Origin of the sequence: Pseudomonas sp. PLB05 (genome assembly GCF_021106615.1) — a bacterium.
Taxonomy (GTDB): domain Bacteria; phylum Pseudomonadota; class Gammaproteobacteria; order Pseudomonadales; family Pseudomonadaceae; genus Chryseomonas; species Chryseomonas benzopyrenica.
Map to the genome: position 1 here is coordinate 786,045 of NZ_JAJOHO010000003.1, position 228,681 is coordinate 1,014,725.

At 66.8% G+C, this 228,681-nt stretch carries 195 protein-coding genes, 3 tRNA genes and 3 pseudogenes (2 of these 201 running past the window's edge); 113 read left to right on the forward strand and 88 right to left on the reverse strand.

The genetic code is table 11. From position 1 onward, the window contains the following. The 6 genes from LRS53_RS16470 to mreB form a co-directional block, all read right to left on the reverse strand. Nucleotides 1–596 carry the 5' portion of a YhdP family protein gene (locus LRS53_RS16470; protein WP_231356613.1) on the reverse strand. It extends 3,241 nt beyond the left edge of the window, so only the first 596 of its 3,837 coding nucleotides appear in the window; it begins with the start codon at nt 594–596; its stop codon lies beyond the left edge, outside the window. Nucleotides 597–608: 12 nt separating this feature from the next. Then, complete coding sequence (rng, locus tag LRS53_RS16475; protein WP_017642380.1) at nt 609–2,063, reverse strand: ribonuclease G; 1,455 nt, start codon at nt 2,061–2,063, stop codon at nt 609–611. 61 nt (nt 2,064–2,124) lie between these two features. Further along, complete coding sequence (locus tag LRS53_RS16480; protein ID WP_231356614.1) at nt 2,125–2,727, reverse strand: Maf family protein; 603 nt, start codon at nt 2,725–2,727, stop codon at nt 2,125–2,127. 63 nt (nt 2,728–2,790) lie between these two features. After that, on the reverse strand, nt 2,791–3,279 hold the full coding sequence (gene mreD / locus LRS53_RS16485; protein WP_017642382.1) for a rod shape-determining protein MreD: 489 nt from the start codon (nt 3,277–3,279) through the stop codon (nt 2,791–2,793). Continuing rightward, a complete protein-coding gene (gene mreC, locus LRS53_RS16490; protein WP_231356811.1) occupies nt 3,279–4,448 on the reverse strand; it encodes a rod shape-determining protein MreC in 1,170 nt (389 codons plus the stop codon). The genes mreD and mreC overlap by 1 nt, the downstream gene beginning before the upstream one ends. A gap of 126 nt (nt 4,449–4,574) precedes the next feature. Next, complete coding sequence (gene mreB, locus LRS53_RS16495) at nt 4,575–5,612, reverse strand: rod shape-determining protein MreB (RefSeq protein ID WP_007159533.1); 1,038 nt, start codon at nt 5,610–5,612, stop codon at nt 4,575–4,577. Between the two features lie 232 nt (nt 5,613–5,844). Here mreB and gatC point away from each other — a divergent pair, with 232 nt between their 5' ends. The 4 genes from gatC to LRS53_RS16515 all read left to right on the forward strand — a co-directional run bounded on the left by gatC (nt 5,845) and on the right by LRS53_RS16515 (nt 9,542). Beyond that, entirely contained in the window at nt 5,845–6,132 is a 288-nt protein-coding gene (gene gatC, locus LRS53_RS16500) for an Asp-tRNA(Asn)/Glu-tRNA(Gln) amidotransferase subunit GatC (protein ID WP_231356615.1), read from the forward strand. An 8-nt stretch (nt 6,133–6,140) separates the two neighbouring features. Next, nucleotides 6,141–7,592 (forward strand): Asp-tRNA(Asn)/Glu-tRNA(Gln) amidotransferase subunit GatA, encoded by a 1,452-nt coding sequence (gene gatA, locus LRS53_RS16505; protein ID WP_231356616.1) that lies wholly within the window; start codon nt 6,141–6,143, stop codon nt 7,590–7,592. 13 nt (nt 7,593–7,605) lie between these two features. After that, on the forward strand, nt 7,606–9,054 hold the full coding sequence (gatB, locus tag LRS53_RS16510) for an Asp-tRNA(Asn)/Glu-tRNA(Gln) amidotransferase subunit GatB (protein ID WP_231356617.1): 1,449 nt from the start codon (nt 7,606–7,608) through the stop codon (nt 9,052–9,054). An 89-nt stretch (nt 9,055–9,143) separates the two neighbouring features. Then, entirely contained in the window at nt 9,144–9,542 is a 399-nt protein-coding gene (locus tag LRS53_RS16515; RefSeq protein WP_231356618.1) for a septal ring lytic transglycosylase RlpA family protein, read from the forward strand. 390 nt (nt 9,543–9,932) lie between these two features. On the opposite strand, the gene kdgD is transcribed toward LRS53_RS16515, so the two are convergent. The 5 genes from kdgD to LRS53_RS16540 form a co-directional block, all read right to left on the reverse strand. After that, on the reverse strand, nt 9,933–10,844 hold the full coding sequence (gene kdgD, locus LRS53_RS16520; protein WP_017642389.1) for a 5-dehydro-4-deoxyglucarate dehydratase: 912 nt from the start codon (nt 10,842–10,844) through the stop codon (nt 9,933–9,935). A gap of 133 nt (nt 10,845–10,977) precedes the next feature. Continuing rightward, nucleotides 10,978–11,730 carry a FadR/GntR family transcriptional regulator gene (locus tag LRS53_RS16525; protein ID WP_026083998.1) on the reverse strand — a complete coding sequence of 251 codons (753 nt, stop codon included), beginning with the start codon at nt 11,728–11,730 and terminating at the stop codon, nt 10,978–10,980. A gap of 83 nt (nt 11,731–11,813) precedes the next feature. Then, a complete protein-coding gene (locus LRS53_RS16530; RefSeq protein ID WP_231356619.1) occupies nt 11,814–13,547 on the reverse strand; it encodes an ABC transporter ATP-binding protein/permease in 1,734 nt (577 codons plus the stop codon). 122 nt (nt 13,548–13,669) lie between these two features. After that, nucleotides 13,670–14,230, reverse strand: coding sequence for a response regulator transcription factor (locus LRS53_RS16535; RefSeq protein ID WP_017642392.1), 561 nt, complete (start codon nt 14,228–14,230; stop codon nt 13,670–13,672). Nucleotides 14,231–14,246: 16 nt separating this feature from the next. Beyond that, the gene (locus LRS53_RS16540) at nt 14,247–15,506 is read right to left on the reverse strand and encodes an ATP-binding protein (protein ID WP_017642393.1); all 1,260 of its coding nucleotides are present in this window, start codon (nt 15,504–15,506) and stop codon (nt 14,247–14,249) included. Between the two features lie 178 nt (nt 15,507–15,684). Between LRS53_RS16540 and LRS53_RS16545 the strand changes: the two genes are divergently transcribed. From LRS53_RS16545 to LRS53_RS16595, 11 genes are all read left to right on the forward strand, one after another. Next, nucleotides 15,685–16,392 carry an SIMPL domain-containing protein gene (locus LRS53_RS16545; protein ID WP_231356620.1) on the forward strand — a complete coding sequence of 236 codons (708 nt, stop codon included), beginning with the start codon at nt 15,685–15,687 and terminating at the stop codon, nt 16,390–16,392. Between the two features lie 246 nt (nt 16,393–16,638). Then, nucleotides 16,639–18,237 (forward strand): ABC transporter substrate-binding protein, encoded by a 1,599-nt coding sequence (locus LRS53_RS16550; RefSeq protein ID WP_160923720.1) that lies wholly within the window; start codon nt 16,639–16,641, stop codon nt 18,235–18,237. Nucleotides 18,238–18,307: 70 nt separating this feature from the next. Then, on the forward strand, nt 18,308–19,906 hold the full coding sequence (locus tag LRS53_RS16555; RefSeq protein ID WP_231356621.1) for an ABC transporter substrate-binding protein: 1,599 nt from the start codon (nt 18,308–18,310) through the stop codon (nt 19,904–19,906). A 42-nt stretch (nt 19,907–19,948) separates the two neighbouring features. Then, nucleotides 19,949–21,541: an ABC transporter substrate-binding protein gene (locus tag LRS53_RS16560; RefSeq protein WP_231356622.1), complete on the forward strand. Its 1,593-nt coding sequence runs from the start codon at nt 19,949–19,951 to the stop codon at nt 21,539–21,541. 144 nt (nt 21,542–21,685) lie between these two features. Then, nucleotides 21,686–23,104 carry an OprD family outer membrane porin gene (locus LRS53_RS16565; RefSeq protein WP_231356623.1) on the forward strand — a complete coding sequence of 473 codons (1,419 nt, stop codon included), beginning with the start codon at nt 21,686–21,688 and terminating at the stop codon, nt 23,102–23,104. Between the two features lie 360 nt (nt 23,105–23,464). Next, a complete protein-coding gene (locus LRS53_RS16570; protein ID WP_231356624.1) occupies nt 23,465–24,475 on the forward strand; it encodes an ABC transporter permease subunit in 1,011 nt (336 codons plus the stop codon). Nucleotides 24,476–24,497: 22 nt separating this feature from the next. Beyond that, nucleotides 24,498–25,409 (forward strand): ABC transporter permease subunit, encoded by a 912-nt coding sequence (locus LRS53_RS16575; RefSeq protein WP_027602553.1) that lies wholly within the window; start codon nt 24,498–24,500, stop codon nt 25,407–25,409. Further along, nucleotides 25,406–26,437: an ABC transporter ATP-binding protein gene (locus LRS53_RS16580; RefSeq protein WP_231356625.1), complete on the forward strand. Its 1,032-nt coding sequence runs from the start codon at nt 25,406–25,408 to the stop codon at nt 26,435–26,437. The genes LRS53_RS16575 and LRS53_RS16580 overlap by 4 nt, the downstream gene beginning before the upstream one ends. Next, nucleotides 26,424–27,449, forward strand: coding sequence for a peptide ABC transporter ATP-binding protein (locus tag LRS53_RS16585; protein ID WP_231356626.1), 1,026 nt, complete (start codon nt 26,424–26,426; stop codon nt 27,447–27,449). Before LRS53_RS16580 ends, LRS53_RS16585 begins: the two co-directional genes overlap by 14 nt. Before the next feature lie 236 nt (nt 27,450–27,685). Beyond that, the gene (locus tag LRS53_RS16590; protein ID WP_231356627.1) at nt 27,686–28,189 is read left to right on the forward strand and encodes a GNAT family acetyltransferase; all 504 of its coding nucleotides are present in this window, start codon (nt 27,686–27,688) and stop codon (nt 28,187–28,189) included. A 271-nt stretch (nt 28,190–28,460) separates the two neighbouring features. After that, on the forward strand, nt 28,461–28,931 hold the full coding sequence (locus tag LRS53_RS16595) for a helix-turn-helix domain-containing protein (RefSeq protein ID WP_231356628.1): 471 nt from the start codon (nt 28,461–28,463) through the stop codon (nt 28,929–28,931). Nucleotides 28,932–29,176: 245 nt separating this feature from the next. Here LRS53_RS16595 and LRS53_RS16600 read toward each other — a convergent pair whose 3' ends face one another. After that, nucleotides 29,177–30,295 carry a hypothetical protein gene (locus LRS53_RS16600; RefSeq protein WP_231356629.1) on the reverse strand — a complete coding sequence of 373 codons (1,119 nt, stop codon included), beginning with the start codon at nt 30,293–30,295 and terminating at the stop codon, nt 29,177–29,179. A gap of 144 nt (nt 30,296–30,439) precedes the next feature. Between LRS53_RS16600 and LRS53_RS16605 the strand changes: the two genes are divergently transcribed. From LRS53_RS16605 to LRS53_RS16625, 5 genes are all read left to right on the forward strand, one after another. Continuing rightward, nucleotides 30,440–30,745 (forward strand): nucleotide pyrophosphohydrolase, encoded by a 306-nt coding sequence (locus tag LRS53_RS16605; RefSeq protein WP_017642406.1) that lies wholly within the window; start codon nt 30,440–30,442, stop codon nt 30,743–30,745. Next, nucleotides 30,742–31,497 (forward strand): methyltransferase domain-containing protein, encoded by a 756-nt coding sequence (locus LRS53_RS16610; protein WP_160923713.1) that lies wholly within the window; start codon nt 30,742–30,744, stop codon nt 31,495–31,497. Before LRS53_RS16605 ends, LRS53_RS16610 begins: the two co-directional genes overlap by 4 nt. Nucleotides 31,498–31,543: 46 nt before the next feature. Then, a complete protein-coding gene (locus LRS53_RS16615) occupies nt 31,544–32,155 on the forward strand; it encodes a DUF4136 domain-containing protein (protein ID WP_231356630.1) in 612 nt (203 codons plus the stop codon). A 62-nt stretch (nt 32,156–32,217) separates the two neighbouring features. Continuing rightward, nucleotides 32,218–32,802: a DUF4136 domain-containing protein gene (locus LRS53_RS16620; protein WP_231356631.1), complete on the forward strand. Its 585-nt coding sequence runs from the start codon at nt 32,218–32,220 to the stop codon at nt 32,800–32,802. A gap of 161 nt (nt 32,803–32,963) precedes the next feature. Next, nucleotides 32,964–35,507, forward strand: coding sequence for a bifunctional diguanylate cyclase/phosphodiesterase (locus tag LRS53_RS16625; protein ID WP_231356632.1), 2,544 nt, complete (start codon nt 32,964–32,966; stop codon nt 35,505–35,507). A 4-nt stretch (nt 35,508–35,511) separates the two neighbouring features. Here the strand turns inward: LRS53_RS16625 and LRS53_RS16630 are convergent, their stop codons facing one another. The 3 genes from LRS53_RS16630 to nirB form a co-directional block, all read right to left on the reverse strand. Beyond that, nucleotides 35,512–35,721, reverse strand: coding sequence for a hypothetical protein (locus LRS53_RS16630; protein ID WP_143075228.1), 210 nt, complete (start codon nt 35,719–35,721; stop codon nt 35,512–35,514). Between the two features lie 269 nt (nt 35,722–35,990). Then, nucleotides 35,991–36,347, reverse strand: a complete 357-nt coding sequence (nirD, locus tag LRS53_RS16635; protein WP_231356633.1) for a nitrite reductase small subunit NirD — start codon at nt 36,345–36,347, stop codon at nt 35,991–35,993. Between the two features lie 2 nt (nt 36,348–36,349). After that, a complete protein-coding gene (gene nirB, locus LRS53_RS16640; protein WP_231356634.1) occupies nt 36,350–38,899 on the reverse strand; it encodes a nitrite reductase large subunit NirB in 2,550 nt (849 codons plus the stop codon). 583 nt (nt 38,900–39,482) lie between these two features. Between nirB and LRS53_RS16645 the strand changes: the two genes are divergently transcribed. After that, complete coding sequence (locus LRS53_RS16645) at nt 39,483–43,514, forward strand: bifunctional nitrate reductase/sulfite reductase flavoprotein subunit alpha (RefSeq protein WP_231356635.1); 4,032 nt, start codon at nt 39,483–39,485, stop codon at nt 43,512–43,514. 102 nt (nt 43,515–43,616) lie between these two features. On the opposite strand, the gene LRS53_RS16650 is transcribed toward LRS53_RS16645, so the two are convergent. After that, nucleotides 43,617–43,711 (reverse strand) — tRNA-Sec (locus LRS53_RS16650). A gap of 647 nt (nt 43,712–44,358) precedes the next feature. On the opposite strand from LRS53_RS16650, the gene LRS53_RS16655 reads away from it, so the two are divergent. Further along, nucleotides 44,359–44,892 (forward strand): hypothetical protein, encoded by a 534-nt coding sequence (locus LRS53_RS16655; RefSeq protein ID WP_231356636.1) that lies wholly within the window; start codon nt 44,359–44,361, stop codon nt 44,890–44,892. A gap of 51 nt (nt 44,893–44,943) precedes the next feature. Here the strand turns inward: LRS53_RS16655 and LRS53_RS16660 are convergent. From LRS53_RS16660 to LRS53_RS16670, 3 genes are all read right to left on the reverse strand, one after another. Next, nucleotides 44,944–45,039: transfer RNA gene (locus LRS53_RS16660), tRNA-Sec, on the reverse strand. A 9-nt stretch (nt 45,040–45,048) separates the two neighbouring features. Continuing rightward, on the reverse strand, nt 45,049–46,962 hold the full coding sequence (gene selB, locus LRS53_RS16665) for a selenocysteine-specific translation elongation factor (RefSeq protein ID WP_231356637.1): 1,914 nt from the start codon (nt 46,960–46,962) through the stop codon (nt 45,049–45,051). 89 nt (nt 46,963–47,051) lie between these two features. Further along, a complete protein-coding gene (locus tag LRS53_RS16670) occupies nt 47,052–47,939 on the reverse strand; it encodes a LysR family transcriptional regulator (protein WP_231356638.1) in 888 nt (295 codons plus the stop codon). A gap of 110 nt (nt 47,940–48,049) precedes the next feature. Between LRS53_RS16670 and LRS53_RS16675 the strand changes: the two genes are divergently transcribed. Beyond that, nucleotides 48,050–49,036 carry an aldo/keto reductase gene (locus LRS53_RS16675; RefSeq protein ID WP_231356639.1) on the forward strand — a complete coding sequence of 329 codons (987 nt, stop codon included), beginning with the start codon at nt 48,050–48,052 and terminating at the stop codon, nt 49,034–49,036. A gap of 46 nt (nt 49,037–49,082) precedes the next feature. Here the strand turns inward: LRS53_RS16675 and LRS53_RS16680 are convergent, their stop codons facing one another. Continuing rightward, nucleotides 49,083–49,391, reverse strand: a complete 309-nt coding sequence (locus tag LRS53_RS16680) for a DUF2288 family protein (protein WP_231356640.1) — start codon at nt 49,389–49,391, stop codon at nt 49,083–49,085. 214 nt (nt 49,392–49,605) lie between these two features. Between LRS53_RS16680 and LRS53_RS16685 the strand changes: the two genes are divergently transcribed. The 5 genes from LRS53_RS16685 to LRS53_RS16705 all read left to right on the forward strand — a co-directional run bounded on the left by LRS53_RS16685 (nt 49,606) and on the right by LRS53_RS16705 (nt 54,495). Continuing rightward, nucleotides 49,606–50,727, forward strand: a complete 1,122-nt coding sequence (locus LRS53_RS16685) for a branched-chain amino acid ABC transporter substrate-binding protein (RefSeq protein ID WP_017642421.1) — start codon at nt 49,606–49,608, stop codon at nt 50,725–50,727. Between the two features lie 114 nt (nt 50,728–50,841). Beyond that, complete coding sequence (gene livH, locus LRS53_RS16690) at nt 50,842–51,765, forward strand: high-affinity branched-chain amino acid ABC transporter permease LivH (RefSeq protein WP_017642422.1); 924 nt, start codon at nt 50,842–50,844, stop codon at nt 51,763–51,765. Then, a complete protein-coding gene (locus LRS53_RS16695; protein ID WP_064307298.1) occupies nt 51,762–53,018 on the forward strand; it encodes a high-affinity branched-chain amino acid ABC transporter permease LivM in 1,257 nt (418 codons plus the stop codon). Before livH ends, LRS53_RS16695 begins: the two co-directional genes overlap by 4 nt. Then, on the forward strand, nt 53,015–53,782 hold the full coding sequence (livG, locus tag LRS53_RS16700) for a high-affinity branched-chain amino acid ABC transporter ATP-binding protein LivG (protein ID WP_017642424.1): 768 nt from the start codon (nt 53,015–53,017) through the stop codon (nt 53,780–53,782). The genes LRS53_RS16695 and livG overlap by 4 nt, the downstream gene beginning before the upstream one ends. An 11-nt stretch (nt 53,783–53,793) precedes the next feature. Next, nucleotides 53,794–54,495: an ABC transporter ATP-binding protein gene (locus LRS53_RS16705; protein ID WP_017642425.1), complete on the forward strand. Its 702-nt coding sequence runs from the start codon at nt 53,794–53,796 to the stop codon at nt 54,493–54,495. A 342-nt stretch (nt 54,496–54,837) separates the two neighbouring features. Here LRS53_RS16705 and LRS53_RS16710 read toward each other — a convergent pair whose 3' ends face one another. Then, nucleotides 54,838–55,749 carry a LysR family transcriptional regulator gene (locus tag LRS53_RS16710; protein ID WP_231356641.1) on the reverse strand — a complete coding sequence of 304 codons (912 nt, stop codon included), beginning with the start codon at nt 55,747–55,749 and terminating at the stop codon, nt 54,838–54,840. 98 nt (nt 55,750–55,847) lie between these two features. On the opposite strand from LRS53_RS16710, the gene LRS53_RS16715 reads away from it, so the two are divergent. The 3 genes from LRS53_RS16715 to LRS53_RS16725 all read left to right on the forward strand — a co-directional run bounded on the left by LRS53_RS16715 (nt 55,848) and on the right by LRS53_RS16725 (nt 59,926). Beyond that, on the forward strand, nt 55,848–56,447 hold the full coding sequence (locus tag LRS53_RS16715) for a short chain dehydrogenase (protein WP_231356642.1): 600 nt from the start codon (nt 55,848–55,850) through the stop codon (nt 56,445–56,447). Between the two features lie 60 nt (nt 56,448–56,507). Continuing rightward, nucleotides 56,508–57,188: a hypothetical protein gene (locus LRS53_RS16720; protein ID WP_093250385.1), complete on the forward strand. Its 681-nt coding sequence runs from the start codon at nt 56,508–56,510 to the stop codon at nt 57,186–57,188. 176 nt (nt 57,189–57,364) lie between these two features. Further along, complete coding sequence (locus LRS53_RS16725; RefSeq protein ID WP_231356643.1) at nt 57,365–59,926, forward strand: bifunctional diguanylate cyclase/phosphodiesterase; 2,562 nt, start codon at nt 57,365–57,367, stop codon at nt 59,924–59,926. Nucleotides 59,927–59,947: 21 nt separating this feature from the next. On the opposite strand, the gene LRS53_RS16730 is transcribed toward LRS53_RS16725, so the two are convergent. Beyond that, nucleotides 59,948–60,910 carry a GlxA family transcriptional regulator gene (locus LRS53_RS16730; protein WP_017642430.1) on the reverse strand — a complete coding sequence of 321 codons (963 nt, stop codon included), beginning with the start codon at nt 60,908–60,910 and terminating at the stop codon, nt 59,948–59,950. Between the two features lie 283 nt (nt 60,911–61,193). Then, entirely contained in the window at nt 61,194–63,152 is a 1,959-nt protein-coding gene (gene acs, locus LRS53_RS16735; RefSeq protein WP_017642431.1) for an acetate--CoA ligase, read from the reverse strand. A gap of 162 nt (nt 63,153–63,314) precedes the next feature. Between acs and LRS53_RS16740 the strand changes: the two genes are divergently transcribed. After that, nucleotides 63,315–63,665 (forward strand): 4a-hydroxytetrahydrobiopterin dehydratase, encoded by a 351-nt coding sequence (locus tag LRS53_RS16740; protein WP_231356644.1) that lies wholly within the window; start codon nt 63,315–63,317, stop codon nt 63,663–63,665. Between the two features lie 39 nt (nt 63,666–63,704). On the opposite strand, the gene LRS53_RS16745 is transcribed toward LRS53_RS16740, so the two are convergent. After that, complete coding sequence (locus tag LRS53_RS16745; protein WP_231356645.1) at nt 63,705–64,118, reverse strand: VOC family protein; 414 nt, start codon at nt 64,116–64,118, stop codon at nt 63,705–63,707. Nucleotides 64,119–64,241: 123 nt separating this feature from the next. Between LRS53_RS16745 and LRS53_RS16750 the strand changes: the two genes are divergently transcribed. Together LRS53_RS16750 and LRS53_RS16755 are read left to right on the forward strand one after the other, a co-directional pair. Further along, complete coding sequence (locus LRS53_RS16750) at nt 64,242–64,466, forward strand: hypothetical protein (protein ID WP_231356646.1); 225 nt, start codon at nt 64,242–64,244, stop codon at nt 64,464–64,466. Between the two features lie 2 nt (nt 64,467–64,468). Next, complete coding sequence (locus tag LRS53_RS16755; RefSeq protein ID WP_017642436.1) at nt 64,469–64,921, forward strand: GNAT family N-acetyltransferase; 453 nt, start codon at nt 64,469–64,471, stop codon at nt 64,919–64,921. On the opposite strand, the gene LRS53_RS16760 is transcribed toward LRS53_RS16755, so the two are convergent. Beyond that, nucleotides 64,918–65,133 carry a DUF3820 family protein gene (locus tag LRS53_RS16760; RefSeq protein WP_007159585.1) on the reverse strand — a complete coding sequence of 72 codons (216 nt, stop codon included), beginning with the start codon at nt 65,131–65,133 and terminating at the stop codon, nt 64,918–64,920. The genes LRS53_RS16755 and LRS53_RS16760 overlap by 4 nt on opposite strands. Before the next feature lie 122 nt (nt 65,134–65,255). Here LRS53_RS16760 and LRS53_RS16765 point away from each other — a divergent pair, with 122 nt between their 5' ends. Next, complete coding sequence (locus LRS53_RS16765; protein WP_064307305.1) at nt 65,256–66,062, forward strand: SDR family NAD(P)-dependent oxidoreductase; 807 nt, start codon at nt 65,256–65,258, stop codon at nt 66,060–66,062. Nucleotides 66,063–66,153: 91 nt separating this feature from the next. On the opposite strand, the gene LRS53_RS16770 is transcribed toward LRS53_RS16765, so the two are convergent. Further along, complete coding sequence (locus tag LRS53_RS16770) at nt 66,154–66,345, reverse strand: hypothetical protein (RefSeq protein ID WP_231356647.1); 192 nt, start codon at nt 66,343–66,345, stop codon at nt 66,154–66,156. A gap of 183 nt (nt 66,346–66,528) precedes the next feature. Between LRS53_RS16770 and LRS53_RS16775 the strand changes: the two genes are divergently transcribed. Further along, a complete protein-coding gene (locus LRS53_RS16775; protein WP_231356648.1) occupies nt 66,529–67,221 on the forward strand; it encodes an aspartate/glutamate racemase family protein in 693 nt (230 codons plus the stop codon). On the opposite strand, the gene LRS53_RS16780 is transcribed toward LRS53_RS16775, so the two are convergent. Together LRS53_RS16780 and LRS53_RS16785 are read right to left on the reverse strand one after the other, a co-directional pair. After that, nucleotides 67,218–68,519: a leucine-rich repeat-containing protein kinase family protein gene (locus LRS53_RS16780; protein WP_231356812.1), complete on the reverse strand. Its 1,302-nt coding sequence runs from the start codon at nt 68,517–68,519 to the stop codon at nt 67,218–67,220. The genes LRS53_RS16775 and LRS53_RS16780 overlap by 4 nt on opposite strands. A 77-nt stretch (nt 68,520–68,596) precedes the next feature. Beyond that, on the reverse strand, nt 68,597–69,274 hold the full coding sequence (locus tag LRS53_RS16785) for a haloacid dehalogenase type II (protein ID WP_231356649.1): 678 nt from the start codon (nt 69,272–69,274) through the stop codon (nt 68,597–68,599). Between the two features lie 235 nt (nt 69,275–69,509). Here LRS53_RS16785 and LRS53_RS16790 point away from each other — a divergent pair, with 235 nt between their 5' ends. The 4 genes from LRS53_RS16790 to LRS53_RS16805 all read left to right on the forward strand — a co-directional run bounded on the left by LRS53_RS16790 (nt 69,510) and on the right by LRS53_RS16805 (nt 75,173). Beyond that, nucleotides 69,510–71,267 (forward strand): putative bifunctional diguanylate cyclase/phosphodiesterase, encoded by a 1,758-nt coding sequence (locus tag LRS53_RS16790; protein WP_231356650.1) that lies wholly within the window; start codon nt 69,510–69,512, stop codon nt 71,265–71,267. 83 nt (nt 71,268–71,350) lie between these two features. Further along, entirely contained in the window at nt 71,351–72,604 is a 1,254-nt protein-coding gene (locus tag LRS53_RS16795; protein ID WP_231356651.1) for a sensor domain-containing phosphodiesterase, read from the forward strand. A gap of 121 nt (nt 72,605–72,725) precedes the next feature. Beyond that, the gene (locus tag LRS53_RS16800) at nt 72,726–73,973 is read left to right on the forward strand and encodes a GGDEF domain-containing response regulator (RefSeq protein ID WP_064307310.1); all 1,248 of its coding nucleotides are present in this window, start codon (nt 72,726–72,728) and stop codon (nt 73,971–73,973) included. A 120-nt stretch (nt 73,974–74,093) separates the two neighbouring features. After that, nucleotides 74,094–75,173: an SMP-30/gluconolactonase/LRE family protein gene (locus LRS53_RS16805; protein WP_160923688.1), complete on the forward strand. Its 1,080-nt coding sequence runs from the start codon at nt 74,094–74,096 to the stop codon at nt 75,171–75,173. Here LRS53_RS16805 and LRS53_RS16810 read toward each other — a convergent pair whose 3' ends face one another. Both LRS53_RS16810 and LRS53_RS16815 read right to left on the reverse strand, forming a co-directional pair. Next, a complete protein-coding gene (locus LRS53_RS16810; protein ID WP_017642447.1) occupies nt 75,174–75,527 on the reverse strand; it encodes a hypothetical protein in 354 nt (117 codons plus the stop codon). A 140-nt stretch (nt 75,528–75,667) separates the two neighbouring features. Further along, nucleotides 75,668–76,771, reverse strand: a complete 1,104-nt coding sequence (locus LRS53_RS16815) for a DUF1615 domain-containing protein (RefSeq protein WP_269216778.1) — start codon at nt 76,769–76,771, stop codon at nt 75,668–75,670. Nucleotides 76,772–76,992: 221 nt separating this feature from the next. On the opposite strand from LRS53_RS16815, the gene LRS53_RS16820 reads away from it, so the two are divergent. Continuing rightward, nucleotides 76,993–78,204, forward strand: coding sequence for a YeeE/YedE family protein (locus LRS53_RS16820; protein WP_442968520.1), 1,212 nt, complete (start codon nt 76,993–76,995; stop codon nt 78,202–78,204). On the opposite strand, the gene LRS53_RS16825 is transcribed toward LRS53_RS16820, so the two are convergent. Together LRS53_RS16825 and LRS53_RS16830 are read right to left on the reverse strand one after the other, a co-directional pair. Continuing rightward, nucleotides 78,201–79,472, reverse strand: coding sequence for a hypothetical protein (locus LRS53_RS16825; RefSeq protein ID WP_093250453.1), 1,272 nt, complete (start codon nt 79,470–79,472; stop codon nt 78,201–78,203). The two genes, LRS53_RS16820 and LRS53_RS16825, sit on opposite strands and share 4 nt — an antisense overlap. Nucleotides 79,473–79,509: 37 nt before the next feature. Then, a complete protein-coding gene (locus LRS53_RS16830; protein ID WP_231356652.1) occupies nt 79,510–81,087 on the reverse strand; it encodes a hypothetical protein in 1,578 nt (525 codons plus the stop codon). 559 nt (nt 81,088–81,646) lie between these two features. On the opposite strand from LRS53_RS16830, the gene LRS53_RS16835 reads away from it, so the two are divergent. The 5 genes from LRS53_RS16835 (at nt 81,647) to LRS53_RS16855 (ending at nt 86,839) form a co-directional block, all read left to right on the forward strand. Further along, nucleotides 81,647–83,791 carry a polysaccharide biosynthesis tyrosine autokinase gene (locus tag LRS53_RS16835; RefSeq protein ID WP_231356653.1) on the forward strand — a complete coding sequence of 715 codons (2,145 nt, stop codon included), beginning with the start codon at nt 81,647–81,649 and terminating at the stop codon, nt 83,789–83,791. A gap of 112 nt (nt 83,792–83,903) precedes the next feature. Then, nucleotides 83,904–85,130 (forward strand): SpoIIE family protein phosphatase, encoded by a 1,227-nt coding sequence (locus LRS53_RS16840; protein WP_231356654.1) that lies wholly within the window; start codon nt 83,904–83,906, stop codon nt 85,128–85,130. Nucleotides 85,131–85,135: 5 nt separating this feature from the next. Further along, nucleotides 85,136–85,699, forward strand: a complete 564-nt coding sequence (locus tag LRS53_RS16845) for a SiaB family protein kinase (RefSeq protein WP_026084006.1) — start codon at nt 85,136–85,138, stop codon at nt 85,697–85,699. A gap of 19 nt (nt 85,700–85,718) precedes the next feature. Continuing rightward, nucleotides 85,719–86,108 carry a DUF1987 domain-containing protein gene (locus LRS53_RS16850; RefSeq protein ID WP_017642455.1) on the forward strand — a complete coding sequence of 130 codons (390 nt, stop codon included), beginning with the start codon at nt 85,719–85,721 and terminating at the stop codon, nt 86,106–86,108. Further along, nucleotides 86,105–86,839 carry a GGDEF domain-containing protein gene (locus LRS53_RS16855; RefSeq protein ID WP_231356656.1) on the forward strand — a complete coding sequence of 245 codons (735 nt, stop codon included), beginning with the start codon at nt 86,105–86,107 and terminating at the stop codon, nt 86,837–86,839. Before LRS53_RS16850 ends, LRS53_RS16855 begins: the two co-directional genes overlap by 4 nt. Nucleotides 86,840–86,929: 90 nt before the next feature. Here the strand turns inward: LRS53_RS16855 and LRS53_RS16860 are convergent, their stop codons facing one another. After that, nucleotides 86,930–88,564 (reverse strand): glucan biosynthesis protein D, encoded by a 1,635-nt coding sequence (locus LRS53_RS16860; RefSeq protein ID WP_231356657.1) that lies wholly within the window; start codon nt 88,562–88,564, stop codon nt 86,930–86,932. A 232-nt stretch (nt 88,565–88,796) separates the two neighbouring features. Here LRS53_RS16860 and LRS53_RS16865 point away from each other — a divergent pair, with 232 nt between their 5' ends. Beyond that, complete coding sequence (locus LRS53_RS16865) at nt 88,797–89,180, forward strand: glyoxalase superfamily protein (RefSeq protein WP_231356658.1); 384 nt, start codon at nt 88,797–88,799, stop codon at nt 89,178–89,180. Between the two features lie 317 nt (nt 89,181–89,497). Here the strand turns inward: LRS53_RS16865 and LRS53_RS16870 are convergent, their stop codons facing one another. Both LRS53_RS16870 and LRS53_RS16875 read right to left on the reverse strand, forming a co-directional pair. Continuing rightward, complete coding sequence (locus tag LRS53_RS16870; protein ID WP_231356659.1) at nt 89,498–91,771, reverse strand: ATP-dependent DNA helicase; 2,274 nt, start codon at nt 91,769–91,771, stop codon at nt 89,498–89,500. Beyond that, nucleotides 91,768–93,429 carry a VRR-NUC domain-containing protein gene (locus tag LRS53_RS16875; RefSeq protein ID WP_231356660.1) on the reverse strand — a complete coding sequence of 554 codons (1,662 nt, stop codon included), beginning with the start codon at nt 93,427–93,429 and terminating at the stop codon, nt 91,768–91,770. The genes LRS53_RS16870 and LRS53_RS16875 overlap by 4 nt, the downstream gene beginning before the upstream one ends. A 185-nt stretch (nt 93,430–93,614) precedes the next feature. Between LRS53_RS16875 and LRS53_RS16880 the strand changes: the two genes are divergently transcribed. The 5 genes and pseudogenes from LRS53_RS16880 to LRS53_RS24015 all read left to right on the forward strand — a co-directional run. Then, nucleotides 93,615–94,892, forward strand: coding sequence for a glucarate dehydratase family protein (locus tag LRS53_RS16880; RefSeq protein WP_231356661.1), 1,278 nt, complete (start codon nt 93,615–93,617; stop codon nt 94,890–94,892). Between the two features lie 148 nt (nt 94,893–95,040). Next, entirely contained in the window at nt 95,041–97,320 is a 2,280-nt protein-coding gene (gene bglX, locus LRS53_RS16885; protein ID WP_231356662.1) for a beta-glucosidase BglX, read from the forward strand. A 348-nt stretch (nt 97,321–97,668) separates the two neighbouring features. Continuing rightward, the gene (locus tag LRS53_RS16890; RefSeq protein ID WP_231356663.1) at nt 97,669–98,424 is read left to right on the forward strand and encodes a carbon-nitrogen hydrolase family protein; all 756 of its coding nucleotides are present in this window, start codon (nt 97,669–97,671) and stop codon (nt 98,422–98,424) included. Nucleotides 98,425–98,621: 197 nt separating this feature from the next. Beyond that, a pseudogene (locus LRS53_RS24010) lies at nt 98,622–99,770 on the forward strand (cache domain-containing protein); the annotation flags it as partial. Nucleotides 99,771–100,058: 288 nt separating this feature from the next. Continuing rightward, nucleotides 100,059–100,631, forward strand: a pseudogene (locus LRS53_RS24015) (methyl-accepting chemotaxis protein); the annotation flags it as partial. 71 nt (nt 100,632–100,702) lie between these two features. On the opposite strand, the gene LRS53_RS16900 reads toward LRS53_RS24015, so the two are convergent. The 3 genes from LRS53_RS16900 to LRS53_RS16910 all read right to left on the reverse strand — a co-directional run bounded on the left by LRS53_RS16900 (nt 100,703) and on the right by LRS53_RS16910 (nt 104,281). Continuing rightward, the gene (locus LRS53_RS16900) at nt 100,703–102,676 is read right to left on the reverse strand and encodes a BCCT family transporter (RefSeq protein ID WP_184291614.1); all 1,974 of its coding nucleotides are present in this window, start codon (nt 102,674–102,676) and stop codon (nt 100,703–100,705) included. Between the two features lie 120 nt (nt 102,677–102,796). Further along, entirely contained in the window at nt 102,797–103,654 is an 858-nt protein-coding gene (locus tag LRS53_RS16905) for an AraC family transcriptional regulator (protein WP_231356664.1), read from the reverse strand. A gap of 21 nt (nt 103,655–103,675) precedes the next feature. Then, nucleotides 103,676–104,281 (reverse strand): LysE family translocator, encoded by a 606-nt coding sequence (locus LRS53_RS16910; protein ID WP_231356665.1) that lies wholly within the window; start codon nt 104,279–104,281, stop codon nt 103,676–103,678. Between the two features lie 145 nt (nt 104,282–104,426). Between LRS53_RS16910 and LRS53_RS16915 the strand changes: the two genes are divergently transcribed. The 5 genes from LRS53_RS16915 (at nt 104,427) to LRS53_RS16935 (ending at nt 110,595) form a co-directional block, all read left to right on the forward strand. Further along, nucleotides 104,427–105,461 (forward strand): LacI family DNA-binding transcriptional regulator, encoded by a 1,035-nt coding sequence (locus tag LRS53_RS16915; protein WP_231356666.1) that lies wholly within the window; start codon nt 104,427–104,429, stop codon nt 105,459–105,461. A 215-nt stretch (nt 105,462–105,676) separates the two neighbouring features. After that, the gene (locus LRS53_RS16920; RefSeq protein ID WP_231356667.1) at nt 105,677–106,828 is read left to right on the forward strand and encodes an L-talarate/galactarate dehydratase; all 1,152 of its coding nucleotides are present in this window, start codon (nt 105,677–105,679) and stop codon (nt 106,826–106,828) included. Between the two features lie 72 nt (nt 106,829–106,900). Next, nucleotides 106,901–108,346, forward strand: a complete 1,446-nt coding sequence (locus tag LRS53_RS16925) for a sensor histidine kinase (RefSeq protein ID WP_231356668.1) — start codon at nt 106,901–106,903, stop codon at nt 108,344–108,346. Next, nucleotides 108,331–109,668: a sigma-54-dependent transcriptional regulator gene (locus LRS53_RS16930; RefSeq protein WP_231356669.1), complete on the forward strand. Its 1,338-nt coding sequence runs from the start codon at nt 108,331–108,333 to the stop codon at nt 109,666–109,668. The genes LRS53_RS16925 and LRS53_RS16930 overlap by 16 nt, the downstream gene beginning before the upstream one ends. 153 nt (nt 109,669–109,821) lie before the next feature. Next, nucleotides 109,822–110,595: a hypothetical protein gene (locus tag LRS53_RS16935; protein WP_231356670.1), complete on the forward strand. Its 774-nt coding sequence runs from the start codon at nt 109,822–109,824 to the stop codon at nt 110,593–110,595. Here the strand turns inward: LRS53_RS16935 and LRS53_RS16940 are convergent, their stop codons facing one another. Next, nucleotides 110,596–111,816 (reverse strand): pyridoxal phosphate-dependent aminotransferase, encoded by a 1,221-nt coding sequence (locus LRS53_RS16940; RefSeq protein WP_231356671.1) that lies wholly within the window; start codon nt 111,814–111,816, stop codon nt 110,596–110,598. It lies immediately after the preceding gene. Between the two features lie 160 nt (nt 111,817–111,976). Between LRS53_RS16940 and zapE the strand changes: the two genes are divergently transcribed. The 3 genes and pseudogenes from zapE to LRS53_RS16955 form a co-directional block, all read left to right on the forward strand. Then, nucleotides 111,977–113,077, forward strand: a complete 1,101-nt coding sequence (gene zapE / locus LRS53_RS16945; RefSeq protein ID WP_231356672.1) for a cell division protein ZapE — start codon at nt 111,977–111,979, stop codon at nt 113,075–113,077. Nucleotides 113,078–113,175: 98 nt separating this feature from the next. Continuing rightward, nucleotides 113,176–114,039 (forward strand): MBL fold metallo-hydrolase, encoded by an 864-nt coding sequence (locus LRS53_RS16950; protein ID WP_231356673.1) that lies wholly within the window; start codon nt 113,176–113,178, stop codon nt 114,037–114,039. 302 nt (nt 114,040–114,341) lie between these two features. After that, nucleotides 114,342–114,491: pseudogene (locus tag LRS53_RS16955) on the forward strand (general stress protein); the annotation flags it as partial. A 66-nt stretch (nt 114,492–114,557) separates the two neighbouring features. On the opposite strand, the gene LRS53_RS16960 reads toward LRS53_RS16955, so the two are convergent. Beyond that, a complete protein-coding gene (locus LRS53_RS16960) occupies nt 114,558–115,010 on the reverse strand; it encodes a DUF421 domain-containing protein (RefSeq protein ID WP_017642480.1) in 453 nt (150 codons plus the stop codon). Between the two features lie 8 nt (nt 115,011–115,018). Continuing rightward, the gene (locus LRS53_RS16965; RefSeq protein WP_184291632.1) at nt 115,019–115,510 is read right to left on the reverse strand and encodes a hypothetical protein; all 492 of its coding nucleotides are present in this window, start codon (nt 115,508–115,510) and stop codon (nt 115,019–115,021) included. Nucleotides 115,511–115,618: 108 nt separating this feature from the next. Here LRS53_RS16965 and LRS53_RS16970 point away from each other — a divergent pair, with 108 nt between their 5' ends. Then, nucleotides 115,619–116,068 carry a DMT family transporter gene (locus LRS53_RS16970; RefSeq protein WP_231356816.1) on the forward strand — a complete coding sequence of 150 codons (450 nt, stop codon included), beginning with the start codon at nt 115,619–115,621 and terminating at the stop codon, nt 116,066–116,068. Here the strand turns inward: LRS53_RS16970 and LRS53_RS16975 are convergent. The 4 genes from LRS53_RS16975 to LRS53_RS16990 all read right to left on the reverse strand — a co-directional run bounded on the left by LRS53_RS16975 (nt 116,065) and on the right by LRS53_RS16990 (nt 122,862). Further along, entirely contained in the window at nt 116,065–118,569 is a 2,505-nt protein-coding gene (locus tag LRS53_RS16975; RefSeq protein WP_231356674.1) for a sulfite reductase flavoprotein subunit alpha, read from the reverse strand. The genes LRS53_RS16970 and LRS53_RS16975 overlap by 4 nt on opposite strands. Further along, nucleotides 118,554–119,237, reverse strand: a complete 684-nt coding sequence (locus LRS53_RS16980; protein ID WP_160923661.1) for a Fe2+-dependent dioxygenase — start codon at nt 119,235–119,237, stop codon at nt 118,554–118,556. The genes LRS53_RS16975 and LRS53_RS16980 overlap by 16 nt, the downstream gene beginning before the upstream one ends. A gap of 64 nt (nt 119,238–119,301) precedes the next feature. Continuing rightward, on the reverse strand, nt 119,302–121,518 hold the full coding sequence (locus tag LRS53_RS16985; protein ID WP_231356675.1) for a TonB-dependent receptor: 2,217 nt from the start codon (nt 121,516–121,518) through the stop codon (nt 119,302–119,304). Between the two features lie 180 nt (nt 121,519–121,698). Then, the gene (locus LRS53_RS16990) at nt 121,699–122,862 is read right to left on the reverse strand and encodes a type III PLP-dependent enzyme (protein ID WP_007159636.1); all 1,164 of its coding nucleotides are present in this window, start codon (nt 122,860–122,862) and stop codon (nt 121,699–121,701) included. A 459-nt stretch (nt 122,863–123,321) separates the two neighbouring features. On the opposite strand from LRS53_RS16990, the gene LRS53_RS16995 reads away from it, so the two are divergent. After that, nucleotides 123,322–124,215: a DMT family transporter gene (locus tag LRS53_RS16995; protein WP_231356676.1), complete on the forward strand. Its 894-nt coding sequence runs from the start codon at nt 123,322–123,324 to the stop codon at nt 124,213–124,215. Nucleotides 124,216–124,535: 320 nt separating this feature from the next. On the opposite strand, the gene amn is transcribed toward LRS53_RS16995, so the two are convergent. The 3 genes from amn to LRS53_RS17010 form a co-directional block, all read right to left on the reverse strand. Next, nucleotides 124,536–126,008, reverse strand: coding sequence for an AMP nucleosidase (amn, locus tag LRS53_RS17000; protein WP_093250511.1), 1,473 nt, complete (start codon nt 126,006–126,008; stop codon nt 124,536–124,538). Between the two features lie 72 nt (nt 126,009–126,080). Next, nucleotides 126,081–127,826 (reverse strand): ABC transporter ATP-binding protein, encoded by a 1,746-nt coding sequence (locus tag LRS53_RS17005; protein ID WP_231356677.1) that lies wholly within the window; start codon nt 127,824–127,826, stop codon nt 126,081–126,083. Further along, the gene (locus LRS53_RS17010) at nt 127,823–129,556 is read right to left on the reverse strand and encodes an ABC transporter ATP-binding protein (RefSeq protein ID WP_231356678.1); all 1,734 of its coding nucleotides are present in this window, start codon (nt 129,554–129,556) and stop codon (nt 127,823–127,825) included. Before LRS53_RS17010 ends, LRS53_RS17005 begins: the two co-directional genes overlap by 4 nt. 179 nt (nt 129,557–129,735) lie before the next feature. On the opposite strand from LRS53_RS17010, the gene LRS53_RS17015 reads away from it, so the two are divergent. From LRS53_RS17015 to LRS53_RS17030, 4 genes are all read left to right on the forward strand, one after another. After that, nucleotides 129,736–130,533, forward strand: a complete 798-nt coding sequence (locus LRS53_RS17015) for a hydroxymethylpyrimidine/phosphomethylpyrimidine kinase (protein ID WP_231356679.1) — start codon at nt 129,736–129,738, stop codon at nt 130,531–130,533. Beyond that, nucleotides 130,530–131,159, forward strand: coding sequence for a thiamine phosphate synthase (gene thiE, locus LRS53_RS17020; RefSeq protein ID WP_231356680.1), 630 nt, complete (start codon nt 130,530–130,532; stop codon nt 131,157–131,159). The genes LRS53_RS17015 and thiE overlap by 4 nt, the downstream gene beginning before the upstream one ends. A 20-nt stretch (nt 131,160–131,179) precedes the next feature. Continuing rightward, entirely contained in the window at nt 131,180–132,466 is a 1,287-nt protein-coding gene (gene hemL, locus LRS53_RS17025; RefSeq protein WP_064308514.1) for a glutamate-1-semialdehyde 2,1-aminomutase, read from the forward strand. Between the two features lie 212 nt (nt 132,467–132,678). Then, complete coding sequence (locus tag LRS53_RS17030) at nt 132,679–133,224, forward strand: tetratricopeptide repeat protein (protein ID WP_017642492.1); 546 nt, start codon at nt 132,679–132,681, stop codon at nt 133,222–133,224. 12 nt (nt 133,225–133,236) lie between these two features. On the opposite strand, the gene LRS53_RS17035 is transcribed toward LRS53_RS17030, so the two are convergent. After that, complete coding sequence (locus LRS53_RS17035; RefSeq protein WP_007159644.1) at nt 133,237–133,572, reverse strand: DUF1820 family protein; 336 nt, start codon at nt 133,570–133,572, stop codon at nt 133,237–133,239. Between the two features lie 64 nt (nt 133,573–133,636). After that, entirely contained in the window at nt 133,637–134,533 is an 897-nt protein-coding gene (locus LRS53_RS17040) for a LysR family transcriptional regulator (protein WP_231356681.1), read from the reverse strand. A gap of 119 nt (nt 134,534–134,652) precedes the next feature. Between LRS53_RS17040 and LRS53_RS17045 the strand changes: the two genes are divergently transcribed. The 6 genes from LRS53_RS17045 to lnt all read left to right on the forward strand — a co-directional run bounded on the left by LRS53_RS17045 (nt 134,653) and on the right by lnt (nt 140,744). Next, the gene (locus LRS53_RS17045; protein ID WP_231356682.1) at nt 134,653–135,057 is read left to right on the forward strand and encodes a RidA family protein; all 405 of its coding nucleotides are present in this window, start codon (nt 134,653–134,655) and stop codon (nt 135,055–135,057) included. An 86-nt stretch (nt 135,058–135,143) separates the two neighbouring features. Next, a complete protein-coding gene (gene miaB, locus LRS53_RS17050) occupies nt 135,144–136,517 on the forward strand; it encodes a tRNA (N6-isopentenyl adenosine(37)-C2)-methylthiotransferase MiaB (protein WP_231356817.1) in 1,374 nt (457 codons plus the stop codon). Between the two features lie 100 nt (nt 136,518–136,617). Then, complete coding sequence (locus tag LRS53_RS17055; RefSeq protein WP_231356683.1) at nt 136,618–137,634, forward strand: PhoH family protein; 1,017 nt, start codon at nt 136,618–136,620, stop codon at nt 137,632–137,634. Further along, the gene (ybeY, locus tag LRS53_RS17060) at nt 137,624–138,079 is read left to right on the forward strand and encodes an rRNA maturation RNase YbeY (RefSeq protein ID WP_059313907.1); all 456 of its coding nucleotides are present in this window, start codon (nt 137,624–137,626) and stop codon (nt 138,077–138,079) included. Before LRS53_RS17055 ends, ybeY begins: the two co-directional genes overlap by 11 nt. A gap of 7 nt (nt 138,080–138,086) precedes the next feature. Next, nucleotides 138,087–138,923 (forward strand): HlyC/CorC family transporter, encoded by an 837-nt coding sequence (locus LRS53_RS17065; protein ID WP_231356684.1) that lies wholly within the window; start codon nt 138,087–138,089, stop codon nt 138,921–138,923. Nucleotides 138,924–139,196: 273 nt separating this feature from the next. Next, complete coding sequence (lnt, locus tag LRS53_RS17070; RefSeq protein WP_231356685.1) at nt 139,197–140,744, forward strand: apolipoprotein N-acyltransferase; 1,548 nt, start codon at nt 139,197–139,199, stop codon at nt 140,742–140,744. Here the strand turns inward: lnt and LRS53_RS17075 are convergent. Further along, nucleotides 140,735–141,496 carry a YdcF family protein gene (locus LRS53_RS17075; protein ID WP_064308509.1) on the reverse strand — a complete coding sequence of 254 codons (762 nt, stop codon included), beginning with the start codon at nt 141,494–141,496 and terminating at the stop codon, nt 140,735–140,737. The two genes, lnt and LRS53_RS17075, sit on opposite strands and share 10 nt — an antisense overlap. A gap of 40 nt (nt 141,497–141,536) precedes the next feature. Then, nucleotides 141,537–141,860 carry a hypothetical protein gene (locus LRS53_RS17080; protein WP_231356686.1) on the reverse strand — a complete coding sequence of 108 codons (324 nt, stop codon included), beginning with the start codon at nt 141,858–141,860 and terminating at the stop codon, nt 141,537–141,539. 176 nt (nt 141,861–142,036) lie between these two features. On the opposite strand from LRS53_RS17080, the gene leuS reads away from it, so the two are divergent. The 5 genes from leuS (at nt 142,037) to LRS53_RS17105 (ending at nt 148,084) form a co-directional block, all read left to right on the forward strand. Further along, the gene (leuS, locus tag LRS53_RS17085; protein WP_231356687.1) at nt 142,037–144,700 is read left to right on the forward strand and encodes a leucine--tRNA ligase; all 2,664 of its coding nucleotides are present in this window, start codon (nt 142,037–142,039) and stop codon (nt 144,698–144,700) included. A gap of 25 nt (nt 144,701–144,725) precedes the next feature. Next, nucleotides 144,726–145,340, forward strand: a complete 615-nt coding sequence (locus LRS53_RS17090) for an LPS-assembly lipoprotein LptE (RefSeq protein ID WP_017642503.1) — start codon at nt 144,726–144,728, stop codon at nt 145,338–145,340. A gap of 48 nt (nt 145,341–145,388) precedes the next feature. After that, nucleotides 145,389–146,426 (forward strand): DNA polymerase III subunit delta, encoded by a 1,038-nt coding sequence (gene holA / locus LRS53_RS17095; protein ID WP_231356688.1) that lies wholly within the window; start codon nt 145,389–145,391, stop codon nt 146,424–146,426. Between the two features lie 89 nt (nt 146,427–146,515). Continuing rightward, complete coding sequence (arfA, locus tag LRS53_RS17100) at nt 146,516–146,677, forward strand: alternative ribosome rescue factor ArfA (protein WP_007159657.1); 162 nt, start codon at nt 146,516–146,518, stop codon at nt 146,675–146,677. An 84-nt stretch (nt 146,678–146,761) separates the two neighbouring features. Next, the gene (locus LRS53_RS17105) at nt 146,762–148,084 is read left to right on the forward strand and encodes a lytic murein transglycosylase (RefSeq protein WP_173148415.1); all 1,323 of its coding nucleotides are present in this window, start codon (nt 146,762–146,764) and stop codon (nt 148,082–148,084) included. 45 nt (nt 148,085–148,129) lie between these two features. Here LRS53_RS17105 and LRS53_RS17110 read toward each other — a convergent pair whose 3' ends face one another. Continuing rightward, nucleotides 148,130–149,029 (reverse strand): LysR family transcriptional regulator, encoded by a 900-nt coding sequence (locus LRS53_RS17110; protein ID WP_231356689.1) that lies wholly within the window; start codon nt 149,027–149,029, stop codon nt 148,130–148,132. Nucleotides 149,030–149,132: 103 nt separating this feature from the next. Between LRS53_RS17110 and LRS53_RS17115 the strand changes: the two genes are divergently transcribed. Continuing rightward, a complete protein-coding gene (locus LRS53_RS17115; protein ID WP_231356690.1) occupies nt 149,133–149,882 on the forward strand; it encodes a sulfite exporter TauE/SafE family protein in 750 nt (249 codons plus the stop codon). A gap of 162 nt (nt 149,883–150,044) precedes the next feature. Beyond that, the gene (gene pgm / locus LRS53_RS17120; protein ID WP_231356691.1) at nt 150,045–151,709 is read left to right on the forward strand and encodes a phosphoglucomutase (alpha-D-glucose-1,6-bisphosphate-dependent); all 1,665 of its coding nucleotides are present in this window, start codon (nt 150,045–150,047) and stop codon (nt 151,707–151,709) included. A gap of 116 nt (nt 151,710–151,825) precedes the next feature. Here the strand turns inward: pgm and lipA are convergent, their stop codons facing one another. From lipA to LRS53_RS17180, 12 genes are all read right to left on the reverse strand, one after another. Further along, nucleotides 151,826–152,824 carry a lipoyl synthase gene (lipA, locus tag LRS53_RS17125; protein ID WP_017642509.1) on the reverse strand — a complete coding sequence of 333 codons (999 nt, stop codon included), beginning with the start codon at nt 152,822–152,824 and terminating at the stop codon, nt 151,826–151,828. A gap of 1 nt (nt 152,825) precedes the next feature. Then, the gene (gene lipB, locus LRS53_RS17130; protein WP_231356692.1) at nt 152,826–153,482 is read right to left on the reverse strand and encodes a lipoyl(octanoyl) transferase LipB; all 657 of its coding nucleotides are present in this window, start codon (nt 153,480–153,482) and stop codon (nt 152,826–152,828) included. After that, nucleotides 153,482–153,757: a DUF493 domain-containing protein gene (locus tag LRS53_RS17135; RefSeq protein ID WP_017642511.1), complete on the reverse strand. Its 276-nt coding sequence runs from the start codon at nt 153,755–153,757 to the stop codon at nt 153,482–153,484. The genes lipB and LRS53_RS17135 overlap by 1 nt, the downstream gene beginning before the upstream one ends. A gap of 73 nt (nt 153,758–153,830) precedes the next feature. Beyond that, complete coding sequence (locus LRS53_RS17140) at nt 153,831–154,991, reverse strand: D-alanyl-D-alanine carboxypeptidase family protein (RefSeq protein WP_026084012.1); 1,161 nt, start codon at nt 154,989–154,991, stop codon at nt 153,831–153,833. Between the two features lie 126 nt (nt 154,992–155,117). Continuing rightward, complete coding sequence (locus LRS53_RS17145) at nt 155,118–156,107, reverse strand: septal ring lytic transglycosylase RlpA family protein (RefSeq protein WP_231356818.1); 990 nt, start codon at nt 156,105–156,107, stop codon at nt 155,118–155,120. Beyond that, nucleotides 156,107–157,120, reverse strand: a complete 1,014-nt coding sequence (mltB, locus tag LRS53_RS17150; RefSeq protein WP_442968532.1) for a lytic murein transglycosylase B — start codon at nt 157,118–157,120, stop codon at nt 156,107–156,109. Before mltB ends, LRS53_RS17145 begins: the two co-directional genes overlap by 1 nt. Nucleotides 157,121–157,150: 30 nt before the next feature. Continuing rightward, complete coding sequence (gene rodA, locus LRS53_RS17155; protein ID WP_085984320.1) at nt 157,151–158,254, reverse strand: rod shape-determining protein RodA; 1,104 nt, start codon at nt 158,252–158,254, stop codon at nt 157,151–157,153. A gap of 44 nt (nt 158,255–158,298) precedes the next feature. Further along, nucleotides 158,299–160,206, reverse strand: coding sequence for a penicillin-binding protein 2 (mrdA, locus tag LRS53_RS17160; RefSeq protein ID WP_231356693.1), 1,908 nt, complete (start codon nt 160,204–160,206; stop codon nt 158,299–158,301). Between the two features lie 12 nt (nt 160,207–160,218). After that, a complete protein-coding gene (gene rlmH, locus LRS53_RS17165; protein ID WP_007159668.1) occupies nt 160,219–160,686 on the reverse strand; it encodes a 23S rRNA (pseudouridine(1915)-N(3))-methyltransferase RlmH in 468 nt (155 codons plus the stop codon). A 5-nt stretch (nt 160,687–160,691) separates the two neighbouring features. After that, complete coding sequence (rsfS, locus tag LRS53_RS17170; protein ID WP_017642516.1) at nt 160,692–161,042, reverse strand: ribosome silencing factor; 351 nt, start codon at nt 161,040–161,042, stop codon at nt 160,692–160,694. 10 nt (nt 161,043–161,052) lie between these two features. Further along, a complete protein-coding gene (gene nadD, locus LRS53_RS17175) occupies nt 161,053–161,715 on the reverse strand; it encodes a nicotinate-nucleotide adenylyltransferase (RefSeq protein ID WP_017642517.1) in 663 nt (220 codons plus the stop codon). Continuing rightward, nucleotides 161,715–162,974, reverse strand: a complete 1,260-nt coding sequence (locus tag LRS53_RS17180; protein ID WP_026084015.1) for a glutamate-5-semialdehyde dehydrogenase — start codon at nt 162,972–162,974, stop codon at nt 161,715–161,717. The genes nadD and LRS53_RS17180 overlap by 1 nt, the downstream gene beginning before the upstream one ends. 251 nt (nt 162,975–163,225) lie before the next feature. On the opposite strand from LRS53_RS17180, the gene LRS53_RS17185 reads away from it, so the two are divergent. The 11 genes from LRS53_RS17185 to LRS53_RS17235 all read left to right on the forward strand — a co-directional run bounded on the left by LRS53_RS17185 (nt 163,226) and on the right by LRS53_RS17235 (nt 183,824). After that, nucleotides 163,226–166,243 carry a cellulose biosynthesis protein BcsC gene (locus LRS53_RS17185; RefSeq protein ID WP_231356694.1) on the forward strand — a complete coding sequence of 1,006 codons (3,018 nt, stop codon included), beginning with the start codon at nt 163,226–163,228 and terminating at the stop codon, nt 166,241–166,243. A 363-nt stretch (nt 166,244–166,606) separates the two neighbouring features. Beyond that, nucleotides 166,607–167,656, forward strand: coding sequence for a cellulose synthase operon protein YhjQ/BcsQ (locus tag LRS53_RS17190; protein ID WP_231356695.1), 1,050 nt, complete (start codon nt 166,607–166,609; stop codon nt 167,654–167,656). A 2-nt stretch (nt 167,657–167,658) separates the two neighbouring features. Beyond that, a complete protein-coding gene (bcsA, locus tag LRS53_RS17195) occupies nt 167,659–169,857 on the forward strand; it encodes a UDP-forming cellulose synthase catalytic subunit (protein ID WP_231356696.1) in 2,199 nt (732 codons plus the stop codon). Beyond that, the gene (gene bcsB, locus LRS53_RS17200) at nt 169,854–172,088 is read left to right on the forward strand and encodes a cellulose biosynthesis cyclic di-GMP-binding regulatory protein BcsB (RefSeq protein WP_231356697.1); all 2,235 of its coding nucleotides are present in this window, start codon (nt 169,854–169,856) and stop codon (nt 172,086–172,088) included. Before bcsA ends, bcsB begins: the two co-directional genes overlap by 4 nt. 3 nt (nt 172,089–172,091) lie before the next feature. Further along, on the forward strand, nt 172,092–175,874 hold the full coding sequence (locus LRS53_RS17205) for a cellulose biosynthesis protein BcsC (protein ID WP_231356698.1): 3,783 nt from the start codon (nt 172,092–172,094) through the stop codon (nt 175,872–175,874). A 14-nt stretch (nt 175,875–175,888) separates the two neighbouring features. Further along, nucleotides 175,889–176,554 carry a cell division protein FtsQ gene (locus LRS53_RS17210; RefSeq protein WP_017642524.1) on the forward strand — a complete coding sequence of 222 codons (666 nt, stop codon included), beginning with the start codon at nt 175,889–175,891 and terminating at the stop codon, nt 176,552–176,554. 35 nt (nt 176,555–176,589) lie between these two features. Beyond that, entirely contained in the window at nt 176,590–177,201 is a 612-nt protein-coding gene (locus LRS53_RS17215; RefSeq protein ID WP_231356820.1) for an alginate O-acetyltransferase AlgF, read from the forward strand. A gap of 13 nt (nt 177,202–177,214) precedes the next feature. Beyond that, nucleotides 177,215–178,630: an MBOAT family O-acyltransferase gene (locus LRS53_RS17220; RefSeq protein WP_231356699.1), complete on the forward strand. Its 1,416-nt coding sequence runs from the start codon at nt 177,215–177,217 to the stop codon at nt 178,628–178,630. A 10-nt stretch (nt 178,631–178,640) separates the two neighbouring features. Continuing rightward, nucleotides 178,641–179,786 (forward strand): alginate O-acetyltransferase AlgX-related protein, encoded by a 1,146-nt coding sequence (locus LRS53_RS17225; protein WP_231356700.1) that lies wholly within the window; start codon nt 178,641–178,643, stop codon nt 179,784–179,786. 62 nt (nt 179,787–179,848) lie between these two features. Further along, nucleotides 179,849–181,177 carry a bifunctional DedA family/phosphatase PAP2 family protein gene (locus LRS53_RS17230; RefSeq protein ID WP_017642528.1) on the forward strand — a complete coding sequence of 443 codons (1,329 nt, stop codon included), beginning with the start codon at nt 179,849–179,851 and terminating at the stop codon, nt 181,175–181,177. 100 nt (nt 181,178–181,277) lie between these two features. Then, nucleotides 181,278–183,824, forward strand: a complete 2,547-nt coding sequence (locus LRS53_RS17235) for an ATP-binding protein (RefSeq protein ID WP_231356701.1) — start codon at nt 181,278–181,280, stop codon at nt 183,822–183,824. Between the two features lie 51 nt (nt 183,825–183,875). Here the strand turns inward: LRS53_RS17235 and bfr are convergent, their stop codons facing one another. The 6 genes from bfr to LRS53_RS17265 form a co-directional block, all read right to left on the reverse strand. Beyond that, entirely contained in the window at nt 183,876–184,373 is a 498-nt protein-coding gene (gene bfr / locus LRS53_RS17240; protein WP_007159675.1) for a bacterioferritin, read from the reverse strand. A gap of 120 nt (nt 184,374–184,493) precedes the next feature. Beyond that, nucleotides 184,494–185,384, reverse strand: a complete 891-nt coding sequence (locus tag LRS53_RS17245; protein ID WP_017642530.1) for a PA4780 family RIO1-like protein kinase — start codon at nt 185,382–185,384, stop codon at nt 184,494–184,496. Between the two features lie 149 nt (nt 185,385–185,533). Continuing rightward, nucleotides 185,534–186,466 (reverse strand): biotin-dependent carboxyltransferase family protein, encoded by a 933-nt coding sequence (locus LRS53_RS17250; RefSeq protein ID WP_231356702.1) that lies wholly within the window; start codon nt 186,464–186,466, stop codon nt 185,534–185,536. After that, nucleotides 186,463–187,140 carry a 5-oxoprolinase subunit PxpB gene (gene pxpB, locus LRS53_RS17255; RefSeq protein WP_231356703.1) on the reverse strand — a complete coding sequence of 226 codons (678 nt, stop codon included), beginning with the start codon at nt 187,138–187,140 and terminating at the stop codon, nt 186,463–186,465. The genes LRS53_RS17250 and pxpB overlap by 4 nt, the downstream gene beginning before the upstream one ends. Continuing rightward, complete coding sequence (locus tag LRS53_RS17260) at nt 187,137–187,883, reverse strand: 5-oxoprolinase subunit PxpA (protein WP_231356704.1); 747 nt, start codon at nt 187,881–187,883, stop codon at nt 187,137–187,139. The genes pxpB and LRS53_RS17260 overlap by 4 nt, the downstream gene beginning before the upstream one ends. Nucleotides 187,884–187,988: 105 nt before the next feature. Next, a complete protein-coding gene (locus tag LRS53_RS17265) occupies nt 187,989–188,909 on the reverse strand; it encodes a LysR family transcriptional regulator (RefSeq protein WP_017642534.1) in 921 nt (306 codons plus the stop codon). A gap of 272 nt (nt 188,910–189,181) precedes the next feature. Here LRS53_RS17265 and LRS53_RS17270 point away from each other — a divergent pair, with 272 nt between their 5' ends. The 7 genes from LRS53_RS17270 (at nt 189,182) to LRS53_RS17300 (ending at nt 195,110) form a co-directional block, all read left to right on the forward strand. Beyond that, a complete protein-coding gene (locus tag LRS53_RS17270; protein ID WP_017642535.1) occupies nt 189,182–189,889 on the forward strand; it encodes a DUF969 domain-containing protein in 708 nt (235 codons plus the stop codon). Beyond that, nucleotides 189,886–190,836: a DUF979 domain-containing protein gene (locus LRS53_RS17275; RefSeq protein ID WP_231356705.1), complete on the forward strand. Its 951-nt coding sequence runs from the start codon at nt 189,886–189,888 to the stop codon at nt 190,834–190,836. The genes LRS53_RS17270 and LRS53_RS17275 overlap by 4 nt, the downstream gene beginning before the upstream one ends. A gap of 8 nt (nt 190,837–190,844) precedes the next feature. After that, nucleotides 190,845–191,483, forward strand: coding sequence for a pyroglutamyl-peptidase I (gene pcp, locus LRS53_RS17280; RefSeq protein ID WP_231356706.1), 639 nt, complete (start codon nt 190,845–190,847; stop codon nt 191,481–191,483). Between the two features lie 79 nt (nt 191,484–191,562). Next, nucleotides 191,563–192,915 carry an MATE family efflux transporter gene (locus LRS53_RS17285; protein WP_231356707.1) on the forward strand — a complete coding sequence of 451 codons (1,353 nt, stop codon included), beginning with the start codon at nt 191,563–191,565 and terminating at the stop codon, nt 192,913–192,915. Nucleotides 192,916–192,979: 64 nt separating this feature from the next. Further along, nucleotides 192,980–193,117, forward strand: a complete 138-nt coding sequence (locus tag LRS53_RS17290) for a hypothetical protein (RefSeq protein ID WP_167348556.1) — start codon at nt 192,980–192,982, stop codon at nt 193,115–193,117. 120 nt (nt 193,118–193,237) lie between these two features. Next, nucleotides 193,238–193,783: a hypothetical protein gene (locus LRS53_RS17295; RefSeq protein ID WP_231356708.1), complete on the forward strand. Its 546-nt coding sequence runs from the start codon at nt 193,238–193,240 to the stop codon at nt 193,781–193,783. A gap of 286 nt (nt 193,784–194,069) precedes the next feature. After that, nucleotides 194,070–195,110, forward strand: a complete 1,041-nt coding sequence (locus LRS53_RS17300) for an acyltransferase family protein (RefSeq protein ID WP_231356709.1) — start codon at nt 194,070–194,072, stop codon at nt 195,108–195,110. Nucleotides 195,111–195,263: 153 nt separating this feature from the next. Here LRS53_RS17300 and LRS53_RS17305 read toward each other — a convergent pair whose 3' ends face one another. From LRS53_RS17305 to queA, 6 genes are all read right to left on the reverse strand, one after another. Continuing rightward, nucleotides 195,264–195,791, reverse strand: a complete 528-nt coding sequence (locus tag LRS53_RS17305; RefSeq protein ID WP_231356710.1) for a glycine zipper 2TM domain-containing protein — start codon at nt 195,789–195,791, stop codon at nt 195,264–195,266. Between the two features lie 59 nt (nt 195,792–195,850). Beyond that, on the reverse strand, nt 195,851–196,756 hold the full coding sequence (secF, locus tag LRS53_RS17310; RefSeq protein ID WP_017642542.1) for a protein translocase subunit SecF: 906 nt from the start codon (nt 196,754–196,756) through the stop codon (nt 195,851–195,853). A 10-nt stretch (nt 196,757–196,766) separates the two neighbouring features. Further along, nucleotides 196,767–198,635 carry a protein translocase subunit SecD gene (secD, locus tag LRS53_RS17315; RefSeq protein ID WP_231356711.1) on the reverse strand — a complete coding sequence of 623 codons (1,869 nt, stop codon included), beginning with the start codon at nt 198,633–198,635 and terminating at the stop codon, nt 196,767–196,769. Between the two features lie 64 nt (nt 198,636–198,699). Then, on the reverse strand, nt 198,700–199,044 hold the full coding sequence (yajC, locus tag LRS53_RS17320) for a preprotein translocase subunit YajC (RefSeq protein ID WP_007162951.1): 345 nt from the start codon (nt 199,042–199,044) through the stop codon (nt 198,700–198,702). A 147-nt stretch (nt 199,045–199,191) separates the two neighbouring features. Next, nucleotides 199,192–200,310 (reverse strand): tRNA guanosine(34) transglycosylase Tgt, encoded by a 1,119-nt coding sequence (gene tgt / locus LRS53_RS17325; protein ID WP_051226203.1) that lies wholly within the window; start codon nt 200,308–200,310, stop codon nt 199,192–199,194. A 10-nt stretch (nt 200,311–200,320) separates the two neighbouring features. Beyond that, nucleotides 200,321–201,364: a tRNA preQ1(34) S-adenosylmethionine ribosyltransferase-isomerase QueA gene (gene queA / locus LRS53_RS17330; protein WP_231356712.1), complete on the reverse strand. Its 1,044-nt coding sequence runs from the start codon at nt 201,362–201,364 to the stop codon at nt 200,321–200,323. A gap of 106 nt (nt 201,365–201,470) precedes the next feature. Between queA and LRS53_RS17335 the strand changes: the two genes are divergently transcribed. The 5 genes from LRS53_RS17335 to LRS53_RS17355 all read left to right on the forward strand — a co-directional run bounded on the left by LRS53_RS17335 (nt 201,471) and on the right by LRS53_RS17355 (nt 203,520). Next, nucleotides 201,471–201,555, forward strand: a tRNA-Leu gene (locus LRS53_RS17335). A 247-nt stretch (nt 201,556–201,802) separates the two neighbouring features. Further along, complete coding sequence (locus tag LRS53_RS17340) at nt 201,803–202,339, forward strand: DUF4410 domain-containing protein (protein ID WP_231356713.1); 537 nt, start codon at nt 201,803–201,805, stop codon at nt 202,337–202,339. Between the two features lie 86 nt (nt 202,340–202,425). Next, nucleotides 202,426–202,596: a hypothetical protein gene (locus tag LRS53_RS17345; protein WP_231356714.1), complete on the forward strand. Its 171-nt coding sequence runs from the start codon at nt 202,426–202,428 to the stop codon at nt 202,594–202,596. A 35-nt stretch (nt 202,597–202,631) separates the two neighbouring features. Next, entirely contained in the window at nt 202,632–203,099 is a 468-nt protein-coding gene (locus LRS53_RS17350) for a hypothetical protein (RefSeq protein ID WP_231356715.1), read from the forward strand. 100 nt (nt 203,100–203,199) lie between these two features. After that, nucleotides 203,200–203,520: a hypothetical protein gene (locus tag LRS53_RS17355; protein ID WP_231356716.1), complete on the forward strand. Its 321-nt coding sequence runs from the start codon at nt 203,200–203,202 to the stop codon at nt 203,518–203,520. A 22-nt stretch (nt 203,521–203,542) separates the two neighbouring features. Here LRS53_RS17355 and lptG read toward each other — a convergent pair whose 3' ends face one another. Continuing rightward, nucleotides 203,543–204,604 (reverse strand): LPS export ABC transporter permease LptG, encoded by a 1,062-nt coding sequence (gene lptG, locus LRS53_RS17360; protein WP_231356717.1) that lies wholly within the window; start codon nt 204,602–204,604, stop codon nt 203,543–203,545. Then, a complete protein-coding gene (lptF, locus tag LRS53_RS17365; RefSeq protein ID WP_017642551.1) occupies nt 204,601–205,713 on the reverse strand; it encodes an LPS export ABC transporter permease LptF in 1,113 nt (370 codons plus the stop codon). The genes lptG and lptF overlap by 4 nt, the downstream gene beginning before the upstream one ends. A 171-nt stretch (nt 205,714–205,884) precedes the next feature. On the opposite strand from lptF, the gene LRS53_RS17370 reads away from it, so the two are divergent. The 5 genes from LRS53_RS17370 (at nt 205,885) to LRS53_RS17390 (ending at nt 211,519) form a co-directional block, all read left to right on the forward strand. Next, on the forward strand, nt 205,885–207,384 hold the full coding sequence (locus LRS53_RS17370; RefSeq protein ID WP_231356718.1) for a leucyl aminopeptidase: 1,500 nt from the start codon (nt 205,885–205,887) through the stop codon (nt 207,382–207,384). Between the two features lie 70 nt (nt 207,385–207,454). Next, entirely contained in the window at nt 207,455–207,883 is a 429-nt protein-coding gene (locus LRS53_RS17375) for a DNA polymerase III subunit chi (RefSeq protein ID WP_231356719.1), read from the forward strand. 4 nt (nt 207,884–207,887) lie between these two features. Beyond that, the gene (locus LRS53_RS17380; protein WP_231356720.1) at nt 207,888–208,250 is read left to right on the forward strand and encodes a hypothetical protein; all 363 of its coding nucleotides are present in this window, start codon (nt 207,888–207,890) and stop codon (nt 208,248–208,250) included. Between the two features lie 87 nt (nt 208,251–208,337). Next, nucleotides 208,338–211,169 (forward strand): valine--tRNA ligase, encoded by a 2,832-nt coding sequence (locus LRS53_RS17385; protein ID WP_231356721.1) that lies wholly within the window; start codon nt 208,338–208,340, stop codon nt 211,167–211,169. Nucleotides 211,170–211,222: 53 nt separating this feature from the next. Beyond that, nucleotides 211,223–211,519, forward strand: a complete 297-nt coding sequence (locus tag LRS53_RS17390) for a winged helix-turn-helix domain-containing protein (protein ID WP_059313851.1) — start codon at nt 211,223–211,225, stop codon at nt 211,517–211,519. 3 nt (nt 211,520–211,522) lie between these two features. Here LRS53_RS17390 and LRS53_RS17395 read toward each other — a convergent pair whose 3' ends face one another. After that, entirely contained in the window at nt 211,523–211,837 is a 315-nt protein-coding gene (locus tag LRS53_RS17395) for an NGG1p interacting factor NIF3 (protein ID WP_231356722.1), read from the reverse strand. A gap of 102 nt (nt 211,838–211,939) precedes the next feature. Then, complete coding sequence (gene purL / locus LRS53_RS17400) at nt 211,940–215,839, reverse strand: phosphoribosylformylglycinamidine synthase (protein ID WP_231356723.1); 3,900 nt, start codon at nt 215,837–215,839, stop codon at nt 211,940–211,942. A 316-nt stretch (nt 215,840–216,155) separates the two neighbouring features. On the opposite strand from purL, the gene mltF reads away from it, so the two are divergent. Continuing rightward, complete coding sequence (mltF, locus tag LRS53_RS17405) at nt 216,156–217,640, forward strand: membrane-bound lytic murein transglycosylase MltF (protein ID WP_017642559.1); 1,485 nt, start codon at nt 216,156–216,158, stop codon at nt 217,638–217,640. A 354-nt stretch (nt 217,641–217,994) separates the two neighbouring features. Here the strand turns inward: mltF and tcdA are convergent, their stop codons facing one another. After that, on the reverse strand, nt 217,995–218,780 hold the full coding sequence (gene tcdA / locus LRS53_RS17410; RefSeq protein WP_017642560.1) for a tRNA cyclic N6-threonylcarbamoyladenosine(37) synthase TcdA: 786 nt from the start codon (nt 218,778–218,780) through the stop codon (nt 217,995–217,997). Nucleotides 218,781–218,864: 84 nt separating this feature from the next. On the opposite strand from tcdA, the gene dapE reads away from it, so the two are divergent. The 3 genes from dapE to LRS53_RS17425 are packed head-to-tail and all read left to right on the forward strand — an operon-like array spanning nt 218,865 to nt 221,205. Further along, nucleotides 218,865–220,007 carry a succinyl-diaminopimelate desuccinylase gene (dapE, locus tag LRS53_RS17415; RefSeq protein ID WP_231356724.1) on the forward strand — a complete coding sequence of 381 codons (1,143 nt, stop codon included), beginning with the start codon at nt 218,865–218,867 and terminating at the stop codon, nt 220,005–220,007. Further along, complete coding sequence (locus LRS53_RS17420; protein WP_231356725.1) at nt 220,004–220,816, forward strand: putative RNA methyltransferase; 813 nt, start codon at nt 220,004–220,006, stop codon at nt 220,814–220,816. The genes dapE and LRS53_RS17420 overlap by 4 nt, the downstream gene beginning before the upstream one ends. A gap of 5 nt (nt 220,817–220,821) precedes the next feature. Next, nucleotides 220,822–221,205: a hypothetical protein gene (locus LRS53_RS17425; protein WP_064307967.1), complete on the forward strand. Its 384-nt coding sequence runs from the start codon at nt 220,822–220,824 to the stop codon at nt 221,203–221,205. 184 nt (nt 221,206–221,389) lie between these two features. Here LRS53_RS17425 and LRS53_RS17430 read toward each other — a convergent pair whose 3' ends face one another. Further along, nucleotides 221,390–221,602, reverse strand: coding sequence for a cold-shock protein (locus LRS53_RS17430; protein WP_017641736.1), 213 nt, complete (start codon nt 221,600–221,602; stop codon nt 221,390–221,392). A gap of 369 nt (nt 221,603–221,971) precedes the next feature. Between LRS53_RS17430 and plsB the strand changes: the two genes are divergently transcribed. Next, on the forward strand, nt 221,972–224,482 hold the full coding sequence (gene plsB, locus LRS53_RS17435) for a glycerol-3-phosphate 1-O-acyltransferase PlsB (RefSeq protein WP_231356726.1): 2,511 nt from the start codon (nt 221,972–221,974) through the stop codon (nt 224,480–224,482). A gap of 48 nt (nt 224,483–224,530) precedes the next feature. Beyond that, the gene (locus LRS53_RS17440; RefSeq protein WP_093250721.1) at nt 224,531–225,013 is read left to right on the forward strand and encodes a YbaY family lipoprotein; all 483 of its coding nucleotides are present in this window, start codon (nt 224,531–224,533) and stop codon (nt 225,011–225,013) included. A 317-nt stretch (nt 225,014–225,330) separates the two neighbouring features. On the opposite strand, the gene LRS53_RS17445 is transcribed toward LRS53_RS17440, so the two are convergent. The 5 genes from LRS53_RS17445 to LRS53_RS17465 form a co-directional block, all read right to left on the reverse strand. Then, a complete protein-coding gene (locus LRS53_RS17445) occupies nt 225,331–226,620 on the reverse strand; it encodes an Nramp family divalent metal transporter (RefSeq protein WP_231356727.1) in 1,290 nt (429 codons plus the stop codon). A gap of 96 nt (nt 226,621–226,716) precedes the next feature. Next, the gene (ung, locus tag LRS53_RS17450) at nt 226,717–227,412 is read right to left on the reverse strand and encodes a uracil-DNA glycosylase (protein WP_231356821.1); all 696 of its coding nucleotides are present in this window, start codon (nt 227,410–227,412) and stop codon (nt 226,717–226,719) included. Nucleotides 227,413–227,476: 64 nt separating this feature from the next. After that, nucleotides 227,477–227,776 carry a hypothetical protein gene (locus tag LRS53_RS17455; RefSeq protein WP_231356728.1) on the reverse strand — a complete coding sequence of 100 codons (300 nt, stop codon included), beginning with the start codon at nt 227,774–227,776 and terminating at the stop codon, nt 227,477–227,479. Nucleotides 227,777–227,861: 85 nt separating this feature from the next. Further along, nucleotides 227,862–228,314 (reverse strand): NUDIX hydrolase, encoded by a 453-nt coding sequence (locus LRS53_RS17460; protein ID WP_231356729.1) that lies wholly within the window; start codon nt 228,312–228,314, stop codon nt 227,862–227,864. Nucleotides 228,315–228,364: 50 nt separating this feature from the next. After that, a protein-coding gene (locus tag LRS53_RS17465) for a glycerophosphodiester phosphodiesterase (RefSeq protein WP_231356730.1) crosses the window boundary here: on the reverse strand, nt 228,365–228,681 show its 3' end. It continues 805 nt past the right edge of the window; only the last 317 of its 1,122 coding nucleotides appear in the window; the start codon falls outside the window, past its right edge; the stop codon is at nt 228,365–228,367.

Below are 228,681 nucleotides of genomic sequence, written 5' to 3' on the forward strand. Positions count from 1 at the left end.
CCATCGGGCAGGCGGAAACGCGTCGCCAATTCCAGGGCGCCGCTGAGCTGCCGGGACAGGCTGGCCTCGGCATACCTCAGGGTCACCGGGGAACCCTGCTGGGGGATCAGGCTAAGCTGACTGTCCAGCAGACTGGCATGGCCCAGCCGCGCCAGGCCATCGAGCACGGGACCCGGATCGAAGGCCTTGGCATCCGGCGCTCGCGGCGGCAGGCCGCGCAGTTGCCAGTGCCCCTGGGCATCCTCCTCCAGCACCAGATGGACCCCGTCGATCTGCACGGACTTGAGGCGCAGCTGGCGATGCCAGAGGCTGCCAAGGACATCCGGCACCACCTTGAGATGATCCAGCTGCACCGTGCCTTCGCCGCTCCCGAGACTCAGATCGCGCAGGATCAGCACCGGATTCCAGCGGGCCCAGCGTCCTTCGAGCCGGCCCAGGCGCACCGGCTCGCCCAGGGCAGCGGCGGCGCGCGCCTCGACTTCGTTGCGGTATTCGCCGACCCAGGGCATGAGCAGCCGCCCCAGGCCCATATAGAGGGTCACCAGGGCCAGCAGCAGCAGCGCCAGACCCAGCGCGCCGCGTTTGAACAGGGCCATCAAGGTGCGGACCTAGAGCAGCACGACATCGTACTGCTCCTGGGAATACATGGTCTCCACCTGGAATTTGACGGTACGGCCGATGAAGGCTTCGAGATCGGCGACGTTACCCGACTCCTCGTCCAGCAGCCGATCCACCACCTTCTGGTTGGCCAGCACCAGATAGGAATTGGCCTGGTAGGCCCGCGCCTCGCGCAGGATTTCACGAAAGATCTCGTAGCAGATGGTCTCGGCGGTACGCAGGATGCCGCGCCCCTGGCAGTTGGCGCAGGGCTCGCAGAGCACCTGGGACAGGCTCTCGCGGGTGCGCTTGCGGGTCATCTGCAGGAGACCCAGCTCGGTGATGCCGATGATATTGGTCTTGGCATGGTCGCGTTCGAGCTGCTTTTCCAGGGTGCGGATCACCTGGCGCTGGTGCTCTTCGTCTTCCATGTCGATGAAATCGATGATGATGATGCCACCGAGATTACGCAGCCGCAGTTGGCGAGCGATGGCGGTGGCCGCCTCCAGATTGGTCTTGAAGATGGTCTCTTCCAGATTGCGATGACCGACGAAGGCGCCGGTATTGACGTCGATGGTGGTCATCGCCTCGGTGGGATCGATCACCAGATAGCCACCGGACTTGAGCAGCACCTTGCGCTCCAGGGCCTTCTGGATCTCGTCTTCCACGCCATAGAGGTCGAAGATCGGCCGTTCGCCCGGATAGTGCTCCAGCCGCGTCGCCACCTCGGGCATCAGCTCCTCGACGAACTGGCCGATGCGCTGGAAATTCTCGCGGCTGTCGACGCGGATCTTTTCCGTGCGCGGCCCGACCAGATCGCGCAGGGCGCGCAGGGCCAGGGTCAGGTCTTCGTAGATGGGCACCGGCGTCGGCCCCTGGAGGTTGCCGGAGATCTGCTGCCAGAGCCGACGTAGATAGCGGATATCGGCCAGGATGTCTTCTTCGCGCGCCGCCTCGGCGGCGGTGCGCAGGATGAAGCCGCCTTCGTGCTCGATGCCCTCGCTCTCCACGCAGCGCGCCATGATCGCCTTGAGCCGCTCGCGCTCGGCTTCGTCCTCGATCTTCAGCGAGATACCAACGTGGGAGGTGCGCGGCATATAGACGAGGTAGCGCGAGGGGATCGATAGATGGGTGGTGAGGCGCGCGCCCTTGGTACCGATGGGATCCTTGGTGACCTGGACCACCAGGGTCTGGCCCTCGCGCACCAGGGCATTGATGCTCTCCACCGCCGCGCCTTCGCGCTGGGAGATCTCGGCGGCATGGATGAAGGCCGCGCGGGCCAGGCCGATGTCGACGAAGGCCGCTTGCATGCCGGGCAGCACCCGCACCACCCGGCCGCGATAGATGTTGCCGACGATGCCGCGTCTCAGGGTGCGCTCGACGTGCACCTCCTGCAGCACACCGTTTTCCACGACGGCGACACGGGACTCCATGGGAGTGATGTTGATGAGGATCTCTTCGCTCATGGAGGACTCTTGGACGACGTGGAAGGGCAGAAAGGGGACCAAGGCGCCAGGCGCCTCAGGACTAGATGGTCGGCCGTCCGACAGACCGCCAACAAGGGATGGCGAAAGCGCTCAGCAGTTCCGCGGTTTCGCACAGCGGCAGCCCTACGACGGCGCTGTAGCTACCCTGCAGGCCGCGCACGAACACCGCGCCGGCGCCCTGGATGGCGTAGCTGCCAGCCTTGTCGGCCGGCTCGCCAGTGTCCCAGTAGCGTTCGGCCTCCCCGGACGCCAGGGGGCGGAATTCCACCGCGGCGGATACCACGCGACTCAGGCAGCGCTCGCCATCGGCGACGGCGACGCCGGTCACCACCCGGTGTCGGCGCCCGCTGAGGGCGGCGAGCATGGCCAGGGCGTCGGCGCGATCGCGGGGCTTGCCGAGCAGCTGGTCATCGAGCACCACGCAGGTGTCGGCGCCCAGCACACAGCCGGCGGAGGCACCGGCCAGCACCTGCCAGCCCATCGCCGCCTTGGCCCGCGCCAGGCGCTCGACATAGGTGTCCGCCGCCTCGCCGGGATGGGGGGTTTCGTCCACCGTCGCAGCGACCTTCTGGAAGGCGACGCCGATCTGTTCGAGCAGTTCGGCGCGACGAGGCGAAGCGGAGGCAAGGTAGAGCTGGGGCATCGACGACAACCAGACGACAGGAAGATGACGGGAGCATGCCAGTCCGGGACCCGCGAAACCAGTTCAGTTGACGCCGAATCTGAGGCGCAGCCCGCGGAGCAACAGATAGATCCATGGCCAGAGCAGCGCGCTGACCAGCGAGGGAGTGAGAAACACCAGGGTCGGAGGTCGGCTGCCGGCCAGGGCGTTGAGCCACAGTGCCAGCAGCTGGGCGATGCCGTAGATCACCAGCAGCACGAAGCTCTGTTGCCAGATGGGAAAGGCGCGCAATCGCTGCGCCAGGGAACGGACGAGGAACACCACCAGACTCAGCACCAGGGCGGTCTGGCCCAGCAGGTTGCCATAGAGCACATCTTCGGCGATGCCCATCACCCAGGCGGTGAACAGACCGACGCGATGCGGCAGGGTCAGAGTCCAGAAGGTCAGCAGCATGGCCAGCCACAGCGGGCGGCCGATCTCCATGAATTCCGGCATGGGCGCGACGGACAGCAGCAAGCCGACCAGTAGGGTGAGCCAGATTACCCACCCCTTGTGGCCGATGCGCAGCGCCATCAACGATCACCCTCGTCCGGCAGTTCCGGTGCGGGTTGCTGAGTGCGGCTTGGCGCCTGACTGCTGGCCGCCGGCTGCCCAGAGGTACCGGTCGCCCCGTGGACGGGTGGCTTGGTGGCCGGATGAGCAGTGCTGCCGTTGGCGTTCGCCGGAGGCTTGGTCGGCGTGGCGGGATGAGTAGCGCTACTGCCCTGGGCCGCTGCCGGCGGCTTGGTGGGGGTCGCGGTGCGACTGCCCGTGGTGGCCGCGGGCGCCGGCGTGGCGCTGGCTGCCGCCGGTTGCGCGGCAGAGGCCCCGGCCGGGAGCGGATTCGCCGGGGCGGCCGGACGCTGGGCAGCGTGGCGATCCGCGGCTTCCTGCGCCTCGGCAGCGTCATTGGCGCGCTGCTCGGGGGTGCGGGTATCGCTGAACACCAGCAGCATGTAGCGACTGCGATTGAGCTTGGCGGTGGGAATGGCGCGCACCACGGCGAAGGGTTGCCCCGAATCGTGGATCACTTTGGATACCGTGGCCACCGGATAGCCGGCCGGGAAGCGCTGCCCCAGGCCGGAACTCACCAGCAGATCGCCTTCCTTGATGTCGGCGGTGTCGGCCACATAGCGCAGTTCCAGGCGCTCGGGGTTGCCGGTGCCGACGGCAATGGCGCGCAGGCCGTTGCGATTGACCTGCACCGGAATGCTGTGGGTCACGTCGGTAAGCAGCAGGACGCGCGCCGAATAGGGCATCACTTCCACCACCTGGCCCATCAGGCCGCTGGCGTCGAGCACCGGCTGGCCGACGAAGACGCCGTCCTTCGCGCCCTTGTCGATGATGATGCGATGGGTATAGGGATTGGGGTCGACACCGATCAGTTCACCGACCAGCACCTTGTCGTCCACCAGGGCGGCCGAATTGAGCAGTTCGCGCAGGCGCACGTTCTGTTCAGTGAGTGCGGCGAGTTTCTGCAGGCGGCGTTGCAGCAGCAGCTGTTCGGCCTTGAGACGCTCGTTTTCCGCCATCAGCTCGGTGCGGCTGGAAAACTGATCGCTGACGCCTTCCCAGGCGCGCAGGGGAAAGCCCGCCACCTCATAGAGGGGCGAGAGGACCAGCGCCAGTTCGCTGCGTACCGGTTTCAGGTAGTCGAAGCGCGCGTCGGTGACCATGACACCCACCGAAAGGGCGGCCAGGATCAGCAGACGAATGCCCAGCGCCGGGCTTTTGCTGAAAATCGGCTTGATGGTGAGTTCCTCGCAGAACGCGCCCAGCGCTCCGGCCGCCAGGGGCAGCCGGAGCGGGGCCTGTAGCCTGGAACTGCCTTATTCGGTGGACAGCAGGTCCATGGCGTGGCGATCCATCATGTCCAGCGCCTTGCCGCCGCCACGAGCCACGCAGGTCAGCGGGTCTTCGGCGACGATCACCGGCAGCCCGGTTTCCAGCGACAGCAGTTTGTCCAGGTCGCGCAGCAGGGCGCCACCACCGGTCAGCACCAGGCCGCGCTCGGCGATGTCGGAGGCCAGTTCCGGCGGCGACTGCTCCAGGCAGCTCTTGACCGCCTGGACGATGGTCGCCAGGGATTCCTGCATGGCTTCGAGCACCTCGTTGGAATTGAGGGTGAAGCTGCGCGGTACGCCTTCGGCCAGGTTGCGGCCACGGACGTCGATCTCGCGGACCTCGCCGCCCGGATAGGCGGTGCCGATTTCCTGCTTGATGCGCTCGGCGGTGGATTCGCCGATCAGGCTGCCGTAGTTGCGACGCACGTAGGTGACGATGGCTTCGTCGAAGCGATCACCGCCGACGCGGACGGATTCGGCATAGACCACGCCGTTCAACGAGATCAGCGCGATCTCGGTGGTGCCGCCACCGATGTCGACGACCATGGAACCATGGGCTTCCTCGACCGGCAGACCGGCGCCGATGGCTGCGGCCATGGGCTCCTCGATCAGGAACACCTCGCGGGCACCGGCGCCCAGCGCGGATTCGCGAATGGCGCGACGCTCGACCTGGGTCGACTTGCAGGGCACACAGATCAGCACCCGCGGACTGGGCTGCAGGAAGCTGTTCTCGTGCACCTTGTTGATAAAGTATTGCAACATCTTTTCGCAGACGCTGAAGTCGGCGATGACACCGTCCTTCATCGGGCGAATGGCGGAAATGTTGCCCGGCGTCCGACCGAGCATGCGCTTGGCGTCGGTACCGACGGCGACGACGCTCTTCTGGTTGCCATGGGTACGAATGGCGACGACGGACGGCTCGTTGAGCACGATGCCACGCTCGCGGACATAAATCAGGGTGTTGGCGGTTCCCAGGTCGATCGACAGATCGCTGGAGAACATGCCACGCAATTTCTTGAACATGAGGTGACCCTAGGCGGTGACAAGCAGGCACGCGACAGGACAAACGTGCGGGTAAAAAAGTGCGGCAGACTCTAACAATCGCAGGGATTTAGGGCAAGGCGCCGATATGCTAGATTGAGAGCTTTTCCGGGCCGTTAAGCCCCTGTTCAACGCGGCGCCCGACCCGCCCAGCCCGTCTCCAGCATACGCGGCCGCCAACCGGGTCACGCCGCCTTCCTGCTTGGAGAAGCCGATGGCGCTCGAACGCACCGACGTCGAAAAGATCGCTCACCTGGCCCGTCTGGGTCTCGATGAAGCGGATCTCGCCGCTACCACCGCTACCCTCAACGACATCCTCGGCCTCGTCGACCGGATGCAGGCCGTGGACACTACGGGTATCGATCCCCTCGCCCACCCGCTGGAAGCCACCCAGCGGCTGCGCCCCGACCAGGCCACCGAAGGCGACCGGCGCGCGGCCTACCAGGCCATCGCCCCGGCGGTGGAAGCCGGCCTGTACCTGGTCCCCAAGGTGATCGAGTGAGACACGACATGCATCAGCTGACCCTGACCGAGATCGCCGCCGCCCTGGCCGCGAAGGATTTTTCCGCCGAGGAACTGACCCACGGCCTGCTGCAGCGGATCGAGCAGCTCGATCCCCAGCTCAACAGCTTCATCACCGTGACCGCCGATGCGGCCCTGGCCCAGGCCCGCGCCGCCGACGCCCGCCGCGCCGCGGGCGAGACCGGCGCCCTGCTCGGTGCGCCCATCGCCCACAAGGACCTGTTCTGCACCCAGGGGGTGCTCACCAGCTGCGGCTCGAAGATCCTCACCGGCTTCAAGGCGCCCTATGACGCCACCGTGGTGGAGCGATTGGCCGCGGCCGGTACCGTTTCCCTCGGCAAGCTCAACATGGACGAATTCGCCATGGGTTCGGCCAACGAATCCAGCCACTACGGCCCGGTGAAGAATCCCTGGGACCTCACCCGCGTCCCGGGTGGCTCCTCCGGCGGTTCCGCCGCGGCCGTGGCCGCGCGCCTGCTGCCGGCTGCCACCGGCACCGACACCGGCGGCTCGATCCGCCAGCCGGCGGCCCTGACCAACCTCACCGGCATCAAGCCCACCTATGGCCGCGTCTCGCGCTGGGGCATGATCGCCTACGCCTCCAGTCTCGACCAGGGCGGCCCCCTGGCCCGCACCGCCGAGGATTGCGCCCTGCTGCTGCAGGCCATGGCGGGTTTTGATCCCAAGGACTCCACCAGCGTCGACCAGCCGGTGGACGACTACCGCGCCGCCCTGCAGCAGCCGCTGACCGGCCTGCGCATCGGCCTGCCGCGGGAGTACTTCGGCGCCGGGCTGGATGCCCGCATCGGTGACAAGGTGCTGGCCGTGGTCGAGGCGCTGAAAAAGCTCGGCGCCACCGTCAAGGACATCTCCCTGCCCACGCTGCAGCATGCGATCCCGGCCTACTACGTCATCGCCCCGGCCGAGGCCAGTTCCAACCTGTCGCGCTTCGACGGCGTGCGCTTCGGCTATCGCTGCGAGAATCCGGTCAACCTGGAGGATCTCTACAAGAGGTCCCGTGGTGAAGGCTTCGGCGCCGAGGTGAAGCGGCGCATCATGGTCGGCACCTATGCCCTGTCGGCCGGCTACTACGACGCCTACTACCTCAAGGCCCAGCGCATCCGCCGGCTGATCAAGAACGACTTCGTCGCGGCTTTCGCCGAGGTCGACGTCATCCTCGGCCCGACCACGCCGAACCTGGCCTGGAAACTCGGCGAAAAGAGCAACGATCCGGTCTCCGCCTACCTCGAAGACCTCTACACCATCGCCGCCAACCTCGCCGGCATCCCCGGCCTGTCGATGCCGGCCGGCTTCGTCGACGGCCTGCCGGTGGGCGTGCAGCTGCTTGGCAACTATTTCCAGGAAGGCCGTCTACTCAACGTCGCCCACCAGTACCAGCAGGTCAGCGACTGGCATCGCCAGGCGCCGAGCGGCTTCTGAGAAGGATAGAGACATGCAATGGGAAACCGTGATCGGGCTTGAGATCCACGCTCAGCTCAGCACCCAATCGAAGATTTTCTCCGGCAGCGCCACCAGTTTCGGCGCCGAGCCCAACGCCCACGCCAGCCTGGTCGACCTCGGCATGCCCGGCACCCTGCCGGTGCTCAACGCCGAGGCCGTGCGCATGGCCTGCAAGTTCGGCCTGGCCATCGATGCCGAGATCGCCCAGCGCAACGTCTTCGCGCGCAAGAACTACTTCTACCCGGACCTGCCCAAGGGCTACCAGACCAGCCAGATGGATCATCCCATCGTCGGCAAGGGCCACCTGGACATCACCCTGGAAGATGGCACCGTCAAGCGCATCGGCATCACCCGCGCGCACCTGGAAGAAGACGCCGGCAAGAGCCTGCACGAAGACTTCCACGGCATGAGCGGCATCGACCTGAACCGCGCCGGTACGCCGCTCTTGGAGATCGTTTCCGAGCCGGACATCCGCAGCGCCAAGGAAGCCGTGGCCTATGTGAGAGCCATCCATGCCCTGGTGCGCTACCTGGGCATCTGCGACGGCAACATGGCCGAAGGCTCGCTGCGTTGCGACTGCAACGTCTCGGTGCGCCCCAAGGGTCAGGAAGCCTTCGGCACCCGTGCCGAGATCAAGAACGTCAACTCCTTCCGCTTCATCGAAAAGGCCATCAACCACGAGGTGCAGCGCCAGATCGAACTGATCGAGGATGGTGGCAAGGTGGTGCAGGAAACCCGCCTGTACGACCCCAACAAGGACGAAACCCGCTCCATGCGGAGCAAGGAAGAAGCCAACGACTACCGTTACTTCCCCTGCCCCGATCTCTTGCCGGTGGTGATCGAGCCGGCCTTCCTGGCCGAGGTGCGCAGCCAGCTGCCCGAGCTGCCGACCGAGAAGCGTGATCGCTTCCAGAACGAATACGGCCTGTCGGTCTATGACGCCAGCGTGCTGTCCGCCAGCCGTGAGCTGGCCGACTACTTCGAGGAAGTCCAGCGGGTGAGCGGCGATGCCAAGCTGGCCGCCAACTGGGTGATGGGCGACCTGTCCAGCCTGCTCAACAAGCAGGACCTGGAGATCGGCCAGGCACCGGTGAGCGCGGCCCAGCTGGGCGGCCTGATCCTGCGCATCAAGGACGACACCATCTCCGGCAAGATCGCCAAGATGGTGTTCGAAGCCCTGGCCGCCGGCGAAGGCGTCAGCGCCGATGCCATCATCGAAGCCAAGGGCCTCAAGCAGGTCACCGACAGCGGCGCCATCGAGGCCATGCTGGACGAGGTCCTGGCGGCCAATGCCGCCCAGGTCGAGCAATACCGCGCCAGCGACGAAGCCAAGCGCGGCAAGATGTTCGGCTTCTTCGTCGGCCAGGCGATGAAGGCTTCCAAGGGCAAGGCCAACCCCGGCCAGGTCAACCAGTTGCTCAAGCAGAAACTGGAAGGCTGACGGCAGTCGCATGGGGTCACGGACCGGGGCTGACAGTCTCGGTCCGACCCCTTAAGCTGCTGCCGGTCGTTTTGCCAGGAGGCATCGAGATGCATCGGATCCACCGTGCCGGACTGCTGTCGCTGGTCCTGCTGTTCGCCGGTTGCGCCAGTCAGGAAAGCTTCCCACCCACGCTGTCCTCCAGCGCGGCCCATGACTACCAAGACACCGGCATGGCGTCCTTCTACTCCAAGTGGCACGCGGGTCGCCGCACCGCCAGCGGCGAGAAGTACGACCCCAACGCCCTGACCGCGGCCCACCGCACCCTGCCCTTCGGCACCCGGGTCCAGGTCACCAACCTGGCCAACGGTCACAGCGTGGTGGTCCGCATCAATGATCGCGGCCCGACGGTGCGTCGCCGGGTGATCGACCTGTCACGCAGTGCGGCCGATCGCCTCGACATGGTGGCCGATGGCACCTCCAAGGTCAGCATCCGCAGCCTGGACTGACCATTGCGCTAGGCTCGACAGGCCGGGTAGTCCGGCCACCGCACGCTGCACGTCGAAGCGCCTCCTGGCATGGCGGAATCCTCATGGCTGCGCTGACCTGATTGCCTGGGCCAGGGCGGCGCGCACAGGCGGCGTGGCAAGTGCCAGACACAACAGGGCCGCGCTCATGGCGGGATTCTCTGGCTGCACCTTGCACGGATGGGCAGGTGCCGCCCTACCCTTTCCAGGATCGGGGCGTGGTGGGTAATCCAGCGTGGCACCCACACCCTAACGCCCCTTAAACCCCGCCGCACTCAGGTAAAGCGGACAAAAAAAGCCCGCGACCAAGAGACTGGACGCGGGTTGTGCAACAGGAAGAGAGGCCGTGAGGCCGCTCTTGGATAACCGTGGTTACTGCGGACCGAGCTTGTCCATCAGTGCCGCCAGTTGCTCGTATTCGTCCTGCTTGAGATCGGTCAGCGGGGTACGCACGGGACCGGCATCGTAGCCAGCGATCTTGGCGCCCGCCTTGACGATGCTGACGGCATAGCCGGCGCAACGGTTGCGGATTTCCAGGTACGGCAGGAAGAAGTCGTCGATCAGCTTGCCGACCGCCTCATGATCGTCACGGGCGATGGCTTCGTAGAATTGCACGGCGGTCTTGGGGACGAAGTTGAACACGGCCGAGGAATAGACCGGCACGCCCAGCGCCTTGTAGGCGGCGGCATAGACTTCCGCGGTGGGCAGGCCACCCAGGTAGCTGAAGCGATCACCCAGGCGGCGGCGGATGGCGACCATCAGCTCGATGTCGCCCAGGCCGTCCTTGTAGCCGATCAGGTTCGGGCAGCGCTCGGCCAGCTGCTCCAGATGGTGCGGCTGCAGGCGGCAGACGTTGCGGTTGTAGACCACCACACCGATCTTGACAGACTTGCAGACGGCTTCGACATGGGCGGCCACACCGTCCTGGCTGGCTTCGGTGAGGTAGTGCGGCAGCAGCAGCAGACCCTTGGCGCCCAGACGTTCGGCTTCCTGGGCGTAGGCGATGGCCTGGCGGGTGGAGCCACCAACACCGGCGAGGATCGGTACGCTGCCCTGGCAGGTATCCACGGCGGTCTTGATGATGCCGCTGTATTCACTGGCTTCCAGGGAAAAGAATTCACCGGTGCCGCCGGCGGCGAACAGCGCGGTCGCGCCATAGGGGGCCAGCCACTCCAGGCGCTTGGCATAGGTGTCGGGACGGAAGTCGCCGTTGGCATCGAAGTCGGTCAGCGGAAAGGACAGCAGACCGGAAGAGAGGACGTGTTTGAGTTCTTGTGGAGTCATCTTGAGTGCCTCGGCATAGGTTGGACTAAGGTGCGGCAGGTCCGCCACCTGTTGTAAGTCATCGTACAACCTCTTTTATGGAAGGGGCAAGCCCCAACCAGAAAAATGCTCCTTAAGACGCTCTAGCCCTGTTTCAGACCTCTTCCGCCTGACGCTCCATTTCTTCGTGAGCGCGTCTCAGACGCTCGCGACTGTTGCTCAGGTGCAGCCGCATGGCGGCGCGAGCCGCTTCCAAGTTACCGTCTTCGATGGCCTGGACGATGGCTTCGTGCTCCGCATCCAGACGACGCTGGTAGAGCTGCTGGTCATCATGGGCGAGATAGGCGGAATTGAGGCGGGTCCGGGGAATCAGCACCGTGCCCAGGTAGCTCATGATGTCGCTGAAATAGCGATTGCCAGTCGAGCTGGCGATCAGCAGGTGCAGCTCCAGGTCGGCGCTCACCGCGCGATCAGGCTCTTCGACGCCGGTGCGCATGGCTTCCAGCAATGCCCACATGGCCTGCAATTGCTCGGCCGAGCGGCGCTGGGCGGCCAGACCGGCGGCCTCGACTTCCAGGCTAATGCGCAATTCGAGCATCGCCAGCACGTCCTTGAGAGTGGTGATGGTGGCCGGATCGATCGGCAGCGGCGACTCGGGGCGCCGCTCCAGCACGAAGGTGCCGATGCCATGGCGAGTCTCCACATAGCCACCGGCCTGCAGTCGGGAAATGGCCTCGCGCACCACGGTGCGGCTAACGCCCTGGGCCTGCATGATGGCCGACTCAGTGGGAAGCTTGTCGCCGGGCTGGAACTGGCCATCGCCGATCTGCTGAATCAGCACCCCGACGACCTCTTCTGCCAGGCTACGGGGTCTTTTTCGGGGGCGGGATACGGTGGGTGCTGACATGGATTCTCGTACCAATTGAAGTAACTCCGGAATCATAGCACCCACCTTCCCCAAAACGCCCGATTTAGACCGCTTAGTCCATATCAAGACACTTCGCCAACCGCTCTAGGACGCAGTTCTTGTCCCTCCAGCAGCAGGTGGCGGCGGTGGTAGGCGCGCAGACTCGGACGGTGGCCGACGCTGACCAGGGTAAGGCCGGGATTCTCGCTCAGCAGGCGTTCGTAAAGGGCGCGTTCGTCCGCTTCGCTCAATGCCGAGCTGGCTTCATCGAGGAACAGCCAGTCGGGGGCATAGAGCAGCGCCCGCGCTAGGGCCACGCGCTGCTGCTCGCCGGGCGACAGGGTGCGCTCCCAATGACGGGCTTCATCCAGGTGCTCGCGCAGGTGATCGAGGCGGCATTGATGCAGCACCTCGGCCAGGCGCTCGTCGGAATAGGCATCCGCCGGCTGCGGATAGGCCAGGGCTTCACGCAGGGTGCCGATGGGCAGATAGGGTTGCTGCGGCAGGAACAGCTGACGCCCCGGCGGTACGGCGATACCGCCCTGCCCTTGCCGCCAGAGTCCGGCCAGGGCGCGCAGCAGGGTGCTCTTGCCGCTGCCCGAGGCGCCTTCGATCAGCAGGTGCTCACCACGGGCGATGCGCAGATCGGTGGGGTGCAGCAGCAACCGGCCGGCGGCGCCCAGAGAAAGCCCTTCCAAAACCAGGTCGCTGTCACTGGCATGGGGCACCAGGATATCGGTCTCCTGGCTGAATTCGGCCATGGTCTCGCGGAAGGTCAGCAGACGGTCGGAGACGGCGCGCCAGCCGGCCAGGCTGACATAGGCGTCGACGAACCAGCTGAGGCTTTCCTGGACATTGCCGAAGGCCGAGTTGATCTGCATCAGATCGCCCAGCTGGATCTTGCCGGAGAAGTAACGCGGCGCCGCCAGGACGAAGCCAGCGATGATGGCGATCTGGCTGTAGCCGGCGGTAAAGAAGGTCAGTCGCTTGGTGTAGTTCATCACCAGGTGGTAGTTGCCCCAGACATAGCCGAAGCGCTCCAGCAGGCGCTGGTGCTCGTTGGCTTCACCGCGAAACAACGCCACGCTCTCGGCCTTTTCGCGGACGCGGATCAGGCCGAAGCGCAGGTCGGCCTCATAGCGCTGCTGCTGGTTATAGAGGCCGATCAGCCGACGGCCAATGAGGTGGGTCAGCCAGGTACCGATGGTGGCGTAGATCAGCGCGGCCCAGAACATATAAGCCGGGATGGTGATGCCGAACAGGGTGATGTCGCCGGAGATGCCGAACAGGATGATGCTGAAGGACACCAGGCTGACCACGGTACGGATGAACCCCAGGCCCAGACTCAGGGTGGTGTCGGCGAAGTCGCGGATGTCTTCGGTGAGGCGCTGGTCGGGGTTGTCGGCGCCGCCTTCGCGTTCCAGCTGGTAGTAGTTGCGATCGGACAGCCAGAGGCCGAAGTGCTTTTCGGTCAGCCAGCGCCGCCAGTTGATGGTCAGCGCCTGGGTCAGGTACAGCCGGTACACCGCCAGCAGGATGGCGGTGGTCGCCAGGCCGCAGAAGTACAGCATCAGCCGGATGAAGGCGGCCAGATCGCGATTCTGCAGGGCATCGTAGAAGTAGCGATACCAGGTGTTCAGGGCCACCGACAGACCGACCCCGGCCAGGGACAGGGCGATGACCACGGACAGCAGGAGCCAGGCCTTGCCCTTCTCTTCACTGCGCCAGTAGGGGGTGATCAGGGCCCAGACGCGGGCCAGGAAATGCCCACGGGAAGCCCCGTAGACGGAGGGCACGGGTACGGCGGATTCGGACATGCTCGGACTCTCAAGGACTGCTCAACGAGACGCCTGCACAGCCTATGCCGGAAAGCCTGAACGAATTCTGACTGAAACAATGTAACACTCATCGTCCATGGCCGGTGGACGATGAGGCTCGCTCAGCGGCGTACGGGGCGCTTCTGCAGCTTGCGCTGCAGTGTCCGGCGGTGCATGCCCAGGGCGCGGGCGGTCGCCGAGATGTTGCCTTCGTGCTCGGACAGTACCCGCTGGATGTGTTCCCACTGCAGGCGATCCACCGACATGGGATTGTCCGGTACCAGGGTGTCAAGATCGGCGTGCTGGGCGAGCAAGGCAGCCAGGACGTCGTCGGCGTCGGCCGGCTTGCACAGGTAGTTGGTGGCGCCGCGCTTGATGGCTTCCACGGCGGTGGCGATGCTGGAATAGCCGGTCAGCAAGACCACGCGCATGTCCGGATGCAATTCCAGCAGCTTGGGCAGCAGCACCAGGCCCGAGTCGCCTTCCATCTTCAGGTCGACCACGGCGTAGTCCGGCAGGTCGTCCTTGGCCAGCTGCAGGCCTTCTTCGGCGCTGTCGGCGATGGACACGCGCAGGCCGCGACGGTCCATGGCGCGGGCCATTACCCGGGTAAAGGTAGGGTCGTCGTCGACCAGCAGGATATGGGGCTGGTCGTCGAAACCGCTGTTGAGGTCGTCAGTCATAGAATTCTCCAGGCATTCACGCCAGGGCGTAGTGCCGCGGCAGGCGCAATTCGGTCAGGGTGCCGCCTTCTTCGTGATTGTAGAGCTTCACCGTGCCACCGGCGCGGGTGACGCTGGCCTGGCTGAGGAACAGGCCCAGGCCGAAGCCCTTGCCCTTGGTGGTGAAGAAGGGCTTGCCCAGCTGCTCGGCGATGGCCAGGGGCACGCCGGCGCCATGGTCGCGGATCGACAGGCACAGCTCGCGGGCATCCCAGTGCAGACGGATGGCCAGGTTTTCCGGGCAGGCGTCGGCGGCATTGTTGAGTAGATTCAGCAGCGCCTGGGTAAGTTCGACCGGCGGCGTCAGCCGCGGCGGCGTGCCCAGACTCACCACCTCGAAACTGTAGCTGGCTTCCGGGCGCATCAGGTGCCAGCGATCCATGGTCGCCTCCAGCCACTCCACGGCGGTCTGTTCCTGCACCGTCTGCCGGCGGTCGGCTTCGGCGGCGCGCACCAGTTGCTGCAGGGTCTGCTTGCACTGGCCGACCTGTGCCTGCAACAGCTTGAGGTCCTCGCTCAGGGTCGGCTGATTGGCATGCTCCTGCTGCAATTCCTTGAGCAGCACGCTCATGGTGGACAGCGGAGTGCCCAGTTCATGGGCAGCGCCCGCGGCCTGGGTGGCCACCGCCAGCAGTTGCTGGTCGCGCATGGCTTGCTCGCGGCGCTGGGCCTGCAAATTTTCCTGCTCGCGCAGGGCAGTGGCCATCCTCGCGACGAACAGGGTGATGACGGCGGCGGACAGGGCGAAGCTCAGCCACATGCCGTAGCTGAGTACCGCACCGTCGTTGGCCACCAGCAGGTGCAGCGGCTCGTAGGAGAGCAGCATCAGCGAAAAGACCACCAGGGTCAGGGCCGCCAGCACCAGGGTGTAGAGCCAGGGCAGCGTGGCCGCGGCGATGGTCAGGGGCACCAGGTAATAGGAGGCGAAGGGGTTGGTCGGCCCTCCGGCGAAATACAACAGGGCGCTGTGGATGGCCAGGTCGCAGCCCAGGTGCGCGGCATATTCCTGCTCGGTGACCGGCCAGGGGCGGGTCAGCCGCAGGGCGGCGAACAGGCAGAGCACCGCGGAGACGCCCAGGGTGATGGCCAGGGCCGTCCAGGGCAGCTGGACGATGCCCGACAGCCGGGCGATGCCGACCGAGCCGGCCTGGGCGGCCAGCACCAGCACGCGGATAAGCACCAAGCGCCCGAGATTCTGGCGATTGGCGGACAACCATTGAACGGGCAAGGAGAACATGCGAGGTTCCAGGCGCAAGAAACGATCGAGACGGCAGCCCCTGGCGGGCCTGCCCGTCGGAGCAGACTCGCCATTATAGCGAGAGCCGTTCGCCCTCAGCCGCCGACGCGGCAAAGCGACGCACCAACCGGCGGGTCTGAGGTCACACCGCTGTCGTACCGCTAATCAGGAGAACACCATGACCCCTTCCCTACGCCCGCTCGCGCTGGGCGCCGCCCTGTTCAGTGCCCTGCTCGCCACCGGCGCCCAGGCCGACGAACCGCGCTACAACCAGATCAGCCTGAGGGCCGAGGTCAGTCGTGAGGTGCCGCGCGACCGCATGCAGGTCATGCTCTACACCGAAAGCCAGGGCCAGGATCCGGCGGCCCTGGCCAGCGACACCACCAAGACCCTCAACGCCGCCCTGGAACAGGCGCGCAAGGTCGCCGGCGTGGACGTTTCCCTGGGCAATCGCAACACCTACCCGGTCTACGAAGACCAGGGCCGCGCCATCAATGCCTGGCGCGAGCGCGGCGAACTGCGCCTGGAAAGCGCCGACTTCGCCGCCCTGTCCAAGCTGACCGGCGAACTGCTGGGCAGCCTGAAGATGGGCAATCTGCAATTCACCATCGCCGACGGCACCCGCAAGCAGCAGGAGGACGCCCTGTTCAAGGACGCCGTGGCCGCCTTCAAGGCACGCGCCCAGTTGGCCACCGAGGCCCTGGGTGGCTCGGGCTATCGCATCGTCAATCTGGACCTGGGCACCAGCGGTGTTCCCCAGCCGCTGCCGATGCTGCGCATGTCGGCGATGAAGGCTGCCAGTGATGCCGTGACCCCTGACGTCGCCCCGGGTACGACCACTGTCGAAGTGACGGCTGGCGGTACCATCGAAGTACAGATGCCCTGATCTAGTGCAGAAAAGTAACAATGCTGTCTCGGTGCGCACTTTTGGTGCGCACCGATTTCCTGTTGCTACACCTCGTCTTACATCTTTGCGACATCTGTTTTGTGTTTGGGTCACCTTGGGTCAATAGCTCGCCTGAGCTATGGACATGGGCATAAGCTGTGCATGTGGGCTCATTTGTCCACAAGACACCGGCATTCTGTTTCGCAACGCCACATCGTGTTGCGCCGTCCCCGACATGAGGTCTCCATGCACAAGAACGTACTCGCTGCCCTCTTCGCTTCCGGTCTGCTGGCCGGCGCACCCCTGGCCCAGGCGACCAACCTGGTGTTCTGCTCCGAAGGCAGCCCGGCCGGCTTCGATCCGGCGCAATACACCACCGGCACGGACTTCGATGCGTCGGCGGAAACCATCTTCAACAAGTTGACCCAGTTCGAGCGCGGCGGTACCCAGGTCAAGCCGGGTCTGGCGGAAAGCTGGGATATCAGCGAAGACGGCAAGGTCTACACCTTCCATTTGCGCAAGGGCGTGAAATTCCACACCACGGACTACTTCAAGCCGACCCGCGAGTTCAATGCCGATGACGTGCTGTTCACCTTCCAGCGCATGCTGGACAAGAACAATACGTTCCGTAAGGCCTATCCCACCGAATTCCCCTACTTCACCGACATGGGCCTCGACCAGAACATCGCCAAGGTGGAAAAGGTCGACGACCACACGGTGCGCATGACCCTCAACGAAGTGGATGCCGCCTTCCTGCAGAATCTGGCGATGCCCTTCCCGTCGATCCAGTCGGCCGAGTACGCCGACAAGCTGCTCAAGGCCGGCAAGGCGGCCGAGATCAACCAGAAGCCTATCGGCACCGGCCCCTTCGTCTTCAGCCGCTACCAGAAGGATGCGGTGATCCGCTACAAGGCCAACCCGGACTACTGGGACAAGGTCGATGGTCCCAAAGTGGACAACCTGATCTTCTCCATCAACACCGATCCTTCGGTGCGGATGCAGAAACTCAAGGCCGGTGAATGCCAGATCACTGTCTACCCGCGTCCGGCGGACCTGGATGGCCTGAAGAAGGATCCGAATCTCAAGCTGCCGTCGCAGCCGGGCTTCAACCTGGGCTATATCTCCTACAACGTCGAGCATGGCGAACTGACCAAGCTCAAGGTGCGCCAGGCCATGGACATGGCCGTCAACAAGGAGGCCATCATCAATGCCGTCTACCAGGGCGCTGGCCAGGTAGCGGTCAATAGCATGCCGCCGACGCAGTGGTCCTACGACAAGTCCATCAAGGACGCGCCCTACGATCCGGAAAAGGCCAAGGCCCTGCTCAAGGAAGCCGGCTTCAAGGAAGGCACCGAGCTCACCCTCTGGGCCATGCCGGTGCAGCGCCCCTACAACCCCAACGCTCGTTTGATGGCGGAAATGCTGCAGCAGGACTGGGCCAAGATCGGCGTCAAGACCAAGATCGTCAGCTACGAATGGGGCGAGTACATCAAGCGCTCCAAGAGCGGTGAGCAGGACATCATGCTGATCGGCTGGAGCGGCGATAACGGTGACCCGGACAACTGGCTGGCGACCCTCTTCGGCTGCAAGGCCATTGGCGGCAACAACTTCTCTCGCTGGTGCTACCAGCCGTTCGAGGACCTGGTGGTCAAGGCCAAGCGCGTGACCGACCAGGGCGAACGCACCAAGCTCTACGAGCAGGCCCAGCAGGTGCTCAAGCAGCAGGTGCCCATGACGCCCATCGCGCATTCCACGGTCTATATGCCGATGCGCAAGGAAGTCCAGGACTACAAGATCAGCCCCTTCGGGTTGAACGAGTTCTACGGCGTCAGCGTCAGCAAGTGAAGCCGCTTGGCCAGGGTCGGGAGCTAGACTCCCGGCCTTGGCCGTTCATTTGACTGATGGAGTGAGACCCATGCGCCTTCCCTACGCCTACTCGTTGCTGGCGGCGAGCCTGCTCGCCTGTGCTCCGCTCGCCCAGGCGGCGAGCAATCTCGTCTACTGCTCGGAAGCCAGCCCCGCCGGCTTCGATCCCGCGCAATACACCTCGGGCACCGAATTCGACGCCTCGGCGGAAACGGTCTACAACCGCCTGGTGCAGTTCCAGCGCGGCGGCACCACCCTGGAGCCGGGCCTGGCGACCCAATGGGACGTGAGCGCGGATGGCAAGACCTATACCTTCCACCTGCGCCAGGGCGTGAAATTCCACACCACCGACTACTTCAAGCCCACGCGCGACTTCACTGCCGACGACGTGGTCTTCACCTTCCAGCGCATGCTCGACAAGGAGCAGCCGTTCCGTAGGGCCTATCCCACCGAATTCCCCTACTTCACCGACATGGGGCTGGACCAGAACATCGCCAAGGTGGCCAAGGTCGATGACCACACCGTGGTCTTCACCCTGAACAAGGTCGATGCCGCCTTCGCCGCCGACCTGGCCATGAGCTTCGCCTCCATTCAATCGGCGGAGTACGCCGCGCAGCTGCTCAAGGAGGGCAAGCCGGAACTGCTCAACCAGCAGCCCATCGGCACCGGTCCCTTCGTCTTCAGCCGCTACCAGAAGGATGCGGTGATCCGCTTCAAGGGCAATCCAGACTACTGGAAGCCTGAGGACGTCAAGCTCGACAACCTGATCTTCGCCATCACCCCCGACGCCGCCACCCGCCTGCAGAAGCTCAAGGCCAACGAGTGCCAGGTCAGCGGCTATGCGCGCCCGGCGGATCTGGTGGAGATGAAGCAGGATCCTCATCTCAAGGTGCTGCAGCAGCCGGGTTTCAACGTCGGCTTCCTCGCCTACAACGTTCAGCATCCGCCGTTGGACAACCCCGAGGTGCGCCGTGCCCTGGACATGGCCATCAACAAGCAGGCCATCGTCGATACCGTGTTCCAAGGGGCCGGCCAGGTCGCGCAGAACGTGATCCCGCCGAATCAGTGGTCCTACGACAAGCAGATCAAGGGTGCGCCCTATGATCCGACCAAGGCCCGCGCGCTGCTCAAGCAAGCCGGGATCAAGGACGGCACCGAGATCGCCCTCTGGGCCATGACCGTGCAGCGCTCTTCCAATCCCAACGCCCGCCAGTCGGCGCAGATGATCCAGCAGGACTGGGCCAAGGTCGGCATCAAGGCCAGGATCGTCAGCTACGAATGGGGCGAGTACATCAAGAGAGCCAAGGCCGGCGAACACGACGTCCTGACCTATGGCTGGACCGGCGACAACGGTGATCCGGACAACTGGCTGGGCGTGCTCTATGGCTGCAGCGCCATTGGCGGCAGCAACTATGCGCGCTGGTGCGACAAGGACTACGACGCCCTGATCCAGCAGGCCAAGACCAGCAACGATCGCGCCCAGCGCACCCGTCTCTACGAGCAGGCGCAACAACTCATTCGCCAGCAGATGCCGGTGAGCCCCATGGCCCATTCGGTGGTGTCCCAGCCCATGCGCAAAGAAGTGCAGGGCTTCAAGATCAACCCCTTCGGCGTCACCGGTTTCTATGGCGTAAGCCTCGACCGCTGATCCTGTCCGGCCCGCCCTGCGGGCCTTCACGAGGAGCCTTCCGTGTCCAAACCGCTGTTCTCGCTGTCTCTCGCCGCCCTCCTCTGCCTGACGGCCAACGCCGCTCTGGCGCGGCCCCTGGTGGTCTGCACCGAGGCCAATCCGGAAGGCTTCGATCCGGGCCGCTACACTTCGGGCTACACCTTCAACGCCTCGGCCACGCCGCTGTACAACCGTCTGGTGGAGTTCAAGCAGGGCACCGCCGAGCTGGAGCCGGGCCTGGCCGAAAGCTGGGAGGTCTCTGCCGATGGCCTGCAGTACACCTTCGCCCTGCGCCAGGGGGTGAAATTCCACACCACCGACTACTTCAAGCCCAGCCGCGACTTCAACGCCGACGACGTGGTGTTCAGCTTCGAGCGCATGCTCGACAAGAACAATCCCTGGTACAACCTCTCCCCCAGCGGCTATCCCTATGCCGCGGCCATGGAGATGGGCACCCTGATCAAGTCCATCGACAAGGTGGACGACAGCCATGTGCGCTTCACCCTCAACCAGCCCGAGGCGCCCTTCCTCGCCGACCTGGCCATGGCCTTCGGCTCGATCCTGTCCAAGGAATACGCCGACAGCCTGCTGGCCAGCAAGAAGACCGACGACATCAACCAGAAGCCCATCGGCACTGGTCCCTTCGTCTTCCAGCGCTATGCCAAGGATTCCAATACTCGCTACAAGGTCAATCCGGACTACTTCGGCAAGAAGCCGCAGATGGATGGCCTGGTGCTGGCGGTGACCCTGGATCCCAACGTGCGCATCCAGCGGGTGCGCAACAACGAGTGCCAGATCGGCCTGACGGTCAAACCGCAGGATGTGCCGATGCTCAAGCAGGACAAGAGCCTCAAGCTGGCCCAGGTGGAAAGCCAGACCACCTCCTTCCTGGCGCTGAACACCCGGCACAAGCCACTGAGCGACGTGCGGGTCCGTCAGGCCATCGCCATGGCCTTCGATCAGCAGAACTACCTGAAGACGGTGTTCGGCGAAGGCGGTGCCAAGGCGGCGATCAACCCCTATCCCTCTTCGCTGCTGGGCTACGCCAAGGACATCAAGCCCTGGCCCCATGACGTGGAAAAGGCCAAGGCGCTGCTCAAGGAAGCCGGTTACGCCGACGGCCTCACCCTCAAGTACTACATCAGCACCGGCAGCGGCCCTGGCGGCAGTCCGGCCCTGGTGGCCCAGCTGATCCAGGGTGACCTGGCCAAGATCGGCATCAAGGCCGAAATCACCCAGTTCGAGTGGGGCGAGTTCGTCAAGCGCACCAAGGCCGGCGAGCACGACCTGATGATGATGAGCTGGACCGGCGACAACGGCGATCCGGACAACTTCCTCACCACCAACCTGAGCTGCGCTGCGACTGAAAGTGGCGAGAACCGCGCCTTCTGGTGCGACAAGGCCTTCAACGATGCCATCGAAAAGGCCAAGCGCATCAATGACCCGGCCCAGCGCACGGCGCTGTATGAGCAGGCGCAGCAGATCTTCCACCAGCAGATGCCCTGGATTCCCCTGGCGCATCCGCTGTTCACCGATGTCCTGCAACCCAAGGTACAGGGCTATGTGCAGAGTCCGCTGGGGGTCTACGACTTCTCCACGGTGACCCTCGACTGATCGGCAGCTGATGCCGTAAGCGATCGGGCCCGGGCGGCCCGCCCCTCGACCCTTCCCGACTCGCGCCGTGTTTCGGCGCGACGGGTTCGGTCGTGCCGGAAACGCCCAAAAAAACAGAAAAACGACCGCTTTGGAGCACAGCCGATGACCAACGTCCACCGTGGAGGCCTCGCCCTCTCCCTACTCACCCTGGCCCTGACCGCCCACGCCCAGTCCCCGGCGCCGGAAGATCCCAGCTACGCCAACGAGGTCCAGACCCTGCCCAACGTGCAGAAGCCGGTGAAGGGCCAGGAAGGCGCCAAGGGCTTTTTCGCCGACGACAGCCTGACCCTGGCCACGCGCAACTTCTTCGCCCGCGAGACCAGCTCCGATCCGGTCTTCAGCTACAGCAAGAACGGCACCCGGGTGCGCACCCACTCGCGCAATACCTGGGTCCAGGCCACGGCGCTCAAGTACAGCTCCGGCTACACCCAGGGTCCGGTGGGCTTCGGCATCGACGTGGCCGGCTACCAGGCCACCAACCTGGAGCGGGGCAAGGGCCAGATCGGTGGCGGCGGCAACCGCACCCTGGCCAACGCCGAGGGCGAGGGTCATGCCGAGTGGTCCAAGCTGGGCATTGCCGATGCACGCTTCCGCGTCTCCAACACCGAGCTCAAGATCGGTCGTTTCATGCTCGACACCCCGGTGATCAGCTACAACGACAACCGGCCTTTCCCCTCCGGTTTCGACGGCTTCGCGCTGACCAGCGATGAATGGGACAACCTCTCGCTGCAAGGCGGCAGTTTTACCCGCGTCAGCCCGCGGACCGGCGCTGGCGATGAGAAGTGGACCACCGAGTACGGCACCCGCGAGGTCACCGCCGACCGCCTGAGCTTTCTCGGCGGCAACTACAAGCTGCCCCAGGGTTGGGAAGTCAGCGTCTATGGCGCCAACTTCGAAGACGTCTGGAACCAGTACTTCCTGAGCGTCACCCAGGCCGGCGGCAACCCCGACACCTTCGCCTGGAAGGCGGTGGCCAATGCCTATCGCACCGTCGACGCCGGCAGCGCCAAGGCCGGCGACATCGACAATACCGCCTGGAGCCTGGCGTTCACCGGCAGCCACCAAGCCCACAGCCTGACTCTGGCCTACCAGCAGATCGACGGCAACGAGTACTTCGACTACGCCCACGAGACCGCGGCCATCTACCTGGCCAACTCACTGGTCTCGGACTACAACGGCCCCAACGAGAAGTCGCTGCAGATCCGCTACGAGACCGACTGGAGCTACTTCGGCGTACCCGGTCTGAGCACCGGCGTCTGGTACGCCAAGGGCTGGGACATTGACGGTACCCACTACGACGCCGGCGCCGGCAAGTACGCCAACTATGCGGAGGTCCTGCAGCAGGATGGCGAGAAGCACCGCGAGATCGGCCTGGTCACCACCTACAAGGTGCAACAGGGCACGCTCAAGGACAGCCGCTTCCGCCTGCTGCTGACCGATCACCGCGCCAGCCAGAATCAGGTCGACGGCAACGTCAAGGAGCTGCGCCTGGTCTCCACCCTGCCGTTCAATCTGCTGTGATGACCAAACCCGGCAGATTTCGCGCAGCATCCGGCACTTGGCCGGGATCACGTCGCGAACACCGGCGAAGCCCTGGCCATGTCGAGGATATCGACGCCCGGGGCAACGTGGTAGTCTGCCGGGTTTGGAGCGCTGGCCCAGAGCGCTCTTCGAACCTATTCGTAGGACCGAACGAGCCTGCTGCCTGCAGGTGTCGTTCGGTACGGACCAGGATGGTCCCTTCAGGGATGAATCCAGACCCACAAGGTCTGAGAGTCAGAGCAAAAGCTCTTTAGCTTTTGCGCGGGCTCTCACTTAAAAACGCGGCCGGGCATGTACTCGCGCCGTCTTGATCAGCCTCAAGAGGAGACACCCCCTCCGATGCTCGCCTTCATCGCCCGTCGCTTCGGGCTGCTGATACCGACGTTCTTTGGCGTCACCCTGCTGACCTTCGCCCTGATCCGCCTCATCCCCGGCGATCCGGTGGAAGTCATGATGGGCGAACGCCGCGTCGATCCGCAGATGCACGCCGAAGCCATGCACCGCCTGGGCCTCGACAAGCCCCTGTACCAGCAGTATTTCGACTACATCGGCAACCTTGCCCAGGGTGACCTCGGCGAATCCCTGCGCAGTCGCGTCGGGGTCTGGGACGAGTTCCTGACCCTGTTCCCGGCCACCCTGGAACTCTCGGTGGCGGCCATGCTGTTCGCCACGGTCTTCGGCGTGCTGGCCGGCATCATCGCCGCCCTCAGGCGCGGCACCACGGTGGACCACGGGGTGATGGGCGTGGCCCTGACCGGCTATTCGATGCCGATCTTCTGGTGGGGCCTGCTGCTGATCATGCTGTTCTCGGTGCAACTCGGCTGGACCCCGGTTTCCGGTCGCCTGGATCTGCTCTACGACATCCCGCCGCGCACCGGCTTCATGCTCATAGACACCCTGCTCTCCGACGAGCCCGGCGCCTTCGTCGATGCCCTCAAGCACCTGATCCTGCCGGCGATCGTGGTGGGCACCATTCCCCTGGCGGTGATCGCCCGCATGACCCGCTCGGCCATGCTCGAAGTGTTGCGTGAGGACTATGTGCGCACCGCCCGCGCCAAGGGTCTGTCGCCAGGCCGGGTAGTCTTCGTCCACGCCCTGCGCAACGCCCTGATCCCGGTACTGACGGTGCTCGGCCTGCAGGTCGGCAGCCTGCTCTCCGGCGCGGTGCTCACCGAGACCATCTTCTCCTGGCCCGGCATCGGCAAGTGGCTGATCGAGGCCATCGGCGCCCGGGACTACCCGGTGGTGCAGAACGGCATCCTGCTGATCGCCACCCTGGTCATCCTGGTCAATTTCGTCGTGGACATCCTCTACGGCCTGGTCAATCCGCGCATCCGCCACCAGCGTTGAAGCGCCCATACGGACAGAGCCTATGACAACGGTAAACACCCCGGCCGCTCAAGACCCGAGCGCCCTCTATCCCTCTCCCTTCAAGGAGTTCTGGCACGCCTTCGCCCGCAACAAGGGCGCCCTCGGCGGGCTGATCTTCATGGTCATCGTGGTGTTCTGCGCGCTCTTCGCGCCCTGGGTCGCACCCCATGCGCCCAGCGAGCAGTTCCGCGACTTCATGCTCACCCCGCCGCTGTGGCTGGACGGTGGCAACAGCCAGTTCCCCCTGGGCACCGACGAGCTGGGGCGTGACCTGCTCAGCCGACTGATCCACGGCGCCCGGCTGTCGCTGCTGATCGGCCTGGCCTCGGTGGTCTTCTCGCTGATCCCCGGCATCCTGCTCGGGCTGGTCGCCGGCTTCTCGCCCAACCGCGCCGGTCCGGTGATCATGCGCCTGATGGACATCATGCTGGCGCTGCCCTCGCTGCTGCTGGCCGTGGCCATCGTCGCCATCCTCGGCCCAGGCCTGATCAACACCGTGGTGGCCATCGCCATCGTCTCGCTGCCCTCCTATGTCCGCCTGACCCGCGCCGCGGTGATGGGCGAACTGCACCGCGACTACGTCACCGCCTCGCGGCTGGCCGGCGCCGGTACCTTGCGGCTGATGTTCGTCAGCGTGCTGCCCAACTGCATGGCACCGCTGATCGTCCAGGCCACCCTGAGCTTTTCCTCGGCGATCCTCGATGCCGCCGCCCTGGGCTTCCTTGGCCTCGGCGTGCAGCCGCCCACCCCCGAGTGGGGCACCATGCTGGCCTCGGCCCGCGACTACATCGAGCGCGCCTGGTGGGTGGTGACCCTGCCGGGTCTCGCCATCCTCTTCACCGTGCTGGCCATCAACCTGATGGGCGACGGCCTGCGCGATGCCCTCGATCCGCGTCTGAAGGTGCAGTCATGAGCCTCCTCGAAATCCAGAACCTCTCGGTGCGCTTCGGCGGCACCGACGCCCCGCCGGTGGTGGAAGGCCTCGATCTCACGGTGGATCAGGGCGAGATCGTCGCTATCGTCGGTGAATCCGGCTCCGGCAAGTCGGTGACCATGATGGCCGTGATGGGCCTGATCGATCACCCCGGTCGCATCACCGCCGACCGCCTGGCCTTCGATGGTCAGGACCTGCTCAGCCTCAAGGGCCGCCGCCGGCGGCACCTGATTGGCAAGGAGCTGTCGATGGTTTTCCAGGACCCGATGACGGCGCTCAATCCCAGCTACACCGTGGGCTTCCAGCTGGAAGAAGTGATCCGCCAGCACCTGGGCCTCAAGGGCCGCGCCGCCAGCCAGCGCGCCCTGGAATTGCTGGAAAAGGTCGAGATCCCGGCCGCGGCCAGTCGCCTCGGCGCCTATCCGCACCAGCTGTCCGGGGGCATGAGCCAGCGCGTCGCCATCGCCATGGCCATCGCCGCCGAGCCGCGCCTGCTGATCGCCGACGAACCCACCACCGCCCTGGACGTGACCATCCAGGCGCAGATCATGGAACTGCTGGTCAATCTGCAGCGCGACGAAGGCATGGGGCTGATCCTCATCACCCACGACCTCGCCGTGGTGGCCGAGACCGCCCAGCGCGTGGTGGTGATGTATGCCGGCCAGGCGGTGGAGAAAGGCGTGGTGCCGACGCTGTTCGACGCCCCCGCCCATCCCTACACCGAAGCCCTGCTGGCGGCCATTCCCGAACACAGCCAGACCGACCGCCTGCACACCCTGCCCGGCATCGTCCCCGGTCGCTACGACCGGCCGGCCGGCTGCCTGCTCAGCCCGCGCTGCCCCTATGTGCAGCCGCGCTGCCAGGAGCGCCCGGCGCTGGAGCCCTACGATCGCGGGGCGGTGCGCTGCTTCTTCCCGCGCAACGTAGCGCCCGGCGAGGTGCCCGAGGTGCTGCCCGAACATCAACGTCCCAGCCAGTTGCCGGAGGATCGCCATGGCGCCGTCTGAAGCCACCGTCCTCGCCAGCTCCACCATCCCGGAGCAGGCGCCCGAGCACCTCGTGCTCGAAGCTAAGGGCCTGACCCAGCACTATCAAATCTCCCGCGGCCTGTTCAAGGACAACGCCACGGTCAAGGCGCTCAACGGCGTCTCCTTCGACCTGCAGGCCGGGCGCACCCTGGCCGTGGTGGGTGAGTCCGGTTGTGGCAAGTCGACCCTGGCCCGCGCCCTGACCCTGATCGAGCAGCCCACCGCCGGCAGCCTGGTCATCGGCGGTCAGGACGTGGCCAACGCCGACGCCGCCCGCCGCAAGGAGCTGCGCCGCGAGGTGCAGATGGTGTTCCAGAACCCCTATGCCTCGCTCAATCCGCGGCGCAAGATCGGCGACCAGTTGGCCGAGCCGCTGCAGATCAACACCAGCCTCTCCCGCACCGAAAGGCGCGAGAAGGTGCAGGCGATGATGCAGCAGGTGGGCCTACGGCCCGAGCACTACCAGCGCTATCCGCACATGTTCTCCGGTGGCCAGCGCCAGCGCATCGCCGTGGCCCGCGCCATGATGCTGCAGCCCAAGGTGCTGGTGGCGGACGAGCCGACCTCGGCGCTGGACGTGTCCATCCAGGCGCAGGTGCTCAACCTGTTCATGGATCTGCAGCAGCAGTACCGGACCGCCTATGTGTTCATCTCCCACAACCTCTCGGTGGTGCGCCACATCGCCGACGAGGTGATGGTGATGTACCTGGGCTGCATCGTCGAAAAGACCAGTCGCGACCTGCTGTTCGAGCGGCCCCTGCATCCCTATACCCAGATGCTGCTGTCGGCCACCCCGAGTCTGCACCCGGACCCGAGCAAGCCGCGTATCCGCATCCAGGGCGAGCTGCCCAACCCGCTGGATCCGCCACCTGGTTGCGTCTTCCACCGGCGTTGCCCCTATGCGACGGAGAAGTGCAAGATCGAGGTGCCGGCGCTGCGCAACGTGGAAGCCCGCCAGGTGGCCTGCCACTATGCGGAGAACTTTCTCTAGCGGCTTCTGACGTCTCAATCCCGGCCACGACAGTCCGCTGATGCACCCGCTCCTACTGACGCCGATCCGTAGGAGCAACGCTCTCGCGGCCATGGGCCGCTCCTACAGGATGTCAAAACCCGTAGGAGCGGCCCATGGCCGCGATAGAGCCGTTAAAGCCAGCCCCCTCCTCGAAGCACAAAATTAGACTCTCCCGTCTGCTATCTTTCGGCTTCGCCCCGCTGCCGGACGCCCCCATGCACATCCGCCCCTTCCAGCCTGCCGACACCGAGACCCTGGTCAGCCTCTGGCAGGCTTGCGATCTGACCCGTCCCTGGAACGATCCCTACCGTGACATCCAGCGCAAGCTTGCCGAGCAACCCGAGTTGTTCCTGGTGGGCGAGGTGGACGGCACCCTCATGGCCAGCGTCATGGTTGGCACCGACGGCCATCGTGGCTGGCTCTATTACCTGGCGGTGGCACCGGAACACCAGCGTCGCGGCCATGCCCGCCGTCTGGTAGCGACCGCCGAGCAGCTGCTGACCGAAAGAGGCTGCCCCAAGCTGCAGCTCATGGTGCGCCGGGACAATGCCGCGATCCTGGGCTTCTATGCGGCCTTGGGTTATGTGGAAGCCGAGGTCATCACCCTGGGCAAGCGGCTGATCGCCGACGATTACGGTGGAAGGGGGCGAAGCCCTGTCCGCTGGCGATACTCAACGCCCAGTGGAAAACGCCCAGCGGTTTTCCACGCTACCGACTGACAGCGTCCGTAGCGTGGGTAACGGCGCAGCCTTACCCCCGCGGAGGCGAACCTGCTGTGGAAATCCCTGGACGGTTTTCACCGCGTGTAGCCGGTGTAGAGTGGATGGACAGGGAAGACCCTGCGAGGAGACGGGCTTCCGCCCTTCCCTGTCAGCGAGGCCGTCAGGTCCCTGTCACCTCGCTGTCAGGCTGCTGTCGGGTTGTCGTCGTGTTGGACAGAAGGCCTTGCGGCTAGGCTTTTGCTCGTCCACCACCGCTGGAGAAACCGAGATGCAACTGCCCAACAAAATCAAGGAACACCGCCTGGCCCGAGCGTGGTCGCAAGAGCAGCTGGCTGAACTCGCGGGCATCAGCACCCGTACGGTGCAACGCATCGAAAATGGCGAGCAGGCGAGTCTGGAGACCCTGAGCGCCCTGGCTGCCGTTCTGGAAATCAGCGTTGCCGACCTGACAGGTCAAACCACTCAAGCAGTGGGATCCGCTGCAGACGAGCGAATCGCGAATGCCCGTGAACAGATCGCCGCCGAGATCGGCTTCTATTGGCAGGTGCTGCGCGGCATGGTCATCTGGGTCTTTCTCTATGTGCTCAATCACGCGACCTCGCCTGAGACCCACTGGTCCCTATGGGTCGCCGCCATCTGGGGAATTCTGTTGCTGAGTCGTGGCATCCAGACCTTCTTCCTGCGCGACAGGATCGCCCTCTGGCAGCACGCCCGGCTGCAAAAGCTCTTGCGGAAGTAGGAAAGGCCACTGATCGGCACCAGCGTTAGGCGCAGCTGAACCGCCTAGCTGGTCATGGGCTGCTACTGGGCAGCCAGACCTTCGAGGCAGGCAGCGCTGTTGGGCTTCGCTGCGCTCAGCGCCAACCTACGAGTGTGTCATCAAACTGCCGTAGGTTGGGCCGAGACGGTTCCAGCGTCGAAGCCCGCCATGTCCGCGCCGGGTAGAGGAGCGTTGGGCTTCGCTGCGCTCAGCGCCAACCTACGTCAGCGGGGCAGCAGGTCCGCCAATGGCCCTGGATGCTGGCGCACCTCGGCGTAGGGCACCAGGGTGCCACCGGGTTCGTCGCAGCTGCGGGCGGCGCGGAAGAAGGTCGGGCCCAGGTAGAGGCCCTTGGGCGTCAGGTACCAGGGCGCGAATTGCCAGACGTCGGCGCTGCGATAGTCGCAGCCATCACCGTCGGCCGGCGCCTGCATCAGCTCCGGATACAGCCGGGTGAACAACCGCACCACCCAGGGCGCCAGGGTCTGTTGCCGATAGTCCGCCAGGGCCTGGGAATAGCGATCCTCCGGCGCCGGACGAAGCGGCTGGCCGTGGCCCAGCCAGAGGAAGTCTTCCAGCGCCAATTCCTGCCCGGTCTGGAGATCCAGGGTCAGGGGTGCGCTGCCGAAATCCGGGTGGGCCGCGCCGGTGCAGCTGTATTGGCTGAACAGATTGACGCTGAGCACCCGCTGGGTGAGCAACTGCGGAGTCACCTGCAGGCTGTGCTCGCCATCAGGGCCGATGCAGCTCAGATGGGCGTCTACCTCCGCCCAGAGTCGGTCACGCAGCACGGCATTGGCCGCCTCGCTGGCGCCCGCCACGGTGAACAGCCGCATGCCCGACACCGGCTCGCGCCACCAATGCAGCTCACGACCCATGAAGGTCTGGCGCTCACCCTGCTCCAGGGTCAGCCCCTGCAGGCGGCGGAATTCGTAGGGATCGTCATGGCGCAGTGTCTGGCGATAGCGATCCGCCGCCGCGGACTGTTCCAGCTGCAGCGGCGCCAGGGCGAGCGGCAAGGTCTTGCCGGCACCGCTCCAGGTACCGCTCCAGCGACCGTCCTTGCCGCGCGTCAGCGACCAGCTGGCCTTGGGGCCGTCCTGCCAGGGCGCACCCTCCTCCAGCCTGAGCTGGTCGCCCGATTGCGCCGGACCGCTCAGGCGCAGATCGCGGCGATAGCGGTCATAGAAGTAGCGGCCAGAGACTTCGTCATTGGCGGTGGGATCGACCTCCACCACCACCCGGGACTGGCCGAGAGTGCCTTCCAGCAGCAGCTTTTCGGCATGGGCGGCGCTGGTGATCATCAGCAGGGTCAGCAACGGTCCGGACAGGCGAAATTTCATCAGGGCTCCAGCGGCCAGCGTGTCGGTGATGGGCCCAGAGTAGAGCAGTAGCGCCGGACTGTCGCGCAGAGACCAGCGGACAAGACACTGCCGCGCCCTGGTCCCGCCATGGGACAATGACGTTTTGCCAATCCCTGGACGCCCATGGACCTTCCTGCCCTGCTCACCCGCCTGCACGCCATCCGCGATGCCAACGCCTGGCGGCGCTATCACAACCCCAAGAATCTGGCGATGGCGGCCAGCGTCGAGATGGCCGAGCTGGTGGAGATCTTCCAGTGGAAAAGCGATGCCGAGGCCCGCGAGCTGAGCGCCGCCGAGCGCGAACACGCCGGCCAGGAAATCGCCGACGTGCTGCTCTATCTCCTGCAACTGGGCAGCGAACTGGAGCTGGACGTGGAGCAGGCGGTGCTGGCCAAGCTGGCCGACAACGAGAGGCGCTTCCTGCCGTGAGCGATACCTTCTTCGACGACCGCGCCACCCGTTTCGCCGCCAACATCTATGGCGGCACCAAGGGCGCCATCCGCCTGGCGGTGCTGCAGGCGGATCTCGCCGAGGTACTGCCCGGGCGTCCCCTGCGGGTGCTGGACATCGGTGCCGGCCTGGGCCACATGAGTCTCTGGCTGGCCCAGCAGGGCCATGCCGTGACCCTGGCCGAGCCGTCGGCGCCCATGCTCGCCGGCGCCCAGGAGGCCTTTGCCGCGGCCGGACTCGGCGCCGATTGGCTGGCATTGCCCTGGCAGGAGTTGCCCGCCTTCACCGAGCCCTTCGACCTGGTGCTCTGCCACGCGGTGCTGGAATGGCTGGAGACGCCCACGGCGATCCTGCCGACGCTAGAGCGCTGCCTGGCCCCGAACGGCTGGCTGTCCCTGGCCTTCTACAACCGCGACGCCCTGATCTATCGCAATCTTCTCAAGGGGCATTTCCGCAAACTCAGGCAGGGCGATTACGCGGGCGCCGGCCAACGGGGCCTCACCCCGCAACAGCCCCTCGATCCGCGCGAAGTCGAGGCCTGGCTGGCGCCGGACTGGCGGATCCAGGCGCGCAGCGGCGTACGGGTCTTTCACGACTACATGCCGCCGGAGTTCCAGGCTCGCGCCAACGGCGAGGAACTGGTGGCCATGGAGTTGGCCCACCGGCGGCACCCGGCTTTCGCGGGCCTGGGGCGCTATCTGCATTGGCTCTGCCAAGCTAAGGCAGGATAACGCCGGGCGCGGTATGCTCTGGCCAGCATTCCTTCGAGGAACGGTCATGCGTCGCCCCCTGCTCTGCCTGTCGTTCGCGCTGCTCGCCCTGGCCGGTTGCCAGACGCCCAATCCCTATGTCGCCAGCAGCCTCCCGGAGGCCGCGGTGCCGGTACTGCCGCAGCAGGATCCGGCGGCCTATCCGCCAGCGCCCCGCGACTGGAGTCGCTATCGCACCTGGAGTTGGGCACCGGGTGCCGCGGTGGTCAGCGGTGGCCTGGATGGCCAGACCGTGCAGCAGGCGGTGGCCGATGGCCTCGACCAGCGCGGCTTGCGACCGGCCATCGGCGGTGCCCGCGCCGATCTCCAGGTGCGTGCCCGCCTCACCCAGCAGCAGCGCAGCGAGCAGTACACCGACTACTACGACACCAGCTACGGCTACGGCGGCTACGGGCCCTATGGCTATGGCCCCGGCTATGGCGCCACGGTCGGCCAGGCGCGGACCCGCACCCGGACCTTTGTGGTCGATGTGCTGGAGGTGGAATTGCTCGATCCCGCCACGGGGCGCGTGCTCTGGCATTCGGCCGCCGAGCAGGCCACCGGCGGCAACAGCGGCGAACGCGCACGCACCCTGAGAGACACCACCCGCCGCCTGCTGGCCAACTATCCGCCGAGCTGAGGGGATAAGTGGCCCTCAAGCCAGTCCAAGCAGACTACTACCCTCACCGCCGAGGATCGCCCATGAAACGTTGCCTCCTGCTGCTTGCGGTCCTCCTGCTGACAGCCTGCGCCGAACGCGGCCCGCGCAATCTGGACTATGACGCCAGCCGCGACTTCGCCGCCTATCGCAGCTGGGGCTGGGCGGATCCGGCCATCGAATACCGCCCCAGCGATCCGCGGGTGCGCAGCGATCTCACCGAGCAGCGCCTGCGCGACTCGGTCAGCGGCGGCCTCGACCAGCGTGGGCTGCGCCCCGCCGCGACGGGCACGCGACCAGACCTCAGGATCAAGCTCTATGTGATCCTCGATCAGCGCCAGCAGAGCTTCAGTTATGCCGATCCCTACTGGGGCCCGGGCTGGGGTGGCCCCTGGGGCTCCGCCTGGGGCCCTGGTCCCTGGGGGCCGAGCTATGTACGCACCCAGACCGTCACCTACCCGGTGATGACGGTGCAGCTCGACATGCTCGACGGCCGCGACGGCAAGTTGGTCTGGCGTGCCAGCGAAGAGCGCCTGCTGGACGACCAGAACGCCACGCCCTCCCAACGCAGTGCCGGCTTCGGCCGTCTGATCAACGAACTGCTGATCGGCTATCCGCCGCGTCCTTGAGCGGTCGACCGTCCGGGCAGCTCAGCGCTGCCCCTGGTCCGATGATGAGCAGACGTCTGTTAGCCAGTCGCCGATAATGGCACCTGGCCAGATATTCCTCGCGCCGTCTTTGGCCACCGCGCAGGAAACCTGACCGTCGTTCAGCGCCGCCCAGGTCCCTCATGTCGTCAACCCCCATCGCCACCCGTCGCAGTCACGCCCTGTTGCTGCGCCTGTTTCCGGTCATTTGCGCCCTGCCGATCCTGCTCGGCATCGGCTGCTACCTGCTGATCAAGACCGCCTCCAGCCAGGACGCCGATGTCCAGCAGCGGGCGCGGACCTATATCACCCGCACCCTGGAGCAGGTGGAAAACGAGATCGGCCATAACATCATCAACTATGCCAAGTGGGGCGAGGCCTACAAGCACCTGCACCTGAAGGTCGATCGCTTCTGGGCCGACGAGGAGCGTAACGTTGGCGACATTCCCTATGAGCTCTATGGCTACAACGGCGTCTTCGTGCTGGATCCCCAGGACCGTACCGTCTATGCCGTGATCGACGGGCAGCCAACGGAGCGCACTGCCGCGCAATGGCTGGAAGGGGATCTCACTGCCCTGCTGGCGGCGACTCGCAAGCGACCTGGAGAAACCGAAAGCCTGGGGCGGATCCTGAGTGTCGGCGGCGTCCCTGCGCTGGTCGCCGCCGCCACCATCACGCCGGGCGCGAGCTATGGCGTCACGCCGAGCGCCGGCGTGCCCTCGGTGATGCTGTTCGTTAATGTGCTCGACCCCGCGACCCTGGCTCACCTCAGCGACACCTACGGGCTGCCGACGCTGCAGGCCTCCCGGTTGCCTCTGCCCGATCATGAATCCCTGCGCCCGCTGGATTCACCGCTGTTGCTCAATTGGCAACCTCCACGGCCCGGCGCCCAGTTGCTGCGCCGGACGCTACCGGTGTTCCTGGCCGGGGTGCTGTTGCTCGGCCTAGTGCTGGCGCTGCTGATCCGCCATGCGCTGAATTCGGCCCGGCAGCTCGACCAGCAATTCGATGCCCTGATCGCCAGCCAAGCCGAGCTGAGCCGCAGCGAAAGCCGCTTTCGCGAACTCGCCGAGGCGGCCTCAGACTGGCTCTGGGAAAGCGATGCCGAAGGCCGCATCGCCTATCTGTCCGAACGCTTCGCCCGCATCACCGGGCATGCGCCTGGCAGCTGGCTCGGTCGGCCACTCGCGGAACTGTTCAGCACCGAGACGACCAGGCTGGCTGACTGGCTCCTGGACAACGCTCGACACCGCGACGAGCGGCAGGTGCTGCGCTGTCATTATCGTGACCGTCTCGGCCATTCCCGGGTCTGCGAAATCACCGCCCGCCCCTTGCCCCAGGGTGCGGGTTTTCGTGGAACCGCCAGTGACATCACCGCCGCGGTCAACGCCCAGGCCGAAATCGAGCATCTGTCGCAACACGACAGCCTGACCGGCCTGGCCAACCGGTTGCAGTTGCAGCACTACCTGGCCGCTCAACTGGCGCAACCCAGCACGCCGCTCACCCTGCTCAGTCTGGACCTGGATCGCTTCAAACCGATCAACGACAGCCTCGGCCACGCCGCCGGTGATCGGGTGCTGCAGGAAGTCGCCCGTCGTCTGCAAGCCAGCCTGAGGCCCGGCGGCTTGGTGGCGCGGCTGGGCGGCGATGAATTCATCGTGGTGCTGCTCGGTCACCTGGATGCCACGACGGTCGACCAGATCTGTGCCCGGCTGGTAACCGCCATCGCCCGGCCGATCCTGCTGGAAGAGCAGACCGTCAGCGTCGGGACCAGCATCGGCATCGCCCAGGCGCCGGGCCAGGCCGACCAAGTCGAGGAATTGCTGCGGCTGGCCGATATCGCGCTCTACCAGGCCAAGGCCGCGGGCCGCAACGGCTGGTGCTTTCATGCACCGGCCATGGACGCCCAGCTCAGCCAGCGTCGTGACCTGGAACAGGAACTGCGCCAGGCCTTGGCGCGCGACCAGGTGCGCCTGGCCTACCTGCCCCGCCGGCGCACGGCAGACGGCACCCTGAGTGGCGTCGAAGCCCAGCTGCACTGGGCCCATCCGATACGCGGAACGTTACCGCCAGAGGCCTTCCTGGCCCTGGCCGAAGAGACCGGACTCAGCGCTCCCCTGGGGCTCTGGCTGTTGGATAGCGCCTGTCGCGCCGCAGCGGCCTGGCCCGCGCCGCTGCGGCTGGTCATCGGGGTGTCGCCTCGCCAGTTCGACGATGCCAAGGCTCTGGTGGAGGCAGTCGCCCAGGCCTTGCAGACCAGTGGCCTGGCAGCGGAACGCCTGGAGCTGCAACTGCCCGAGGCGCTGCTGCGGGCAGACGGTGATCCGCCGCTCCCTCAACTCCAGGCGCTCAAGGCCCTGGGCGTACGCCTGAGCCTGGCCGATTTCGGCAAAGGCCTCGGCGCCCTCAATGCACTGCGCCAGCCCCTGCTGGAGGGCATCAGCCTCGATAGCCAGCTCATCGCCCACCTGGACCAGCGGCAGGCCGATGCCGCCATCGCCCAGGCGCTGATCGGCCTGGGACGCACCTTGGGGCTCCGGGTAGCAGCGACGGGCGTCGAAACATCAGGCCAGTTGGCCTGGCTGAAGGCGCAGCACTGCGCCGAGGTCCAGGGCCCGCTGTTCGGCCACGCCCTATCCGACCGCGAACTGGCGGCGCTGCTGGATACTGACCTAAGGGCTGGGTGAGGACCTAGAGTCGCTCCAGCCACCCCAGGTCGCCGCCACGGGCCGGTACCGGATAGCAGCCATAGGGCGCATAGCCGTGGCTACAGACCGGATCGGCGCGCAAGGCGGGTTCTCCCACCGGTTGCGCGCGCCAGCCTTCCAGCAGGGCGATGGCGGCCAGGGCCAGCAGCAGGGCGATGAACAGCGCGGAGCGAAGGGTTCTTGTCAGGCGCATGATGACCTCCCGCAGGGCGACTGCCAGGATCGGCAGACAGCGTCCCCGCTCCTTGAGTATCGCCCCGACCGGGAGTTTTCGCCTGCCTGGACCGGCACCCATCGCGCAACGCTGCACTACGGTGGGTGCAACAGTCAGCCGCCTAGGCGCGGTGATCACCCGGGCAAGGCTGCGCCGTTATCCAGGCTACGCGAGCTCCGCGCCACGCCATACCGCCCCTTCTCCCTCCGGGAGAAGAATGGGGTGAGAGAAGGCCAGACGCGAAAGCCTCAGGCGATCTCCACCCGTTCCCCGTTCAGCCGTACCGCCCAGGTGGGCAGCGCCTGCTCGGGATATTCCAGGCAGCCACCGTCCGCCAGGCGGAAATGCTGCTTGTACAGCGGTGAAGCGATCACCAGGTCCTGGCCCAGTTGGCCGACGATGCCGCGACCGATGACATTGGCACCGGACTTGGGATCGCGATTGCCCACGGCGAAGACCTTCTGCTCGGTCTCGGGCAGATAGAACAGCGCCACCTGCTCACCCTCGTGCAGGGCCACCACACCGGACTGGGGCACCAGATCGGTCAGGTGGCACAGGGGTTGCCAGCGGGGCTCCAGGGCGCGAGCGGTATTGGTCTGGGTCATGGTCAAGTCTCCTCGGTGACGGCGATGAGCTGAAGTTCGTGGTGACGCGCCGGCCGGCGCTGGCCGCGCTCCTTGACGAAGTGGATGTCCGGGTCGTTGCCGCGCTGGTTGACGAAGGTCCGGAAGCGCTTGAGCTTGTCGGGATCGTTCAGGGCATTGGCCCATTCGCATTCGTAGCGATCCACCACCAGCTGCATCTGGGCTTCCAGCTCGGCACCCAGGCCCAGGCTGTCTTCGATGATCACCTGCTTGAGGTAGTCCAGCCCGCCCTCCAGCGACTCGCGCCACACCGAGGTGCGCTGCAGGCGGTCGGCGGTGCGGATGTAGAACATCAGCAGCCGGTCGATGTAGCGGATCAGGGTCTCGTCATCCAGGTCGGTGGCGAACAGCTCGGCATGCCGCGGGCGCATGCCGCCGTTGCCGCAGACATAGAGATTCCAGCCGTTCTCGGTGGCGATCACACCGATGTCCTTGCTCTGGGCCTCGGCGCACTCGCGGGTGCAGCCGCTGACGGCGAACTTGAGCTTGTGCGGCGCGCGCAGGCCCTTGTAGCGGTGCTCGATGTCCAGCGCCATCTTGACGCTGTCCTGCACCCCGTAGCGGCACCAGGTGCTGCCGACGCAGCTTTTCACCGTGCGGGTCGACTTGCCGTAGGCATGGCCGGTCTCGAAGCCGGCGGCGATCAGCTCGCCCCAGATGTCCGGCAATTCGTGCAACTGGGCGCCGAAGAGATCGATGCGCTGGCCGCCGGTGATCTTGGTGTAGAGGTCGTACTTCTTCGCCACCTGGCCGATGGCGATCAGGCCTTCCGGGCTGATCTCGCCACCCGGAATGCGTGGCACCACCGAATAGGTGCCGTTCTTCTGCATGTTGGCCATGAAGGTGTCGTTGGTGTCCTGCAGCGGCACCAAGTGCGGATCGGTGATGGGCGCGTTCCAGCAGGAGGCCAGGACGTTGGCCACCGCCGGCTTGCAGATGTCGCAGCCATGGTGGCCGCGACCGTGACGCGCCAGTAGCTCGTCGAAGCTCTGGATGCCTTCCACCCGTACCAGGTGATAGAGCTCCTGGCGCGTGTGGGCGAAGTGTTCGCAAAGGCTCTTGTCGACCTCGACGCCCCGGGCGATCAGCTCGTGCTCGAAGACCTGCTTGACCAGCGCCGCGCAGCCACCGCAACCGGTGGCCGCCTTGGTGCAGCTCTTGATGCCGGCGAGATCGGTGCAGCCGGCGTCGATGGCGGCGCAGACCGCGCCCTTGGTGACGTTGTGGCAGGAGCAGAGGGTGGCGGTGGCCGGCAGGGCATCGGCGCCCAGGGTCGGGGCGCCCTCGCCCACCGGCATGATCAGGCTGGCGGGATCCTGGGGCAGCGGGATGCCGTTCTGGGCGTATTGCAGCAGGGTGTCGTAGTAGCTGTTGTCGCCCACCAGCACGGCGCCGAGCACGTGCTTGCCGTCGGCGGAGACCACCAGGCGGCGATAGCTGGCGCTGGCTTCGTCGATGTAGCGATAGCTACGCGCGCCGGGGGTGGCGCCGTGGGCGTCGCCGATGGAGCCCACGTCCACGCCCAGCAGCTTGAGCTTGGTGGACATGTCGGCGCCGGTGAAGGGCGTGCCCTGGCCGTGGCAGAGGGTGGCGGACACCAGGCGCGCCATCTGGTAGCCCGGCGCGACCAGGCCGAAGACGCTCCCGTTCCAGGCGGCGCACTCGCCGATGGCATGGATGAAGGGATCGCTGGTCAGGCAGCCGTTGTCCACCGCCACCCCGCCGCGGGGGCCGAGCTCCAGGCCGCAGCTGCGGGCCAGGGCGTCCTGGGGACGGATGCCAGCGGAAAACAGGATCAGGTCGGTCTCGAGGAAATCCTCGCCGGCGAAGTTCATGCGGTAGCGGTACTCGCTGCCGGCGGTGATGTTCTGGGTGGCCTTGGACAGGTGCACGCCCACGCCCAGGTCTTCGATGCGCTGCCGGAGCGCGGCACCGCCCAGGTCGTCCAGCTGCACCGGCATCAAGCGCGGGGCGAATTCCACCACATGGGCTTCCAGGCCCAGGGATTTCAGCGCATTGGCCGCTTCCAGGCCGAGCAGGCCGCCGCCCACCACCACGCCGCGGCGCGCCTTGGCGGCGGCCAGGCGGATGGTGTCCAGGTCGTCCAGGGTGCGATAGACCAGGCGTGAGTCGCCTTCGGCGCCCTCGATGGGCGGCACGAAGGGATAGGAGCCGGTGGCCAGTACCAGGCGGTCGTAGCCAAAGGCGCCTTCAGGGGTCAGCACCTCGCGCTGTTCGCGATCGATGCCGGTCACCGCGCAGCCCAGGTGCAGCACCACGCCGGGCACGGCATAGAGGTCGGCTGTGCTCATCGCCAGGGATTCGGCGTCACGGCCGGCGAAGTATTCCGAGAGATGCACCCGGTCGTAGGCGCGCTGACGCTCTTCGCCGAAGACGTGGATCTCGTAGTGGTCCAGGGCGCCGGCCGCCAGCAGCTGCTCGACGAGGTGATGGCCGACCATGCCGTTGCCGACGACGATCAGGCGTTCTTTGCGGGTCACGATGCTGTTCATGGAGGCTATCCCCCGGCCGAGGCCAATCAGGTTGAGTCGCGGCAAATAAAAAGGCGCCTGAAACCTCGCGGTCTCAGGCGCCTTTGCCTGTTCTATGTAGGGAGGAGCCCTGGGCTCTGCTCCGTGCCCGTCGCCTGCAGTGGCTGTCGATCGCCGTTGATCGACCGGGCGACCCGAAAATGCGGGTCTATCAGGGCTTTTGCATCGGCTGTGCCAGTTCTGCCTGATCGCCTGGAGATCCGCCACTGGCGCGGCCTGCAGCCAGCAGAGGGCATCGCCGACTCGCCACCGGCTACCCGCCAGCCGGAACCACAACGGTGCAAGGCAAGGCCTGCCTGCCCCGTCACGGCGCACATCACCCGTGGTTGCCATGACGTCGAGCATGACTGCCGCCCCTCCGCCGGACCAGCAGTCATGCGCTCCCTGAGCCCGTCGGACCAAGCTGGCGCGGGCCTTGCTAAATACCCAGCATGGAGCGGTCAACGCCGATCGCCCCCTTTCACGACAAAGGCGCCGTGTTCGTCTCCCTCCGGGGAGCACGACCGGCGCCTTTTCGCTTTCTGGTTCTCGAAGGATCCTTGCCATGGCCACTACCCACATCAAGAGCGTCTGCCCCTACTGCGGCGTCGGCTGCGGGATCGTCATGCAGGTGGAAGACGGCCGGGTCACCAAGGTCAGTGGCGATCGCGACCATCCCGCCAATCGTGGCCGCCTCTGCACCAAGGGCAGCACCAGCCACCAGGCGCTGGTGGACAGCGGGCGCATGGCGCAGGCCTACGTCCGCCACGACCGCTCCCACGAACCGGTGCAGACCGCGCTGGACCAGGCCGTCGCTGCCACCGCCGAGCGGTTGCGCGCCATCCTCGGCCGCCACGGGCCGGACGCCATCGCCTTCTATGTGTCCGGCCAGCTGTCGCTGGAGGCCCAGTACCTGGTGAGCAAGCTGGCGCGGGGCTTCATCGGCACCAACCAGCTCGAATCCAATTCCCGGCTGTGCATGGCCAGCGCCGGCACCGGCTACAAGCTGTCCCTTGGCGCCGACGGCCCGCCCGGCTCCTACGACGACCTCGACCACGCCGATCTCTTCCTGGTCAGCGGCGCCAATATGGCCGACTGTCACCCCATCCTCTTCCTGCGCCTGCTGGATCGGGTCAAGCGCGGCGCCCGGCTGATCGTCATCGATCCGCGGCGCACCGCCACCGCCGAAAAGGCCGATCTCTTCCTGCAACTGCGCCCCGGCACCGATCTGCTGCTGCTCAATGGCCTGCTGCACCTGTTGCACGCCGAGGGCTATCTGGACGAAGCCTTCATCGCCGCCCATACCGAGGGCTGGGAGGCCATGCCCGATTTTCTCGCCGACTACAGTCCCGCACGCGTGGCCGCCGGGACGGGGCTGGCCGTGGCGGACATCCGCACCGCCGCGCGCTGGATCGGCGAAGCCGGTGAATGGACCAGCCTCTGGACCATGGGCCTGAATCAGAGCACCCATGGCACCTGGAGCACCAACGCCCTGTGCAACCTGCACCTGGCCACCGGCAAGATCTGCCGCCCCGGCAGCGGCCCCTTCTCCCTCACCGGCCAGCCCAACGCCATGGGCGGGCGCGAGATGGGCTACATGGGCCCCGGTCTGCCCGGCCAACGCAGCCTGCTGTCGGCCGCCGACCGCCATTTCGTCGAACGTGCCTGGGGGGTGCCGGAAGGCACCCTGCATACCCGTCTTGGCCAGGGCACCGTCGCCCTGTTCGAGGAGCTGGCCGCCGGCACCGTGAAGGCCTGCTGGATCATCTGCACCAACCCGGTGGCCAGCGTGGCCAATCGCGAGACGGTCATCCGCGGCCTGCAGGCCGCCGAACTGGTGATCACCCAGGACGCCTTTCTCGACACCGAGACCAATCCGTACGCCGACATCCTCTTGCCCGGCGCGCTCTGGGCCGAGGCCGACGGGGTGATGATCAACTCCGAGCGCAACCTGACCCTGGCGCCCCAGGCCGTCAATCCGCCCGGCGAGGCCCGCGCCGACTGGCGGATCATCGCCGACGTCGCCTGTGCGATGGGTTATGGCGAGCACTTCAGCTACGCCTCGGCCGCTGAAGTGTTCGACGAGATCCGGCAATTCCACAACCCCCAGACCGGCTACGACCTCCGCGGTGCCAGCCATGCCCGGCTGCGCCAGACGCCGCTGCAATGGCCCTGCCCCGGCCAAGAGAGTGATCCGCGCCAACCGATCCGCTATCGCAACGACGGCCGCAGCCAGACCCTGCGCCTGGATGAGACCGGTGAACCGACCGCCCTCAACTTCGCCACCGCCAGCGGCAAGGCGCAATTCTTCGCCCGTCCCCACCTGGATCCGGCAGAATTACCCGATGTCGACTACCCCTTCGTGCTCAACACCGGGCGTCTGCAGCACCAGTGGCATACGCTCACCAAGACCGGCAAGATCGCCGCGCTCAATCGCCTCAATCCGGCGCCTTTCGTCGAGGTGCATCCCCAGGATGCTCAGGCGTTGGGGCTCAGCGCGGGCGACCGGCTGGAGATCACCTCGCGCCGCGGCCGTGCCGTGTTGCCGGTGACCCTCAGCGACCGGGTCCAGCCCGGCAACTGCTTCGCGCCCTTTCACTGGGCCGACGTCCAGGGCAACGACCTGGCCATCAATGCCGTCACCAGCGACGCCGTCGATCCGCTCTCGCTGCAACCGGAACTCAAGGTCTGCGCCGTGCGCCTGACCCGCGTCGCCACCATTCCCCACCGCCAATTGCCGGCCGACGAGCCCGTCGCAGAGAGCGCTCAGTTGCCCGCCCTGGCGCGCCTGGCCGAGCTCACCGGGGTCGCAACCGCGGTACGGCCACAGCTCAGCGCGGCCGAACGCACCTACCTGGCCGGCTTCATGGACGGCCTGCGCGATGGCGGGGCCCAGGGCGTGCCCTGCCTGCCGGCCCAGGCGCCGCTGGCCGCCGACACCCGCCTCTGGCTCGACGGCCTGCTCGCCGGGTTGTTCAGCCGCCTGCCGGAAAGCCAGGCCGCCAGCCTGGCCATGGCCGCTACCGCCCCCGCCGATCTGGTGGTGCTTTGGGCGTCCCAGACCGGCAACGCTGAAGCCCTGGCCGAGCGCTGCGTCGCCCGCCTGTGCCAGACCGGTCTCAGCGTGGAATTGCACGACATGGCCGCCTATGCCGTGGAACGCCTGACCGGTGCCCGCCGCGTCCTGCTGGTCAGCAGCACCTTTGGCGATGGCGAAGCCCCGGACAATGGCCAGGCCTTCTGGCAGGGCCTCGATCGGCTCGACGCCTCCCTGGCCGAACTGGACTACGCCGTGCTGGCCCTGGGCGATTCCACCTACGACCAATTCTGCGGCCACGGCCAGCGCCTCGACGCCCGCCTGGCCGAACTCGGCGCCCGCCGCCTCTGCCCGCGCCTGGACTGCGACGCCGATGGCCTCGATGGCGCCGACGCCTGGCTGGCCGCCCTGCAAGGGCAGCTGGCGCCCCAGGCCACCAGCGCGCCCCTGGCGACTCCGGCCACCACCCATCGCCCGAGCACGGTGCCGGCGCGGCTGGTCATCAACCGGAGACTCAACAGCGCCGGATCCAACAAGGAGGTGCGGCTGTTCGGCCTCACGTCCGAGCAACCCCTGGCCTACCAGGCCGGCGACGCCCTGAGCGTGAAGGCGCGCAACTGTCCGGAGCTGGTCGAGGAAGTCCTCGCCCTCGCCGGACTGGACGGCGAACAACCGGTCGCCGTCCCCAAGGTCGGCGAGCTGTCGCTGCGCCAGGCGCTGGGCGAACACTACGAGATCGCCCGCCCCAACCCCGAGACTCTGGCGCTGATCGCCGAGCGCAGTGGCAATGCCGAGTGCCACGCCCTGCTGGGCGACCGCGACGAACTCAAGCGCTGCCTCTGGGGCCGGCAACTGGCCGATGTGCTGGCCCGCTTTCCCGCCCGCCATGACGCCAGTGAGTTGCTCAGCAGCCTCAAACGTTTGCAGCCGCGGCTCTATTCCATCGCTTCCAGCCCCCTGGCCCATGCCGGCCAGGTGCACCTCACCGTCTCGGCGGTGCGCTACGGTAATCGCAAGGGCGTGGCCTCCACCTTTCTTGCCGACCGCCTGCAGGACGCCACCACCGAGGTGCATATCCAGTCCTCGCGCCATTTCCGCCTGCCGGACCAGGGCGACGTCCCGCTGATCATGATCGGCCCCGGCACCGGTATCGCGCCCTTCCGCGGCTTTCTCCACGAGCGCCGCGCCCGGGGCGACCAGGGCCGCAACTGGCTGTTCTTTGGCGAGCAGCACGCTGCCCATGACTTCTACTACCGTGACGAACTGGAAGCCTTCCAGCGCGATGGCCTGCTGAGCGAACTGAGCCTGGCCTTCTCCCGCGACCAAGCCGAGAAGGTCTATGTGCAGGATCGACTGCGCGAACGCGGCGCCGAGGTCTGGCGCTGGCTGCAGGACGGCGCCCGCGTCTATGTCTGCGGCGACGCCAGCCGCATGGCCAAGGACGTCGACCAGGCCCTGCGCCAAGTGGTGGCGACCCATGGTCACCTCAGCGACGAGGCCGCCAGCGAGTACCTGCGCGGGATGAGCGAACAGAAGCGCTATCTGAAGGACGTGTATTAGGAAACAAGAGTCTATTGCTGCTCGGAACAGTCCCTTCTCCCTCAGGGAGAGGGCTAGGGTGAGGGCCCCACGAAGCTGAATAGCCTCTTCGCTAGTGAAAAATGGCGGAAGGCAGTGACAGTCGAATCCACCCGGGAACGGCTGACGTCCCCAACCGAGCTTGAAACTCAGACTACCACCGGCCTTGATTGCCTGCCTCATGCCACCATGCAGCATTTATACTGCACGGCCATTAGAAAAAAATTCTTCAGATTTTCCCGCATAGTACAGCTTTTTTAAAATCTTACAGCAGCATACTCGCAGATAGCACTCTAGCCTCCTCAAGATAACCCCTATACACCCGCACTTTCTTGCTAAGGCCTAGGCTTATCTTTCGCCCCTTGGTCAACTAGCTAACCGGTCACTGGATAGCGACAAAGGCGATACGGCGCCGCATACATATAAATGCATACACGAGAGACACAAATCCAGGCTCAGCGGTAGTTTTTACTCAGTCTTGAGCGTCAACTAAAACACACCCTTAGTAATTCAACATACATAAACATCCGAGCGATGGAAAGCCCTTAAGACAAGTGTAATATTCTAAATTGATTAAATCAAAACGCCATATCCCAACCCTAATCCATCTTATTTAGAGCATACATCAAAAAATGAATGAAAACTCACGGAATCCACAATCTCTGCGCTTGAAGAATTAAACAAAATTGAATCACGTAAAATCAAAAAAACAGACCTAGAAAAAGCAACTAACAAAATTTCAAATTGGCTACTAGCCGCATCAGTATTTCTAACTTCCATCTGCGCTGCATTTGTACTTCTATACACGCCGAGACCAGCATCAAATATGGCGAAAGATTTTGTCTTGATCACAACAGGCCTGTCTACGCTTTTAGTAATAACCGCCCTTATACTTCCAATAGGAGCATCTATAATTCTTCTATTTCGCTGGAAAAAAATATCCTTCAACAGTATAAAAGAAGACATTATTTATGAACAAAAACTAGCCGACCATTTAATGAGGTTTGAAGCAGAAACTTTATCTGACGCAGAGTTTTGGATAGAAAGAAAAATCAAAAGAATAAGCAATAGAATCAATCGTTTTTTTGGAGAAAAAACTGCAGCAGTCGGATTAATAGCTTTAAGCTACTCTTTTTCAAAAGAATTTGGCGGCTTTGAATGGATCAGCAAAACCTTAGCCAAGGGATTTAGCATCGATAATATTGGAAACACGCTACTGCTGTGGTCCGGAGCACTACTTGTGGGAGTTTCTCTAGGAGCAATACTCCTAGAGCAAGTCATCTCCCGATATAGGTTCCAGCTTGAAATTCTCGAGCTTGTCTATAGAAGACAAAAGCGAAGGGAAAGTAGTTGTGAGTAAGCCAAAAAAGTTCTATAGCAGATCGAACAAATGAAAGCGACAGTAACAAAATGGCGGAAGGCAGTGGGAGTCGAACCCACCCGGGAACGGCTGCCGTCCCCAACCGGGTTTGAAGCCCGGCCACGCCACCGGGCGTGATTGCCTTCCTTTGTTGCGCTAGCCCTCGGCCGCGCGGGCCCAGGCGCTGTCCGGACGAACCCGGCGCTCGTCACCGAAGCGACGGGTGAAACCGATGCGATCCAGGCATTCGAGGATCTGGATGCTGCGCTTGCGACCGATGCCGAGGGCATCGCGGAAGGCCGCGGCGCGAATGATCCCTGCTTCACGCTCCAGGCGCAATGCCTCACCGGCCGCGGCTTCCAGGCTGGCCTGGGGATAGAAGAGATCCCTGACCACCTGGGTCAGTTCCCCTAGTCGGGCCAGTTTGCGCAGCAACAGCCGCACCTCGGCCTCGGGCTGATCCAGACTCTTGGCGAGATCCCGCGTCCAGGGCGGATCGAAGCGCTGGGCCGTGAGCAATGGCCAGAGCTTGGCCTTGAGCCCCTCCTCCGCCTCGGTGAGGCGAACCCGGTGATCGGGCAGGTGCAACCAGGGACCGCTGCTCTGCAATCGCCCCTTGGCCAGGGCCGTCTCCAGCAGGGCCAGATAGACCGCCCGCTCCAGTTCCGGCGCGGCGATGCGGCGGAGGCGATCCCGATCCGGCCCCAGCTCGTCGGGTTGTTCCTGGTGAAAGGTGGCGAGCGCTTCGCTCAGGCGCTCGAGTGCTGCCTGCCACAAAGAGGCTGCAAACAGCCGCGGGCCGACCCGTGTCTCCACCCTCAGGGTATCGGCGGGCAGTTGCCAGTCGCCTTCGGGTCGGTTGAACTGACGCGCCAGCAGCCGTGGATCGAGACCGCCGTCGGCCTGGGCCAGGAGTTCAGGCAGCGCCTCCTCCAGACCGCCCCGACGCAGTGCCTGGAGTTGTGCCAGTCGCTGCGGCGTGCGGCGATGGCGCGCCGGGGCGAAGGGATCGAGCAGCCGGGCACCACCCAGGGTGCGCTGGGCGGACTGGTCACGTAGGACCAGGCGATCGCCATGCACCCCGTGCAGCGGCGCATTGAGTACCAGCTGTGCCAGGGCCATGGTGCCAGGAGCTAGGCTGTCGCCTGCCAGCAGGGCGACGCGCCCGGTGAGATCCTGGGCGCCCAGGTGCACGTGCACCGGCGTCCAGTGCGCCAGGTTGCGCGCCTCGCCGGGCAGCAGCCGTAGCTCCACGTCGATCCGGGTGGTGGGCGCATGCAGCGCCTCGGCCACCAGCCAGTCACCGCGGGCCAGGCTGTCGGTGCTCAGCCGCTCGCCGGCGAGATTGAGCGACACCCGCTGGCCGGCCTGAGCGGTTTCCGCCGCGCGATTCTGGGCGTGCAATCCCCGCACCCGCAGGCGCTGGCCACGCGGGGTGAGGATGAGTTCGTCGCCGACGGCCACCTGACCGGCGAAGGTGGTGCCGGTGACCACCACGCCGGCTCCGGCCACGCTGAATACCCGGTCCACGGCCAGGCGAAAGCCACTGCGGGTGTTGCGCTGGCGCACCTGGTCCAGCGCGGCGAGCAAGGCGGCGCGCAACGCGGGGATGCCCGCGCCGCTAGGGCTGGCCACCGGATACAGCGGCGCCCCGGCAAAGGGCCCGGCAGCCAGCAGCGCATTGACCTCCTGACGCACCTGGGCCAGTCGCTCGGCATCCACCCGATCGGCCTTGGTCAGGGCCACCAGCAGCCGGGGAATGCCGAGCAATTCGAGGATCGCCAGGTGCTCGCGGGTCTGCGGCATGACGCCGTCGTCGGCCGCCACCACCAGCAGGGCCAGATCCAGGCCGCTGGCGCCCGCCAGCATGTTGTGCACGAAGCGCTCGTGACCGGGCACGTCGATGAAGCCGGTGAGGCCGCCATCGCCCAGATCGGCATAGACATAGCCCAGGTCGATGGTGATGCCGCGCGCCTGCTCCTCGCGGCGGCGGTCACCGGCGACCCCGGTGAGGGCCTGGATCAGGGCGGTCTTGCCATGGTCGATGTGACCGGCGGTGCCGATGATCATGGGCACGGTACCAGGCGGATGAACAGGGACGTCATGGCGGCTCCAGGCGGCGGACTGGCGCTTAGGGTAGCGGCGCCCCGCGTGATCGCCTAGCCATGACGCTCGCGCAAGAAGGCCACGAAGGCCCGCAGCGGGGCCGGTAGCTGGCGGCGATCCGCATAGTAGAGCCGCGGACCGGGAAAGGACGTGGACCAGTCCGCCAGCACTTCCACGAGGCGACCGTCGGCCAGTGGCTCGGCCAGATAGTCGGCGAAGGAATAGATCAGGCCGACGCCGTCGAGGGCGGCCTGCAATTCCAGATCGAGTGTCGAGGCCAGCAGGCGACTGCCCGGCGCGACATTGAGGACCTCGCTGCCGCGCTCGAAGCTCCACTGCGCCACCAGGCCGCTGGCGAAGCGATGCCCGATGCAAGAATGCCGGACCAGGTCGGCGGGGTGTGCCGGTACGCCGTGTCGTTCCAGGTAGGCAGGGGTTCCGGCCACGGCGAATCTTTGGGTGACCGGACCCAGCCGTACGCTGATCATGTCGGCCTCCAAGTGCTCGTCGTAGCGCACCCCGGCATCGAAACCCGCGGCGAGCACGTCGATCAGCCGGTCTTCGGCCACCACTTCCAGGCGTATGCCGGGATGCCTGGCCAGAAAGGGCCCGATCAGCGGCGGCAGCAGTACCCGGGCGACGATGGTGGGCACATTGAGTCTCAGGCTGCCGACCGGGCTCTCGCCCTCGGCATTGATGGCGTCCAGCGCGCCGCGCACCTCGCGCAGCGCCGGGGTCAGGCGCTCCAGCAGGCGCTGGCCGGCCGCGGTGGGCGTCACGCTGCGGGTGGTGCGGTGCAGCAGCCGGACATCCAGTTCCCGTTCCAGCCGGCGCACGGCATCGCTCAGGGAAGACGCCGCCACGCCGCGCACATAGGCGGCGCCGCGAAAGCTGCGGGCCTCGGCCACGGCGGCGAAGGCCGCCAGGTCATCCAGATTCAAGGCGCCTCCATTGTACGGCTGAGCGAACAGGTCGTTGTGTCGAGAGCGGATTATCGCACAGCATCATCCTGGCTAGAGTGAAGCCTCATCCATCTGACGAGGAATCCCTCATGCAACAGCGTCGCTTGGGCCAGCAGGGCCCCTTGGTATCGAGCCTTGGTCTGGGCTGCATGGGCATGTCCGACCTCTATGGCGCCGCCGACCGTGGCGAGGCCATCGCCACCGTCCAGGCCGCCCTCGAACGTGGCGTCACCCTGTTCGACACCGGTGACTTCTATGGCATGGGCCACAACGAACTGCTGCTGGGCGAAGCCTTGCGCGGTCGCCGGGATAGTGCACTGATCAGCGTCAAGTTCGGCGCTCTGCGCGGTCCGGGCGGCGAGTGGCTGGGCTACGACACCCGGCCGGCGGCGATCAAGAATTTCGTCGCCTACAGCCTCAAGCGTCTGGGCGTGGACCACATCGACATCTATCGTCCGGCGCGGCTGGATCGCCAGGTGCCCATCGAGGACACCATGGGCGCCCTCGCCGAATTGGTGCAGGCTGGCTACATCCGCCATATCGGCCTTTCGGAAGTGGGGGCCGAGACCCTGCGGCGAGCAGCGGCCGTGCATCCGGTCTGCGACCTGCAGATCGAGTATTCGCTGGTCTCGCGCGGCATCGAGACGGAAATCCTGCCGACCTGCCGCGACCTGGGCATCGGCATCACCGCCTATGGCGTGCTCTCCCGGGGTCTGCTCAGCGGCCACTGGCGCCAGCCCGCCGGCAGCGGTGACTTCCGCGCCCACAGTCCGCGCTTTCAGCCGGGCAACGTGGAGCGCAACCTGGCGTTGGTGGAAGGTCTGCAACAATTCGCCGAACGCCGGGGCACCACCCCTGCCCGGCTGGCGGTCGCCTGGGTCGCCGCCCAGGGCGACGACATCGTGCCCCTGGTCGGTGCCCGCCGCCGCGAACAACTGGACGAATCTTTCGGTGCGCTGGCAGTGACCCTGAGCGCCGCGGACCGCGCCGAGCTGGAACGGCTGCTGCCACCAGACGCCGTGGCCGGCGATCGCTACGGCGAACACCAGCTCCGCGATCTCGACAGCGAACGCTGAGTTACGCCCGCTAGCCAACGGCCCGCCTTGCGCGGGCCTTTGCGTTTCAGCGCTCGGCCGGACGCTCCTGCATCAGCACCCAGGGCGCGACCACCACCGCCCACAGGGCTACCGCCGGCGCTTCCAGTCGGCGGCGCGCCCGGTTTTCGTCGACCTTGGCCAGCTGGCCCTGCTGCAGCCACAGCCCCACCTGGGCGGCATCATCCTGGGTCACGGCGATGGCCGCCTCGATCAGGTCCAGCTCCGGTGCCACTTCCAGCAGCACGCCCCGCGCAAAATGCGGTTGCAATTCTTCCCAGCCGATGGCGGCAGTCTGCCCGAGCAGGGTGGCGTAGCGCGTTGCGTGATCGGTCATGGTGCGGGCCTCGTGAAAAGGGCGGATTCTACCGGCGCCCTCTTCGCTTGCCGAGCGCCCGGACGCGCGGTCGACAAGTCCGACAAGTTGTCGTCGCCAGCTTTCCAAGACGAACAGACGGTGATTAAACTGCGCAGCGCGTCATATAGAACAAAATCGGCACACTTTCGCTTCCAACTGCCTCATTAATAAAAGCATTCCGAGTGGAGCACTCATGAAAAAGGCAACTCTGCGTTTCTCCCGTCTGATCGCGGCCCTGGCCCTGGCCGGCATGGCCAGCCACACCCTGGCAGCCGACACCCTGAAGATCGGTCTGGCCGGCCCCAAGACCGGTCCGGTCGCCCAGTACGGTGACATGGAGTTCATTGGTGCTCAGATGGCCATCGAGCAGATCAACAAGGCCGGCGGCGTCAAGGGCAAACAGCTCGAAGGCGTGATCTACGACGACGCCTGCGATCCCAAGCAAGCTGTGGCCGTAGCCAACAAGATCGTCAACGATGGCGTCAAGTTTGTCGTCGGTCACCTCTGCTCCAGCTCGACCCAGCCCGCCTCCGACATCTATGAAGACGAAGGCATTCTGATGGTGACTCCGGCGGCCACCAGCCCCGACATCACCAACCGTGGCTACAAGCTGATCTTCCGCACCATCGGCCTGGACAACATGCAGGGCCCGACCGCCGGCAAGTTCATCGTCGAGCACGTCAAGCCCAAGGTCGTCGCCGTCATCCACGACAAGCAGCAGTACGGCGAAGGCATCGCCACCGCGGTCAAGCAGACCCTGGACAAGGCCGGCATCAAGGTCGCCATGTTCGAAGGCATCAACTCCGGCGACAAGGACTTCTCCTCGCTGATCGCCAAGCTCAAGCAGGCCAACGTCGATTTCGTCTACTACGGCGGCTACCACCCCGAGCTGGGTCTGATCCTGCGCCAGGCGGCCGAGAAGGGCCTGACCGCCAAGTTCATGGGTCCGGAAGGCGTGGGCAACAGCTCCATCTCCGCCATCGCCGGCAAGGCCTCCGAAGGCCTGCTGGTCACCCTGCCGCGCTCCTTCGACCAGGATCCCAAGAACCAGGCCCTGGTGCAGGCGTTCAAGGACAAGAAGCAGGATGCGAGCGGTCCCTTCGTGTTCCCCTCCTACGCCGCCGTGCAGGTCATCGCCCAGGGCATCGAGAAGGCGGGCGACGAGAAGCCCGAGGACGTGGCCAAGGCACTGCGCAGCAACACCTTCAACACCCCCACCGGTGAGTTGGCGTTCGACGAGAAAGGCGACCTGAAGAACTTCGAGTTCGTGGTCTACGAATGGCACGCCGACGGCTCCAAGACCGAAGCCAAGTAAGCCCTGCCTGTAACACCGGAGCCCACCGCCAACGGCGGTGGGCTTCGTTTATCCGCCTCCATCCGAGGCCTGGGACCCGCACCAGAAGTGCACTTGGGTCCCCTGGAGACACCCATGCCCGAGTTCTACCATTACCTGCAACAGCTGGTGAACGGCCTCACGGTCGGCAGCACCTATGCCCTGATCGCCATCGGCTACACCATGGTCTACGGCATCATCGGCATGATCAACTTCGCCCATGGCGAGGTGTACATGATCGGCTCCTACGTGGCCTTCATCGCCATTGCGGGCCTCGCCATGCTGGGCATCCACAGCCTGCCCATCGTCATGCTCGCCGCCTTCGCCGCCAGCATCGTCATCGCCAGTGCCTATGGCTACAGCATCGAACGCATCGCCTATCGCCCCCTGCGTGGCGGTAACCGGCTGATCCCGCTGATCTCGGCGATCGGCATGTCGATCTTCCTGCAGAACTGGGTGCTGCTGGCCCAGGATTCCAAGGACAAGTCGATCCCCAACCTGCTGCCGGGCAACTTCATCATCGGCACCGACGCCATGAATGGCGTGGTGATCTCCTATGTACAGGTGCTGATCTTCATCGTCACCCTGCTCACCATGTTCGGCCTGACCTGGTTCATTTCCCGCTCCCGCCTGGGCCGCGCCTGCCGCGCCTGCGCCGAGGACATCAAGATGGCCAACCTGCTGGGCATCAACACCAATGGCATCATCGCCCTGACCTTCGTCATCGGCGCCACCCTGGCCGCCGTGGCCGCGGTGCTGCTGGGCATCCAGTACGGCGTGATCAACCCAAGCCTGGGCTTCCTGGCCGGCATCAAGGCCTTTACCGCCGCCGTGCTCGGCGGCATCGGCAGCATCCCCGGCGCCATGCTCGGCGGCCTGGTGCTGGGCGTGGCCGAAGCCTTCGGTGCCGACGTCTTCGGTGACCAGTACAAGGACGTGGTGGCCTTCAGCCTGCTGGTACTGGTGCTGCTGTTCCGCCCCACCGGCATCCTCGGTCGCCCGGAGGTGGAAAAGGTATGAGTGCCCGTCTGCGAACCGCCTTCTTCAGCGCCCTGCTGGTGCTGGCCGTCGCCTATCCCATCCTCGGCCTCAAGCTGGAAACGGTCGGCGTCAACCTCGAAGTGCACGGCGCCACGCCGCGTACCCTCTGGATCGTGGCCCTGGCCGCGGTGCTGATGTTCGTCTGGCAACTGGTGCGTGATCCGCTCACCGCCGGCTGGCGTAACCGCGGCGGCCTGCAGCTGCCGGTTACCGGCCTGGGCACCAAGCTCACCGAACCCAAGACCCAGCGCTGGGTGATCCTGGCCCTAGTGCTGGTCGCCCTGGCGTGGCCCTTCTACGGCTCGCGCGGCGCGGTGGACATCGCCACCCTGATCCTCATCTACGTGATGCTTGGCCTCGGCCTGAACATCGTGGTGGGCCTGGCCGGTCTGCTCGACCTGGGCTACGTCGGCTTCTATGCCGTCGGCGCCTACACCTACGCCATGCTCTCCCACTACTACGGCCTCGGCTTCTGGGTCTGCCTGCCGCTGGCGGGGCTGATGGCGGCACTGTTCGGCTTCCTGCTCGGCTTTCCGGTGCTGCGCCTGCGCGGCGACTACCTGGCCATCGTCACCCTGGGCTTCGGCGAGATCATCCGCATCCTCCTGCGTAATCTCACCGAATGGACCGGCGGCCCCAACGGCATCAGCGGCATCGACAAGCCGACCCTGTTCGGCCTGACCTTCGAGCGCCGGGCACCCGAGGGCATGACGCCCTTCCACGAGTATTTCGGCATCCCCTACAACTCCGAGTACAAGGTGATCTTCCTTTATTTGATCGCCCTGCTGCTGGTGCTGCTGACCCTGTTCGTGATCAACCGCCTCCTGCGCATGCCCATCGGCCGCGCCTGGGAGGCTCTGCGCGAAGACGAGATCGCCTGCCGCGCCCTGGGTCTGAACCCCACGCTGATCAAGCTCTCGGCCTTTACCCTGGGCGCCTGCTTCGCCGGTTTCGCCGGCAGCTTCTTCGCCGCCCGCCAGGGCCTGGTGTCGCCGGAATCCTTCACCTTCATCGAATCGGCCATCATCCTGGCCATCGTGGTGCTGGGCGGCATGGGCTCCCAGCTCGGCGTGATCCTCGCGGCCATCGTGATGATCCTGCTGCCGGAGCTGATGCGCGAATTCAGCGAATACCGCATGTTGATGTTCGGCCTGCTGATGGTCGTGATGATGATCTGGCGTCCGCAAGGCCTGCTCCCGATGCAACGCCCGCACCTGGAGTTGCGCAAATGAGCCAAGCCCTTCTCGATGTCTCCGGCCTGTCCATGAGGTTCGGCGGCCTGCTGGCCGTCAACGGCGTCAACATCCGCGTGGAGCAGGGCCAGGTGGTCTCGCTGATCGGCCCCAACGGCGCCGGCAAGACCACGGTGTTCAACTGCCTGACCGGCTTCTACCGTCCCAGCGGCGGGGAGATCCTGCTGAATGGCGAAGCCATCCAGGGCTTGCCCGGGCACAGGATCGCCCGCAAGGGCGTGGTGCGCACCTTCCAGAACGTCCGCCTGTTCAAGGAAATGACCGCGGTGGAGAACCTGCTGGTGGCGCAGCACCGCCACCTCAACACCGGCTTCCTGGCCGGGCTGTTCAAGACCCCGGCCTTTCGCAAGAGCGAAGCCGAGGCCATGGACTACGCGCGCTTCTGGCTGGAGCAGGTAAACCTCACCGAATTCGCCAACCGCAACGCCGGCAACCTCGCCTACGGCCAGCAGCGCCGCCTGGAAATCGCCCGCTGCATGATGACCCGCCCGCAGATCCTCATGCTCGACGAGCCGGCCGCCGGTCTCAACCCGCGCGAGACCGAGGACCTCAAGGCGCTCATCGCCCTGCTGCGCGCCGAGCACGGCGTGACCGTGCTCTTGATCGAGCACGACATGCACCTGGTGATGAGCATTTCCGACCACATCGTGGTGATCAACCAGGGCACTCCCCTGGCCGACGGGACGCCGGAGCAGATCCGCAACAATCCCGACGTGATCAAGGCCTACCTGGGCGAATCCTGATGGAGACCTCCATGCTGCAGTTCGACAACGTCTCCACCTTCTACGGCAAGATCCAGGCGCTGCATGGCGTCAGCGTGCAGGTCAACCGGGGCGAGATCGTTACCCTGATCGGCGCCAACGGGGCCGGCAAGTCCACCCTGCTGATGACCCTCTGCGGCACGCCGCGCGCCCATGGCGGCAGCATCCGCTACGAGGGCGAAGAACTGGTCGGCCAGGAAACCGCGCAGATCATGCGCAAGGGCATCGCCGTGGTGCCAGAAGGCCGCCGGGTGTTCGCTCGCCTGACCGTGGAAGAGAATCTGGCCATGGGCGGCTTCTTCACCGAGAAAGACGGCTACGACCGTCAGCTGGACAGGGTCCTCGGCCTCTTCCCCCGCCTCAAGGAGCGCTATGCCCAGCGCGCCGGCACCATGTCCGGCGGCGAGCAGCAGATGCTCGCCATCGGCCGGGCGATGATGAGCGAGCCGCGCCTGCTGCTGCTCGACGAACCCTCGCTGGGCCTGGCGCCCATCATCATCCAGCAGATCTTCGAGATCATCGAACAACTGCGCCAGGATGGGGTGACGGTGTTCCTGGTCGAGCAGAACGCCAACCAGGCACTCAAGCTGGCCGATCGCGGCTATGTGCTGGAGAACGGCCGCATCGTCATGCAGGACAGCGGCGCCGAACTGCTGGCCAACCCGGACGTGCGCAAGGCCTATCTGGGCGGTTGAGTCCTTCTCCAATCGCGGCCATGGCGGTCCGCCGATGCGACCGCTCTTGCTGTGGATCTCATCGCGGCCATGGGCCGCTCCTACGGTTGCCTGTAGGAGCGGCCCATGGCCGCGATAGCACGTAGGTTGGGTTGAGACGGCTCCATCGTCGAAGCCCAACGATGCCTGCTCGAATTCCGGCTCTGTTGGGCTTCGCTGCGCTCAACCCAACCTACGACGGATCGACCGTAGGTGGGGTTGAGACGGCTTCATCGTCGAAGCCCAACGGTGCCGGCTCGAAACCATGGTTTGTTGGGCTTCGCTGTGCTCAGCCCAACCTACGGTGATGTACAGGCACCGCACCTATCCCAACGCCTCCAACCGCTGCCGACTGCGCTCGAACCAGTCGCTCAGGGCTTCTGCCACCACCCGCGTTCGCTTGGGCAGGCCGCCCTGGTAGGGGTGCACCAGAAACAGCGGCTGGCTGGGCGTGCGCCATTCCCTGAGCAGCCAGACCAGTGCACCACTGGCCAACTCCTCGTGCACCATGAACGACGGCAGCCGGGCGATACCCTGCCCGGCCAGGGCCGCCTGCTTGAGCAGGCTGTAGTGATTGCAGGCCAGGCTGGGCGCCACCTGGACACGACCGAGGCGGTGATCGCGGTGATAGAGCCAGACCTCGCCCTCGGCATAGTGATTGTTCACCAGGCAACGGTGATCGAGCAGCTCCTCGGGCACCTGCGGCAACTCATGCGCGGCCAGGTAGGCGGGCGCGGCGCAGGTCACCTCCTGCATGGCGAACAGTGGGCGGGCGACCAGGCGCTCGTCCGGCTCCACCCGCGCACGGATCGCCAGGTCGAAGCCCTCGGCAACCAGGTCGCGGTAGCCATTGTCCAGCACCAGGTCCAACTGGATGGCGGGATGGGCGGCGCGGCAGGCCAGCAACACCTCGAAAAAGGTGTAGCCCAGGGACACCGGCACGGTCAGGCGTACCGGACCGACGGCCTCCTCCTGCAGCCGGGCCACGCTCTGCAGGGCCCGCTCACGCTGGCGCACCAGGGCCTGGGCCTCGGGCAGCAGGGTGCGCCCGGCGGCCGTGGGATCGAGGCGGCGGGTGGTGCGGTGCAGCAGGCGAGTCTCCAGCCGTACCTCCAGCGCGCGGATGCGCTTCGACAGCTGCCCCTTGCTGCAGCCCAGGCGCTCGGCGGCATGGGTGAAGCTGCCGCTTTCACAGAGGATGGCGAAGGCGGCGAGATCGGCGAAGTCGTCCTGCATCGTTTCCTCCAGGAAACACTGGATTGCCATTCCGGTGATTTATCAGGGCAATGCGCCATTCTAGGCTGAGGACTCCTTTCCCTTCACGGAGTCGCCCCATGAAAATCATCCTTGTCGGAGCCAGCGGTACCCTGGGCAGTGCCATCGCCGAACGCCTCGGTAGGCGCCACGATTTGGTGCGGGTCGGTCGCCACTCGGGCGATCTCCAGGCGGACATCACCCAGCCGGACTCCATCCGTGCCCTGTTCGCCAAGGTCGGCCGCTTCGATGCCCTGGTCAGTGCCACCGGCGCCCTCGCCTTCGCACCTGTGACCGAATTGACCCAGGCCGACTTCCAAGTCGGCCTGAGCAGTAAACTCATGGGCCAGGTCAACCTGGTGTTGCTGGGCCAGGCCCAGGCGTCCGACGGTGCCTCCTTTACCCTCACCAGCGGCATCGTGAGCGAACATCCCATCCACCAGGGCAGCGCGGCGGCCATGGTCAACGCGGGGCTGGAAGGTTTCGCCCGAGGTGCCGCCATCGAGCTACCACGCGGCCAGCGCCTGAATGTGGTCAGCCCTACCGTGGTGGAAGAGTCCCTGGCGCACTACGGCGACTTCTTCCTCGGCTTCAAGGCCATTCCCGTCGCCGAAGCGGCGCTGGCCTACGAACGCAGCGTAGAAGGACGAGAAACCGGCAAGACTTATCGCGTCTGGTAAGTCCTTGAGCTCCCGACGTTGTCTGAGTAACGTGTGCCCACCTCAGTCGGGAGTCCCACGATGCCAGCGCCGCGTTCCATCTTTCCCCTTGCCCTGCTCGGCCTCCTCGGCGGTTGCAGTCTGTTCCAGAGCGACGACACCCCGCGTGCACCGGGCGGCGAGCGCCTGCAGGGCGATCTGCGCTGGAGCGGTGACCAGCTGCTGTTCCGCCCCTGCCAGGAACAGCGCTTCTTCGACGTCACCGACGCCAACAACACCGCCATCCTGCGTGATGCCCACGAACTGGCCGCCGACAGTGGTGCCGCGTCGCTGTTCGCCGATCTGCGCGGCAAGCTCAAGTCCGGCGGTCGCGATGGCGCCCAGGGCGTGTTCGCCGTCACCGATGTCTACCGTGTGCAATACAGCGGTCCGGGTTGCAGCGATCCCAACTTCAAGCGTACCGCCATGAATGCCGGTGGCCATGGACCGGACTGGAGCGTCCAGGTCAGCAACCAGGGCATGCTGGTCAGTACCGCCGGCCAACAGCGCCGCGCCCTGCCCTTCGTGCAGGAAGAATTGCCCGGCGGCATGCGCGCCCTGTCCACCGAGGCCAATGGCGAGAAGGTCGAGCTGTGGATCAATCCCCGGCGCTGCGTGGATGGCCGGACCGGCACCGTGCAGTCGCTGCAGGCCGAATTGCGCATCAATGGCCAGACCTGGCAGGGCTGCGCCTTCTACGGTGGTGCCGGCAACCCCACCTAGCCCGGGTGTTCGCGCGTTGCTTAGCGCGATCCCATTGGCATCTCGCGCTTTACGTTTAGCGTCGCGCGCCCTCAGGGGCTAGTCTAGCGACGGCAAGGATTCACCCGCTTCGCTTGGCCGCCCCCGGGTCCGATCAGGCGAAGGCACAGGAACGCTCATCTAGCCAGGGTCCAGGCATGCCTACCTCTCCAGCGTCCCGTAGCGCCTCTTCGCGCCGACGGGGCCATACCGTCCTCCTGCGGCTGTTCCCAGCGCTTTGCGTACTGCTCCTGGGCCTTATCGGCCTGGGCTTCTACCTGCTGGTCGACAATGCCGTGCGCCAGGATGCCACCGTCGCCCAGCACACCGAGCGTGCCGTCGGCCGCACCTTCACCCGCCTCGACGAAGAGGTGGCCCGCAACCTGATCGACTACAGCAAATGGGACGAGGCCTATCGCCGCCTCCACCTGGAGCTGGACCACGACTGGGCCTACGACCAGGGCAATCTCGGCGAATCGCTGTATCGGGTCTATGGCTACGAAGGGGTGCTGGTGTTCGACAGCCAGGATCGGCCCCGCTATCGCCTGCTCGAAGGGCAACTGGCCGATCCCGCTACGCCCTGGCTGCAGGGCGACATCGCTGGTCTGCTGGCGGCGGCGCGCAGCGTCGATGCCCGCGCCGGCAGCGTGTCTGGCGTCCTCAACGTGGCCGGCACGCCGGCGTTGGTGGCCGCCGCGGCCATCACCCCAGGCGACCAGCCCGGCATCCGTTCCCTGGATGCGCCGGCTTCGGTACTGGTCTTCGTCAATGTGTTGAGTCCCGCCCGGCTGGCGACCCTGAGCGAAGCCAACAACCTGCCACCGCTCGGCATCACCACCGATCCGGCCGGAAGTCGCGCCAGCTGGCAACTGCCCGGCTCCAGCTATCAGTTGACCTGGCGTCCGCTGCGCCCGGGGCTGTGGCTGATGCAGCAGACCCTGCCGCTGTTCGGCGGCGGAGTGTTGATCCTGCTGCTGGGACTGATCTGGCTGTTTCGCCAGGCGCTGCTGTCGATGCGCCAGCTGGATGCCCAGTACGATGACCTGCTGGCCAGTCGCAGCGAACTGGCCATTGGCGAGCGACGCTTCCGCGACATCGCCGAGGCCACCTCGGATTGGTTGTGGGAGGTCGATGCCGGTCTGCGCCTGGTCTATGTCTCGGAGCGCTTCGCCGAGGTCACCGGGGAAGCCGCCAACAGCTGGCTGGGACGGCCGCTCAACGAACTCCTGACTCCCCACGCCGATACCCTGGCGCACTGGCTGGCCGGCCATGCCCACGACCGCAAACCGAGACCTCCGCTGGTCTGCCACTACCTGGATGGCAGCGGTCGCGAGCGCACCTGCCGGGTGGCCGCCCGGGCCATTCCCGAGGGTGGCTATCGTGGCACCGTCACCGACCTCACCGACGAGATCGAGGCCCTGGCCCAGGTCCAGCACCTGTCCTGGCACGATCCCCTCACCGGTCTGCCCAATCGCCACCGCCTGCACCAATTTCTCGCCACCCACCTGGAGGGCCCGGAGCCCCGTCCCCTGGCCCTGCTCAGTCTCGACCTGGATAGATTCAAGACGGTCAACGACGCCCTCGGCCATGCCGCCGGCGATCAGGTCCTGCAGGAGGCGGCGCAGCGTCTGCGGCAGAACGTGACCGCCACCGACCTGGTGGCGCGTCTGGGCGGCGATGAATTCTGCGTGGTGCTCAGCGGCGAACGCGAGCCGGGCGCCATCGCCGACCTCTGTCGGCGCCTGGTGGAGCAGTTGCGCCAGCCCTTCCGCCTCGGCGAGCAGTGCATCTTCATCGGCAGCAGCCTGGGCGTGGCCCTGGCACCGCGGGATACCAGCATCCCGGCCGAGTTGTTGCGCCTGGCCGACATCGCCCTCTACCAGGCCAAGGCCGCTGGCCGTGGCACCTGGCGCTTCCACGAACCGGCCATGAACGAACAGGTGCTGTTGCGCCGGCAACTGGAACAGGACCTGCGCCAGGCCCTGCGCGACGACCGTCTCAGTCTCTACTACCAGCCGCGGCGCAGCCTCGCCGACGGCAGCCTGCGCGGCTTCGAGGCGCTGGTGCGCTGGGAACATCCGACCCAGGGCTTGTTGGAGCCGCTGGACTTTTTGGCCTTGGCCGAAGACGCCGGACTCGCCCAGCGCCTCGGCCGCTGGGTGCTGGAGACCGCCTGCCACGACGCCCAGGGCTGGCCGGAACGGCTCTCGGTGTCGGTCAACCTGTCGCCGCAGCAATTCCACGCCAACGAGGATCCGGTGCAGACCGTGGCCGAGGCGCTCTACCAGAGTGGCCTGGCCGCCCCGCGCCTGGAGCTGGAACTCACCGAACGCACCCTGCTGGACCCGGCGGCCGATGTGGCCAATACCCTGAGCGCGCTCAAGGGCCTGGGCGTACGGCTATGCCTGGACGACTTCGGTTCTGGCCTCTGCTCCCTGGCCTATCTGCGCCGCTATCCGCTGGACGGCATCCGCCTGGATCGCAGCCTGATCGCCCGGCGCAACCACGCGCCGGAAGACAGTGCCCTGGTCCGCGCCATGATCGATCTCGGCCGCTCGCTGGGGCTGACGGTGACCCTCAAGGGCGTGGAAGACGCCGAGCACCTGCGCCAGCTGCAGCACCTGCCGGCGGACGAGATCCAGGGCTTCCATTGCGGCGCGCCCCTGCCGGCCGATCGGCTAGGCACCTGGCTGGACGAAGGGGTGGCGGAGCCGCTGTGAGCTGAAGGGGTGGCCGGGCGCCTAGCGCTCGGCCACCATGCTGCCCTCGCCCGCCGCGCCACGGCGCTGGTTGCGGTCGTCGCGGGGGGTGACGCCAAAGAAGTTGCGATAGGCGCTGGAGAAATGCGGTCCCGACGAGAAGCCGCAGGACAGGCCGATCTGGATGATGGACTTGCTGGTCTGGGTGAGCATCTTGCGCGCCCGGTTCAGGCGCAATTCCAGGTAGTACTGGCTGGGCACCCGCGCCAGGTACTGTTTGAAGATCCGCTCCAGTTGCCGGCGGGACACGCAGACGTGCTGGGCGATCTCGTCGGTGGTGAGGGGCTCTTCGATGTTGGCCTCCATCAGCATGACCGCCTGGGTCAGCTTGGGATGACTCGACCCCAGCCGGTTCTTCAGCGGAATGCGCTGCCGCTCGCTGCCTTCGCGCAGGCGCTCGACGATCAGCTCCTCGGCGATGGTACCGGCCTGCTCGGCGTCGCGATCGCGGCCGATCATCGCCAGCAGGAGGTCGAGGATGGCCAGGCCGCCACAGGCGGTCAGGCGATCGCGGTCCCACTCATAGAGGTGGTGAGTGGCGATGACCTTGGGAAACTGCTCGCTGAATTCCTCCAGCCAGCGCCAGTGCACGGCGGCGCGATGACCGTCGAGCAGGCCGAGCTGGGCGAGGATGTGCACCCCGGCGGAAAAGCCTCCCAGCACCACTCCGGCCCGGGCGGTCTGACGCAGAGCCGCGGCCAGGGGTGGCGGCAGCGTCGGCGAAGGTTCGTCGGCCAGCACGAAAAGGCGATCCAGGCGCTCCAGCTGCCCTTCCCAATGGCCACCCGGCAGCCGCGGCTGCAACTCGCTGCCGGCCTGCAGAAAGCGCACCTCGTAGGGCGTATCGCTCGAATGGCGAGAGGCGAGTTCCAGCGCTTCCTCGACCAGGCCCACGGTCAGCGGACGAACGTCGGGCCACAGCAGAAAGGCGATGCGGATGGTCATCTAACGTCTGGCTTCCTGTCGAGAGCGGCGGGGGCGGACCGATCCGGGACCGCGCGCCATGAAACCCTTGTGGGGTGGCACGCATGGTACGCCGGAGTAGTGCCCCTGTCCCAGCCTTTGCCCGGGTAGCGGACCGATGCGCCCTCCGGTCCGCTGGCTGGCGCGATTCTAGCCCCGCCTGGCTGGCCAGGGCTTCTGCCCTGGCGACAAGTCTTTACAGGGATGCCAAAAACGAACCGCCCGCGACCGGAGACGGACGCGGGCGGCTGCTGGTGGACGATGATCAGGCGACGGCCTGGCTCATCTGCTGATGGGTACCGACCAGATGCTGCACCACCCCCGGATCGGCCAGGGTGGAGATGTCGCCGAGCGAGTCGTATTCACCCACGGCGATCTTGCGCAGGATGCGTCTCATGATCTTGCCGGAACGGGTCTTGGGCAGCCCCGGCGCCCACTGGATGACGTCGGGCGTGGCGATGGGGCCGATCTCCTTGCGTACCCACTGCTTGAGTTCTTGGCGCAGGGCCTCGTTGCCCTCTTCGCCCTGGTTGAGGGTGACGTAGACATAGATGCCCTGGCCCTTGAGGTCATGGGGCATGCCCACCACCGCGGCTTCGGCGACCTTGGGATGGGCCACCAGGGCGCTCTCGATCTCGGCGGTGCCCATGCGATGGCCGGAGACGTTGAGCACGTCGTCGACGCGACCGGTGATCCAGTAGTAGCCGTCTTCGTCGCGGCGGGCGCCGTCACCGGTGAAGTACATGCCCTTGAAGGTCTTGAAGTAGGTGTCGACGAAGCGGTCGTGGTCGCCATAGATGGAACGCGACTGGCCCGGCCAGGAATCGAGGATCACCAGGTTGCCTTCCACGGCGCCGTCGAGCAGGTTGCCTTCGTTGTCCACCAGCGCCGGCTGGATGCCAAAGAAGGGACGGGTCGCCGAGCCGGGCTTCTGGCCGATGGCGCCGGGCAGCGGGCTGATAAGGATGCCGCCGGTCTCGGTCTGCCACCAGGTGTCGACGATGGGGCAGCGCTCCTGGCCCACGGTCTTGTAGTACCAGTGCCAGGCCTCGGGATTGATGGGCTCGCCCACCGAACCGAGCAGGCGCAGGCTGCTGCCGTCGACGCCCTGCATGGCGGCATCGCCCTGGGCCATCATGGCGCGGATGGCGGTGGGCGCGGTGTAGAGGACGTTGACCTGGTGCTTGTCCACCACCTGGCCCATGCGGGTGACGTCCGGGTAGTTGGGCACGCCCTCGAACAGCAGGGTGGTGGCGCCATTGGCCAGGGGGCCGTAGACGATGTAGCTGTGACCGGTGATCCAGCCGACGTCGGCCGTGCACCAGTAGACCTCGCCGGGGCGATAGTCGAAGACCCGCTCGTGGGTCAGGGCGGCATAGGTCAGGTAGCCACCAGTGGTGTGCAGGATGCCCTTGGGCTTGCCGGTGGAGCCGGAGGTATAGAGGATGAACAGCGGCGCCTCGGCGGACATCTCCTTGGGCTCGCAGTGTTCCGGGGCCACCGAGGTGATCTCTTCGTACCAGACGTCGCGGTGGCGGTGCCAGGCGATGTCGGCACCGGTGCGCTTGCAGACGATCACCTTGTGCACCGAATGGGTGGCCGGATTGGTCAGGGCTTCGTCGACATTGGCCTTGAGCGGAATCTTGCGACCGCCGCGCACGCCTTCGTCGGCGGTGATCACCAGCTTGGACTGGCAGTCGCTGATGCGGCCGGCCAGGGATTCGGGGGAGAAGCCGCCGAACACCACCGAGTGCACCGCGCCGATGCGCGCGCAGGCCAGCATGGCGACCACGGCCTCGGGGATCATCGGCATGTAGATGGTCACCACGTCGCCGCGGTGGATGTCCTGGCCACGCAGGGCGTTGGCCAGCTGGCAGACCTCGCGATGCAGTTCGCGGTAGGTGATGTGACGGCTGTCGGCCGGATCGTCGCCTTCCCAGATGATGGCGGTCTGGTCGCCACGGGTTTCCAGGTGGCGATCCAGGCAGTTGTAGGAGGCGTTCAGGGTGCCGTCGGCAAACCACTGGATGTCGACGCGATGATCGTCGAAGGAGGTCTGCTTGACCCGGCTGAAGGGCTTGATCCAGTCCAGGCGCTGGGCCTGTTCGCGCCAGAAGCCATCGGGGTTGAGGATGGACTGCTGGTACAGGCGACGATAGGTGACTTCATCGGTCAGGGTCCGGGAAGCGACTTCCGCGCGGACCGGGTAGAAGGCGGCACTCATGGGACGATCTCCTCGGCGGGAAACTGTTGTTCTTGTTGCCTTCCGTTGTACGGCGCGCATCGATTTCGGACCATTCGACCATGGTCGGACGGGGCGCCGGGAGCTGACCGATGGGTCTGTTACCCTTGCCCCTTCATGACTTTCTTTCCCAAGGAGCGCCTCATGGCCGATCTCGCCCATTCCCATTGCGTCCCCTGCCGCTCCAGCGAGCCGGCCCTGAGCGCGGCCGCCAGCAGTGAATTGCTCAAGGCCGTGCCGGGGTGGACGCTGGTGGAACGCGAGGGGATTGCGCGACTGGAACGCCGCTATGCGTTCGGCAACTTTCTCGAAGCTTTGGACTTCACCAACCGAGTCGGTCGGGAAGCCCAGGACGAAGACCATCACCCGGCCCTGCTCACCGAGTGGGGCGGCGTGACGGTGAGCTGGTGGACCCACAACATCGGCGGCCTGCACCGCAACGACTTCATCATGGCGGCGCGCACCGATGCCGTCGCCCTGGCGGCCAACGTCTGAGCGAGGGACTGCCAAATCGCCGGACCGCCGGATCGCACGCTAGTCGCAGGCGGCGGCGAGCCCCTCGGCATGCACGAAACACAGCTTGTTGCCTTCCGGATCCCGGCAATAGGCGGCATAGAAATCCGGGCCATAGCCTGGCCGTACCCCAGGCGCGCCTTCGTCGCTGCCGCCCCGTTGCAGGGCGCGGTGCCAGGCCGCCTCCACCGCCGCGGGGGTAGGCGCGGCAAAGCTCACCTGGACGCCATTGCCCCAGGAGGCCGGCAGGCCGTTGAACGGCAGTTGCACATAGAATTGCGGCCAGGCCCGCCCCGGGCGTTGCCAGCCGCAACCGGGCGGGCCGCCGTCGTCTTCCAGCGGCATCCGCACCAGGCCGAGCTCGTGCAAAACGCTGTCGTAAAATTCGATCAGGCGCTCCAGATCGCGCGCGCCTACCTGTACATGGCTGAACACGGGCTCTCTCCCGCTTGCAGAGTCATCAGGCCACGTTAGACCAGTCCGCCGCGGCTGCCTATCGGCTCGACAAGCCCGGCGCGGACAGTTAGCGTGGCGGCCTTTGCCTTCGACGATACGCCCATGAATCTGCGCACCCTTCCCCGCCTGACCAAGATAGGTCTGGTCTTCTTCATCCTCGGCCTGCTGGGCGTGGCCTTCGCCCTTTACGGTCTCTACCAGGGGCCCCGCCCTGCCGACCCCGGCGCGATCCGCAGCCTGCTGTTCGCAGCGGGGCTGCAGTTGACCGGCTACGTGCTGCTCAATCGCAATCGCTTCCGCTTCATGTTCGGCCGGCGCAAGGACTGAGCATGGCCATCCAGTGGATCTGCCGCGCCGCCCCGGCGCTGACTACCGCCGAGCTCTACGCCGCCCTGGTGCTGCGCGCCCGGGTCTTCGTGGTGGAGCAGCAGTGCGTCTATCCCGATCCCGACGGCCTGGATCTAGCAGACGACGTCTGGCACCTGTTCGGTTGGCGCGACGACCAGTTGCACGCCTACCTGCGCCTGCTGGGCTCCGTACGCGATGAAGTGGTGATCGGTCGGGTGATCGTCGCCCCCGAGGGCCGCGGCAGCGGTCTGGGCCATCTATTGCTGGCGGAAGCCTTGCGCGTCTGCGCCGAGCGCTGGCCCGGACGTTCGTTGTTCCTCTCCGCCCAGGCTCATCTGCAGGCCTACTATGGCCGCTATGGCTTCACGCCCTGTTCAGGGGTATACGACGAGGACGGCATCCCCCATGTCGACATGCATCGCGCGGCGGACTAACGGCGACGGCGCAGCGGATCGAGCAGCGGCTTGAGGCCGTTGTGGTCGATCTCCTGCATCAGCGCCAGCAGCCGGCCCAGTTCACCGGGCGGAAAGCCGCTACGGGCGAACCAGTTGAGGTAGTGGCCCGGCAGGTCAGCCAGCAGGCGGCCGGCGTACTTGCCATAGGGCATGGTCCAGGTCACCAGGGCTTCCAGATCCGCGGGTTGCATCGCTTGTCTCCTCCAGACGGCCTGGCGATTATGCCATGCCGTCAGGGGTCAACCGTCGGCCGCGGGGAGCACCAGCCCTCCGCGACGATCCCAGCTACACCAGGTCTGCAGAGGATTTCCGCATGAGCAATGTTACCCGGCCACTGGCCGCCGTCACCGGTGCCTCCAGTGGCATCGGCTTCGAACTGGCCAAGCAGCTGGCCCGTCATGGCCACGATCTGCTGCTGGTCTCCCGCGGTGATGGGCTGGACGCCGCCGAGCGCGAATTGCGTGCCCTGGGGGTCAAGGTCTGGAGCCATGCGGCCGATCTGCGCACCGCCGTAGGCGTGGAAGAGACCTATAGATTCCTGCGCCGCCAGGGCCGTCCGCTGGACGTCGTGGTGCTCAACGCCGGCGTCGGCCTAGGCGGCGCCTTCGTTGGCCAGACGCGGCTGGAAGACGAGATGGCGCTGATTCAGCTCAATGTGATGTCCACCGTGCACCTGGCCAAGCTGGTGTTGCCGGACATGGTCGCCGCCGGTCGCGGCCGGGTGCTCTTCACCTCGTCCATCTCGGCCACCGCGCCGATTCCCTTCGAGGCCGTCTACGGCGCTTCCAAGGCCTTCATCAATTCCTTCGCCTTCGCCGTGCGCAACGAACTCAAGGACAGCGGCGTGACCCTCACGGTACTCATGCCCGGCCAGACCGATACCAACTTCTTCCACCGCGCCGGCGAGGACGACACCAGTGTGGGTGCCGGGCCCAAGAACGATCCGGTCCAGGTGGCCGCCCAGGGCTACGCCGCCCTGATGCAGGGCCTCGACCATGTCTATGGCGGCGGCCCCGAGGTGCAGCACGAGGGCGAGGTGCTCAATCGGGTGGAAAGCGAAGCCCAGAAGGCCGAGCGTCATCGCGCCTGGTCGGAGCCGGGCTCGGCGGAAAAGGACTAGCGGCCCTCATGCTAGGCGCTGGCAGACGCCGCTGGTGACGTCAGGCGAGGCGTCACGGCCAAGGCCCCGCGTGGCGTCCGGATGGCCGCCTCTAGTCGACCGGCGTGGCCCCAGGTGCGCCGCACTTGGCGAATCTGCCCTGGCTGTCCTTGCATTGCGCCGCCTTGGTCTTGGCTGTGTCGCATTTGACGAACTTGCCGTGAGCATCGCGGCAGGGCGCCGCCTGGACGCTGGCGGCGGCGAAGAGGGTCAGGGCTACCGCGGTGAGCAACGCTTTGAGCATGACGAGCACCTCCAGGGCCGGGAGTGCCCCCTTGAAGCGTAGCGGAAGCCAGTGCAGTCGCCACCTGCCCGGCCAAAGCCGCGGCGAGGACCACTGTATGCCTAGATCCGGTCGCGACTGCCTCTCTTCAGAGGCCCTGCCTGCCAGGCAAGATAAGCCCTCGCGAATAACGGGAGACACGCCATGCGCACCCTTGGCCTGCTGGGCGGCATGAGCTGGGAAAGCTCGGCTCACTACTATCGCATCCTCAATGAAGAGGTCCGGCGCCGGCTGGGCGGCAGTCATTCAGCAGCCTGCCTGCTGTTGTCGGTGGATTTCGCCGAGATCGCCGCCCTGCAGCATGCCGGCGACTGGACGGCGCTTGGTCAGCGTCTACAAGGCCATGCGCGGCAACTGGCCGCCGGCGGTGCCGAGGCGCTGGTGCTCTGTACCAACACCATGCACTGCCTGGCAACGGAGATCGAGGCAGCCACGGCGCTGCCGCTGCTGCATATCGCCGACCCCACGGGTGCGGCGATCCGCGCCCGGGGCCTGCGGACCATCGGCCTGCTGGGCACCGCCTTCACCATGGAACAGGCCTTCTATCGCGAGCGGCTGACGGCGCGCTTCGGTCTGGAGGTCCTGGTGCCCGAAGCGACCGCGCGCCAGACCGTGCATCGCGTCATCTATGACGAGCTGGTACGTGGCGAAGTGCGCCCCGAGTCGCGGGCAGCCTATCGCGCGATCATCGCCGAGCTGGTCGCCCAGGGGGCCGAAGGCATCGTGCTCGGTTGCACCGAGATCATGCTGCTGGTGGACCAGAGCGACAGCGCGGTGCCGCTGTTCGACACCACGCGGCTGCATGCCCTGGCCGCCGTGGACTGGGCGCTGGACTAGCCCTGCAGCCGCTGCGCCACCTCGGCCAGCAGGGGGCGCGCATCAAGATCGGGTTGCTGGCACTCCGCGGCCAGGGCCGCCAACGCTGGATCGACCGGCTCGCTGCACCGCGTCAACCACTCTTCCAGCAGGATGCCGAAGGCACGACTCTCGAAGCGCTGCAGGCGCGCGGCCTGCGCAGCGTCCTCAGGGAGCAGCGAGGCGCCCCCGAAGTCGCCCAGCAGGCAGCGCGCGCCACCGTCCCAGAGGATGTTGTGGGCATAGAAGTCACCGTGGACCAGGCCATGTCCGTGCAGGTGCGCCAGGGCGCTGGCCATGCCGCCGGCCATCTCACGTACGGCGGCGGCGGTAAAGCGGGTGTCTTCCGGATAGACGTCACGGCTGCACGTAGTGAAGCTGGGCGGCCCGGCCAGGTTGCCGAAGGCCGGCTCTACCAGCTCCAGCACCAGGCCACTGCGCTGCTCGGGATGCTCGGCCAGATCGCCGAGGGCGCCGATCAGCCAGGGATGGGTGCCGGCGCTGAGGCTGGCGGCGCTTTCGCTTTCCGGGGTGCCATCGCTGGTCATGCTGCCCTTGAACAGTTTGACGGCGACCTCGCGCGGCCCCGTGGGCGACTGCCAGCGCGCCTGGTGGATGATGCCGGAGGCGCCCTCCCCCAGCCGCTCGCCCAGCGTCAGGTCGCTCCAGGCGATGCGTTGTTGCCGCGCCGCCTGGGTGCGCACCGCGCGCTCGCGCTCGGCCCCCAGGGGATTGTCGCCATAGGCCAGCCAGGTCAGCCGGGGCAGCGCGAGAATGGCCGGGGGCAGCGCCGCGAAGCGATTCGCCGACAGCCGCAGCAGCTCCAGCTGGTGCAGGTCGGCCATGCTCGCCGGCAAAGCCTCCAGCCGGTTGCCGGCCAACATCAGTTTTTGCAGCGCCGGTCGTTCACCCAGGGCGGCGGGCACCTCGGCGATGCGGTTGTCGGTCAGGATCAGCCAGCGCAGGCGCGGTGGCAGGGCCGCAGCACTCACCCGCTCCAGCTGGCAGGCCTTGAAGCCGATCATCTCCAGGTTGGGTAGCGTACCTAGCACCTCCGGCAACTCGGTGAAGGGATTGCCCGAGCAGAAGAGAATGCGCAGCCGGTGCAGTCGGCCCAGGTCGGCGGGCAGGCGGGTCAGCCGATTGCCCGACAGGTCGAGAATTTCCAGGCTGTCGGCCAGGCTATAGAGCTCTTCGGGGAATTCGGTCAGGTCGGCGCGCAGGGTCAGGCGCGTGGCCCCGGCCAGTTCGCCGGCACGCAGCCGGGCTAGGGTATCCATCATGGCAAAGCGACTCTCACGGTCTGGAAAAACCGGCATCCGGCCGGTGATGGCGCGGACGTTAGCATGCCAGGCCGCTAGCTGCGGCCCTCGTGCGCCAGAATGCGCGCCACTGCCTCTTGCAGCGTGCCGGCGGTCACCAGGGGCGGCGCCAGAGGATTGGCCACCTGGTCGGGACGCCGCTGCAGCAGGGCACCCCTGAACCCGGCAGCCTGGGCGCCGGCGATGTCCCAGGCATGGACGGCGATCAGCCACAGGCCCTCGGTGGGTTGACCCAGGCTGGCGGCGGCCTGGCGATAGGTGGCCGTGACCGGCTTGCTGGCGCCGGCGTCCTCGGCCGAGAGAGTATCGGCGAAAGCATCGCTCAGGCCGGCGTATTCCAGCTGCGCCTGGGTGGCGGCACGGGCGTTGTTGGAGAAGGCGATGCAGCGCACGCCCTGCGCGCGGGCAAAATCGAGGCCCGCACGGACATCGGCATGGGCGGGCAGCCGTTTGAGCGCATCGGCGACACGTTGCTTGTCCGCTGCGGCCAGCGTACGCCCGAGCCGCGCCGCGATCATGTCCAGCGCCGCCTGGCCCTGGGCCTCGAAGGGCGCGTGCCGGCCGCAGAGCTCGGCGGTCATGGCGTTCTGCAGGGTCTGGGCGAACCATAGCGTGCGGCTCTGGGGGTCGCCGAACAGCTCGGTGAACAGGCCGTCCAGCGCGGACAGGTCCAGCACGGTCTCGTTGATGTCGAACAGGCAGGTCAGGGTCATGGTCGCTACTCGGCGGAGGTTGTGCGTTCGACCAGGACTCGCGATCGACGTGCAGCCGCGTTAAGGTTTGCAGGACGTGCAGACGCGAGAAACAGCTAAAGTCTTATGATTTGCAGCCGATACCCTCAGTCAGCCCGCCTCTTGTCAGCCGCTCGTCCGGCTCGACTGGCGCTCCGGTCTTCCAAGCTGCGCCTGGATCTCCTGCCAGGCCTGTCGATTCTCTTGAGCTAGTCCGATGGCCGATCCCTTGAAGTACGAAGATGACCGCCTCAACGCCCTGCATGCCCTGGAGCTGCTCGACTCGGCGCCGGCGGAGGAATTCGACCGCCTCTGCGAACTGGTCGCCAGCAGCTTCAATGTGCCGACCGCGCTGATCAGCCTGGTGGATCGCGATCGCCAGTGGTTCAAGGCCCGCGTCGGCTTCGACCTGGCGCAGATGCCCATCGAGGACGCCTTCTGCGCCCACACCATCCAGGCCGCGGATGGCCGGATGGAGATCAACGATGCCCGCTGCGATACCCGCTTCAGCCACAATCCCCTGGTGGTCAAGGCGCCGCTGGTGCGCTTCTATGCCGGCTCGGCCCTGGTCACCGAGGCCGGCTATGCCATCGGCAGCCTCTGCATCCTCGACAACCAACCGCGCGAGCTGACGGCGACGGAACGCAAGCGCCTGGACGATTTCGCCGCCCAGGTGATGAGACTCATCGTCCTGCGTCAGCACCTGCGCCGGCGCGATCCGGTCAGCGGCCTGCCCAATCGGCAGCAGTTCCAAGCCGATGTGGCCCAGTTGACCGAACTCCATCCCGGCGAGGCGCGCCTGCTGGTGCTGGTGGATCCGCTGGAAACCCACTGGAAGGAGCAGCTGGTCCTGGCCCAGGGCATGTGGCCCTTCGAGACCTTTCTGCGCAGCCTGGCCCTGCGCCTGTGCGACGCCCTGAGCGAGCGGGCCAAGGTCTATCACGTGGACACCAAGAGATTCGCCTTTCTGTTGCCCGCGAACTACGACTACCCGCCGCTGCTGGAAGCCCTGATCGCCCAGTTGCGGACCCCGGTCCAGGCCGACCGGATTCCCATCGATCCGCCGGTAAAGGCCGGCGTGGTGCCCTTCGAGCTCAAACCGGGCGAGGTGCGCGACCTGCTGCGCAAGGCCATGGTAGCCGTCAACCAGGCCGCCCTGAGCCCCCGCCACTGGGGACTCTACGAGCGCCCCCTGGACGAAGCCTTCCAGCGGATCTTCCAACTGGTCCGGCAGCTTCCCGAGGCCCTCGAACGCGGCGACTTCAGCCTGGCCTTCCAGCCGCGCCTGGCACTGCCCGGGCGCCGGCTGTGCAGCGCCGAAGCCCTGTTGCGCTGGACGCATCCGCAACTCGGCCCCATCGCGCCCGGCGATTTCATTCCGGCCATCGAGAAGACCGCACTGATCCACAGCGTCACCCGCTGGGTGATCCGCACCGCCGTCACCCAGCTGGCGCGCTGGGACAGCCGCTACCAGGGAAGGCTGTCGCTCAACCTGTCACCGCGGGATTTCGACGAAGGCGATCTGGTGGGGCTGCTACGCGAGACCTGCCAGCGCCAGGGCGTCGATCCACGACGGCTGGAGGTGGAGATCACCGAAGGCGAATGGCTGAGACGTAATCCGGAGGCCATCGCCCAGCTGCATGCCCTGCGCGAGCTGGGCCTGGAAATCGCCATCGACGACTTCGGCAGTGGCTACAGCAACTTCGCCTACCTCTACGAATTGCCGGTCACCAGCGTCAAGCTCGATCGCTCGCTGATCCACGACCTGCCCCAGGATTCACGCAAGCAGGAGGTGGTCCGGGCGCTGCTGGCACTGATCGGCAAGCTGGGCTATCGCAACGTCGCCGAAGGGATAGAGACCCCCGAGGTGCTGGCCTTCCTGCAGCAAGCCGGCTGCGATGAGGTCCAGGGCTATCTGCTGGCCCGCCCCATGGCCCTGCCCGCCTTCGAGGCCTGGTACGCCGAACAGGCTTAAGCCATACAGATGAGGTCATTTGACTGACAAATTCATTCCAGGCTCTACACTGGTTCAGGTCGTAGTTTCCCGGGAGTGAGGACATGAGGGAATCAGGTACCGAGTTGTTGGATGTCGTTGGCCTGGATACCGGCACCCTGAGCAGCCAGGGCTGCATCGACAAGGTGCTGCACGCGCTGCGCACCCATCTGGATATGGACGTGGCCTTTCTGGCCGAATTTCGTCAGCAGGATCGGGTCTTTCGCAACGTCGATGCCGCGCCCGATGCACCGATCAAGGCGGGCGACGCCCTGCCGCTCAGCCAGGGCTATTGCCAGCAGGTGGTGACCGGCCATCTGCCTGAACTCATCCCCGACACCCGCGCCGTCGGCGCCACCCGCTTGATTCCGGAAACCCGCGCCGTGCCCATCGGCGCGCACCTGAGCGTGCCCGTCCGGCTCAACGATGGCGAGCTCTATGGCACCTTCTGCTGCTTCAAGTACCAGCCTGATCCAACCTTGAGTCCCCGTGACCTGGAACTGGTGCGGACCTTCGCCGAACTGGTGGCCGATCGCCTCAGCCTGGACGTCTCCAGTCGCCGCGGCCAGGTCGAGATGCGTCAGCGCATCCAGGGCGCGGTAGCTGCGCACCAACCCAGCATCGTCTACCAGCCGATCTATCATCTCGCCGATCTGCGCATCGCTGGCTGGGAGTCGCTGTCGCGTTTCCACTGCCCGCCGCAGCGCAGCCCGGACCTGTGGTTTTCCGAAGCCAGCGCCATCGGTCTGGGCGACGAGCTCGAAGAATGCGCCATACGCTTTGCCCTGCAGGGGCTGCAGAGTCTGCCCGACGACAGCTACCTGACCATGAATTGTTCACCCCAGACCATCCTGGCCGGCCGCCTGCCCGTGCTGCTGGCGGGCAATCCGCCGGGCCGGCTGGTGCTGGAGATCACCGAGCACGCCGAAGTCGACGACTACGACGCCCTCCACGCCCAGCTGCGACCGCTGCGGGCCCAGGGCGTGCGCCTGGCCATCGACGACGCCGGCGCCGGCTATTCGAGCCTGAGGCACATCCTTAGGCTGCGTCCGGACATGATCAAGCTGGACATGAGCCTGGTCCGTGACATCGACAGCGACGCCGAACGCCGGGCGCTGGCCTCGGCGATCATCGCCTTTGCCCGCGAGACACGTAAGGAAGTGATCGCCGAGGGCGTGGAGACCCTTGCCGAACTGCAGACGCTCAAGGCCCTGCAGGTGGACAAGGTGCAGGGCAACCTGTTGAGCCGCCCGTTGCCGCGCGACGACGCCCTGCGCCTGCCCCGACATCGTCAACTGGAAGGCCGGCAGGACAGCTGATCCAGAAAGGATCGGCGACCATTCAAGTCGTCGATCCTTTGGCCGATACGCAGAGGCGAATGATCGCTTCATCTGACGCCAGACAAGTTCTCGGCTGATCTTTGTCCTGCAGGAGTTACCGGTGCGCTCCATCCTGGTCATCGAAGACAGCCCCATGGTCCTCAAGATTCTGGCGCACCTCTTTCGTCAGCAGCGCGACTTCGAGCCGGTGTTCTGCGCCACCCTGGCCGAAGCCGAGCTGATGCTGGACACCTCGGCCAATCTGTTCTTCGCCGCCCTGGTGGATCTCAACCTGCCCGATGCGCCCAATGGCGAAAGCGTCGACCTGGTGTTGCGCTATCGCCTGCCCTGCATCGTCCTCAGCGGCTCCTACGACGAACGCCGGCGCGATGACCTGCTAACCAAGGGCGTGGTCGACTATGTGCTCAAGGAAAGTCAGTACTCCTACGAATTCGCCTTCCGCCTGCTGCGCCGGCTGGATAGCAATACCGCGGTGAAGATTCTGATCGCCGAGGACTCCGACGCCACCCGCAACTACATCCGCCACGTGCTGACGCCCCACCGCTACCAGTTGCTGGATGCCTGCGACGGCAACGAAGCCCTGCGCCTGCTGGAGGAGCAGCCGGACATCGACCTGCTGGTGGTGGACCACAGCATGCCCGGCCTGAGCGGTTTCGAACTGGTGCAGCTGTTGCGGCAGAAGCTGCGCCGCCACGACCTCAGCATCATCGGCCTGTCGGCCGACGAAAAGGGCTCGCTCAGCGCCAAGTTCATCAAGCAGGGCGCCGACGACTTCCTGCGCAAGCCCTTCTGCCCCGAGGAGCTCAACTGCCGGGTGGTCTCGACCCTGGAGCGGCGGGATCTCATGCGCGCCCTCACCCATGCCGCCCAGTACGACTCCCTCACCGGGCTGCGCAATCGGCGTGCCTTCCAGGATCAGGCCCAGGAGTGGTTTCGCCAGGCCGAGCGCGAGGGTCACACCCTGAGCGTGGCCATGCTCGACCTGGATCACTTCAAACGCATCAACGACGAACACGGCCATGCCAGCGGCGACAGCGCCCTGGTGGTCTTCGCCCAGGCGCTGGCCCGCACCTTGCCCCAGGACCTGACCGGGCGCCTGGGCGGCGAGGAATTCGCCCTGGTCAGCCGCATGCCACCAGAGCAGTTGCTGCAGGCGCTGGACCTGTTGCGACGTTACTGCCAGTCCCAGGCCTATGCCCCGGGCGCGCCGCCGCTGTCGTTCAGCGCGGGGGTCTTCAGCGGCCTCGCCAACGACCTCGAAGGGTTCCTGCACGAAGCCGATCGCCGCCTCTATCAGGCCAAGCGTCAGGGCCGTGGCCGTACCTGCCTGGTGCTGGACGCCGACTAGGCCAGCATTCGGGTTGGCGCGACCCACCACAAGACATATGATGTCATACGATTAGCCTGTCTCAGCGGGCTGATGCGTATCGTCTTGTCTCGTCCAACAAAAACAATCAAGGACCTACCCATGCACGACTCCTACCCGGGTCTCGCCCGGCCATTGTCCCGTCGCCGGCTGCTCCAGGGCGGCTTGGTCTGCGGCGCCGCCCTCACGCTGCCCGGTCTCGCCCGCGCCGCCGAACCCCTGAGCCAACGCTATCCCGATCCGCTCATCGAGATCCTCGACGATCGCTTTCTGGAATTGCGCCTGTTCAATGCCAGCGTCGAACGCCTGGCCACCGGTCTGCGCTGGGCCGAAGGGCCGGTGTGGATCGGCGACGGCAACTACCTGCTGATGAGCGACATCCCCAACAACCGCATCATCCGCTGGGATGAAGTCAGCGGCCGGCTGGACACCTATCGCGCCCAGTCGAATTTCTCCAACGGCCTGACCCGCGACCGTCAGGGTCGACTGATCGCCTGCGAAGGCTCCACCACCCACGGTCTCGGTCGGCGGGTCACCCGCACCGAGCACGATGGCCGCCTCACGGTGCTGGCCGATAACTTCGAAGGCAAGCCGTTCAATTCGCCCAATGACGTGGTGGTCAAGCGCGACGGCTCCATCTGGTTCAGCGATCCGCCGTTCCAGGCCAACAGCGACTACGAGGGCCACAGGGTCAAGACCGAGCAGCCCGATGCGGTCTATCGCATCGACGGCGAAAGCCTGGCGGTGACCCGGGTCATCGGCGATCTCAACGGCCCCAATGGCCTGGCCTTCTCACCGGACGAGAAACTGCTCTATGTGGTCGAGGGCCGCGCTAAGCCCAATCGCCTGGTGTGGGCCTATACCGTCAAGGACGACGGTAGCCTGGGCGAACGCCGCAAGCATATCGAGGCGCTGGAGTATGGCGCCCTGGATGGCATCAAGTGCGACGTGGCGGGCAATCTCTGGTGCGGCTGGGGCAGCAGTGGCGCCCCGGCGGCCAAGCCCGAGGTGCTCGATGGCGTGCGGGTGTTCGATCCCAGCGGCAAGGCGCTGGGGCATATCCACCTGCCGGAACGCTGCCCCAACCTGTGCTTTGGCGGACCTGAGGGCAACCGGCTGTTCATGGCCGGCTCCCACTCGCTGTATAGCCTCTACGTCAATATCCGCGGTGCCGGGCTCTAGCTAGCGGGACTCGGGCGGCGACTGCTCGACCAGGGTGGTCAGGGAGTCGAGCACGCTGTCCAGGGCATAGGCCGCTTCGAAGCGCGCCAGATTCTGGGTGAGGTCGGCCAGGCTGGTGGTGATCCCCAGCCAGTTGCCCAGGCCGATCTGGCGCGCCGCTTCCGGCAGCGAGCAGCCGCCGTCGCGGCGTTCCAGCCAGGCCAGCACCAGTTCGGGCGGGGTATCGGCCTCGAGGCCCAGGGTGCGCAGCAGGCGCAGCGCCTTGGCCTGTTCGCGGGGCGGCAGCCGATGGCGGGCCGAGGGGGTGGGCTGGTCGACGACGAGCGTCAACCGGGAGCCGGGGATATCGGTCATCTGGACCTCTAGGGACTACACCAGAACCGTACGGCACAAGGCCGCTTCATCTCCCCATGGTAGGGCAATAGTCTGGCCAATTGCCATAGTTCACCCCGGCCCTCATCGCCCGGAAAGCGCCGTTCGGCCCCCTGCCCCGCTCAGCGGGCGGCGCGGCCCCGGCAGCGCTGCCAGCGCTCTTCCACTCGCTGGGCGAACCAGGCGGTGGTCAGGGTGCGGGTGATCTTGGGGCTTTCCAGGGTGATGCCCGGCAGCATGGCGCGCGGCAGGCTGCGTCCGGCCTTGCGCTCGGCCAGCGCATAGACCTTGGCATAGAGATCGGTCTTGGCGAAGTCTTCGGACTCCCCCGCCTCCAGGTCATGGCGGATGGCGATGTCGCTCATGCCCAGGGCCGGCGCCAGGCGATTCACCGCCCGCTCGGTCTCGCCTTGGGTGCGCGAGCCGGGCACCACCAGATCGCCGTCCAGCGCCAGCTTCATCCCGGTAGCTCGACTCACCGCACTCTGGAAGGCCGCGTTGCGACTGGCGTACCAGCCAGCGTTGAAATCGGCGAAGCGATACAGCGGCGTGGAATAGTCCGCTGGATAGCCCAGCAGATGCGCGGTGCCGAAATAGAGACCGCCCCGGCGGCTGAACACCTCGTGGCGGATGGACCCGTCGCGGTCATAGGGATAGCCGCGGGCATGGGCTTCGGCGAAGTCGATGCTGACCTGCATGGGGCCGCCGGTGCGTACCGGATTGAAGCGACCGAACAGCTGGCCGCCCAGGGGCACCATGGCGATGAAGTCTTCGAAGATCAGACTCAGCTCGCGCTCGGTACGGGCACTGTCCAGGCGCTGAGCGTAGGTCTTGCCGGTCGGTGAGTCGAGGTTGAGCGCGGTACGCACCAGCAGCTGGGGCACATAGGCCCGCGCCGCGCGTCTGTCGATCTCCTCCCGAGCGATGCGTCCCAGCCCCGGCACCGGCGGATCGACCTGGTAGGTGGATTCCTGCTCCGCCACCGCCAGCACAGCGCAGAGGTTATCCGTCGAGGGCTCGAGGCCCTGGGCGCTGAAGGCGGTCTGGATGTCACTGGCCCAGCCCTGCCGATCCGCCACCTTGGCGGGCAGCAGGCGCAGGAGCTCGGCACGCACCTCGGCTGGCGAGCGGGTGGGTCCCTGGGAGGTGGGCGTCAGGCTGCAACCGGCCAGGACCAGCGCAGCGGCGAGGGCGGTCCAGCCGCGTAGTCGCGACAGCCTGGGCAGAGCGGGAACGGACAGGGCGACAACAGCGGACACGGCGACTCCAGAGGATTCCTTTGGCCGCTTTGACCACATCCCTCGGCAAACGGCTGCCCTGAACCATCAATAACTTCTAGCTATATCGATGTAACCTTTTCATTCAACCAGCAGCGGATGTCCGCTGGGATTCCCGAACAAGTCCCACTAAAATAGTCGGACTTTAGTTCGAAGCTACCGGAACCATGATGCAGCAGACCTCTACGTTCTCCTCTCCTCGCCTGCCCTGGGCGGCGTTCTGGGCCACCGGCCTGCTCGCCGTGGGCATGGTCTTTCTCAGCCAGGCCGTGGGTAGCCGACAGGCGCTCCTGCTGCTGCTTGGCGGCGCCCTGGGCCTGACCCTCTATCACGCCGCCTTTGGCTTCACCTCGGCCTGGCGAGTGTTCATCCTCGACCGTCGCGGCGCCGGTCTGCGGGCGCAGATGGTGATGCTGGCCCTGGCGGTGCTGCTGTTCTTTCCCGTCCTCGGTGCCGGCAGCCTGTTCGGTGAGGCGGTCCGTGGCAACGTCTCGCCGCTGTCCACCTCGGTGGTGATCGGCGCCTTCCTGTTCGGCATCGGCATGCAACTGGGCGGTGGCTGCGCCTCCGGCACCCTGTTCACCGCCGGCGGCGGCAATGCGCGGATGCTGGTGACCCTGCTGTTCTTCGTCATCGGTTCGCTGATCGCCACCCAGCACCTGGGCTGGTGGTTCGCCCTGCCCAGCCTGCCACCCACCTCCCTGGTGACCCGCCTGGGCGTGCTGCCCGGCATCCTGGTCAGCCTGGCGCTGTTCGCCCTGATCGCCGCGGCCACGGTGGTGCTGGAGCGCCGTCGCCATGGCAGCCTGGAAGTCACGGTACCCGGTGAACACCAGGGCGCGGCGCGCCTACTACGCGGCAACTGGCCGCTGGTCTGGGGCGCCATCGCCCTGGCCGTGCTCAACTTCGTCACCCTGGCCCTGGCCGGCCGCCCCTGGGGCGTCACCTCGGCCTTCGCCCTCTGGGGTGCCAAGGGTGCCGGCCTGCTCGGGCTGGACGTCTCCGGCTGGGCCTTCTGGCAGCAACCGGCCAATGCCCGGGCCCTGGCCGAGCCCTTCTGGTTCGACGTCACCAGCGTGATGAACCTCGGCATCATGCTGGGCGCCCTGGCCGCGGCGGGCCTCGCCGGGCGCTTCGCCCCGAGCCTGCGCATCCCCGCGCGGTCGCTGGTGGCGGCGGTGCTGGGTGGCCTGCTGCTGGGCTATGGCGCGCGGCTGGCCTATGGCTGCAACATCGGCGCCTACTTCAGCGGCATCGCCTCGGGCAGCCTGCATGGCTGGCTATGGCTGGTAGCCGCCTTTTTCGGCAACAGCCTGGGCGTGCGCCTGCGGCCCTTCTTCTTTCCCGGCGAGCGTCGGGTGGAACGCCTGACCGGCTGCTAGACCGGCAAGACCTGGCGACCGGGCGGCAGCGCCCCCGGTCGCTCCGGCAGACTCACCACCCCATACTGGGGCGCGCCGTGGTAGGTCTTCAGCGCCTGCATGACGAAGAGCAGGGCCGCGGTGCCCTGGTATTCGAACAGGCCCTGCAGCGGCCAGATGGTCATGAAGGCGAGAAACACCGCCAGGGTGAATTCCAGGTCACGGCTCAGTTTGCGCGCCACCAGGTAGTGGATCGCCAGGCCGATGGGAATGACCAGGATGGACAGGAAGCCGAAGCGGAACACGGTGCCGAAGATGCCGACGTCGGAGAGGAAGAAGTAGTCGCCGAAGATCGGCTTGAAGCCGTCGTTCCACATCAGGCTCAGGCTGCCGCTGGGCAGGCCGTTGTACAGCTGCAGGTGGTTGATGATCTGGGAAATGGTGTTTTCCCGGACGTTGTCGGTGGGGCCTTCCTGCACCGAGCGCGCATAGAAGTCCAGGTTGAAGCCGAGGGTTTCCAGCAGGTGCGGATAGAGGATCAGCGGCGCGATGATGATGGCGCCGAACAGTGCCGGCCCCACCAGGCGTGCACGCAGGGCGAGGATGGTGAACACCAGGCAGACCACGATCAGCTGGCGGGTCTGTAGCACCACCACGATGGTCGCCAGAAAGAACAGCGCCAGCAGGCCGTGACGCAGCTTGGGCCGCAACTGGCCGTCGATGAAGGAACGCCCACGACCGGCGAAGTAGATGCAGATGAAGTAGCCGAAGAAGATGGCGCCCGCGCCCGTGGACGCCCGTCCGGGGCGGCTGAGATCCTTCACCTCCTCGCGTAGATCGGGCAGCATCTTGAAGTAGGACAGCCAGCACAGCAGCGCCGAGAGCAGCCCCACCAGGATGATCAGATTCTCGAACTGGGTGGCGTTCAGCCGCTTGGCCAGGTAGAGCACCAGAAAGGCGCTGAAGCAGTAGAGCACGCGCCGCTCCTCGATGAGGCCATAGACCAGCGGCTGCCCCCAGAACAGCTGGGCGAACACCGCCGGGAGGCCGACGAACACCGCCGTGGAAAACAGGCAGAAGCCCATCAGCAGGCGATAGTCGCGCTGGGGCCGGTGCCAGGTGCTCAGGGTGAAGAGCGCGAAGAAGCCCAGGCAGATCGCCAGGTACATTTCGCCCACGTAGCGGATGCCCACCGGATTGGTCGGGCTCTGTTCGAAGACGCCGAACTGCAGGACCATCAGGCCACCCAGGGCCAGAAAACTCAGTCGATTGATCAGCGTACCCGGCATGCCCGGTTTCCTCGCAGCGTGTTCATGGATAAGGCGTTCATTGCAGTCGCCAGTCACCCTCGACCTTGGCGTAGGTCAACTGGCGACCGTCCGCCAGACTCAGGCGGGCGCGGGTGTATTCGGGCAGGTCGACGCGAAAATCCCGGCCTTCCAGATAGAGTCCGCCACAGGCCCCCGGCTCGCCGTGGTAGTCCAGCGGCTGGCGCTGCAATTCGTGGATGCTGCGGTGGAACAGCAGGTTGGCGTAGCCGCGCACCGACATGTCGGTGGAGATGAGGGTGCAATCCAATGCGACTTGGCCCTGCACCAGACCGACCAGCGCCTGGTTCTGCCGGTCGATGGCGCTCCAACCAGCATAGCCGGCGAGATCCTGGCGATAGGTCTGGCCGTTCTGCAGAGCGGCCGCCACCAGCAGCACCGCAAGCAGGGCGCGCCCCGGAGTCTTGAGGGCAACAAAGGCCAGCCCCAGCAGCAGCGCGGCCGGAAAGATGAACTTGAGTCGGTCGAAGGAAAACTGGGTGGCGTGCTGCAGCAGCAGCAGATTTTCCAGCAGCGGCACGCTGGCGGCCGCCAGCAGCAGGCCGGTGCTGCGTGGCCAGCTCAGGCTCCGGCGCTTCCAGACCAGCACCCCCAGGGCAATGGCCACGGCCGCCAGGAACAGGCCGAAGGACAGGCCATAGCCGGCAAGGAAGTCAGTCAGGTGGGCATTGTTCGGACTGCGGGCGAGAAAACGTCGGGCAAAGGCCTTGAGCGTCGGCAACAGGCCCGCCGCCAGGCTGTAGTGCAGCAGCACCAGCAGCCCGGCCAGCGCCGTGGCGAAGGCCAGGCGCCAGGCCAGGCGCTGGCCTTCCGGCAGCTGCCGGCGCTGCAGCCAGAACAGCGCGACCAGCCCGCCGCCGAAGACATAGCCGGTCCATTCGGTCAGGGCGCCAAAGCACACCAGCCCGGCCAGCAGCCAGGCGAGCCGGCTGCGCTGGCGCGCCGGCGCCTGCAGGTAGTGGAAGAGCGTCAGCAGGCTGGCCAGCAGCAGCACCTGGTAGAAACTCTGCACCCAGTAGAGTAGGCCCTGGGACAACAGCGCCTCGCGGCTGAATATCGCGATCAGGCAGCTCAACACCGCGCTGGTGGCGGCCAGGGCGCGGGTGACGCCATGGCTGCGCAGCACCAGATAGAGCAGGCGAAACAACAGCAGCGCCGTCAGGGCGCCGAGGGCGGCGTTGAACAGCGCGAGACTGTGCAGCGAAGGCGAGAGGCCCGCGGCCTTGAGGCCGAGATAGGCCGCCAGGAAGCCGTAGCTGCTGAAGCTGGTGTAGACGTAGTCGCCGCTATGGGTAGGGATGGTCGCACCCCAGGACACCTGCCGGTCGTGACTGCCGCCGAGGGTCACCGTGGGCAACCACCAGTGCCGGGCCACGCCGGATTCGTCCAGGGCATTGAGGCTGAGCAGGACGTGGTAGCTGGCTTCGAGATTCTGCGCCCCGGTGCCGTCACGAAAATCCGGCAGGCGCCACAGCAGGGCCAGCAGCAACAGCAGGCCGACCGCCAGACCGCCCAGCCAGAACGGCCACCGTCCCACCCCGACTCCGGGATGGGTAACGTCAGATACCACGCTCATTGTCCTGTCTCCTGACAGCCATGCAGTCGAGAACGCCGTCCAGGGCAGTGAAGAACCAGGCGCCCTCTTCCGCAGGCCTGGTACAACCGGTGCAAGACCGCCCACGCAGACCAAGGAGGCCGCGCGGGCGGGTAACCGGGCTTCAACCGCTGACTACATTCAAGAAGCCGTCAGGAACACGGCGTCGCGAGGGGCGACGCCGCTCAACACGAAGACTGGCTCGACGACCCGCGTGGGGACGACGAACAGGACCTGCCACGGTGCGTCGTCGGTAGGCATGACAGGTCGCAAAGAAGACTGCCTTAGCACCTTGACGCTGCCAAGCCGGCATCCGTCGCGTTCTGCACGGGGTGTCACATTTTTGGCTTTTGCTTTCGCTTAGAGTCGACGCAGCACTCCAGCCGACAAGGCGCGGATCCCCGATCCAGCGCCTGGCGTTTCCAGCTGTGCCCAGCCTGGTGTGAAGATCCTGACCCCGGTTCGCCGATCGCTGTCTTTCTGGACAGGCATCGGCTGCGACGGCTGTCCTCTTCCGTACCTGCCCAAGGCCCGCTCCTGCATGGACCAGTCGCATCAGTCTCCACCCGCCGCCGCCCAGGCCGCGGACATCGGTTTCGCCCGCTATTGCGCCGCCCTCTGGCGCCATCGCCGCAGCCTGCTGGCTTGCGTGGCCCTCTGCACCCTGCTCGGTGTGGCCTATACCCAACTCGCCGCGCCGCGTTACCAGGCGGTGGCGACCGTGCAGATCGAATACCAGCGCGGCATCGTGCGCCTGGACGAGTCCGACAATGGCCGCCCCCTGCCGCCGCCGGAAGCCATCACCGAGATGCAGCTGCTCACCTCGCGGCGGGTGGTCGGCGAGGTGGTGGACGCCGAGGGCCTGGACCTGAGCGTCACCCCGCGGCGCCTGCCGCTGCTGGGCGACTGGCTGGCTCGCCGCCACGAAAGGACCAGCGACGCGGTGGCCCCGCCGCGCTTCGGCCTCGCCCGGTTCGGCTGGGGCGGTGAGCAGTTGGCCATCGCCAGCCTGAACGTACCCGCTGCCCTCTATGGCCAGCCGCTGACCCTCACCGCCGAAGCCCCGGATCGCTTCCTGCTGAGCGATGCCCAGGGCAAACGCCTGCTGGAGGGCCGTCTGGGCCAGCCGGCCAGCGCCGGCGAGCTACAGCTGGACATCGCCCAGCTGCACGCCTATCCGGGCACCGAATTCATCCTGGTCAAGCAGCGTCGTGGGGTCGCCATTCAGGCGCTGCAGGAGCGCCTCATGGTCAGCGAACGCGGCAAGCGCTCGGGGATCCTCTCGATCAAGCTGCAGGGTACTGATGCGCAGCAGGCGCAACGTATCCTGCGCGGCATCACCGAGGCCTATGTGCGCCAGGACGTGACCCGTAATGCCGACGAGTCGACCCAGCAACTGGCCTTCCTGCGCCAGGAGCTGCCACGGGTGAACCAGCGCCTGAGTGCCGGTCGCCAGGCCCTGGACGGCTACCAGCGGCAACGGGGCTCCATCGCCATCGGCGCGGAGGGGCGCAGCCTGCTGCGTCAGGCGGTGGAGCTCGATGGTCAGCTGTCGGCCCTGGAGATGGAGCGCCTCGGATTGGCGCTGCGCTTCACCACTACCCATCCGCTGTACCAGACCCTGCTGGCGCGCCGCCAGGTGTTGAATCGCGAGCGCCAAGTCCTGCAGCGGCGCCTGGGCCAGCTGCCGCAGACCCAGCAGGAGGTGCTGCGCCTGCAGCGCGAAGTGGAGGCGGCGGATAAGGTCTATGCGCTGATCAGCAAGCGCATCCAGGAGTTGTCGGTGGTGCGAGCGGGCATGGTGAGCGACGTGCGCATCATCGACAGCGCCTACACCCAGATTGCGCCGGTCTACCCGAAGAAGCCCCTGCTGATCCTTAGCGCCCTGCTGTTCGGCTGCCTGGCCGGCGCCGCCTGGGTATACCTGCGCGCCAGCCTGGAGCGCGGTATAGAGGACGCCGAGGGCCTGGAGAATCTGGGCCTGCCGGTGCTGGCGCAACTGCCCCTGGCGCCAGGCCGCCAGCTCGGCGGACCGTTGCAGACGCCGCTCGACAGCGGCTACCAGGAAGCCCTGCGGATCCTGCGCACCAGTCTGGCCTTCGCTCGCACCGAGGCGCGCAACGACCTGCTGCTGATCACCAGTGCCAGTCCCGCCGCCGGTAAATCGTCGGTGGCCGTGCAACTGGCCCGGGTGCTGGCCGAAGGTGGAACGCGAGTGCTGCTGGTGGATGCCGACCTGCGCCGTGGGCGCCTGCACCGCCGTCTGCAGCTGGCTCGCCGCCCGGGCCTCGCCGAGGTGCTGGCCGGCCTGGCGACCCCCGAGCAGGCGATTCAGCCCACGGCGATACCTGGCCTGGATTGCCTGGTGGGCGGCATCCGCCCGCCGAACCCGGCCGAATTGCTGATGAGCGCACGCTGCACCGACCTGCTGCGCGGCCTGCAGCAGGACTACGAGCTGATCATCCTCGACACCCCGCCGGTGCTGGCGGTGACCGACGCCGTGCTGCTGGCCGCCCAGGCCGGCACCTGCCTGCTGGTGTCACGCCACGGCTGCAACACTGCCAAGGAGATCGAGGCGACTCAGCGCCAGTTCGCCCATAGCGGTCTGGCGTTGCAGGGCGCGGTGCTCAATGCCGTCCCGCCACCGCCGTTCACGCGCGCAGCCCTGGGCGTGCTGACCGGCTGACCCACCCCCTGGCCAGGCCCAGCGTGATGCTGGCGCCTGGCCACCTCCTGTCATCAAAGCTCAACACGGAGCCCCTAGGCTGCATCGACCTCCCGAGAACGGATTCGTATCGATGTCGTCCGCTCCCCTGCCCTCCGCGCGCTCTGCCACCCGCCCCGGCCAACGCTGCGCCCTCGACCTCTGCACCCACTGGCCCGCGGTCGAGGCCGAGCACACCAACGCCATGGTCATGGACCTGTTCAACGAACGCCGCGAGATCACCAGTCTCGCGGTGGTCGAGCACGACCGGCCGATCGGGCTCATCAATCGCGACATCTTCCTCTCGCAGATGAGCAAGCCGTATCACCGCGAAGTCTATGATCGCAAGAGCTGCATCGCCTTCATGGACAAGGAGCCGCTCGTGGTGGACGCCGGCCTGTCCATCGAGGAGCTGACCCGCCGGACCGTCGAGGTGGGCGAAAAGGTGCTGGCCGACGGCTTCATCGTCACCCGCGAGGGCCGTTTCGTCGGCCTCGGCCTGGGCGTGCAGCTGATGCGCATCGTCTCGGACCTGCAGGCCGAGAAGAATCGCCAGATCATGCACAGCATCGAATACGCCAGCGTCATCCAGCGGGCCATGCTGCGCAGCTCGCGCGAGGCCCTGGCGGTGATGGAGCAGGACGCCACCCTGGTCTGGGAACCGCGCGACGTGGTCGGCGGCGACTTCTATCACTTCGCCCAGCATGAGGACGGCTGGTTCGGCGCCATCGCCGACTGCACCGGCCACGGCGTGCCGGGCGCCTTCATGACCCTGATCGCCTCGGCGTCCCTGACCCAGGCCCTGCAACAGCTGGGGCCGCGCGATCCCTCGGCGCTGCTGGCGGCGATCAACGGCAGCGTCAAGGCGATGCTGGGGCAGTCCGGCGGTATCTCCGAGTCCAACGATGGTCTGGATCTGGCCTGCTTCTGGGTGGATAGCCGTAGCCACAGCCTGACCTACGCCGGCGCCCGCATGCCGCTCTACCTGCTGGCGCCCGACGCCGCCGAGGTACTGACCCTGGCGCCACTGCGCCTGGGCATCGGCTACGCCGACAGCCCACTGGAGCAGTGCTGGCCCGCCACCACCCTGCCGTTGCAGCCGGGCAGCCTGCTGTTCGCCACCACCGATGGCCTGATCGACCAGATCGGCGGCCCGCGGCGCACCTCCTATGGCAAGCGCCGCGCCCTGGCCCGGTTGACCGAATCGCGCACGGCGCCCACCGCCGTCTTCTGCGAGCAACTCAGCGCGGACCTCGCCCGCTGGCAAGGCGACGAACTCCGCCGCGACGACCTCACCTTCCTTTGCATTCGCGTGGCCTGACCGACATGACCGCCTCCTTTACCGCGAACGGCGCCTTTCTCGAAATCGCCCAACAGCAGCACGTGATCTTCTATCACCACGGCTATTTCTCTCATGGCATCGTCGCCGCCATGGCCGAGGTGGTGAAGCTGCAACTGGAATTCGAAGGGATCAGCGGCGCCACCCGGCGCAAGCTGTTTTCCTCTTTCATCGAACTGTCACAGAACGTCCTGCACTATTCCGCCGATGCCCTGCCCCCGGACGCCCTGGCGGACGCCAAACTGGGACAGGGGTCGGTCTGTATCACCCGCCAGGACGGCAACTACCAGATGCTCTGTGCCAATCCCATCGCCAGCGACAAAGTCGACGCCCTGCGCGCACGGCTCGAGCCGCTGTGCAGCATGTCGCTGGAACAGATCAAGCAGGCCTATCGCGAATCCCTGCGCGCCGAGACCCCGGTCGACAGCAAGGGTGCCGGCCTCGGCTTCCTGACCATGGCGCGCGATGCCAGCGCGCCCCTGGAGTTCGCCTTCCATCCCTCCACGCAGACGCCGGGCACCACCCTGTTCTGCCTGAAAGCCATCATCTGATCAGGGGCTCCAACTTCGTATGGACACCATGTTCATCGCTCCCACGCCCACCTCTCCAGAGGTGGATTTCCGTTTTACCGAGGACGAACTCTGGCTCAAGGGCGAATCCTTTCCGGAAAACGCTGCGGCCTTCTACCTGCCGGTGATCGAATCCCTGCGCGCCTATCTCGACCAGCGCCAGGGCGCCAGCATCCGGGTGCATGTCGCCCTCGCCTACTTCAACAGCTCCAGCACCAAGATGCTGTTCACCCTGTTCGACGCCCTGGACCAGGCGGCCCAGGCCGGCAATCGGGTGGAGCTGCACTGGTACTACGACGCCGAGGACGAGACCATCCAGGAATTCGGCGAAGAGCTGCGACTGGACTTCCAGGCGCTGACCTTCGTCGAGCATCCCGAGCTGCCGGCATGACCGCCAGCGTCAGGCGCTACAGCCCGGCCGACCCCGGTCCCGACCTGTTCGAGCAGGAGGCTGGGGTGCTGCAGGCCGCGCGCGCCCTCTATGTGGCCGACGATGCCGACGCCGAGCGCTACCGGGCGGCCCTGGGCGACCTGACGCTGCATTTCGAACGCCTGATGCGCGAGACGCGCCGGCTGATCGCCCGCAGCGACCGCGCCGAACGCGAGATGAACGCCCTCAACCAGCAGTTGCAGACCCTCACCCAGCAACTGGAATACCGGGCCACCCATGACGCCCTCACCGGAGTGCTCAATCGCGGCGCGGTCATCGACCAGGCCGGTCAGGCCCTGCGGCGGAACGGCGGCGCCATGATCGTGCTGGACATCGACCACTTCAAACGCATCAACGACGAACTCGGCCATCCCGCGGGCGATCGGGTGATCCAGGCCATCGCCCGCTGCCTGCAGGAGCTCGTCCAGGCGCCGGCCATCGTCGGCCGGGTGGGTGGGGAGGAATTCACCGTGCTGCTGCCGACCCTGGCACGGGACGAGGCCCTGACCATGACCGAGCGGCTGCGCCAGCGCATCGCCCAGGAGGCGACCGGCCCGGCGCCGGTGACGGCCAGCTTCGGCCTCAGTCTCAATCCACCGGGTACCGAATTCGAGCTCGCCTATGGGCTGGCCGACGCGGCGCTCTACCGGGCCAAGCGCGGCGGCCGTAATCAGGTGGTGCTGGCCGACTGACGAGCTCGGCCGTCTCGCCAGCCGTCCGGCTCTCGGACACAAAAAAGCCGCTGCGCCAAAAGGGCGCAGCGGCTTTTTCATAGCGGTCGCTTAGGACTGCTTCCAGTCCGGATAACGGCGCTGGTCGGCGGCCGGCGGGAAATACTGGTACAGCCAGGTTTCGCTCAGGGCGCGATCCTGGGTGCGGATGAAGGCGCGCATCTGCACCGGATCGGCCTTGTCGCTGGTGGGGTACCAATCGAAGATCACCCGGTAGCCGCCGATCTCGTCGATCTTGAGCACGTGGAAATCCTGCACCTTGCCGTCGGTGACGGTCACCACCGGCTCGATGCCGGTGCCTTCGGGCAGGAAGGACAGGCCGCCGCCATTGAAATCGATGGCGAAGCGCCGTGCCCATACCTTGGGCCAATGCTCACCGGGCGCCCAGCCCTCGGGGAAGCCGCCGATCCCGGAACGGGTCGCGTAGACCCGCGCCAGCGGCGTGCTCACCGGCGGCAGCGCGCTCCAGTGCAGCTTGTAGCCATAGTGCAGCGACTTGCCGGCGGTGATGGTCTCGGCCGGGGCCCAGAAGGCCACGATGTTGTCCAGGGTCTCGCCGGTGGTGGGAATCTCCAGCAGCTGGATGGCGCCCTCGCCCCAGGCGGAGGTGGGCTCGACCCACAGGCTCGGCCGGCGGTCGTAGCGGACCATGACGTCCTGGTAGCTTTCGAACTCGTGATCGGTCTGCACCAGGCCGAAGCCCTTGGGACTGTCGTCCTTGAAGGCGTTGAACTGCAGCTTGGGCGGATTGTTCAGCGGGCGACAGATCCACTCGCCGTTTCCCTTCCACATGGCCAGGCGGTCGGAGTCGTGGATCTGCGGGTGGTAGGTGTTGCAGGTCTGGCGCTCGTGGGTGCCGCAGCCGAACATGCTGGTCATGGGCGCGATGCCCAGTTGCTTGATGTCGCGGCGGGCATTGACGTTGGCGTCCACGTCCATCACCACCCGGTCGTTCAGGCAGTCGATGTCGAAGCGATAGGCGCCGGTTGCGCTGGGCGAATCCAGCAGCGCATAGACCACGAAGCGGGTGCTGTTCTTGTTCGGGGTGACGAACCAGAACTTGGTGAAGTCGGGGAATTCCTCGGGCCGCTCGGCATAGGTGTCGATGGCCAGGCCGCGAGCCGAAAGGCCGTACTGGCGGGTCTTGTCCACGGCGCGGAAATAGCTGGCGCCGAGGAAGGAGACGATGTCGTACTGGGCCAGGTGCGGCGCCTTGAACAGCTTGAAGCCGGCAAAGCCCAGGTCACCCTTGAGCTGGCTCTTGTCGACGCCGCTGTCGTTGTAGTTGAACAACTCGGGGCGGAAGTGGACTTCCTTGGCCTCGTTGGTCTTGGGGTCCACCGAATACATGTGCACCGGGGTCTTGAAGCCCATGCCGACGTGGAAGAACTGCACGTCCAGCTGACCCTTGAGGTCATGCCAGAGCGAATGCTGGGCATCGTAGCCGATGGCATTGAACTGCTGGGGCGTCATCTTCGCCAGGGTGTCGGGCAGTTGCTGGGCGGTGGGCTGATAGGCCTTACCGGCCAGTTCCTTGGCGTGCTGCTTGAGCCAGTCGAAATCGAAGGCCTGGCCGTCGCCATTGGCCGGATTGGCAAAGGCCTGGAGGGCGAACAGCCCGGTGGAGGGAATGCCGGTGTAGGCCGCCAGGGCCAGGGACGCTTTGAGCAGGTGTCGACGCTGCATGGATCAACCTTGGTCACTAAGGATGAAAAGATTCGGCCCAGCCGAACCGCCAGAGAGAAAAAGAATGCACGATACCCGGATAGGTTCGCCATCGCACCGGTGAACTGCAGCCTAGCGCACGCTCTGGCCTGCCAGAGGGGTTACCAAAGCTTTCCGGATCACAGTTCGGGTTACCGGACGCGGGAGAATGCGCATCATCGACCTTTCTCTCGCGCTCCCCTGGAGACCGCTCATGCCCAATGCCGCCATCGCCTTCGGGCAACCCAGCCCTATCCTGCGCAGCTTCGATGACGAAAAGGCGCGTGAATTCTACTGCCAGTTCCTGGGTTTTCGCCTGGTCTGGGAGCATCGCTTCAAGCCGGGGCTGCCGCTCTACGCCGAAGTCGAACGCGCCGGCCTGCGCCTGCACCTGTCCGGCCACCATGGCGACGCCTGTCCGGGCTCGACGGTCTTCGTCCGCATGACCGGCATCCGCGCCTTCCAGGCCGAGTTGCTGGCCAAGGACTACGGATTCGCCCGGCCAGACATCCAGGAATTGCCCTGGGGCCTGGTGTTGGAGATCGCCGATCCCTTTGGCAACAGATTGAGGTTTTGCGAGGAGACGCCGGAGGCCTAAGCAACGGCTGTACGGTGATCGCGGCCATGGGCCGCTCCTACAGGCTCGATGATGGAGATGACCGCCTGCGCGGATGGCTCCCTCTCCCCTCGGGAGAGGGTTGGGGTGAGGGCGCCCTCGCCACGAAGTCCCCAGTGGAAAAGGCTGCGCCGTTTTCCACGCTACGGCTCTACAACTGGTGCACCCCAATAACGGCTAAGGCAGTTGCTCCTACAGGCTCGATGTAATCGTAGGAGCGGCCCATGGCCGCGATCAACAAAACACCGGAGTGCCATAGGATCAGTTGCATCGGCGGGCGGCCATGACCTCGGTAGCCTTCAAGCGGGCGCAGGTTCGCCCGTGGGCACCACCCCCTCCTCCACCTGCCACCAGCTCGGCAGCAGCGCCCTGACCTCGGGTTGGGTGAAACGATCGTCGATGAGGTAGAGGCAGCCGCGGTCCTGCACGGTGCGGATCACCCGGCCGGCGGCCTGGATGACCTTTTGCAGGCCCGGATAGAGATAGGCGTAGCGATAGCCATCGCCAAAGCGCCGTTGCAGGCGCTGGCGCAGCTGTTCGTTGACCGGATTGAGCTGGGGCAGGCCCAGGGTGGCGACGAAGGCGCCGATCAGGCGGTCGCCGGGCAGGTCGATGCCCTCGCCGAAACTGCCACCCAGCACGGCGAAACCGATACCACGGCCATCGGCCTGGAAGCGGTCGAGAAAGGCTTGGCGGGCAGCTTCGTCCATGCCGCGGGACTGCCGCCACTGGGGCACGTCGGGCGCCAGTTCGGCGAGGGCCTCGGCCACTTGATCGAGGTAGTCGAAGCTGCTGAAGAAGGCCAGGTAGTTGCCCGGTCGCTGGCGATAGCGACTGGCGATTAGGGCGGCGATGGGTGCGCGGGAGGCGGCGCGGTCGGCGTAGCGGGTGGAGAGCCGCACCAGGCGCACCTCGAGCTGCTCGGCGGCGAAGGGCGAGGCCACGTCCACCCAGGCGCTGCCAGCCGGCACCCCGAGCAGGTCGCGGTGGAAGTGCTGGGGGATCAGGGTGGCCGAGAACAGGGTGCAGCTGTGGGCCGCCGCCAGCCGCGGACCGACGAAGGGTGCCGGCACCAGGTTGCGCAGGTTGAGTTGCGACTGGGCCTTGCCGCGGCCCTTGAGCAGGGTGACATCGAACAGCGAATGATCGCCAAAGGTCTCGCCCAGGCGCATGAACTGCAGCAGGTCGAAGAACAGCGTCTGCAGCTCCGGTGCCGGTGGCTGGCCGGGTTCGCCGAAATGCTCGGTGAGCAGACCCACCACCCGTTGCAGGGCGGTGAGGAAGGCGGCGGGCAATTCCGGCTGCACCTGATAGTCGACCTGCTGCTCCTTGTGCAGGCGGTTCCATTCGCGATTGAGCGTCTGCAGCCCCTTGGCGATGGCCGGCGGCGCCACCGCCTTGCCCGCCGCCAGGCGGCGCTGGTCGAGGCTGGCGCTGTACATGCCGCGGGCGCGGTCGAGCAGGTTGTGGGCCTCGTCCACCAGCACCCCGACCCGCCACTCCTGGGTCTGGGCCAGGGCATGGAGCATGGCGCTGCCGTCGAAATAGTAGTTGTAGTCGCCCACCACCACGTCGCTCCAGCGCGCCAGTTCCTGGGCCAGGTAGTAGGGGCAGACCTCATGGGCCAGGGCCGTCTCCCGCACCCGCGCCCGGGTCAGTTGCATGGGTTCGGCCAGGGCGGCGGCGCGGGCGGCCGGCAGCCGGTCATAGAAGCCACGGGCCAGCGGACAGGACTCACCATGGCAGGCCAGCTCCGGATGCTCGCAGGCCTTGTCGCGTGCCACCAGTTCCAGCACCCGCACCGGCGCGGCCAGGGATTCGAGGCCATGCAGGGCCAGGGCGCGACCAGGGGTCTTGGCGGCGAGAAAGAACAGCCGGTCCAGGTTCTGCCGCGGCATGGCCTTGAGCAGCGGGAACAGGGTACCCACCGTCTTGCCGATGCCGGTGGGCGCCTGGGCCAGCAGGCAACAGCCGACGCTGGCGGCCTTGTAGACGGCTTCCGCCAGGGGCCGTTGGCCATGGCGAAAGTCGGCATGCGGAAAGGCCAGGGTCGCCAACGCCTCATCCCGCTTGGCACGATGGGTCAGCTCCTGGCGCGCCCAGGCGAGAAAGCGCGAGCACTGCAAGGCGAAGTGCTCGGCCAGATCGGCCGCCGTCCAGGCTTCGGTGAAGACGGTCTCCGCGCCACTGCCGATGTCGAAATAGACCAGCGCCAGGGTCAGCCCCGGCAGCTCGCGGGCCTGGCAGAGCAGATGGCCATAGACCTTGGCCTGGGCCCAGTGCAGGTGACGGTGGTTGCCCGGCTGGCGCTCCAGGCTGCCCCTGTGGGTCTTGATCTCTTCCAGGCGATTGGCAGCGGCGTCGAAGCCATCGGCGCGACCACGCACCTGCAGGTCCTCGAAGTCGCCCTGCAGGCTGACCTCGCGCTCATAGCCGGGACCGCGCCGCGCCGCCACCCGCTGGTGGCCTTCGATACCTTCCAAGGCGGTGGGCGACGGGGTGAACCTGAGGTCCAGGTCGCCGGCCTTGGCGGTGAATTCGCAGAGGGCGCGAACGGCGATGCGATAGCTCATGCGGAGGTCGCGGCCACCTGCCACTGCACGTGGCAGACGCTGACCGGGATGTCATGGGCGGCGAAGAAGTCCAGCCAGCGGCGCTGGTTGTCCTGCAGGCGGTCGCCCGGGCCCTTGACCTCGATCATCCGGTAGCGGCCTTCCGCCGGCCAGAACTGGATCAGGTCGGGCAAGCCGGTACGGTTGTTTTCCGGATCTTCCAGCAGCCGTTCGAAGCACAGCCGCAGGTGCCGCGCTGGCAGGCAGACCAGGGCCTGGTCGAGCAAGTCGCTGCCGAGGATGCCCCAGGCGACGAAGGGCGAGGCCAGGCCGCACTTGGCGGCGAAACGCTCGCGGATCACCGCCGCGTAGGAGCCATCGTCCAGCCGCGCCAGGCAGGCGGCGAAGGCCTCGGCGCGGCGTTCGCGGAAGCCCGGCAGACGCAGGTCGGCCGGCTCGCGCTGATAGGGGTGGAAGAAGGCGCCGGGGATAGCCAGGAAGATGGCGTCCCAGCACAGCAGGCCGAAGAGGCTGGTAAGCAGAGTGTTTTCCACATAGTGCACCGGTGCCTCGTCGCGGCCCAGGTGCTCGCGCACCAGCCACTCGACCCGGCGCAGGCCGTCGTTGACCAGTTCGAAATCGAGGCGCTCCACCGGGCTGGCGGGGCGGCGTTTGTTGGGCGGGCCACCTTGCTTGCGCACCAGCCGCGGCAGGATACGCGCCACCTGCTGGCGCTCGGCGTCATGGGCCGGTGCGGCGGCGATGGCTTCCGCCAGCGCCTGGGCGGCGGGCCAGTCCTCCAGGCGTTCGAGCATGCGCAAAGCGCGAATACGCGACTCGGGATGCGCCGAGGCGGCATAGAGCGCCTGCGCCTGGGCCAGTTCGCCGAGGCGCTCGTGGTGCTGGGCCAGTTCGTGGAGCAGCTTGCCCCGACGCAATTCCAGCCAGGTGTTGGCGAAGCGCTCGGCGGGCAGCAGTGGCAGCAGCTCGGCAGCCGGCAGGCCATCGCGCAGCGCCTGGCGACAGCGCTGGATATGCAGATAGGCATCCACCTCGTGCCGCTGCCCGAAGGCGCGGGATTCGGCGCTGAAGGCCACCGTCTCGTACTGGAAGATGCCCAGATCGGCCAGCACGAAGTCGGTCCAGTCCTGGTGCAGATTTCCAAAGAACAGCAGGCGCAGGCGGTCGCAGAGATCCATCAGCGTCAGGCGCCAGACGGTCTCCTCCACCAGCTCCGGCACGGTGCCGGCCCAGCCGCTGAAGGCCAGGGGCGTGGCCTGTTCGGCTTCCAGGCGGGCCAGCCAGTCTTCCTTGCGGCCGGCCTTGGGCAGGCGGGCGCCGAAACAGCCGAGCAGTTCTTCCTTGCGCAGGAGGGCGAAGAGTTCGATCAGGTGCAATTCGGGATCGGAAAGCAGCCAGCCAAGCTCCACCAGCGGCAAGGCGGCGGCACGCGGACAGCCGATCTCACCGTAGACCAGCTTGCTGGCGCGGAACACCTCGCCCTTGCGCATCACCAAGCGCACCAGCAATGCCCGCGAGGGCTGTGGCAAGTCGGCGAAGGCCGCGATGAAACCCTGCTCGTGGTCGTCGAGCAGATCGGGATAGCGCAGGGCGACCCAGTCCAGTACCCGCTGGAAGTTGTGCAGATAGTAGAGGGGATCTTCGAGCGGAGCGTTCATGACGACACGGGCAATAGGCAAGCGGCTGGCTATTTATCCAGCCCCGACCGGAGCGGGCAACCCTCAAGCGATGCGCGGTCGTTCGCCCGGGCGTTCGTGCGATTTCCAGGTTGAAGAACCCGACCAGTAGTCATACGATGACTGACAAAGACCACCTTCATAATTACAAGTCCAGGAGTCTGAGCGTGAAGATCAAACGCATCAAAGTCACCCCCATCGCCTTTCGCGATGCCCCGCTGCTCAACGCCAGCGGCATCCACGAACCCTATGCGCTGAGATCCATCATCGAGGTGGAAGGCGACAATGGCCACATCGGCCTCGGCGAAAGCTACGGCGACGCCCCGGTGCTGGCAGTGTTGAAGGCCATGGAAAGCAGCCTGGTCGGCCTTTCCGCCTGGGATCTCAACGGCCTGCGCGCGCGGGTGGTGGAGACCGTCGCCAGTCTTGCCGGCGGCGTGGTGGCCGGTGCGGAGCTGGCGCCCGGCTCCCATCCGAGCAAGCAGGTGGCCAATGCCTATTCCGCCTTCGAAGTGGCCTTCCTCGATCTGCAGGCACGTTCCCTGGGCATTCCGCTGGTGGAGCTGCTCGGTGGCCCGGTGCGCCGCGAAGTCCCCTTCAGCGCCTACCTGTTCCTCAAGTACGCCGAGCACATCGACGCGCCCTACAAGCCCGATCGCTGGGGCGAGGCCATCAGCCCCGAGCAGGTGGTGGCCCAGGCCGCGCGGATGATCGAGGAGAACGGCTTCCAGAGCATCAAGCTCAAGGCCGGCACCCTGCTCGGCCCGGATCACGAAGCGGCCTGCATCAAGGCGCTGCGCCAGGCCTTTCCCGAGGCACCGCTGCGGATCGATCCCAACGGCAACTGGTCGCTGGAAACCTCCCTGCGCATCGCCGAGGTCCTGGCGGGCGACCTCCAGTACTACGAGGACCCGACCCCGGGTCTGGACGGCATGGCCGAACTGCACCGGCGCACCGGCATACCCCTGGCCACCAACATGGTGGTCACCGACTTCGACGAATTCCGCCGCAGCGTGGCCCAGAACAGCGTGCAGATCGTGCTCGCCGACCACCACTACTGGGGCGGCCTGCGGGATACCCAGATCCTCGCGCGGATGTGCGACACCTTCGGCCTGGGCGTCTCCATGCACTCCAACTCGCACCTGGGCATCAGCCTCATGGCCATGACCCATGTGGCTGCCGCCGTGCCCAATCTCGCCTATGCCTGCGACACCCACTACCCCTGGCAGGAAGAGGACGAAGAGGTCATCCAGGGCGGCAAGCTGCCGATCCGCAACGGCTGCGTGGCGATCACCGACGCCCCCGGCCTGGGCGTGGAGCTGGATCAGGACCAGTTGGCCAAGCTGCACGAGCAGTTTCTCGCCATCGACATCCGCAGCCGCGACGACGTGCGCCAGATGCGCAAGTACCAGCCGGACTGGGAAACCCGCAAACCGCGTTTTTAGGCCTCGTCCGCCCTCCCCTACGCCCCTGACGACCGGCTCTCCCGCCGGCCGTCAACGGCTCCGCATCCCGGCTTCCCGGCTGTACAATCCCCTCGGCACAAGGGTGCTCAAGAACAACGAGAAAGTACGCACAGGGAATCCGGGGAAGATGTCGAACGCACCACGCCTCACCGCACTCATGCTCGGCCTGGGCCTGGCCATCGGCGCCACCCTCGCCCCGGCGCAAGACGCCGATCCGGCACGCGCCTACGTCGACGCCCTGCTGGCGAAGATGACCCTGGAGGAAAAGATCGGTCAGCTCAATCTGGTGAGCGTCGGGCCGGACTATCCCAAGGAAGCCATCATGGCGGACATCCGCGCCGGCAAGGTGGGCGCCATGTTCAACACCGTGACCCGTCCCGACATCCGCCAGATGCAGGACCAGATCGTGCACAGCCGGTTGAAGATCCCGCTGTTCTACGCCTATGACGTCATCCATGGCATGCGCACCATCTTCCCCATCAACCTGGGCCTGGCCAGCACCTGGAATCTCGACGCCATCGCCACCAGCGGACGCATCTCCGCCATCGAGGCGGCCGCCGACGGCCTCGACCTGACCTTTTCTCCCACCGTCGACGTCACCCGCGAACCGCGCTGGGGCCGTGCCTCGGAAACCTTCGGCGAAGACACCTGGCTGACCTCACGCATTGGCGCCACCCTGGTGCACGCCTACCAAGGCAACGACCTGCGCGCTCCCGACAGCCTGATGGCCAGCATCAAGCACTTCGGCGGCTACGGCGCGGTGGAAGCCGGGCGCGACTACAGCAACGTCGACATGAGTCCGCAACGGCTCATGCAGGACTACCTGCCGCCCTATCGCGCCGCCGCCGAGGCCGGTGCCGGCGCGGTGATGGTGGCCCTGAACAGCATCAATGGCGTTCCTGCCACGGCCAATCGCTGGCTGCTGCAGGACCTGCTGCGCAAGGACTGGAATTACCAGGGCCTGTTGATCAGCGATCACGGCGCCATCAACGAATTGGTCTTGCACGGCGTGGCCATGGACACCCGCGACGCCGCCGAGCAGGCGCTCAAGGCCGGTGTCGAGCTGAACATGCACGACGACGTCTATGGCAAGCAGCTGCCCGCCCTGCTGGCGGCCGGCAAGGTGACCCAGGCCGAGATCGACCAGGCCGTGCGCGACATGCTGCTGACCAAGTACCGCCTGGGCCTGTTCGACGATCCCTACCGTCGTTTGCAGGGCCAGGACCCGGTCGACACCAATGCCGAATCGCGGCTGCACCGCGCCGAGGCACGCCAGGTGGCGCGCGAGAGCCTGGTGCTGCTGAAGAACGAGAAGGCCGTCCTGCCGCTGCGCAAGGGCGCCACCCTGGCCGTGGTCGGTCCGCTGGCCGACAGCCCGCGCGACGTCATGGGCAACTGGTCCGCCGCTGGCATGGCCGCCCAGGCGGTCTCCATCCGCCGTGGGCTGGAAAACGCCGTGGCCGGCCAGGGCAAGGTGCTCTATGCCAAGGGCGCCAACCTGCTGGACGACCGCGATGTGCTGGCCTACCTCAACTCCTATGAACCCGCGGTCGCGGTGGACCCGCGCAGCGCCAGCGAGCTGATCGCCGAAGCCGTGGCCGCGGCACGTCAGGCCGAGGTGGTGGTGGCCGTGGTCGGTGAGTCCCAGGGCATGGCCCACGAGGCCTCCAGCCGCGCCCGCATCAGCGTTCCCGACACCCAGCGTGAGCTGATCAAGGCGCTCAAGGCCACCGGCAAGCCGTTGGTACTGGTCTTGATGAACGGCCGCCCGCTGGCCCTGGAGTGGGAACAGGAGCAGGCCAACGCGCTGCTGGAAGCCTGGTTCCCTGGCACCGAGGGTGGCAACGCGGTGGCCGATGTGCTGTTCGGCGACCACAACCCGTCCGGCAAGCTGACCATGACCTTTCCCCGCGAAGTGGGCCAGGTGCCGCTGTACTACAACCACCTGAGCAGCGGCCGGCCCTTCGACGCGGCCAAGCCGAACAAATACACCTCGCGCTACTTCGACATCGTCAATGGTCCGCTCTACCCCTTCGGCTATGGCCTGAGCTACACCACCTTCGACGTCTCGGCGCCGCAGCTGTCCAGCGCCACCCTGAAGCAGGGCGACACCCTGACCGCCAGGGTCACGGTCAAGAACACCGGCGACCGCGCCGGCGCCACCGTGGTGCAGCTCTATCTGCACGACGTGACCGCCTCCCTGGCGCGACCGGTCAAGGAGCTCAAGGGCTTCCAGAAGGTGATGCTGCAACCGGGCGAGAGCCGCGAGCTGGACTTCCCCATCACCGAGGCGGACCTGCGCTTCTACAACAATGACCTCAAGCTGGTCTCGGAACCGGGCGAATTCAAGGTGATGGTCGGCCTTGATTCGGAGCGGGTGCGCGAGGGGAGTTTCACACTGTTGTAAGCACCGCTTTCCTCCCTCTCCTCCTGGAGAGGGTTGGGGTGAGGGCGAGCGCCTTGAATCTAGCCTGTTGGGCTTCGCTTACGCTCAGCCCAACCTACGAGGCTGCGGCGCTTGCACCCGTAGGTTGGGCTGAGGCAACTCCATTGCCGAAGCCCAACCGGGGACGAAGCCAAGGCTGCGAGGTGTCGGGCTTGGCTACGCTCGACCCCAGCTACGAAGCGCTATCTACACCGACTGGTCATCGAGCACCACGCCGAGCTCAACCGCGTAGCCGGCCCCGAAGCGGATCTCCGCTATAGCGTTGATTAGCGACATGAATAATGATTTCCACACGCTTTCGGAGTCCCGGTGAATGCGCTCAGCCTGACCCTCGCCGCTGCCCAATCCGCTTCAGTCGCCGGCGATCTCGCCGCCAATCTGCGCACCCATCTGGCGTTCGTCGCCGCGGCCGCAACGGCTGGGGCGGATCTCCTGCTGTTTCCCGAGTTATCTCTGACCGGCTATGAACCGGCGCTGGCGACGGGTTTGGCGCTGGAACCCGACGATACGCAGCTGCTGCCGCTGCGCGAAGCCTGCAGCAAGGCCGGGCTCACGGCCGTGGTCGGGGCGCCGGTCCAGAATGCGGCAGGATTGCAGATAGGCGCCTTGATCCTGGGCGCGGACGGTAGCTGTCGCGTCCATACCAAGCAATATCTGCATCCGGGCGAGGCACCGCCCTTCGTGCCCGGCAACGGCGGGGAGTTGCTGGCGGTGCATGGCTTGCAGGCCGCCCTGGCCATCTGCGCCGATAGCAACCATCAGGCCCATGCCGACGCGGCTCGCGCCCGGGGCGCCGATCTCTATCTGGCCTCGGCGGTGATCGGCCCGACCGGCTATCCCAGCGATAGCGCCCTGCTGGCCGGCCATGCCCGGCGGCTGGGCATGCCGGTGCTCATGGCCAATCATGGCGCACCCACCGGTGGCTATGCCTGCGTGGGCCGCAGCGCCTTCTGGCAGGCCGACGGCCAGTGCCTGATCGCAGCGCCGGGAGACGGCGCCTGCCTGGTGATCGTGCGGCGGGTAGCGGACGACTGGCAGGGTGAAGTCTGCACCTTGCCGGCCTGATCCGTGCAGGAAGATCCGCTGACTGCAAAGCGGCTGTCGGGTCACGTTGCGACCCTGGTAGCGATTTGATATTTCGTCCTTTCCTGCGACTAAAGGTCACACATCAGACGCCGATAAGGCTCTGACATCCTTTTTCAGAACGGCGCCAAGGATGCCTTTCGCAGCGTGAACGACGCTGTAACCGCAGGAGCGACATCATGGCCTTGAACACCATTCGGACCCGCTACACCCTGATCTTCCTTGGCTTCATCGGCGCGACCCTCGCGGCCACCATCATCGGCATCCGCCTCTGGGTGACCCCGGACCTGGTCGCCGCCGGCGAGTCCGCCGTGCTCACCCGGGTCAACGAGGTGGGTACCCGCATCTATCGCGAACTCAATCAGATCCAGGCGCAGCAGCGCTCCATCACCCAGACGATACCGCTGCTGGACAGCGCCGCCATCGACCGGGTACTGCCTGGCCTGGTGGACCAGTATGGCGATGCCAAGGTGTTCGGCGGCGGCATCTGGCCGCTGCCCAACCAGCGCGAACAGGGCCGCGACAAGTTCAGCACCTTCTATCACCGCGATGCCAGCGGCAAGCTGATCGTCAACACCCACTGGAATTCGCCCGAGTCGCTCAACTACTGGGAGCAGCCCTGGTTCCAGGCCGGCCTCAAGGGCCCCGCCGGCCAGTGCGTCTGGGCCGCCGCCTACAAGGACGCCGCCAGCGCCGAGCCGCGCACCAACTGCGCCATGGCCATCCAGCGCGACGGCAAGGCCTTTGGCGTGTCGACCGTCGACCTGACCCTGGGCTTCTTCAACCCGCTAGTGGAGCAGCTGCGCAAGGAACTCGACGACACCGACATGATGATCGTCGAAACCGATGGCAAGATCCTCAGCAACCTCAGCAACCTCAGCGAACTCGGCGATTTGCAGATCCTGAACAACGTCTCGGCCTATGCTGCGCGCTCGCCCTTCGTCGCGGCGATCCAGCAGAATCTCGGCAAACTCAAGGGCGAAGCCGTGGTGCGCGACAACTACGTCGACGAACACGGCACGCCCCACACCTTCTTCCTGCGCCCGCTGACCGGCACGCCCTGGCTGCTGGCCACGGCGCTGCCCACCTCGCTCATCGCGGCGACCAACACCGGCATCCTCAAGACCCTGGCGGCGATCCAGTTGCCGCTGGTCCTGCTGCTGGTGGGCATCATGGTGCTGGCGCTCGGCAAGCTGATGGGTCGCCTCGGCCTGCTGCAACGCAACATCGAATCGCTCTCCGCCGGTGATGCCGACCTGACCCGGCGCATCCCGGTGCATGGCAAGGATGAAGTGGATGCGGTGGCAGGCGCGGTCAACGGCTTCATCGGTTATCTGCAGCGGCTGATCGGCGAGGTGGGCGACGCCACCGACCGCATCGATACCGGCCTCAAGCAGCTCCATGGCCAGGCCCAGCAGAACGGCGCCATCCTGGCCCGGCATGCCAGCGAGACCGACCAGGCGGTGACCGCCATCACCGAGATGAGCGCCACCTCCGATTCCGTGGCACGCAGCGCCAGCGACACCGCCACCCTCACCCAGGCCGCCAATGGCCAGGCCGAGCGTTCCCGCGCGGTGGTCCAGCAGGCCTCGGCCAGCGTCCTGGCCCTGGTGGACCAGGTGGAAGACGCCACCCTCAAGGTGCAGGCCATGCAGAGCGACGCCCAGCGCATCAACGATGTGCTCGGGGTGATCGGCGAGATCGCCGGCCAGACCAACCTGCTGGCGCTCAACGCCGCCATCGAGGCGGCCCGGGCCGGTGAGCAGGGTCGGGGCTTCGCGGTGGTGGCCGACGAGGTGCGCGCCCTGGCCGGCCGTACCCAGCAGAGCACCGCCGAGATCAACGAGATGCTCGGCCGGCTGCAGCAGGGCGTGAGCTCCGCCGTGGCGGCCATGGAAGTGACCAAGAGCAGCTGCCAGAGCACCGCCGAAAAGACCCGCGAGGTCACCTCCGGCCTGGACGAGATGAACGGCTCGGTGGTGCGCATCAGCGACCTGTCGACCCAGATCGCCGCGGCGGCCGAAGAGCAGAGTGTGGTGGCCGGCGAGATCAACCAGAACATGGTCGCCGTGCGCCACATGGTCGACGACCTGGTCACCAGCGGTCAGCGCACCGCCGAGAGCACCGCGGCGGTGCAGTCGTCCAACGAGCAGTTGATCGCCGTGGTCCGGCGTTTCCGGGTGAAATAGAAAAAGACCGCTGCCGGGTCGGCAGCGGTCTTCGGGTATCGGCGGACCGGGCGCAAGGCCCGGTTCGCGTTTCAGCCCACCAGATGCAGGAAGTGCATGTGGCGTTCGTACTGGTCGAGGATGTCGCCGATGACGTCCTCGCGCGACCAGCCCATGACGTCATGGTCCTGACCGCCCTCGCGCAGATAGACCTGGGCGCGGAAGTACTTGCGCTCCTCCCCCGGCTCGCTGCCCATGACGAAACTGGGCATGGCATAGGCATGGGGTCTTACCTGATAGACGAACTCGGGCTGCTCGGCCGGACCGATGTACAGCCGCACCCCACCATCGTCACGGTCTTCCACACCGCAGACGTAGCCCTGCTTGCGCCATTCCTCGGCCACCGCCAGGCAGGCCGGCTTGGCGACCTCGCCGATGAAGCGCACCACGTGGCTGCGCCGGGGAAACATCGCCAGGCCGCGCAGGCGCCGCTGCCAGCCACCCGGCGTGCGGGTGGTGGGCGGAGTGAGACTCAGCGACTGATGGCGCAGGCCACGCTTGGTGGCGTCCAGCTTGAGAGCCTTGAGCAGGCCGTGCATGCTGAACAGCAGGGCGATGGTGAACGGCAGCGCACTGGCGATGGTGGCGGTCTGCAAGGCTTTCAGGCCATCGGCCAGCAGCAACGCGATGGCCACCAGGCCCATGCTGGCGCCCCAGAACACCCGCTGCCAGACCGGCGTCTGGTCCTGGCCACCGGAAGCCAGCATGTCCACCACCATAGCGCCGGAATCGGCCGAGGTGACGAAGAACACCACCACCATGACGATGGCCACCATGGAAATCACGCTGGCGAAGGGGAAGTGTTCGAGAAAGGCGAACAGCGCCAGGGAGCTGTCCTGGGATACCGCGGCGGCCAGATCGGTGATGCCCTCGGTGAGGATCATGTGGATCGCCGTGTTGCCGAACACCGTCATCCACAGCAGGGTGAACCCGGCCGGTACCAGCAGCACGCCGGAGACGAATTCGCGGATGGTCCGCCCGCGGGAGATGCGGGCGATGAACAGCCCGACGAAGGGCGACCAGGCCAGCCACCAGCCCCAGTAGAACAGCGTCCAGCCGCCGATCCAGTCGGTGGGTCGATAGGCGTTGAGGTTGAGGGTGCGGCTGACGATCTCGCTGAGGTAGCCGCCGGTGTTCTCGACGAAGGTCTGCAGGATCAGCACCGTGGGGCCGAGGATGATCACGGTGAGCATCAACAGCACCGCCAGGCCCAGGTTGAGTTCCGACAGGCGCCGTACACCCTTGTCCAGGCCGGAGACCACCGACAGGGTGGCCAGCGCCGTGGTGATCACGATCAGACCGATCTGCACCGGGGTGGACACCGGTACGCCGAACAGCACGTTCAGGCCGGTGTTGATCTGCGACACGCCAAAGCCCAGGGAGGTGGCGACGCCCAGCACGGTGCCGATGATGGCGAAGATGTCCACGGCGTGGCCGATAGGTCCGTAGATGCGCTCGCCGATCAGGGGATAGAGCGCCGATCTCAGGGTCAGCGGCAGGCCGTGACGGTAGCTGAAGTAGGCCAGGATCAGGGCGACGATGGCGTAGATCGACCAGGCGTGCAGGCCCCAGTGAAAGAAGGTGATGCGCATGGCCTGGCGGGCGGCGTCCACCGTCTGGCCATCGGCATAGGGCGGATTGAGAAAGTGCATCACCGGCTCGGCGACACCGAAGAACATCAGGCCGATACCCATGCCGGCGGAAAACAGCATGGCGAACCAGGTGGTGTTGGCGTAGTCCGGTTCGCTGTGGTCCGGGCCGAGCTTGATGTCGCCATAGCGACTCATGCCGAGAAACACCACGGTGCCGAGGATGATGGCCACGGCGAGGATGTAGAACCAGCTGAGGTTGGTGATGATCCAGCCCTGGATGGCGGCGAACAGCCATTGGGCATTGGCCTGGAACAGACTGGCATAGAGCACCAGCACCAGTAGCAGCAGCGTCGAGGTCCAGAAGACCGGAGGACTGAAGGTGGGACGAGCGGCAGATTCTCCCTGGCCGGTCATAGAGGGGCTCCTGTTTATGAAGTGCGCACAGGTTGACTGTCCTCGGCCCTGATCGTTTCGCTGGCGGCGCCCATTGAACAGTGCATGCCGCTGAACGAGACCGTCGTAATCGTTGCGGCGCTAATGGCCGGGTGCACTATCCGTAGCAGACGCGACGGGCGGTCTGGCCAGCTCACGAAACCAGCGGGCTGGAGCCATTCCGAAGGCCTGACGGAAATGTTTCGTCATGTGACTCTGGTCGTAGAAACCTGCCGCCACGGCGGCCTCGGCCAGCCCTCGACCCAGACGTACCTGCAGCCGGACCCGATCGAGGCGGCGCAGGGTCAGGTAGCGATGGGGACTGGTGCCGAAGTAGGCGCGGAAATCCCGCGTCAGACTCCAGCGATCTCGGCCAGCGCAGCGGGCCAGATCATCTAGGGAGACGGCCTGGTCGAAATGGTCCTCCAGGTATTCACGCGCCCGCAGCGCGGCGGCGAAATCCACCCGCCCGCGACTGGGCCAGGTCTGGCAGACCTCGGCGAGAGTGGCGACCAGGCCATAGAGGGCATCGTCGCGCCCCAGGGCATCGGCATGCTCGTCAAGGGTGGCGAACACCGCATCGGTGGCCCGCGCCAGCCGTGGATCCAGGGAAACGCCCTCGCGGTGGAAGGGCAAGGGCCGCCCGCCGAGGATGTCCTGCACCAGGGCCGGCGGTACATAGAGCATCCGATAGCGAAAGCCGCAGGCGGCACCGGCGCGGCCATCGTGGACCTCGTCCGGGTGAAAGACCATGGTCTCGCCCGGCAGGCTGCTGGCCTTGGCACCGCGATAGGAAAAGCTCTGCACCCCGGCCAGGGTACGCCCGATGGCATAGGTCGCATGGCGATGGGGATCGAAGGCATGACCGCTGAAAAAGGCCTCGATGGATTCCAGGCGGTCATCCAGCGGGGTATGCCGGACCCAGTCGCGGGGCGAAGGCAGGGCGGATGTCGAAGTCATGGCCAACCTCCCGGGCGGCGATCAGCTGAGCAGGTCGCGGTAGGCATCGTGGAACAGCAGCAGGGCACAGCCTACCAGGCTCAACCCCAGCAGCCGATTCACCCAGCGCAGGCCCCGTCCGCGCAGCAGGGTGCGACCCAGCAGGCTGCCCAGCAGCGCATAGCAAGCCGGCGCTCCGCCAGCGGCAATGGCCAGCGGCAGCGAGCAAAGGGCGATCTTGGCGCCGGTCACCTGGGCCGCCGGAAACATCACCGTGGCGATGGGCAGCACGGCCAGCCAACCCTTGGGATTGAGTCCCTGCATCAGCAGTCCGCCCAGAAAGCTCAGCCGCGCACCCTGCGCCCCCTCGGCGTCGGTCGCGACCGTCGGTGTCGCCCTGGCGAGACGATAGCCCAGGTACAGGCTGTAGGCGCCGCCGCCCAGGGCCAGCCACGGCAGCACCCGGGCAGACACTAGGGCAGCACCGCCATAACCCAGGCCGAGAAACAGCAGCAGCATGGCGCAGCCAACGCCGAGATGGAAACCCAGGGCGCGCCGGGCCTGGCCCTGCAGACCGGCGTTTAGGCCCAGGGCGTTGACCGGGCCAGGGCTGTACATGACGCTCAGGGCAAAGAGGACGATTTCCAAGGGGCACCTGCCGGAGTTTTAGGGAGAGGCCCAGGCTAGCCAGCGCGCCCTGCCCTGGCTTGTACGTTTGTGGCTCGTCCGCCTTGAGGGTCATCGTACGACTTGGCAGAATCCCGCTTTCCCTCGCCTGTCGTGGAGATCTCCCTTGTCCAGCGATCGCAGCACCCTGCCCTGGAGGGGCCGTCCCGATGGCAAGCCGCCGACCCTCAAGGACGTGGCCCGCCTGGCCGGAGTCTCGCCGATCACCGTTTCGCGTACCCTCAACCAGCCGGAGATCGTCCGTCCGGCGCTGCGCGAAAAGGTCTTTCGCGCGGTACGCGAGAGCGGCTACCAGCCGGCCATGCTCACCGCCGGCAGCGCGCCCCAGGAGAGCCGGCTGATCGCCATCCTGGTACCCACCATCGTCAACTCCATCTTCGCCGACACCGTGCAGGCGCTCATGCAGACCTTGACCGAAGCCGGCCACCAGACCCTGCTGGGCCTGACCGACTATTCCGCGGAGCGTGAGGAGCAGTTGCTGGACACGCTGCTGCGCCGCCGTCCCGATGCCATGGTACTGACCGGCACCCTGCACACGGCAGCCAGCCGCCTGCGCCTTTCCCAGGCCGGTATCCCACTGGTGGAATGCTGGGACCAAGGCGAGCGGCCGCTGGACATGCTGGTGGGTTTCTCCCATGCGGCGGTGGGCTGCGCCATCGCCGCACAACTGCTGGAGCGCGGCTATCGCCGCTTCGCGAGCCTGACCCTGGATGATCCACGGGGACGCCTGCGCCGCGATGCCTTCCGTGCCGAACTGGCCCGCCAGGGACTAGGCACGCCGCCCGAGGTCAGCCTGCCGCCACCGGCCACGCCGGTGCTGGGGCGCGAGGGCCTGGCTCGCCTGCTCGCTGCCGGCGAACACCCGGAGGTGGTGGTCTGCAGTTCCGACACCCTGGCCCATGGCGTGCTAGCCGAGGCACATGCCCGCAACCTGCGGGTCCCAGACGACCTGGCCGTGATGGGCTTCGGCAACCTGGCCAGCGCCGCCCACCTGATCCCGGCGTTGAGTACCGTGGACGTGCGCGGCACCGAGATGGGTACCTGCGCCGCCGCGGCCCTGCTCGCCCGCCTGGCTGGCACAGAAGCACCGCTGCGGCTGGATACCGGCTTCGAACTGGTGCTGCGTCAGAGCACGCGCTAGCGCTTGAATGATTGCGTAATCAGCTTAGCGTCCTCCAGCAGGTGCCGACCTCGTCGACGGTCTAGCCGCTGAAAAAGGACAACAACAATGCGCACCTCTACCGCTGGCGCCGCACCCGTCAAGCGCAGGGACCTGGGCGGACTTAACGATGAGCCGCCAGCCACTGCCGCCCTGCCTTCCACTCGTACCTGATCCCCACCCTGGAGATTTCCGCCATGCCCGATACTTCCTGCAGCGCCGACCAGGACCGCATCGCCTGGGTCCGCCTGTCTTCCGTATTCCTGCCGCTGGCCAATCCCATCAGTGACGCCAAGGTGCTCACCGGCCGGCAGAAGCCAATGACCGAGATCGCCATCCTCTTCGTCGAAATCGAGACCCGCGACGGCCAGCGCGGCCTGGGCTTCAGCTACGCCAAGCGCGCCGGCGGCCCCGGGCAGTTCGCCCATGCCCGGGAAATCGCCCCAGTGCTGCTAGACGAAAATCCCAGCGACATCCAGAAACTCTGGACCAAGCTCTGCTGGGCCGGTGCCTCGGTGGGTCGCAGCGGCCTCGCTACCCAGGCCATCGGCGCCTTCGATGTGGCCCTGTGGGATCTCAAGGCGCGTCGAGCCAACCTGTCCCTGGCGCGGCTGCTTGGCGCCCAGCGTGATTCGGTGCGCTGCTACAACACCTCCGGTGGCTTCCTGCACACGCCGCTGGAGCAGTTGCTGGAAAACACCGACCGCTCCCGCGAGCAGGGCATCGGCGGCATCAAGCTCAAGGTCGGCCAGCCGGACTGGACGGTGGACCTGGAGCGCGTCGCCCGCGTCCGGCGGCACCTGGGCAACAGCTTTCCGCTGATGGTGGACGCCAACCAGCAGTGGGACAGACCCACCGCCCAACGGATGTGCCGCCGCTTCGAGGAATTCGACCTGATCTGGATAGAAGAGCCGCTGGACTGCTACGACGCCGAAGGCCACGCTGCCCTGGCCGCCACCTTCGACACGCCCATCGCCACCGGCGAGATGCTGACCAGCGTGGCCGAGCATCAGGAATTCATTCGCCTGCGCGGCGCCGACTTCCTGATGCCCGATGCCCCGCGGGTTGGCGGCATCACCCCCTTTCTCAAGGTGGCCGCCTTGGCCGAACAGGCTGGACTGATGCTGGCGCCGCACTTCGCCATGGAATTGCACGTGCATCTGGCCGCCACCTACCCCACCGAACCCTGGGTGGAGCATTTCGAATGGCTGGAGCCGTTGTTCAACGAACGCCTGGAAACCCGTGACGGCCGGATGCTGGTACCGACCCGCCCAGGCCTGGGCCTGTCCCTCAGCGAAAGGGTGGCCGGCTGGACAGCGCAGGAAGCGGAATTCGGCCGGCGTGGCTGACACCCGCTCTGGCACTCGAACTCCGCCGGGGTATGGCACTCTATCCAGGCCAAGGCCTGGAAGAGAATGCCCATGTTCGGATCGCTGCGCAGCCGTCTGATCGCGCTGCTGCTGATGCTCGGCGGCATGGCCGTCGGGGTCGGCTGGCTGATGATCCTGCTGCTGCGCCAGTCGGAAAGCGCCCAGCTCGGCCAGGCCACGGTGGAAGCCGAGCAGGCCTGCCAGGTCATCGCCAGCAGCTATCGCTTCTACAGCAACGGCTGGTCCGGCCCCACCGCCGGCCTCGCCGATCCGGCGCTGCGCCAAGGCCTCACCGGCGTGGCCAGCGTCGCCCTGCTGCGCTATCGCGGCATGGGCGGCGGTCTCTGGCAGGAGCAGGCGGGGATGCTGGCCGACGCCAGTCCCTTCAGCTTGACCGATGCCGAGCGCCGGCATCTGGCCGATCTCGCCGCCGCCGCCCTGGCCGAGGCGCGCAGCCTGAGCGACAGCTACAGCGTCGACGGCGCCACCGTGCTGATGGCGGCCTGTCCGCTGTCCGGCCCCATCCCTGATCTCGCCGCCTGGACCCTGACCCGCCTGACCTTTACCGAGGGCAGCGGCCAGCGCCAGCTGAAACTGGGCCTGGGCCTTTTGCTGCTGGCCATGCTGGCAGCCACCCTGCTGCTTGGCCGGCTCACCTGGCAGTGGTCGCGGCATGTCACCCGGGTCGAGCGCGATCTCGGGGCGAGCGCCAGTCATGACCTGCCCACCCTCGACCTTACCGGTGAACGGGAGCTGGACCGGGTGCTCGCCGCGCTCAACCAGGCCGGCCAGCGCCTGGCCCAGGCCCGCGCCGAAGCCCAGCGCCTGACTAATCAGGTCCACGCCAGCGAGCGGCTGGCGGCGCTGGGCCGGGTGGCCGCCGGGGTCGCCCATGAAATCCGCAACCCCCTGGCCGCCATGCGGCTCAAGGCCGAGAACGCCCTGGCCGGCGATGCCGAGCGCCAGCGGCGCGCCCTGGACGCCATCCTGCCGCAGATCGCCCGCCTGGACAGCCTGCTGCGCCGCCTGCTCGATCTCACCCAGCCGCCGCAGTTGCAACCGACTGCCGTCGATCTCCCGGCCCTCTGCCGCGAGGTGCTGGCCAGTCACGAAGAACAGGCGGGCCAGCGTGGCATCCGCCTGGTCGCCCGGGTGGCCGTCGATCAAGGCTGTTTCGACCGCGACGCCCTGGGTCGTGCCCTGGACAACCTACTACTCAATGCCGTGCAGGCCGCTCCGGCCGATAGCGAGATCCGCCTGGACGTCAGCCGGCGCGACGACTGGCTGCTGCTGGCGGTGGAAGACGAAGGCCAGGGGCCGCCTGCCGAACTGCGCGGGCAGCTCTTCGAACCCTTCGTCACCGGTCGCCCCGAAGGCACCGGCCTTGGGCTGGCCCTGGTCCGCGAAACCGCCCGCGCCCATGGCGGCGAGGCGCGCCTGGTCGAACCCTCCCCCTCCACCCGTTTCGAGATCCTATTGCCATGCCAACCCTGCTGATCATCGACGACGACGCCGGTCTGCGCGACGCCCTGGCGGAAACCGCCGCTGATCAGGGCTACCGGGTGCTGCAGGCGGATCAAGGCGAAGCGGGGCTGGCGCTGCTCGACCGGCAGACGGTGGACGCCGTGCTGCTCGACCTGCGCATGCCCGGGCTGGATGGCCTGGAGGTACTGGCGCGCATTCGCGCTCTCCCCGAGCCGCCGGCGGTCACGGTGCTCACCGCCTTCGCCAGCGCCGGCAATACCATCGAGGCCATGCGTCTGGGCGCCTTCGACCACCTCACCAAGCCCATCGGCCGCGATGACCTGATCCGGGTACTGGCCGGGATGACTGCCCAGCGCGGCCCCGCCAGCGCACCGCCAGCCTCGGTCGAAAGCCATACCTTGGTGGGCGGCAGCGATGCCCTGCGCCAGGTGCAGAAGACCATCGGCCGCCTGGTGGACAGCGAGGCCACGGTACTGGTCACCGGCGAGACCGGCACCGGCAAAGAACTGGTGGCCCGCGCCATCCACGAGCACGGCAAGCGACGCGGCGCGCCCTTCGTGGCGGTCAACTGCGCGGCCATCCCGCCGGACCTGCTGGAAAGCGAACTCTTCGGCCACGTGCGCGGGGCCTTCAGCGGAGCCACCGCCAATCGCCTCGGCGCCTTTCGCGAGGCCCAGGGCGGCACCCTCTTTCTCGATGAGATCGGCGACATGCCGCTGCCGATGCAGGCCAAGATCCTCCGCGCCCTGCAGGAACGCGAGGTGACCCCGGTGGGTGGCGCACCGGTGCGCCTGGACGTGCGGCTGGTGGCGGCCACCCACCGCGACCTGGCCCAGCGTGTCGCCAGTGGCGACTTCCGCGAAGACCTCTTCTATCGCCTGCACGTGGTGCCCATCCACCTGCCGGCCCTGCGCGAGCGCCGTGCCGACATCCTGCCCCTGGCCGAGCACTTCCTCGCACCCAGTGGCCGGGTGCTGGCGGACGATGCCGCCGCCCTGCTCCTGCGCCACCCCTGGCCAGGCAACGTGCGGGAATTGCGCAACGCCATCCAGCGCGCCGCTACTCTGGCTCAGGGCGAGCGCATCGTCGCCGTCGACCTGGCCTTTCTGCAGGGCGAGACCCCGGATGCGGTAGCCATAGACGCCAGCTGGCCGGAAGAGACTCTGGCCGAAGCCACCGCGCGCCTGGAACGCCTGCTGATCGAGCGGGCCCTGCAACGCAGCGGCGGTAATCGCGCCGAAGCAGCGCGGCGCCTGGGGATACATCGCCAGCTGCTCTATACCAAGTTGAGCCGGCTGGGCCTGGGTGTCGGTGAAGACGACAGCCCCGCCTAGGCTGTCCGCTTTGCCGACAGGACTGTCCGCGAGCCGGACGCAATGCCTCGCCCGGATAGCCGCTAAAAATCGCAAATATTTGATTAATAACGAAAATAAAAGCTGGCCCAGGCCCTGCAATAGCCTGATCGTCAACCACCGCAGGAGTCATCCATGCCTACCAATACCCAAACCCTCGTGATCGGGACCTTCGCCCTGCTGTCCGTCAGCGGCCTCGTCCTAGCACAGACCGCGCCCGCCGCCATCACCACCACCGCTGCCAGCGCCCAGATTCCCACCCAGCAGGGCCAGCTCAAGCAGTTCCTTCTCAATCCCCGGGGCGATATCGACGGCCTGATCCTGGCCGACGGCACCGAGGTCAACACCCCGCCGCACCTGTCCGAGCAACTGGCCGCCACCTTCAAGCCAGGTGACAGCATCAACGTCGCCGGCCTGCGCGCCGCCAGCCTGCCGCTGGTCCAGGCGGTCTCCCTGACCAATGTCCAGACCGGCAAGACAGTCACCGACGAAGGCCCCGAGCGCAGCGGCAAACCGCGTCCGCCGCCGCCCCGTCCGGGCGCCGAACGCGATAACGACAGCCTCCAGGGCCAGATCGTCCAGCTGCTGCACGGTCCCCGTGGCAACGTGAACGGCGCCCTGCTGCAGGACGGCACCGCCCTGCGTCTGCCGCCCCACGAAGCGCTGCGCCTGCAAGCCCTGCTCAAGCCTGGTCAGAGCATCGCCGCTCGCGGCGAGCTGGTGGCCAATGCCCAGGGCCGTGCTTTCCGGGTCAGCGCCCTGGGCACCGATGCCAACTCGCTGCAGGCCCTGGACACCCCGCCGGGGCCCCGCGGTCCCGGTCGTCTGCCGCCGCCCCCGCCCCCTGGCGTTCAGCCGGTCGCGCCGGGTGCCCAACCGCTGGCGCCGCCCGCTCCGCCGGCCGGCTGATCAGACCAGCAGTCGCTGGGTCGCCTCGGCGATCCGGCGGCAGGCTTCCTCCAGCACCTCCCGCGAGGTGGCGTAGGAAACCCGGAAGTAAGGCGCCAGGCCAAAGGCTGAGCCTGGCACCACCGCCACCCCGCCCTCGTCCATGAGGTAGCGGGCAAAGGTCGTATCGCTGTCGATCACCTCCCCGTTCGGCGTCCGCCGCCCCAAGACCCCCGCGCAACTGGCGTAGACATAGAAGGCCCCTTCGGGCCGCCGCGCCGACAGACCCGGCACCGCATTCAAGGCATCCACCACCAGATCCCGCCGCTCGTGAAACATCTCGCAGCGCTCGCGCACGATGTCCTGCGGCCCATCCAGGGCGGCGATGGCCGCGGCCTGGCTGACCGAGCAGGGGCAGGAGGTCACCTGGCTCTGCACACTGGCCATGGCCTGAATCAGCGCCCGCGGCCCCCCGGCATAGCCCAGCCGCCAACCGGTCATGGCGTAGGCCTTGGAGACGCCGTTGATGGTCAGGGTCCGCTCGCGCAGCCGTGGCTCCAGCGCCGCCGGGGTGACGAAGCGAAAGCCGTCGTAGAGGATGTGCTCGTACATGTCGTCGACCATCAGCCAGACCTGCGGATGGCGCAGCAGCACCTCCAGCAGCGGCCGATAGTGTTCCTCGCCATAGGCCGCCCCCGAAGGGTTGGACGGCGAGTTGAGCATCACCCAGCGGGTACGCGGGGTGATGGCCGCCTCCAGGGCCGCGGCGGTCAGGCGAAAGCCGTCTTCCTCGCGGCAGGGCAGCACCACCGGCGTGCCACCGAGGATGGTGACGATGTCGGCATAGGTCACCCAGAAGGGCGCGGGGATGATCACCTCGTCACCCGCGTCCAGGGTCGCCATCATGGCATTGAAGATCACCTGCTTGGCACCGGCCGAGGCGGTCACCTCGTCCTGGGCGAACACCAGGTCGTTCTCCCGGGCGAACTTGCGGCGGATGGCCTCCTTGAGCGCCGGGCTGCCGTCGAGCACCGTGTACTTGGTCTGGCCGGCGCGGATGGCCTGGATCGCCGCCTCCTTGATGTGCTCCGGGGTATCGAAATCCGGCTCGCCCGCACCCAGCACCAGCAGATCGGCGCCCTGGCGGCGCAGGGCATTGGCCCGCTCGGTGATCTTGAGGATCTCGGAGACGCCCACGGAGGCGAGGCATTGGGCGAGGTGCAGGGTGGAAGCGGCGGCCATGACAGGGCTCCAGGCAGAGATGAAAGCAGGTGCCGGCGGCGTCCGGCAGCGTCGTCTCGCACTATCGAACCGCCGCGGCCGGCCTTCAAACGCTATAAAGGACTCATGTCATTCCGCTGGGGCATGGTCTGCTGCCGGCCCGGGCGCTAGAGTGGCGGCCATGTCCAATGCCCGCTCTCCCCTCGCCGCCTACCACCGGGCCCTGGCCCAGGGCGACCGCCTGCCCGATACCGCCCAGGAGGCCGCCGCCCAGCAGCTGGAAGCCTGCCATGCGGCGCTGCTGGCGGGCCGCCCGGCACGCGGTCTCTATCTCTGGGGTCCGGTCGGCCGCGGCAAGACCTGGCTGCTGGACCTGTTCCACGCCAACCTGCCGGTGCCCGCCCGCCGCCAGCACTTCCATCACTTCATGCGCTGGGTGCACCAGCGCCAGTTCCAGCTGGCCGGCACCCGCGATCCCCTGCAGGTGCTGGCTCGGGAACTGGCCGCCGAGGTGCGGGTGCTGTGCTTCGACGAACTCTTCGTCAGCGACATCGGCGACGCCATCCTGGTAGGCGGCCTGCTGCGCGCCCTGCTGGACCAGGGCCTGGTGCTAGTGGTCACCTCCAACCAGCCGCCGGAGCAGCTCTATGCCGACGGCTTCAATCGCGAGCGCCTGCTGCCGGCCATCGCCGCCCTCCAGGCGCAGCTGGACGTGCTGGAGGTGGACGGCGGCCAGGACCACCGTCTGCATGAAGGCCAGGCCGAACCACGCTATTGGGTGGACGATACCGCCGCCCTGGCCGCGACCTTCGCCCAGCTCACCGTCGGCCAAGCCGCGACCGATGAGCCCCTCGCCCTCGGCGAGCGCCTGTTGCCGGTTATCCAGCGTGCACCCGGGGCGATCTGGCTGGACTTCGCCACCCTCTGCCAGGGCGCCTGGGCGACCACCGACTACATCGATCTCTGCACCCGCTTCCCTGCCCTGCTGCTGGGCGGCGTGCCTTGCCTGTCCGGTGATCCCCGCGCAGGCCGCATCGCCCGCGGCACCGAAGACGGCGCGACGCGGGTCCTCGCCGGCGACCGCGAACTGCCGCGCCTGGCGCCCCAGGACGACGCCGTGCGCCGCTTCATCGCCCTGGTCGACGAAGCCTACGACCGCCGCCGCCCGCTCTACCTGAACGCCGCCGTGCCCCTGGAGCAGCTGTACACCCGCGGCTTTCTGGAATTCCCTTTCCGCCGCACCCTGAGCCGGCTACGGGAGATGCAGCAGGCGCGGTACTAGGCGGACCCGAACGATCGCCCTGCGGCGACGAGGCACGCCACGGAGCGGCAGGGCCCCGTGTTAAGGTGGGACGTCCTTTCTCTTCACGAGGCCTGGTCATGACTCCGCGCATCGAACCCTTCTTCGACGCCACCACGTCCACCTTCACCTATGTGATCTACGAGGCGCCCGGCAGTCGCTGCGCCATCGTCGACTCGGTGCTGGACTACGATCCGCATTCGGGCCGCACCGCCACCCTCTCGGCGGATCGCGTCGCTCGCTTCGTAGGCGACCAGGGGCTGACGGTGGAGTGGCTGCTGGAAACCCACGCCCACGCCGACCACCTTTCCGCCGCGCCCTATCTGCGTCGGCAACTGGGCGGCCGCATCGCCATCGGCGAAGGCATCCGCCGCGTCCAGGGTGCCTTCAAGGACGTCTTCAACCTGGAGCCGGAGTTTCGCCTCGACGGCTCCCAGTTCGATCACCTGTTCCAGCCCGACGAGGTCTTCCATATCGGTGCCCTCAGCGCCCGCGCCCTGCATGTGCCTGGCCACACCCCGGCCGACATGGCCTATCAGGTGGAAGAAGAGCACGTCTTCGTCGGCGACACCCTGTTCATGCCCGATGTCGGCTCGGCCCGTTGCGACTTTCCCGGTGGCAGTGCCCGTGACCTCTATCGCTCGATCCGCCGCCTGCTGACCCTGCCGGAGGCCACCCGCCTCTACCTGTGCCACGACTATCCGCCAGCGGGCCGCGAAGCGCGCCACGAGACCACCGTGGGCGAAGAGCGCGCCCTCAATGTCCACGTTCGCGATGGCGTGGACGAAGACGCCTTCGTCACCCTGCGCACCCGCCGCGACGCTACTCTGTCCATGCCGACCCTGATCCTGCCGGCGATCCAGGTGAACATCCGTGCCGGCACCCTGCCGCCGGCCGAGGCCAATGGCCGGCGCTACCTGAAGATTCCCATCGACGGTTTCTAGCGCAGGCACCATCCGTCGTACAAGCCAATAGCCACAGGAATTGGACGCAGCGACACCGCTGCGCCCAGGCTTTTCCGGGCGGGGCAAACCTGGCGCACCTTGCAACCCAGCGGCCAGGTTGGACAGGCCTTCGGCCAAAGCTAGATACGGTCCAGACAGTGGCCCCTGGCCAGCGACCGCCCATCCTCCGACCGGGAAACCTTGCCACGTTCGCCCCTCCATACCAGGGCAGGCAATGCGTTCTGCACTACATTCCCACGAGAGGTAGAGCGACCATGACCACCAAGCAATCGAATTCCAATCCAGGCAACTTCGCCAATGATCGCGAGAAAGCCGCCGAAGCCGGCAGCAAGGGCGGTCAGAACAGCGGCGGCAGTTTCGCCAATGACCGCGAGAAAGCGTCCGAGGCCGGTCGCAAGGGCGGTCAGAACAGTGGTGGCGGCCAACGGTAACCCGGCGTCATTCAGACCATGACCAAGGGCAGGATCATCCTGCCCTTCCTGCCCTTCACCTCTCCGTTACTTCGCTCCGGGCTCGGGTATCACCGAGATCTGCCCATTCTTCTCCAGCACCGCGAAGCGGATCTGCTCCAGCCGCTCCAGCCCCTGACTCTGCCGCGCCGCTTCGAGGATGTCCTCTTCGGTCAGGCGGGCCTTGCGCAGCCGCGCCGTCAATGGCTTGCCGTACTCCACTACGATCAGCGGCACGCCATCGAGAAAGCGCCCCACCTTGGGTGAGCGCTCCTTGAACAGCGAAAGCAGGATGTCGATCAGCACCAGGGTGGCGATCACCACGAAGGCGTTGATCACCGAAAAATCATCCCCCAACAGCGCCTGCTGGGTCGCCTCGCCGATCACCAGCAGCAGGACGAAATCGAAGGTGGTGATCTCCGACAGCGCCCGGCGCCCGGTGATGCGAAAGAGCACCAGCAAGAAGACGTAGATCGCGGCGGCGCGCAGGACGGATTCCATGGCAGTTCCTAGGGATAGACGAAGGCGGAGAGTTCCAGGGGTGGCTGGCCGGGTCGCAGGATGCGCCAGTCGACCGTGCCCAGGGCGTCAGGACGCAGCGCCAGGTGCACGCGATTCGACCCCGTACCGCCGGCCAGTTCCAACCAGAGCACCCCGTCGCTACTGGTCATGCGCAGGGGCTGCGGATAGAGAGCTTCCACCGTCCAGTCGACCACCAGGCGTTCGTCGAGGCCGACGCGGTTGACGCCGGGCGCGAGTTCCAGGGTCAGGGTCGCCGCTGCCCCGCGGCGCTGGAAACGCTCGTAGTCGACCCTGAGCTGGCCATCGTCGCTGATTCGGGTCGCCTTGGCCCAGGGCCCGCCACTGGCGAACAACCCGGCCAGGGCCAGCGCCACGAACAGGGCCAGCAGTACCCAGCCCAGCCGCTCGCAGCGCCAGATCCAGCGTTGCAGGCCCGGCTCCTCGCGGATCGGCAAGCGCTTCTCCAAGGGTGACGCCATGACGGTTGCTCCGGAATGCGATAGCCCTTGGAGCCTGACCGAAGGTCGCCGGTTCGACCGCTTCGCCCCACCCTGGGGCATACTGCGCGCCCCCTTTCGCCTGGAGTCCTGTCGATGCCCGTCTGGTGGCTGCTCGTCCTGCCCTTCATCGCCGGTGCCTGCCTGCCGCTGCAGGCCGGCATCAACGGTCAACTGGCCCGCCAGCTGTCCAGTGTCTTCGCCGCGGCGTCCATTTCCTTCCTGGTCGGGCTACTGGCCCTGCTGGGCCTGACGCTCTGGCAGCGCGGTGTCCCCACCCTGGGGGCCTTGCGCGAGCTGCACTGGTGGCACTGGTGCGGCGGTCTGCTGGGCATGTTCTTTATCGCCATGGCCGCCTTTGCCGGTCCGCGCATCGGCGCCACCCTGTTCATGGCGCTGGTGATCGCCGGCCAGCTGGCCATGTCCCTGAGTCTGGATCACTTCGGCTGGGCCGGTTTTCGTCAGGACTCGGTCACCCTGGGCAAGCTGGCCGGCGTGGTGCTGATCGGCGCCGGCGTCTGGTGCATCGCCCGGGCCTAGTAGAGATCGCGGCGGTAGCGATCATCCTCCAACAGCCGCTGGACCTCGGCCTCGCCGAGCAGCCCCTGCAGGGTGGCGTGCACGCCACGCCCCAGCCCTTGCAGACTGCCGCAGACCATGATCACGGCATCCGCCGCCAGCCAGTCCAGCAGCAGGTCCGCCTGCGCGCTCAGGCGCTCCTGCACGTAACCGGCGCCGTCCCGCGAGAACACCCGGTCCAGCCGGGCCAGCTCGCCTTGCGCCTGCCAGGCATCCAGCTCCGCTCCATAGAAATCGTCGTGCGCCGCCGTGCGTTCGCCAAACAGCAGCCAATTGCGCCGGTGTCCGGCGGCGATGCGGGCGGCCAGCAGCGGGCGTACCCCGGCCAGGCCGGTACCGGCGGCGATCAGGATAAGTGGGCGCTCATCCAGCGGCGGCCGGAAGCCGGGATGGGCGCGTAGCCGCGCCTGTACCTGGTCACCGGGTCGTAGCGCCGTGGTCAGCCAGCCGGAGGCGATGCCCAGGCGGCCATCCGCCTTGCGCTCCTGGCGTACCAATAACCGCAAGGCGCCTTCGCCGGGCAGCGAGGCGATGGAGTACTGACGTACGGCGAGCGGCTTCAGGGCGTCGACCAGGGCCTGGGCGTCCAGGCCCGGCAGCGCGGTCTGGTCTTCCGGCAGCAGACGGGTTTCCAGAGCCGTCGCCAAGGTGAGCGTCACACCCCCGATCTCGACCCTGCTGTCAGCGGCCAGGCCCAGGGGCTGCAGCCAGGCCGCAACGCGCTCGGCGCGCTGGCGCGGCGCGATCTCCAGCAGGTCACCCGGTGCCCAGTGGCTTCCAGGCGGTGGCCGCAGCTGCAGCTCGAAGGCAGCTCCGCCGGGGCTGCCGGCGTTGAGCCGCTGCACCGCCGCCAGCTGCCAGGACTGCAGCGGACGCTCGGGTGGTGGCTCGGCACACGCAGCGCCCAGGGACTGCAACTGCCCCTGCCAGACGGCGAGCGCCAGGGGATCGCCATTGTCCACCTCCACCGGGGCGAACAGTGATCGGGCGCCCTGCCCAGCCAGCCAGGCGTCCAGCCGACGGGCGAAGGCGCAGTAGGCCGGATAGCGCCGGTCGCCCAGGGCCAGCACCCCATAGCTCAGACTTGGCAGCGTCGCCGCCTGGGTCAGCATGCGCCGCTCGAAGCCACGCGCGGCATCCGGGGCCTCGCCGTCGCCGTGGGTGGCGACGACGAACAGCGCCCGGGTGGCCTGCTGCAGCCGCTCCACCGAGAGACGCCCGAGCGCGACCACCTCGGCGCTCAGCCCCGCCGCCTGCAGCTGGCCGGCGGCCTGCCAGGCCAGCGCCTCGCCCTGGCCACTCTGGCTGGCATAGCCGATCAGCCAGTCGGCGTTCCCTGCCGCGGCCGGTGTGAGCCCGCTCTGCGCCTGGCGCGCCTGGCGGCGTTTGCGCCGGCGATCCAGATAGAGCCAGAGCCCGGTCACCATGAACAGCGGCATGGCCAGGCTGGCGAGCAGCAGGGCGATCCGGCCCGCCAGGCCGAAGTACTCCCCCGAATGCAGGGCGTAGACGCTGAGCAACAGCCGGGCACCCAGCGGCTGCTCGCGGTAACGGCGATGATCGAGCACCCGCCCCTGCCCATCGAAGACGATGCGATTGAGGGCGCGGAGGTGCTCGGCATCCTCGGGCAGGTACCAGAGGGTGGGATGCCTGACCTTGCGCGCCGGATTGGGCAGCAGCAGGCCGTAGCCCTCGATGCGTCCACCGGTCTCTGCGCGAAAGCTCTGCCAGAGCGCGTCCAGATCCACGTCCTGGCGCGCCACCACCCCCGCAGTCTGGGGCTCCGGGGCGGCGCCGAGCAGGCGCTCGCTGGCCTCGCGGTACCAGTCATAGGACCAATAGAGACCGGTCAGCGCCGCCAGCAGATAGAGCAGCAGGCACCAGGTGCCCGCCACGGCGTGCAGGTCCCAGTGGAAACTGCGCCCACGGCGCGCCCAGTCCAGGGTCAGCCAGGTGCGCCAGCGGCGTACCTGACGCGGCCAGCGCAGGTACAGCCCGGACAGACAGAGCACCAGCAGGATCAGGGTGGCGGCGCCGGTCAGGGCTTTGCCCACCGGTCCCAGGGCCAGGGAGCGGTGCAGGTCAAGGATCAGGCGAAAGAACGCCTGGCCACGGGGCGACGTCAGCACCTCGCCGGTGTAGCGATCGAACAGCTGCACCTCGCCACGGCCCTGACCATTCGCCGGTGCCAGACCGAGCAGGCCGTAGCCCTCCCCCGCCATGCTGGAAACGAAGCTCAACTCCCGATCTGCAGGCACGAGACGCTGCCGCACCTCCGGCAGCGTCAGCGGACGCTGGTCCGGAGCGGCGGTGGTCGATGGCGGATTGAGCAGTTGCAAGAGCTCCAGCTGGAAGCTGTAGAGCGCCCCCGTCACCCCCAGCACCACCAGCACCAGGCCCGCTGCCAGCCCGAGCAGGCTGTGCAGCTGGAAGAGGCCCCTGCGGATCAGGGCTGAGCCCATTGTCGCAGGAGGTTGTGATAGACGCCGGTCAGTTGCAGGCAGGCCTCATGGCCCTGCCCCAGCTCGGCGGCCGCCCGCTGGATGCCCTGGTCGAGTTCGAACAGCTGACTGCGCTGACCGGCATCGCGCACCAGGCTCTGGATCCAGAAGAAGGAACACAGCCGCGCGCCTCGGGTGACCGGCAGCACCCGGTGCAGGCTGCTGGCCGGATAGAGGATCAGGTCGCCGGCCGCCAGTTTGACGCTGTGGGCGCCATAGGTGTCTTCCACCACCAGCTCGCCGCCGTCGTACGTGTCCGGCTCGCACAGGAACAGCGTGGCCGACAGGTCGGTACGCAGATAGCCGCTGCCATCCGGCAGGGCCCGTAGCGCATTGTCCACGTGCAGCCCGAAGGACTGGCCGCCCTGATAAAGATTGAACAGCGGCGGAAACACCCGCGCCGGCAGCGCCGCGGCGACAAACAGCGGATGCCGCGCCAACGCCTGCTGGATCAGTTCACCCACCGCCCGCGCCGCCGGCTCATCCGCCGGCAGCTGCAGATTGTCCTTGGCCATGGCCGACTGGAAACCGGCGGTGTGCTTGCCATCGGCCCAGGCGGCCGCCTCCAGCCGCTGGCGGCACTCCCTTACCTGCTCGGGCGTCAGCACGCCCGGAACGCTGATCATCATTGGCGCTGTTCTCCTCAAAGCCGAAAGCCCCGCGGGTGCAGGGCTCGGCGTCTGGCGGACGACCTTAGAAGCTGTAGGTCGCGGTCAGGATGGCGGAACGGGCATCGCCATATTCGATGGCCGACGACCGGGTGCTCACGCCCAGCTGCGAGCGGACCCGCTCCACATAGTCCTTGTCGAAGACGTTGTTGACGTTGAGTTGCAGGTCGACGTTGCGATTGACGCGATAGCCGACCATGGCGTTGTGCAGCCAGTAGTCGTCGAGTTTGGCGCCGTCGTTGCTGGAAGTGACGTTGCGCTCGCTGACGTAGCGGGCGCCATAGCCCACCCGCCAACCAGCCGGCAGCTCATAGGTGGTCCAGAGATTGAGCGAACGCGGCGGGGTGTTGGCCAGCGCCTGGCCTTCGCGATTGCGTCCATCCAGGGTATCGGCGGCCTTGAGCGTCTCGCTGTCGAGGAAGGTGAAGTTGGCGTAGACGTTCCACTGCGGGGTGATCCGCCCGGTGGCGCCCAGCTCGATGCCCTGCACGCGCTGCTCGCCGGCCAGGGCGGTGCTGCCGTCGGCCAGGGTTTCCCGGGCATTGCTCTTCTCGACGCGGAACAGGGCGCCGTCCAGCTCCAGGCGCCTGTCGAGGAATTCCCACTTGGTGCCCAGCTCCCAGGTCTTGTTCTTTTCCGGACCCAGATCCTGGTTGGCCGCGCTCAGGCCGGCGCCGGTGGAGGTCAGGCTTTCCGCCGAGGGGTTGAAGGAGGTGCCATAGGCCACATAGACACGGCCGTTCGGCGCCGGCTTGAATACCAGGCCAGCGCGCCCGCTCAACTTGGCGTCATCGGAACTCAGCTGGGTCTTGGCCCCACGCACGCCGTTGGCGACCGGGGTGGTGTCGCTGTCACCGTCGAACCAGTCATAGCGCAGCCCCAGGTTCAGATCCCAATACTGATTGAGGGCGATGGTATCGAAGGCATAGATGGCCTTGTCGGTCAGCACGTTGTTGGCGATGGCCGAGGTCTGCTTGTCGGTCGCGCCGTCGTAGCGCTCCGGCGGTGCAGCCAGGGCATAGCCGGCGGCCGGGAAGGTCAGGCCATAGCTGTAGGTGTCGCGGTCGTAGTCCTCGCGAGAGAACTCGGCGCCCAGCACGAAGGAATGGCCCAGGCCGAAGGTATCGACGGTGCCGGTCAGGTTGGTCTGGTTGATCCACATTTCCGAGGTCACGTCGCGGCCATAGCCCTGGGGACCGGCCGGACGATAGCGGCCCGCGGCCACGCCACTCAGGTTGACGTGAGAGGCGGAGATCACCGCGTCGCGTTCGATGCGGCTGTAGCGGGTCAGGTTCTGCAGACTCAGGTTGTCGTTGAAGCGATGCTCCAGCTCCACGGTGAAGACATTGTTATTGATGTCTTCCTTGTCGATGTTCTTGAAGCCGAAATAGGCATCGCGATCCACCCCGCCCAGGCGCTTGCCGTTGAACGCCGGCACCCCGTAGTCGGGCTGGTTGTCGTCGGTCTGGTGGAAATAGCTCAGGGTCAGGCGGGTATCATCCGACAGGCCCAGGGCCAGCGACGGCGCGATGCCCCAGCGCTCGCGGTCGATCTGGTCGCGGCCGGGCACGTCGTTCTCGTGGGCCATCAGGTTCAGGCGAAAGGCGCTGTCGGTACCCACGCCCTGCAGCGGCTGGTTGGTGTCCAGGGTCAGGCGGCGATAGCTGTCGGTGCCGAGGCCCGCGCCGATGCGGGTGAACTGGCGCTCCTGGGGCTTCTTGCTGATCAGGTTGATGGAGCCACCGGTGGTGCCGGCGCCGCCGAACACCGAGTTGGGGCCCTTGATGACCTCGACCGATTCTAGGTTGAAGGTGTCGGTACGGTTGGTCTGGGTGCTGTCGCGCAGGCCATCGATCTGGATGTTCGAGTTGGCGCTGAAGCCACGGATGTTGATGCTGTCGCCGGAGCCGCCGCCGCCCTCACCAGCGTTGAAGGTGATGCCGGAGACGTTGGACAGCACCGATCTCAGACTCAGCGCCTGCTGGTCCTGGATGACCTGCGCGGGAACCACGGTCACGGTCTGCGGGGTGTCCAGCAAGGGGGCGGTGTACTTGCGCGAGGCAGACTGTTCGGCCTTGAAGCCCTCCTGCTGCGCCTGACCCTCGATGGTCAGACTTTCCAGCCGGGTCACCGGCTCCTTGGCGTCCTGGGCCTGTACCCCCAAGGATAGCGAAGCGACGGCGACACTGAAGGTAGAAACCAGCAAACGGCGCTGGGACAGCGAGGAAAGTTCCTTGGACATGATGGCGAGCCGCCTCCTTTTGTGAATGCGGCGCGATTCTATTTGCAAACGATTATCAAATCCATAGCGAATGTAAACTATTCTTAACAAATCCTGACGTTGCTGACAGGCGTCCTGGCGACAGGCATGAAAAAGCCCGCGTCCCTTGCGGGACGCGGGCTCGATCGACGCCCAGAGGCCTTAGAGGTAGAAGGCCTTCAGTGGCGGGAAGCCGTTGAATTCCACCGCGCTGTAGCTGGTGGTGTAGGCACCGGTCGACAGCCAGTACAGGCGGTCACCGCTGGCCAGGTTCAGCGGCAGGCCATACTTGTAGTGCTCGTACATGATGTCGGCGCTGTCGCAGGTCGGACCGGCGATCACCACCTCTTCCATCTCGCCTTTCTTCTCGGTCCAGATCGGGAACTTGATGGACTCGTCCATGGTTTCGATCAGGCCGGAGAACTTGCCCACGTCGGTGTAGACCCAGCGCTCCACGGCGGTTCGCGACTTGCGCGCCACCAGCACCACTTCGCTGACCAGGATGCCGGCGTTGGAGATCAGCGAACGGCCCGGCTCCAGGATGATTTCCGGCAGTTCGTCGCCGAAATCTTCCTTGAGGAAGCGGATGATCTCCTCGGCATAGGTCTCCAGGCTGTTGGTGCGCTGGATGTAGTTGGCCGGGAAGCCACCGCCCATGTTGATCATCTTCAGGGTGATGCCGTCTTCTTCCTTGAGGCGCTCGAAGATCACCTTGACCTTGGCGATGGCGGCGTCCCAGACGTCGATGTCGCGCTGCTGGCTGCCGACGTGGAAGGAGATGCCATAGGGCTCCAGGCCCAGCTGGCGGGCCAGGATCAGCAGGTCCAGGGCCATGTCGGGCTGGCAGCCGAACTTGCGCGACAGCGGCCAGTCGGCAGAGTTGGAGCCTTCGGTGAGGATCCGCACATAGATGCGCGAGCCCGGGGCGGCCTTGGCGATGTTGCGCAGGTCGGCTTCGGAGTCGGTGGCGAACATGCGCACGCCCTTCTCGTAGAAGTAGCGGATGTCCTTGGATTTCTTGATGGTGTTGCCGTAGCTGATGCGCTCCGGCTCGACGCCGGTGGACAGCACCTTGTCCAGCTCGTAGATAGAGGCGATGTCGAAATTCGAGCCCTTGTCGCGCAGCAGCTCGGTGATCTCGATGGCCGGGTTGGCCTTGACCGCGTAGTAGATCTTGGCGAACGGGAAGTTGCCAACGAGATCGTCATAGGCCCGGCCGATGGTGGCGGTGTCGATGACGACGAAGGGGGTTTCCTGCTGGTCGGCGAAGGCCTTCATCTTCTGGAAGGTTTCGCGAGAATAGTAATCTTCGACCTTGATGGACATGCGTCGGACTCCCGATGGGCAGAACAAATTGAAGGAGGGGGTGTTCTGAACGCCTAATCCGTTTCCCCACTTTGGTTCGCCTACTTCCCAAGGCACATCGCCGAAAGCAAAAAGGTCAACGCGTACTGGCGTTGACCTCGCTGTCTCGTCGTCGGTACTTGAGCCGGATGGATCGTTTCCAGCATGGACGTTCGGGCGCGAACTTTAGGGCCAGACGTCCCAGAGATCAATGTTAAATCCGTGATCTTTACCGAACGGTGACGCGTGCGGACTCACCCCCGCTCCTGCAACCGACCGGAGCGGGCGACGAGATGTTCCGGAGGGGCGATGACAGGAGGTTGCCGAGCGGTCTACGCGCGGTCTCGCCCCTCTTCATTACCCTGGCCGGAAACGGCCGGTCTCGCGTCCGCTGCCTCCCCATACTCGCTCGCAGGCATTCAGCGACCGAGGGGAAGGGAAATGGGCAATGGAGATGGACTGCGGCTGGCACTACTGGCGGCGATCTGGGGCGCGAGTTTTCTTTTCATGCGGATCGCGGTACCGGCCTTCGGTGCCTTGCACACCGCCTTCCTGCGCGTGCTGCTCGGCGCCCTGGGGCTGGCCGCTCTGTCACTGCTATTGAAATCCGCCTGGCGCTTCGACGGCAAATTCCGGCGGGTGGCCCTGCTCGGCATCGTCAATTCGGGCCTGCCGTTCCTGCTGTACTGCCTGGCGGCGCGCCACCTCCCGGCTGGCTATTCGGCCCTGCTCAACGCCACCACGCCACTGATGGGCGCCCTGATCGGCTTCGCCTGCTTTGGCGAGGCCCTGAGCCGACGCCAATGGTTGGGCGTAACCATCGGGTTCCTGGGCGTGGCGCTGATCCTGCCCCGAGGCGAGCTGGATACGAGCGCGGCCATGCTGGTCGGCATCGGCGCCTGCCTGCTGGCAACGGCCTGCTACGGCATGGCTGGCTACCTGGCGCGCCGCTGGATCAGCGAGCGTGGGGGGCTCGATGCCACCCTGGTCGCCCTTGGCAGCCAGCTGGGCGCGACCCTGTTCCTCTTGCCGTTCAGTATGGCGGTCTTAGTCATGAATCCCCTTCCCGCCATGCCTCCCATGAGCGCCTGGCTCAGCGTCCTGGCGGTGGGCCTGCTGTGTACGGCGTTGGCCTACATCCTGTATTTCCGGCTGTTGGCCGACCTGGGGCCGTTACGCACCCTCAGCGTGACCTTTCTGGTTCCTCCGTTTGGCGTGCTCTGGGGCTATCTGGTGCTGGGGGAAACCCTGGCACCCAACGCCTTGCTGGGCGCCGTTGTGATAGGTCTGGCGGTCTGGCTAGTGTTACGTGGCGAAGTGAAGACGCGGGCCTAGGTCTGCTGACCATCGCGACCGCTCGGATAGAAATGCGATGTTTTGCTGATCGCGGCCATGGGCCGCGCCTACAGGCACGGAAGCAACCGTAGGAGCGGCCGCATTGGCGGACCGCCATGATCGCGATCAGCCCCCTGGCACCGTAGCGTGGAAAACGGCGCAGCCTTTTCCACGCTACGGTGCCTAAGCGCGCCCTCACCCCAACCCTCTCCCAGGGGGAGAGGGGGTCATCCGAGCGCTGCTAGGCCACCTTCGACTCAAGCGCCTCGCCGTAGGTTGGGTTGAGCGCAGCGAAGCCCAACGCGTCCAACCCCAGCGCCTTACCGGAACGGCGGCTCGTCGAAGCTGCGCAGCTTGCGCGAGTGCAAGGAGTCGAGCTGGGTACGCAGCTGGTCGAGGGCGGCGATACCGATGGCCAGGTGCTGGCTCACCGCGCGGGCATAGAAGGCGTTGGCCGAGCCCGGCAGCTTGATCTCGCTGTGCAGGGGCTTGTCGGACACGCACAACAGGGTGCCGTAGGGCACCCGCAGGCGATAGCCCTGGGCGGCGATGGTGCCGCTCTCCATGTCCACCGCCACGGCGCGCGCCAGGTTGATCAGCGGGCGTTCCTGAGCCCAGCGCAGCTCCCAGTTGCGGTCGTCGTAGGTCAGCACGGTACCGGTACGCAGGCGCCGCTTGAGCGCTTCCCCACGTTCGCCGGTGACGCTGGCGGCGGCCTCCTGCAGCGCCACCTGCACCTCGGCCAGCGCCGGGATGGGAATGTGCGGCGGCACCACGCGGTCGAGGATGCCGTCGCGTCTCATGTAGGCGTGGGCCAGCACGTAGTCGCCGATGGTCTGCGACTGCCGCAGGCCGCCACAGTGGCCGATCATCAGCCAGCAGTGCGGGCGCAGCACCGCCAGGTGGTCGGTGATGTTCTTGGCGTTGGACGGGCCGACGCCGATGTTGACCAGGGTGACGCCATGGCCGTCGCCGGCGATCAGGTGGTAGGCCGGCATCTGGAAGCGGTGCCAGGCGATGGCGGCGATGACCGCCTGGGCCTCGGTGGGATCCATGTCGCGTTCGATGATGACGTTGCCCGGCAGCACCAGGCGCTCGAAGCGCGGATCGCTGCGCAGTTGCTCCAGGCCATGCTGGATGAACTGGTCGACGTAGCGATGGTAATTGGTCAGCAGGATCCAGGGCTGCACGTGGCGCCAGTCGCTGCCGGTGTAGTGAACGATGCGTCTCAGCGAGAAGTCGGTACGGGCGGCATCGAACAAGGCCAGCGGCAGCGGATCGATGCGCTCCCAGTCGTAGTGGCCGTCGGCGATGTCGTCGTGGGCGGCGGAGAGATCGGTGCTGGGAAAGACCCGCGCCAGCTCAGCGGCGGTCACGCCGCTACCGGCCAGTTCGTCGCCCTGCTCCACGACATAGGGGTAGGGGATGTCCTGGCGACTGCGACCGACCTCGACCTGGACGTCGTAGTCGCGCATCAGCGGCTCGAGCTGCTCCAGCAGATAGCCGCGAAAGGCCGCCGGATGGGTCACGGTGGCCACATAGGTGCCGGGCAGCTGGATCTTGGCGTAGGCGCGGGTGGTGGCCGGCGGCACGCCGGGCGCGCGATAGCGGATGCGGATCTCGGGATAGCGGAACAGCTGGCGCTCGGCGGCGCTGGGTTCGACGCGATCCTTGAGATAGCGCTTGAGCGCCGCATCCAGGGCCTGGGTGGCCTCCTGGTGCAACGCCGCGAGCCGGTCGACCGCCTCGCTGGCGGTGGCGACGACGGTGAAATCCTCGGATACGGAGGTCATGCAGGTTTCCTTGTTGGGGCGCTGGCTATAGCTGACACCCTAACACCCCTGGGTGACAACGGCTGTGACGGCTCATAGGGGTTTGTCACCCTGGGCATGCTGTTCCCACAGCCGGCGATAGTGGCCGTCGGGCCGCTGCAGCAGCGATTCGTGACTACCCTCCTCCACCTTGCGGCCGTCGCGCAGCACCAGGATGCGATCGGCATGGCGGATGGTGGACAGCCGGTGCGCCACCACGATCAGGGTGACCTGGCCGCGCAATTCGTCCAGTGCCCCCTGCAGCCGCGCCTCGGTGGCGCTGTCGATGCTGGCGGTGGCCTCGTCCAGCAGCAGTACCTTGGGCTCGCGCAGGAGCGCCCGGGCCAGGGCCAGCAGTTGCCGCTCGCCGGTGGACAGGGTGAAGCCACGCTCGCCCAGCAGGGTATCCAGGCCTTCCGGCAACCGTGCCACCAGGTCGTCCATATGGGCGGCGGCCAGGGCCTCGCGCAGACGCTCATCCGACACCTGGCTGCCCAGCAGCAGGTTGTCCCTGAGACTGGAGGAACGGATGAAGGGCTCCTGGGGCACGCTGGCCAAGGCGGCGCCCAGCACTTCCGGAGTCAGCGTGCCCAGTTCGCGACCGTCCAGGCAGAGGTGGCCGCCGGTGACCGGCTGCAGTCCGGCGAGCAGGTCGAGCAGGGTGGACTTGCCGCTGCCGGTGGGGCCGACGATACCGAGAAAGGTGCCCGGAGCGATGTCCAGGTCGATGCCGTGCAGGGTGTCGTGCCCGGCGCCGGCATGGCGGAAGCGCACCGCGTCGAGGTGGAAGTGCGCGGTCGCGATGGGGCGGTCATCTTCGCCACTCAATGCCGGCTTCTCTTCCAGCAGGTGCAGCAGCCGGGTGCCGGCCACCGTGGCCTGCTGGAACAGGTTGAATCTCTGGGTGATGTCCATCAGCGGCTCGGTCACCCGGCCCAGGTAGGTGACGAAGGCATAGAGCACGCCGATCTCGGCGCCGCCCTGCAGATGCCCCATACCGTAGACCAGCAGCAGCACCGCCAGCACCGCCACGCTGACCAGATCCAGCGCCGAGCGCAGCAGCAGGCCGGAGACGCGGATGGTGCGCATGCGCGCGCCGTACTGGGCCTGGTTGAGCCGCTGGAAATCCTGGCGGAAGCGCTCGGTCTGGTTGAAGGCCTGCAACAGACCCATGCCGCCGATGGCCTCGCCCAGCCGGGCGCTCTGCTCGGCGCGTAGCATCCGCACCTCCATGGCCGCCGCGCCGCTGTATCGCTGATAGGCCCAGACGATCAGCACCGCGGCCGGGATCAGCAGCACGGCGATGGCCATCAGCCGCACGTCGAGCAGGGCCATGGCCACCAGAATGCCGATCAACAGCACGATGTTGCCGACCATGTTGCCGAGAAAGGCCACATAGAGTTCGCGCAGGGCATCGGTGTCGTTGGTGACCCGCGCCACCAGTTCGCCGGTGGCGGTGCGGTCATGGAAGCTCTGCGGCAGGCTCAGCACATGGCGGAACAATCGCCGCCGCTGCAGGAGCACCACGTCCATGGCGATCTCGGCGAATCTCAGGGATTGCAGGTAGCGGCCATAGGCGGCCAGGCCCTGGGAGACCACATAGGCGGCGACCAGGCCCACCAGCGGCCAGAGGCGCAGGTCGTGGGGCACCAGGTAGTTGTCCAGGTAGTGCTTGGTCAGCCAGGGCCCCAGTACGTCGAACAGCGTGGCCATGACCAGGATCGCCAGGGTGCCGGCCAGCTTGCGCGGATTGGCCAGCACCGGCTTGAGCAGCAGGGAAAGCACGCGGGTCTTGGTCATTGGCCGGCCTCCTCCGCCTGCTGCAGATTCCAGAGTCGGGCATAGAGACCACCGGCGGCGAGCAGCTCGCCATGGCGGCCCCGCTCCACCAGGCTGCCCTGGTCGAGCACGATGATCTCGTCGGCGTGCTGCACGGCCGAGAGCCGGTGGCTGACGATCAGGGTGGTACGCCCCTGCAGTCCGGCCAGCGTCTTGAGCAGGCGGGCTTCGGTGGCGGTATCCACCGCCGAGAGGGTGTCGTCCAGCAGCAGGATGGGCGCCGGAGAAAGCAGCGCCCGCGCCAGGGCCACCCGCTGGCGCTGGCCGCCGGAGAGGGTCAGGCCGCGCTCGCCCACCGGGGTATCCAGGCCTTGCGGCAGGGCCGCCAGGTCGGTGCCGAAGGCGGCGGCGTCGAGGGCTTCGCGGATCTCTCCGGCGGTGGCGTCGGGGCGGCTGAGGGCGACGTTCTCGCCCAGGGTGCGGGCGAACAGGAAGGGATCCTGGGGCACATAGGCGAACTGGGCGCGCAGGTCGCCCAGCCGGTAGTCCTCCAGCGGCACCCCACCCAGGCGAATGCAGCCCTGCTCCAGCGGAAACTGGCGCAGCAGCAGGCGCAGCAGGGTGCTCTTGCCGCTGCCGGTGGCACCGACGATGCCTAGGGTATCGCCGGCGGGCAGGTCGATGACCACGTCCTGCAAGGCCGGCTGGCGCGCCTGGGGATAGGTGAAGGCTGGGATATAGACCGACAGATCCGCCTGGTCCGGCGGCGTCTGGGTGCCTTCGTCACGGATGCGCTCGGTGACGGCGAACACCTCCTCCAGCCGACGGGCACCCGCTTCGCCGCGCTGCAGCAGGTTGAAGCACCAGCCGATGGCGAACATCGGCCAGATCAGCTGCACCAGATAGAGGCTGAAGCTGGTCAGCTGGCCCAGGGTGATGTGGCCGTCGAGATAGCGCCAGCTGCCCATGACCAGGGTCAGCAGGGTGGCGAGACTCAGGGCGACGAAGATGATCGGCTCGTAGCGCGCCTCGGTGCGCTGCACCTGGTAGTCGGCCTTGGCCACGCTGCGGGCGCGGGCGTCGAAGTCATCCAGCTCGGCTTCGATCAGGGCATGCTGGCGCAGCATGCGTAGGCCGCTGAGGGCTTCCTGGGTACGGTCGTTGAGGGCGGAAAAGCCGGCCAGCGCCAAGCCGAAGCGCTGCTGCACCCGCCGCGCCACGCGATAGAAACCCCAGGCCATGAAGGGAAAGGGCAACAGCGCCAGGGCGGCCAGGGGTGCGTCGATGCCGATGAACATGGCCAGCAGCACCAGCAGCAGGGTCAGCATGCCATCGAAACTGGCCAGCACCCCTTCGCCGGCGGCGGTCTCCACGGCGTCGATGTCCTGGGTGGCGCGGGCCAGCAGGTCACCGGTACGACTGGACTGGAAAAAGCCGGGATCCAGGCGCGCCAGCTTGGCGAAGAAGGCATCGCGCAGCTCCACGCCGACCTGGTAGGAGGTGCCGAACAGGCGCACCCGCCACTGATAGCGGAGCACATAGAGCCCACAGCCGACCGCCACGATCAGGGCGACGCGCCAGAGCAGGCCGGTCTGATCCAGCTCGCCGGCACGCAGGGCGTCGATGGCCTTGCCGATCCACCAGGGCAGGGTCAGGTTGAGCAGACCGACGCCCAGCAGGCAGAGGATGGCCGTCCCGTAGGCACGCCGTTGGCGCAGGAAGAAATCACGCAACAACCGCCACAACGCCATAGAACCGCCTTACCCGAGCAAAGGTGCAGTATATCGGCTACCCAACCGGCAGCGGAGTTCCTTCGTCCCGATCCGGGTCCCATGTCAACGGGTGGCGCGGGGCGCGAGGTCGTTGTAGGGTGCCACTCCCTGCGGCGCCCGGCCGCTGCGCCCCCTTTCCCTTTGCTAGGCTGACGTCCATGACCCTCGAACCCCAACGTCCCGTCGTCCTCTGCCTGTCCGGCCACGATCCGAGTGGCGGCGCCGGGCTGCAGGCCGACATCGAAGCCCTGATCGCCCAGGGCTGCCATGCCGCCCCGGCGGTCACCGCGCTGACCGTGCAGGACACCGTCGACGTGCGGGACTTCCGGGTGCTGGATCGCGAGTGGGTGCTGGCCCAGGCCCGGGCGATCATCGCCGACCTGCCAGTAGCGGCGGTCAAGCTGGGCATGCTCGGTTCGGTGGAGATGGTCGAGACGGTGCTGGAGATCATGGAAGCGCTCCCTGGCGTGCCTTTGGTCTGCGACCCGGTGCTGCGCGCCGGTGGTGGCGGCGCGCTGGGCAAGGACGAGGTCGGCTACGCCATTCGCGAGCGCCTCTTGCCGCGCGCCACCATCGCCACCCCCAACCTGCCCGAGGCGCGCATCCTCGCCGAGTTGCCCGAGGGCACCCCGGAGCAATGCGCCGAGCGCCTGCTGCCCTTTTGCGGCCACCTGCTAATCACCGGCGGCCATGGCGAAGAACACGAGGTGCACAACCGCCTCTATGACCGTGCCGGTGGCTGCGAGACCCATGTCTGCCAGCGCCTGCCCGGCAGCTACCACGGCTCCGGCTGCACCCTGGCCAGTACCCTGGCCGGGCGCCTGGCCCTGGGCGAAGCCCTGCCCAGCGCGGTACGCAGCGCCCTGGACTACACCTGGCGCACCCTGAGGGACGCCGAGCGCCCCGGTCGCGGCCAGTACGTGCCGCGGCGCCTGCCACTGGACTTCTGCTCATGAGCCCCCTGCGCGGCCTCTACGCCATCACCGACAGCGCTCTGCTCGCCGAGGGTCGCCTGCTGCCCTATGTCGAAGCTGCCCTGCAGGGCGGTGCACGCCTGGTGCAGTACCGCGACAAGTCAGGGGACGCGAGCCGTCGTCATGACGAAGCCGCGGCTCTTGCCGACCTCTGCCGCCAGCATGGCGCCCTGTTGATCATCAATGACGACCTCGCCCTGGCCCGCCAGCTGGGCGTCGGCCTGCACCTGGGTCAGGAAGACGGTTCCCTGGCCGCGGCCCGCGCCGAACTGGGTGCGGAGGCCATCCTCGGCGGCACCTGCCACGCCAGTCTGGAGTTGGCCGAGGCCGCGGTCCAGGCCGGCGTCAGCTACCTGGCCTTCGGTCGCTTCTTCGCCTCCAGCACCAAGCCGGATGCCCCGCCAGCACCCCTGGAATTGCTCGATCAGGCGCGCAGCCGCTTCGCCTTGCCGGTCTGCGCCATCGGCGGTGTCACCCTGGACAATGCCCCACATCTGCTCGCCCACGGCGTCGACCTGATCGCCGTCGTCCACAGCTTGTTTTCCGCCGCCAGCGCGGGCGAGGTGGAGCGCCGCGCGCGCGCCTTCGCCCGGCTATTCACGGCCTGATCCCCTTCAAGGAGACCCCTATGTCCCGCTCCGCGCAACTCTTCGACCAGGCCCAGCGCCACATCCCCGGTGGCGTCAACTCGCCGGTTCGTGCCTTCAAGAGCGTCGGCGGCACGCCGCTGTTCTTCAAGCACGCCCAGGGCGCCTATATCGTCGACGAGGATGACAAGCGCTATGTCGACTACGTCGGTTCCTGGGGACCGATGATCCTCGGCCACAGCCATCCCGACGTGCTCGACGCCGTGCGTCGTCAGCTGGAACACGGCCTCTCCTACGGCGCCCCGACCGCCCTGGAAACCACCATGGCTGATCTCATCTGCGAGATCGTGCCGTCCATGGAAATGGTGCGCATGGTCAGCTCGGGCACCGAGGCCACCATGAGCGCCATCCGCCTGGCGCGCGGCTACACCGGGCGCGACACCATCATCAAGTTCGAGGGCTGCTACCACGGCCACTCCGACAGCCTGCTGGTCAAGGCCGGTTCCGGCGCCCTGACCCTGGGCGTGCCCAGCTCTCCCGGCGTCCCGGCGGCCTTCGCCCAGCACACCCTGACCCTGGCCTACAACGACCTGGGCGAAGTGGAAGAAACCCTGGCCAAGGTGGGCGACCAGATCGCCTGCATCATCGTCGAGCCGGTGGCCGGCAACATGAACTGCGTACCGCCGGCGCCGGGTTTCCTGGAGGGGCTGCGCAGCCTCTGCGATCGCTACGGCGTGGTGCTGATCTTCGACGAGGTCATGACGGGCTTCCGCGTCGCCCTGGGCGGTGCCCAGGCGCACTACGGCATCCGCCCGGACCTCACCACCTTCGGCAAGATCGTCGGCGGCGGCATGCCGGTCGGCTGCTTTGGCGGCAAGCGCGAGATCATGGAAAAGATCGCCCCGCTCGGCCCGGTCTACCAGGCCGGCACCCTGTCGGGCAATCCGCTGGCCATGGCCGCCGGCCTTACCACCCTGCAGCTGATCCGCCGTCCCGGCTTCCACGCCGAGCTGACCGACTACACCACGCGAATGCTGCAAGGCTTGCAGGACCGCGCCGATGCCGCCGGTGTGCCCTTCGTCACCACCCAGGCAGGCGGCATGTTCGGTCTCTACTTCAGCGGCGCCGAAGACATCGTCACCTTCAGCGACGTCATGGCCAGCGACAGCGAGAGATTCAAGCGCTTCTTCCACCTGATGCTGGACGGTGGCGTCTACCTGGCGCCCAGTGCCTTCGAGGCCGGCTTCACCTCCATCGCCCATGGCGACGAGGAATTGCGCATCACCCTGGACGCCGCCGAGCGCGCCTTCGCCACCTTCAAGGACTAGCACCCGTCTGACAGGTGTCGTTCGTCTCGCCTGTGGAACCTCTCTGCCCCGCCGGCCTCACACACTAGTTGAGTGGCCGGCGTCACGGGTAAAAAAGTTCCGCCGTTGCGCGTAAAGGTTTTGAAAGCGTGCGTCGGCTTGACCCATAATGAGATGTCGGCGCGTTTCGCCGACCGGGTTCTCCGAACCTGCCTCGCTCGTGGAGGCGCTTCATGCACCGCGCTGGTCGTACCCTGTGCGCAGCCCTGATCCTGATGCCCCTGGCCGCCCTGGCCGGAGGCAATTCGCTGCTCGTCCCCAGCACCAGCCGTTGCAACCTGAATCTGGCCAACGAAGCCCTGGCGCAGGCGATCGCCCGCTGCCAGCAGATCGCCCACGACGGCGATTCCCAGGCGCAGTACGAACTCGGTGACTTCTACTACGAAGGCAAGCAGACGCCCAAGGATCTCAACCAGGCGCGCCAGTGGTTCGAGCAGGCCTCGCTCAAGGGTAATGCCGATGCGCAGAATCGCCTCGGCAACATGTTCTTTCGTGGCGAGGGCGTACCGCCCAACAACATCCAGGCCTACATCGTGCTGAAGATGGCCGCCATCAATGGCAACGACGAAGCCATGGACACCGCCGACCTGGTCAGCGCCCAGATGCGCCGTGACGAGCTGGAGATGGCCACCCAGGTGCTGGGCCAGATCTTCCGCGACTATCTGCAGGACATGCAGACCGCAGGCAACCTCAATCCCTTCCAGCCGCCGCAGAACTGACGGCGAGCCTGGTCAGGGCTTGTCGGGCATGGGCATGGGAAACGGCATGACGTTGGTGCCGCCCTTGGCTTCGCTGATCTTGGGCTGGCCCAGGCGCTCCACCTCGTCGATGCGGATGATCGAGTGCATGGGCACGAAGCTGCGCACCACGCCTTCGAATTGCGCCTTGAGCTTTTCCTCGCTCGGATCCACCACCACCTGGGTGCGCTCGCCGAACACCAGCTCCTCGATCTCCAGGAAGCCCCAGAGATCGCTCTGGAAGATCTGCTTGGCGTAGATCTCGAAGACCTGACCCTGGTTGACGAAGATGACCTTGTAGATGGCCGGCTTGCTGGGGGATGAGCTCATGGCGGAGGCGGGTTTCGACGGTTAAAAGAGGGTGGCGAGCATAGCACGCCGGCCTCGACTCCCGTCAGCCGTCGCCTGGGGTTTCCAGCCAGGCCCGCTCGGCGACCAGCGCGCTCACCCAGTCGATGAAGACCCGCAACTTGGCGCTGACGTGACGGTTGGGCGCGAAGGCCAGATACAGCGGCATGGGCGCCACCTGCCAGTCCGCGAACAGCCTGACCAGTTCGCCACGGGCGACGGCCGCCGCCGCCAGGTAGTGCGGCAGGCAGACCACCCCGAGTCCGGCCTGCCCCGCCGCCAGGCAGGCGTTGCCGTCGTCCACCTCCAGGCTGTGCCGGCTCTGCAGCTCCAGACGCTCGGCACCTCGTTGCAGGGCGTAGGGAAAGCCCTTGCCCGCCCCCCAGAGAAACCGCACCACCCGGTGTGGCGTCTCGGCCAGCTCGGCGGGATGAACCGGCGTGCCCTGGGTGGCAAGGTAGGCCGGCGCGGCATAGCAACCCAGTCGCAGCGCGCCGAGCGGCCGGGCCACCAGATACTGCTCGCGGATGCGCCCGCCGCGGATCACGCAATCGACGTTGTCACCGATCAGATCCACCTGGCGATCGCTGACGCCCAGCTCGAGCTGGATATCCGGATAGCGCTCGAAAAATTCCGGCAGAGCCGGGATCAGGATCAGTCGCGCCAGCGGGCTGGGCACGTCCACCCGCAGGCGGCCACGGGGCGTGCGGGTGGCGACCGAAAGCCCCGTCTCGGCATCGTCCACCGCCGCCAGCACGCCCAGGCAGCGGTCGTAATAGGCCGCGCCGTCGGCGGTGACCTGCACCTGCCGGGTGGTGCGATTGAGCAGGCGCACCTGCTGGGTGACGCGGGTGCGGCTGCTGCCGAGGGTCTCGGCCGCGCGGGTGAAGCTGCCGGCTTCCACCACCCGCACGAAGGTCTGCATCGCGGCGAACAGATCCATGCCGATTCCTGAACAGGGGATTGTTTGGATTGTACAAACAATGCTGACCGCCTGGCCGGGTTTATCCCCTGGCGAGCGGCGCCTAAGGTGGCTCCAGCGATCCCTACCGGAGCCCCAGCATGACCCGCGACGTCGTCTTTCCCGCCCAGCGCCACGCCCTCTACGAACAGCACCGCTATTCGCCAGCCATCCGTTCCAACGGCTTTCTCTTCGTCTCGGGCCAGGTCGGCAGCCGCGCCGATGGCTCACCCGAGCCGGAGCTGGAGGATCAGGTCCGCCTGGCCTTCGCCAATCTCGACGCCGTCCTCGCCGCGGCCGGCGCCACCTTTGTCGACGTGGTGGACGTCACCCTGTTCATGGTCGATGCCGAAGCCAGCTTCGAGCGGATCTGGCCGGTGCTGCTGGAGCACTGGGGCACGGCGCCCTACCCCACGGTGACCGCGGTCGGCGTCACCTGGCTGGCCGGCTTTCGCTTCGAAATCAAGGTCATCGCCCGGCTGCCGAAGAGCGCTGCCCAGGCCTAGACCGACCGCCTTCCGGGCGGCTCTTCCCCGTGCGGAAGGCCATCATTATAATGCGCGGTCCACTCGCCACCGACCTCCTGCCGCGCATGTCCAAGAAGCTCTATATCGAAACCCATGGCTGCCAGATGAACGAATACGATTCGTCGCGCATGGTCGACCTGCTCGGCGAACGGGAGCCGCTGGAAGTCACCCAGAATCCGGCCGAGGCCGATGTCATCCTGCTCAACACCTGCTCGATCCGCGAGAAGGCGCAGGAGAAGGTGTTTTCCCAGCTCGGTCGCTGGCGCGAACTCAAGCTGGAGAATCCCGATCTGGTGATCGGTGTCGGTGGCTGCGTGGCCAGTCAGGAAGGCGCTGCCATTCGCGACCGCGCGCCCTATGTCGACGTGGTCTTCGGGCCCCAGACCCTGCACCGCCTGCCGGAGATGATCGACGCCGCGCGCACCACCCGGGCGCCCCAGGTGGACATCTCCTTCCCCGAGATCGAGAAGTTCGACCGCCTGCCCGAGCCGCGCATCGACGGCCCCAGCGCCTTCGTCTCCATCATGGAAGGCTGCAGCAAGTACTGCACCTTCTGCGTGGTGCCCTATACCCGCGGCGAAGAGGTCAGCCGGCCGCTGGACGACGTCCTCGCCGAGATCATCCACCTCGCCGAGCACGGCGTGCGCGAGGTAACCCTGCTGGGCCAGAACGTCAATGGCTATCGCGGCGCCACCGGCGACGGCCGCATCGCCGACTTCGCCGAGCTGCTCTATGTGGTGGCGGCGGTGGATGGCATCGACCGCATCCGCTACACCACCTCGCACCCGCTGGAATTCTCCGACGCCCTGATCCAGGCCCACGCCGAGATCCCGGAGCTGGTGAAATTCGTCCACCTGCCGGTGCAGGCCGGTTCGGATCGCATCCTGGCGGCCATGAAGCGCAACCACACGGCGCTGGAATACAAGTCACGCATCCGTAAGCTCAAGGCGGCGGTGCCCGACATCTGCATCAGCTCGGACTTCATCGTCGGCTTCCCCGGCGAAACCGAGAAGGACTTCGAACAGACCATGAAGCTGATCGAGGACGTCGGTTTCGACTTCTCCTTCTCCTTCATCTACAGCGCCCGTCCGGGCACCCCGGCGGCGGACCTGGTCGACGACACCCCTGACGAGGTCAAGAAGCAGCGCCTGCAGATCCTGCAGACGCGTATCCACCAGCAGGGCTTCGAGATCAGCCGGCGCATGGCCGGCAGCGTCCAGACCATCCTGGTCAGCGACTTCTCCAAGCGCGATCCCGGCATGCTGCAGGGTCGCACCGAGAACAACCGCATCGTCAACTTCCGTTGCAGCGACGCCAGCCTGATCGGTCAGTTCGTCCAGGTGCACATCGACGAAGCCCTGCCGCACTCCCTGCGCGGCACCCTGCTGGCCCCCGTCGCCAGCGGTGCGCGCCCGCCCGTCGCCGTCGCGCTGGCCTGATGGATGGTCGCATGCGCCCTTTGCCAAGGGCGCGACCCAGGTTACTCTCACGCTACGTCAAGTTTTCGTAAAGCCAATCCAAAGGGTTTCCCAGCACACCTTGAATACCCCCCAGACGCTCCAGCATTTCACCCTCGAACCCTTCGATGCCGACCGTTTCGCCAACCTGTGCGGCCAGCTCGATGAAAATCTGCGCCAGCTCGAACGCCGTCTCGGCATCGAGATCCGCAATCGCGGCAACCAGTTCGAACTGGTCGGCGAGCCCGAGCGCACCCGCGCAGCGCAGAATCTCCTGCAGCGCCTCTATCGCGAAACCGCCAGCGGCACGGCGGTAGCACCGGAACTGGTGCACCTCTATCTGCAGGAATCCGGTCTGGAAGCCCTGCAGGAAGAACACCGTGGCGGTGGCGACACCAGCGTGGCCCTGCGCACCAAGAAGGGCATGATCCGCCCGCGCGGCGCCAACCAGCAGCGCTACGTCAAGTCGATCCTCGATCACGACATCAACTTCGGCATAGGTCCGGCCGGTACCGGCAAGACCTACCTGGCCGTGGCCTGCGCCGTGGACGCCCTGGAGCGCGAGCAGATCCGCCGCATCCTGCTGGTACGCCCGGCCGTGGAAGCCGGCGAGAAGCTCGGCTTCCTGCCCGGCGACCTGGCGCAGAAGATCGACCCCTATCTGCGCCCGCTGTACGACGCCCTCTACGAGATGCTCGGCTTCGAGCAGGTGGCCAAGCTCATCGAGCGCCAGGTCATCGAGGTCGCGCCGCTGGCCTACATGCGTGGCCGGACCCTCAACAACAGCTTCATCATTCTCGACGAAAGCCAGAACACCACCCTCGAGCAGATGAAGATGTTCCTCACCCGGATCGGTTTTGGCTCCACCGCGGTGATTACCGGTGACGTGACCCAGGTCGACCTGCCGCGTGGCACCAAGTCGGGCCTCAAGCACGTCATCGAGGTCCTGCGTGACGTGCCCGGCATCGGCTTCACCCATTTCGAGTCCAAGGACGTGGTGCGCCACCCGCTGGTGCAGCGCATCGTCGAGGCCTACGACCGCTTCGAGGCGCTGCAGGACAAGCCGCGCGGCAACGGCGAGGATCGCCATGGCGATTGAGCTGGACGTCCAGGTCGCCAGCGAGGCGGCCGACCTTCCCGAGGAGCCGGACTTACGCCTCTGGTGTGAACTGGCCCTGCGCGCCCGCCAGGGCGATTCGGAGCTCACCATTCGTCTGGTGGACGAAGACGAAGGCCGCGAGCTCAACCGCACCTGGCGGCACAAGGACTACGCCACCAACGTGCTGTCCTTTCCGGCCGACGTGCCGGACGAATTCCTCGATATTCCCCTGCTCGGCGATCTGGTGATCTGCGCCCCCGTGGTGGCCCGCGAAGCCGCCGAGCAAGGCAAGCCTGTCAAGGCGCACTGGGCGCACCTGGTCATCCACGGCTGCCTGCACCTGCTTGGCTACGATCATCTGGAAGATGACGAAGCCGAGGAGATGGAAGACCTGGAACGCCAATTGCTCGCTGAACTCGGCTATCCCGATCCCTACGGTGAATGACACACACATGAACGAAGATCGATCAGGCAATGGGCATCGTTCCTGGCTGGAACGCATCGTCCAGGCCTTTGCCCATGAACCCAAGAGCCGCCAGGAACTGCTGGAACTGCTGCGCGAAGCGCACGAGAACAAGGTGCTCGACAGCGAGGTGCTGTCCATCGTCGAAGGCGCCATCTCGGTGGCCGACCTGCAGGTGCGCGACATCATGGTGCCGCGCTCGCAGATCATCAGCATTCGCGCCCAGCAGACCCCCGCCGAATTCCTGCCGGCGGTGATCGAGGCGGCCCACTCGCGCTATCCGGTGATCGGCGATGGCCCCGACGACGTGCTCGGCCTGCTGCTGGCCAAGGACTTGCTGCCGCTGCTGCTGGACCCTGCACGGGTCTTCGACTTCAAGACGGCGCTGCGCCCGGCCACCTTCGTACCCGAGTCCAAGCGGCTCAACGTACTCCTGCGCGAATTCCGTTCCACCCACAGCCACATGGCCATCGTGGTGGACGAATACGGCGGCGTCGCCGGCCTGGTGACCATCGAGGACGTGCTGGAGCAGATCGTCGGCGAGATCGAGGACGAGCACGACGTGGAGGAAGAGAGCTTCATCAAGTCGCTGCCCAATGGCGACTTCGTGGTCAAGGCGCTCACCCCCATCGAGACGCTCAACGAGATTCTGGAAACCCGCTTCGCCGACACCGAGGCCGACACGGCCGGCGGCCTGGTGATGAATCGCCTGGGCCACCTGCCCAAGCGCAACGAGGAAACGGTGATCGACGATTTCCGCTTCCGCGTGCTCAACGCCGACGGCCGCCGCATCCACCTGCTGCGCGTGACCCCGGTCAACCGCTAGCACGGCCCAGGCAATGCCCATCGCACGCCCTCCTACGGACCGCCGTAGGTTGGGTTGAGCGCAGCGAAGCCCAACAGGCCTTGCCTCGACTGCACGACTGTTGGGCTTCGACGATAGAGTCGTCCTAGCCCAACCGACGGATCGCCATGGCCGCGATAGCCTTTACCATCCCCTCCCCAACTGCGACCTGGCTCGCTCTCCCTCAAGCGCCTTTGGCACTGACTCGCGCCGGCGAGTAAGCTTGCGCAGCCTCGATCGGACCAAGGATTTTCGATGCGCTGGATCTCTCAACCCGGCTGGAAGGGCAACCTTCTGGCGCTCTTCGCTGGCGCCCTTACGCCCCTGGCGTTGGCCCCTTTCAACATCTGGCCGCTGGCACTGCTGTCCGCCGGTCTCTTCTACCTGGGCCTCAAGGGGCTCGGTGCCTGGCGCGCCCTGCTGCGCGGCTGGTGCTACGGCTTCGGCGCCTTTCTCGCCGGCACCAGCTGGATCTACGTCAGCATCCACACCTACGGTGCCGCGCCGGTGCCCCTGGCGCTCTTTCTCACCGTGGGCTTCTGCGCAGGCATCGCGCTGTTCTTCGCCCTGCCCGCCGGCCTGTGGGCGCTGTGCCTGAGACGCAACCAGGCACCCCTGGGCGACGCCCTCACCTTCGCCGGCCTGTGGTTCGCCCTGGAGCTGTTTCGCAGCTGGGCGCTGACCGGCTTTCCCTGGCTGCTGCTGGGCTACAGCCAGCTCAGCGGTCCCCTGCAGGGGCTGGCGCCCTTGGGCGGCGTCTGGCTGATCTCGGCCGTGCTGGCCTTTACCGCAGCGCTGCTGGTCAACGCCCCGCGGCTGATCCTGCGACCGGTGGCCCTGGTCGCGGCCCTGGTGCTGGTGGCCCTGCCCTGGGTGGCCGGCGATGTCTTCCAGGGCCAGGTCTGGACCCAACCGGCCGGCGCGCCGCTCAAGGTCGCCGGGATCCAGGGCAACATCGCCCAGGAACTCAAGTGGAATCCCGACCATGCCCGCGCCACCCTGGCGCTCTATCGCGACCGTACCGCCGAGCAGACCGACGCCGACCTGGTGGTCTGGCCGGAAAACGCCATTCCCGTGCTGCGCGAATACGTCGGTGACTTCCTCGCCGCCGAAGGCGCCCAGGTGGCGGCCCATGGCGGCGCCCTGGTGACCGGCCTGCCCGCTCGGGAACGCGACGCCGACGGCGATTCGCGCTACTTCAACAGCATCACCGCGGTCGGCAACGGCTCGGGTACCTACTACAAGCAGAAGCTGGTGCCCTTCGGCGAATACGTGCCGCTGCAGGAATACCTGCGCGGCCTGATAGGCTTCTTCGACCTGCCCATGTCCGACTTCGTCCGCGGCCCCGAGCAGCAGGAGCCACTACTGGTGAAGGGCTATCGCGTGGCGCCCTACATCTGCTACGAGGTGGTCTATCCGGAATTCGTCGCCAGCATGGCGGCCCGGAGTCAGCTGCTGCTCACCATCAGCAACGACACCTGGTTCGGCAAGTCCATCGGTCCGCAGCAGCACCTGCAGATGGCGCAGATGCGCGCCCTGGAAAGCGGTCGCTGGCTGGTACGGGTCACCAACGACGGCATCACCGCGCTGGTCGATCCCTTCGGTCGCATCAGCCGGCAGATCCCGGCCTTCCAGGTCGGCGTGCTGCAGGGCACCGTGGTCCCCATGGATGGCCTGACCCCCTATCTGCACTACCGCCTCTGGCCGCTGGCGATCTTTTCCGCCCTGGTGCTGCTCTGGGGTCTGCTGCTGCGGCGGCAGGATCGTCCGGAAGAGGCACCGCTGGTGGTGACTCAGCGATAGGCGAGCGGATAGAGCAGCAGCCCAGCGGCCTCGTTGAGCAACTGGGCGGTTTGCTCGACCGCCTTGGCTTCCGGCAGCCAGCCACCGAAGGGCCGTGCGTTGGGAATACCGATGAAGCCCATGGGCGCGGCCACCACCTGGAAGCCCTGGCGCTCGAAGCACCAGCGCGAACGGGCCATGTGATAGGCCTGGGTCACCAGCACCACCCGCTTCACCCCGGCCTCACGCAGCAGCGGCGCACTGAGGGTGGCGTTCTCCCAGGTGGTGCGGCTGGCACCTTCCTGCCAGCGGACCGGCACCCCCAGGTCGCGTTCCATCACCTCGGTCATCAGTGCCGCCTCGCTCAGCGGGCGGTCATGGGGCGAGCCTCCGGTGATCAGCACCGGCAGGCCGCTGGCCTTGGCCAGCCGCGCCGCATAGCGCAATCGCTCCACCGCCAGGTGACTGGCGGCATCGCCGGCCCAGCCCGGATCGTCCACCTCGCGCCCGGCGCCCAGCACCACGATGGCATCGGCCTGCTGCGCAAGCGTCGCCCAGCGCGCTTCGGGCAGGGCGGCGTCGCGCTCCAGCAGGCGACCGCCGGTTTCCACCACCACCGGCAGGGTACTGGCCCAGAGCCCCAGCAGACCGCCCAGGAAGCAGGCCAGGCCCAAACGGGGATAGCGGCGACGCAACCACCACCCCAGCAACAGGAGCAGCAGCAGGCCGCCCGGTGGCAGCAGCAGTTGCTTGAAGAAATAGCGCAGACCCATGGTCGCTCCGGTCGAGGCGACCTCCGGGCCGCGGCGGCGCTCAGTGTAGGGGAGCGCGGACCCGGGCAGAAGGACTCTCGACCAGGACCTGCCGCCCCTGGCAATGACTGCAAAAGGATCCCGCCGGCTGTACCCGCCCGCAGCCCAGGCAGCAGGCCATGGCCGCCTCCGTCGCCTGGTGACGTTCCAGCCAGCGCCTGATCAGGGCGTACTCGGCCGGACTCAGGCCCTGCACCTCGACCTCCCCATCGGCGCTGTCATAGAGACGCTCCTGGGTAGCCGCCTCATCCAGCGCCAGCGCCAGGCGCCGTTGCAGGCGCACGTCGACGGGCAGCTTGTCGGACTCGCGTCGAAACTTTCCCATGATGGCGATCATCCTCCCGGGTAATTGAACGGACGTTTGATCAGCCTAGTACGGCCCTTCCAACCCTGCCTCCCCGGAGTGCGAAACAAGCGACAGCCCGGGACATTTCCCCGCGCTCGGGGGGTCATGTATGCTTGGCGGCTCGATCAAACGCCTCTGCAGCCCTCGACACGCCCATGCACGAACACTATCAGCCCCGCGAAATAGAAGCCGCCGCCCAGTCCTTCTGGGACCAGAATCTGTCCTTCAAGGCCACCATGCGTCCGGGCCAGGAGAAGTTCTACTGCCTGTCGATGTTCCCCTACCCCAGCGGCAAGCTGCACATGGGGCACGTGCGCAACTACACCATCGGCGACGTCATCGCCCGCTACCAGCGGATGCTGGGCAAGAACGTCCTGCAGCCCATGGGCTGGGACGCCTTCGGCATGCCCGCCGAAAACGCCGCCATGAAGAACGGCGTGGCCCCGGCCAAGTGGACCTACGAGAACATCGCCTACATGAAGTCCCAGCTGCAGAGCCTAGGCCTGGCGATCGACTGGTCCCGCGAGGTCACCACCTGCAAGCCCGACTACTATCGCTGGGAGCAGTGGCTGTTCACCCAGCTGTTCGAGAAGGGCATCATCTACCGCAAGAACGGCACGGTGAACTGGGACCCGGTGGACCAGACCGTACTGGCCAACGAGCAGGTCATCGACGGCCGCGGCTGGCGCAGCGGTGCGCTGATCGAGAAGCGCGAGATCCCCATGTACTACTTCCGCATCACCGACTATGCGGAAGAGTTGCTGACCTCCCTCGACGGCCTGCCCGGCTGGCCCGAGCAGGTCAAGACCATGCAGCGCAACTGGATCGGCAAGTCCCGCGGCATGGAGGTGCAATTCCCCTATGACCAGGACAGCATCGGCGCCGAAGGCACCCTGAAGGTCTTCACCACCCGCCCCGACACCCTGCTCGGCGCCACCTATGTCGCCGTGGCCGCGGAACACCCGCTGGCCACCCAGGCCGCCCAGGGCAATGCCGAGCTGCAGGCGTTCATCGACGAGTGCAAGCGCGGCGGCGTCGCCGAAGCCGACATCGCTACCCAGGAGAAGAAGGGCCTGGACACCGGCCTGTTCGTCCGCCATCCGCTGACCGACGCCCGCCTGCCGGTGTGGGTCGCCAACTATGTGCTGATGCACTATGGCGACGGCGCGGTCATGGCCGTGCCCGGTCACGACGAGCGTGACTTCGAATTCGCCAACAAGTACCAGTTGCCCATCGTCCAAGTGGTGGATACCGCCGAGGCCACTCGCGTGCTGGCCAATCCGGACGACTACAGCCCCGCGGAATACGAGCGCTACCAGTTCGACCCGGTGCAGTGGAAGGACTGGTACGGCAGCAAGGAAGGCTTCCTGATCAATTCCGGCGCCTACGACAACCTGAGCTACGACGCCGCCTTCGACGCCATCGGCGCCGATCTGCAGGCCAAGGGCCTGGGTCAGCCGCGCACCCAGTTCCGCCTGCGCGACTGGGGCATCAGCCGCCAGCGCTACTGGGGCTGCCCGATCCCGATCATCCACGGCGAAGATGGCATCGACATCCCGGTGCCGGCCGACCTGCTGCCGGTGGTGCTGCCCGAAGACGTGGTGCCGGACGGCGCCGGCTCGCCCCTGGCGCGTATGCCCGAGTTCTATGAGACCGTCGATCCGCGCAATGGCCAGCCGGCCCGGCGTGAAACCGACACCATGGATACCTTCGTCGAAAGCTCCTGGTATTTCGCCCGCTATGCCTCGCCGAACTTCACCGGCGGCATGCTGGACAAGGAAGAAGCCAACTACTGGTTGCCCGTCGACCAGTACATCGGCGGCATCGAGCACGCCATCCTGCACCTACTCTATTCGCGCTTCTTCCACAAGCTGATGCGCGACCAGGGCCTGATCGATTCCGACGAGCCCTTCGAGAATCTGCTGACCCAGGGCATGGTGGTGGCCGAGACCTACTACCGCACCCTGCCCAACGGCAGCAAGGACTGGTTCAACCCGGCCGATGTCGAGGTGGAGCGCGATGCCAAGGCCAAGGTGATCGGTGCGCGCCTGAAGAGCGACGGCCAGCCGGTGGAAATCGGCGGCGTCGAGAAGATGTCCAAGTCGAAGAACAACGGCGTCGATCCCCAGGCGATGATCGACCAGTACGGTGCCGATACCTGCCGGCTGTTCATGATGTTCGCCTCGCCGCCGGACATGAGTCTGGAATGGTCCGATTCCGGCGTCGAGGGCGCGAGCCGCTTCCTGCGCCGTGTCTGGCGCCTGGCCCAGGCCCACGTCACCCAGGGCCTGCCCAGCGCTGGTGCCCTTGGCGAGCTGTCGCCGGCCCAGAAGGAGGTGCGTCGCGCCATCCACCTGGCCATCCGCCAGGCCAGCCAGGATATCGGTCAGCATCACAAGTTCAACACCGCCATCGCCGCGGTCATGACCCTGATGAACGTGCTGGAAAAGGCCGCCCAGGACAGCGACACCGATCGCCGTCTGCTGCAGGAAGGCCTGGAGGCCGTCACCCTGCTGCTGGCCCCCATCACCCCGCACATCGCCCACGGTCTCTGGCAGCAGCTGGGCCACAGCGATGCGGTCATCGACGCCCGCTGGCCGCAGGTGGACGAAAGCGCCCTGGTGCAGGACAGTCTGCAGATCGTCATCCAGGTGAACGGCAAGCTGCGCGGCCAGATCGAAGTACCGGCCGATGCCAGCCGCGAGGCCATCGAGGCCGCCGCCCGCGCCAACGAGAACGTGGCACGCTTCACCGAGGGTCTGACCATCCGCAAGGTCGTCGTGGTCCCGGGTAAACTGGTCAACATCGTCGCCAACTAAGACACGCGAACGGAGCAGACAACAGATGAAGAAACGGATTCTCCCCGGCCTTGCGGTAGTCGGCCTGGCGACCCTGCTGACCGCCTGCGGCTTCCAGCTGCGTGGCACCGGCGAAACCCGCCTGACCGTGAACGAGCTGAACCTGACGGCGCGCGACGCCTATGGCCAGACTGTCAAGGACGTACGCGACATGCTCGAGGACGCCCATGTGCGGATCACCTCGGGCGCGCCCTACACCCTGGATCTGGGTGGCGAAGCCCAGAGCGAGCGCACCGCCAGCTACACCAGCGGCGCCCGCAGTGCCGAGGTCGAGCTGACCACCCGTCAGCCCTACACCATCATCGGCAAGAACCAGGCGGTGCTGGTCAGCGACTATCTGGAAACCCAGCGCTACTACGTGACCGACCAGAACAACATCGTCGGTTCCGAACAGCAGAAGGACCAGCTGCGTCGCGAAATGCGTCGCGAACTGGTGCAGCAGCTGGCCGCCCGCCTGCAGGCCCTGACGCCGGAGCGCCTGGACAAGCTGCAGCGCGACGCCGATGCCCGCGCCGCCGCCAAGGCCGAAGCCGACCGCCGCGCCCGCGAGTCCGCCCCGCCGCAGCAGTCGCCGATCGACATCCCCACCCCCGCGCGCTAAGCGCCGCAGCCGGAGCCGCAAGGCTCCGGTTTGCCCTTCCGGTTCAGCATGAAACTCAACGCCAATCAGCTGGGCAAGCAGCTCCAGGGCTCGCTGGCCGCCGTCTATGCCGTCAGCGGCGATGAGCCCCTGCTCTGCCAGGAAGCCAGCGACGCCATTCGCAGCGCGGCCCGTGCCCAGGGCTTCGACGAGCGCGAGGTCTTCGACGTCGATGCCGGCTTCGACTGGGGTCGTCTCTACGAGGCCGGCGCCAGCCTCTCGCTGTTCGCCCAGAAACGCATCCTCGAATTGCGTCTGCCCACCGGCAAGCCCGGCGACAAGGGCTCCGCCGCCCTGCTCGATTACCTCGCCCGCCCGGCCGAGGACACCCTGCTGCTGATCAGCCTGCCGCGCCTCGACGCCGCCGCGCAGAAGACCAAGTGGGCCAAGGCTCTGCTGGAGCACCCGCAGGCGCAGTTCGTGCAGATCTGGCCGGTGGAACTGGCGCAGTTGCCGCAGTGGATCAACCAGCGCCTGTCGCGCCTGGGGTTGGCCGCCACACCCGAAGCCGTCGAACTGATCGCCGAGCGGGTGGAAGGCAACCTGCTGGCCGCCGCCCAGGAGATCGAAAAGCTCCGCCTGCTCATCGAAGGCTCCCAGGTGGACGCCGAGACCGTACGCGCCTCGGTGGCCGACAGTGCCCGCTACGACGTGTTCGGCCTGCTAGATGCCGCCCTGGCCGGCAATGCGGAGCACGCCCTGCGCATCCTCGAAGGCCTGCGTGGCGAAGGCGTGGAGGCGGCCGTGGTGCTCTGGGCCCTGGCCCGGGAACTGCGGCTGCTGGCCAACCTGGCCCATCTGCAGGAAAGCGGTACGCCCCTGGAGCGCGCCTTCACCCAGGTCAAGCCGCCGGTGTGGGACAAGCGTCGCCCCCTGGTCAGCCGCGCCCTGCAGCGCCAGGGCGCCCGCCGCCTGGAAGCCCTGCTGCGCGAGGCCCAGGTCGCCGACGAACAGATCAAGGGCCAGGCGCCTGGCGAGGTCTGGCTGACGCTGGCCAGCCTGGCCCTGACGCTCGCCGGCAAGCGACTGGCCCTGCCCAGGTCCTAGCGCTGGCCGGCGCTTGTAATGCCCGGCCCTTGCAATAGACTGGCGTGCCCCCATCAAGGGGGAGTCCCCACCCCTCGGAGCACGCACTCATGGCCAAGAAATACAGCCGCGGCCCCAACAAGGCCAAGGTCCTCGTCAGCGATCCCCGTTATCGCGCCCGCCAGGAAAAGCCCGCCAAGGGCAAAGGCAGCTACCGCCGCGAAGCCTTCTCGTTGCAAGACGAGAAGGCTTCGGTCTTTCTGGCCGCCTGAAAGCCGCGCTCAGACGCCTGACAGACGTCGGGACCCGGGCCGTGCTAAGGTGAGCCTTCCTGCCTAGACGTCCGGTGGAGACAGATGCAATTCGGGAAAACCCGCGGATTCAAGACCGGCGGCCTCCTCGCCGGAACCCTGGTCACTCTGCTGACCGCCGCCCTGGCCGCCTGCGCCCAGACCCAGACGACGCCCACCGCGGCGTCCTCTTCACCCGCCTCGTCCAAACCCGCACCCGCGGCCAATGCCCCCGCCTCGGCGGCCGAGGCCCTGCCGCAGCCGGATGAGAGCTTCGAGCAATGGCGCAGTCGCTTTCGCACCCTGGCCCTGGGCCGGGGCATCTCGGCCGCTACCTTCGACCAGGCGTTTGCAGGCGTGCAACCCGATCCGGCGGTCATCGCCGCCGATCGCAGCCAGCCGGAATTCACCAAACCGGTCTGGGAGTACCTGGAATCCGCCGTCTCGCCCCTGCGGGTGCGCAACGGCAAGAGCCTGCTGATCCAGCAGGCCGGGCTGCTGGCCTCCCTGGAAGCCCGCTACGGCATCGAGCCGGCGCGCCTGGTGGCCTTCTGGGGCATGGAAAGCAACTACGGCAACAACATGGGCAACAAGGGCGTCATCCGCTCTCTGGCTACCCTCGCCTATGAAGGTCGCCGCCCGGACTTCGCCCAGGACCAGCTCATCGCCGCCCTCGGCATCCTGCAGCACGGCGACGTCACCGCCGACCGCATGATCGGCTCCTGGGCCGGCGCCATGGGCCAGACCCAGTTCATTCCCACCACCTACGACCAGTACGCGGTGGACTTCGACGGCGACGGTCGCCGCGACATCTGGGGCTCCACCGCCGACGCCCTGGCCTCCACCGCCAACTACCTCAAGGCCTCCGGCTGGCAGGACGGCAAGCCCTGGGGCTACGAGGTCCGGGTCCCGGCCAACTTCGACTACAGCCTGGCCGACATGGGCGTGCGCAAGAGTCTGGCCGAGTGGAACGCCCTGGGCATCCAGGGCCTCGGCCTGCCGCAACCGGCCGCCCAGCCCAGCGACAGCGCCTCGCTGCTGCTGCCCGCCGGCCATCGCGGTCCGGCCTTCCTGGTGTTCAACAACTTCCGCACCATCCTCAGGTACAACAACTCCAGCTCCTATGCCCTGGGCGTGGCGCTGCTCTCGGAGCGCTATCGCGACGCCGGGCAGATCGCCGGCAGTTGGCCCACCGATGACCTACCGTTGAGCCGTAGCGAGCGGGTCGAACTGCAGCAGCGCCTGGCCGCCCTGGGGCTGGACCCGGGCAGTGCCGACGGCATCATCGGCGCCAACACCCGCAAGGCCATCCGCGCCTACCAGCAATCCCAAGGCTGGCCCGCCGACGGCTATCCCAATCACCAGCTGCTGGAAAAACTGCGCGGCTGAGGCCTTCGACGACCCGTACCTCAGCCAGGGGCGGGTCGTCGAGCGTCAGGCGTAGCGCGCCTCTCTCACCAGCACCGCCAGCAGGGCCGTTGCCGCTGGCGACAGTTCGGCGAAATCCCGACAGCCCACCACCAGCTCCCGACGCGCCCAGGCATCGCGCAGCGGATGGCTGGCCAATACCCATCGCTTTTCCGCCTGGACCAGACTCGCCGCGGGCAGGATGGCCACGCCCAGGTCCCGGGCGACCAGGGCACAGGCCTGGGCCGGGCTCGGCACCCGGATACGGATCGCCAGCTCCCGCCCCCACTGCGCCGCCTGGGCTTCCACATGCAGCTGCAAGGCATTGCCACGCGACAGACCGACGAAGGGCTGTTCGAGCAACCGCGCGAACTCGATCGCCTCACCCGCGGCCAGCGGTACGCGTCCCGGTGCTGCGACCAGCACCAGGGGGTCCACCCGGAAGGGCCGGACGTGCAGCCCCTCCACCTCCGGCGCCGCGACGAAGATGCCCAGGTCGGCACGGCCTTCGCGGAGCGCCGTTACGATGCGCGAACTCGGTAATTCCTCGACTTCCACATCCACCCTGGGCTGCGCCTGGAGGAAAACCGCCAGGGGCTCATCGAGGTGCTCCATCAGCGCGGCGCCATTCGCCAACAGTCGCACCCGCGTGCGGCTGTTGGCCACCGCGCCGGCAAGATCCTGGGCCATCTCGTCCAACCGCAGCAGGATCGCCCGGGCATGGCGCTCCAGGGTCAGGCCGGCGGGTGTGGGACGCACGCCACGCGCATGACGAACCAGGAGCGGCGTGCCCAGGCTGTCTTCCAGGGCCTTGATGCGGGCACTGGCCGAGGGCAACGCCAGGTGGCTCCGCTCGGCGCCCAGGGTGATGCTGCGCGCTTCCACGACATGGAGGAACAGCCGCAGGTCGAGCAGGTCGTAGCGCATCGCCTCAAAGCCTCTGTATGGACCTTAGGCAGCCTTCGCCAATCCCGGCTTCTCACCCAGGGTCCTGGAGCCCATGGTAACGCCTCCACCCGAGGAGACGACCATGACCCTGCTGCTCTGTATCCTGATCTTCGTGCTGGCGGGACTGACCAAGGGTGTGCTCGGCCTGGGCCTGCCCACCGTCGCCATGAGTCTGCTGGCGCTGCTGATGACCCCGGCCGAAGCCGCTGCCCTGCTGTTGATCCCGTCCCTGCTCACCAATGTCTGGCAATTCTGCGCCGGCCCCGCGCCCTGGCAGAGCGTCAAACGCCTGTTGCCGCTGCAACTGGCACTGGTGCCGGGCACCCTGCTCAGCATCCCGCTGCTGACCGGGAGCGATAGCGCCGGACTCGCCGCCGCGCTCGGTGCGGTGCTGGTCGCCTATGGCCTGATCGGCTGGACCGGCTGGCGACTGCCCGTGCCGGGCCGCCACGAGGGCAAGATCGCGACCCTGGTGGGCTTCGTCACCGGTCTGATCACCGGCATGACCGGGGTCTTCGTGCTGCCGGCGGTGCCCTACCTGCAAAGCCTGGCCCTGGACAAGGAACGGCTGATCGAGGCCTTGGGCCTGACCTTCACCGTGGCCACCCTGGCGCTGCTGATCGGCCTCTGGTGGCAGGACGCGCTGGCCATAGAACGCCTGGGCGCCTCCAGCCTGCTGCTGCTGCCGGCCCTCCTGGGCATGTGGGTGGGCCAGTGCGTGCGTCAGGGACTCGACGAGCAGTTGTTCCGCCGGTTGTTCTTTGGGGGGTTGCTGCTGTTGGGTGCCTACGCCGTCCTGCATTATCTGCTGCGCTTGGGCTATCTTGGCTGAGCCCGTCATCACAGTGCAGCCTGGCCCAGCCGGTGTAGGCTGCACCTTCGGCGGGCGTCACGGTCTATGGGCGTAGCTGAACGGTCGCCGCACAGCGGTTAGCCTTCAGACCCGGCCCCGTGCCCGACCGTTGCCCTTTTCCGACGTATACAGGACGCTTTCATGACGCTCGCTCCCAATGCAGGACGCCTCCCCGACGAGAACACCCTGACCCATCTGCCGCGCCTGGTGGCACGCTACTACAGCGATCGCCCCGACCCCAGCGATCCGGGTCAGCAGGTGGCCTTCGGCACCTCCGGGCACCGTGGCTCCTCGCTCAAGGGCAGCTTCAACGAGTGGCACATCCTCGCCATCACCCAGGCCATCTGCGAATACCGCCAGGCTCAGGGCGTCGACGGTCCGCTGTTCATGGGCATGGACACCCATGCGCTGTCCGAGCCGGCCTTCATCTCCGCCCTGGAAGTCCTGGCCGCCAACGGCGTGGACGTCCGTATCGACGCCGGCTGCGCCGAGACCAACGGCGAACCGGGTTACACCCCCACCCCGGCGCTGTCCAACGCCATCCTCGAATACAACGCCGGCCGCAGCTCGGGCCTGGCTGACGGCATCGTCATCACCCCGTCGCACAACCCGCCGGCCGATGGCGGCTTCAAGTACAACCCCACCAATGGCGGCCCGGCCGACACCAACGTCACCAAGAGTATTCAGGACCGCGCCAATGCCCTGCTGGTGGCCGGTCTCGACGGCGTCAAGCGGATGGATTACCGCCAGGCGCTCAAGGCCGCCACCACCCAGAGATTCGATTTCCTCGACAGCTATGTCGGCGGCCTGGGCCAGGTCATCGACCTGGACGCCATCCGCGGCTCCGGCCTGACCTTTGGCGTCGATCCCCTAGGCGGCGCCGGGGTGCACTACTGGCCGCGCATCGCCGAGCGCTATGGCCTGCCGCTGGAAGTGCTGTCGACCCGTGTCGATCAGACCTTCCGCTTCATGCGTTTGGACTGGGACGGCAAGATCCGCATGGACTGCAGCTCGCCCCACGCCATGGCCGGCCTGATCGAGAACAAGGACAGATTCGACGTCTCCTTCGCCTGCGACACCGATCACGACCGCCACGGCATCGTCGCCCGCTCGGTGGGCCTGCTCAATCCCAACCACTACCTGGCGGTGGCCATCGAATACCTCTTCACCCATCGTCCGCAGTGGAGCCAGCAGGCCGGCATCGGCAAGACCCTGGTGTCTTCGTCGATGATCGACCGCGTGGCCCAGGGCATTGGCCGCCAGGTGGTGGAAGTGCCGGTGGGCTTCAAGTGGTTCGTCGACGGTCTGCTGGACGGCAGCCTGGGCTTCGGTGGCGAGGAGTCCGCCGGCGCGTCCTTCCTGCGCAAGGCCGGCGGCGCCTGGTCCACCGACAAGGACGGCCTCATCCTCGGCCTGCTGGCCGCGGAGATCACCGCCGTGACCGGCAAGGACCCGGGCGAGCGCTACCAGGCGCTGACCGAACGCTTCGGCGCCCCGGTCTACCAGCGCATCGACGCCGCCGCCGACCGCGAGCAGAAGGCTCGTCTCGGCAAGCTGTCCGCCGCCCAGGTCACCGCCAAGGAGCTCGCCGGCCAGCCGATCACCGCCATCCTTACCGAAGCCCCCGGCAATGGCGCCGCCATCGGTGGCCTCAAGGTGGTCACCGAGAACGGCTGGTTCGCTGCCCGTCCCTCGGGCACCGAGGACGTCTACAAGATCTACGCGGAAAGCTTCGAGGGCGAAGCCCACCTGGGCCGCATCCAGGAAGAAGCCAAGGCGTTGGTGGATGGTGTGCTGCGCGGCTGATAACGCGCGCCCTCACCCCGACCCTCTCCCAAAGGGAGAGGGTCGGGGTGAGGGGTTCATCTCCGCAATGGAAAAGGGCAGCCACTGGGCTGCCCTTTTCCATGACGACGCCAGGATCAGTTGATCTTGGTGCCGTGGGCCTGCTGGTCGGCGTGGTAGGACGAGCGCACCAGCGGACCGGACGCGACGTTCTTGAAGCCCATCTTGGCGCCTTCCTCGGCATACCAGGCGAAGGTATCCGGGTGGACGAAGCGCTGCACCGGCAGGTGGTTGCGCGAGGGCTGCAGGTACTGGCCGAGGGTCAGCATGTCGATCTCGTGCTCGCGCATGCGCTGCATGACCTCGATGACTTCCTCGTCGGTCTCGCCCAGGCCCAGCATCAGGCCGGACTTGGTCGGCACGTGGGGCACGCGCTTCTTGAAGTTTTGCAGCAGGTCCAGCGACCACTCGAAGTCCGAACCCGGACGCGCGGCCTTGTACAGGCGCGGGACGGTCTCCAGGTTGTGGTTGAAGACATCCGGCGGCTCCTGCTCGGTGATCGCCAGGGCAACGTCCATGCGGCCGCGGTAGTCGGGCACCAGGGTCTCCAGCTGAATGCCGGGGGTCAGCTTGCGGATCTCGCGCAGGCAGTCGACGAAGTGCTGGGCACCGCCGTCGCGCAGGTCGTCGCGGTCCACCGAGGTGATCACCACGTACTTGAGGCCCAGGTCGGCGATGGCCACTGCCAGGTTCTTCGGCTCGTCCACGTCCAACGGCTTCGGTCGGCCGTGGCCGACGTCGCAGAAGGGGCAGCGCCGGGTGCAGATGTCACCCATGATCATGAAGGTGGCGGTGCCGCCGGAGAAGCACTCGCCCAGGTTGGGGCAGGAGGCCTCTTCGCAGACGCTGTGCAGCTTGTGCTTGCGCAGCAGCTGCTTGATGCGCTCGACCTCGGGGGTGACCGGGATGCGTACGCGGATCCAGTCCGGCTTGCGCGGCAGCTCCTCGGTGGGAATGATCTTTACCGGGATGCGCGCGACCTTTTCGGCGCCGCGCAACTTGACGCCGGCTTCCACCTTGTTGGGGCGGGCGGGCGGGGTAAGGGTCTGGACGCTGTCTTGTACTGTAGTGGTCATGTCAATCCGATTCCAGGGTGATCGGTTCGGGGTAGCCCAGGCGCAGACTCAGGTGACGCACCAGAGACTCGCGGACCTCGTCGAAAGCTAGTGGCCCGGTCACCAGATCGCGGAGCTGGGTCATGGCCAGGCCGGCATAACCGCAGGGGTTGATCCGGCGGAAGGGCGCCAGATCCATGTCAACGTTGAGCGCCAGTCCATGGAAGGAACGCCCATTGCGGATGCGCAGCCCCAGGGAGGCGATCTTGGCGCCATCCACATAGACACCCGGCGCATCGGCCCGGGCCTCGGCCTGCACACCCCAATCGGCGAGCAGCGCGATCAGGCTGTCTTCCATGGCGCTGACCAATTCTCTCACGCCCAGGCCCTTGCGGCGAACATCCAGCAGCACATAGGCGATGAGCTGACCGGGTCCATGGTACGTGACCTGGCCGCCGCGATCGACCTGCACCACCGGAATGTCGCCCACGGCGAGCAGGTGCTCGGGCTTGCCGGCCTGCCCCTGGGTGAAGACCGCGGGGTGCTGCAGCAGCCAGAGTTCGTCGGAGGTGGCCGGGCCGCGCTCGTCGGTGAAGCGACGCATGGCCTCCAGGGTCGCCGCGTAGGGCCGCAGGCCCCAGCGGCGCACGCCCAGGCTGGCCGGGGCGGGAGCGTTCATCAGATCACCATGTGCACGCGGCCGGTGGCGCGCAGGTCCTGGTGGATGGCCTGCAACTGGTCCACGCCGGTGGCGGTGATGAGCACCTGCACCGAGAGGAAGCGGCCGTTGCGGCTGTCACGGCTCACCAGGGTGCCGCGATCCAGATCCGGCGCATGGCGCTGGACGATGTCGAGCACCAGCTCGGCGAAATCGGCACCGGCATCGCCGATCACCTTGATGGGATAGCGCGGGCAGGGAAATTCGATCTTGGGGGGTTGTACGTCTTCGGTCATGCGGACTTCCAGGCCGACCACTGTCGGCAGGGGGTGAAAGGCCCGCGAGCGCGGGCCTTTCCAGGACAACGGATCAGTTGAACAATCCGTAGAAGAACAGGCGAATGCTATCCCACAGGCGACGGAAGAGGCCACCCTCCTCGACCGGCTGCAAGGCGACCAGGTCGGCGGTGTGCACCACCTTGTCATCCAGCTTCACCTCGACCTTGCCGATCACCTGGCCCTGGGCGATGGGAGCGGTCAGCTGCGGATTGAGCACCATCTCGGCATGCAGCTTCTTGGCCTGGCCACGCGGCAGGGTCATGGTCAGGTCGTTGGCCAGACCGGCCTGGACCTCACGAGCGTCGCCCTTCCACACCGGCGCCTTGGCCAGTTCGGTGCCCTTCTTGTAGAAGGACTGGGTCTCGAAGAAGCGGAAGCCGTAGGTCAGCAGCTTCTGGGTCTCGGCGGCACGGGCCTGTTCGCTGTTGGTGCCGAACACCACGGCGACCAGGCGCATGCCATCGCGAACGGCCGAGGCCACCAGGCAGTAGCCGGCTTCGTCGGTGTGGCCAGTCTTCAGGCCGTCGACGGTCTTGTCGCGCCACAGCAGCAGGTTGCGGTTGGGCTGCTTGATGTTGTTCCAGAAGAATTCCTTCTGGGAGTAGATGGCGTAGTGCTGGGCATCGGCGTTGATGATGGCGCGCGCCAGGATGGCCATGTCATGGGCCGAGGAATAGTGGTTCGGATCCGGCAGGCCGGTGGCGTCCATGAAGTGGGTGTTCTGCATACCCAGCTTCTGCGCGGTGGTGTTCATCATGTCGGCGAAGGCGTCTTCGCTGCCGGCGATGTGCTCGGCCAGGGCGACGCTGGCGTCGTTGCCGGACTGGATGATGATGCCATGCAGCAGGTCACCGACCGACACCTGGGTGCCGACCTTGATGAACATCCGTGAACCGCCGGTACGCCAGGCGTGCTCGCTGACGGTGACCATGTCCGATTCCTTGATGCGACCCCGGTTGATTTCCAGGGTGGCGATGTAGGCGGTCATCAGCTTGGTCAGGCTGGCCGGCGGCAGGCGCTGGTCGGAGTTGGATTCGGTGAGCACGGCGCCGCTGTTGGCGTCCATGAGAATCCAGGCCTTGGCGGCCAGCTGGGGCGCCGCCGGGACCATGGTCTCGGCCGCCCAGACGGCCGGGACACAGGCGATCGTTACTAGGAGGAGCAGGCGTCGAGCGAGTTTTGCGATTGTCATCCGAATCTCTGAAAGGTTGGGGTATGGCAGGAGCAGCGGACCCAGACCGCACGGTCCACGTCGATCCCCGCGAGGGGGATCACGACGGCCGGGGCCGGCGACTGGGCGTCATGAAGCATCCCTGCTTCAATCCGGTTGCACGAGAGACGCCTGACCCAGGCGGGCCACGCGTACGCTGTTCTGGAGCTGGGAGACCTCAGCCGGCTGGACCGGTCCGAGGCGGACCCGATGCAAGGTCTGCTGGTTGCGCACCGTCGAACTGATGAACACCGGGGCACCGGTCAGGTCGCTGAGCTTGTCCTTGAGCAATTCCGCAGCGTCCGGATTGGCGAAGGCCGCCACCTGCAGATAGAGCCCAGCGGCTGGGGCAGAAACGTTTTTTTTTGCGTCGACGGCAGCGGGCGTCACCGGCTCGGCGTGCTGGTTGACCGGTGGCGTATAGGTCTCGATGGCGCCGAAGGTCTGGGTCTCGGTGGTCTTCTGGGCCACCGGTGCCTGGCGCGGCTGGGCCAGCACCATGGGCACCGCCTGGCCACGCTGGGCCCAGTACTGCTGCGGATCTATGCCCTCGACGCTGACCCGGGCGGTACCGGTCTCGGCGTAGCCGAGCTTCTTGGCGGCGGCGAAGGACAGGTCGATGACCCGGTCGGAATAGAAAGGTCCGCGGTCGTTGACGCGCAGGATGACGCTACGCCCGTTGTCCAGGTTGGTGACGCGCACGTAGCTGGGCAGCGGCAGGGTCTTGTGCGCCGCGGTCATGCCATAGAGGTCGTAGGTCTCGCCGTTGGCGGTGGCCTGGCCGTGGAACTTGGTGCCGTACCAGGAGGCGGTGCCGGTCACGCGGTAGTTGCGCGAGTCGGTCAGCGGGAAATAGGTCTTGCCCAGCACGGTGTAGGGATTGTTCTTCAGCGGCCCGTTGTAGGGCATGGGCACGGCGTCGGGAATGCGGCTGACGTCCACGTCCCACCAGGGCGCACCGTCACGGTGCGGACGCAGGTAGCCACCCGGCCCGGCCACACCCTTGCTGGTCGGCTTGGGCGCCTGGCTGGAACAACTCACCAGCAACAGGCCGAGACCCAGGCAGCCGGCCAGGCGCGCCAGGGCAGTCAGACGCATCACGGCTTGACGCCCTCGGCGGCATGGCGCTCGGCGATGGCGTTCGCCAGATCGGTCACCGCCATGGCGTACATGACGCTGCGGTTGTATCGGGTAATGGCGTAAAAATTGGGCAGGCCCATCCAGTACTCCGGTCCCTTGTCTCCGTCGAGGCGGAACGAGGTTACACGCAAATCGTCACGCAGGGCAGGGTCTTGAGCGTTCCAGCCCAGGGCACGCAGCTCGGCGACGCTCTTGACCGGCTCGATCCCGGCCACCACGCCCTCCTCCGCCCGCTCGCCGCTGACCTGCGCGCGAATGGCGGTCGGCCCGCGGCCGGACCAACCGTGGCGCTTGAAGTAGTTGGCCACGCTGCCGATGGCGTCGGTGGGATCGGACCAGATGTTGATGTGGCCGTCGCCATCGAAGTCCACCGCATAGGCGCGGAAGCTGCCCGGCATGAATTGCGGCAGGCCCATGGCCCCGGCATAGGAACCGGTCAGGCTGAGCGGATCGACCTGCTGCTCGCGGGCGAGCAGCAGGAATTCACGCAGCTGGCTGCGGAAGAAGGGCGCGCGCGGCGGATAGTCGAAGGCCAGGGTCGAGAGCGCATCCAGCACCCGGTAGTTGCCGGTATTGCGACCGTAGAAGGTTTCCACGCCGATGATGGCGACGATGAACTGGGCCGGCACGTCGTATTCGCGCTCGGCGCGGGCCAGCGCCTCTTCGTGGGTCTTCCAGAAGTCGACACCCTGGGCGATGCGCCGATCGGTGATGAAGATGGGGCGGTATTCGCTCCAGGGCTTGACCCGCTCGGCCGGCCGCGAGATGGCGTCGAGGATGGCCTGCTTGCGCTCGACCTCGCCGAACAGCGCCTGCAACTGTTCCGGGGCGAAGCCATAGCTCTGACTCATCTCGGCGATGAAGTCGCGCGTCAGCGGTGCCGTGTCGTAGTCACCCGCGACGACACCGGTCGTCACGCCCATCGCCGTGGCGAGCCCGAGGCTCTGCAAGCAGCGACGCATCCATCCCATTGTCGGCATCTAACCCTTCTTTGTTGCGTGTTAAACCTGGGCGATCCACTTGCGGTGCGTGTGGATCGACATCAAAACTCCGAACCCGGTGAGCAAGGTGACCACCGAGGTGCCGCCATAACTGATGAATGGCAGCGGGACACCCACCACGGGCAGGAGGCCGCTGACCATGCCGATGTTGACGAAGACATAGACGAAGAAGGTCATGGTCACGCCGCCGGCGAGCAATTTGCCGAACAACGTCTGGGCCTGCACGGTGATGGTCAGGCCGCGACCGATGAGCAGCAGATAGAGCACCAGCAGCAGGCAGACACCGACCATGCCGAACTCTTCGCCGAGGACGGCAATGATAAAGTCCGTGTGACTTTCCGGCAAAAAATCCAGATGAGACTGGGTACCCAGCAGCCAGCCCTTGCCGAACACCCCGCCCGAGCCGATGGCGGCCTTGGACTGGATGATGTTCCAGCCGGCGCCCAGCGGATCCATTTCCGGATCGAGGAAGGTCAGCACGCGGCGTTTCTGGTAGTCGTGCAGCACGAAGAACCACATGGCCACCGCCAAGGGCACCGCGGCGCTCACCGCGCCGATCAGCCAGCGCCACTGCAGGCCGCCGACGAACAGCACGAAGCCGCCCGAGGCCAGCACCAGCATGGCGGTACCGAGGTCGGGCTGATCGAGGATCAGCACGAAGGGCACCACCACCAGCGACAGGCTGATCAGGCTGTGCTTGAAGTTCGGCGGCAGACTGCGCTTGGACAGGTACCAGGCCATCATCATGGGCATCAAGAGCTTCATGAATTCCGACGGCTGGAAGCGGATGACCCCGGGAATGTTGATCCAGCGGGTCGCGCCCATGGCGTTGTGGCCCATGACGTCCACCACCACCAGCAAGGCCACGCCGACCACATAGCCCAGGGGTACCCAGCGCGCCATGAAGCGCGGTTCGAGCTGGGCGACGACGGCCATGGCCACCAGGCCGAGACCAAAGGAGCTGGCCTGCTTGAACAGCAGGTCGAGATTGCGCCCACCGGCGGAATAGAGGACGAACAGGCCGGTCGCGCCCAGCATCAGCAGCAGGATCAGCAGAGGACCGTCGATGTGCAGGCGCTGCAGCAGGGTAGCCCGCCGCTTCATCACGTCCCCTTCGGGAATGGTGCGATCGAAGTTGGGAGCGAGACTCATGGCTGCACCTTGGTCGCGGCGGCGGTGGCCCCGGCGGTGGTCGGCTTGGCGTACTCGGCCTTGAGATGGCCCTGCTCATCGAGCAGCCAGGCGTCGAGCACCTGACGCACCACCGGGGCGGCCACGCCGCTGCCCGACTCGCCGTTCTCGACCATCACCGCCACGGCGATCTGCGGATTGTCGGCCGGGGCGAAGGCGACGAACAGGGCGTGGTCGCGATGCCGCTCCTTGAGCGCCGCCGAGTTGTACTTTTCGTTCTGGCGAATGGCGACCACCTGGGCCGTACCGCTCTTGCCGGCGATGCGGTACTGGGCACCGACGTTGATCTTGTGCGCGGTGCCGCGCGGATTCTGCACCACCATTTCCATGCCGTGGACGGCCCTGTCCCAGTAGGTCGGGTCCCTGAGCTCGATGTCGGGCATGGGATTGCTGTCCACCGGCGGCTGGCCATCGAGGCTCTTGGCCAGGTGCGGGCGGATCCATTTGCCATGGTTGGCGATCAGGGTGGTGACCTGGGCCAGCTGCAGCGGCGTGGTCTGCATGTAGCCCTGGCCGATACCGAGGATCAGCGTCTCGCCGGGGAACCAGGCCTGGCGGCGGGTGGCACGCTTCCACTGGCGCGAGGGCATCAGGCCCGGTGCCTCTTCGAACATGTCCAGGGCGACCTTTTGCCCGAGGCCGAACTTGCCCATGTACTCGGAAAGCCGATCGATGCCGATCTTGTGCGCAAGATCGTAGAAATAGGTGTCGTTGGATCTCATCAGCGCCATGTCCAGATCCACGTAGCCGTCGCCACCATGGTTCCAGTTACGGTACTTGTGATCGTAGTTGGGCAACTCGTAGTAGCCCGGATCGAAGACCCGCGCCTGGGGCGTGGTGGCACCGCTGTCGAGACCGGCGATGGCCACCGCCGGCTTGATGGTCGACCCCGGCGGATAGAGGCCACGCAGCACCCGGTTGTAGAGCGGGCGATCGATGGAGTCGCGTAGCTCGGAATATTCCTTGAAGCTGATCCCGGTGACGAAGGGATTGGGGTCGTAGCTCGGCTGGCTGACCATGGCCAGCACCTCGCCGGTCTTGGGCTGGATGGCGACGATGGCGCCACGGCGCCCACCCAGGGCGGCTTCGGCGGCGGCCTGCAGGCGCGAATCGATGGTCAGGACGATGTCCTTGCCCGGCTTGGGGTCGGTGCGATTGAGCACCCGCAGCACCCGGCCGCGGGCGTTGGTCTCCACCTCTTCGTAGCCTACCTCACCGTGCAGCTCGGGCTCGTAGAAGCGCTCCACGCCGGTCTTGCCGATGTGGTGGGTACCGCTGTAGTTGACCGGATCCAGGCGCTTGAGCTCCTGTTCGTTGATCCGCCCGACATAACCCACCGAATGGGCGAAATGCTCGCCCATGGGATAGTGACGCACCAGTTGCGCCGTCACCTCGACCCCGGGCAGGCGGAACTGGTTGACGGCGATCTTGGCGATCTGCTCCTCGGTCAGCTCGAACAGTACCGGCACCGGCTCGAAGGGACGCCGGCCCTGTTTCATGCGCTTCTCGAACAGCTCGCGGTCTTCCTCGGTCAGGCCCAGGACCTGCACCAGCGTATCGAGGGTCTGTCGCCAGTTGTCGGCCCGCTCGCGGGTGATGGTCAGGCTGAAGCTGGGACGGTTGTCGGCGACGATGATGCCGTTGCGGTCGTAGATCAGGCCCCGGGTGGGCGGGATCGGCTGGACATGGACCCGGTTGTTTTCCGACAGGGTCGAATGGTAGTCGTGCTGGATGACCTGCAGGTAGTACATGCGCGCCACCAGTACGCAGGCGAGCGCGAGAAAGATGACCGCCCCGATCGTCACGCGGGCGCGGACGAGCTGGGCGTCTTTCTCGTGGTCCTTGAGGCGTATGGGTTGCGACATCGCAGGTACGGACTACTTGTGATACGGATGGCCGGCCAATACGGTCCAGGCGCGATAGAGCTGCTCACCGACGAGGATGCGCACCAGCGGATGCGGCAGGGTCAGCGGCGAGAGCGACCAGCGCTGTTCACTGCGGGCCTGCACCTCGGGCGCGAGGCCCTCGGGGCCGCCGACCATGAGGTTGACGGTCCGGGCCTCCAGGCGCCACTGCTGGAGTGTTTCAGCCAATTGCTCGGTGCTCCAGGGCTTGCCGGTGACCTCCAGGGTCACCACGCGCTCGCCCGGCTGCACCTTGGCCAGCATGGCCTCACCCTCCTGGCGGATCAGCCGGGCGACGTCGGCGTTCTTGCCGCGGGTCTGCAGTGGGATCTCGACGAGTTCCAGCGGCAGTTCCGGCGGTAGACGCTTGACGTACTCGTGCCAGCCCTCCTCGACCCAGCGCGGCATGCGCGAGCCGACGGCGATGAGACGCAGGCGCACCGGACTTATTCGCCTTGGGCGGCGCGGCTCTGCTCGGCACCGCGCCAGAGGCGCTCGAGGTCATAGAACTCGCGGGTGGTCGGCAGCATCACGTGGACGACCACGTCGCCCAGGTCCAGCAGCGCCCATTCGCCGCCTTCCAGGCCTTCGCTGCCCAGCGGACGCACGCCCTGCTGCTTGACCTTTTCCAGCACGTTGTCGGCCAGCGACTTGACGTGGCGGCTGGAGGTGCCGCTGGCGATGACCATGATGTCGGTCACGCTGGTCTTTTCCCGCACGTCCAGGGAGATGATGTCCTGGGCCTTCATGTCTTCCAGGGCGGCGATGGCCACCTGGACGAGTTGTTCGCTTTGCATGGTGTAGCTCTTACCTCGGTTCGGAGGACGCCGGATAGAGGCCGTGCGTCCGGATGTAGTCAAGCACGGCATCGGGCACCAGGAAGCGGATGGACTTCCCGGTAGCCAAGAGGCCGCGGATCTGGGTGGCGGACACCGCGAGCGGGTTCTGCCAGATAAAGGTGATCTGCCCGCCCGGCCCCTTCAGGGCCTGGGGATCGGGCTGACTGCGCGCCGCCAGGAAATCACGCAATTCCTGGCAGGGCTCGCTGTCGGCGTCGGGTCGTTGCAGGACCAGGATGTGGCACAGCTCCAGCAATTCGCGCCAGCGGTGCCAGCCTGGCAGGCCGCAGAAGGCGTCCCAGCCCAGCATGAGCAACAGCTGCACCTCATCGCCGAGTTCGGCGCGCAGGCTTTCCAGGGTCTCTATGGTATAGGAGTGGCGCGTCCGGCGCAGTTCCCGGTCATCGACCACCAGGGTCGCGACGTCGGCCACTGCCAGGCGCACCATCGCCAGGCGATCCTCGGCGGAGACGCTGGGCGCCTCGCGATGGGGCGGCCGGGCGCTGGGAATCAGCCGTAGCTCGTCCAGCGCCAGGGCTTCGGCCACCTCCAGCGCCGCGCGCAGGTGGCCGATGTGCACGGGATCGAAGGTACCGCCGAACAAGCCGATGCGGGTGGGCAGGCTGCTCATCAGCTGCGGACGTGACCGTCGCCGAAGACCACGTATTTCTCGCTGGTCAGTCCTTCCAGGCCCACCGGTCCGCGGGCGTGGAGCTTGTCGGTGGAGATGCCGATCTCGGCGCCCAGGCCGTATTCGAAGCCGTCGGCGAAGCAGGTCGGCGCATTGACCATGACCGAACTGGAATCGACTTCGGCGAGGAAGCGCCGCGAACGGCCGAGATTTTCCGTCACGATCGCATCGGTGTGATGGGAGCCGTAGTGGTTGATATGCTCGATTGCCTGGTCCAGACCCTCGACGATGCGGATCGACAGAATGGGTGCCAGGTATTCGGTGGACCAGTCGGCCTCGGTGGCGGGCAGGGCCTGGATCAGGTCACGCGTACGCTCGCAGCCCCGCAGTTCCACGCCCTTCTCTTCGAAGCGGCGCGCCATGGCCGGCAGGAAGGTTTCAGCCACCTTGGCATCGACCAGCAGCGTTTCCATGGCACCGCAGATGCCATAGCGGTAGCACTTGGCGTTGAAGGCAATGGACTCGGCCTTGGCAAGGTCAGCAGCCTCGTCGACATAGACGTGGCAGATACCGTCGAGGTGCTTGATCACCGGGACGCGGGCATCGTTGCTGATGCGCTCGATCAGATTCTTGCCACCCCGCGGCACGATGACGTCGACAAACTCCGGCATGGTGATCAGGGCGCCGACGGCAGCCCGGTCGGTGGTCTCCACCACTTGGACCGCGGCAGCGGGCAATCCGACCTTCGCCAGGCCCTTCTGAATGCAGGCCGCGATGGCGCGATTGGAGCGAATGGCTTCCGAGCCGCCGCGCAGGATGGTCGCGTTGCCCGACTTCAGGCAGAGACTGGCCGCATCGATCGTCACGTTGGGACGAGATTCATAGATGATGCCGATGACCCCCAGCGGCACGCGCATCTTGCCGATCTGGATACCGGAAGGCCGAGCGCTCAGGTCGCGAACGGCGCCCACGGGATCGGGCAAGGCGGCAACCTGTTTGAGACCGTTGATCATCGCGTCGATCCGTGCCGGCGTCAGCGTCAGCCGGTCCAGCAAGGCCGGCTCGAGTCCCGCCGCTGTGGCCGCGACGACATCCTCGGCATTGGCTGCGACCAACGCCTCGCGATCTTCGCCCAAGGCATCCGCAATGGCGCTCAACGCCAGGTTCTTCTGGCCAGTGGACGTACGAGCGAGGACCCGCGACGCGGCACGGGCAGCCTGGCCAAGACGGGTCATGTAGGCGGAGACGGACTCGGTCATGGTCGGCGGCCTGCGAAAGACGGTGGGAAAGCCGCAGAGTATAGCGTCGCCGGGCCCTGCGCGGCCAGCGCCGAGGGGCCTGGCCATGGCATTCGCCTGCGCGATTTGGTTGACTCGCCACGGCCTGTCGGGAATCATCCGCGGCTGTATTTGCCGTTCAGCTTGCGTTCAGCTATTCCCTAATAGCCGAAAACGTTCCAGCTCTGCGCCAGGTGCTGCAGCGACGCCTACCAGCCTTCACGGAAAGAACCATGCCCAAGCACCTCACCTTGTCCCTTGGTCTGCTCGCCCTGCTGATCCATGCCGACGCGACCTGGGCCGCCGCTGCCGACGCCGCACCGACCGCGGCCGCCGTCCAGGCGCTGGAAGCCCAGCTGAAGAAGACGCCCCAGGATCCGGACGCCCTGGGCAAGCTGGGCAGTGCCCGGCTGGCGCAGCAGCGCTGGACCGATGCCGAGCAGTTGCTGACCCAGGCCGTGCAGAAGGGTGGCAAGACCTGGCAGCCGGCGCTGGACGAGGCGCGCTACCACCACCTGCTGGAACGCGCCCATGCGGCCGAGAACAAGCGCGAGCTGGACCAGGCGCGGGATCTGAGCGTGGAAGCCATTCGGCTGAAGCCCGAAGCGGTCGAGGCGCAGCTGTTCCTCGCCGGCATCCAGAGCCAGAAGCGCCAATGGGAACTGGCCGAGGCCACCTACCGCCAGGTGCTGATGCGCGAGCCGGCCAACGTCGACGCCTACTACGGGCGCATCGCCGCGCTCAACGAGCTGGGCCGCACCGAAGAAGCCCTGCAATTGACCAAGAATCTGCAGCCCAGCGCCAAGAATCAGGTCAAGGGCCTGGATCGCCTGCGCGCTGGCCAGGCCATGCAGGAAGCCGAAGCCGCCGAGGCGCGGGGCGATCTGCAGGGCGCCTCGCGGCTGCTGGAACAGGCCCGCAAGGAAGCCCCGGAAGATCCCTGGCTGCGCCTGGCCCAGGCCCGCCTGGAGGTCCGTCAGGGCCGGCCGCGCGCCGCCCGCGATCTGGTGGACAGTCTGGTCAAGGATGGCGCCCAGCGCCCCGAGGTGCTTTATGCCAGCGCCCTGCTGTCCAACGAGCTGGGTGAATACCCGCGCGCCATGCAGACCCTGATGCGCATTCCCCAGGCGCAGCGTTCGCCGGATATGAACGCCCTGGCCGCGCGCCTCACCTTCAACGAACAACTGGCCGAGACCGTGGCCCTGGCCAAGCAGGGTCGCCGCGAGGAAGCGCGCAGCCTGATGCAGCGCCTGGAAGCCCGGGCCGGGCGCAATCCGGATCTGATCGGCGATCTGGCCGAGGCCTTCGCCACCGCTGGCGATCCCGAACACGGTCTGGCCCTGCTCAAGCCGATGATCTCCGGCGATACCCGCCCGGCGCCCGCCATGCAGCTGCACTACGCCAGCATTCAGCTACAGCTGAACCAGGACCAGACCGTGGGCAACGTCCTGCGCGACCTGCAGGGCGTGGTACTCGACAGTGGCGAGAAGCAACAGTACGACGATCTCCTCGCCCGCTATCGCATCCGTCAGGCCGATCGCCTCACCGATCAGGGCAAGCTGGCCGCCGCCTACGACACCCTGGCCCCGGCGCTCAAGGCCCGTCCCGACGACAAGGCCGCCCAGGCCGCCCTGGCGCGCATGTACCTGGCCAGTGGCGACACCCAGAAGGCCCGCCAGCTCTATCGCGACGTGCTCAGCGACCAGCCCAAGGACGCCGAACTCTACCTGGGCGCCGCCGAGATCGCCGCCAAGTCCCAGGACAGCGTCACCGCCCGCCAGTATCTGGATCAGGCGGTCAAGCTCGGCCAGAGCGATCCCCAGGTGCTGCGCCGCGCCGCCCTGCTCTATCGCGACATCGGCATGGCCGGTACCGCGACCGGCCTGCTGGAGCAGGTGGTGCAGGTGGAGCGCAAGGATCGCGAATCCGCGGCCCGCGCCGCCGGTGCCAGCGACAATCCCTTCGCCACCCTGCCCGGGCAGACCCGCAGCGATGACGCCCTGGCCGCCGTTCCGGCCGCCGCGGGTGGCAACGCCGGCGGCGCCGACTACGCCTGGAGCGATCCGCTGCAGGCGCAGAAGGCTGCCAACAACCCCTTCAGCGACCTGTCCGTGGTGCCCACCAGCAGCCTGTCGAGCAGCCTGGCCACCGAACAGATACTCGGCCAGTTGCAGCGCGAGCGCAGCATCCGCATCACCCAGGGTCTGAGCGTACGCAGCTACGATCCCAGCGGCAGTTCGCGTCAGACCACCGTCAGCGCGCCGCTGGAGATCTCCTTCCCCGCCGGCGACCAGCGCCTGGCCGTGCGCGTCACCCCGACGCGAATCAACGACAGCAGCAGCGAGGGCAGCCAGAAGGAAAACGGCGTGGCGGCATCCATCGCCGTGGAAGACGCCGGGCGCGGCCTCAAGGGCGATATCGGCGTCTCGCCGGTGGGCCTGAGATACAGCACCGTGGTGGGCGGCGCGACCTTGGAACGCCCGCTGAGCAGCCTCAGCGAGAACCTGCTCTATGCCCTGAGCGTGTCGCGGCGTTCGGTGACCGACTCCCTGGCCTCCTACGGCGGCATCCGCGATCCGCGCACCGGCCAGGAGTGGGGCGGCGTCACCGCCAATGGCGGCTTGGCGCGACTGAGATACGACGACGGGCGCTACGGCTCCTACATCTACGGCGCGGCCCATCGCCTGACCGGCCATGACGTCAAAAACAACGACCGCTTCGAGATCGGCACCGGCGTCTACTACTATCTGCGCAATGGCCCGGACAGCCTGTTCACCGTGGGCCTTTCGGCCACCGCGATCGGCTACGACAACAATCAGAACCACCTGACCTACGGTCATGGCGGTTACTTCAGTCCACAGCGCTACTTCGCCATCGGCGTGCCCCTGGTGTGGGCGCAGCGCGGCGATCTCTGGGCCTATCAGGTGCAGGGCATGCTGGGCGTGCAGACCATTCGCCAGGACGCCGCGGATCGCTATCCCGACGACGCCGCCCTGCAGGCGGCCGCGGAAGCCGCCGGCGAAGGCCAGTATGGCAGCAAGAGCAAGACCGGCGTGGCCTACAGCCTCTCGGCCAACGGCGAATACCGCCTCAGCGGGCAGTTCGCCCTGGGCGGTCGCCTGGGCATGGACAATGCCCAGGACGAGCGCGACGTCAACGGCAACCTCTATCTGCGCTACTTCTTCGAAGAGCAGGAAGGCCGACCGCAACTCTCGCGGCCGCAGCCCTACCGTTCGCGCAACGAGGAATAAGCACAAAGGCCCGTACCCGCGGGCCTTTTTCTTACCCTGCGGCATCCTCCCTTCGCCACCGAAACGACCGCTCATCCCCACATTCGTCGTCGCTTCGACCGCCCCATCCCCAGGCCGCGCCTTTCGTCCGAACCGCACCAGACATGGCGTTGACGAGGTATCGAGGTCATCCAACCATTGCCGCAAGACAGAGGCGAATAGCGCAACTATCCGTTCGCTCCGCTGCAATGCCCGCATACGCATTTTCAATTGGTGCGTCACGAATCCCGCGTGACAGTATTCGCAAAAATGACGCCTGGTGGCTTTTAGCCATTAATCTGACGTCAAGCATCCGCCCAGCCCCTCAACCTCCCGGAATCAGCCATGGTCCGTTCGCTGGATATTGCCAATCTGTTCCGCTCCTTCGGCGGTGATCCCCAGCGCTACCAGGAATTCGAGGCGCCCGAAGCGGAGTTGCATGAGGCGGTCTCGACGGCTGCGCCGCTGCCGTCCCCACGCGCACCGGTCGAAGCGGTCAGGGCGCTTGCCGAGCCTGCCGTTCAGGCCGAGCCAGGCGAGTTGCCGCCGCTGTCGCGGGAGCTGGCGCAGCTGCACAGCAGCCGCCAGGCCAGCCAGGCGGTCGCTGCGCTGGATCAGGCGCTGAGTCGCTCGCGACCGGCACTGGCCGGTCCGGTGCTGGCACTGACCTCGGCCCGGGGCGGGACCGGCAAGACGGTCATCGCCGCAGGCCTGGCCCAGGCACTGAGCCGCAGCGGCCAGGCGGTGCTGCTGGTGGAGCTGGACAGTCAGAACGTGCTGTCTTCGCTGTTGCTGCAGGAAGCCTCGTCCACCACCGGCTCGATCAGGGCTCCGCTCTCCGCCTGCCTGGCGGTGGACGATCGCCTGCGCCTGGTGCCCTTCGGCGCCCCCGACGACCTGGATCTGCAGGCTTTGGAACGCGCGCTGGCCACCGACACCCAGTGGCTGACGCGGCGCCTGCAGGCACTCGACGTCCCCGCCGACACCCTGGTGATCCTCGACTGCCCCACGGGCTCGACGCCCTTGACCCGTCAGGCGCTGGCCCTGGCCACCCGGGTCCTCGGGGTGACGACCGCGGATGCGACCGGCTATGCCAGTCTGCCGCGCCTCGAACGCCAGTGGCAGCACTGCACCGGCCAGGTCCATCCGCTGCACCTGCTCAACCGGGTCGATCCTGCACGTCCCCTGAGTCAGGACATCGCTGCCATCGTGGCGCATTCCTGGGGCGACCGCCTTCTCGGCGTACTGCCGGAAAGTCCTGATCTGGAGCAGGCACTGGCCTTGGGCCAGGGGTTGGCCAGCGTCCAGGACGCCTGGGCGCACGGCCTCGCCGAGTTGGGCCGGGAATTGCTCGGCGAGCTGCGACCGGCCTTGCGTTACGCGGCGCATTCCTAGCCATGAGCGTTCTCGACCGCCTGGATCAGATTCGCCAGCGCCGCGCGGCGCGCAGTGCCGACGTCCCGCCCGCAACGCCGGTGGCGCCGGCCTGGCTGCAGCTGCTCGCTTGGACGGCCGCCGCGCTGCTGGGCGCCCTGCTGGTGAGCGTACCCCTGGCGCTGGAAGAGCAGGCGCTGTTCGCCGTCGGCTGCTTCGTCGCGGCCCTGCTGCTGCGCCGGCTGCCCGGGCGGCTGCCGGTGATCGCGCTGATCCTCTTGTCGCTGCTGGCGTCGCTGCGCTACCTCTATTGGCGCCTGACCAGCACCCTGGGCTTCGAGACGCCGCTGGAAATGGTGCTCGGCTACGGGCTGGTGGCCGCCGAGCTCTATGCCCTGGCGGTGCTGGTGTTCGGCTATCTGCAGACCATCTGGCCGCTGCGCCGCACACCGGTGCCGCTGCCGGCCGATCCGGCCGCCTGGCCCACCGTGGACGTCTTCATCCCCACCTACAACGAAGCCCTGAGCATCGTGAAGCTGTCGATCCTGGCGGCCCAGGCCATCGACTGGCCGCGCGACAAGCTGCGGGTGCACGTGCTCGACGATGGCCGCCGCGAGGACTTCCGCCACTTCTGCGCGACCGCTGGCGTCTCCTACCTGGTGCGCGAGAACAACGAGCATGCCAAGGCCGGCAATCTCAACGCGGCGCTCAAGGTGACCGATGGCGAGTACATCGCCATCTTCGATGCCGACCACGTGCCGACGCGCTCCTTCCTGCAGGTCTGCCTGGGCTGGTTCCTCAAGGATCCGCAGCTGGCCATGCTGCAGACGCCGCACTTCTTCTTTTCCCCGGATCCCTTCGAGAAGAACCTCAAGACCTTTCGCACCGTGCCCAACGAGGGCGAACTGTTCTATGGGCTGGTGCAGGACGGCAACGACCTGTGGAACGCCACCTTCTTCTGCGGCTCCTGCGCGGTGATCCGGCGCACCATGCTGGAAGAGGTCGGCGGCGTGGCCACCGAGACGGTGACCGAAGACGCCCACACCGCGCTCAAGCTCAATCGGCTCGGTTACAACACCGCTTACCTGGGCATTCCCCAGGCCGCCGGTCTGGCCACCGAAAGCCTGTCGCGCCATATCGCCCAGCGCATCCGCTGGGCCCGCGGCATGGCGCAGATCTTTCGCATGGACAATCCGCTGCTGGGCAAGGGCCTCGCCCTCGGCCAGCGGCTCTGCTACCTCAACGCCATGCTGCACTTCTTCTATGGTCTGCCGCGCCTGGTGTTCCTCACCGCGCCACTGGCCTATCTGCTGTTCAGCGCGCAGATCTTTCACGCCTCGGCACTGCTGATCACCTGCTATGTGCTGCCCCATGTGCTGCATTCCAACCTGACCAACTCGCGCATCCAGGGCGAATTCCGCCACTCCTTCTGGAACGAGGTCTACGAGACGGTGCTGGCCTGGTACATCCTCAGACCCACGCTGCTGGCGCTGATCAACCCGCGGCTGGGCAAGTTCAACGTCACCGACAAGGGCGGCATCATCGCCCGCGACTACTTCGACTGGGAGCTGGCACGGCCCTACATCGTGCTGCTGGCACTCAATCTGCTCGGTCTGGGGGTGGGTATCGGTCGGCTGTTCTTCGGCGATCCCGAAGCGGTGACCACGGTGGCCATCAATCTGGTCTGGACCCTCTACAACCTGGTGATCGCCAGTGCTGCGGTGGCCGTGGCAAGCGAGACGCGCCAGGTACGCGCCGAACCGCGGGTGGCCGCCGCCCTGCCGGCCGAACTCGTCCTCGCCGATGGCAGCCGCCTGGCGTGCACTACCCTGGACTTCTCCCAGAGCGGCGTTGGCCTGCAGCTACCCGAGGGTGTGCAGGTGCCCGAGGGCAGCGCGGTCGAGGTGGAACTCAGCCGCGACGGTCGCAGCCGCCGCTTCCCGGCCACCGTGGCCTTCAGCCGCGCCGGCGCGGTGGGCACCCGCTTCGCCGAGCTCAGCGTCACCGAACAGCGCGAGCTGGTGCGCATGACCTTTTCCCGCGCCGATCTCTGGGCCGAGGCCTGGGGCAATCATCGCCCGGACTCCCTGCTGGGCTCGCTGCGCGAGGTCAGTCTGATCGGCCTGCGCGGCATCGCCGATCTCAATCGCAACGTCTGGCGCCTGAGCCGACCTTCCCGGCGCACGGCGCCCTCCTCTTCCGCCTCCCTGGACCGCCCATGACCGTGTCGCTTCGTCTCGCCCCGCTCCTGCTCGCCACCCTGGGTGCCGCACCCGCCATCACCCTGGCCCAGAGCGCACCCCCGGTAGCCGTGGCCATGGCCGGCAGCGGCTACGACAACAGCTTCAAGCAGCTCGGCGCGGTCTATCCCTTCAATCTGCGCGGCATCGACAGTCGCGACGGGGTCAGCTTCGATATCCGTGCCGACGAGATCGTCAGCGCCGCCAAGGTGACGTTGAACTACACCTATTCCCCGGCGCTGCTGCCGGAATTGTCCCAGCTCAATGTACTGGTCAACGACGAGGTCGCCGCCAGCATTCCGCTGCCCAAGGAGACCGCCGGCACGCCCCAGACCCGGGTGGTGGATATCCCGCCGCGGCTGATCACCGAGTTCAACCGGCTGAGCATCCAGCTGATCGGCCACTACACCATGCAGTGCGAAGACCCGCTGCACTCCAGTCTTTGGGCCAAGGTGAGCAACGGCAGCCGCCTGGACATCCAGGTCAACCGCCTGGACCTGGCGCCGGATCTGGCGCGCCTGCCGCAGCCGTTCTTCGATCGCCGCGATGCCCGCCCGCTGGAGCTGCCCTTCGTCATCGCCGGAGCGGCGGACAACGGCACCCTGGAGGCCGCCGGTACCCTGTCGTCTTGGTTCAGCGCCCTGGCCAGCTATCGCGGCGCCCGCTTTCCCAGTAGCCAGAGCGCCTTGCCGGCCAAGGGCAATGCCGTGGTGCTGGTCACCAGCGAAGAGCGCGCCAAGACCCTGGGCCTGAGTCTGCCGGCACCGGCGGCGGCGCGGGTCGACATCCTGGTCAACCCCTTCGATCCCCAGGGCCAGCTGCTGGTGATCTCCGGGCGCGATGCCAACGAACTCAAGCGCGCAGCGAGCGCCGTGGCCCTGGGTCACCAGACCCTGTCCGGCCAGGGCATGACCATCGAGACCCTGCAGGCGCTGCAACCGCGCAAGCCCTACGATGCGCCCAACTGGCTGCCCAGCGACCGACCGGTGCGTCTGGGCGAGCTGGCGACGCCCAAGGAGCTCGCCGTCTCCGGCTACGCGCCGGGAACGGTGACCGTGCCGCTGCGACTGCCGCCGGACCTGTTCCTCTGGCGCAACCAGGGGTTGCCGCTGCACCTCAGATACCGCTACACCCCGCAGCCGGTGGCGACCAATTCCTCGCTGCTGGTGAGCTTCAACGACCGCTTCGTGCAGTCCATCCCCCTGCCGTCCCAGGAGCACCTGGACCAGGGCTTGCTGGGTCTGATCAAGGACGAGGAATTGCCCCGCGAGGCCGAGGTGCGGCTGCCGCTGGATGGGGAGGCACTGCAGGCCCGCCTGCAATTCCGCTTCATGTACGACTACCTCAAGCAGGGTGAATGCCGCGACGTCATCATCGACAACATGCGCGGCACCCTGGAACCGGATTCGACCCTGGATCTGTCCGGCTATCGGCACTTCATCGCCCTGCCCAATCTGGGCGTGTTCAAGGACAGCGGCTTTCCCTTCACCCGCCTGGCGGATCTGAGCGAAACCGCGGTGATCCTGCCCGATGCGCCCAGCGCGGCGGAGATCGACAGCTACCTGAACGTGCTCGGCCGCTTCGGCAGTTCCACCGGCTATCCCGCCACCGCGGTCACCGTGGCCCGCGCGGGCGAGGTCGAGAGTCTGGCCGACAAGGACCTGCTATTGATCGCCAGCGGCGCCGACCAGCCGCTGCTGCAACGCTGGGCCGCCCAGTTGCCGGCCGGCTTCGCCGGCAACAGCCAGCGCTTCGAGGTTTCCGACCTGGCGTTCAAGGTGCGCCAGTGGTTCAGCAGTGACAACGCGGCCAGCCTGGCGCGCAGCCGCGCGGCCCTGAGTGCCAGTGGCAGTGCCGGCACGGCCTTCGTCGCCGGCTTCGAATCGCCGCTCAGGAGCGGTCGCAGCGTGGTGGCCCTGGTCGCCGCCCACCCCGAAGGTCTGGCCGACATCAGCCGCGCGCTCACCACCCGGGAAGACTATGCCCAGGGGCTGCAGGGCAGCCTGGCCATGGTGCGTGGCCAGCAGGTGCAGAGCCTGGTGGCCGACGAGACCTATCACGTCGGTAGCCTGGGGCCGCTGCTCTATGTCCGCTGGCAACTGGCTCGCCACCCGCTGTTGATGCTGGGCTTGAGCGCCCTGGGCGTGGCCTTGCTGGCCGGTCTGCTCTATGCGGCGCTGCGTGCCCGTGCCCGTCAACGGCTGGAGCGCTAGACCATGATCCGCACGCCACTGTTGGCTACCCTGCTGACCGGTCTCCTGCTGCCGCCCCTGGCCCTGGCGGCCGGCACGCCCGAAGCGCTGCTCATCGAGCAGGGGCATTTCTGGCAGGCACGCAAGAACGCGCCCCGCGCCCAGGAGACCTGGAACAAACTGCTCGAACTGGATGCGCAGCAGCCCGAGGCGCTCTACGGCCTGGGCCTGATCGAGGTACAAGCCGACCGGCTGTCGGCGGCCCAGGCCTATCTGCGCCGCCTGCAGGCGCTCAAGCCCCTGCCCCAGCAGGCCTTGCAACTGGAACAGGACATCGCCCTGGCCAGTGGCGACAATCCGCAGCGCCTGGTGGATGCTCGCCAATTGGTCAGCGAAGAAAAGCCCGTGCCGGCCCTGGCGCTCTATCGTCAGCTGTTTGGCGGTCGGCTGCCCCAGGGCGATCTGGCGCGGGAGTACTACGACATCCTCGCCTATACGCCCAATGGCTGGCAGGAAGCGGGTCCAGGCATCGAGCGCCTGCGCAAGCTGCAACCTGCCGACCCGGCGCTGATGCTGATCCAGGCCAAGCACCTGGCGCGTTTTCCGGCCAGTCGCAGCCGTGGCATCCAGGCCCTGGCCGATCTCAGCACGCGTAAGGACATCGGCGGCGAGGCCGCTGAGTACTGGCGCCAGGCCCTGGTCTGGAGCGGTCCGCCCGGTCCGGCCGAGGCGCCGCTGTTCGAAGCCTATCTACGCCAGCATCCCGACGACGCCGAGTTGCGCGCCCAGCTGGAAAAGGGCCGTGCCCTGAATCGCAGCGGCGGTCTGGATCCGCAACTGGCCCGCGGCATCGAGGCCTTGCGCCGCAATGAGCTGGGCGCTGCCGAAGAGGCCTTCCAGGCACGGCTCAAGACGGCACCTAACGACGCCAACGCCCTGGGCGGACTGGGCATCGTCCGCCAGCGCCAGGAGCGCTTCAGCGACGCCGAGGACCTCTTGAGCCGCGCCAGCCGCCAACCGGGCGGAGCGCGCTGGCAGGCACCCCTGGCCGAGGTGCGCTACTGGGCGCTGCTCGCCCAGGCCCGCCAGGCCCAGCAGAGCAACGACTTCACTACCGCTCGCGCCCGCGTGGAGCAGGCGCTGCGGCTGGACGCCAAGCGCCCCGAGGCACCGCTGGCCCTGGCCAGACTCCAGGCCCAGACCGGGCAGCTGGACGCCGCCGAGGCCGGTTATCGGCGGATCCTGCAGCAGGATCCGCGCAATCTGGAAGCCCGCCGGGGCCTGATCGACCTGCTGGCCGAGAGTGACCGTCCGGCCGAGGCCCTGCGCCTGCTCGACACCCTGACCCCGGCCGAGCGCGCCAAGCTCGGCAATCTGGATCGGCTCAAGGCCACCCAGGCCCTGCAGGAAGCCAAGCTGGCCGAAGGTCGTGGCGATCTTCAGGGCGCCCGGCGCGCCCTGGAAGACGCCCGACGCGCCGATCCGGACGATGTCTGGACACTGCTCGCCCTGGCCCGCCTGCAGCTGCGCCAGGGCCAGGCCCAGGCGGCCCGCCAGACCCTGGACAGTGGCCTGGCCAAGGATCCCCAACGCCCCGAGGCGCTCTATGTCCGCGCCCTGTTCGCCCTGGAGCAGCAGGATCCCGCGGCGGCGCGCGAGCTGCTCGGGCGCATCCCGTCGGCCCAGCGCACTCCGGCCATGAACGGCCTGGCCGCCGATCTCGACTTCGATGCCAGGGTAAGCGCCGCTCGCGACCTGGCCCGCCGCGGCCAGCAGCAGGCCGCACGCCGCCAGCTGGCGGCCCTGGAGCCGCAGGCCGGCGAGCGCGCCGCGGCCCTGGGTGGTCTGGCGGCGGCCTATGCCGAGGCCGGCGATCCCGAACGCGGGCTACGCCTGCTGCGCGATGTCCTGGCCCGCGAGCGCACGCCCGATCCCGCCCTGCGCCTGCAATATGGCGAGGTGCTGCTGCGCAGTGGCGCCGACGACGAGGTCAACGCCCTGCTGCACGACCTCCAGGGGCAGCGCCTGAGCGCCGCGCAACGTCAGGGCTATGAAGACCTGCTCTATCGCTATCGGGTGCGCCAGGCCGACCAGTTGCGCGAGCGCGGCGATCTGGTCACCGCCTACGACACCCTCGCGCCGGCCCTGGCCCAGCGCCCGGACGATGACCTGGCCAATGCCGCCCTGGCGCGGCTGTACCTGGCCAATGGCGAGGCCGACAAGGCGCTGCGCCTCTATGAGCCTCTGTTGCGCCGCGCGCCCGACAATCCCCGGCTGCAACTGGGCGCGGCCGATGCCGCCGTGCGCGCCCGTGACAGCGCCTATGCCGAGCGCGCCCTCGAACGCGCCGTCACCCTGGGCGCCGATGACGTGGCGGTGCTAACCGAGGCCGCACGTCTTTATCGCGCCCTGGGCCGCGATGGCCGGGCCACCGAACTGCTGCGCCAGGTGGTCGCGGTGGAGCGCCGCGACGCCGAGACCGCGCGGCCCCTGGCCAGCGCCCCGGCCAATCCCTTCGGCCCGCGGCGCGGCAGCGCCACCCTGGCCAGCCAGGCCATTCCGCCCACTGCCGAGCAGTTGCTGGCGGCGGCCAAAGCCGCGCCCCTGGCGGACGCGCCCGCCGCCCCGCAGGACAGCGCCGCCGAGCGCGCCCTCGACGACCTGCTGCAGACCCGCAGTGCGCGCATCACCCAGGGCCTCACCGTGCGCAGCAACGACAACGAGCGCGGCCTGGGCAAGCTCACCGACGTGGAGGCGCCGCTGGAGATCGACTTCCCGCTGGGCGACGTACGTCTGGCCGTGCGGGTGACCCCGGTCAGCCTGAACGCCGGCAGCGTCGGCAGCGACGCCCGCAGTCGCTTCGGTGGCGGTCCGGCCGCGACCCAGGCCGCGCCGGATGCCTCGCCGGGCAGCCAGAGCGACAGCGGCGTGGGCCTCGCGGTGGCCTACAGCGATCCCCAGCGCGGTCTCAAGGCCGACGCTGGCACCACCCCCCTGGGCTTTCTCTATGCCACGCCAGTGGGAGGGGTGAGCTTGGAGCGGCCGCTGACCGATAACAGCCGCTACACCCTCTCGGCCTCGCGCCGCGCGGTGATCGACAGCCTGACCTCCTTTGCCGGCAGCGAGGACGCCCGTACCGGTCAGCAATGGGGCGGCGTGACCGCCAACGGCGTACGCGGCCAGCTCGGTTATGACGACCGCCAGTTCGGCGCCTATGCCTATGCCTCCTGGTACCGACTGCTGGGCAACCATGTCGCCGACAACAGCCGCACCGAATTGGGCACCGGGCTGTACCGCTATCTGATCAACAGCGAAGACAGCCGCCTGACGCTGGGCCTGTCCCTCACCGGCATCGCCTACGACAACAACCAGGCCTTCTTCACCTACGGCCATGGCGGCTACTTCAGTCCGCAGCGCTTCTATGCCCTGGGCGTGCCCCTGACCTGGTCGCAGCGTACCGATCGCTGGACCTGGCAGCTGCGCGGCGCGGTGGGCGTGCAGCGCATCGTGCAGGACGGCGCCGACTTCTATCCGACCGACGCCCGGCTGCAGGCCGCGGCGAGCCAGGCGCTCGGCGCCCCGGCGGTCTATGGCGGCCAGAGCAAGACCAGTATCGGCTACAGCCTCCATGGCGCCACCGAGTACCAGCTCGGGCGCCAGCTGTTCGTTGGCGGCAACCTCGGCGTCGACAACGGCCGCGATTTCCAACAGCTCAATGGCGGCCTCTATCTGCGCTATACGCTGGATCCCCAGGACCGTGCACTCGCCCTGCCGGTCAGTCCCTATCGTTCCCCCTACGACAACTGATTCACGGAGCTCCCATGGCAGCCAGCCTTCTCACCGGCCTTACCATTCTCATGATCGGCGACAGCCACCTGGCCACCCCCGACTACCTGATCGGCGCCCTGCAGGACAGCCTGGTGCAGCAAGGCGCCAAGGTGCACACCCTGGGTATCTGCGGCACCAACGCCGGCGACTGGCTCAAGGTCACCCCTGGCACCTGCGGCGGCGCCGAGCGGCGCAACGGCGACAAGGCCGTGGTGCTCGGCGGCAAGGCCGCCACCCAGCCGATCAACGAACTCATCGCCGCCGACAAGCCCGACCTGGTGCTGATCGTCATGGGCGACACCATGGCCAGCTACACCAACCCCAGCTTTCCCAAGACCTGGGTCTGGCAGCAGACCACCAGCCTGACCAAGGCCATCGCCGCCACCAAGACCCACTGCGCCTGGGTCGGCCCGACCTGGGGCACCGAGGGCGGCAAATACGGCAAGACCTTCGACCGGGTCAAGCTGATGTCCGGCTTCCTCGCCAGCAACGTTGCACCCTGCAGCTACATCGACTCTCTGAGCTTCGCCAAGCCCGGTCAGTGGGCCACCATCGACGGCCAGCACCTCACCGGCCCGGGCTACAAGTCCTGGAGTTCGGCCATCGTCGACGCCCTGAACAAGCTGCCCGCCGACAAACTCAAGGGAGCCGCCCAGTGAAGGCCCTGCTGCTGCTCGGCCTGCTAGTGAGCGGGATGGCCCAGGCCGAGGTGTCCCTCTATCCCACCGGCCCCAGCGAAGACTCGGCTTTCCTCAGATTCGTCAACGCCGGCAGCGAGCCGCTGGCGCTACAGGCCTCCGGCTCCGCCGCACGCCTGCAACTGGAAGCCGCCAAGCCGGTCTCCGACTACCTGACGGTGCCGGCGACCAAGGCCATCCAGGGCGAACTGGTCCAGGGCGCGGCCAAGGCCCCGCTGGAGCTGACCGTGGCCGCCGGTGAATTCGCCACCCTGGTAGTCCTGCCCGGCAGCCCGCTGGTGCAGCGCCTGGTGCGCGAGCAACCCGACGACTTCAACGCCCTCAAGGCCTCGCTGGCTTTCTACAGCCTGAATCCGCAGTGCGCGAACCCGGGGCTGCAGGCGGCCGGTCGCAATGCCGAGATATTCAAGAACGTTGCCGACGGCACCCTCCAGCGCCGCAGCCTCAACGCCGTGGCGCTCAAGGTGCAGCTGACCTGCGCCGGCCAGGCCACCGGTGACGCCCTGGACCTGGGCGAACTCAAGGCCGGCGAGCGCTACAGCGTGCTGCTGCTGCCCGGCGCCGCGGGTCCGCGGTTGCTCGCCACCCAGGACGCTATCGCCCACTAAGGACAGCCGCTCGATGGTCTTCGCCTCGCTGGAATTCCTCACCCTCTTCCTGCCGCTGTTCCTGCTGGTCTACGCCCTGGCGCGGCCCGGCGGGCGCAACGGGGTGCTGCTGGTGGGCAGCTGGCTGTTCTATGGCTGGCTGAGTCCGCTGTTCCTGCTGCTGCACATGGCCCTGGCCTTGCTAGCCTGGGTCGGCGGGCTACTGGTGGATCGCGCGCGCGAAGGCTCAAGGACCCGGCTGCGGCTGCTCGCCGGGCTGATCGTGCTCAACCTGGCGGTGCTCTGCTGGTACAAGTACGCCAACATCGTCGCCGCCACCTGGAGTCAGGTGCTGGTGAGCGCCGGCGCCCTGCCGCTGGACTGGCAGAAGGTGGCCTTGCCGGCCGGGCTGTCCTTTATCGTGCTGCAGGCCATCTCCTACCTGGTGGATGTCCACCGCCACGTGGTGCCGGTGGAGCGCAGCTTCGTCAACTACGCCACCTACATCTCCATGTTCGGCCACTCCATTGCCGGGCCGATCATCCGCTACGACTGGGTGCGGCGCGAACTCAACCAGCGCTGGTTCACTCGTGAGAATTTCGCCCTCGGCGCGCGCCGTTTCATGATCGGCCTGTGCATGAAGGTGCTGGTGGCCGACACCCTGTCGCCGCTGGTGGATGTGGCCTTCCACCTCGATCAGCCGTCCTTCGTCGACGCCTGGATCGGCTGCCTGGCCTATTCGCTGCAGCTGTTCTTCGACTTCGCCGGCTACAGCGCCATGGCCATCGGCCTGGGCCTGATGCTGGGTTTCCACTTCCCGGAAAACTTCAACCGACCCTATCTCGCCCGCAGCATCCAGGACTTCTGGCGGCGCTGGCACCTGTCGCTGTCCAGCTGGCTGCGCGACTATCTCTACATCTCCCTGGGCGGCAATCGCGGCGGTCGCTGGCGCACCTATCGCAATCTCTTCCTGACCATGGCCATCGCCGGCCTCTGGCACGGCGGCGACAGCTGGAACTACCTGCTCTGGGGCATGCTGCACGGCCTGGCGCTGTGCCTGGATCGCCTCTGGGACGAACTCGGTGGCCGCCCGCTGCCGCGTCCCCTGGCCCACGGCCTGACCCTGCTGTTCGTGGCCCTGGCCTGGACGCTGTTCCGCGCGCCGGACTTCGCCACGGCGCTGTCGATGTACGCCGGTCAGTTCGGCCTGCACGGCTTCGCCCTGGGCGATGCCCTGACCGTGACCCTGAGACCCGTGCACGGCCTGGCCGCCACCCTGGGTGTGGCCTGCGTCCTGGCCCCGCTGTGGCAGGCGCGCATCGAGGCGCGTCTGCCCGGCAGCGCCCTGCTGCGCGGTGTCGGTGCCCTTTGGCCGATAGCCGGCTTCCTGCTCTGCTTCGCGCTGATCGCCAGCCGCGAAGCCGTGCCCTTCCTCTACTTCCAGTTCTGAGGCCGCCGTCATGAGCGCTCCCGCCCTGCCGCCCTCGCCCGCCCCGCAGCCGCCCAGTGTCACCAGCACGCGCCTGGCGCCCCTGGCGGGAATCGTCTTCGCGCTGTTCCTGGCACTTGGCCTGGCGTCCTGCGCCTGGGCGCTGCTGAGCGAGCGCCTGTCGCTCTGGCCGGAGCGGGTGGATCGCCACGCCCTGCTCGAAGGCGAGCTCACCCACCATATCGCCAAGGAGCTGGCCAAGGCGCCGCTGCCGGAAGCGGCTGCCCGCCTGGAACGGGGCGCCAGCTGGCTGCTGCTGGGCGATACCGGTCCGCGGGTACGTCAGGGCTGCCCTGGCTGGCTGTTTCTCGCCGAAGAACTCGACGTCCCGCGCCAGGCGGCCGCCAATGCCCGGGCCCGCGCCCAGACGGTGATCGAGCTGCGTCGGCAACTGGCTGCCCGGCACATCCAGCTGCTGGTCACCGTGGTGCCGGACAAGAGCCGCATCGCCGCCGACCAGCTGTGCAGCCTGCACCGACCGGCCGCCTTCGCCAGCCGCGTCGCCGACTGGACGCGGCTGCTCAGCGCCGCCCAGGTGCCGGTGCTCGACCTCACCGCGGCACTCGCACCCCTGGGCAGCGCCGCCTTCCTGCGCACCGACACCCACTGGAACGAGACCGGTGCCGAGGCCGCGGCCCGCGCCCTGGCCACCCATATCCAGGCGCTGCCCTTCCACGCCACTCCGGCGCGGGCCTTCAGTCGTACGCACCTGGCGCCAGCGCCGCGGCCCGGTGACCTGGTGCGCCTGGCCGGCCTGGACTGGCTACCGCCGCGCCTGCAACCCGCGCCCGAGGTCCTGCAGCTGACCCAGGTCGACAGCCGCGCCGCGGCCGGTGCCAGCGATGACCTGTTCGGCGACGGCGACCTGCCCAATGTCGCGGTGATCGGCACCTCCTTCTCGCGCAATTCCAATTTTCTGCCCTTCCTGGAACAGGCCCTGGGGGCCAGCGTCGGGCGCTTCGCCAAGGACGGCGGACATTTCGCCGGCGCGGCTCGGGACTACTTCGACAGCCCTGCCTTCCGACAAACCCCGCCACAGTTATTGGTCTGGGAAATTCCCGAGCGCGATTTACAATCTCCCCGCCCCGAGGCGTTGCGTCTCGATCCGCGTCCTTGAGGCAACCAAGGCTTTCCCCATGGGTCTGAGGACGCAGCCCTTAGCTCCCAGGAAGCCTTTCGATGACGGAACTGTTCGCCGGCCTGACCCAGTGGATCACCCATCACAATGAGTGGCTCGGCGTTGCCATCTTCGTCGTAGCCTTTCTCGAATGCCTGGCCTTGGCCGGTTTGGTGGTGCCTGGCACGGTGGTGCTGTTCGCCATTTCCATCGCTGCCGGCAACGGCGCCATGAGTCTCTTCGACACCCTGCTGCTCGGCTTCCTGGGTGGCATCCTCGGCGATGCCGTATCGTATTTTCTCGGCCGCCATTTCCACGAACGCATTCGCCGCCTGCCAGGTCTGCGTACCCATCCCGAATGGATCAGCCGCGCGGAAGACTTCATCCACAAGTACGGCGTTGCCAGCCTGCTGGTCGGCCGCTTCATCGGCCCCTTGCGGCCCCTGTTGCCGCTGATCGCCGGCATGCTCGACATGCCCGTGGTGAAGTTCGCCGCCGTCAGTCTGGTGGCCGCGACTGGCTGGTCGATCGCGGCTCTGGGTCCAGGCTGGGTGGCCGGGGCGGCCTTGCGCCTGCCGCTGCCCGAGGGCTTCTGGTATCAGGCGGGCCTCGTGACGGGCGGCACTGTGCTGCTGGCGACCGTCATCGCCCACGGCGCCTGGCGCGAGCGGGCCGGCACCACCCTGCTCAGCGGTGCGCTCTGCCTGGTCGGTCTGCTGGCCCTGCTGTTCGGCTGGCACCACCTGCGCGCCTTCGACGAGGGACTGATGGCGCTGGTCCAGGAGCATCGCGAAGGCTGGCTCAACCTGGTCGCCGTGGTCATTACCCGCATGGGCGATTTCCGCACCCAGCTGATCCTCGCCGCGGTGCTGATTCTGGTGCTGGCCGCCTTCCGCCAGTGGCGGCCGCTGCTGTTCGCCCTGGGCACCACCCTGGGCACCGCCCTGGCCAATGGCCAACTGAAGAACCTGCTGGCCCGCGCCAGACCGGACGTGCTGGCCGAGCCACTCACCACCTACAGTCTGCCCAGCGGCCACAGTTCGGCCTCCTTTGCCTTCTTCCTGACCCTGGGCATCCTGGTCGGTCGCCGCTACGGGCCACGCGGGCGCCTCGCCTGGCTGGTGATCGCGGCCCTGCCGGCCGCGCTCATCGCCCTCAGTCGCGTTTATCTGGGCGTGCACTGGCCGACCGACATCCTCGCCGGCGCCCTGCTCGCCGGGGGCTTCTGCGGCCTGAGTCTGGCGCTGTTGCAAAAGACCGGCGGCAATCGCCTGGAACCCGTTCCGACCCGGACCTGGTGGGTACTGTTGCCGCTGATCCTGCTGATCCTGGCTTTCGCCGCGGGCTGGGCCCTACCGGAGGCCATCGAACGCTACGCGCCCCGCCTGTAGCGCCACCCCGAACTAAAAAAACCTGTCGCGGTCATGCAGTTCCGGTGCAATTGTGGTCTGAACGCCTGGAACGGCAGAAGTGGCTGGGGAGAGGTGATCGATGGCAGCGCAGATTGCCGACTGGAACGAATTGGACTTTCTCGCCGGCGGCGGCGAAATGGGTGCCCGGTTGCGCACCCACGACTGGTCGGAATCCCCTCTGGGCGCGCCGTCGCAGTGGCCACAATCACTGCGCTCCGCACTCAGCATCTGCCTGAATTCCAGCTTTCCCACCGCCATCTACTGGGGGCCGGACCTGCTGCTGCTCTACAACGACGCCTGGGCGCCGACCCCCGCCGAGCGGCATCCCTGGGCCCTGGGCCGTCCGGCGCAGGAGGTCTGGCAGGACATCTGGCCGGTGGTGGGGCCGCAATTCGAGCAGGTCCTGAGCACCGGCCAGGGCTTTTCCGTCTTCGACCAGTTGCTGCCGATGGTGCGTCAGGGCGTGGTCACCGAGACCTACTGGAACTACAGCTTCACGCCGATCCGTGGGGAAGGCGGCGAGATCGCCGGATTGTTCAACCAGGGGCACGAGACCACCCAACGCATCCTCGACGAACGCCGCCGCGCCGCCGATGCCGCGCGCCAGCGGCGGATGTTCGAACAGGCGCCGGGCTTCGTCGCCATCGTCCGCGGCCCGGATCACGTCTTCGATTTCGTCAACGTCTCCTTCAGCCGACTGTTCGATGGTCGGCCCCGCGAAGGTCTCACGGTACGCGAAGTCTTTCCCGAGCTGCAGAATCAGGGTTACTTCGAGTGGCTCGAACAGGTCTATCGCAGCGGTCGCCGCTTCGTCGCCGAACACCAGCCGATGCGCCTGGAAACCGCGGGTGAACCGATGCGGACCCTGTACCTGGATTTCATCTATGAACCCCTGACCGACGAAACCGGCCAGGTGATCGGCATCTTCTGCCAAGGGCAGGACGTCACCGAAGCCCATCTGGCACGGGCCGCCCTGGAGGCCAGCGAGCGCCGCTTTCGCACCGCCCTGGAAATCGAGACGGTGGGGGCGCTGTGCTTCGACGCCGAGGGCCGGTTGATCGATGCCAACGACGCCTTCCTGCGCATGAGCGGGCATGACCACGGGGATCTGGCGGCCGGTCGCATCGCTTGGCCCGCGCCGACGTTGCGATGCGCCGACGACCAGCTGCCGCCCGACGAGCGCAGCTATCGGCGACGCGACGGCTCGACTGGCTGGGCCCTGGTGGCGGCCAAGCGCCTGCCCGACGGCAGTGCCTTCGAATTCCTCGTCGACATCAGCGACCGCAAGCAGGCCGAGGCCGAGTTGCGCGAGGAAACCCGTACCCTGGAAGCCCTCAAGCGCATCGACACGGAGCTGGCCAGCCAGCTGGATCTGGCGCACCTGGTGCAGACCGTGACCGATGCCGGCGTGGAGCTGACCGGAGCGGACTTCGGCGCCTATTTCAATCCACAGCCCGAAGCGCGTGGCGGGCGCCTACAGCGCTTCACCCTGTCCGGCGTCGAGCGAGGTGTTTTCGAGCAGTTCGGCGAGTCCGGCGCCACCGCGCTGTTCGCCACCACCCTGGACAGCGCGGGCGTGGTCCGGAGCGACGACCTGGCGAGCGATCCCCGGCTTGGCCAGGCCCTGGCGACTCCCGGCAGAACGGCCAGCCGTCTGCCCCTGCGCAGCTATCTGGCCGTCTCGGTGGTAGCCCGCAGCGGGGCGGTGCTGGGCGGACTGGGCTTCGGCCATCCCGAGCCGAGGCGCTTCAACACCCGCCACGAACGGCTGATGGTCGCCCTGGCCGCCCGTGCGGCCATTGCCATCGAACAGGCCCAGTTGTTCCAGGCGGTGCGGACCGCCAACGAGACCCTCGAACAGCGGGTGATCGAGCGCACCGCCGAGTTGACCCAGGCCCAGCAGGCCCTGCACCAGGCGCAGAAGATGGAAGCCATCGGCCAACTGACTGGCGGCATCGCCCATGACTTCAACAACCTGCTGGCCGGCATCATCGGCAGCCTGGAGCTGATCGAGCGCCGCCTGCAGCAGAACCGTACCGACCAGCTCGACCGGCTGCTCGGTGGCGCCCAGGCCTATGCCGCGCGCGCGGCCTCCCTGACCCAGCGGTTGCTGGCCTTTTCCCGGCGGCAGACCCTGGAACCCAAGCCCACCGACGTCAACGAGCTGATGCTGGCCATGGAGGAGCTGATCCGTCGCAGCGTCGGCCCGGCGATCGAGGTCCAGGCCGAGCCGGCGGAGCCGCTCTGGCCGACGGTGATCGATGCGGTCCAGCTGGAAAGCGCCCTGCTCAATCTGGCGATCAACGCCCGCGATGCCATGCCCCAGGGAGGCCAGCTGCGGTTGTCCACGGCCAATCTGCCCGAGGATGCCCCGGAGCGACCGCACGACCTGCCCGCCGGCGACTATGTGAGGGTCAAGGTGAGCGATACCGGGACCGGCATCGCGTCGGAGATAGTGGAGCGGATCTTCGATCCCTTCTTCACCACCAAGCCGCCAGGCCAGGGCACCGGCCTGGGACTGTCGATGGTGCACGGCTTCGTGCACCAGTCGGGCGGTCAGATCCAGGTGGACACCACGCCTGGCGCGGGTACCTGCATCTCGCTCTATCTGCCACGGGCGCCGTAGGGCGACGCCCGCGATTCTTGAGCGACGCCTGGCGGCGCCGTTCAGCCGAGTTTAGAGGCCGGCGCCGTGGGGCGTGGTGCCGCCCTTCATCTGCGATTGCAGGTAGTTCTGCAAGCCGATCTTGTCGATCAGGCCCAGCTGCTGCTCCAGCCAGTAGGCGTGGTCTTCCTCGGTGTCTTCCAGCTGCACGACCAAGATCTCGCGGGTGACGAAGTCCTTGTGCTGGTTGCACAGGGCCACGCCCTGGGCCAGGGCTTCGCGTACCTCGTACTCCAGCGCGAGGTCCGCACGCAGCATCTCCGGCACGGTCTGGCCCACGGTGATGGCGTTGGGCCGCATGTCCGGCGTGCCTTCGAGGAAGAGGATGCGGCGCAGCAGGGCATCGGCGTGCTGGGTTTCCTCTTCCATCTCGTGGCCGATCCGCTCGTACAGACGCATCAGGCCCCAGTCCTCGTACATCCGCGAATGGATGAAGTACTGGTCGCGCGCCGCCAGCTCGCCACGCAGCAGCTGGTTGAGGTAGTTGATGACGTCCGGATGGCCTTGCATGAAAAGAGTCCTGTGCTGTTCAGTGCCCAGTTTAGCGCGCCGGCGCCAGGGAGGCGCCGTTCATCGCCCGACCACTGGGGCCGTTCGTCTCATCGCAGCGCTAATCGTTCTGCTTCACGCTCAGCTTAACCACGGTGGTGGCGGTTCCTCGCGCACGCTGGGTTCATCCTGTTCGCGCCGTGCCGCCTGGCGGCGCTCCTCGTCACGCCGCGCCGCCTCGATCTCGCGCATCACCGCATGGACGTCGGCCTGGTCTTCACGCTCGGCGAATTCGCCGGTCAGCCGGGTATTGGCGAACAACTCGCCCTTCTCGAACAGCGCCCACATCTCCGGCGCATAGCGCGTGGTGCGCAATTCCGGGGCGAAGCGACCGAAGTACAGCGCCATGTTCTCCACGTCCCGCGCCAGCAGGCGGAAGGCGTGGTTGTTGCCAGCCGCGTCCACCGCTTGGGGCAGATCGATGATCACCGGGCCGTCCTCGGCCAGCAGCACGTTGAATTCGGAAAGGTCGCCGTGGACCAGCCCGGCGCAGAGCATGCGCACGATCTGGCCGATCATCAGCTCGTGGTAGCGCAGCGCTTCCTCGGCGGTGAGGGTCACGTCGTTGAGGCGCGGCGCGGCCTCGCCATTGCCGTCGGTGACTAGGTCCATCAGCAGCACGCCATCGAGGAAGTCGTGGGGCTTGGGTACCCGTACCCCGGCATCGGCCAGGCGATAGAGCGCCGTCACCTCGGCGTTCTGCCAATTGTCCTCACGCTCGCGGCGACCGAACTTGGAGCCCTTGGCCATGGCGCGATTTTCCCGGCTGCCACGCACCTTGCGCCCCTCCTGGTACTCGGCGGCCTGGCGGAAGCTGCGCTTGTCGGCCTCCTTGTAGACCTTGGCGCAGCGTACCTGGCTACCGCAGCGCACCACGTAGACCGCCGCCTCCTTGCCACTCATCAGGGGCCGTATCACCTCATCGACCAAGCCGTCCTCGATCAGCGGCTCGATGCGTTTGGGAGTTTTCATCGCCGGTTCCAGCTCCTTCTTGTCGGTCGTCACAGGGGACGTGTGAGGCAAGTTTCAAGCCAGACGCCGAGAAAGGGAAGTCGGCATCGCCCCTGAGCGTGCGACTCATCGAAGCGGACAAGATTCCTTGGGCGTGACCGGCTGCGCCCTCAACCGGAAAAGAACGCGAGGAAACGACGCCATTCGTCTTGGGCCACCGCCAGCTCCACCGGGGCGAAGCGCACCTCGTGATGGGTCGGGCACTGGGCCAGGCGCGCCAGGTCCAGGGGATGGATGAAGCCCAGCAGCGGATAGCCGCCCATGGTCTGGCGATCGGCCATGAGCACGATGGGCTGGCCGTCGGGCGGTACCTGGATGGCACCGGTCACCACCCCCAGCGACCACTGGCGGCGTGGTGGCGCCAGGGGCACGTCCCCGGCCAGGCGGATGCCCATGCGGTCGGATTGCGGGCTGATGCGCCAGGGCTGGTCGCAGAGCGCCTGCTGCGCCGCCGGACCGAAGGCCTCTGCGTCGCCGCCAAAGATCACCCTCAACGTTGGCACCTCGCGATAGTCCGGCACGAAGCGCGCCGCCGGCCCACAACCGCGCGCATGCAGTTCGGTCACGGCAGCGCAGGCCAGCTGCTGCCCCACCACTAGCGCAGCGCCATTGCCATCCGGACCGCCCAGGCCTTCGCGTCTGTTGCTGGCCATGCTGCCCAGGGTCGCCGGCGCCTGGAAGCCTCCGCCGGCCGCAGCCAGGTAGGCGCGCTGCCCGGCCTGGGCGAATCCCAGCCGCAGGCGCATGCCGGCTCTTACTGGAAAACACGACCAGGGCGGCAGGGGCTCACCCTCCAGGCGGGCTTCCAAAGGCGCGCCGGTCAGCGCCAGCCAGGTGTCGGTCTCGATCTCGAATTCGGCACCGCCCAGAGCGATCTCCAGCAGCGGCGCCGTCATCGGATTATCCACCAGGCGATTGGCCCAACGCGCGGCATGACCGTCCATGGGCCCTGAAGGGGCCACGCCCAGATGCTGCCAGCCCTGGCGGCCGAGATCCTGCAGCAGGGTCAGGGGACCGGGCTTGATGACCTTGAGACCGCTCATGGCTGACCTCCCTGGGCACGAAAGGCGGCTTCGTCGACCGGCACGAAGCGCACCCGGTCTCCTGGCGCCAGGAGGCACGGCGGCTCGGCCCGGGCATCGAAGACCGTCCACAGGCAACGGCCGATGAGATTCCAGCCCCCGGGCGAAGCCTGGGGATAGACGGCAGTCTGGCGTTCGGCGATGGCCAGGCTGCCGGCGGGTACGGCGGTACGGGGCGTACTGCGCCGGGGCAGGGCCAGGCGCTCGTCCAGCTCACCGAGAAAGGCGAAACCAGGCATGAAGCCGATGGCGCCTACCTGATAGTCACGACCACAGTGCCGGGCGATGACCTCGGCCTCGCTCAGGCCACAGCGCTCGGCCACCTCGGCGAGGTCTGGGCCGGCATAGAGGGTCGGCACCTCGTGCAGGCGCCCGCTCTCGCCCGCCTGCGCAGCGCCCGGCCAGTCGGCCAGCAAGGGTTCGAGGCCGGCCTGCAGCTCGGCCAGGGTCAGTTGCCGGGGATCGTAGTGCACCAGCAGGCTGGTCCAGCCCGCCACCAGATCGGTCACCGCCGCGCCGAAACGCTGGCGAATCCGCTCGCCCAGGCGGGCGATGCGCGAAGGCAGTTCGGCATCGGGGTGCTCGGCCAGTTCGAGCAGCAGCGCCGCGACGCCAAAGGGCTTGCAGGCGATCATAGGGCGTCCAGCGCCGCGCGAAGCCGGCGCAGCACTGCCAAGGATTCGGCATTGTCGCCATGCACGCAGAGGCTGTCGGCCTGCAGGCGCATGGGCTGGCCATCGAAGCCGGGAAAGTCTTCGCCCCGGGCGATGGCGACGGCCTGGGCCAGGATGCGCTCGGGGTCATGGTGAACGGCGCCGGCCTGGCCACGCGGGGCCAGGGAGCCGTCGGCCAGATAGGCGCGATCGGCGAAGGCTTCCAGCAGCAACGGCACCCCGGCGGCTTCGGCCAGCCGGCGCTCGCGGTCATTGTCGGCCTTGGCCAGCACCATCAGCGGCAGTCCCTGGCGATAGCGGGCGCAGGCGGAGAGCGCCGCGCTCAGCAGGGCATCGTCCTTGACCAGGGCGTTGTAGAGGGCGCCATGGGGCTTCACGTACTCGACGCGTACGCCTGCGGCGCGGCAGAAGGCGTCAAGGGCGCCGATCTGGTAGAGGATCATGGCTTCAACCTCGGCCGGGGTGCAGGCCATGGGCCGCCGACCGAAGCCCACCAGGTCGGGATAGGCCGGATGGGCGCCGATCTGCACGTCATTGGCCACCGCCAGGGTCACGGCGCGCTGCATGGTCAGAGGATCGGCGGCATGGAAGCCGCAGGCCAGATTGGCCTGGTCGACCAGGGGAATGGCATGGGCATCATCGCCCATGGACCAGGCACCGTAGCTTTCACCGGAATCGCAATTGAGCAGCAGGCGAGCGGGCATGACAGGATCCTCTGAGGAAGTAGCTGGAGTGTCGGAAAGCCGGGGCGCCGCTGTCCAACAAAAGATTCCGGGCGCTGGCGATAAGATACCGTTGAAACACCCGGGCTAGACCAGCACCGGCAAGGCGCGCTCCGGGCCCAGGCGCGTACACCAGTCGGCCACCACCGTCTGGCTCAGGGCCACCACCGCCTCGCTCAGCGCCAGGCCGGCACCGCCGTGCCAGCTGGCCTGGACATCGAAGGGCGGCGGTCCGGCCAGCGGCAAGGGCATCAGGCTGCCGCGGGCCAATTCTTCGATCACCAGGGCCGGCGGCAAGGCACCGATGCCGAAGCCCTCGCCCATCAGCTTGATGATGGCCGCCACCGAGTTGATGCAGCAGACCCGCGGTTCGGCGATGCCCTCGCGCTGCAAGAGGCCGAGGATGTCCTGGTGCGGCCGCGAATGGCGGGAAAAGGTGATCAGCCGCTCGCCGGCCAGCTCGGCTAGATTGGCATAGGGCCGCGCCAGGTGGCTGTCGCTGGCCACCAGCCAGCGCACCGGGTAGCTGGCCAGGTGCAGGTTGCGAATGCCTTCGGCGCGCAGCAGATCGGTCTGGAAGATCAGGTCGAGCTGTCCCCGCGCCAGTTGCTCGGCCAGATTCAGCGCGGTATCGGCGGTCAACTCCAGTTCGATGGCCGGATAGCTCTGGGTGACCGCGGCGATCAACTGATCCAGCCAGCTGTGGATCACGGTATCCATCACGCCGATGCGCAGGCGACCCTCCAGGGTCTGGCCATGCCCCAGGGCCTCGTGCAGTTCACGCTGGGTGGCCAGCATCCGCTCGGCGTAGCCCAGCACCCGATGCCCCTCAGCGGTCAGACTCACGCCGCGGGAGTCGCGCAGGAACAGTTGCACGCCCAGCTCGCTTTCCAGCACGGCGATGCGGCTGGAGATGGCGGCCTGGGTGGTGGAGAGCTTTTCCGCCGTCAGGCGGAAACTGCCCAGGCGGGCGACCCAGACGAAGGTATCGAGAAAGCGCAGATTCATGGGGACCTCGACAAGGCTATCCCGTCACTTTACCCCCACCAGCGGGCTTGTCTGCCCCGCTTTTCCCTATCGGCGGCGAACAGTTTTATTTGCTGGACGCCAGCTCCACCGACGGCAAAAGATGCCAGCCGGCGCCATGCCAAATGACGTCCGACAACAATAACGAGCCGTGCCACGGGCACGGCCTGGATCAGCCGAAGCCGCCTGCGGCTTCCTACCGTCCGCCGCACCGTCTGCCCGGAGCGCGGTGGACCCGCTGGAGACATCCACCCATGCAAACCACCGTCAACCTCTGGCCGCTGCTGGGCGTGCTGGTCATCGTGGTCGGCTTCGTGCTGAGGTTCAATCCGCTGCTGGTGGTCGCCCTGGCCGCCGTGGCCACCGGGATCGCCGCCCAGTTCAGCCCCGAGGCACTGCTCGCCGCCATCGGCACCGGCTTCATCAAGGCGCGCGCCCTGCCGCTGATCATCCTGCTGCCGCTGGCGGTGATCGGCCTGCTCGAACGCCACGGCCTGCGCCTGCATGCGCAGAACTGGATCGCCCGCTTTCGCAACGCCACCGTCGGCCGCCTGCTGATCTTCTACCTGTTCGTCCGCGAGACCACCGCGGCCTTGGGGCTGACCAGCCTTGGCGGCCATCCGCAGATGGTCCGGCCGCTGCTGGCGCCCATGGCCGAAGGCACCGCCGAAAAACTCCATGGCCGCCTGCCCGAGGCGCTGCGCCAGCGGCTGCTGGCCTTCTGCGCCGCCACCGACAACGTCGGGCTGTTCTTTGGCGAAGACATCTTCGTCGCCTTTGGCGCCATCGCCCTGATGCACACCTTCCTGCTCGGCGCCGGCCTCGATGTCGAACCCCTGCACATCGCTCTCTGGGGCATTCCCACGGCCCTCTGCGCCTTCTTCATCCATGCCCTGCGCCTGCACCGCTTCGACCGCCAGCTCTATCGCGAGCTGACCGCGCGCAAGGAGGTGCAACCATGATCCTGTCGATCCAGTATCTGTTCTGGCTGGCTGGCGCCATCCTGGCGCTGACCGCGGTCATGACCCTGGCCGATCGTCACCACCCCAAGCGCTGGACCAGCGGCCTGTTCTGGGGCCTGTTCAGCCTGGTCTTCCTGATCGGCGATCGCCTGCCGCCGGCCTGGGTCGGCGCCGGAGTGCTGCTGATGGCCCTGCTGGCCGGTTGCGGCGCAGTGGGCAGTGGTCACCACGTGACTCGCCCTGAACGCGAGACCCGCGCCAGCGCCGGCCGCCTGGGCAATCGCCTGTTCATTCCGGCCCTGGCGATTCCCGTGGTGACGGTGATCGGCAGCGTGCTGCTCAAGGATGTGCAGATCGCCGGCCTGCCGCTGCTCGATCCCAAGAACGTCACCTTCGTCTCCCTGGGCCTGGGCGCCCTGGTGGCCCTGGCGCTGGCCTGCTGGCTGACCCGGGACACCCCGATCCAGGCCATGCGCGAATCACGCCGCCTGACCGATGCCCTGGGCTGGTCGCTGGTGTTGCCCCAGGCCCTGGCCATGCTCGGCCTGGTCTTCACCGATGCCGGCGTCGGCAAGGCGGTGGCGCACCTGGCCACCGCCTACGTGGCCCTCGACCTGCGCCTGGTGGCGGTAGTGGTCTATGTGGTGGGCATGGCCGCCTTCACCGTCATCATGGGCAACGGCTTCGCCGCCTTCCCGGTGATGACCGGCGGCATCGGCGTCCCGGTGCTGGTGGGTGTCTATCATGCCGATCCGGCGGTGATGGCTGCCATCGGCATGTTCTCCGGCTACTGTGGCACCCTGATGACGCCCATGGCGGCCAACTTCAACATCGTCCCGGCGGCCCTGCTGGAACTGGACGACAAGAACGCCGTGATCAAGGCCCAGGTCCCCACCGCCCTGGCGGTGCTGGCTTGCAACGTGGTGCTGCTCTATCTGCTGATGTGAGGTATCCCATGACCCTGCTGCTCACCGGCTTCGCGCCCTTCGGTGGCGAAGAGCTCAACCCTTCCTGGGAGGCCGTGCGCCGACTCGACGGCGAACGCCTCGGCGATCTACCCGTGGTCGCGGCGCAGTTGCCGACCGAATTCGGCGCCGCCCTTCGGGTGCTGGACGAGTTGCTCGACCGCTATCGTCCCACCCTGGTGGTAGCGGTCGGCCAGGCCGGCGGGCGGGCCGAGCTGTCGCTGGAACGCATCGCCATCAACGTCGACGATGCCCGCATCCCCGACAATGTCGGACGTCAGCCCATCGACGAACCGGTGGTGCCCGGCGGCCCCGCGGCCTACTTCAGCACCCTGCCGATCAAGGCCATGGTCCATGCCCTGCGCGCCGCCGGCTTTCCCGCGGCGGTGTCCCAGACCGCCGGTACCTTCGTCTGCAACCACGTCTTCTACGGCCTGCAGCATCGCCTGCAGGGCACCGGGGTACGCGGCGGGTTCATCCATATTCCTTATCTGCCGGCCCAGGCCGCCAACCAGCCCGGGGCGCCGTCCATGGCCCTGGAGACCCTGGTCGCCGGCCTGCGCCTGGCGCTCACCTGCGCGGCGACCACCACGGCGGACCTGCGCGAAGGCGGCGGCCAACTGGACTGACACCCGCAGGCGCGGCGGCGGAGGACCATCCGGACTGGCTGGCCTACAATGCCTCCTCCGCCGCCGCTGCGATTAGCCCATGTCCACCCTGCTTGCCGACTGGCGTCATCCCCTGCTGCACCGCCGCGTCTGGGCCCTGGCCGCGCCCATGATCCTGTCCAATCTCAGCGTACCGCTGGTGACCCTGGTCGACAGCGCCATCGCCGGTCACCTGCCGCAAGCCCGCCAGCTCGCCGCGGTGGCCATGGGCGGCGCCTTCTACACCGCCCTGCTCGGCATCCTCGCCTTCCTGCGCATGGGCACCACCGGTTTCGCCGCCCAGGCCAGCGGGCGCCGTGATGGCGCCGCCCTGCGCCAGATCCTCTTGCAAGCCGGTCTGCTAGGCCTCGGGTTATCGCTGGTCCTGCTGCTGATGGCCAGCCTGGCGCTGGAGCCGCTGCTCGCCTGGCTCGGCCTGGATCCCGCCTTCGCCGAGCTGGCCGCGCGCTTCCTGCACCTGCGCCTGCTCGGCCTGCCTGCGGCGCTGCTCAGCTACGCGCTGATCGGCTGGCTGCTCGGCACCCAGGATGCACGCACGCCGCTGGTGCTGCTGCTCACCACCAATGCCCTGAACCTGCTGCTGGTGACCACTTTCGTGCTCGGCCTGGGCGCCGGGGTGCAGGGCATCGCCCTGGCCTCGGTCCTGGCGGAATGGAGCGGCATGCTGCTCGGCCTCGGGCTGGTGCTGCGCCGCCTGCGGCTGTGGCCGGGACGGATCGATCGCCAGGCGCTGCGCCAGCTCGCCAGCTGGCGCCCGCTGCTGGCGGTCAATCGCGACATCTTCATCCGCTCCCTGGCGCTGCAGGCGGTGTTCCTGCTGTTCGCCGCCCAGGGCGCCCAGCTGGGCGAGACCACGGTGGCAGTCAACGCCCTGCTGCTCAATGGCCTGCTGGTCACCGCCTTCGCCCTCGACGGCCTCGCCCATGCGGTGGAAGCCCTGGCCGGTCATGCCCTCGGCGCTCGCGAAGGCGCCACCCTGCGCCGGGTGCTGGTGATCGCCGGTGGCTGGTCGCTGCTGGCCAGCCTAGTGTTCGCCGTCGCCTTCGCCCTGGGCGGTGATCTGTTCGTCGCCCTGCAGAGCGACATCGCCGCGGTGCGCCAAGAGGCCCATGCCTACCTGCCCTATCTTGCGCTGCTGCCCTTGATCGCCATGGTCAGCTACCTGCTGGACGGCCTCTTCATCGGCGCCACCCGCGCCCGCGAGATGCGCAACTCGATGCTCCTTGCCCTGCTGCTATCACTGCCCCTCGGCGGGTTGCTGCGCGGCCTCGGCAATCACGGCCTGTGGCTGGCCTTTCTGACCTTCATGGCGTTGCGCGGACTGATTTCCGCCCTCCTCGCCTGGCGCCTGGCCCGGCGCGAGGGTTGGCTCACCGATGGCGTCAACGCCTGATCCTGCGGAACCGCCGGCCAGGCGCTCCCCTCAAAGTCGGACACCCCCTGCCGAGAGCGCTGCCATGAGCGAAGACACCCGAGACCAGGAACCCCAGGACACCCCCGCCGAAGGCGACGACGTCCCCGAGCACCAGAAGCCGGAGAACCTGGAAAAGCTCAAGGACTACGGCAAGGACCAGATTCCGCCTGGCATCGCCTGACGCCAACCCTGAACCCCTCGACAAAAGCCGTCGACAGCGGTGGCAAAGCCCCGGCGGAGCTTCTAGCATCCGTCGGGTTGAGTGGGCCCCAGGGCCTTTGTGAAGGGAATCCAGATCACCATGACCGTCAGGTCCTACCTGTCGCCTCTTCTCGTGCCCCTGTTGGCGCTGCTGGTGCTCGTCCCGGCGCCGGCCCAGGCCGTTGATGGCTATGCGGGCATCGCCTTCGGCACCGAGCTGAAGGCCTTTCTGGCGAAAAAGCTCTGCACCTTCCAGCCGCGCAAGATCGACGTGGTCGGCGTCGAGTATTTCGAATGCAACGACCTCGCCTTCGCCGGTGAAAAAGTCGAGGCCGGTGCCTTCTTCATCGATGGTCGCTTCCTGCGGCTGTCCATCGTCACGCCCCTGGCCCAGTCCTTTCTGATCGCCGAAGGCCTCACCCAGAAGTATGGCAAGCCCTCCTCCCAGTCATCGGCCGCCGCCTTCGAACGCCTGAGCCAGGACGACAACGCCCAGGCCTATCTGGCCTTCGATCACGACACCGTGGTCTACAAGTTCAGCGCCCAGGCGGCACGTCGGAAACAGGTCCTGCTGATCTACACCTCGCCACGTTACGAACCCCTGCTCAAGGAGCGGCAGTTGCAGTTCGTCAAAGACTCGCTTTAAACATCCGGTTACAGCTCGTCGGACAGTTGTCCCCCGGGCGGCCAAAGTGTCGCCCCGTTCACGCCTGGCCGGAAACAAGCCATGAACAATGGCAGATAGCCATGGTCAGAACGCGGGCAAGGAGCCCCTTCCTGTAACCGGCTACTTACGGACGTCGTTCCTTCGGGAGTCCTACCATGACCGAACCTGTCGCGATGCGCGCTCTGGCGCCGCAGCGTTCCTGCTTTCGTTTGCCCCCAGCGCTTGGCTTCAGCGGCACAGGTTCTCCTTTGAAAAGGATCATTCAATGAACACTCGCAATCTCTGGGTCGACTACGCGAAAGCCATTGGCATCGTGCTGGTCGTCTATGGCCATGTCGTCCGCGGCCTGCTCAACGCCGGCATCCTGCAGGACGCCGAATTCCACGGCCTGGTGGACAGCGTCATCTACAGCTTCCACATGCCGCTGTTCTTCTTTCTTTCCGGCCTGTTCTTCTACAGCTCCTTCGTCAAGCGCGGCACCGGCGGCCTGTTTGTGAACAAGATCGACACCATCGTCTATCCCTTCCTGGTGTGGTCGCTGTTGCAGGGCTCGGTGGAGGCGCTGATGTCGCGCTACACCAATGGCGGCGTCAGCTTCAGCGAAGTCCTGACGGTCTGGGAGCCACGCCAGCAGTTCTGGTTCCTCTATGCCCTGTTCCTGGTGTTCTGCCTGGCCATGCTCGCCTATCGCTGGGCCAAGCCGCTGGCCTTCTTTGCCGTGTTCGCCTTTGGCGCCCTGGTCTATCTGTTCCAGAACGCCGGCCCGGAAGACTTCTTCTTCACCTTCACCGCGCAGAACTTCGTGTTCTTCGCCTTCGGCGTCTGGTTCAACAACTTCAAGCAGGCCATCGAGGAACAGGCCGGCCGGGTGATGCTGGGCTCGGGTCTGCTGTTCGTGGTGCTGGAGTACTGGTTCCATGGCCTGCTGGGCCTGGTCTATACCGATCGTGGCCTGGCCACCCTGGTCCTGGCGCTGAACGGCATCGTCTTCGTCAGCGCCACCTGCATGGTGCTGGCGCAACGGCCGCTGCAGTGGGTGCTGACCCTTGGGGCGCTGTCCATGCCCATCTACGTGATGCACGTACTGAGTGGCAGCGGTGCGCGCATCGTCCTGAGCAAGGGCCTGCACATCAACGACGGCCTGCTGCACATCGTCGCCGGTTGCGCCTTCGGCATCCTGGTGCCCGTGGCCATCGCCAAGCTGCTGGAAGCCCGTGGCATCAACGGTCTGTTCGAGGCGCCGGCGTGGATCTCCGCCCGGCGGTGGCTTCGGCCCAAAGCGGAAACCCCCCGCCCCGCCGTCTGAGTGACGGCTCCGGCCAGGGCGCCCTGCGCCTCTGGCCAGCGTGGAAGAGCGTTTCGATCAGCACGAAACCCCCATGAAAAAACCCGCTACCAGGTGATTGGTAGCGGGTTTTTTCATGGGCTGAAGCCCTGGGGCTTCAGCGGTCAAGGCGGATCACTGGCTGGCCAGCACCTGGCCGTTCTTCACTTCCAGTTGCTTGCCCGGCTCGTGGTCCATGCGGACCTGGCCGATCTTGCCATCCAGCAGATACTTGACGTCATAGCCGACCACCTGATCCTTGCTGTCGGTAACCGTGTTGCAGCGGGTCTGGGTGGTGGTGTAGGTGTCGCGGTTCTGCATGTATTCCTGACCCTTGTTGCCGGCGTAACCACCGCCCACGGCACCGGCGATGGTCGCCAGGGTCTTGCCGCTGCCGTTGCCGACCTGGTTGCCCAGCAGACCGCCGACGACCGCACCTACGGCGGTCCCGGCGATCTGGTGTTGGTCCTGAACAGGTCGCCGATGAGCCACCGCGACCTCCTTGCAGACCTCGCGCGGGGTCTTGACCGTTTCCTTGACCGGCTGGACGGCGACGACCTCGGCGTACTGAGGCCCGCGGTCGACGAAACTGTACGCCACGGCGCCACCTGCGGTGGCGACGATGGCTCCCAGAACCGTACCTACGAGCATCGACTTGTTCACTACAACCTCCTGACTACTCTGTCATAGCGGGCACCTGGCCCTTTGCCATGCCTGCGACATCAGGGACGCTCGTCGAGTTCCTTGGCCTGCGGCGGAATCAGGTCCTCGCTCTTCAGATCCAGCCAGATCAGCACCACGTTGGCGATATAGATCGACGAGTAGGTACCGGCCATCACGCCGATGAACAGCGCCAGCGAGAAGCCGAACAGGTTGTCGCCACCAAAGATCAGCAGGGCTCCCACGGCGAGCAGGGTCGAGATCGAGGTCGCCAGGGTCCGTAGCAGGGTCTGGGTGGTCGAGACGTTGATGTTCTCGATCAGGTCGGCCTTGCGCAGCACCCGGAAGTTCTCCCGCACCCGGTCGAACACCACGATGGTGTCGTTGAGCGAGTAACCGATGATCGCCAGGACCGCCGCCAGCACCGTCAGGTCGAAGGTGATCTGGAAGAACGACAGCAGCCCCAGGGTCACCACCACGTCGTGCACCAGCGACAGGATGGCGCCCACGGCGAACTTCCACTGGAAGCGGAAGGCCACGTAGACCAGCACGCTGCCCAGGGCCAGCAGCATGCCCAGGCCACCCTGGTCACGCAGCTCCTCGCCCACCTGCGGACCGACGAACTCGGTACGGGTCAGGGAGAAGTTCTCGGTGCTCGCCTGCTGCAGCGCGCCGGTCACCTTCTGGCCCAGTTGGGGATCGTCACCCGGCATCCGTACCAGCACGTCGGTGGTGGCGCCGAAGCTCTGCACCACGGCGTCTTCGAAGCCGGCGCCCTGCAATTCCTGACGGATCTTGCCGAGGTCGGCCGGCTGCTCGTAGCGCAGCTCGATCAGGGTACCGCCGGTGAAGTCCAGGCCGAAGTTCAGCCCCTTGTAGAACCAGCTGAACAGCGCCAGTACGGTCAGGAGCGCGGTGATGGCGAACGCGATATTGCGTACGCCCATGAAGTTGATGGTCTTTTTCATGGCCGCGTCCTCAAATCCACAGCTTCTTGACGTTCCGGCCGCCATAAATCAGGTTGACCATGGCACGGGTCACGAAGATGGCGGTGAACAGGGAGGTGAAGATACCCAGCGACATGGTCACGGCGAAGCCCTTGACAGGCCCGGTGCCCATGGCGAACAGGATGGCGCCCACCAGCAGGGTCGTCAGGTTGGAGTCCAGGATCGCCGTGAAGGCCCGATTGAAACCTTCGTGGATGGCGCGCTGGATCGGCATGCCATTGGCGATCTCTTCACGGATCCGCGAGAAGATCAGCACGTTGGCGTCCACCGCCTGCCCCATGGTCAGCACGATACCGGCGATACCCGGCAGCGTCAGGGTGGCATGCAGGATGGACATCAGCGCCATCAGCAGCACCATGTTGAACGCCAGGGCGATGGTCGCCAGCACCCCGAAGAAGCGGTAGATGGCGATCAGGAACAGCGAGACGAAGATCATGCCCCAGATGGAGGCGTCGATGCCCTTCTCGATGTTGTCGGCGCCCAGGCTCGGGCCGAGGGTACGCTCTTCGGCGAAGTACATGGGCGCGGCCAGGCCACCGGCACGCAGCAGCAGCGCCAGTTCCGAGGCCTCGCCCGAACCGTTCAGGCCGGTGATGCGGAAGCTGTTGCCCAGGGCCGACTGGATGGTCGCCAGGCTGATGATGCGCCGCTCTTCCTCGAAGCCGGGCACCGCCACTTCCTTCTGCACGCCGTCCACGGTCTGGGTGGTGTAGCGGGTGACCGGGCGCTGCTCGATGAACACCACGGCCATGCTGCGGCCGACGTTGGTGCGGGTGGCACGGTTGATCAGATCGCCACCGTGGCCATCCAGGCGGATGTTGACCTGGGGCCGGCCGTTCTCGTCGAAGCTGGCGGAGGCGTCGGTGACCTGGTCACCGGTGATGATGACGTTACGCTCCAGGGGTACCGCGGGACGACCGGGCTCGCGGAACTCGAAGCTCTCGGTGGAAGCACGCGGCGTGTCCGCGGTGGCGGCCAGGCGGAATTCCAGGTTGGCGGTCTTGCCGAGGATGCGCTTGGCTTCGGCGGTGTCCTGCACGCCCGGCAGCTCGACCACGATGCGGTCGGCGCCCTGGCGCTGTACCAGCGGCTCGGCCACGCCCAGTTCGTTGACCCGGTTGCGCACCGTGGTCAGGTTCTGGGTGACGGCATAGTTGCGGATCTCGCGCAGCTTGGCCTCGGTCAGCTGCAGACGCAGCACCTGCAGGTCGCCCCGGGTGTCGGTGGTCAGCTCGAAATCGGTGTAGTTCTTGCGGATCAGGCCCTGGGCCTGCTGCAGGTCGGCGGCGTCGGTGAAGCCGAGCTGCAGGGCGCCGTTCTGCTCGGGCATGCTGCGATAGCGCACCTTCTCGCGGCGCAGCAGGGTCTTGACCTCGTTGTCATAGACCTTCAGGCGCGCGTCCACGGCCTTGTCCATGTCCACCGCCAGCAGGAAATGCACCCCGCCGGAGAGGTCCAGGCCCAGTTTCATGGGGCTGGCGCCCAGCTTGCGCAACCACTGCGGGGTAGTGGGCGCCAGGTTCAGGGCCACCACGAAGTCGTCGCCGAGGGTACGACGGACCACTTCCTGGGCCGGCAGCTGATCGTCGGCGCGCATCAGGCGGATCAGCACCCGGCTGCCGTTAGCATTGAGATCACTGGACTTCACGGCCAGATGAGCCTCGGCCAGGGCCGCGTTCACACGCTGCACCTCGGCCGGCGTCACCGTACGTTCGGTGCTGGAAGCGCTGACCTGCACGGCCGGATCGTCGGGGTACAGATTAGGAACCGAATAGATGGCGCCCACGACCAGTACGGCCAGGATCAGCAGGTACTTCCAGAGGGGATATTTGTTGAGCATGACACCGCCCGAGATAAAGGCGGGGCGCCTTGCGCGCCCCGGTGTTAGCTAGATTTAGGAAGGCTCAGAGGGCCTTCAGGGTGCCCTTCGGCAGGGTCGCGGCGATGGCGCCCTTCTGGAACTTGAGTTCGACGTTGTCGGACACTTCCAGCACCACGAACTCGTCGGTGACCTTGTTGATGCGACCGGCGATGCCACCGGTGGTCACCACTTCGTCACCCTTCTGCAGACCGCCGATCAGGTTCTTGTGATCCTTGGTGCGCTTGGCCTGGGGACGCCAGATCAGGAAATAGAAGATCACCACGAAGCCGATCAGGAAGATGAACTGAATGTATTCACCTCCCGGTGCGGCGTTGGCGGCCGGCGCGGCAGCTTCCTGGGCCTGGGCCGTGGAAATCAGAAAACTCATTGCACTACTCCTTGCAGAGTTGGATGACGGAAAAAGAAGAGATGCCGGGGGTCGCTCACCACCGGTTCGACCGCTGCAGAACCCCGGTCACGCACCTGACGAAGGACGCGCGAGCGCCGTTTCGCCTGGACGATCGGACAGGGGCTTTCAGCGGTCGAGCGGCGGCGTAGGCAGGCCGCGCCGAGCATAGAAGGCGTCCACAAAGTCGGCCAATTTACCCTCTTGGATAGCCTGGCGCAAACCGGCCATCACCCGCTGGTAATACCGCAGGTTGTGGATCGTATTCAGCATACTCCCCAGCATTTCCCCGCATTTATCCAGATGGTGCAGATAGGCCCGGGAGAAATGTTTGCAGGTGTAACAGTCGCAGGTGGGATCCAGCGGCGTCTCGTCGTGACGATGCACGGCATTGCGCAACTTGAGCACGCCGGTGTCGATGAACAGATGGCCGTTGCGCGCGTTGCGGGTGGGCATCACGCAGTCGAACATGTCGACGCCACGGCGCACGCCTTCCACCAGGTCTTCCGGCTTGCCCACGCCCATCAGGTAGCGCGGCTTGTCCGCCGGCAGGTGCGGCGGCAGGAAGTCCAGCACGCGGATCATCTCTTCCTTGGGCTCGCCCACCGACAGGCCGCCAATGGCGTAGCCGTCGAAGCCGATGCCTTCCAGGCCCTCCAGGGACCTCAGGCGCAGCTCCTCGTGCATGCCGCCCTGGACGATGCCGAACAGCGCCGAGGGGTTGTCGCCATGGGCTTCCCGGGAGCGCTTGGCCCAGCGCAGCGACAGCTCCATGGAGCGGCGCGCGGTGTCGAAGTCCGCCGGATAAGGGGTGCACTCGTCGAAGATCATCACGATGTCCGAGCCCAGGGCGCGTTGCACCGCCATGGATTCCTCGGGGCCCATGAACACCTTGGCGCCGTCCACCGGCGAGGCGAAGTAGACGCCCTCCTCCTTGATCTTGCGCAGCGCGCCCAGGCTGAACACCTGGAAGCCGCCGGAATCGGTGAGGATCGGCCCCTGCCACTGCATGAAGTCGTGCAGGTCGCCGTGGCGCTGGATCACCTCGGTCCCGGGCCGCAGCCAGAGATGGAAGGTGTTGCCCAGGATGATCTGGGCGCCGATGTCGGCGACGCTGTCGGGCAGCATGCCCTTGACCGTGCCGTAGGTACCGACCGGCATGAAGGCCGGGGTCTCGACCACGCCGCGGGGAAAGGTCAGGCGACCGCGACGGGCCTTGCCCTCGGTGGCCAGCAATTCGAAATTCATGAAACTCATATCAGCTCTCCGGGCCCTGGGCCCCGGGATTGCGGGTGATGAACATGGCGTCGCCATAACTGAAGAAGCGATAGCCCTCGGCCACGGCCGTCGCATAGGCGGCCATGGTCTCGCGGTAACCGGCGAAGGCCGACACCAGCATCAGCAGGGTCGACTCGGGCAGGTGGAAGTTGGTCACCAGTGCATCGACCACATGGAAGGGCCGGCCGGGATAGAGAAAGATGTCCGTCTCGCCGGCGAAGGCCTTGAGCTCGCCGTCACGGGCCGCACTTTCCAGCGAACGCACGCTGGTGGTGCCGACGGCGATCACCCGACCACCACGGGCGCGGCAGGCGGCCACGGCGTCCACCACGGCCTGGTCGACCTGCAGCCACTCGCGGTGCATGTGGTGGTCTTCGATGCGCTCGACTCGCACCGGCTGGAAGGTGCCGGCGCCGACGTGCAGGGTGACGAAGGCGGTTGCCACGCCCTTGGCGCGGATGGCCTCCAGCAGCGGCTCGTCGAAGTGCAGTCCGGCGGTGGGCGCGGCCACTGCACCGGCGTTGCGTGCATAGACGGTCTGGTAGCGCTCGCGATCCTCGGCCTCGTCGGGCCGGTCGATATACGGCGGCAACGGCATATGACCGACCCGCTCCAGCAGCGGCAGCACAGGCTCGGCGAATTTCAGTTCGAACAGCGCCTCGTGGCGCGCCACCATCTCGGCCTCGGCACCGCCGTCGATGAGGATGCGGCTGCCCGGTTTGGGCGATTTGCTGGACCGCACATGGGCCAGCACTCGCTCCTCGTCCAGCACCCGCTCCACCAGGATCTCCAGCTTGCCGCCACTGGCCTTCTGGCCGAACAGCCGCGCCGGAATCACCCGGGTGTCGTTGAACACCATCAGGTCGCCCGGCTGCAAATAGCCCAGCAGATCGCCGAAGCGGCGATGGCTCAGCTCACCGCTGGGGCCGTCGAGCACCAGCAATCGACTGCCGCGGCGCTCGGCCAGCGGATGACGGGCGATGAGTGATTCGGGAAGGTCGAAATGGAAGTCGGCGACGTGCATGGCAGGTAGATCTCGAAAGGCCGCACAGCTTACCGGAAGCGGCCTTTTTCACCAACGCACTTTGGATTGACCGGACCTGCCCGCATCCCTATACTCCGCCGCCATTGCCCCGGTGGCGGAACCGGTAGACGCGGCGGATTCAAAATCCGTTTCCGAAAGGAGTGGGAGTTCGAGTCTCCCCCGGGGCACCAAGCCGTATCTTCCGTGATCTCCTTCGCGATTCATGGACGCCCAGAAGAACCGCCCATTGAGGCGGTTTTTTTGTGCCTGGAGTTCGACAGTGGAGCGGTCGCCATGGCCGGGCTACCGGACTCCTTGCACCCACGGGCACCACTTCTCGCAGCAGCGACTAGACTGCCCTGACCGGCTTGCCAACGTCTCGCTCAGCGCATGGCGAGCGCTTCTGCAGCCGGATCTTCCATCACCCGGAGCCAACCGATGATCAGATTCGTCGTTGTCGCTGCACTCCTGCTGGTTGGCGGCTGCGCCGCCAAGGTCACCTCCTCTGCGGATCAGACGCCGATTCCCGTCTATGCCGATGCCAAAACTACGCTGGTGGTATCGTTCAAGGCCGACGCCAAGGTTCAGGCCAACGAAAAATGGCCGCTGCTGAAAAGCGAATGGCTGGAGGCACTGCGCGCCAAGGGCCAGGCCAAGGGACTACGGGTACTGACCGAGCGGCCGAAGACGGCAGCGACCCTGGCTACCATCGAGGTCACCAATTTTCGCTACATGAGCTCAGGCCTGCGCTATACGGTGGGGGTGATGGCAGGCAATGCCTGGATCAGCGCCCAGGTCCGCTACCAGGACGCCACCTCGGGGGAAACGCTGGCGACCCGTAGCTACGACACCTCTTCCAGTGCCTGGGAGGGTGTATTCTCGGCGATGACGTCCGATCAGATTCAGGCGCTGGCGACCACCATCATCGATGACGTGACCATCAATTCAAGTAGCAAACCGCGGCGAAGCCCCTAATAAGCGCTGTTTGACCGCCGGTGAGGCCGCGACTATTCGCGCACGCTCACCGGCGGTCGTTGCCTATCATCTCTTGAGAATACCGTTTGAAACCGCTCCTGCTATGCCTCGCCCTGCTACTGACCGGCTGCAACCACTACAGCTCGGCCGACTCCGTCTGCGAACCCAGCCCACTGAGCGGTGAGGACTGCAAGAAGTCGCAACCGGTCGGTAACTACCTGATGGACAAGTATCGGGAATGGCAGCGTTACCAATAGGCTGGTGCCCGCACAAGGCTTGCCGAGACCGGAAGATGCGCCTGAGCCCTCCCCTGCTGCTCGTCCTGCTGCTGACCCTGGGTGGCTGCGCCGTGCAGCGACCGGCCCAGTCAGCGAGTGCGGGTGTCGACCTGAATCGCTCGCCCAGCTGGACGTTGCAGGCCCGGTTGCACAGCGCCCTCTATGGCTGCGAGTTGCTGGTGCTGCATGGCAACAACGCCCGCTTGGCGGGCGAACAAGGGCGGCTGGCGGACTTTCGTCAGCGGCTGAGCAGTTGCCAGACCCAGGCCGCTGCCGAAGAGAAGTCTGCTACGGACCAGTTACCCGCCGGCCAGGATCGGCTGCTGCGCAATTCGCAGAAGGCCTACTTGGCCATCTGGCAGGGCTATCTGGCCGGGCTCACCATCGATCATCCGGCCGACTTGCAGCAGAAGCAGTCTTATCTTAAGGCGCGATCAGCGCTGCTCGACGTGGCGACGAGAGCACCCGGACATCCGCACTGAGCCCCGGAAACGATCGGATAGCCAGCTGACCACCGGCAGCTGAAACCGGAGGGCAAAGCGTGCAATAGTAAGACATCGATACGGACGCGAGATCTTGCACATGGAAACGCTCTCCCCCCTCTCTCAGGTGGCGGTCAAGGACCTGGAAACGGCCCAGACCCCCGCCCGCTTCTCCCCGGCCTTCATCGAGCGGCTGCTCTCGCGTTGCGAGACGCGCATGGACGAGATGGAAGCCTGCCCCGACATGAGCGCGGATCTGCGCCTGATCCACATGCAGAATGTCGATCTGCTGGTGCGTACCGTGGTGGGCGAATGCCGCCATCGGGATCAGATCCGCCGTGTGCAGCGCATCCTGAACTTCTGCGAAGCGCACGCCGGCTGGTTGCAGCCGCAGCCGGTCGTGAGCAAGGGCGCCGCCTAGCGAGCGGCGCCGCCGGGCGGCCCTAGCCGGCCCGGCGCAGCAACAGCACCCCAGCCACGGCGCATAGCAGCGCCGGTGCCAGCACGGCCAGCAGCGGCGAGAAGCCGAACACCAGGCTGGACGGCCCCAGGAGATCCTGGAAGATGCGCAGGGCGAAGCCGATGATCACCCCGGTGAAGATCCGCTGGCCCAGGGTCACCGAGCGCAGCGGACCGAAGATGAAGGAGATCGCCATCAGCACCAGGGCGGCGGTCACCAGCGGCTGGAAGATCTTCGACCAGAACGCCAGCCAGTAGCTCTTGTTGCTCAGCCCCTGATCGGCCAGGTAGTGGATGTACCACCACAGTCCGGAGATCGACAGCGCATCCGGCTCCATGATCACGGTGTCGAGCACCTGCGGGGTCAGCTCGACGTTCCAGATCACCTTGGGCTCCTGGCGGACGCTGGTCTGGCGGTCGCCGAAGTCGGTGATGCTGACGTTTTCCAGTTCCCAGTGATCGCCGCGATAGATGCCGCGCTGAGCGAAGCTGGATTGCAGCAGATGGCGATTGTCGTCGAATTCGTAACGGGTCACGCCCAGCAGCAGGCCATTGGGCTGCACGGCGTTGACGTGGGTGTACTCGTGGCCCTGGCGATGCCAGAGGCCGTGACGCGAACTCTGCGCCTTGCCGGCGCTCTGCGCCAGGGCGCGACCGCTCTGTGCCAGGTTCTCAGACCAGGGCGCCACGTACTCGCCGACTAGGATGCCGGCGATGAGCAGCACGAACATCGGCTTCATCACCGCCCAGACGATGCGCCCCAGGGAAACGCCGGCGGCGCGCATCACGATCAGCTCGCTGCTGCTGGCCAGGGTGCCCAGGCCGATCAGGCAGCCGATGAGCGCGGCCATGGGCAGCATCTCGTAGGCTCGCCGCGGCGAGGTGAGCAGGACGAACTTGAGCGCCTCGGCGACGCCGTAGTTGTCGTCGAAGTCGCCGAGCTGGTCGATGAAGGCGAACAGCAGGGCCAGACCAACGATCACACCCAGCACCGCGAGGATGCTGACGAAGACGGTGCGCCCTATGTACCAATCGAGCTTGTTCATGCCGCTACCTCCGGCTTGCGACCGCGCAGACGCGCCTTGAGCGGTTCCCAGAAGGCCAGCAGCAGGCCCAGCACCAGGAACAGCAGGTGCACGCCCCACAGACCGATGGCCGGCGGCAGGCGGCCTTTATCCAGGGCGCCGCGGGCGGCGATCAGCAGCGACAGGTAGGCCATGTACAGCAGGATCGCCGGCAGCAGCTTGAGGAAGCGGCCCTGACGCGGATTGACCTTGGCCAAGGGCACGGCGATGAGAGTCACGACGAACACCAGGATTGGCAGCGACAGCCGCCATTGCAGCTCGCCGCGATACTGCAGCTCGTTGCTGCGCATGAGTTCACCGGTGGTGACGGCGTCACGCTCACTGATGTCCTCGCTGACCGCGGGCTTGGGCAGGAGCACGCCATAGGTCTCGTACTGCACGGCGCGGTAATCGGCCTGGCCCGGCACGCCGTCGTAGCGGAAGCCGTTCTGCAGGATCAGGTAGCGACTGCCGTCCGGGTGGATTTCCTGCCGACCGGTGTCGGCCACCAGCACGCCCACGCCGCGGTCCTTGCCGCCAGCAGTGGAGGTGTTGCGCTCGGAAATGAAGACGCCGCCCAGCTGGCTGCGATCCGCCGACAGGCGCTCGGTGTAGGTGACTCGGGAATTGTCCCGCAGCGACTGGAAGCGGCCCGGTTCGAGGGTGTCGAACTCGGTCATGGCATCCTGCTGATTGAGGATGGTGGTGACCTTCTGCACGCCCAGGGGTGCCAGCGACAGACTCAGCCAGGCGACCACCAGGGCCACCACCGCGGCCGGCGCCATGCTGTAGGCCAGCAGGCGGCGCGGACTCAGGCCGGTGGCGGTGAGCACGGTCATCTCGCTGTCCAGGTACAGCCGGCCATAGGCGAGCAGGAAGCCGAGAAATAGGCCCAGCGGCAGGATCAGTTGCAGGAAGCCGGGGATGCGGTAGGCCATGATGAGCAGGAGCACGCCCGGATCCAGCAGGCCCTGGGCCGCCTGGGCCAGGTACTTGATGAAGCGGCCGCTCATGATGATCACCAGCAGCACGGCACTGACCGCACCGAGGGTGGTGAGAACTTCTCGAGACAGATAGCGGAAGACGATCAAACAGGATTCTCCAGGGTTGTCAGGCTCTGGCGCGAACGCTCACACTAGCTCGGCTGCATGGCTTGCGTTGCAAGGCCCACCCGTTGAAGGCCGATCGCCGGGAAAGGCCCTGGCGAAAGCCCCGCATTATATCCTGCGAACTCATGTGTTTGTCTTGGGGAGCTTCTCCTAATGGAATTCGTCGTCAAAAACGCTCGTCCGGAAACCCTGAAAACCGCCACGCTGGTCGTGGCCGTCGGTGAAGGCGGTGCGCTCGACGCAGCGGCCAGCGCCGTGGACGCTGCCACTTCCGGCGCCCTGAGCGCGGCGGTCAAGCGCGGCGACATCGCCGGCAAGGCCGGCCAGACCCTGCTACTCACCAATCTGCCCGGCATCAAGGCCGAGCGCGTGCTGCTCGTCGGCAGCGGCGCCAGCGAAGGGCTGTCCGACCGCCAGTACCGCAAGCTGGCCAGCGGCGCCCTGAGCGTGCTCAAGAGCCTGGGCGGCAGCGACGCCGCCATCGCCCTCGGCGATGTGCCGGTCAAGAATCGCGATGGTTATGCCCGCCTGCGCCTGCTGGCCGAGACCCTGGCCGATGGCGACTACGTCTTCGATCGCTTCAAGAGCAAGAAGGCCGAGCCGCGGCCGCTGAAGAAGCTGACCCTGGTCACCACCAAGGCCTCCCAGCCGGAGGCCGAACGCGCCCTGGCCCATGCCCTGGCGATCACCCACGGCACCGCCTATGCCAAGGACTTCGGCAACCTGCCGCCAAACGTCTGCAACCCGGTCTATGTGGCCGATCAGGCCAAGGCCCTGGGCAAGCAGTTCAAGGACGCCGGGCTTTCCGTCGAGGTGCTCGACGAGAAGAAGATGCGTGAACTGGGCATGGGCTCCTTCCTCGCCGTGGCCCAGGGCAGCGCCCAGCCGCCGCGCCTGGTGGTGCTGCAGTACCGGGGCGGCGCCAAGAACGCCCAGCCCTACACCCTGGTCGGCAAGGGCATCACCTTCGACACCGGCGGCATCAGCATCAAGCCCAGCGCCGGCATGGACGAGATGAAGTACGACATGTGCGGCGCCGCCAGCGTCCTGGGCACCTTCCGCGCCCTCATGGAGCTCAAGCCGGCGATCAACGTGGTAGGTCTGCTGGCCCTGGCCGAGAACATGCCGAGCGGCACCGCCACCCGTCCGGGTGACATCGTCACCAGCATGAGCGGCCAGACCATCGAGATCCTCAACACCGACGCCGAAGGCCGCCTGGTGCTGTGCGACACCCTCACCTACGCCGAGCGCTTCCAGCCCAAGGCGGTGATCGACATCGCCACCCTCACCGGCGCCTGCATCACCGCCCTGGGTTCGCTGGTCTCGGGTCTGATGGGCAACGACGACGCCCTGATCGATCAGGTCAAGCAGGCCGGCGATCGCGCCGACGACCGCGTCTGGCAACTGCCGCTGCACGACGAGTACCAGGAGCAGCTGGACAGCCCCTTCGCCGACATGGCCAACATCGGCGGCCCCAAGGCCGGCACCATCACCGCGGGCTGCTTCCTGGCGCGCTATGCCAAGGCCTATCCCTGGGCACACCTGGACGTGGCCGGTACCGCCTGGATCAGCGGCGGCAAGGACAAGGCCGCCACCGGTCGTCCGGTTCCGCTGCTGGTGCAATATCTGCTCGACCGCAGCAACGAGGCCTAAGCCTCTGCCCAAGGCCGCGACGCTCCTACGTCGCGGCCTTGCCGTTCCCCTCCCCTCGCCGTGACCGCCCATGACCCGTGTCGATTTCTATGTCCTGCCCTCCACCGATCCCGCGGCGCGGCTGGCCTTCGCCTGTCGGTTGGTGGACAAGGCCTGGAAGCAGGGCATGCCGGTCTATGTGCATTGCGCCGACACCGAGCAGCGTCAGCGCCTGGATGATCAGCTGTGGAGCTTTCGGCCGGACAGCTTCATTCCCCACGATCTGGCGGAGACCGCCAGCGACAGCCCGGTGGTGCTGGGCCTGACCACGCCCGCCGAGCAAACGGGCGAGCTGCTGATCAACCTCAGCCTGGCCCCGCCGCCCTGCCATGCGGGTTTCGCCCGGATCGCCGAAGTGGTCGTTGAGGCTCCCGACGTGCGCCAGGCGATGCGCGAAGGTTTTCGCTTCTACCGCAAGCTTGGCTATGCTCTACAGGACCATCAGCTGTCACGTGTCTGATTTCATGACCAGCACCAAGCCTCCCGCGCACGTCCTGCAAGACCTCGAAGCCATCCGCCAGGTGCTCGACAAGAGTCGCAACACGATTCATCCGAGCAGCGCCGATGGCATCCCCATCCTCTCCGACGTCATCGCGCCCAGCGCCGAGCGCCTCAGGGCCATCCCGCCGCTGCTCGACCAGATCGTGCCGGACGCCATCGAAGAGGTGACGCCCAGCGCGCCCCATGAAGACCTGGCCCACGTCCGCCTGCACCAGGAGGCGCCGGCCATCCTGCAGGAACTGCTCGACGAGCAGTTGCCGCGCCTGGAGGCCGAGTTGCAGCGCCGTCTGCAGCGGCGACTGGAAGAACTGCTGCAGCGTCCCTGAGCGCGGGGCGCCAAGGCGCCCTGCCGTCGGCCGGCGGGAGTCGCTATACTCGGAGGCTTTCCTCTTCCAGCGACAAAAGCCCCCTCCATGGACAAGACCTACCAGCCGCACGCCATCGAAACCTCCTGGTACCAGACCTGGGAACGCCAGGGCTACTTCGCGCCCCAGGGGTCGGGCGAGCCCTACACCATCATGATCCCGCCGCCGAACGTGACCGGCAGCCTGCACATGGGCCATGGCTTCAACAACGCCATCATGGACGCCCTGATCCGCTTCCGCCGCATGCAGGGTCGCAACACCCTCTGGCAGCCGGGCACCGACCACGCCGGCATCGCCACCCAGATGCTGGTGGAGCGCCGCATCGGTGCCGAGGGCCTGTCGCGCCATGACCTGGGCCGGGAAAAATTCCTGGAGAAGGTCTGGGAATGGAAGAACGAATCCGGTGGCAACATCAGCCGGCAGATCCGCCGCCTGGGCTCCTCGGTGGACTGGTCGCGCGAGCGCTTCACCATGGACGACGGCCTCTCCGAGGCGGTCAAGGAAGCCTTCGTGCGCCTGCACGAGGACGGCCTGATCTATCGCGGCAAGCGCCTGGTCAACTGGGACACCAAGCTGCACACCGCCATTTCCGACCTGGAAGTGGAAAGCCATGACGAGAAGGGTCATCTCTGGCACCTGCGCTATCCGCTGGCCGATGGCGCCCGCACCGCCGAGGGCATGGACCATCTGGTGGTCGCCACCACCCGTCCCGAGACCCTGCTGGGCGACGCCGCCGTGGCCGTGCACCCGGAAGATCCGCGCTACAAGGACCTGATCGGCCAGTACGTCGAGCTGCCCCTGGTGGGCCGGCGCATCCCCATCGTCGGCGACGACTACTGCGACCCCGAATTCGGCACCGGCTGCGTCAAGATCACCCCGGCCCACGACTTCAACGACTATGAAGTCGGCAAGCGCCACAACCTGCCGCTGATCAACATCTTCGATGCCGACGCGGCCGTCCTGCCCGGCGCCCAGGTGTTCAACCTGGACGGCAGCGTCAACGGCATGTTCGACGCCACCCTCCCCGCCGCCTACGCAGGCCTGGATCGTTTCGAGGCGCGCAAGCGCATCGTCGCCGATCTGGAGGCCGCCGGCCGCCTGGAGAAGATCGACGACCACGCCCTCAAGGTACCCAAGGGCGACCGCTCCGGCACCGTGATCGAGCCTTGGCTGACCGACCAGTGGTACGTCTCCACCAAGCCCCTGGCCGAGAAGGCCATCGCCGTGGTCGAGAGCGGCGAGGTGCAGTTCGTGCCCAAGCAGTACGAGAACATGTACTTCAGCTGGATGCGCGACATCCAGGACTGGTGCATCAGCCGCCAGCTCTGGTGGGGCCACCGCATTCCCGCCTGGTACGACCAGGCCGGCAATGTCTACGTCGGTCGTGACGAAGCCGAGGTACGTGCCAAGCACGACCTCGGGGACATCGCCCTGCGCCAGGACGACGATGTCCTGGACACCTGGTTCAGTTCCGGCCTGTGGACCTTCTCCACCCTGGGCTGGCCCGAGCAGACCGAGGCGCTGAAGACCTTCCACCCCACCGACGTGCTGGTCACCGGCTTCGACATCATCTTCTTCTGGGTCGCCCGGATGATCATGCTGTCCACCCACCTGACCGGGCAGATTCCGTTCAAGACCGTCTACGTCCACGGCCTGGTGCGCGATGGCCAGGGCCAGAAGATGTCCAAGTCCAAGGGCAACGTGCTCGACCCGCTGGATATCGTCGACGGCATCGACCTGGACACCCTGCTGCAGAAGCGCACCAGCGGCCTGATGCAGCCCAAGCTGGCCGAGAAGATCGCCAAGCAGACCCGCGCCGAATTCCCGGACGGCATCGCCAGCTACGGCACCGATGCCCTGAGATTCACCTTCTGCTCCCTGGCCACCACCGGCCGCGACGTCAAGTTCGACATGGGTCGCGTCGAGGGCTATCGCAACTTCTGCAACAAGCTGTGGAACGCGGCGAACTTCGTCATGGAGAACGTCGAAGGCCAGGACACCGGCGTCAATGACGAACCCGTCGAGCTGTCCTCGGTGGATCGCTGGATCATCTCCCAGCTGCAGCGCACCGAGGCCGAGGTGACCCGTCAGCTCGACGCCTTCCGCTTCGACCTGGCCACCCAGGCCCTCTACGAATTCGTCTGGGACGAGTACTGCGCCTGGTACCTGGAGCTGGTCAAGCCGGTGCTGTGGGACGAAAACGCCTCCATCGAGCGCCAGCGCGGTACCCGCCGCACCCTGGCGCGGGTACTGGAAGTGGTGCTGCGCCTGGCGCACCCCTTCATGCCCTTCATCACCGAGGAAATCTGGCAGCGCCTCAAGGCACCGGCCGGTGTCCAGGGCGAGACCCTGATGCTGCAGCCCTGGCCGGTGGCCAACGAGGCGCGCATCGACGCCGCCGCCGAAGGCGACATCGAGTGGGTCAAGGCGCTGATGCTGGGCGTGCGGCAGATCCGCGGCGAGATGAAGATTTCCATGGCCAAGCGCATCGACATCATCGTCGCCAACGCCAGTGCCCAGGACCAACGCCGCCTGGCCGACTTCGAGCCGCTGCTGAACAAGCTGGCCAAGTTGGAATCGGTCCGCGTGCTGGCCGCCGGCGAGGAAGCGCCGATGTCCGCCACCACCCTGGTGGGCGAGATGGAAGTGCTGGTGCCCATGGCCGGGCTGATCGACAAGGACGCGGAACTGGCGCGCCTGGACAAGGAGATCGGCCGCCTGGAAGGCGAGGTCAAGCGCGTCGGCGGCAAGCTGGGCAACGAAGGCTTCGTCGCCAAGGCGCCGGCCGAAGTGCTGGAGAAGGAGCGTGCCAAACTGGCCGAAGCCGAGCAGGCCCTGGCTAAAATGGTGGAACAGCGGCAGCGCATCGCTACCCTCTGATCCCCCTGAAGCCCACCCTCGCGGTGGGCTTTTTATTGCCTAGGACGATTCTCATGGATGTGAGCAAGACCAAGACCAGTTTCTATCGCCGGCTCTATGTGGCCTGGCTGGTGGCCAGCGGCACCGCCACCAGCGTGCCCGCGCTGATGGCCGCTACCGGCATGCCGCGGCGTACGGCCCAGGACACCCTACTGGCCCTGGCCGATCTGGATATCGACTGTCAGTTCGTGCAGGGCGACGGCGCGCGCAACAACGCGGGCGGCTACGAGATCCGCGATTGGGGCGCGGTGGACCCACGCTGGGTCGAGCGTGAGCTTGCACGGATCAAGACCGTTCTCGGCTATCCCTGACGGCTAGAAATCCAGCACCTGCACCACGTCGTAGGCCGGCGTCTCATAGGGATGCGTCTCCTTGAGCGCCGCCACGGCCTGGCGGGCGACCTGCTCATCGGCCAGTACCAGCTCCACTCGCCATTCCGTTAGCTGTTCGAGACTGCCCTGCTCGCCCAGGTGCGGCTGGCTGCCCGCCAGTGGACGGAACTGACCGAGGCCCTGGACCTGCCAGCAGCAACTGTCATAGAGCCCGATGCGGCCACCGCCCACAGCAAAGATCGCCTGCTTGACGGCATCGAGGTGCGAGTCGGGGACGTAGAAACACAGCTTGAACATCGAGGACTCCGGAGACGCTGGACGGTCCCTTCAGCTTAAACCCTTCCCAGAAAGACGAAACCCGCGCCGAGGCGCGGGTTTCGTCAGACGCGAGCCGAGGACTCAGTCCACCCAGACCCGCGCATTGCGGAACAGGCGCATCCAGCCGCCGTCCTCGCCCTGCCAGTCGGCCGGGATCCAGGAGTTCTGCACGGCGCGGAAGCAGCGCTCGGGGTGCGGCATCATCAGCAGCACGCGACCGTCCTGGCTGGACAGACCGGTGATGCCCAGCGGCGAGCCGTTGGGGTTGGCCGGATAGATCTCGGTGACCTTGCTGTGGCCATCGACATAGCGCAGCGCCACGGTGCCGGAGACATCGGCGGCGACCAGCGCCTGCTGGCTCGGGTACTCGGCGAAGCCTTCGCCGTGGGCGATGGCGATGGGCAGCCGCGACCCGGCCATGCCGGCGAGGAACAGGGAGGGCGAATCCTGCACCTGGACCATGGCCACCCGTGCCTCGAACTGCTCGGAGCGGTTGCGCACGAAGCGCGGCCAGAATTCGCTGCCGGGCACCAGCTCGCGCAGGTTGGCGACCATCTGGCAACCGTTGCACACGCCCAGGGTGAAGGTATCGGTGCGCTCGAAGAACTGCTGGAAGCCGTCGCGAGCCCGGGCGTTGAACAGGATGGACTTGGCCCAACCACCGCCGGCGCCGAGGACGTCACCATAGGAGAAGCCGCCACAGGCGACCACGCCCTTGAAGTCCGCCAGGTCGATGCGACCGGAGAGGATGTCGCTCATGTGCACGTCGATGGCGGCGAAGCCGGCGCGATCGAAGGCCGCGCCCATCTCCACCTGACCGTTGACGCCCTGCTCGCGCAGGATGGCGACCTGGGGCCGCACGCCCTTCTTGATGTAGGGGGCGCAGATGTCCTCGTTGGGATCATAAGCCAGCTTGGCCGACAGACCCGGATGATCCTCTTCCAGCAGAGCGTCGAATTCCTGCTGGGCGCAGTCGGCGTTGTCGCGCAGGCGCTGGATCTGGAAGCTGGTCTCGCTCCAGACGCGCTGCAGCATGCGCCGCTCGGCCCGGTAGAGATGCTCGTCGTGGTAGTGGATGTTGATCTCGTAGCCGTTGACCGGGTTGCCGATCACCGCCACGCAATCTTCCAGACCGGCCGCGCTGAACTGGGCCAGCACCTCGTGGGTGAAGTCCTGGGGCACCTGGATGACGGCGCCCAGCTCTTCGGCGAACAGCGCGCGGGTCAGCTCGTCGCGGTCGGCGGCGAGAGCGTCCAGGCGCAGGGCCAGGCCGCAGTGACCGGCGAAGGCCATTTCCACCAGGGTAGTGATGAGGCCGCCGTCGGAACGGTCGTGGTAGGCCAACAGCAGGCCATCCTGGTTGAGGCCCTGGATCACCGCGAAGAAGGCCTTGAGGTCTTCGGCCTCGTCGACGTCGGGAGCCTGCTGGCCGAGCTTGCCGTGGGTCTGGGCGAGGATGGAGCCGCCCAGGCGATTCTGGCCACGACCCAGGTCGATGAGGATCAGGTCGGTCTGGCCCTTGTCCAGGCGCAGCTGGGGGGTCAGGGTGCGGCGAATGTCCTGCACCGGGGCGAAGCCGGTGATCACCAGCGACAGCGGCGCGGTGACGCTCTTGTCTTCGCCGCCGTCCTGCCAGCGGGTCTTCATGGACATGGAGTCCTTGCCGACCGGGATGGTGATGCCCAGCTGCGGGCACAGCTCCATGCCTACCGCCTTGACGGTTTCATAGAGGCGCGCGTCTTCGCCCGGGTGGCCGGCGGCGGCCATCCAGTTGGCGGAGAGCTTGATGTCGCCCAGCTTCTCGATGCGCGCGGCGGCCAGGTTGGTGATGGTCTCGCCGATGGCCATGCGGCCGGAAGCAGGCGCGTCGAGCAGCGCCAGCGGGGTGCGCTCGCCCATGGCCATGGCTTCGCCGGTGTGGACGTCGAAGCTGGTGGCGGTCACGGCGCAGTCGGCCACCGGGACCTGCCAGGGACCGACCATCTGGTCGCGGGCGACCAGGCCGGTGATGGTGCGGTCGCCGATGGTGATCAGGAAGCTCTTGCTGGCCACGGCCGGGTGGCGCAGGACGCGCTCCACCGACTCGGTCAGGTCCAGGCCGGCGCCGTCGAAGGCGTCGCCCAGTTCGGCTTCCCGGGTGGCGCTGCGGTGCATGCGCGGCGGCTTGCCGAGCAGGACGTCCAGCGGCATGTCCACGGCGTTGTTGCCGAAGTGGCTGTCGGCCACGGTCAGCTGGCGCTCCTCGGTGGCCTCGCCGACCACGGCGAAGGGGCAGCGCTCGCGTTCGCAGATGGCCTTGAAGGTCTCGAAGTTTTCCGCGTCCACGGAGAGCACGTAGCGCTCCTGGGACTCGTTGCACCAGATCTCCAGCGGACTCATGCCCGGCTCGTCGTTGGGCACGTTGCGCAGCTCGAAACGACCGCCGCGCCCGGCATCGTTGACCAGTTCGGGGAAGGCGTTGGACAGGCCGCCCGCACCCACGTCGTGGATAAAGGTGATGGGGTTGTTTTCACCCAGCTGCCAGCAGCGGTCGATGACCTCCTGGCAGCGGCGCTCCATTTCCGGGTTCTCGCGCTGCACCGAGGCGAAATCCAGGTCGGCGGAGCTGGCGCCGGTGGACATGGACGAGGCCGCGCCGCCGCCCAGGCCGATCAGCATGGCCGGACCACCGAGCACGATGAGCTTGCCGCCCACCGAGATGTCGCCCTTCTGCACGTGGTCGGCGCGGATGTTGCCCAGGCCGCCGGCGAGCATGATCGGCTTGTGGTAGCCGCGCACCTCGGGACCACGGGGGGTCTCGACCTGCTGCTCGAAGGTGCGGAAGTAGCCGGCCAGGGCCGGGCGACCGAATTCGTTGTTGAAGGCGGCGCCGCCCAGCGGGCCCTCGATCATGATGTCCAGCGGGGTGACGATGCGCTCGGGCTTGCCGTAGGGCTGCTCCCAGGGCTGCTCGAAACCGGGGATGTTCAGGTTGGAGACGGTGAAGCCGGTCAGGCCGGCCTTGGGCTTGGAGCCGCGGCCGGTGGCGCCTTCGTCGCGGATCTCGCCGCCGGAGCCGGTGGAGGCGCCGGGGAAGGGAGCGATGGCCGTCGGGTGGTTGTGGGTCTCCACCTTCATCAGGATGTGCACGGGCTGGCTGTGCGCGCCGTACTCACGGGACTCGGCGTCGGGATAGAAGCGCCCGGCGGTGAAGCCTTCCATGACCGCGGCGTTGTCCTTGTAGGCGGACAGCACGCCAGCGCGGTTCATCTCGTAGGTGTTCTTGATCATGCCGAACAGCGACTTCTCCTGGCTTTCGCCGTCGAGGTCCCAGCTGGCATTGAAGATCTTGTGCCGGCAGTGCTCGGAGTTGGCCTGGGCGAACATCATGAGTTCGATGTCATGGGGATTGCGCCCCAGGGCGGTGAAGCTCTTGACCAGGTAGTCGATCTCGTCCTCGGCCAGGGCCAGGCCCAGCTCGAGGTTGGCCTGCTCCAGCGCGGCGTGACCACCACCGAGCACGTCCACCGCGGTAAGCGGCTTGGGCGCGGCATGGCTGAAGATGTCGGCGGCGGCGTCCAGGGTCGGCAGCACGCGCTGGGTCATGCGGTCATGCAGGGCCGCGGCCAGCTGCGCGTGGGCAACGCCGTCCAGCTCGCCGGCGACGTAGTAGGCCACGCCGCGCTCCAGACGCTCGATCTGCGCCAGGCCACAGTTGTGGGCGATGTCGGTGGCCTTGCTCGACCAGGGCGAGATGGTGCCCAGGCGCGGGACGATGAGGAACAGCGCGCCTTGGGGTTCTTGCTGGGGGACGCTGGGGCCGTATTGCAGCAGTCGGCCGAGGATGCCCTCTTCCTCCGCGCTCAGGGTGCCGGCGACTTCGGCGAAATGAACGAACTCGGCATAGAGCCCGGAGACACCGGGAACCAGGCGAGTCAGCTGGTCGAGAAGTTTGCCGTGACGGAAAGAAGAAAGAGCGGGAGCGCCGCGCAGGATCAGCATCGGGGACAGCCTCGGGGCCAAGTCACTTTGGGGCCGTGCATTCTAGCCTAAAGGCGCGCCGGGGACACCTTCCGGCGACGAGGGTTCATGCAGCCTTACCACCATCCTTGTATGTATAAAATGGGCGCTGGGCCACTTCTCGCGTATACTGCCCGCCGTTACGGCCTGCCGCGCCCCATGGACGCGGCTCCCCATTGGGCTCAGGATAGAGCCTTTGGCCGGACCGGTGGCGCGGAGCGTCCCGACCATAACGAGTGCCCGGAGGGGCCGACCGATGAGGCGCGTCAGCAAGGCGCCAGTGCCGTTTTGATGCCGTATGGCCGAGCTAGCCCATTTGAATAGAGCCTTCAAGCGATTCGCCTGGCTTACCCTGCCCTTCCTCGCCTTGCTCATGAGCTGCGGGGAGGCCGACGTGCCTGCGCCGCCCAAGCCTACCGCGCTGGAGCAGGTGCAGCAGGCGGGAGTCCTGCGCGTGGTGACGCGCAACAGTCCGGCGACCTATTTCCAGGACCGCAACGGCGAGACCGGCTTCGAATACGAATTGGTCAAGGGCTTCGCCGAATCGCTCAAGGTACGCCTGGAAATCAGCACCGCCGACAACCTCGACGACCTCTTCAATCGCCTGACCGCGCCGGACGGGCCGGTGATCGCCGCGGCCGGCCTCACGCCTTCGATCAATCGCCAGAATCTGAAGTTTTCCCGCAGCTATCTGGACGTGGTGCCCCAGGTCATCTATCGCAACGGCACCGTCCGCCCCAGCACGCCCAAGGACATGGTCGGCAAGCGCATCCTGGTGCTCAAGGGCAGTAGCCAGGCCCAGCAACTAAAGGCGCTGCAGGCCCAGGTGTCGGGGCTGGCCTTCGACGAATCCGACCAGGTGGAGGTCAGCGACCTGCTGCGCATGGTCGACGAGGGCCAGATCGACCTGACCCTGGTGGATTCCAACGAACTGGCCATGAACCAGGTCTATTTCCCCAATGTGCGGGTGGCCTTCGACCTGGGCGATAACCAGGGCCAGGCCTGGGCGCTGCAGCCCGGTGAGGACAACAGCCTGCTCGACGCGGTCAACGCCTACCTGGACAAGGTCCGCCGCGATGGCACCCTGCAGCAGCTCAAGGAGCGCTACTACGGCCACGTCGACGTGCTTGGTTACGTCGGTGCCTACACCTTCGCCCAGCACCTGCAGGAACGCCTGCCCAAGTACGAGAAGCACTTCCGCAAGGTGGCGCAGAAACACCAGTTGGACTGGCGCCTGCTGGCCGCCATGGGCTACCAGGAATCGCTGTGGACGCCGGACGCCACCTCCAAGACCGGGGTACGCGGACTGATGATGCTAACCAATAACACCGCCCAGGCCATGGGGGTATCCAATCGCCTGGATCCCGAGCAGAGCATCACCGGCGGCGCCAAGTACTTCGACCAGATCCGCGACGAGCTGCCCGACAGCATCAACGAACCGGATCGCACCTGGTTCGCCCTGGCCACCTACAACATCGGCATCGCCCACATCCTCGACGCCCGCCGTCTGGCCGAATCCCAGGGCCTGGACCCGGATCGCTGGCTGGACGTGAAGAAGATGCTGCCGCGCCTGGCGCAGAAGCAGTGGTACAGCAAGACCCGCTATGGTTACGCCCGCGGCGGTGAGACGGTGCAGTTCGTGCAGAACGTGCGCCGTTATTACGACATCCTCACCTGGACCACCCAACCGCAGATGGAAGGCCAGCAGCTGGCCAAGACCGGCCTGCACGTCCCCGCCATCGCCGACGACCGTCCCGTCCGGGAAACGCCCCAGGATATGTGAGGCACGGCACCTCAGGACGTAGGTTGGGCTGAGACGGTTCCATCGTCGAAGCCCAACATTGCGGACTCGACCTGGGCACCGTTGGGCTTCGCTGCGCTCAACCCAACCTACCGAAGCGCTCCCTCGTCCTCTGAACGTAGGTTGGGCTGAGACGGCTCCATCGCCGAAGCCCAACATTGCGGGCTCGACCTGGGCACCGTTGGGCTTCGCTGCGCTCAACCCAGCCTACCGAAGCGCCCCCTCGTCGTCAGGACGTAGGTTGGGCTGAGACGGCTCTATCGTCGAAGCCCAACATTGCGGGCTCGACCTGGGCAGCGTTGGGCTTCGCTGCGCTCAACCCAACCTACGAGAGCTTTAACCTTTGGGCTTCTGGATCAGCTTGTCCACGGCGCGGGCGGCGGCAACCATGCCGAAGGTGGCGGTGACCATCATCACCGCGCCGAAGCCGCCAGCGCAGTCCAGGCGCACGCCTTCGCCGACGAAACTCTTCTGCTGGCAAACGCTCCCGTCCGGCTTGGGATAGCGCAGCTGCTCGGTGGAAAAGACGCAGGGCACGCTGTAGTGGCGGCTGGGATTACGCGAGAAACCATAGTCTCGGCGCAGCAGCGAACGCACCCGCGAGGCCAGGGGGTCGTTGTAGGTGCGATTGAGGTCCACCACCTGGATCTGGGTGGGGTCGATCTGGCCGCCCGCACCGCCAGTGGTGACGATGGCGATCTTGCGTCTCTTGCACCAGGCGATCAACGCCGCCTTGGAGGCCACGCTGTCGATGCAGTCCAGCACCAGATCGAGCTCCTCGGTGATGTAGTCGGCCATGGTCTCGCGGGTGACGAAGTCCGCCACCGCCTTGACCGTGCAGGCCGGGTTGATGGCCTGGATGCGCTCGGCCATCACCGTGACCTTGGGTCGCCCCACCTGGCCGTCCAGGGCGTGCACCTGGCGATTGGTGTTGCTGACGCAAACGTCGTCCAGATCGAACAGGCTGATGCGACCGACGCCGCTACGGGCCAGGGCCTCGGCGGCCCAGGAACCCACTCCGCCGATGCCGACCACGGCGACGTGACTGGCGGCCAGGCGCTCGACGGCCTCCTGCCCATAGAGCCGGGCGATCCCGCCGAAGCGTTGTTCATCGAACGTCATGAAGGCTTTCCACAAAAGCCACAGTATAGGTTTTCCTTTACCATACCGCTCCCCCTGAACCCTAGCCGCCTCCCGGGACCCGCCATGACCACCGCTCTCACCCCCACTCTGGAACTCGCCTGCGACCTCATCGGCCGGGCCTCGGTCACGCCGCTGGACGAAGGCTGCCAGGCGCTGATGATGCAGCGCCTGGAGCGCCTGGGCTTCGCCCTGGAACCGCTGCGCTTCGAGGAGGTGGACAACTTCTGGGCGCGCCGTGGCGGCGAGGGTCCGGTGCTGTGCTTCGCCGGCCACACCGACGTGGTGCCCACCGGCCCGCTGGATGCCTGGCAGCAGGCGCCCTTCAATGCCCACGTGGATGCCGATGGCATGCTGCGTGGCCGCGGCGCCGCCGACATGAAGGGCAGTCTGGCGAGCATGATCATCGCCGTGGAGCGCTTCGTCGCCGACCACCCGGACCATCGCGGCGCAATCGCCTTCCTCATCACCAGCGACGAGGAAGGCCCCGCCCTGCATGGCACCCGTGCCGTGGTCGAGCGCCTGCGCGAGCGCGGCGAGCGGCTGGACTGGTGCATCGTCGGTGAACCCTCCAGCACCCGGCTGCTGGGCGATGTGGTCAAGAACGGTCGCCGCGGTTCGCTCAATGGCCGCCTGACCGTGCGCGGCAAGCAGGGCCACGTGGCCTATCCGCACCTGGCGCGCAATCCCATCCATCTGGCGGCCCAGGCCCTGGCGGATCTCGCTGCCGAGCAATGGGACGACGGCAACGCCTTCTTCCCGCCCACCAGCTTCCAGATTTCCAACCTCAATTCCGGCACCGGTGCCGGCAACGTGGTGCCGGGCGAGCTGCAGGCACTGTTCAACTTCCGCTTCTCCACCGAATCCACCGTGGAAGGCCTGCAGGCCCGCGTCGAGGCCATCCTCGATCGCCACGGCCTGGACTGGCACATCGACTGGTCGCTGTCCGGGCTGCCCTTCCTCACCGAGCCGGGCGACCTGCTCGACGCCGTCGCGGCCAGCGTGGAGGCGGTCACCGGCTATCGCCCCGAAGCCTCCACCAGCGGCGGTACTTCGGACGGCCGCTTCATCGCCACCCTGGGCGCCCAGGTGGTGGAACTGGGTCCGGTCAACGCCACCATCCACCAGGTGGACGAGCACGTCCTGGCCAGCGACCTGGATCTCCTGACCGAGGTCTACTACGGCACCCTGGTGCGGTTGCTGGCATGAAGCTGATCTGTCCGCTCTGCCAGGCCCCGCTGGCCGAACTCGAGGGTGGCGTCGGTTGCGCCGCCGGCCATAGATTCGACCGCGCCCGCCAGGGCTATCTGAACCTCCTGCCGGTGCAGCACAAGAAGAGCCTGGATCCGGGTGACAACGCCGCGATGGTCGAGGCGCGCCGGCGCTTTCTCGATGCCGGTCACTATGCGCCCCTGGCCGAGCGCCTGGCGCACCTGGCCGCCGAACGCGCGCCCCAGCGCTGGATCGACGTGGGCTGTGGCGAAGGCTTCTATACCGCGCGCCTGGCCCAGGCCCTGCCCGCGGCCGACGGCTATGCGCTGGACATCTCCCGCGAGGCGGTGCGCCGCGCCTGCCGACGTACCCCGGCGCTGACCTGGCTGGTGGCGAGCATGGCGCGTCTGCCGCTGCCGGACGCCAGTTGCCAGCTGCTGGCCAGTGTCTTCAGCCCCATCGACTGGGCCGAAGCCCTGCGTGTGCTGGCACCGGGCGGCGGCATCCTGCGCCTGGGTCCGGCCAGCGCCCACCTGCTGGAGTTGCGCCAGCGGCTCTATGACGAGGTACGCGACTATGCCGAAGACAAGCACTTGCAGGATCTGCCGCCAGGTCTGGAACTGGCCCACAGCGAAGGGCTCGAATTCGTGCTGCCGCTGACCGAGCGCCAGACCCGCGAAGACCTGCTGGCCATGACGCCCCACGGTTGGCGGGTCAACGCCGAGCGTCGCGAGCGGGTTCTTGCCGAGCCCTTCGAGGTGCGGGTGGCAGTACGTTACGATTGGATCGTCAAATCCGGAGCCTAAGCCCCATGCGCCAGCCCGATATCGAAATCTACCTAAAGGACGTCGACCAGGACGCCGTCTCGGCCTGGCTCGAACAGGTGTTCGCCATGCCTTGCGCCTGGCAGGCGCGTGGGCAGACCTTCAAGTGCACCCTGCGCTATGGTGGCGAGCCCATTCCCGTCACCTGGCTGCCGAAGGCGGTGGGCAAGTGGCACAGCCTGCTACTGGAAAGCGATGTATCGCCCTGGGTGGACGACCTGGCCTGCGCCCGTGATGCCCAGGCGGCCCTGCAGGTGCAGGTGCGCTGCGCCCCGAGTGGCTGGAGCGAGGAAGAAGAGGAAGAAACCGCCGACCGTTGGCTGAAGGTGACGGACGAGGGTGTCGAGGAAATCGTCTGGCGTACCGAGTGAACTGAAGGCGCGAGGAGCCTTGCGCTCCTCGCGAAGCGGGCTCAGAGCCTGTTCAAAGGCTCGCGAGCTAGAGACAAACAAGGCGAAAATGGCTGAGGAAGCGGAGTTTACGAGTGGTAAATGAGCATTCCGAAGCCATTTTCAACGCCGTTTGGCCGACGCGCAGCAGACTTTGAATAGGCTCTTACAGCCGGGCGACGTCTTCGGCCTGCAGACCCTTCTGGCCTTCGATCACCGAGAACTCCACCTGCTGGCCTTCGACCAGGGAGCGGTGGCCTTCACCACGAATGGCGCGGTAGTGAACGAACACGTCGGCGCCGCCCTCGCGTTGAATGAATCCATATCCCTTGGCGTCATTGAACCACTTGACGGTCCCGGTTTCGCGTTGCTCACCCATCACATCTCTCCGAAGCTTGTCTGGATTTCCTATCCCCGCTCGCCACAGCCTGGGCGACCGGGTCGCTTTGTTGTATCGGTACGGATCGCGCATCGGACCGGTCGCCAGGCTGGCCCGTATCCGACCATCGGCAACACGTTGCCGAAACCTTATGAAGCAGGGCTTTTCCGGCAAAAGCAACGTTCTTTACGCACAGTGCCATCACGGCTGGAAGCCACGCCAGCGCCGGATTGTCGACGATTTGAATGGCATTTTTTCGACGCTGGGGACAAGGCGCCGACTGCCGGGTCGAAGTCAGAACAACACGGGTGGTTTTACGCCCGCCAGGCCATCCGGCACACTGCCGCCCCGTCCACCCGGTAGCCCTCCATGACCCGTTCACCGCTGCGTCTGCTGGCCTTCTCGCTGCTCAAGCGCCTGCTCTATCTCTGGGTTCGCTCCGAGACCACCCAGGCGGCCAGCCTGCTCAGCCGCATCGATCCCGCCAAACCAGTGCTCTACGTACTGCCCGAGGCCTCGCTGAGCGATCTGGCGGTGCTCGACCGGGAATGCCGCAAGGCCGGCCTGCCACGACCGCTACGCCCGCTGGTGCTGGGGAGCAAGACCGAACCAATGGCCTACTTCAACGCCACCGGCAAGGCGAACTGGCGCGGGCGCCCCGCCCGGCGCTCGGTACCTCCTACCCTGCGCCGGGTGGTGACCGCAGTAACCGAGCAGCAGCTGGAAGACGTCCAGCTGGTACCGGTCAGCGTCTTCTGGGGCCAGTCGCCGGATCGCGAGACCAGTCCCTGGAAGCTGCTCTGGGCGGACAACTGGGTGGTGACCGGACGGCTGCGCAAGCTGGCGCGCATCCTGGTGCTGGGCCGGCTGACCCGGGTGCAGTTCTCCAAGCCGCTGTCGCTGGGCGAACTGGCCAGCCAGCGCCCCGATCCACAGCGCCTGGAACGTCTGGTGATGCGGCGGTTGCGCATCCACTTCCGCAACGTGCGCCAGGCGGTGATCGGCCCGGACCTGTCGCACCGACGCACCCTGCTGCGCGGCCTGCTGCGGGCCCCCCAGGTGCGGGCGACCATCGCCCACGAGATCGCCCAGCGCAAGGCTACCCCCGGGCGCATCGAAGACGAGGCGGCGCACTATGCGCGGGAGATCGCCTCGGACTTCTCCTATCCGGTGGTGCGCTGCCTGGACGTGGGTCTGCGCTGGTTCTGGAACAGCATCTACGATGGCGTCACGGTCAGCCACATCGAGCGGATCCAGGAGATGGCGCCCGGTCACACCGTGGTCTACGTGCCCTGCCATCGCAGCCACATCGACTACCTGCTGCTGTCCTACCTGCTGTTCCAGAATGGCCTGACGCCGCCGCACATCGCCGCCGGCATCAACCTGGACATGCCGGTGGTGGGTAACATCCTCAGACGTGGCGGCGCCTTCTTCATGAGGCGCAGCTTCAAGGGCAACGCCCTCTATGCCGCGGTGTTCAACGAATACCTGCACAGTCTGTTCAGCCGCGGCTTCTCCACCGAGTATTTCGTCGAGGGGGGCCGTTCGCGTACCGGACGCACCCTGCAGCCGCGCACCGGCATGCTGGCCATGACTCTGCGTAGCTTCCTGCGCGACTCCCGGCGGCCCATCGTCTTCGTGCCGGTGTACATCGGCTACGAGAAGGTCTTCGAGGGCCGCACCTACCTGGGTGAATTGCGCGGCGCGGCGAAAAAGAAGGAATCCATCTTCGACCTGGTCAAGGTGTTTGGCGCCCTGCGCCAGCGCTTCGGCCGGGTCTGGGTCAACTTCGGCGAACCCATTCCGCTGCAGGGCTTTCTCGATGCCCGCCGTCCGGGCTGGCGCGACGAACCCCTCGACGAAGACCTGAAGCCCGCCTGGTTCAATTCGGTCACCCACGAATTGGGCGAGCGGGTGGTACGCCGCATCAACGCCGCGGCGGCCGTCACCCCGGTCAACCTGGTGGCCCTGGCGCTGCTCTCGACCCATCGCCAGGCCCTCGACGAAGGCGCCCTGGTACGCGCCATCGACCTCTATCTGGATCTGCTGAAGCGGGTGCCCTACTCCACCAGCGTCACCCTGCCCGAGGGCGACGGCCAGGCGATCATCGAGGAGGTGCGCGCCCTGGGTTTCCTCTCCGAGCAGCAGGACGCCCTGGGGCGCATCCTCTACCTGGACGAGCAGAACGCGGTGCTGATGACCTACTACCGCAACAACGTCCTGCACCTCTTCGCCATCCCGGCGCTGATCGCCAGCTTCTTCCAGAACACCGGGCGCATGACCCGTGAGCTGATCCATAGATTCGCCCTGGCGCTCTATCCCTATCTGCAGGCCGAGCTGTTCATCCACTGGGAGCGCGAGGAGCTGCCCCTGGTGCTGGACGGCTGGCTGGAAGCCATGGTGGAGCGCGGCCTGCTGCGTATCGAGGACGACGTCTTCGTGCGCGCCGCGCCCAGCTCGCGGCAATTCGTCCGCCTCACCCTGCTGGCGCGGGCCGTCCTGCAGACCCTGCAGCGCTACTACATGACCACCGCGCTGATCCTCAACCACGGCCAGAACAGCCTGACCGCTCCGCAGCTGGAAGAACTCTGCACGGTGATGGCCCAGCGGCTGTCGGTGCTGCACGGCCTCAATGCGCCGGAATTCTTCGACAAGTCGCTGTTCCGCCATTTCATTCAGACGCTGCTGGCCGAGGGGGTGCTGCGCAAGGCCGACGACGGCACCCTGGGCCACCATGAATTGCTCGGCGAGTTGGCCGAGGGTGCCGGCAAGCGGGTGTTGCCGGCGGAGATTCGCCTGTCGATCCGCCAGGTGGCCCTGGACCGCCCCGATGCCCCGGACCTGCCGGATCCGGAAACACCCGTTGTCGCCGGCAACTAAGCCGGCGTCCGTGGGTCACAGCAGTCGATTTCAGTCCAGGATCTAGCCATGAAAAGAATCGCCGCCCTGCTCGCCACCTCGCTGCTGCTCAGCGCCTGTAGCGGGCTGCGCCCCGGCCCCGCGACACCACCGCCGCCGAGCGGCCAGCCGCTGCCCCCCACCGAGCAGCCGCAGACCACCACCCCTGGCGTACCCGCCCAGCCAAGCATGACCAGTCTCAGCGGTCAGGCCACCTTTACCGCCAACGAGCCGGTGCCGCCCACCGCCAAGCTCACCGTCAGCCTCTACAGCGCCAGCGCCGGCGACACCCCTGCCGGCCGGCTGGCCCAGCGCACCCTGTTCGTCAAGCAACAGGACCAGGTGCCCTTCCGCCTCGACTACGCCCCGGCCAAGGTCAAGAACGGCGAACGCTACCTGCTCAGCGGCCGCATCCTGCTGGGCGGTCGCCCGCTGTACCTGACCCAGGAGCCGGTAGTGGTGGACCTGAACAGCGGTGGCGAGGTGGAGTTGCCGCTGCAGCCGGTACGCTGAGTAGCGGCATCACCAGCCAACTGCCCATTCCATCGAGAACGCTCGCTCTGATGGGCATGGATGACGAGTACGTCCATGCGGTGCTGGCGCAAGAATGGCGGTGGCGCTAGACATCCCGCTGCTGCTTAGCGACATCCGAAAGGAGCGGACCGAAGCCTCCCTACGCACGCCAGAAATCAGGCCATCTATTGATGGCCTCTGCTGGAACCGGACCCGTCGCTAGATGCTGTGAAATCAAGCGGCTCGGCCATCGTCATCGAGACACTGGCCGCGCCGTTCTCGAGTGTTCTCTGCAAGGAGCACCCTGCCGGCAACGCTCAAAACAGCCGAGCGAGTTCGTTCAGGCTGAGGACGATGAACAGTGCCGCAGCCAGCCCCAGCAGGCCGTTGGACAGCCAGCCCGAACGCCACTCCTTGGGCACCCGCTTGGAGTTGAGCAGCCAGATCAGCGTCAGGGCCAGGAACGGCATGAAGAAGGCGCCAAAGGCCCCGTAGGCGATGATCAGGCCAAAGGGTCGGCCGAGCAGCAGCAACACCATCGGCGGGAAGGTCAGCCAGAGCACATAGAAGCGGAAGGCCGGGGTCTTTTCCAGATCACCCCGGTCGCCGGTGCCACCGGTGGCCTGGCGGACGAAGTCGGCGAACAGCAGGGACACGCCGTGCCACACCCCCAGGATCGAGGAGAAGGTGGTCGCCGCGAAGCCGATCAGGAAGACGGTGGAGACCACCGGGCCGAAGCGCTGCTCCAGCACCTCGTCCAGGTCGAGCAGGCCGCGATCGCCGCTGGAAAGGGTGATCTGCGCGGTATAGAGCAACTCGGCGCCGACGATGAGCATGGCGATGACGAAGATGCCGGTGGCGATATAGGCCACCTGGTTGTCCAGGCGCATCACGCCCATCCAGGCCGGAGTCCGCCAACCCTTGGCGTTCACCCAGTAGCCATAGGCGGCCATGGTGATGGTGCCACCGACGCCGCCGATGAGGCCCAGGGTGTAGATCGCCGAGCCTTCGGGGATGGTCGGCACCAGGCCGGTGACGGCATGGCCGAGGTTGGGCATGACCAGGATGGCCAGCCCCACCACCACCACGAACATCACGCCGATGAAGAACTTCATCGCCGCCTCAAACACCGCATAGCGATTGAGCAGCACGAAGACCGCGCCGGCGATGCCCGACAGGGCGCCCCAGGCCCAGAACGGCAGCACGTCCGGGAACAGCGCGGCCAGCGGCAAGGCCGTGGCGCTCATGGCGGTGCCGCCATAGACGAAGCCCCAGAGCACGATGTAGATGCCGAAGTACCAGTAGGTCCAGATGCCCAGGGAGCGCCAGCCTTCGAGCATGGTCGAGCCGGTGGCCAGGTGGTAGCGCGCGGAGCCTTCGGCCAGGGCGATCTTGACGATGCAGCCCACCACCGCGGCCCAGAGCAGGGCATAGCCGAAGCGCGAGCCGGCGATGAGGGTGGCGACCAGATCGCCGGCGCCGACCCCGGTCACCGCGACCACGATGCCCGGGCCTACCAGTTTCCAGCGCGCCAGGGTACCGCGGGGCGGTTGCGACGGATCGGCCGCCGAGGGGGTGGGCGCGACCTTGTTGTTGTTTTCGGTCATGGGCTCTCTCCGGTGTGGGACGTGCCTCGACTGTCCCGGATGACCGGTCAGTCAACAAGCGCCGGAGGATTACAAGGTGTAAACGCCTGAACCGCTCTAGGACAGTGGCGGCAGCGCCCAGTCGATGGGGGTGAGGCCGGCGTTGCGCAGGAATTCGTTGGTGCGGCCGAAATGGCAGTTGCCGATGAAACCGCGGTGGGCCGACAGCGGCGAGGGATGCGCCGACTTGAGGATCAGGTGCTTCTGGGGGTCGATGAGCGTCTGCTTGCTCTGGGCATGGCTGCCCCAGAGCAGGAACACCAGATTCTCGCGCTCGGCGCTGACCACCTCGATGATACGGTCGGTGAAGCGCTGCCAGCCGGCCTTGGCATGGGAACCGGCGTTGGCCTGCTCCACCGTCAGCGAGGTGTTGAGCAGCAGGACGCCCTGCTCGGCCCAGTGCTGCAGATAGCCGTGGTTGGGAATGGGCAGGTTCAGGTCGCGCTTGAGTTCCTTGAAGATGTTCTGCAACGACGGTGGTGCCGGCACGCCAGGCTGCACCGAAAAGCTCAGGCCGTGGGCCTGGCCCGGCCCGTGATAGGGATCCTGCCCGAGGATGACCACCCGGACCCGATCCAAAGGGGTGGTATTGAGAGCATTGAAGATCAGCGGACCGGGCGGATAAATGACCTTGCCCGCTGCCTTCTCGCGTCGGAGGAATTCGCTCAGCTGGCGCATGTAGGGCTGCTCGAATTCGTCGCGTAGCGCGGCTTTCCATTGGGGGTCGAGCTTGATGCGATCGTCGTCCACGATTCGGGGCTTCCTGGTCAAGACAAGGGCAGCACCCTAGGAAAGCTGGCTGCCCCTGTCAAACCCGCTACCAGCGCGGACCATAGCGCGGGCCCCAGCCAGGCGGACCATAACCCGGACGCGGCCCCCAGCCCGGCGGTCCCCAACCGGGACCCGGCCCCCAGTGAGGCGGTGGCGGCGGGACCGGTCGATAGTAGTAGCCGTAGCCATAGGGCCGCACGATGACCGCGGGCGGCGGATAGGCCGGCGTGCCGTAGAAGACCGCCGCAGGGGGTGCCGGACGGCTGTAATAGCGCGGGGACGTGTCGTAGACGGTGCAGCCGGTGAAGGTCAGGGCACAGAGCGACGCCAAGAGGAAATGGCGCATGGGGGAGATCTCCAGAACGGCCCGGATGGGCCTGGAGAAAGCTTAAGCTGGGCCCGCCGCTCGCGCTCGATTATCGCGCGTTCATTCAGCCGGGATTAAGAGACGCCGGCCCGTTCTCCTCCCGCTCGCCCAGGTAGTCCCGCAGCCGCGCCTGCAGATGAGGCACGGCCTGGGGATGGTCGAGAAAGTCGACGATGCTCATCAGCTGCCAGTGCTGGCCTTCGTCACCGAAGCGGATGGCGGCGATCTCGGCGGGATGCAACTGCCCGGCGAACAGCCAACTGGGCAGATAGCCCGGCTGACGCGGTGGATAGCAGCGCCCCCAGGTCAGCCGCGCCTTGTCCAGCACCAGGCCGAATTCTTCTTCCAACTCGCGCAGGGCGCAGCGCTCGGGCGTCTCGCCGTCTTCGCGACCACCGCCAGGCAGGTCCCAGAGGGCCGGCCAGGGGATGTCGGGCTTGTCGTCGCGCTGATAGACCAGGATCTGGTCAGCGCAGAGCAGCGCCAGCTTGGCGCCGTTGAAGGCATGGCGGGACATGCTGAACTTCCAGTGATGACGGGGAGACCGCCAGGCCTCCCCGCCGGGCCTCAATAACCCAACTGCTTGAGCAGGGCGCCAGGTGCCTGCTTGGCCGGCCGCTCATAGAACTTCAGCAGTTCGGCGCTGCGGTTGGTGAAGAAGCCATCCACAGCACGCGGCGCCAGGCGAGCGAAGTCCACCGCCGAATCCACGGTATAGGCGTGCACCAGCAGGCCGCGCTCGTGGGCCACGTCGTTCATCCAGGGCTTCACCAGGTCCGCGTAGCTCTGGTCGCCACCCTCCTCCAGTGCCGCCGATGGACCGATGCCGATGGCGCCATGGGCCTTGGCCCATTCGACCCAGGCGGTGAAGTCACCCTCGGAAC

Coding starts and splice junctions, on each gene's coding strand:
- rng (WP_017642380.1), bottom strand. CDS start 2,063: ATGAGCGAAGAGATCCTCATCAACATCACTCCCATGGAGTCCCGTGTC.
- LRS53_RS16480 (WP_231356614.1), bottom strand. CDS start 2,727: ATGCCCCAGCTCTACCTTGCCTCCGCTTCGCCTCGTCGCGCCGAACTG.
- mreD (WP_017642382.1), bottom strand. CDS start 3,279: ATGGCGCTGCGCATCGGCCACAAGGGGTGGGTAATCTGGCTCACCCTA.
- mreB (WP_007159533.1), bottom strand. CDS start 5,612: ATGTTCAAGAAATTGCGTGGCATGTTCTCCAGCGATCTGTCGATCGAC.
- gatC (WP_231356615.1), top strand. CDS start 5,845: ATGGCGCTCGAACGCACCGACGTCGAAAAGATCGCTCACCTGGCCCGT.
- gatA (WP_231356616.1), top strand. CDS start 6,141: ATGCATCAGCTGACCCTGACCGAGATCGCCGCCGCCCTGGCCGCGAAG.
- gatB (WP_231356617.1), top strand. CDS start 7,606: ATGCAATGGGAAACCGTGATCGGGCTTGAGATCCACGCTCAGCTCAGC.
- LRS53_RS16515 (WP_231356618.1), top strand. CDS start 9,144: ATGCATCGGATCCACCGTGCCGGACTGCTGTCGCTGGTCCTGCTGTTC.
- kdgD (WP_017642389.1), bottom strand. CDS start 10,844: ATGACTCCACAAGAACTCAAACACGTCCTCTCTTCCGGTCTGCTGTCC.
- LRS53_RS16525 (WP_026083998.1), bottom strand. CDS start 11,730: ATGTCAGCACCCACCGTATCCCGCCCCCGAAAAAGACCCCGTAGCCTG.
- LRS53_RS16530 (WP_231356619.1), bottom strand. CDS start 13,547: ATGTCCGAATCCGCCGTACCCGTGCCCTCCGTCTACGGGGCTTCCCGT.
- LRS53_RS16535 (WP_017642392.1), bottom strand. CDS start 14,230: ATGACTGACGACCTCAACAGCGGTTTCGACGACCAGCCCCATATCCTG.
- LRS53_RS16540 (WP_017642393.1), bottom strand. CDS start 15,506: ATGTTCTCCTTGCCCGTTCAATGGTTGTCCGCCAATCGCCAGAATCTC.
- LRS53_RS16545 (WP_231356620.1), top strand. CDS start 15,685: ATGACCCCTTCCCTACGCCCGCTCGCGCTGGGCGCCGCCCTGTTCAGT.
- LRS53_RS16550 (WP_160923720.1), top strand. CDS start 16,639: ATGCACAAGAACGTACTCGCTGCCCTCTTCGCTTCCGGTCTGCTGGCC.
- LRS53_RS16555 (WP_231356621.1), top strand. CDS start 18,308: ATGCGCCTTCCCTACGCCTACTCGTTGCTGGCGGCGAGCCTGCTCGCC.
- LRS53_RS16565 (WP_231356623.1), top strand. CDS start 21,686: ATGACCAACGTCCACCGTGGAGGCCTCGCCCTCTCCCTACTCACCCTG.
- LRS53_RS16570 (WP_231356624.1), top strand. CDS start 23,465: ATGCTCGCCTTCATCGCCCGTCGCTTCGGGCTGCTGATACCGACGTTC.
- LRS53_RS16575 (WP_027602553.1), top strand. CDS start 24,498: ATGACAACGGTAAACACCCCGGCCGCTCAAGACCCGAGCGCCCTCTAT.
- LRS53_RS16580 (WP_231356625.1), top strand. CDS start 25,406: ATGAGCCTCCTCGAAATCCAGAACCTCTCGGTGCGCTTCGGCGGCACC.
- LRS53_RS16585 (WP_231356626.1), top strand. CDS start 26,424: ATGGCGCCGTCTGAAGCCACCGTCCTCGCCAGCTCCACCATCCCGGAG.
- LRS53_RS16590 (WP_231356627.1), top strand. CDS start 27,686: ATGCACATCCGCCCCTTCCAGCCTGCCGACACCGAGACCCTGGTCAGC.
- LRS53_RS16595 (WP_231356628.1), top strand. CDS start 28,461: ATGCAACTGCCCAACAAAATCAAGGAACACCGCCTGGCCCGAGCGTGG.
- LRS53_RS16600 (WP_231356629.1), bottom strand. CDS start 30,295: ATGAAATTTCGCCTGTCCGGACCGTTGCTGACCCTGCTGATGATCACC.
- LRS53_RS16605 (WP_017642406.1), top strand. CDS start 30,440: ATGGACCTTCCTGCCCTGCTCACCCGCCTGCACGCCATCCGCGATGCC.
- LRS53_RS16615 (WP_231356630.1), top strand. CDS start 31,544: ATGCGTCGCCCCCTGCTCTGCCTGTCGTTCGCGCTGCTCGCCCTGGCC.
- LRS53_RS16620 (WP_231356631.1), top strand. CDS start 32,218: ATGAAACGTTGCCTCCTGCTGCTTGCGGTCCTCCTGCTGACAGCCTGC.
- LRS53_RS16625 (WP_231356632.1), top strand. CDS start 32,964: ATGTCGTCAACCCCCATCGCCACCCGTCGCAGTCACGCCCTGTTGCTG.
- LRS53_RS16630 (WP_143075228.1), bottom strand. CDS start 35,721: ATGCGCCTGACAAGAACCCTTCGCTCCGCGCTGTTCATCGCCCTGCTG.
- nirD (WP_231356633.1), bottom strand. CDS start 36,347: ATGACCCAGACCAATACCGCTCGCGCCCTGGAGCCCCGCTGGCAACCC.
- nirB (WP_231356634.1), bottom strand. CDS start 38,899: ATGAACAGCATCGTGACCCGCAAAGAACGCCTGATCGTCGTCGGCAAC.
- LRS53_RS16645 (WP_231356635.1), top strand. CDS start 39,483: ATGGCCACTACCCACATCAAGAGCGTCTGCCCCTACTGCGGCGTCGGC.
- LRS53_RS16655 (WP_231356636.1), top strand. CDS start 44,359: ATGGCGAAAGATTTTGTCTTGATCACAACAGGCCTGTCTACGCTTTTA.
- selB (WP_231356637.1), bottom strand. CDS start 46,962: ATGATCATCGGCACCGCCGGTCACATCGACCATGGCAAGACCGCCCTG.
- LRS53_RS16675 (WP_231356639.1), top strand. CDS start 48,050: ATGCAACAGCGTCGCTTGGGCCAGCAGGGCCCCTTGGTATCGAGCCTT.
- LRS53_RS16680 (WP_231356640.1), bottom strand. CDS start 49,391: ATGACCGATCACGCAACGCGCTACGCCACCCTGCTCGGGCAGACTGCC.
- LRS53_RS16685 (WP_017642421.1), top strand. CDS start 49,606: ATGAAAAAGGCAACTCTGCGTTTCTCCCGTCTGATCGCGGCCCTGGCC.
- livH (WP_017642422.1), top strand. CDS start 50,842: ATGCCCGAGTTCTACCATTACCTGCAACAGCTGGTGAACGGCCTCACG.
- LRS53_RS16695 (WP_064307298.1), top strand. CDS start 51,762: ATGAGTGCCCGTCTGCGAACCGCCTTCTTCAGCGCCCTGCTGGTGCTG.
- livG (WP_017642424.1), top strand. CDS start 53,015: ATGAGCCAAGCCCTTCTCGATGTCTCCGGCCTGTCCATGAGGTTCGGC.
- LRS53_RS16705 (WP_017642425.1), top strand. CDS start 53,794: ATGCTGCAGTTCGACAACGTCTCCACCTTCTACGGCAAGATCCAGGCG.
- LRS53_RS16710 (WP_231356641.1), bottom strand. CDS start 55,749: ATGCAGGACGACTTCGCCGATCTCGCCGCCTTCGCCATCCTCTGTGAA.
- LRS53_RS16715 (WP_231356642.1), top strand. CDS start 55,848: ATGAAAATCATCCTTGTCGGAGCCAGCGGTACCCTGGGCAGTGCCATC.
- LRS53_RS16720 (WP_093250385.1), top strand. CDS start 56,508: ATGCCAGCGCCGCGTTCCATCTTTCCCCTTGCCCTGCTCGGCCTCCTC.
- LRS53_RS16725 (WP_231356643.1), top strand. CDS start 57,365: ATGCCTACCTCTCCAGCGTCCCGTAGCGCCTCTTCGCGCCGACGGGGC.
- LRS53_RS16730 (WP_017642430.1), bottom strand. CDS start 60,910: ATGACCATCCGCATCGCCTTTCTGCTGTGGCCCGACGTTCGTCCGCTG.
- acs (WP_017642431.1), bottom strand. CDS start 63,152: ATGAGTGCCGCCTTCTACCCGGTCCGCGCGGAAGTCGCTTCCCGGACC.
- LRS53_RS16740 (WP_231356644.1), top strand. CDS start 63,315: ATGGCCGATCTCGCCCATTCCCATTGCGTCCCCTGCCGCTCCAGCGAG.
- LRS53_RS16750 (WP_231356646.1), top strand. CDS start 64,242: ATGAATCTGCGCACCCTTCCCCGCCTGACCAAGATAGGTCTGGTCTTC.
- LRS53_RS16755 (WP_017642436.1), top strand. CDS start 64,469: ATGGCCATCCAGTGGATCTGCCGCGCCGCCCCGGCGCTGACTACCGCC.
- LRS53_RS16760 (WP_007159585.1), bottom strand. CDS start 65,133: ATGCAACCCGCGGATCTGGAAGCCCTGGTGACCTGGACCATGCCCTAT.
- LRS53_RS16765 (WP_064307305.1), top strand. CDS start 65,256: ATGAGCAATGTTACCCGGCCACTGGCCGCCGTCACCGGTGCCTCCAGT.
- LRS53_RS16770 (WP_231356647.1), bottom strand. CDS start 66,345: ATGCTCAAAGCGTTGCTCACCGCGGTAGCCCTGACCCTCTTCGCCGCC.
- LRS53_RS16775 (WP_231356648.1), top strand. CDS start 66,529: ATGCGCACCCTTGGCCTGCTGGGCGGCATGAGCTGGGAAAGCTCGGCT.
- LRS53_RS16780 (WP_231356812.1), bottom strand. CDS start 68,519: ATGGATACCCTAGCCCGGCTGCGTGCCGGCGAACTGGCCGGGGCCACG.
- LRS53_RS16785 (WP_231356649.1), bottom strand. CDS start 69,274: ATGACCCTGACCTGCCTGTTCGACATCAACGAGACCGTGCTGGACCTG.
- LRS53_RS16790 (WP_231356650.1), top strand. CDS start 69,510: ATGGCCGATCCCTTGAAGTACGAAGATGACCGCCTCAACGCCCTGCAT.
- LRS53_RS16795 (WP_231356651.1), top strand. CDS start 71,351: ATGAGGGAATCAGGTACCGAGTTGTTGGATGTCGTTGGCCTGGATACC.
- LRS53_RS16805 (WP_160923688.1), top strand. CDS start 74,094: ATGCACGACTCCTACCCGGGTCTCGCCCGGCCATTGTCCCGTCGCCGG.
- LRS53_RS16810 (WP_017642447.1), bottom strand. CDS start 75,527: ATGACCGATATCCCCGGCTCCCGGTTGACGCTCGTCGTCGACCAGCCC.
- LRS53_RS16820 (WP_442968520.1), top strand. CDS start 76,993: ATGCAGCAGACCTCTACGTTCTCCTCTCCTCGCCTGCCCTGGGCGGCG.
- LRS53_RS16825 (WP_093250453.1), bottom strand. CDS start 79,472: ATGCCGGGTACGCTGATCAATCGACTGAGTTTTCTGGCCCTGGGTGGC.
- LRS53_RS16830 (WP_231356652.1), bottom strand. CDS start 81,087: ATGAGCGTGGTATCTGACGTTACCCATCCCGGAGTCGGGGTGGGACGG.
- LRS53_RS16835 (WP_231356653.1), top strand. CDS start 81,647: ATGGACCAGTCGCATCAGTCTCCACCCGCCGCCGCCCAGGCCGCGGAC.
- LRS53_RS16840 (WP_231356654.1), top strand. CDS start 83,904: ATGTCGTCCGCTCCCCTGCCCTCCGCGCGCTCTGCCACCCGCCCCGGC.
- LRS53_RS16845 (WP_026084006.1), top strand. CDS start 85,136: ATGACCGCCTCCTTTACCGCGAACGGCGCCTTTCTCGAAATCGCCCAA.
- LRS53_RS16850 (WP_017642455.1), top strand. CDS start 85,719: ATGGACACCATGTTCATCGCTCCCACGCCCACCTCTCCAGAGGTGGAT.
- LRS53_RS16855 (WP_231356656.1), top strand. CDS start 86,105: ATGACCGCCAGCGTCAGGCGCTACAGCCCGGCCGACCCCGGTCCCGAC.
- LRS53_RS16860 (WP_231356657.1), bottom strand. CDS start 88,564: ATGCAGCGTCGACACCTGCTCAAAGCGTCCCTGGCCCTGGCGGCCTAC.
- LRS53_RS16865 (WP_231356658.1), top strand. CDS start 88,797: ATGCCCAATGCCGCCATCGCCTTCGGGCAACCCAGCCCTATCCTGCGC.
- LRS53_RS16870 (WP_231356659.1), bottom strand. CDS start 91,771: ATGAGCTATCGCATCGCCGTTCGCGCCCTCTGCGAATTCACCGCCAAG.
- LRS53_RS16875 (WP_231356660.1), bottom strand. CDS start 93,429: ATGAACGCTCCGCTCGAAGATCCCCTCTACTATCTGCACAACTTCCAG.
- bglX (WP_231356662.1), top strand. CDS start 95,041: ATGTCGAACGCACCACGCCTCACCGCACTCATGCTCGGCCTGGGCCTG.
- LRS53_RS16900 (WP_184291614.1), bottom strand. CDS start 102,676: ATGACCGGCCAGGGAGAATCTGCCGCTCGTCCCACCTTCAGTCCTCCG.
- LRS53_RS16905 (WP_231356664.1), bottom strand. CDS start 103,654: ATGACTTCGACATCCGCCCTGCCTTCGCCCCGCGACTGGGTCCGGCAT.
- LRS53_RS16920 (WP_231356667.1), top strand. CDS start 105,677: ATGCCCGATACTTCCTGCAGCGCCGACCAGGACCGCATCGCCTGGGTC.
- LRS53_RS16925 (WP_231356668.1), top strand. CDS start 106,901: ATGTTCGGATCGCTGCGCAGCCGTCTGATCGCGCTGCTGCTGATGCTC.
- LRS53_RS16930 (WP_231356669.1), top strand. CDS start 108,331: ATGCCAACCCTGCTGATCATCGACGACGACGCCGGTCTGCGCGACGCC.
- LRS53_RS16935 (WP_231356670.1), top strand. CDS start 109,822: ATGCCTACCAATACCCAAACCCTCGTGATCGGGACCTTCGCCCTGCTG.
- LRS53_RS16940 (WP_231356671.1), bottom strand. CDS start 111,816: ATGGCCGCCGCTTCCACCCTGCACCTCGCCCAATGCCTCGCCTCCGTG.
- zapE (WP_231356672.1), top strand. CDS start 111,977: ATGTCCAATGCCCGCTCTCCCCTCGCCGCCTACCACCGGGCCCTGGCC.
- LRS53_RS16950 (WP_231356673.1), top strand. CDS start 113,176: ATGACTCCGCGCATCGAACCCTTCTTCGACGCCACCACGTCCACCTTC.
- LRS53_RS16960 (WP_017642480.1), bottom strand. CDS start 115,010: ATGGAATCCGTCCTGCGCGCCGCCGCGATCTACGTCTTCTTGCTGGTG.
- LRS53_RS16965 (WP_184291632.1), bottom strand. CDS start 115,510: ATGGCGTCACCCTTGGAGAAGCGCTTGCCGATCCGCGAGGAGCCGGGC.
- LRS53_RS16975 (WP_231356674.1), bottom strand. CDS start 118,569: ATGGGCTCAGCCCTGATCCGCAGGGGCCTCTTCCAGCTGCACAGCCTG.
- LRS53_RS16980 (WP_160923661.1), bottom strand. CDS start 119,237: ATGATGATCAGCGTTCCGGGCGTGCTGACGCCCGAGCAGGTAAGGGAG.
- LRS53_RS16985 (WP_231356675.1), bottom strand. CDS start 121,518: ATGTCCAAGGAACTTTCCTCGCTGTCCCAGCGCCGTTTGCTGGTTTCT.
- LRS53_RS16990 (WP_007159636.1), bottom strand. CDS start 122,862: ATGTCCATCAAGGTCGAAGATTACTATTCTCGCGAAACCTTCCAGAAG.
- LRS53_RS16995 (WP_231356676.1), top strand. CDS start 123,322: ATGGGCAATGGAGATGGACTGCGGCTGGCACTACTGGCGGCGATCTGG.
- amn (WP_093250511.1), bottom strand. CDS start 126,008: ATGACCTCCGTATCCGAGGATTTCACCGTCGTCGCCACCGCCAGCGAG.
- LRS53_RS17005 (WP_231356677.1), bottom strand. CDS start 127,826: ATGACCAAGACCCGCGTGCTTTCCCTGCTGCTCAAGCCGGTGCTGGCC.
- LRS53_RS17010 (WP_231356678.1), bottom strand. CDS start 129,556: ATGGCGTTGTGGCGGTTGTTGCGTGATTTCTTCCTGCGCCAACGGCGT.
- LRS53_RS17015 (WP_231356679.1), top strand. CDS start 129,736: ATGACCCTCGAACCCCAACGTCCCGTCGTCCTCTGCCTGTCCGGCCAC.
- thiE (WP_231356680.1), top strand. CDS start 130,530: ATGAGCCCCCTGCGCGGCCTCTACGCCATCACCGACAGCGCTCTGCTC.
- hemL (WP_064308514.1), top strand. CDS start 131,180: ATGTCCCGCTCCGCGCAACTCTTCGACCAGGCCCAGCGCCACATCCCC.
- LRS53_RS17030 (WP_017642492.1), top strand. CDS start 132,679: ATGCACCGCGCTGGTCGTACCCTGTGCGCAGCCCTGATCCTGATGCCC.
- LRS53_RS17035 (WP_007159644.1), bottom strand. CDS start 133,572: ATGAGCTCATCCCCCAGCAAGCCGGCCATCTACAAGGTCATCTTCGTC.
- LRS53_RS17040 (WP_231356681.1), bottom strand. CDS start 134,533: ATGGATCTGTTCGCCGCGATGCAGACCTTCGTGCGGGTGGTGGAAGCC.
- LRS53_RS17045 (WP_231356682.1), top strand. CDS start 134,653: ATGACCCGCGACGTCGTCTTTCCCGCCCAGCGCCACGCCCTCTACGAA.
- miaB (WP_231356817.1), top strand. CDS start 135,144: ATGTCCAAGAAGCTCTATATCGAAACCCATGGCTGCCAGATGAACGAA.
- ybeY (WP_059313907.1), top strand. CDS start 137,624: ATGGCGATTGAGCTGGACGTCCAGGTCGCCAGCGAGGCGGCCGACCTT.
- LRS53_RS17065 (WP_231356684.1), top strand. CDS start 138,087: ATGAACGAAGATCGATCAGGCAATGGGCATCGTTCCTGGCTGGAACGC.
- lnt (WP_231356685.1), top strand. CDS start 139,197: ATGCGCTGGATCTCTCAACCCGGCTGGAAGGGCAACCTTCTGGCGCTC.
- LRS53_RS17075 (WP_064308509.1), bottom strand. CDS start 141,496: ATGGGTCTGCGCTATTTCTTCAAGCAACTGCTGCTGCCACCGGGCGGC.
- LRS53_RS17080 (WP_231356686.1), bottom strand. CDS start 141,860: ATGGGAAAGTTTCGACGCGAGTCCGACAAGCTGCCCGTCGACGTGCGC.
- leuS (WP_231356687.1), top strand. CDS start 142,037: ATGCACGAACACTATCAGCCCCGCGAAATAGAAGCCGCCGCCCAGTCC.
- LRS53_RS17090 (WP_017642503.1), top strand. CDS start 144,726: ATGAAGAAACGGATTCTCCCCGGCCTTGCGGTAGTCGGCCTGGCGACC.
- holA (WP_231356688.1), top strand. CDS start 145,389: ATGAAACTCAACGCCAATCAGCTGGGCAAGCAGCTCCAGGGCTCGCTG.
- arfA (WP_007159657.1), top strand. CDS start 146,516: ATGGCCAAGAAATACAGCCGCGGCCCCAACAAGGCCAAGGTCCTCGTC.
- LRS53_RS17105 (WP_173148415.1), top strand. CDS start 146,762: ATGCAATTCGGGAAAACCCGCGGATTCAAGACCGGCGGCCTCCTCGCC.
- LRS53_RS17110 (WP_231356689.1), bottom strand. CDS start 149,029: ATGCGCTACGACCTGCTCGACCTGCGGCTGTTCCTCCATGTCGTGGAA.
- LRS53_RS17115 (WP_231356690.1), top strand. CDS start 149,133: ATGACCCTGCTGCTCTGTATCCTGATCTTCGTGCTGGCGGGACTGACC.
- pgm (WP_231356691.1), top strand. CDS start 150,045: ATGACGCTCGCTCCCAATGCAGGACGCCTCCCCGACGAGAACACCCTG.
- lipA (WP_017642509.1), bottom strand. CDS start 152,824: ATGACCACTACAGTACAAGACAGCGTCCAGACCCTTACCCCGCCCGCC.
- lipB (WP_231356692.1), bottom strand. CDS start 153,482: ATGAACGCTCCCGCCCCGGCCAGCCTGGGCGTGCGCCGCTGGGGCCTG.
- LRS53_RS17135 (WP_017642511.1), bottom strand. CDS start 153,757: ATGACCGAAGACGTACAACCCCCCAAGATCGAATTTCCCTGCCCGCGC.
- LRS53_RS17140 (WP_026084012.1), bottom strand. CDS start 154,991: ATGACAATCGCAAAACTCGCTCGACGCCTGCTCCTCCTAGTAACGATC.
- LRS53_RS17145 (WP_231356818.1), bottom strand. CDS start 156,107: ATGCGTCTGACTGCCCTGGCGCGCCTGGCCGGCTGCCTGGGTCTCGGC.
- mltB (WP_442968532.1), bottom strand. CDS start 157,120: ATGGGATGGATGCGTCGCTGCTTGCAGAGCCTCGGGCTCGCCACGGCG.
- rodA (WP_085984320.1), bottom strand. CDS start 158,254: ATGAAGCGGCGGGCTACCCTGCTGCAGCGCCTGCACATCGACGGTCCT.
- mrdA (WP_231356693.1), bottom strand. CDS start 160,206: ATGTCGCAACCCATACGCCTCAAGGACCACGAGAAAGACGCCCAGCTC.
- rsfS (WP_017642516.1), bottom strand. CDS start 161,042: ATGCAAAGCGAACAACTCGTCCAGGTGGCCATCGCCGCCCTGGAAGAC.
- nadD (WP_017642517.1), bottom strand. CDS start 161,715: ATGAGCAGCCTGCCCACCCGCATCGGCTTGTTCGGCGGTACCTTCGAT.
- LRS53_RS17180 (WP_026084015.1), bottom strand. CDS start 162,974: ATGACCGAGTCCGTCTCCGCCTACATGACCCGTCTTGGCCAGGCTGCC.
- LRS53_RS17185 (WP_231356694.1), top strand. CDS start 163,226: ATGCCCAAGCACCTCACCTTGTCCCTTGGTCTGCTCGCCCTGCTGATC.
- LRS53_RS17190 (WP_231356695.1), top strand. CDS start 166,607: ATGGTCCGTTCGCTGGATATTGCCAATCTGTTCCGCTCCTTCGGCGGT.
- bcsA (WP_231356696.1), top strand. CDS start 167,659: ATGAGCGTTCTCGACCGCCTGGATCAGATTCGCCAGCGCCGCGCGGCG.
- bcsB (WP_231356697.1), top strand. CDS start 169,854: ATGACCGTGTCGCTTCGTCTCGCCCCGCTCCTGCTCGCCACCCTGGGT.
- LRS53_RS17205 (WP_231356698.1), top strand. CDS start 172,092: ATGATCCGCACGCCACTGTTGGCTACCCTGCTGACCGGTCTCCTGCTG.
- LRS53_RS17210 (WP_017642524.1), top strand. CDS start 175,889: ATGGCAGCCAGCCTTCTCACCGGCCTTACCATTCTCATGATCGGCGAC.
- LRS53_RS17215 (WP_231356820.1), top strand. CDS start 176,590: ATGGCCCAGGCCGAGGTGTCCCTCTATCCCACCGGCCCCAGCGAAGAC.
- LRS53_RS17220 (WP_231356699.1), top strand. CDS start 177,215: ATGGTCTTCGCCTCGCTGGAATTCCTCACCCTCTTCCTGCCGCTGTTC.
- LRS53_RS17225 (WP_231356700.1), top strand. CDS start 178,641: ATGAGCGCTCCCGCCCTGCCGCCCTCGCCCGCCCCGCAGCCGCCCAGT.
- LRS53_RS17230 (WP_017642528.1), top strand. CDS start 179,849: ATGACGGAACTGTTCGCCGGCCTGACCCAGTGGATCACCCATCACAAT.
- LRS53_RS17235 (WP_231356701.1), top strand. CDS start 181,278: ATGGCAGCGCAGATTGCCGACTGGAACGAATTGGACTTTCTCGCCGGC.
- bfr (WP_007159675.1), bottom strand. CDS start 184,373: ATGCAAGGCCATCCGGACGTCATCAACTACCTCAACCAGCTGCTGCGT.
- LRS53_RS17245 (WP_017642530.1), bottom strand. CDS start 185,384: ATGAAAACTCCCAAACGCATCGAGCCGCTGATCGAGGACGGCTTGGTC.
- LRS53_RS17250 (WP_231356702.1), bottom strand. CDS start 186,466: ATGAGCGGTCTCAAGGTCATCAAGCCCGGTCCCCTGACCCTGCTGCAG.
- pxpB (WP_231356703.1), bottom strand. CDS start 187,140: ATGATCGCCTGCAAGCCCTTTGGCGTCGCGGCGCTGCTGCTCGAACTG.
- LRS53_RS17260 (WP_231356704.1), bottom strand. CDS start 187,883: ATGCCCGCTCGCCTGCTGCTCAATTGCGATTCCGGTGAAAGCTACGGT.
- LRS53_RS17265 (WP_017642534.1), bottom strand. CDS start 188,909: ATGAATCTGCGCTTTCTCGATACCTTCGTCTGGGTCGCCCGCCTGGGC.
- LRS53_RS17270 (WP_017642535.1), top strand. CDS start 189,182: ATGCAAACCACCGTCAACCTCTGGCCGCTGCTGGGCGTGCTGGTCATC.
- LRS53_RS17275 (WP_231356705.1), top strand. CDS start 189,886: ATGATCCTGTCGATCCAGTATCTGTTCTGGCTGGCTGGCGCCATCCTG.
- pcp (WP_231356706.1), top strand. CDS start 190,845: ATGACCCTGCTGCTCACCGGCTTCGCGCCCTTCGGTGGCGAAGAGCTC.
- LRS53_RS17285 (WP_231356707.1), top strand. CDS start 191,563: ATGTCCACCCTGCTTGCCGACTGGCGTCATCCCCTGCTGCACCGCCGC.
- LRS53_RS17290 (WP_167348556.1), top strand. CDS start 192,980: ATGAGCGAAGACACCCGAGACCAGGAACCCCAGGACACCCCCGCCGAA.
- LRS53_RS17295 (WP_231356708.1), top strand. CDS start 193,238: ATGACCGTCAGGTCCTACCTGTCGCCTCTTCTCGTGCCCCTGTTGGCG.
- LRS53_RS17300 (WP_231356709.1), top strand. CDS start 194,070: ATGAACACTCGCAATCTCTGGGTCGACTACGCGAAAGCCATTGGCATC.
- secF (WP_017642542.1), bottom strand. CDS start 196,756: ATGAAAAAGACCATCAACTTCATGGGCGTACGCAATATCGCGTTCGCC.
- secD (WP_231356711.1), bottom strand. CDS start 198,635: ATGCTCAACAAATATCCCCTCTGGAAGTACCTGCTGATCCTGGCCGTA.
- yajC (WP_007162951.1), bottom strand. CDS start 199,044: ATGAGTTTTCTGATTTCCACGGCCCAGGCCCAGGAAGCTGCCGCGCCG.
- tgt (WP_051226203.1), bottom strand. CDS start 200,310: ATGAATTTCGAATTGCTGGCCACCGAGGGCAAGGCCCGTCGCGGTCGC.
- queA (WP_231356712.1), bottom strand. CDS start 201,364: ATGCACGTCGCCGACTTCCATTTCGACCTTCCCGAATCACTCATCGCC.
- LRS53_RS17340 (WP_231356713.1), top strand. CDS start 201,803: ATGATCAGATTCGTCGTTGTCGCTGCACTCCTGCTGGTTGGCGGCTGC.
- LRS53_RS17350 (WP_231356715.1), top strand. CDS start 202,632: ATGCGCCTGAGCCCTCCCCTGCTGCTCGTCCTGCTGCTGACCCTGGGT.
- LRS53_RS17355 (WP_231356716.1), top strand. CDS start 203,200: ATGGAAACGCTCTCCCCCCTCTCTCAGGTGGCGGTCAAGGACCTGGAA.
- lptG (WP_231356717.1), bottom strand. CDS start 204,604: ATGAACAAGCTCGATTGGTACATAGGGCGCACCGTCTTCGTCAGCATC.
- LRS53_RS17370 (WP_231356718.1), top strand. CDS start 205,885: ATGGAATTCGTCGTCAAAAACGCTCGTCCGGAAACCCTGAAAACCGCC.
- LRS53_RS17375 (WP_231356719.1), top strand. CDS start 207,455: ATGACCCGTGTCGATTTCTATGTCCTGCCCTCCACCGATCCCGCGGCG.
- LRS53_RS17380 (WP_231356720.1), top strand. CDS start 207,888: ATGACCAGCACCAAGCCTCCCGCGCACGTCCTGCAAGACCTCGAAGCC.
- LRS53_RS17385 (WP_231356721.1), top strand. CDS start 208,338: ATGGACAAGACCTACCAGCCGCACGCCATCGAAACCTCCTGGTACCAG.
- LRS53_RS17390 (WP_059313851.1), top strand. CDS start 211,223: ATGGATGTGAGCAAGACCAAGACCAGTTTCTATCGCCGGCTCTATGTG.
- LRS53_RS17395 (WP_231356722.1), bottom strand. CDS start 211,837: ATGTTCAAGCTGTGTTTCTACGTCCCCGACTCGCACCTCGATGCCGTC.
- purL (WP_231356723.1), bottom strand. CDS start 215,839: ATGCTGATCCTGCGCGGCGCTCCCGCTCTTTCTTCTTTCCGTCACGGC.
- mltF (WP_017642559.1), top strand. CDS start 216,156: ATGGCCGAGCTAGCCCATTTGAATAGAGCCTTCAAGCGATTCGCCTGG.
- tcdA (WP_017642560.1), bottom strand. CDS start 218,780: ATGACGTTCGATGAACAACGCTTCGGCGGGATCGCCCGGCTCTATGGG.
- dapE (WP_231356724.1), top strand. CDS start 218,865: ATGACCACCGCTCTCACCCCCACTCTGGAACTCGCCTGCGACCTCATC.
- LRS53_RS17420 (WP_231356725.1), top strand. CDS start 220,004: ATGAAGCTGATCTGTCCGCTCTGCCAGGCCCCGCTGGCCGAACTCGAG.
- LRS53_RS17425 (WP_064307967.1), top strand. CDS start 220,822: ATGCGCCAGCCCGATATCGAAATCTACCTAAAGGACGTCGACCAGGAC.
- LRS53_RS17430 (WP_017641736.1), bottom strand. CDS start 221,602: ATGGGTGAGCAACGCGAAACCGGGACCGTCAAGTGGTTCAATGACGCC.
- plsB (WP_231356726.1), top strand. CDS start 221,972: ATGACCCGTTCACCGCTGCGTCTGCTGGCCTTCTCGCTGCTCAAGCGC.
- LRS53_RS17440 (WP_093250721.1), top strand. CDS start 224,531: ATGAAAAGAATCGCCGCCCTGCTCGCCACCTCGCTGCTGCTCAGCGCC.
- LRS53_RS17445 (WP_231356727.1), bottom strand. CDS start 226,620: ATGACCGAAAACAACAACAAGGTCGCGCCCACCCCCTCGGCGGCCGAT.
- LRS53_RS17455 (WP_231356728.1), bottom strand. CDS start 227,776: ATGCGCCATTTCCTCTTGGCGTCGCTCTGTGCCCTGACCTTCACCGGC.
- LRS53_RS17460 (WP_231356729.1), bottom strand. CDS start 228,314: ATGTCCCGCCATGCCTTCAACGGCGCCAAGCTGGCGCTGCTCTGCGCT.